General features: G+C 52.6%; 202 protein-coding genes, 4 pseudogenes and 1 other annotated feature (1 of these 207 cut by a window edge). Of the genes and pseudogenes, 36 read left to right on the top strand and 170 right to left on the bottom strand.

The genetic code is table 11. The features are described 5' to 3' along the window. Together ABIE48_RS13695 and ABIE48_RS13690 are read right to left on the bottom strand one after the other, a co-directional pair. On the bottom strand, positions 1 to 79 hold the start of the coding sequence (locus ABIE48_RS13695) for a glycine-rich domain-containing protein (RefSeq protein ID WP_192714233.1). The gene continues 980 nt to the left of window position 1, outside the view; 79 of the gene's 1,059 nt are visible here — the first part of the coding sequence; its start codon is at positions 77 to 79; its stop codon lies off the left edge, out of view. Between the two features lie 436 nt (positions 80 to 515). Further along, the gene (locus ABIE48_RS13690) at positions 516 to 983 is read right to left on the bottom strand and encodes a hypothetical protein (protein WP_192714234.1); all 468 of its coding nucleotides are present in this window, start codon (positions 981 to 983) and stop codon (positions 516 to 518) included. 629 nt (positions 984 to 1,612) lie between these two features. Between ABIE48_RS13690 and ABIE48_RS13685 the strand changes: the two genes are divergently transcribed. Next, positions 1,613 to 2,143: a hypothetical protein gene (locus tag ABIE48_RS13685; protein WP_192714235.1), complete on the top strand. Its 531-nt coding sequence runs from the start codon at positions 1,613 to 1,615 to the stop codon at positions 2,141 to 2,143. 366 nt (positions 2,144 to 2,509) lie between these two features. Here the strand turns inward: ABIE48_RS13685 and ABIE48_RS13680 are convergent, their stop codons facing one another. The 6 genes from ABIE48_RS13680 to ABIE48_RS13655 all read right to left on the bottom strand — a co-directional run bounded on the left by ABIE48_RS13680 (position 2,510) and on the right by ABIE48_RS13655 (position 7,313). Then, a complete protein-coding gene (locus ABIE48_RS13680) occupies positions 2,510 to 2,833 on the bottom strand; it encodes a GNAT family N-acetyltransferase (RefSeq protein WP_354519072.1) in 324 nt (107 codons plus the stop codon). Between the two features lie 74 nt (positions 2,834 to 2,907). Continuing rightward, on the bottom strand, positions 2,908 to 3,324 hold the full coding sequence (locus tag ABIE48_RS13675; RefSeq protein ID WP_192714236.1) for an NUDIX hydrolase: 417 nt from the start codon (positions 3,322 to 3,324) through the stop codon (positions 2,908 to 2,910). 71 nt (positions 3,325 to 3,395) lie between these two features. After that, the gene (gene helD, locus ABIE48_RS13670) at positions 3,396 to 5,744 is read right to left on the bottom strand and encodes an RNA polymerase recycling motor HelD (protein ID WP_192714237.1); all 2,349 of its coding nucleotides are present in this window, start codon (positions 5,742 to 5,744) and stop codon (positions 3,396 to 3,398) included. A gap of 249 nt (positions 5,745 to 5,993) precedes the next feature. Next, positions 5,994 to 6,206 (bottom strand): hypothetical protein, encoded by a 213-nt coding sequence (locus tag ABIE48_RS13665; protein ID WP_354519070.1) that lies wholly within the window; start codon positions 6,204 to 6,206, stop codon positions 5,994 to 5,996. A gap of 5 nt (positions 6,207 to 6,211) precedes the next feature. After that, a complete protein-coding gene (locus tag ABIE48_RS13660; RefSeq protein ID WP_192714239.1) occupies positions 6,212 to 7,000 on the bottom strand; it encodes an NAD-dependent epimerase/dehydratase family protein in 789 nt (262 codons plus the stop codon). A 28-nt stretch (positions 7,001 to 7,028) separates the two neighbouring features. Continuing rightward, on the bottom strand, positions 7,029 to 7,313 hold the full coding sequence (locus ABIE48_RS13655) for a GNAT family N-acetyltransferase (RefSeq protein ID WP_192714240.1): 285 nt from the start codon (positions 7,311 to 7,313) through the stop codon (positions 7,029 to 7,031). A 220-nt stretch (positions 7,314 to 7,533) separates the two neighbouring features. Here ABIE48_RS13655 and ABIE48_RS13650 point away from each other — a divergent pair, with 220 nt between their 5' ends. Beyond that, positions 7,534 to 8,943, top strand: coding sequence for an amino acid permease (locus ABIE48_RS13650; protein ID WP_192714241.1), 1,410 nt, complete (start codon positions 7,534 to 7,536; stop codon positions 8,941 to 8,943). An 83-nt stretch (positions 8,944 to 9,026) separates the two neighbouring features. Here the strand turns inward: ABIE48_RS13650 and ABIE48_RS13645 are convergent, their stop codons facing one another. Continuing rightward, on the bottom strand, positions 9,027 to 9,710 hold the full coding sequence (locus tag ABIE48_RS13645; RefSeq protein WP_354519067.1) for a hypothetical protein: 684 nt from the start codon (positions 9,708 to 9,710) through the stop codon (positions 9,027 to 9,029). A 181-nt stretch (positions 9,711 to 9,891) separates the two neighbouring features. Between ABIE48_RS13645 and ABIE48_RS13640 the strand changes: the two genes are divergently transcribed. Further along, positions 9,892 to 11,400, top strand: a complete 1,509-nt coding sequence (locus tag ABIE48_RS13640; RefSeq protein ID WP_192714242.1) for a stalk domain-containing protein — start codon at positions 9,892 to 9,894, stop codon at positions 11,398 to 11,400. 91 nt (positions 11,401 to 11,491) lie between these two features. On the opposite strand, the gene ABIE48_RS13635 is transcribed toward ABIE48_RS13640, so the two are convergent. After that, the gene (locus tag ABIE48_RS13635) at positions 11,492 to 12,034 is read right to left on the bottom strand and encodes a hypothetical protein (protein ID WP_192714243.1); all 543 of its coding nucleotides are present in this window, start codon (positions 12,032 to 12,034) and stop codon (positions 11,492 to 11,494) included. A 245-nt stretch (positions 12,035 to 12,279) separates the two neighbouring features. Between ABIE48_RS13635 and ABIE48_RS13630 the strand changes: the two genes are divergently transcribed. Next, positions 12,280 to 12,873 (top strand): NADPH-dependent FMN reductase, encoded by a 594-nt coding sequence (locus ABIE48_RS13630; protein WP_145019879.1) that lies wholly within the window; start codon positions 12,280 to 12,282, stop codon positions 12,871 to 12,873. A 100-nt stretch (positions 12,874 to 12,973) separates the two neighbouring features. On the opposite strand, the gene ABIE48_RS13625 is transcribed toward ABIE48_RS13630, so the two are convergent. The 7 genes from ABIE48_RS13625 to ABIE48_RS13595 all read right to left on the bottom strand — a co-directional run bounded on the left by ABIE48_RS13625 (position 12,974) and on the right by ABIE48_RS13595 (position 22,491). After that, a complete protein-coding gene (locus tag ABIE48_RS13625) occupies positions 12,974 to 13,816 on the bottom strand; it encodes a nucleotidyltransferase family protein (RefSeq protein WP_192714244.1) in 843 nt (280 codons plus the stop codon). Between the two features lie 112 nt (positions 13,817 to 13,928). After that, positions 13,929 to 14,747 (bottom strand): ammonia-dependent NAD(+) synthetase, encoded by an 819-nt coding sequence (nadE, locus tag ABIE48_RS13620; RefSeq protein ID WP_145019884.1) that lies wholly within the window; start codon positions 14,745 to 14,747, stop codon positions 13,929 to 13,931. Between the two features lie 15 nt (positions 14,748 to 14,762). Next, the gene (nadD, locus tag ABIE48_RS13615) at positions 14,763 to 15,377 is read right to left on the bottom strand and encodes a nicotinate (nicotinamide) nucleotide adenylyltransferase (protein ID WP_076165843.1); all 615 of its coding nucleotides are present in this window, start codon (positions 15,375 to 15,377) and stop codon (positions 14,763 to 14,765) included. A 10-nt stretch (positions 15,378 to 15,387) separates the two neighbouring features. Then, a complete protein-coding gene (locus tag ABIE48_RS13610; protein ID WP_192714245.1) occupies positions 15,388 to 16,875 on the bottom strand; it encodes a nicotinate phosphoribosyltransferase in 1,488 nt (495 codons plus the stop codon). Between the two features lie 89 nt (positions 16,876 to 16,964). Beyond that, positions 16,965 to 17,741 (bottom strand): NUDIX hydrolase, encoded by a 777-nt coding sequence (locus ABIE48_RS13605; protein ID WP_192714246.1) that lies wholly within the window; start codon positions 17,739 to 17,741, stop codon positions 16,965 to 16,967. A gap of 189 nt (positions 17,742 to 17,930) precedes the next feature. Beyond that, the gene (locus ABIE48_RS13600; RefSeq protein ID WP_192714247.1) at positions 17,931 to 19,532 is read right to left on the bottom strand and encodes a copper amine oxidase N-terminal domain-containing protein; all 1,602 of its coding nucleotides are present in this window, start codon (positions 19,530 to 19,532) and stop codon (positions 17,931 to 17,933) included. 136 nt (positions 19,533 to 19,668) lie between these two features. Next, a complete protein-coding gene (locus ABIE48_RS13595) occupies positions 19,669 to 22,491 on the bottom strand; it encodes a DEAD/DEAH box helicase family protein (protein ID WP_192714248.1) in 2,823 nt (940 codons plus the stop codon). A gap of 186 nt (positions 22,492 to 22,677) precedes the next feature. Here ABIE48_RS13595 and ABIE48_RS13590 point away from each other — a divergent pair, with 186 nt between their 5' ends. Next, positions 22,678 to 23,106 carry an EamA family transporter gene (locus ABIE48_RS13590; protein ID WP_145019899.1) on the top strand — a complete coding sequence of 143 codons (429 nt, stop codon included), beginning with the start codon at positions 22,678 to 22,680 and terminating at the stop codon, positions 23,104 to 23,106. A 9-nt stretch (positions 23,107 to 23,115) separates the two neighbouring features. On the opposite strand, the gene ABIE48_RS13585 is transcribed toward ABIE48_RS13590, so the two are convergent. The 14 genes from ABIE48_RS13585 to ABIE48_RS13520 all read right to left on the bottom strand — a co-directional run bounded on the left by ABIE48_RS13585 (position 23,116) and on the right by ABIE48_RS13520 (position 36,140). Continuing rightward, complete coding sequence (locus ABIE48_RS13585; RefSeq protein WP_192714249.1) at positions 23,116 to 24,435, bottom strand: VTT domain-containing protein; 1,320 nt, start codon at positions 24,433 to 24,435, stop codon at positions 23,116 to 23,118. Between the two features lie 247 nt (positions 24,436 to 24,682). After that, positions 24,683 to 25,330: a TVP38/TMEM64 family protein gene (locus tag ABIE48_RS13580; RefSeq protein WP_354519062.1), complete on the bottom strand. Its 648-nt coding sequence runs from the start codon at positions 25,328 to 25,330 to the stop codon at positions 24,683 to 24,685. 12 nt (positions 25,331 to 25,342) lie between these two features. Next, entirely contained in the window at positions 25,343 to 26,509 is a 1,167-nt protein-coding gene (locus ABIE48_RS13575; RefSeq protein WP_192714251.1) for an MGDG synthase family glycosyltransferase, read from the bottom strand. Between the two features lie 86 nt (positions 26,510 to 26,595). Then, on the bottom strand, positions 26,596 to 26,772 hold the full coding sequence (locus tag ABIE48_RS13570) for a hypothetical protein (RefSeq protein ID WP_192714252.1): 177 nt from the start codon (positions 26,770 to 26,772) through the stop codon (positions 26,596 to 26,598). A gap of 164 nt (positions 26,773 to 26,936) precedes the next feature. Beyond that, complete coding sequence (locus ABIE48_RS13565; protein ID WP_192714253.1) at positions 26,937 to 28,109, bottom strand: amidohydrolase; 1,173 nt, start codon at positions 28,107 to 28,109, stop codon at positions 26,937 to 26,939. Positions 28,110 to 28,150: 41 nt separating this feature from the next. After that, positions 28,151 to 28,606, bottom strand: coding sequence for a MarR family winged helix-turn-helix transcriptional regulator (locus ABIE48_RS13560; protein WP_192714254.1), 456 nt, complete (start codon positions 28,604 to 28,606; stop codon positions 28,151 to 28,153). A 139-nt stretch (positions 28,607 to 28,745) separates the two neighbouring features. Then, positions 28,746 to 29,438, bottom strand: coding sequence for an SDR family oxidoreductase (locus ABIE48_RS13555; RefSeq protein ID WP_192714255.1), 693 nt, complete (start codon positions 29,436 to 29,438; stop codon positions 28,746 to 28,748). A 44-nt stretch (positions 29,439 to 29,482) separates the two neighbouring features. Continuing rightward, positions 29,483 to 30,262, bottom strand: a complete 780-nt coding sequence (locus ABIE48_RS13550; RefSeq protein ID WP_192714256.1) for an ABC transporter ATP-binding protein — start codon at positions 30,260 to 30,262, stop codon at positions 29,483 to 29,485. 28 nt (positions 30,263 to 30,290) lie between these two features. Beyond that, entirely contained in the window at positions 30,291 to 31,430 is a 1,140-nt protein-coding gene (locus tag ABIE48_RS13545; RefSeq protein ID WP_192714257.1) for an ABC transporter substrate-binding protein, read from the bottom strand. 37 nt (positions 31,431 to 31,467) lie between these two features. Then, positions 31,468 to 32,265, bottom strand: a complete 798-nt coding sequence (locus ABIE48_RS13540; protein ID WP_145019925.1) for an ABC transporter permease — start codon at positions 32,263 to 32,265, stop codon at positions 31,468 to 31,470. Positions 32,266 to 32,301: 36 nt separating this feature from the next. Beyond that, a complete protein-coding gene (locus ABIE48_RS13535) occupies positions 32,302 to 33,129 on the bottom strand; it encodes a VOC family protein (protein ID WP_192714258.1) in 828 nt (275 codons plus the stop codon). Between the two features lie 22 nt (positions 33,130 to 33,151). Next, a complete protein-coding gene (locus ABIE48_RS13530; protein ID WP_192714259.1) occupies positions 33,152 to 34,132 on the bottom strand; it encodes a zinc-binding dehydrogenase in 981 nt (326 codons plus the stop codon). Continuing rightward, the gene (locus ABIE48_RS13525; RefSeq protein ID WP_192714260.1) at positions 34,129 to 35,691 is read right to left on the bottom strand and encodes a class I adenylate-forming enzyme family protein; all 1,563 of its coding nucleotides are present in this window, start codon (positions 35,689 to 35,691) and stop codon (positions 34,129 to 34,131) included. The genes ABIE48_RS13530 and ABIE48_RS13525 overlap by 4 nt, the downstream gene beginning before the upstream one ends. A gap of 38 nt (positions 35,692 to 35,729) precedes the next feature. Beyond that, a complete protein-coding gene (locus tag ABIE48_RS13520) occupies positions 35,730 to 36,140 on the bottom strand; it encodes a PaaI family thioesterase (RefSeq protein ID WP_192714261.1) in 411 nt (136 codons plus the stop codon). 180 nt (positions 36,141 to 36,320) lie between these two features. Here ABIE48_RS13520 and ABIE48_RS13515 point away from each other — a divergent pair, with 180 nt between their 5' ends. Continuing rightward, positions 36,321 to 37,304, top strand: coding sequence for an MBL fold metallo-hydrolase (locus ABIE48_RS13515; RefSeq protein ID WP_192714262.1), 984 nt, complete (start codon positions 36,321 to 36,323; stop codon positions 37,302 to 37,304). 118 nt (positions 37,305 to 37,422) lie between these two features. On the opposite strand, the gene pepF is transcribed toward ABIE48_RS13515, so the two are convergent. The 6 genes from pepF to ABIE48_RS13485 all read right to left on the bottom strand — a co-directional run bounded on the left by pepF (position 37,423) and on the right by ABIE48_RS13485 (position 44,551). Further along, on the bottom strand, positions 37,423 to 39,222 hold the full coding sequence (gene pepF, locus ABIE48_RS13510) for an oligoendopeptidase F (RefSeq protein ID WP_192714263.1): 1,800 nt from the start codon (positions 39,220 to 39,222) through the stop codon (positions 37,423 to 37,425). A 225-nt stretch (positions 39,223 to 39,447) separates the two neighbouring features. Next, positions 39,448 to 40,131 carry an ABC transporter ATP-binding protein gene (locus tag ABIE48_RS13505; RefSeq protein ID WP_192714264.1) on the bottom strand — a complete coding sequence of 228 codons (684 nt, stop codon included), beginning with the start codon at positions 40,129 to 40,131 and terminating at the stop codon, positions 39,448 to 39,450. Then, complete coding sequence (locus ABIE48_RS13500) at positions 40,128 to 41,252, bottom strand: ABC transporter permease (RefSeq protein ID WP_192714265.1); 1,125 nt, start codon at positions 41,250 to 41,252, stop codon at positions 40,128 to 40,130. The genes ABIE48_RS13505 and ABIE48_RS13500 overlap by 4 nt, the downstream gene beginning before the upstream one ends. 66 nt (positions 41,253 to 41,318) lie before the next feature. Beyond that, positions 41,319 to 42,695 carry a sensor histidine kinase gene (locus tag ABIE48_RS13495; protein WP_145019953.1) on the bottom strand — a complete coding sequence of 459 codons (1,377 nt, stop codon included), beginning with the start codon at positions 42,693 to 42,695 and terminating at the stop codon, positions 41,319 to 41,321. After that, positions 42,692 to 43,369, bottom strand: coding sequence for a response regulator transcription factor (locus ABIE48_RS13490; protein WP_192714266.1), 678 nt, complete (start codon positions 43,367 to 43,369; stop codon positions 42,692 to 42,694). Before ABIE48_RS13490 ends, ABIE48_RS13495 begins: the two co-directional genes overlap by 4 nt. Before the next feature lie 195 nt (positions 43,370 to 43,564). Beyond that, positions 43,565 to 44,551: a phosphotransferase enzyme family protein gene (locus ABIE48_RS13485; RefSeq protein WP_192714267.1), complete on the bottom strand. Its 987-nt coding sequence runs from the start codon at positions 44,549 to 44,551 to the stop codon at positions 43,565 to 43,567. A gap of 287 nt (positions 44,552 to 44,838) precedes the next feature. On the opposite strand from ABIE48_RS13485, the gene ABIE48_RS13480 reads away from it, so the two are divergent. Next, a complete protein-coding gene (locus tag ABIE48_RS13480) occupies positions 44,839 to 47,268 on the top strand; it encodes an S-layer homology domain-containing protein (RefSeq protein ID WP_192714268.1) in 2,430 nt (809 codons plus the stop codon). A gap of 163 nt (positions 47,269 to 47,431) precedes the next feature. Here ABIE48_RS13480 and ABIE48_RS13475 read toward each other — a convergent pair whose 3' ends face one another. The 3 genes from ABIE48_RS13475 to ABIE48_RS13465 form a co-directional block, all read right to left on the bottom strand. Further along, on the bottom strand, positions 47,432 to 48,154 hold the full coding sequence (locus ABIE48_RS13475) for a GNAT family N-acetyltransferase (protein ID WP_354519054.1): 723 nt from the start codon (positions 48,152 to 48,154) through the stop codon (positions 47,432 to 47,434). A 33-nt stretch (positions 48,155 to 48,187) separates the two neighbouring features. After that, positions 48,188 to 49,951: a dihydroxyacetone kinase subunit DhaK gene (dhaK, locus tag ABIE48_RS13470; protein ID WP_192714270.1), complete on the bottom strand. Its 1,764-nt coding sequence runs from the start codon at positions 49,949 to 49,951 to the stop codon at positions 48,188 to 48,190. Positions 49,952 to 50,314: 363 nt separating this feature from the next. Further along, entirely contained in the window at positions 50,315 to 50,737 is a 423-nt protein-coding gene (locus ABIE48_RS13465) for a nuclear transport factor 2 family protein (RefSeq protein ID WP_354519053.1), read from the bottom strand. A 259-nt stretch (positions 50,738 to 50,996) separates the two neighbouring features. On the opposite strand from ABIE48_RS13465, the pseudogene ABIE48_RS13460 reads away from it, so the two are divergent. Then, positions 50,997 to 51,864 (top strand): annotated as a pseudogene (locus ABIE48_RS13460) (SPL family radical SAM protein). A 113-nt stretch (positions 51,865 to 51,977) separates the two neighbouring features. Here ABIE48_RS13460 and ABIE48_RS13455 read toward each other — a convergent pair. The 5 genes and pseudogenes from ABIE48_RS13455 to ABIE48_RS13435 form a co-directional block, all read right to left on the bottom strand. Beyond that, a complete protein-coding gene (locus ABIE48_RS13455) occupies positions 51,978 to 52,841 on the bottom strand; it encodes an SDR family oxidoreductase (protein WP_192714271.1) in 864 nt (287 codons plus the stop codon). A 239-nt stretch (positions 52,842 to 53,080) separates the two neighbouring features. Then, positions 53,081 to 54,563: pseudogene (locus ABIE48_RS13450) on the bottom strand (S-layer homology domain-containing protein). A 132-nt stretch (positions 54,564 to 54,695) separates the two neighbouring features. Beyond that, complete coding sequence (locus tag ABIE48_RS13445; protein WP_192714273.1) at positions 54,696 to 55,391, bottom strand: response regulator transcription factor; 696 nt, start codon at positions 55,389 to 55,391, stop codon at positions 54,696 to 54,698. After that, positions 55,366 to 56,868, bottom strand: a complete 1,503-nt coding sequence (locus tag ABIE48_RS13440; protein ID WP_192714274.1) for a sensor histidine kinase — start codon at positions 56,866 to 56,868, stop codon at positions 55,366 to 55,368. The genes ABIE48_RS13445 and ABIE48_RS13440 overlap by 26 nt, the downstream gene beginning before the upstream one ends. A gap of 107 nt (positions 56,869 to 56,975) precedes the next feature. Further along, positions 56,976 to 57,566, bottom strand: coding sequence for an ankyrin repeat domain-containing protein (locus ABIE48_RS13435; RefSeq protein ID WP_354519050.1), 591 nt, complete (start codon positions 57,564 to 57,566; stop codon positions 56,976 to 56,978). A 320-nt stretch (positions 57,567 to 57,886) separates the two neighbouring features. Here ABIE48_RS13435 and ABIE48_RS13430 point away from each other — a divergent pair, with 320 nt between their 5' ends. Then, a complete protein-coding gene (locus ABIE48_RS13430; protein ID WP_105443075.1) occupies positions 57,887 to 58,081 on the top strand; it encodes a hypothetical protein in 195 nt (64 codons plus the stop codon). A 77-nt stretch (positions 58,082 to 58,158) separates the two neighbouring features. Here ABIE48_RS13430 and ABIE48_RS13425 read toward each other — a convergent pair whose 3' ends face one another. Further along, on the bottom strand, positions 58,159 to 59,022 hold the full coding sequence (locus ABIE48_RS13425) for a LysR family transcriptional regulator (protein WP_192714276.1): 864 nt from the start codon (positions 59,020 to 59,022) through the stop codon (positions 58,159 to 58,161). 142 nt (positions 59,023 to 59,164) lie between these two features. Here ABIE48_RS13425 and ABIE48_RS13420 point away from each other — a divergent pair, with 142 nt between their 5' ends. Continuing rightward, positions 59,165 to 60,379 (top strand): MFS transporter, encoded by a 1,215-nt coding sequence (locus ABIE48_RS13420; RefSeq protein WP_192714277.1) that lies wholly within the window; start codon positions 59,165 to 59,167, stop codon positions 60,377 to 60,379. A 13-nt stretch (positions 60,380 to 60,392) separates the two neighbouring features. Here ABIE48_RS13420 and ABIE48_RS13415 read toward each other — a convergent pair whose 3' ends face one another. The 14 genes and pseudogenes from ABIE48_RS13415 to uxaC form a co-directional block, all read right to left on the bottom strand. After that, positions 60,393 to 60,776, bottom strand: coding sequence for a YciI family protein (locus ABIE48_RS13415; protein WP_192714278.1), 384 nt, complete (start codon positions 60,774 to 60,776; stop codon positions 60,393 to 60,395). A 107-nt stretch (positions 60,777 to 60,883) separates the two neighbouring features. After that, entirely contained in the window at positions 60,884 to 61,744 is an 861-nt protein-coding gene (locus ABIE48_RS13410) for a GerAB/ArcD/ProY family transporter (protein WP_354519047.1), read from the bottom strand. 25 nt (positions 61,745 to 61,769) lie between these two features. Then, positions 61,770 to 61,922, bottom strand: a pseudogene (locus ABIE48_RS13405) (GerAB/ArcD/ProY family transporter); the annotation flags it as partial. Positions 61,923 to 61,988: 66 nt separating this feature from the next. Further along, entirely contained in the window at positions 61,989 to 62,222 is a 234-nt protein-coding gene (locus ABIE48_RS13400; protein ID WP_105443079.1) for a hypothetical protein, read from the bottom strand. A gap of 10 nt (positions 62,223 to 62,232) precedes the next feature. Next, positions 62,233 to 63,405: a Ger(x)C family spore germination protein gene (locus ABIE48_RS13395; RefSeq protein ID WP_192714280.1), complete on the bottom strand. Its 1,173-nt coding sequence runs from the start codon at positions 63,403 to 63,405 to the stop codon at positions 62,233 to 62,235. Further along, entirely contained in the window at positions 63,402 to 64,904 is a 1,503-nt protein-coding gene (locus ABIE48_RS13390; protein ID WP_192714281.1) for a spore germination protein, read from the bottom strand. Before ABIE48_RS13390 ends, ABIE48_RS13395 begins: the two co-directional genes overlap by 4 nt. 586 nt (positions 64,905 to 65,490) lie before the next feature. Beyond that, positions 65,491 to 66,870, bottom strand: a complete 1,380-nt coding sequence (locus ABIE48_RS13385; protein WP_192714282.1) for an amidase — start codon at positions 66,868 to 66,870, stop codon at positions 65,491 to 65,493. A 136-nt stretch (positions 66,871 to 67,006) separates the two neighbouring features. Next, the gene (gene larC2 / locus ABIE48_RS13380) at positions 67,007 to 67,492 is read right to left on the bottom strand and encodes a nickel pincer cofactor biosynthesis protein LarC2 (RefSeq protein WP_192714283.1); all 486 of its coding nucleotides are present in this window, start codon (positions 67,490 to 67,492) and stop codon (positions 67,007 to 67,009) included. A gap of 28 nt (positions 67,493 to 67,520) precedes the next feature. Next, a complete protein-coding gene (larC, locus tag ABIE48_RS13375) occupies positions 67,521 to 68,558 on the bottom strand; it encodes a nickel pincer cofactor biosynthesis protein LarC (protein WP_145157291.1) in 1,038 nt (345 codons plus the stop codon). Then, entirely contained in the window at positions 68,539 to 69,312 is a 774-nt protein-coding gene (gene larB, locus ABIE48_RS13370; RefSeq protein ID WP_192715289.1) for a nickel pincer cofactor biosynthesis protein LarB, read from the bottom strand. Before larB ends, larC begins: the two co-directional genes overlap by 20 nt. A 27-nt stretch (positions 69,313 to 69,339) precedes the next feature. Then, positions 69,340 to 70,140, bottom strand: a complete 801-nt coding sequence (gene larE / locus ABIE48_RS13365; protein ID WP_152404169.1) for an ATP-dependent sacrificial sulfur transferase LarE — start codon at positions 70,138 to 70,140, stop codon at positions 69,340 to 69,342. A 26-nt stretch (positions 70,141 to 70,166) separates the two neighbouring features. After that, positions 70,167 to 70,940 carry an SDR family oxidoreductase gene (locus ABIE48_RS13360; protein ID WP_145020018.1) on the bottom strand — a complete coding sequence of 258 codons (774 nt, stop codon included), beginning with the start codon at positions 70,938 to 70,940 and terminating at the stop codon, positions 70,167 to 70,169. Continuing rightward, on the bottom strand, positions 70,941 to 72,227 hold the full coding sequence (locus tag ABIE48_RS13355) for a nickel pincer cofactor-dependent isomerase, group 22 (protein ID WP_192714284.1): 1,287 nt from the start codon (positions 72,225 to 72,227) through the stop codon (positions 70,941 to 70,943). An 18-nt stretch (positions 72,228 to 72,245) separates the two neighbouring features. Further along, positions 72,246 to 73,649 carry a glucuronate isomerase gene (gene uxaC / locus ABIE48_RS13350; RefSeq protein WP_192714285.1) on the bottom strand — a complete coding sequence of 468 codons (1,404 nt, stop codon included), beginning with the start codon at positions 73,647 to 73,649 and terminating at the stop codon, positions 72,246 to 72,248. A gap of 204 nt (positions 73,650 to 73,853) precedes the next feature. Between uxaC and ABIE48_RS13345 the strand changes: the two genes are divergently transcribed. Further along, positions 73,854 to 75,029, top strand: a complete 1,176-nt coding sequence (locus ABIE48_RS13345) for an ROK family protein (RefSeq protein ID WP_192714286.1) — start codon at positions 73,854 to 73,856, stop codon at positions 75,027 to 75,029. 151 nt (positions 75,030 to 75,180) lie between these two features. On the opposite strand, the gene ABIE48_RS13340 is transcribed toward ABIE48_RS13345, so the two are convergent. Next, a complete protein-coding gene (locus tag ABIE48_RS13340; RefSeq protein WP_192714287.1) occupies positions 75,181 to 75,741 on the bottom strand; it encodes a pyridoxamine 5'-phosphate oxidase family protein in 561 nt (186 codons plus the stop codon). Positions 75,742 to 75,893: 152 nt separating this feature from the next. Beyond that, positions 75,894 to 76,226, bottom strand: coding sequence for an antibiotic biosynthesis monooxygenase family protein (locus ABIE48_RS13335; protein ID WP_192714288.1), 333 nt, complete (start codon positions 76,224 to 76,226; stop codon positions 75,894 to 75,896). Positions 76,227 to 76,342: 116 nt separating this feature from the next. Here ABIE48_RS13335 and ABIE48_RS13330 point away from each other — a divergent pair, with 116 nt between their 5' ends. Then, entirely contained in the window at positions 76,343 to 77,236 is an 894-nt protein-coding gene (locus ABIE48_RS13330) for a LysR family transcriptional regulator (RefSeq protein WP_192714289.1), read from the top strand. 177 nt (positions 77,237 to 77,413) lie between these two features. Continuing rightward, positions 77,414 to 77,839: a hypothetical protein gene (locus tag ABIE48_RS13325; protein ID WP_145020039.1), complete on the top strand. Its 426-nt coding sequence runs from the start codon at positions 77,414 to 77,416 to the stop codon at positions 77,837 to 77,839. 74 nt (positions 77,840 to 77,913) lie between these two features. Here ABIE48_RS13325 and gndA read toward each other — a convergent pair whose 3' ends face one another. The 3 genes from gndA to zwf form a co-directional block, all read right to left on the bottom strand. Continuing rightward, positions 77,914 to 79,332 (bottom strand): NADP-dependent phosphogluconate dehydrogenase, encoded by a 1,419-nt coding sequence (gene gndA, locus ABIE48_RS13320; RefSeq protein ID WP_145020042.1) that lies wholly within the window; start codon positions 79,330 to 79,332, stop codon positions 77,914 to 77,916. A gap of 30 nt (positions 79,333 to 79,362) precedes the next feature. After that, positions 79,363 to 80,028, bottom strand: a complete 666-nt coding sequence (fsa, locus tag ABIE48_RS13315; protein WP_116230640.1) for a fructose-6-phosphate aldolase — start codon at positions 80,026 to 80,028, stop codon at positions 79,363 to 79,365. Positions 80,029 to 80,092: 64 nt separating this feature from the next. Further along, on the bottom strand, positions 80,093 to 81,616 hold the full coding sequence (gene zwf, locus ABIE48_RS13310) for a glucose-6-phosphate dehydrogenase (RefSeq protein WP_192714290.1): 1,524 nt from the start codon (positions 81,614 to 81,616) through the stop codon (positions 80,093 to 80,095). Positions 81,617 to 81,764: 148 nt separating this feature from the next. Here zwf and ABIE48_RS13305 point away from each other — a divergent pair, with 148 nt between their 5' ends. Beyond that, positions 81,765 to 82,643, top strand: a complete 879-nt coding sequence (locus ABIE48_RS13305; protein ID WP_105443095.1) for a LysR family transcriptional regulator — start codon at positions 81,765 to 81,767, stop codon at positions 82,641 to 82,643. A gap of 83 nt (positions 82,644 to 82,726) precedes the next feature. Here the strand turns inward: ABIE48_RS13305 and ABIE48_RS13300 are convergent, their stop codons facing one another. Then, complete coding sequence (locus ABIE48_RS13300; protein ID WP_192714291.1) at positions 82,727 to 83,602, bottom strand: AraC family transcriptional regulator; 876 nt, start codon at positions 83,600 to 83,602, stop codon at positions 82,727 to 82,729. A gap of 117 nt (positions 83,603 to 83,719) precedes the next feature. On the opposite strand from ABIE48_RS13300, the gene ABIE48_RS13295 reads away from it, so the two are divergent. Continuing rightward, positions 83,720 to 85,255, top strand: coding sequence for a sulfatase family protein (locus ABIE48_RS13295; RefSeq protein ID WP_192714292.1), 1,536 nt, complete (start codon positions 83,720 to 83,722; stop codon positions 85,253 to 85,255). A 144-nt stretch (positions 85,256 to 85,399) separates the two neighbouring features. Here ABIE48_RS13295 and ABIE48_RS13290 read toward each other — a convergent pair whose 3' ends face one another. The 4 genes from ABIE48_RS13290 to ABIE48_RS13275 all read right to left on the bottom strand — a co-directional run bounded on the left by ABIE48_RS13290 (position 85,400) and on the right by ABIE48_RS13275 (position 90,124). Next, entirely contained in the window at positions 85,400 to 87,955 is a 2,556-nt protein-coding gene (locus ABIE48_RS13290) for a glycosyl hydrolase family 95 catalytic domain-containing protein (RefSeq protein ID WP_192714293.1), read from the bottom strand. A gap of 222 nt (positions 87,956 to 88,177) precedes the next feature. Next, positions 88,178 to 88,975 carry a polysaccharide deacetylase family protein gene (locus ABIE48_RS13285; protein ID WP_192714294.1) on the bottom strand — a complete coding sequence of 266 codons (798 nt, stop codon included), beginning with the start codon at positions 88,973 to 88,975 and terminating at the stop codon, positions 88,178 to 88,180. 38 nt (positions 88,976 to 89,013) lie between these two features. Continuing rightward, positions 89,014 to 89,181: a hypothetical protein gene (locus tag ABIE48_RS13280; protein ID WP_192714295.1), complete on the bottom strand. Its 168-nt coding sequence runs from the start codon at positions 89,179 to 89,181 to the stop codon at positions 89,014 to 89,016. Between the two features lie 31 nt (positions 89,182 to 89,212). Further along, a complete protein-coding gene (locus ABIE48_RS13275) occupies positions 89,213 to 90,124 on the bottom strand; it encodes a LysR family transcriptional regulator (RefSeq protein ID WP_145020064.1) in 912 nt (303 codons plus the stop codon). Positions 90,125 to 90,338: 214 nt separating this feature from the next. Here ABIE48_RS13275 and ABIE48_RS13270 point away from each other — a divergent pair, with 214 nt between their 5' ends. After that, a complete protein-coding gene (locus ABIE48_RS13270; protein ID WP_192714296.1) occupies positions 90,339 to 90,806 on the top strand; it encodes a DinB family protein in 468 nt (155 codons plus the stop codon). Positions 90,807 to 90,955: 149 nt separating this feature from the next. Here ABIE48_RS13270 and ABIE48_RS13265 read toward each other — a convergent pair whose 3' ends face one another. The 4 genes from ABIE48_RS13265 to ABIE48_RS13250 all read right to left on the bottom strand — a co-directional run bounded on the left by ABIE48_RS13265 (position 90,956) and on the right by ABIE48_RS13250 (position 93,622). Further along, positions 90,956 to 91,567, bottom strand: coding sequence for an NAD(P)H-dependent oxidoreductase (locus ABIE48_RS13265; protein WP_192714297.1), 612 nt, complete (start codon positions 91,565 to 91,567; stop codon positions 90,956 to 90,958). A 145-nt stretch (positions 91,568 to 91,712) separates the two neighbouring features. Beyond that, positions 91,713 to 92,024 carry an ArsR/SmtB family transcription factor gene (locus tag ABIE48_RS13260; protein ID WP_192714298.1) on the bottom strand — a complete coding sequence of 104 codons (312 nt, stop codon included), beginning with the start codon at positions 92,022 to 92,024 and terminating at the stop codon, positions 91,713 to 91,715. Between the two features lie 114 nt (positions 92,025 to 92,138). Continuing rightward, positions 92,139 to 92,675, bottom strand: a complete 537-nt coding sequence (locus ABIE48_RS13255) for a GNAT family N-acetyltransferase (protein WP_192714299.1) — start codon at positions 92,673 to 92,675, stop codon at positions 92,139 to 92,141. Positions 92,676 to 92,689: 14 nt separating this feature from the next. Further along, positions 92,690 to 93,622 (bottom strand): AraC family transcriptional regulator, encoded by a 933-nt coding sequence (locus tag ABIE48_RS13250; RefSeq protein WP_192714300.1) that lies wholly within the window; start codon positions 93,620 to 93,622, stop codon positions 92,690 to 92,692. Positions 93,623 to 93,839: 217 nt separating this feature from the next. On the opposite strand from ABIE48_RS13250, the gene ABIE48_RS13245 reads away from it, so the two are divergent. Continuing rightward, positions 93,840 to 94,094, top strand: a complete 255-nt coding sequence (locus ABIE48_RS13245; RefSeq protein WP_192714301.1) for an Atu4866 domain-containing protein — start codon at positions 93,840 to 93,842, stop codon at positions 94,092 to 94,094. A 71-nt stretch (positions 94,095 to 94,165) separates the two neighbouring features. Continuing rightward, positions 94,166 to 94,903, top strand: coding sequence for an SDR family oxidoreductase (locus tag ABIE48_RS13240; RefSeq protein ID WP_192714302.1), 738 nt, complete (start codon positions 94,166 to 94,168; stop codon positions 94,901 to 94,903). 132 nt (positions 94,904 to 95,035) lie between these two features. Here ABIE48_RS13240 and ABIE48_RS13235 read toward each other — a convergent pair whose 3' ends face one another. After that, positions 95,036 to 95,593: a GNAT family N-acetyltransferase gene (locus ABIE48_RS13235; protein WP_192714303.1), complete on the bottom strand. Its 558-nt coding sequence runs from the start codon at positions 95,591 to 95,593 to the stop codon at positions 95,036 to 95,038. 325 nt (positions 95,594 to 95,918) lie between these two features. On the opposite strand from ABIE48_RS13235, the gene ABIE48_RS13230 reads away from it, so the two are divergent. Together ABIE48_RS13230 and trxA (ABIE48_RS13225) are read left to right on the top strand one after the other, a co-directional pair. Continuing rightward, complete coding sequence (locus ABIE48_RS13230) at positions 95,919 to 96,809, top strand: methyltransferase domain-containing protein (protein WP_192714304.1); 891 nt, start codon at positions 95,919 to 95,921, stop codon at positions 96,807 to 96,809. Positions 96,810 to 96,842: 33 nt separating this feature from the next. Then, positions 96,843 to 97,151, top strand: a complete 309-nt coding sequence (trxA, locus tag ABIE48_RS13225) for a thioredoxin (protein ID WP_192714305.1) — start codon at positions 96,843 to 96,845, stop codon at positions 97,149 to 97,151. Between the two features lie 121 nt (positions 97,152 to 97,272). Here trxA (ABIE48_RS13225) and ABIE48_RS13220 read toward each other — a convergent pair whose 3' ends face one another. The 16 genes from ABIE48_RS13220 to ABIE48_RS13145 all read right to left on the bottom strand — a co-directional run bounded on the left by ABIE48_RS13220 (position 97,273) and on the right by ABIE48_RS13145 (position 111,067). Then, positions 97,273 to 97,629, bottom strand: a complete 357-nt coding sequence (locus ABIE48_RS13220; RefSeq protein ID WP_192714306.1) for a hypothetical protein — start codon at positions 97,627 to 97,629, stop codon at positions 97,273 to 97,275. Between the two features lie 69 nt (positions 97,630 to 97,698). After that, entirely contained in the window at positions 97,699 to 98,685 is a 987-nt protein-coding gene (locus ABIE48_RS13215) for a phosphotransferase enzyme family protein (RefSeq protein ID WP_192714307.1), read from the bottom strand. 60 nt (positions 98,686 to 98,745) lie between these two features. Next, positions 98,746 to 99,348: a class I SAM-dependent methyltransferase gene (locus ABIE48_RS13210; protein WP_192714308.1), complete on the bottom strand. Its 603-nt coding sequence runs from the start codon at positions 99,346 to 99,348 to the stop codon at positions 98,746 to 98,748. Between the two features lie 14 nt (positions 99,349 to 99,362). Continuing rightward, positions 99,363 to 99,575 carry a hypothetical protein gene (locus tag ABIE48_RS13205; RefSeq protein ID WP_192714309.1) on the bottom strand — a complete coding sequence of 71 codons (213 nt, stop codon included), beginning with the start codon at positions 99,573 to 99,575 and terminating at the stop codon, positions 99,363 to 99,365. A gap of 1 nt (position 99,576) precedes the next feature. Continuing rightward, on the bottom strand, positions 99,577 to 100,134 hold the full coding sequence (locus tag ABIE48_RS13200; RefSeq protein WP_192714310.1) for a hypothetical protein: 558 nt from the start codon (positions 100,132 to 100,134) through the stop codon (positions 99,577 to 99,579). Between the two features lie 5 nt (positions 100,135 to 100,139). Continuing rightward, entirely contained in the window at positions 100,140 to 101,291 is a 1,152-nt protein-coding gene (wecB, locus tag ABIE48_RS13195; protein WP_192714311.1) for a non-hydrolyzing UDP-N-acetylglucosamine 2-epimerase, read from the bottom strand. A 180-nt stretch (positions 101,292 to 101,471) separates the two neighbouring features. After that, a complete protein-coding gene (locus ABIE48_RS13190; RefSeq protein ID WP_192714312.1) occupies positions 101,472 to 102,098 on the bottom strand; it encodes a hypothetical protein in 627 nt (208 codons plus the stop codon). Between the two features lie 99 nt (positions 102,099 to 102,197). Then, positions 102,198 to 103,256 carry an ATP synthase beta subunit C-terminal domain-containing protein gene (locus tag ABIE48_RS13185; RefSeq protein WP_089547132.1) on the bottom strand — a complete coding sequence of 353 codons (1,059 nt, stop codon included), beginning with the start codon at positions 103,254 to 103,256 and terminating at the stop codon, positions 102,198 to 102,200. A 256-nt stretch (positions 103,257 to 103,512) separates the two neighbouring features. Beyond that, positions 103,513 to 103,863, bottom strand: a complete 351-nt coding sequence (locus tag ABIE48_RS13180) for a 4Fe-4S binding protein (RefSeq protein ID WP_192714313.1) — start codon at positions 103,861 to 103,863, stop codon at positions 103,513 to 103,515. Then, positions 103,860 to 105,470, bottom strand: a complete 1,611-nt coding sequence (locus ABIE48_RS13175) for an FAD-dependent oxidoreductase (RefSeq protein ID WP_145020118.1) — start codon at positions 105,468 to 105,470, stop codon at positions 103,860 to 103,862. The genes ABIE48_RS13180 and ABIE48_RS13175 overlap by 4 nt, the downstream gene beginning before the upstream one ends. 31 nt (positions 105,471 to 105,501) lie before the next feature. Then, a complete protein-coding gene (locus ABIE48_RS13170; RefSeq protein ID WP_192714314.1) occupies positions 105,502 to 106,524 on the bottom strand; it encodes an ABC transporter substrate-binding protein in 1,023 nt (340 codons plus the stop codon). A 27-nt stretch (positions 106,525 to 106,551) separates the two neighbouring features. After that, positions 106,552 to 106,884 (bottom strand): 4Fe-4S dicluster domain-containing protein, encoded by a 333-nt coding sequence (locus ABIE48_RS13165; protein ID WP_076166160.1) that lies wholly within the window; start codon positions 106,882 to 106,884, stop codon positions 106,552 to 106,554. Then, a complete protein-coding gene (locus ABIE48_RS13160) occupies positions 106,881 to 108,482 on the bottom strand; it encodes an FAD-dependent oxidoreductase (RefSeq protein WP_145020124.1) in 1,602 nt (533 codons plus the stop codon). The genes ABIE48_RS13165 and ABIE48_RS13160 overlap by 4 nt, the downstream gene beginning before the upstream one ends. 32 nt (positions 108,483 to 108,514) lie before the next feature. Beyond that, entirely contained in the window at positions 108,515 to 109,432 is a 918-nt protein-coding gene (locus ABIE48_RS13155; protein WP_145020127.1) for an ABC transporter permease, read from the bottom strand. Positions 109,433 to 109,444: 12 nt separating this feature from the next. Continuing rightward, the gene (locus tag ABIE48_RS13150) at positions 109,445 to 110,254 is read right to left on the bottom strand and encodes an ABC transporter permease (RefSeq protein WP_145020130.1); all 810 of its coding nucleotides are present in this window, start codon (positions 110,252 to 110,254) and stop codon (positions 109,445 to 109,447) included. 36 nt (positions 110,255 to 110,290) lie between these two features. Then, a complete protein-coding gene (locus ABIE48_RS13145; RefSeq protein WP_116230670.1) occupies positions 110,291 to 111,067 on the bottom strand; it encodes an ABC transporter ATP-binding protein in 777 nt (258 codons plus the stop codon). Positions 111,068 to 111,307: 240 nt separating this feature from the next. Here ABIE48_RS13145 and ABIE48_RS13140 point away from each other — a divergent pair, with 240 nt between their 5' ends. Then, positions 111,308 to 111,778, top strand: coding sequence for a GNAT family N-acetyltransferase (locus ABIE48_RS13140; protein WP_192714315.1), 471 nt, complete (start codon positions 111,308 to 111,310; stop codon positions 111,776 to 111,778). A 38-nt stretch (positions 111,779 to 111,816) separates the two neighbouring features. On the opposite strand, the gene ABIE48_RS13135 is transcribed toward ABIE48_RS13140, so the two are convergent. Then, positions 111,817 to 112,308, bottom strand: a complete 492-nt coding sequence (locus ABIE48_RS13135; protein ID WP_354520628.1) for a GNAT family N-acetyltransferase — start codon at positions 112,306 to 112,308, stop codon at positions 111,817 to 111,819. A 109-nt stretch (positions 112,309 to 112,417) separates the two neighbouring features. Further along, positions 112,418 to 112,861, bottom strand: coding sequence for a DUF5348 domain-containing protein (locus ABIE48_RS13130; RefSeq protein WP_145020138.1), 444 nt, complete (start codon positions 112,859 to 112,861; stop codon positions 112,418 to 112,420). 408 nt (positions 112,862 to 113,269) lie between these two features. Between ABIE48_RS13130 and ABIE48_RS13125 the strand changes: the two genes are divergently transcribed. After that, a complete protein-coding gene (locus ABIE48_RS13125; protein WP_186325858.1) occupies positions 113,270 to 114,058 on the top strand; it encodes an AraC family transcriptional regulator in 789 nt (262 codons plus the stop codon). Positions 114,059 to 114,195: 137 nt separating this feature from the next. Next, positions 114,196 to 115,944: a methyl-accepting chemotaxis protein gene (locus ABIE48_RS13120; protein WP_354519028.1), complete on the top strand. Its 1,749-nt coding sequence runs from the start codon at positions 114,196 to 114,198 to the stop codon at positions 115,942 to 115,944. A 181-nt stretch (positions 115,945 to 116,125) separates the two neighbouring features. Here the strand turns inward: ABIE48_RS13120 and ABIE48_RS13115 are convergent, their stop codons facing one another. After that, a complete protein-coding gene (locus tag ABIE48_RS13115; RefSeq protein WP_192714318.1) occupies positions 116,126 to 116,290 on the bottom strand; it encodes a hypothetical protein in 165 nt (54 codons plus the stop codon). A 239-nt stretch (positions 116,291 to 116,529) separates the two neighbouring features. On the opposite strand from ABIE48_RS13115, the gene ABIE48_RS13110 reads away from it, so the two are divergent. The 3 genes from ABIE48_RS13110 (at position 116,530) to ABIE48_RS13100 (ending at position 119,076) form a co-directional block, all read left to right on the top strand. Then, a complete protein-coding gene (locus ABIE48_RS13110) occupies positions 116,530 to 117,450 on the top strand; it encodes a nucleoside hydrolase (protein WP_192714319.1) in 921 nt (306 codons plus the stop codon). Between the two features lie 232 nt (positions 117,451 to 117,682). Further along, the gene (locus ABIE48_RS13105; RefSeq protein ID WP_192714320.1) at positions 117,683 to 118,525 is read left to right on the top strand and encodes a sialate O-acetylesterase; all 843 of its coding nucleotides are present in this window, start codon (positions 117,683 to 117,685) and stop codon (positions 118,523 to 118,525) included. Further along, on the top strand, positions 118,522 to 119,076 hold the full coding sequence (locus ABIE48_RS13100) for a PadR family transcriptional regulator (protein WP_145020150.1): 555 nt from the start codon (positions 118,522 to 118,524) through the stop codon (positions 119,074 to 119,076). Before ABIE48_RS13105 ends, ABIE48_RS13100 begins: the two co-directional genes overlap by 4 nt. A 578-nt stretch (positions 119,077 to 119,654) precedes the next feature. Here the strand turns inward: ABIE48_RS13100 and ABIE48_RS13095 are convergent. From ABIE48_RS13095 to ABIE48_RS13060, 8 genes are all read right to left on the bottom strand, one after another. Continuing rightward, on the bottom strand, positions 119,655 to 120,536 hold the full coding sequence (locus ABIE48_RS13095) for a glycoside hydrolase family 43 protein (RefSeq protein ID WP_192714321.1): 882 nt from the start codon (positions 120,534 to 120,536) through the stop codon (positions 119,655 to 119,657). Positions 120,537 to 120,548: 12 nt separating this feature from the next. After that, positions 120,549 to 122,198 carry an MGH1-like glycoside hydrolase domain-containing protein gene (locus ABIE48_RS13090; RefSeq protein WP_192714322.1) on the bottom strand — a complete coding sequence of 550 codons (1,650 nt, stop codon included), beginning with the start codon at positions 122,196 to 122,198 and terminating at the stop codon, positions 120,549 to 120,551. A 138-nt stretch (positions 122,199 to 122,336) separates the two neighbouring features. Beyond that, positions 122,337 to 123,656, bottom strand: a complete 1,320-nt coding sequence (locus ABIE48_RS13085) for an ABC transporter substrate-binding protein (RefSeq protein ID WP_192714323.1) — start codon at positions 123,654 to 123,656, stop codon at positions 122,337 to 122,339. A 108-nt stretch (positions 123,657 to 123,764) separates the two neighbouring features. Beyond that, positions 123,765 to 124,598 (bottom strand): carbohydrate ABC transporter permease, encoded by an 834-nt coding sequence (locus ABIE48_RS13080; RefSeq protein WP_483312686.1) that lies wholly within the window; start codon positions 124,596 to 124,598, stop codon positions 123,765 to 123,767. 12 nt (positions 124,599 to 124,610) lie between these two features. Then, a complete protein-coding gene (locus ABIE48_RS13075) occupies positions 124,611 to 125,525 on the bottom strand; it encodes a carbohydrate ABC transporter permease (RefSeq protein WP_192714325.1) in 915 nt (304 codons plus the stop codon). Positions 125,526 to 125,587: 62 nt separating this feature from the next. Then, on the bottom strand, positions 125,588 to 127,207 hold the full coding sequence (locus ABIE48_RS13070; RefSeq protein ID WP_192714326.1) for a response regulator transcription factor: 1,620 nt from the start codon (positions 127,205 to 127,207) through the stop codon (positions 125,588 to 125,590). Further along, complete coding sequence (locus tag ABIE48_RS13065) at positions 127,182 to 129,008, bottom strand: cache domain-containing sensor histidine kinase (RefSeq protein WP_192714327.1); 1,827 nt, start codon at positions 129,006 to 129,008, stop codon at positions 127,182 to 127,184. The genes ABIE48_RS13070 and ABIE48_RS13065 overlap by 26 nt, the downstream gene beginning before the upstream one ends. A gap of 258 nt (positions 129,009 to 129,266) precedes the next feature. Continuing rightward, positions 129,267 to 130,565 (bottom strand): Gfo/Idh/MocA family oxidoreductase, encoded by a 1,299-nt coding sequence (locus ABIE48_RS13060; protein ID WP_192714328.1) that lies wholly within the window; start codon positions 130,563 to 130,565, stop codon positions 129,267 to 129,269. Between the two features lie 124 nt (positions 130,566 to 130,689). Between ABIE48_RS13060 and ABIE48_RS13055 the strand changes: the two genes are divergently transcribed. Further along, the gene (locus ABIE48_RS13055) at positions 130,690 to 131,553 is read left to right on the top strand and encodes a helix-turn-helix domain-containing protein (RefSeq protein WP_192714329.1); all 864 of its coding nucleotides are present in this window, start codon (positions 130,690 to 130,692) and stop codon (positions 131,551 to 131,553) included. 103 nt (positions 131,554 to 131,656) lie between these two features. On the opposite strand, the gene ABIE48_RS13050 is transcribed toward ABIE48_RS13055, so the two are convergent. From ABIE48_RS13050 to ABIE48_RS13015, 8 genes are all read right to left on the bottom strand, one after another. Next, positions 131,657 to 134,065, bottom strand: a complete 2,409-nt coding sequence (locus tag ABIE48_RS13050) for a glycoside hydrolase family 95 protein (RefSeq protein WP_192714330.1) — start codon at positions 134,063 to 134,065, stop codon at positions 131,657 to 131,659. 27 nt (positions 134,066 to 134,092) lie between these two features. Then, positions 134,093 to 135,757, bottom strand: a complete 1,665-nt coding sequence (locus ABIE48_RS13045; RefSeq protein WP_192714331.1) for an ABC transporter substrate-binding protein — start codon at positions 135,755 to 135,757, stop codon at positions 134,093 to 134,095. 69 nt (positions 135,758 to 135,826) lie between these two features. Further along, on the bottom strand, positions 135,827 to 136,747 hold the full coding sequence (locus tag ABIE48_RS13040; RefSeq protein WP_145020180.1) for a carbohydrate ABC transporter permease: 921 nt from the start codon (positions 136,745 to 136,747) through the stop codon (positions 135,827 to 135,829). 25 nt (positions 136,748 to 136,772) lie between these two features. Further along, positions 136,773 to 137,627: an ABC transporter permease gene (locus ABIE48_RS13035; RefSeq protein ID WP_076169336.1), complete on the bottom strand. Its 855-nt coding sequence runs from the start codon at positions 137,625 to 137,627 to the stop codon at positions 136,773 to 136,775. A gap of 301 nt (positions 137,628 to 137,928) precedes the next feature. Continuing rightward, positions 137,929 to 140,241: a helix-turn-helix domain-containing protein gene (locus ABIE48_RS13030; protein WP_192714332.1), complete on the bottom strand. Its 2,313-nt coding sequence runs from the start codon at positions 140,239 to 140,241 to the stop codon at positions 137,929 to 137,931. A gap of 135 nt (positions 140,242 to 140,376) precedes the next feature. Continuing rightward, entirely contained in the window at positions 140,377 to 141,393 is a 1,017-nt protein-coding gene (locus ABIE48_RS13025) for a zinc-binding alcohol dehydrogenase family protein (protein WP_192714333.1), read from the bottom strand. A gap of 1 nt (position 141,394) precedes the next feature. Further along, positions 141,395 to 142,342 carry an aldo/keto reductase gene (locus ABIE48_RS13020; protein ID WP_192714334.1) on the bottom strand — a complete coding sequence of 316 codons (948 nt, stop codon included), beginning with the start codon at positions 142,340 to 142,342 and terminating at the stop codon, positions 141,395 to 141,397. Between the two features lie 47 nt (positions 142,343 to 142,389). Beyond that, positions 142,390 to 143,238 (bottom strand): amidohydrolase family protein, encoded by an 849-nt coding sequence (locus ABIE48_RS13015; RefSeq protein WP_192714335.1) that lies wholly within the window; start codon positions 143,236 to 143,238, stop codon positions 142,390 to 142,392. Between the two features lie 212 nt (positions 143,239 to 143,450). Between ABIE48_RS13015 and ABIE48_RS13010 the strand changes: the two genes are divergently transcribed. Continuing rightward, positions 143,451 to 144,320: an AraC family transcriptional regulator gene (locus ABIE48_RS13010; RefSeq protein WP_192714336.1), complete on the top strand. Its 870-nt coding sequence runs from the start codon at positions 143,451 to 143,453 to the stop codon at positions 144,318 to 144,320. Between the two features lie 129 nt (positions 144,321 to 144,449). On the opposite strand, the gene ABIE48_RS13005 is transcribed toward ABIE48_RS13010, so the two are convergent. The 12 genes from ABIE48_RS13005 to ABIE48_RS12950 form a co-directional block, all read right to left on the bottom strand. After that, positions 144,450 to 144,860 (bottom strand): VOC family protein, encoded by a 411-nt coding sequence (locus ABIE48_RS13005; RefSeq protein WP_192714337.1) that lies wholly within the window; start codon positions 144,858 to 144,860, stop codon positions 144,450 to 144,452. A 205-nt stretch (positions 144,861 to 145,065) separates the two neighbouring features. Beyond that, positions 145,066 to 146,352 carry an ammonium transporter gene (locus ABIE48_RS13000; RefSeq protein WP_192714338.1) on the bottom strand — a complete coding sequence of 429 codons (1,287 nt, stop codon included), beginning with the start codon at positions 146,350 to 146,352 and terminating at the stop codon, positions 145,066 to 145,068. Then, positions 146,349 to 146,765 carry a hypothetical protein gene (locus ABIE48_RS12995; protein ID WP_145020201.1) on the bottom strand — a complete coding sequence of 139 codons (417 nt, stop codon included), beginning with the start codon at positions 146,763 to 146,765 and terminating at the stop codon, positions 146,349 to 146,351. Before ABIE48_RS12995 ends, ABIE48_RS13000 begins: the two co-directional genes overlap by 4 nt. A gap of 281 nt (positions 146,766 to 147,046) precedes the next feature. Further along, complete coding sequence (locus ABIE48_RS12990; protein ID WP_192714339.1) at positions 147,047 to 147,634, bottom strand: TetR/AcrR family transcriptional regulator; 588 nt, start codon at positions 147,632 to 147,634, stop codon at positions 147,047 to 147,049. Continuing rightward, the gene (locus tag ABIE48_RS12985; protein ID WP_192714340.1) at positions 147,635 to 148,390 is read right to left on the bottom strand and encodes an alpha/beta fold hydrolase; all 756 of its coding nucleotides are present in this window, start codon (positions 148,388 to 148,390) and stop codon (positions 147,635 to 147,637) included. 174 nt (positions 148,391 to 148,564) lie between these two features. Beyond that, positions 148,565 to 148,960 (bottom strand): VOC family protein, encoded by a 396-nt coding sequence (locus ABIE48_RS12980; RefSeq protein WP_192714341.1) that lies wholly within the window; start codon positions 148,958 to 148,960, stop codon positions 148,565 to 148,567. Positions 148,961 to 149,137: 177 nt separating this feature from the next. Further along, positions 149,138 to 149,311 (bottom strand): hypothetical protein, encoded by a 174-nt coding sequence (locus ABIE48_RS12975; RefSeq protein WP_167372827.1) that lies wholly within the window; start codon positions 149,309 to 149,311, stop codon positions 149,138 to 149,140. Positions 149,312 to 149,327: 16 nt separating this feature from the next. Continuing rightward, positions 149,328 to 149,522: a small acid-soluble spore protein H gene (locus ABIE48_RS12970; protein WP_145020213.1), complete on the bottom strand. Its 195-nt coding sequence runs from the start codon at positions 149,520 to 149,522 to the stop codon at positions 149,328 to 149,330. A 139-nt stretch (positions 149,523 to 149,661) separates the two neighbouring features. After that, entirely contained in the window at positions 149,662 to 149,964 is a 303-nt protein-coding gene (locus ABIE48_RS12965) for a putative quinol monooxygenase (protein ID WP_192714342.1), read from the bottom strand. Positions 149,965 to 150,135: 171 nt separating this feature from the next. After that, positions 150,136 to 151,221 (bottom strand): aspartate-semialdehyde dehydrogenase, encoded by a 1,086-nt coding sequence (asd, locus tag ABIE48_RS12960; protein WP_192714343.1) that lies wholly within the window; start codon positions 151,219 to 151,221, stop codon positions 150,136 to 150,138. A 197-nt stretch (positions 151,222 to 151,418) separates the two neighbouring features. Beyond that, positions 151,419 to 151,686 (bottom strand) — a binding site (T-box leader). 119 nt (positions 151,687 to 151,805) lie between these two features. Continuing rightward, complete coding sequence (locus ABIE48_RS12955; RefSeq protein WP_192714344.1) at positions 151,806 to 152,723, bottom strand: NAD(P)/FAD-dependent oxidoreductase; 918 nt, start codon at positions 152,721 to 152,723, stop codon at positions 151,806 to 151,808. Between the two features lie 56 nt (positions 152,724 to 152,779). Then, positions 152,780 to 153,265, bottom strand: a complete 486-nt coding sequence (locus tag ABIE48_RS12950) for an RrF2 family transcriptional regulator (protein ID WP_145020225.1) — start codon at positions 153,263 to 153,265, stop codon at positions 152,780 to 152,782. A 274-nt stretch (positions 153,266 to 153,539) separates the two neighbouring features. Here ABIE48_RS12950 and ABIE48_RS12945 point away from each other — a divergent pair, with 274 nt between their 5' ends. From ABIE48_RS12945 to ABIE48_RS12930, 4 genes are all read left to right on the top strand, one after another. After that, on the top strand, positions 153,540 to 154,679 hold the full coding sequence (locus ABIE48_RS12945; protein WP_192714345.1) for an NADH-dependent flavin oxidoreductase: 1,140 nt from the start codon (positions 153,540 to 153,542) through the stop codon (positions 154,677 to 154,679). 174 nt (positions 154,680 to 154,853) lie between these two features. Beyond that, complete coding sequence (locus ABIE48_RS12940) at positions 154,854 to 156,464, top strand: spore germination protein (RefSeq protein WP_354519016.1); 1,611 nt, start codon at positions 154,854 to 154,856, stop codon at positions 156,462 to 156,464. A 58-nt stretch (positions 156,465 to 156,522) separates the two neighbouring features. Further along, on the top strand, positions 156,523 to 157,725 hold the full coding sequence (locus ABIE48_RS12935; RefSeq protein WP_260869168.1) for a Ger(x)C family spore germination protein: 1,203 nt from the start codon (positions 156,523 to 156,525) through the stop codon (positions 157,723 to 157,725). A gap of 18 nt (positions 157,726 to 157,743) precedes the next feature. Then, positions 157,744 to 158,850 carry a GerAB/ArcD/ProY family transporter gene (locus ABIE48_RS12930; RefSeq protein ID WP_145020231.1) on the top strand — a complete coding sequence of 369 codons (1,107 nt, stop codon included), beginning with the start codon at positions 157,744 to 157,746 and terminating at the stop codon, positions 158,848 to 158,850. A gap of 78 nt (positions 158,851 to 158,928) precedes the next feature. Here ABIE48_RS12930 and ABIE48_RS12925 read toward each other — a convergent pair whose 3' ends face one another. From ABIE48_RS12925 to rhaB, 27 genes are all read right to left on the bottom strand, one after another. Then, positions 158,929 to 160,761, bottom strand: coding sequence for an alpha-L-fucosidase (locus tag ABIE48_RS12925; RefSeq protein ID WP_192714346.1), 1,833 nt, complete (start codon positions 160,759 to 160,761; stop codon positions 158,929 to 158,931). A 49-nt stretch (positions 160,762 to 160,810) separates the two neighbouring features. Further along, entirely contained in the window at positions 160,811 to 161,986 is a 1,176-nt protein-coding gene (locus ABIE48_RS12920; RefSeq protein ID WP_192714347.1) for a glycoside hydrolase family 88 protein, read from the bottom strand. 37 nt (positions 161,987 to 162,023) lie between these two features. Next, positions 162,024 to 163,055, bottom strand: coding sequence for a glycoside hydrolase family protein (locus tag ABIE48_RS12915; protein WP_260869169.1), 1,032 nt, complete (start codon positions 163,053 to 163,055; stop codon positions 162,024 to 162,026). A 91-nt stretch (positions 163,056 to 163,146) separates the two neighbouring features. Continuing rightward, complete coding sequence (locus tag ABIE48_RS12910; RefSeq protein ID WP_192714348.1) at positions 163,147 to 164,346, bottom strand: glucuronate isomerase; 1,200 nt, start codon at positions 164,344 to 164,346, stop codon at positions 163,147 to 163,149. 22 nt (positions 164,347 to 164,368) lie between these two features. Then, positions 164,369 to 166,753 carry a glycosyl hydrolase family 95 catalytic domain-containing protein gene (locus ABIE48_RS12905; RefSeq protein ID WP_192714349.1) on the bottom strand — a complete coding sequence of 795 codons (2,385 nt, stop codon included), beginning with the start codon at positions 166,751 to 166,753 and terminating at the stop codon, positions 164,369 to 164,371. 57 nt (positions 166,754 to 166,810) lie between these two features. Beyond that, the gene (locus tag ABIE48_RS12900) at positions 166,811 to 168,373 is read right to left on the bottom strand and encodes an extracellular solute-binding protein (protein WP_192714350.1); all 1,563 of its coding nucleotides are present in this window, start codon (positions 168,371 to 168,373) and stop codon (positions 166,811 to 166,813) included. A gap of 189 nt (positions 168,374 to 168,562) precedes the next feature. After that, positions 168,563 to 170,404, bottom strand: a complete 1,842-nt coding sequence (locus ABIE48_RS12895) for a cache domain-containing sensor histidine kinase (protein WP_354519012.1) — start codon at positions 170,402 to 170,404, stop codon at positions 168,563 to 168,565. Between the two features lie 29 nt (positions 170,405 to 170,433). Next, a complete protein-coding gene (locus tag ABIE48_RS12890; RefSeq protein WP_192714352.1) occupies positions 170,434 to 171,459 on the bottom strand; it encodes a response regulator transcription factor in 1,026 nt (341 codons plus the stop codon). Between the two features lie 76 nt (positions 171,460 to 171,535). Further along, positions 171,536 to 173,116 carry an extracellular solute-binding protein gene (locus tag ABIE48_RS12885; RefSeq protein WP_192714353.1) on the bottom strand — a complete coding sequence of 527 codons (1,581 nt, stop codon included), beginning with the start codon at positions 173,114 to 173,116 and terminating at the stop codon, positions 171,536 to 171,538. 216 nt (positions 173,117 to 173,332) lie between these two features. Continuing rightward, a complete protein-coding gene (locus ABIE48_RS12880) occupies positions 173,333 to 174,196 on the bottom strand; it encodes a carbohydrate ABC transporter permease (RefSeq protein WP_192714354.1) in 864 nt (287 codons plus the stop codon). Between the two features lie 19 nt (positions 174,197 to 174,215). Next, positions 174,216 to 175,175 carry an ABC transporter permease gene (locus ABIE48_RS12875; protein WP_084203699.1) on the bottom strand — a complete coding sequence of 320 codons (960 nt, stop codon included), beginning with the start codon at positions 175,173 to 175,175 and terminating at the stop codon, positions 174,216 to 174,218. A 109-nt stretch (positions 175,176 to 175,284) separates the two neighbouring features. After that, on the bottom strand, positions 175,285 to 177,699 hold the full coding sequence (locus ABIE48_RS12870; protein WP_354519009.1) for a glycoside hydrolase family 95 protein: 2,415 nt from the start codon (positions 177,697 to 177,699) through the stop codon (positions 175,285 to 175,287). 44 nt (positions 177,700 to 177,743) lie between these two features. Beyond that, on the bottom strand, positions 177,744 to 179,036 hold the full coding sequence (locus ABIE48_RS12865) for a cupin domain-containing protein (protein ID WP_192714356.1): 1,293 nt from the start codon (positions 179,034 to 179,036) through the stop codon (positions 177,744 to 177,746). Positions 179,037 to 179,282: 246 nt separating this feature from the next. Beyond that, a complete protein-coding gene (locus tag ABIE48_RS12860; protein WP_192714357.1) occupies positions 179,283 to 181,964 on the bottom strand; it encodes a discoidin domain-containing protein in 2,682 nt (893 codons plus the stop codon). Between the two features lie 270 nt (positions 181,965 to 182,234). Further along, positions 182,235 to 182,552 carry a thioredoxin gene (gene trxA / locus ABIE48_RS12855; protein ID WP_192714358.1) on the bottom strand — a complete coding sequence of 106 codons (318 nt, stop codon included), beginning with the start codon at positions 182,550 to 182,552 and terminating at the stop codon, positions 182,235 to 182,237. Further along, on the bottom strand, positions 182,553 to 182,927 hold the full coding sequence (locus ABIE48_RS12850; RefSeq protein ID WP_145020275.1) for a MerR family transcriptional regulator: 375 nt from the start codon (positions 182,925 to 182,927) through the stop codon (positions 182,553 to 182,555). Between the two features lie 79 nt (positions 182,928 to 183,006). Further along, positions 183,007 to 183,687, bottom strand: a complete 681-nt coding sequence (locus tag ABIE48_RS12845; protein WP_145020279.1) for a serine/threonine protein kinase — start codon at positions 183,685 to 183,687, stop codon at positions 183,007 to 183,009. Between the two features lie 211 nt (positions 183,688 to 183,898). Further along, positions 183,899 to 185,974 (bottom strand): serine hydrolase domain-containing protein, encoded by a 2,076-nt coding sequence (locus ABIE48_RS12840; RefSeq protein ID WP_192714359.1) that lies wholly within the window; start codon positions 185,972 to 185,974, stop codon positions 183,899 to 183,901. 207 nt (positions 185,975 to 186,181) lie between these two features. After that, positions 186,182 to 188,428 (bottom strand): FAD-dependent oxidoreductase, encoded by a 2,247-nt coding sequence (locus ABIE48_RS12835; RefSeq protein WP_192714360.1) that lies wholly within the window; start codon positions 188,426 to 188,428, stop codon positions 186,182 to 186,184. A gap of 4 nt (positions 188,429 to 188,432) precedes the next feature. Beyond that, positions 188,433 to 189,278, bottom strand: a complete 846-nt coding sequence (locus tag ABIE48_RS12830) for a carbohydrate ABC transporter permease (RefSeq protein WP_076166330.1) — start codon at positions 189,276 to 189,278, stop codon at positions 188,433 to 188,435. Positions 189,279 to 189,301: 23 nt separating this feature from the next. Next, entirely contained in the window at positions 189,302 to 190,183 is an 882-nt protein-coding gene (locus ABIE48_RS12825) for a carbohydrate ABC transporter permease (protein ID WP_192714361.1), read from the bottom strand. Positions 190,184 to 190,453: 270 nt separating this feature from the next. Beyond that, positions 190,454 to 191,794 carry an ABC transporter substrate-binding protein gene (locus ABIE48_RS12820; RefSeq protein WP_192714362.1) on the bottom strand — a complete coding sequence of 447 codons (1,341 nt, stop codon included), beginning with the start codon at positions 191,792 to 191,794 and terminating at the stop codon, positions 190,454 to 190,456. A 150-nt stretch (positions 191,795 to 191,944) separates the two neighbouring features. Further along, complete coding sequence (locus tag ABIE48_RS12815; protein WP_192714363.1) at positions 191,945 to 192,694, bottom strand: response regulator; 750 nt, start codon at positions 192,692 to 192,694, stop codon at positions 191,945 to 191,947. A gap of 119 nt (positions 192,695 to 192,813) precedes the next feature. After that, positions 192,814 to 194,604: a sensor histidine kinase gene (locus ABIE48_RS12810; protein ID WP_192714364.1), complete on the bottom strand. Its 1,791-nt coding sequence runs from the start codon at positions 194,602 to 194,604 to the stop codon at positions 192,814 to 192,816. A gap of 242 nt (positions 194,605 to 194,846) precedes the next feature. After that, complete coding sequence (locus tag ABIE48_RS12805) at positions 194,847 to 196,121, bottom strand: BNR-4 repeat-containing protein (RefSeq protein WP_222125588.1); 1,275 nt, start codon at positions 196,119 to 196,121, stop codon at positions 194,847 to 194,849. A 408-nt stretch (positions 196,122 to 196,529) separates the two neighbouring features. Then, positions 196,530 to 197,807 (bottom strand): L-rhamnose isomerase, encoded by a 1,278-nt coding sequence (rhaA, locus tag ABIE48_RS12800; RefSeq protein ID WP_192714365.1) that lies wholly within the window; start codon positions 197,805 to 197,807, stop codon positions 196,530 to 196,532. Between the two features lie 36 nt (positions 197,808 to 197,843). Further along, the gene (rhaB, locus tag ABIE48_RS12795) at positions 197,844 to 199,292 is read right to left on the bottom strand and encodes a rhamnulokinase (RefSeq protein WP_192714366.1); all 1,449 of its coding nucleotides are present in this window, start codon (positions 199,290 to 199,292) and stop codon (positions 197,844 to 197,846) included. A gap of 254 nt (positions 199,293 to 199,546) precedes the next feature. On the opposite strand from rhaB, the gene ABIE48_RS12790 reads away from it, so the two are divergent. Further along, entirely contained in the window at positions 199,547 to 200,440 is an 894-nt protein-coding gene (locus ABIE48_RS12790; protein ID WP_192714367.1) for a helix-turn-helix domain-containing protein, read from the top strand. A gap of 87 nt (positions 200,441 to 200,527) precedes the next feature. On the opposite strand, the gene ABIE48_RS12785 is transcribed toward ABIE48_RS12790, so the two are convergent. The 3 genes from ABIE48_RS12785 to ABIE48_RS12775 form a co-directional block, all read right to left on the bottom strand. Further along, positions 200,528 to 202,246, bottom strand: coding sequence for a histidine kinase N-terminal 7TM domain-containing diguanylate cyclase (locus ABIE48_RS12785; protein WP_192714368.1), 1,719 nt, complete (start codon positions 202,244 to 202,246; stop codon positions 200,528 to 200,530). 200 nt (positions 202,247 to 202,446) lie between these two features. After that, positions 202,447 to 203,316, bottom strand: a complete 870-nt coding sequence (locus ABIE48_RS12780) for a sugar phosphate isomerase/epimerase family protein (RefSeq protein WP_192714369.1) — start codon at positions 203,314 to 203,316, stop codon at positions 202,447 to 202,449. Next, positions 203,316 to 204,308 (bottom strand): Gfo/Idh/MocA family protein, encoded by a 993-nt coding sequence (locus ABIE48_RS12775; protein WP_192714370.1) that lies wholly within the window; start codon positions 204,306 to 204,308, stop codon positions 203,316 to 203,318. The genes ABIE48_RS12780 and ABIE48_RS12775 overlap by 1 nt, the downstream gene beginning before the upstream one ends. A 304-nt stretch (positions 204,309 to 204,612) precedes the next feature. Between ABIE48_RS12775 and ABIE48_RS12770 the strand changes: the two genes are divergently transcribed. After that, positions 204,613 to 204,813, top strand: a complete 201-nt coding sequence (locus tag ABIE48_RS12770; RefSeq protein ID WP_260869172.1) for a hypothetical protein — start codon at positions 204,613 to 204,615, stop codon at positions 204,811 to 204,813. Between the two features lie 67 nt (positions 204,814 to 204,880). Here ABIE48_RS12770 and ABIE48_RS12765 read toward each other — a convergent pair whose 3' ends face one another. From ABIE48_RS12765 to ABIE48_RS12725, 9 genes and pseudogenes are all read right to left on the bottom strand, one after another. Next, positions 204,881 to 206,185, bottom strand: a complete 1,305-nt coding sequence (locus ABIE48_RS12765) for a discoidin domain-containing protein (protein WP_354519001.1) — start codon at positions 206,183 to 206,185, stop codon at positions 204,881 to 204,883. 177 nt (positions 206,186 to 206,362) lie between these two features. Then, positions 206,363 to 208,315: a GTP-binding protein gene (locus tag ABIE48_RS12760; RefSeq protein WP_192714371.1), complete on the bottom strand. Its 1,953-nt coding sequence runs from the start codon at positions 208,313 to 208,315 to the stop codon at positions 206,363 to 206,365. Positions 208,316 to 208,577: 262 nt separating this feature from the next. Further along, positions 208,578 to 209,135: a GNAT family N-acetyltransferase gene (locus tag ABIE48_RS12755; RefSeq protein ID WP_192714372.1), complete on the bottom strand. Its 558-nt coding sequence runs from the start codon at positions 209,133 to 209,135 to the stop codon at positions 208,578 to 208,580. Between the two features lie 127 nt (positions 209,136 to 209,262). After that, positions 209,263 to 209,498, bottom strand: a pseudogene (locus ABIE48_RS12750) (DUF4183 domain-containing protein). 17 nt (positions 209,499 to 209,515) lie between these two features. Then, positions 209,516 to 211,804, bottom strand: coding sequence for a 5-methyltetrahydropteroyltriglutamate--homocysteine S-methyltransferase (metE, locus tag ABIE48_RS12745; RefSeq protein ID WP_192714373.1), 2,289 nt, complete (start codon positions 211,802 to 211,804; stop codon positions 209,516 to 209,518). A 178-nt stretch (positions 211,805 to 211,982) separates the two neighbouring features. Beyond that, entirely contained in the window at positions 211,983 to 213,020 is a 1,038-nt protein-coding gene (locus tag ABIE48_RS12740; RefSeq protein WP_354518998.1) for an iron-hydroxamate ABC transporter substrate-binding protein, read from the bottom strand. A gap of 92 nt (positions 213,021 to 213,112) precedes the next feature. Next, entirely contained in the window at positions 213,113 to 214,045 is a 933-nt protein-coding gene (locus ABIE48_RS12735; protein WP_192714374.1) for a DMT family transporter, read from the bottom strand. Beyond that, positions 214,042 to 214,902, bottom strand: coding sequence for an AraC family ligand binding domain-containing protein (locus ABIE48_RS12730; protein ID WP_192714375.1), 861 nt, complete (start codon positions 214,900 to 214,902; stop codon positions 214,042 to 214,044). The genes ABIE48_RS12735 and ABIE48_RS12730 overlap by 4 nt, the downstream gene beginning before the upstream one ends. A 217-nt stretch (positions 214,903 to 215,119) precedes the next feature. Beyond that, positions 215,120 to 216,727 (bottom strand): gamma-glutamyltransferase family protein, encoded by a 1,608-nt coding sequence (locus tag ABIE48_RS12725; RefSeq protein ID WP_354518995.1) that lies wholly within the window; start codon positions 216,725 to 216,727, stop codon positions 215,120 to 215,122. Positions 216,728 to 217,001: 274 nt separating this feature from the next. Here ABIE48_RS12725 and ABIE48_RS12720 point away from each other — a divergent pair, with 274 nt between their 5' ends. Next, positions 217,002 to 217,145 carry a hypothetical protein gene (locus ABIE48_RS12720; protein ID WP_163873822.1) on the top strand — a complete coding sequence of 48 codons (144 nt, stop codon included), beginning with the start codon at positions 217,002 to 217,004 and terminating at the stop codon, positions 217,143 to 217,145. On the opposite strand, the gene ABIE48_RS12715 is transcribed toward ABIE48_RS12720, so the two are convergent. Then, on the bottom strand, positions 217,126 to 218,091 hold the full coding sequence (locus tag ABIE48_RS12715) for a DMT family transporter (protein WP_192714376.1): 966 nt from the start codon (positions 218,089 to 218,091) through the stop codon (positions 217,126 to 217,128). The two genes, ABIE48_RS12720 and ABIE48_RS12715, sit on opposite strands and share 20 nt — an antisense overlap. A 123-nt stretch (positions 218,092 to 218,214) precedes the next feature. Here ABIE48_RS12715 and pdxR point away from each other — a divergent pair, with 123 nt between their 5' ends. Further along, positions 218,215 to 219,630 carry a MocR-like pyridoxine biosynthesis transcription factor PdxR gene (gene pdxR, locus ABIE48_RS12710; protein WP_192714377.1) on the top strand — a complete coding sequence of 472 codons (1,416 nt, stop codon included), beginning with the start codon at positions 218,215 to 218,217 and terminating at the stop codon, positions 219,628 to 219,630. On the opposite strand, the gene ABIE48_RS12705 is transcribed toward pdxR, so the two are convergent. The 8 genes from ABIE48_RS12705 to ABIE48_RS12670 form a co-directional block, all read right to left on the bottom strand. Beyond that, positions 219,627 to 220,448 carry an isocitrate lyase/PEP mutase family protein gene (locus tag ABIE48_RS12705; protein ID WP_192714378.1) on the bottom strand — a complete coding sequence of 274 codons (822 nt, stop codon included), beginning with the start codon at positions 220,446 to 220,448 and terminating at the stop codon, positions 219,627 to 219,629. The two genes, pdxR and ABIE48_RS12705, sit on opposite strands and share 4 nt — an antisense overlap. Positions 220,449 to 220,705: 257 nt before the next feature. Beyond that, positions 220,706 to 223,075 carry a glycoside hydrolase family 2 TIM barrel-domain containing protein gene (locus tag ABIE48_RS12700; protein WP_354518992.1) on the bottom strand — a complete coding sequence of 790 codons (2,370 nt, stop codon included), beginning with the start codon at positions 223,073 to 223,075 and terminating at the stop codon, positions 220,706 to 220,708. A gap of 46 nt (positions 223,076 to 223,121) precedes the next feature. After that, entirely contained in the window at positions 223,122 to 225,197 is a 2,076-nt protein-coding gene (locus ABIE48_RS12695) for an alpha-glucuronidase family glycosyl hydrolase (protein ID WP_192714379.1), read from the bottom strand. Positions 225,198 to 225,223: 26 nt separating this feature from the next. After that, complete coding sequence (locus ABIE48_RS12690; RefSeq protein ID WP_192714380.1) at positions 225,224 to 225,898, bottom strand: GntR family transcriptional regulator; 675 nt, start codon at positions 225,896 to 225,898, stop codon at positions 225,224 to 225,226. A gap of 106 nt (positions 225,899 to 226,004) precedes the next feature. Next, complete coding sequence (locus ABIE48_RS12685) at positions 226,005 to 226,811, bottom strand: Nif3-like dinuclear metal center hexameric protein (protein ID WP_354518990.1); 807 nt, start codon at positions 226,809 to 226,811, stop codon at positions 226,005 to 226,007. Positions 226,812 to 226,963: 152 nt separating this feature from the next. After that, positions 226,964 to 228,595 (bottom strand): ABC transporter substrate-binding protein, encoded by a 1,632-nt coding sequence (locus ABIE48_RS12680; protein ID WP_192714381.1) that lies wholly within the window; start codon positions 228,593 to 228,595, stop codon positions 226,964 to 226,966. Between the two features lie 82 nt (positions 228,596 to 228,677). Then, complete coding sequence (locus tag ABIE48_RS12675; RefSeq protein ID WP_192714382.1) at positions 228,678 to 229,550, bottom strand: carbohydrate ABC transporter permease; 873 nt, start codon at positions 229,548 to 229,550, stop codon at positions 228,678 to 228,680. 13 nt (positions 229,551 to 229,563) lie between these two features. Next, the gene (locus tag ABIE48_RS12670; protein ID WP_192714383.1) at positions 229,564 to 230,526 is read right to left on the bottom strand and encodes an ABC transporter permease; all 963 of its coding nucleotides are present in this window, start codon (positions 230,524 to 230,526) and stop codon (positions 229,564 to 229,566) included. Between the last annotated feature and the right edge of the window lie 160 nt (positions 230,527 to 230,686).

Here is a 230,686-nt window from a genome sequence, read left to right as displayed (position 1 = left end):
CCTTATTCCCTTCTTTTGAGTTATCTCCGGAAGCCGAACCGGAACCCAGCAATCTTTTCAAAAATGACAGTAAACTCATGTTTCTCCTCCTTATGCCGTGGATTTCGGTCCCAAATGGAAATGAATCCCCTTAAATGAGATTACCATATCACGGGAAGGAAGCAATGACACTTTCGTTACTGGAAATCCGTTTCATATAAAAAGGCAAACCCCCGCTTCTCTCAGAAACAGGGGTTGAATTTGATTTGGGCTTATTTTCGTTTTGCGACTTGAGGCGTCAGTCACCATACACCAATCACTTCCAGGATTAAGAGCTTTGTTTGGCCGACTTCAGTCTGGCCAGTTCTTCCTGAACTTCCTGCTGACGCGACCATAAAATGGACGTGCCAATGCCCCGAGAGAACTGCAAACTCCAATGGCTTAACCATTCTGAGCAAACGAAAAAGTCCGCGGTTTCCGCGGACTTTTAATTTGCTCTATTCAATTGCTTTTTTGGTTTTGCAAAACACAGACTATTAGCTGTGCAAAGTGTGTAGCTTCCGGAACAATTTACGGATCCACCCGACGATCACGGGTACCAAAAACAGCATGACGAATCCGGCAGCGATGAGAACCCCACTTTGCGTTTCCTTTTCGCTGGAAAGCATTTCCTCTACACTGCTTCCAATCAAAATCATACGCTGATCTTCTCCCTCGCCGGGCAGATGAATGGGCTCCAGATGTCCGTTAACGGCCCGGCCGATCACCGTGATCCTTTGCCCTGGACTAAGCGCGTGATAACCGTAGGCCGTTTCCTTGGGGCTCTCCACAAGCAGCGGGCGGGATGTTTCCCCCTCATGGACAAAGGGGAGTTGGCTCGTTTCTACTGTTTCGAAATCCAGAGGCAGCCAGTCGGAGTAGAATTTGAAACGTTCACTTTCCACTTTAACGCCTTGAATGCTTAAATTCCCCCATACTTGCGGGACGGCGTCTTCATTCCACATATAGTTACATCCGCTTTTGCTGCAATGCCAATTAAACTTTTCCTTTTGAAGGAGCAGGTAACGCTGTCGCAACTTGCCTTGATCCGCTGCAGCTGTCTCCCCCTCAGCTTCTCCTTCTATTCGGACGATCCCGTTCGTGTCTGCCGTCAGCTGCTGAACCGGAGCCGCATGAGAGATTAATGAGGCCAACCTGGCCGAGTCCCAATACAACAGCAGTAAGCCGGCTAATATGAAAAAGCCTAGGAATTTTAATAAACCCAGCCAAAAATGGGAAGCTCGGCTTCCGGCCGGTTTCCCTTTCCGCTTGGATTTACCTTTGCGATCCCCTTGATGAGTCTTTGTGCTGCTGTGCTTTGTTTGACTTTTCGAATTCCTGGCCACGCGCCTGTTCCCCCTGTGAGCTCAAAAATGTTGTCTTTGTAACATTACGGAGCCGTACGAGATCGGGTTTCAGAAGCGTGCACCTGTGCGCCTGATGAGTTCACGTTCTTTTCCTGTTCCCTGATATTTGGCTTGCAATTCGCAAGATCTTCCATTACCTTTTGTATGATGCCGGCGTGTGAAGCGTCCGCTTGCGGGAGTCGGCTTCGATTAGTCCAGATATGTTCGAATGACGAAAGGTGATGCCCATGAAAGAGTCGGGAGCTCTAGTTTCTCCCCCAACAAGAACGTGGTACCAAAAGAAAAGAAACATCCTGCGGATCGTCCTGCTGATGCTGTGCCTAGGGGAACTGGTTGCTGTCGGGGTGAAGTATGATGATCATGTCCGCCAATTTTTGTGGATTGGAATCGCCGGATACTGCACAGCTTTACTATTTTTCAGCTATATTTTTACATACGTGGTGCTTCGGTACGGCAAACGGCAATCGGTTACGCGAAGAGCAGACTTGCTATTAGCCATTTTTATATTCTTCCTATCGTTATTCCCTTTAATTATGCTGGGGAGAGTAACAGCGGATATCGTTCAGGGGCCAGTTGTCAAAACCGTGCACGTCGTCGAAATATGGGATCCTAGACGTGGCGGAGACCGCGTACGAATAGAGGACGGTAAGGAATACGAGCTTGGGAACAGGCGAATTGTCATAGAGAGTGGCGGCAAGTACCGAATTCAGGCTCTGGAATATTCGGGAATGATTTTGGCAGCCGAGGAGCAGAACTAAAAAAGGAATTTAATAGACTGAAAGCATAACGAGCCTGCTGCAAAGCGGGCTTTTTTTAAGAGATCAGAAAGTATAAGTTTCGAAGCTTCAGCTTCCTGATCTCGCAAGAAAAACTTCCTCCAGACGCGGTCTGTCTTCTTTGAAAGTACGTCGATAGACGTTTTTCTTATATGCCTTGTCAAACCGCCGCTTCCGATAAATTGTTCGAACTCAGCCCAGATTTCTTTTCATTTGCACCGTGATGATTTAGCGGCCGTCATCTAACTCGGAAATTTTCAAATCAAAAGGTCTGAAGGAATGTTTATGATAAAATGCCAGTCCTCTTGAATTCGCGTGATGACAGGAGAAGAAGAGTTCCCTCACCCCTTAGTTCTCCTTTGCCTTATGCATCATTGCATGCAATAAAAATTCACCGGCTCCTCGCCCCCTGTGACTCGGTGAGACAATGACGTTGCCAAGCCAACAAGCATGACCGCTTCGGTTATATAAATTAGCGTAAGCGGCGATTTGGCCGGAATCTTCTTCTATAACAACGGTTGGTTCAAAGCGGTTCATGAGTGAATGCGATATTTGTTCTGGTGTTAACGGAAACCTAAAACCTGGGCCAACATAAAGCAGCTCCTGTTCCGTTTGCGGGAACCCGCAAATGTCTGTCAAATCCATCGTGGATAATGCTCTGTGAGTATACATATGTTTCGCTCCTAAAGCGGCGTAGAGTGAATAAAATGCAATAAAGATCGTCCGCCCTCGCGTTGATACAGGAATTAAATCAATTCGGGAAGCGCAAAGACGCCATGCTTCGTAAAGTCGATGATGATCGCCTCAGGCAAATATTGAACGAGCTCCGACTTCGTGGCCCATCTATACTCGTCGTGCTCGTGCGAGAGGGTTACTTGCGGTTCATCCGTTCTGCACAAATAAGATAAAAGCACAATTTGCCTCCCAGGATCCGTAAAAAACGTCGTTGCAAACAGCAATCGATCGATACTTGCGTGAATCCCCGCTTCTTCTTTAATTTCGCGAATCAAAGCGGTATCCAAATCCTCGCCAAACTCCAGATTCCCACCGGCCGTTTCCCAGCCTCCCGCGCCTACTTCGTCTGAACCGGAACGTTTGAGGATCAGAACACGGCCTTGATGGATGATTACAGCTTTTAATACGACAACGATCTTACCCGTCATGATATGGTCCTCCCCACATGCAGCGTCTCTCATTGTGATTGACGATACATGAAATGGGGATGGTTTTCAATTCATGAAATCGAATCTTCCGCAATCCATGAAGCTGCCTCTTGAACAAAACGGCTCGGATTCCCGATGCTGTACAATTGCAGTTCATGCATGGCCCGGGTACAGGCGGTATAGAACAGTCGCCGCAAGCTCTCTTCTCCGTATTCTTCGTCTGAAGCGTTATAGACGATTACAGCATCGAATTCGATTCCTTTGGCCAAATATACCGGAATGACGACGATCCCCTTTTTATATTCGATCGAACCGCTGGTAACGAGCTTGATATCCTCCAGATCGTGAAGGGATTCGAATACGGATGCGCTTTGGGCTGCGGATTTGCAAATAATCGCAACGGTCCGGTGCCCCTGTTCCCGGAATTGTTTGACTTTTTCCCTAATGGACTGATGTAATTGCTCCGCGTCGGCAGCCCTCGTGAGTATGGGGCGGCTTCCGTTCCGGTCAAAAGGAATGATCTCTTCTCCGTTGGGGATAAGCGCCCGTGTAAATTCGACGATCGGTCTGGTGGACCGGTAGCTTCGGTTCAAGATAATGGCTTCGGTTTGTTCCTCTCCGTACAATTCGGCCAGCATGCCGAAATCGTCCGTACCGTCGGCGTGCGCGAAGACTGCCTGGTTGAAGTCGCCAAGCACCGTCATTTTCGCCGCCGGGAACAGCCTTTTTATAAATTCGAATTGAAACGGCGAATAATCCTGCGCCTCATCTACGAGGACATGCCGGATCGAAACATTGGTCTGAAAGCCTTCGATCAGCTCTTTTAAAAGCAAATAAGGTGTCGCGTCCTCGTATAGAAGCTTCCCTTGGTCTATCAGTTGGGACGTCATTTCGCCGATTTCGTTCCATTCGGGAGGAAGTTCTGCTCCTTCAACCTCGCCGTCAGCCGGATGGGAAACCAGCATTTGCTTATAGATGGCCGGCGTATCGATAAAGCCCATATCTTTAATTTGTTGCCTGATACGTTTGAATTTCCTGCTGACGATCCGGCGCGCGAGCTCCTTACGGACAAGTTCCAGATCCACATCCTCTTCCGATTCTTCGGTTAACCCGTGTTTTTTCCGAAGATGCGAATAAGCTTGCTGGTATTCATCATTATCGACCAGCTCAACGGCGTCCTGCACCCAAGGCTTTCTCCGCTCGGCCTTCTCCGCTTCTTTGACCAGCTCCTTCAACCAATCCGACAACTTTTCCAGTCTGTTGGCAAAGCGAAGCGTCGTGTGCTCACTGTAGAATCTCTCTAGAATTTCCTCGGCGGAAACGAGCGTTTTGCCTTTAAAGGATATATCCTTGAATACCATTCCGGATTGTTCCAGCGCTTGGCGGCAGGATTGGATCCGATCAAAAAACGCCTTTGTCGCCTTAAAGCGGATACCCGCCATCCGCACCCGGTAGTCCGGGTCTTCCGAAGCCGTTAGGACGTATTCCAGCTGAGTGTAAGGATCTTCAACATCAAAGGAACTGCTCAGCCGGTGATTCAGGTACTCCTGAAACGTGACCTGCTGCATATTCTCTTCCCCGAGCTCTGGCAGCACGCTGGAGACATAACTCTTGAACATGGCGTTTGGTGAAAATAAAAGCATTTGGTCCGCCGTCAAACGGTTCCGGTATTTGTACAGCAAATAAGCGATCCGCTGCAAGGCCGCCGACGTCTTGCCGCTCCCGGCCGCGCCCTGAACAATGAGCAGACGTGCGCTGTCATGGCGGATAATCCGGTTCTGCTCCTGCTGAATCGTCGCCACGATGCTTCGCATGTGCGTGTCTGCGGATTGACCGAGCACCTGCTGGAGAATCTCGTCACCTATGGTGAGCCGGGTATCAAACATCGACTGAATAACTCCGCTGCGGATGATGTACTGCCATTTTTGCTCCAGCGTGCCCTGAATCGGCCCGCCGGGCGTGATGTATTCAGCCAGACCCGGTGTGCAGTCGTAATACATGCTTGAGACCGGGGCTCTCCAGTCATAAATCAGGAACTTTTCACCGGTAGCATCCGTGAGTGAGGAAACGCCGATGTACACGCGCTCTGTCTCGTTCATTCCCTCTTCGGCAAAATCAATCCGCCCGAAATACGGCACATCCTGCATGCGCTGAAGCTGGGACAGCCGCTTGGAGGACTGGCGGTGGCTGCCCTGGCTTAAGGAGAGGACCTCGGACTGCTGCCTTAAGCTGATAATCGTTTCTAGAAAATCGTCAAAGTTGTCCGTGTTCACCGTAACGTCTTCCCAGAAATGCTTACGGATGTCCACAACCTCTTGCCGGCGGCGGGCCGTTGCTTCCTCATATTCGTTGATCTGATCTTGGATGATGCCAATCACCTGATTCACCCGCTGCTGCTCCTGTTGAAGTTCTTGACTCATGAAGAAACACTCCTTTACACAAATGATTGTGAGTTCCTGAAAAATAGGGGTTGACGGAACCGACGCTATGGTGTAAGATATAATTAGATAATACTGATTAAATCCACAAAATTCACATGACGCATATTTAAATTTACCATGTTGCTTTCATTTTGGCAACTCTATTTTTGTTTACTTTCTAACTCCGCCTTTCACGGGATAACGTTCCGTCTGGCGGAGTTTTTTTGAAGATTATAGAATTTATAAATTTCAGCGAAGCTGAACCATTCCTATAATCGCAAGAAAAACTTCAGCTACATGCGGTCTGTCTTCTTTGAAGGTACGTCGATAGACGTTTTTCTTTTGTTCCGATGGATCAAAGTCAACAAGAAAAGGAGTTACGCCGCCTGCAGACGACATAACTCCTTCGCTTTTTTTTATAAAAGCAATTCCCGCTTTTCTCAGGGACATATTCAGAACCATATTTTCTATGCCTGTTCTTTCTTTATCCCTGGACCGCCTTGGTATATCCCCTCCTCCTGCTTGATGTCGTCTTCGTCCAGCCCCTGCCGTGCCAGCACATCCGCCGCGTTGTCCTTAGGCACATAGCCGATTTTTTCGCGCAAGTATCCGATATCATAATAATTGTCGTCATTTGCTGAGGTCCCGTACATTGTCAAAAACTTAAGGGATGGATCTGCCTCAATGCAGCATTCGGCCAATTGCACCATATCGCGCCGGGAGATCCAAATATGAGCGGTACGGTCCGAGTGCGGACGGTCGTCGCCCGGAAAATTGCCGATCCGGATGTTCACGGAGGAAACTCCGTACTTATCGGAATAGTAACGGCCCAGAAGCTCGATATAGCTTTTGCTGAGCCCATAAAAGCTGTCAGGCCGGTGATCCTCGGGCTTGATATGCTCTCCTACTTTATAAAAACCGGTGGCATGATTGGAACTGGCAAAGATAACCCTCGATACGCCGCCTTTACGGGCGCCTTCATAAATGTGATAAGCACCTGTCACGTTAATCGGGAGCACCTTCCCGAGGAAATCGTCTTCGTCTTTAGCCCAGCCAAAATGAAGCACCGTATCGATACCCTCCAGCGCTGTCGCCACAGCCTCTCCATCCGTGATGTCCAGCTTGCCGACTCCGTGCTCCGGATCGGGCCGAATATCCGTTGCGACCACTTCATACTTGCCTGTCGACCGGAGTCCATCCGTTACACAACTTCCGATCCGTCCGGCTGCACCGGTAACGAGTATTTTTCGTTTCATAGTTCCCACCTCATTTCTTATTGTTCGATCAGCGTTCTTCCTGCTGCCACACATCCTTATAGTCTTTATGCCGCTTGAATTGAACATGGGCAAACGAGCACGCGGGAATAATCTTCTTGCCTTCCTTCCGGGCCATATCCACCACTGCTTTGACCAGTTCATCCCCGATCCGCTGCCCTCGCAGCTCTTCGGACACATACGTATGATCTATGACGATGGTTCTGCCATCTACGGGCTGAAAAGTGATTTCCGCCACCCTCCGATCATCCTCCACCATCACGAACCCTTGACCCGCTTCACGGATTTCTCTCAATATTCCCACGCTCCTCGTGCAAAGTTGTTCCATCTTTGTTCTATCTTCTTTATTCTTCCCCGCCGAATGGACAAGCGAAACCTACAGAGCGCTTAACGTCATAAAATGGGCTCCCCTGAATTTTACTCTGGTGCTTTACCAGAAGAAAGTGTATGATTAATACTTGTCAGTGTTTTTTCAACAAGTCGATGCATTATTCATTCAAAAGGAGTTTGACATCATGACCAGACACAAATTGGGATTCTGGATTTTGACCGCTCTCGTCGTGGGGAATATGGTCGGTTCCGGAATTTTTATGCTGCCCCGCTCGCTGTCCGAAGCGGCCAGCCCTGCGGGCGTCATTCTGGCCTGGCTGGCGACTGGGCTCGGGGTTCTTATGCTGGCGCTGGTTTTCGGAAGCTTGGCTGTCCGTAAGCCGGAGCTGAGCGGCGGGCCGCAAATTTATGCGAAGGAGCTGTTCCGGGAAGGCTCACATGGCTCCCGCCTGGCCGGCTTCATGTCCACTTGGGGGTACTGGGTAGGCAATATAGCCGGGTTCGTGGCGGTGATTACGACCTTCGCCAGTTACCTGTCGACCTTTTTTCCGGTGTTGACCAGCGATAAGGTGTGGGTGGATACCGGAATATTGACGTTAAAGGCCGGCAATGTGCTGACATTTATCGTCTGCTCGCTTCTGCTGTGGGGAACGCACGCCATCTGCATGAAAGGCATGAACGGTGCGGGCCGATTGAATTTTATCGCGACGGCAACCAAAGTGGTTGGCTTCGCCTTGTTTATTATCATTGCATTATTCGCTTTTCAAAAAAGCAACATCGGCCCCTTCCTGGCTCCTCGGACCAATGACAGCGGCGAAACGCTCAGCCTGCTGTCCCAGGTCAATGCCGCAGCCGTTGGAACACTGTGGGCTTTTATCGGCGTCGAATCCGCCATGGTCTTTGCCGCCCGCGCCCGCCGCAAGCAGGACATCCGCCGCGCAACCATTGCCGGGCTGCTCATCTCCATCGTCTTGTATGTGGGCATCAGCATCCTGACGATGGGACTTCTGACGCAGGACCAGCTGATGGCTTCCCAGAATCCGCTGGTGGACGGCATCACCGCGGTAATCGGTCCGATCGGCGGCAAGCTCCTTGCAGCGCTGGGCTTGATCAGCCTGCTTGGATCAACGATCGGCTGGGTGCTGCTGAGCGCCGAGGTGCCGTTTCAGGCCGCCAAGCTGGGCGTGTTTCTCCCTTCCTTTTCCAAGGAAAACGGAAAGGGCATGCCGAAGACGTCGCTATGGATCTCGAACGCGGTCGGTCAGGTTTTGCTGCTGTCGACGATCTCCGGCTCGATCTCGGCGGCGTTCGATTTTATCATTTACATTGCCACGCTTGCCTATCTGGTCCCTTATTTGATTGCTTCACTCTATCATATTAAGCTGATTTGGACCGGAGAAACCTTTACGGCTCGCAAAGAACGGGTAACCGAGGGCATGATCGCAGGGCTCGCGGCATTGTATTCACTTTGGGTCATCATCGCGGGAACGGCGGATTTGAAAACCTTCCTGCTGGGCATTGTGTTGATCGTCAGCGGCATTCTGTTTTATCCGCTGCTGTTCAAGAAAGGCAAGGTACGAAGCACATCAAACTGATCATTACTGTATGAACACAAAAAGGCGGCCATCTTGGATGGACGCCTTTTTCATAAGATTCTGTGCGACAACAGCTTCAACTTCTAAGGCTTACCGATATACAGTTTACCGTTCGCAAAAATCGCCGAATATCCGAGCTTGTACAGCTCGAAATACGGAGCCAGCGTGTCTCCTTCAAGCCCGTATCGGTGCCATTGAAGGTAGTAAGAAATCCAGTAATCACAGGCAATGGAATAATAAGCCTCGCTCAACATTTGAACGGGTTCCTGATGATCCGTATGCTCACTCACCAGTTCAAACAACGATTCGTGTACGACGGGATCATACTCCTGCCGGAATTTTTCGAATTCGCTGCCGGATACGATGACGACTTCGGAGACCGTTCCGAGATACGCCGACGCCTCAACCGCTTCCTCCAACTCGGCATGATCGTCCATCAGCTGCTTCAAACCGAGGATATGCCTTTTGCCGAGATCCCTGAGCTCCTCTTCGGATACATGATCAGATTTACCGTTAAAATACCCGGGCACCCATTCCCCTTGAAAATCCTGCGGATCCAGCATTTCATAGATCGGGAGGATGCGTTGTAAAAAGATATCGCCGTCTTCCAGAGGTGCAAACGTAGCTTCCACCCCTTTTCCGCTGGGCATATAGATTTGAAAATAGCCGTAAAACATCTCTTCTTCAATAGGCCCGGCAGTTTCTTCAGCCTCTTCTTCATCCATCAATCCAAGCACGTATTTTCCATACTCCTGCTGATCGATCATATCCGCCTCCTGTCTGCTGGATTCTACTAACTAGAATTATAAAGCGTAGGCAGCGGCCGGAGCAACGGTTGGCCGAACACGGATCTTTTCCGATAAAGATTACGCTTGGGCCGCGCAACTTCCCGCATGATGCTTGCGTCTTGATTAGTAGATTCAAGTAAAAAGAACACGGAGGATGATCATGAAATATTCCCACTTCATGCAAGGCGTGCTGCTATCTGCAGTGGTTGTGACGGCGGTATCACCCCATTCGTTTGCGGCAGCATCCACTCAACCGGCAAACCGCATGGATGCTACAGCATTGTTATCTGCGTCCAGCTCTGCTGAGTCACCGGCCGCGTCAGCTTCCAGCACCGCCGCTTTGGGAACGGCTTTCGTTCAGGTCGCAGCCGGGAATTATTATTCGGTCGGACTCCGGGCAGACGGCTCGGTGTGGACCTGGGGAAGAAACTTATTGGGCGAACTCGGGATTCCCGATACTACGGCCGTTTCCAGCATGGTGGCACCTGTTCGTCTCAACACACTGCCACCATTGAACTCGATAGCTACCGACGGGTATGGTTACCAATTGGGCGTCGCACGCGACGGTACGGTATGGGAATGGGGATCACGACCGGGCTACGTCCGGGAAACCCAGGTTCCGCGAGCACTCCTGGGTTTATCCGGAATCTCGCAAGTAACGACATTGCAAAAATACAGCTTTGGTCTCGGAAGCGATGGGTCCGTTAAAGCGTGGATGAAAGATCAGAAGAGCGGCGATTCGGGCCAGCCGATTTCAGTTAGTGGCTTGAAAAATATCGTTCAACTGCAGTCGGCATCCGATTATATCTGTGCGCTGGATTCCGCCGGATCTGTCTGGAGGTTTACGGTGAACACCTCAGAGAATCAGCTTCACTTCTCCGTACCGGTCCGAATACAGGGTTTGCCGGCATTGAAGCAAATTTCCACGCAGCATGCCTATGACGCTTATGGAGTAGACGGCTCCGGCAAGGTATGGAAATGGTCTATCCCAGCTTCTTCTAGCACAGGAAAGCTGTATGTAAAGCCAGTGAGCATTCAGCCGTCCCTTCAGGTCCGAAATGTTTATGCTTCCCCCGGATATGCGTTGCTGGTGAGCCGGCAAGGTGAAGTGTGGATGCACGACGGCAAATCGGGCCGATCGGCCGTTAAAGTCAAAGGACTGCAGCGGATCGTATCGGCATCGGCCGGGGATACCCATCGTTTGGCCATTGATGCCAAAGGCCAGGTGTACGGCTGGGGGGCGAACAATTGGAACGAGGTTGGCGTCCCGCGAAATGCGGGTGACGGCATGGAATACGCACCGGTTCCCATTCAGCGGCCGATCACCATTCGTATCAACGGCACCTTGCTTCCCGCCTCCTTCCCGGCAGTCAACAAGAATAACTCGATCATTGTGCCTGTCAAAAGCATAGCGAAGAAGCTCGGAGGCTCATTCGAGGCCACTACAACTCAGGAAGGGACCACTTACAGGCTTCAATACGGCCAAACTACGGTGACTTTCCGTCCCGACTCGGCCGAAGCCGCCATTCAAGGGCAGTCCATTGCATTGTCCGGCCCGGTAAGTATGATAAACGGCGCCGTCATGGTACCTGCTTCCCTGTTCAAGCAGCTGGGATGCCAGGTCGATTGGAATCCCAATCTTGCCGAGCTGAGCATTCAAGGCAAGTAACAGGCTGTTCATGCGCTGTAAGCACACGCCGCTAAATGCGGTGTGTGCTTTTTTCATAGCGTAATTGCCTAACGATGATTACAGCTAAATTTCATTCAGCGGTGATATGCTTAAGCAAAGCCAACAGCTCTCTGATCCTGGGAGCAAGGTCCTTGTTTCCGCTCATGATCCGTGTGAACTCCGCTACTCCCTGTTTTAGCAGCACACCGCTGAAATAATAATATCCGTAAAAAGGATCCGGCTCGTAGCCGCGAGGTTCTTCTTCCTCCCACTCCTCCTCGTCTCCGTCTTCTTGCTCGGGCCAGAGGTACTTGTCATCCAGCAGCTCTTTCATGGAGTTTATCGAGCCCACTTCTTGAATATCCTGATCTGCTAATGCAGAAGCTACAGCAAGGTATAAATCGATCTCTTCGATGGAAACCTGTAGCGGTTCCTCTGTTCTTAGTTTCTCCATCAGTGCAAGAATGGTCCAAGGGGTCACCTGCCACAAGGTCCCTTGATGTTCGATCAATCCCGCTAGGGAAGCGTACTGTTTTTCTTTAATGAACCGGGGAATGTCCGTGCCTCTCCCATAGGCCGTCGTCAACCGATGCCATGGAACGTCCGGAATTTGAATATCGGTATTAGCCTTCATCGTATGACCTCACCTCTCGCTCTCTATCTTACTTGCTCTACTTTATATTTACTTCCACGCCGCAGTACATGCTTCCTTTTTCCAGTTATGAGAGGTTAGCACCTTAGTTACTTAAATAAAGTTTTTATGTTGACAATATTAAATTTAAAAAATATAATAACTTACGTAAAGTAACTTACTGATGAATTCAGACTGCAGTCGTTTCATAATCCAAATACATCATAGATAGTTCAGGTGGTGCAAACATGTCGTTTTTCAAAAAATTATTTGGCACAGCAGCCAAGGAGGAAGTTACAATGAGCAAATTGAACATCGGTATTATTTTGGGAAGCACGCGTCAAGGCCGGGTAAGCCCGCAAGTGGGACAATGGATCAAAGAGATTGCCGACCAACGCGGTGACGCTAACTACGAAATCGTGGATATCAGCGATTATAATCTGCCTTTCCTCGGAACGACAGACGGTACCGAACCTGGCATCGCTGCCTGGAACCAAAAGCTCGGAGAACTGGACGGCTTCGTGTTTATCGTTCAGGAATACAACCACAGCATTACCGGCGCACTGAAGAATGCGATTGACTTCGCCCGTGAAGCGTGGAACAACAAGGCAGCAGGGATCGTGAGCTACGGCTCCACCGGCGGCGCCCGTGCGGCTGAACATCTCCGCGGTATCCTGGGAGAACTTTTGGTTGCCGACGTTCGCGTTCATCCAACGCTGTCTCTGTTCACCGATTTTGAAAACGGATCGGTCTTTAAACCTCAAGCCCTTCATCTGGACAATGTCAATGCGATGCTGGATCAAGTCGTAGCTTGGAGCGGAGCCCTCAAGACTTTAAGATAATTGTATAGTCAGTCAATCCAGATAAATACAAAAAAAGCTGCCGATTAACTCGGCAGCTTTTTTTGATATTTCCCTCCATGCTTGCTTTCCCTCACTTGCTTCAATCCCTTGCGGTGACCAGCCGATTGGTTTCCTGCACCAGCTTGCGCAGAATATCAAGCGCCTCCTGTAACCGCCCGGCATCTGCCGATACCAAGGTAAACATTTGATGGACCCGCTCTGCATAGGCTGGCGGCACGATATCGAAAGCGTCGGCGATGGCTGTCGCTCCCTTTTCGTTCATGCAATACTGATGATTTATGGCGAACAGCACCTGGTTCAAGCAGGATACCGCCCTGAAGCAGCATCCGCTCACATAAGAGGTGTCTTTCTTGGCGACCCCTTTCATCCCGATGTCAAGCGAAAATTCGGCTTCCCACAAAAACTTGCCGATGACCGCTTGCCGGTATATGGCTGGGAAAGGCGACATTTTGGACTTCAGTGCGGTAATGACGTCCGCAGGATCCCATAGCACTTGGCACAACGCGACTTCCGCCATATAAATGGCGTTAATAAAGCCGTGAGGATGGCCTGGCTGATAATCAATCGTGACGTTTCCCTCAAGGCATTCTTCCATCACCATGGAGACTTTGTAGATATCGCGGTACAAAAAATCAACCGGTATTTGTTCGACTTGCAGCCAGCCCCCGCCATTGATCCAAGGTCCCCATCCCCCGATCTCCGTGATCAGGTCCGTTCGGCCGTCATCATCGAGGACAGCAGCGATCCGACGGAGTTCTTTGATGTCCAATCCTTCCCTTGAATCATAATAGATGCCGATATCGATATCGGATCCGGGATGATGCGTCCCTCTGGCTCTGGAACCACCAAGTACGATGGCCCTGACCCCATCAACCTGACAAAGATCCTGTGTTATTCGATGGATTATGGACTGAATATCCATGCCGGCTCACCTCATTCGACTCTTTTCATTTATTATAGCAGCCGCACAAACCGGATTTACGGTAGAAAACGATTTAACGTAAAAATGCACCGGCTAAAGCCGGCGCTTGGCCTTATTTCCACCATTCATCAAAAGGAGTCACAGGCAGCTCACGTTTATGCTGCGAACGGTCATAACGTTGCTCAATCTTGAGCTGCTCCTGCGGGTCAACCTGCTGCCCGGTCAAATACTGGTCGATCACTTCGTATTCCATGCCCAGCTCGGTTTCATCCGGCTGCTGCGGCTTGTTGTCCAGCAGATCGGCCGTAGGCGTCTTCAGATACAACCGCGCTTCGGCGTCCAAAGCTTTAAGCAGCTGGCGGCCCTGCTCTTTGGTCAGCCCGGTCAGCGGAAGAATATCCGCTCCCCCGTCACCGAATTTCGTGAAAAATCCGGTGAGGGCTTCGGCGGCATGGTCCGTCCCGATCACCAAACACTGACGATCACCGGCAATGGCGTACTGGGCGATCATCCGCATTCTCGCTTTGACGTTTCCTTTATGGTAATCGGGAAGCCCGTTTCCGGTAGATTCAGAATACGTAAGGGCAAATGCGTTGACGGCATTCATAATGTTGAAATCATAGCTCTCGTCCGGCTTGATAAAATCCAGCGCCTTCTGCGCATCGTCCTCATCCTTCTGAATGCCGAAAGGGAGCCGAACCGCGTAAAATTTGGCCTCATATCCTTCCGAACGCAGCTCCTGGACCGCAAGCTGGGCAAGGCGTCCTGCCAGGGTCGAGTCCTGCCCGCCGCTGATGCCGAGCACGAACCCCTTGGCCCCTGCCTTTTTGCAGTAATCCTTGAGGAAACCGATTCGTCTGCGAATTTCCTCCTCCGGCTTAATTTCAGGCTTTACATGAAGTTCTTGAATAATTTGTTGTTGGTTTTTCATATCAATGACTCCCTTCTATCGGTACAGTTTATGTTGGCACATATAAGCATAGCAGTTGTCGGGAACCAGGTAACGCGGCTCACCGCCTCGTTGGAATTCATCCCGGATATACGTCGAGCTGATTTCCATCGCGAGCCCTTTGTCGATCAGATGAAACGTCTGTCCGTCGTCGGCGTTCCGCAGAATCGGCGATTTGCTGATGGCCGCCAGCATGTTGATCCCGTCCCGAGCCATCACGATAAACTTGTTTTCCTGTATGAGCTCCTCGGATTTTTTCCATTTCCCTTCCCCGATATCAAGCAGCAGATCCGCACCCATGATAAAATAAATGTCGTCGTCCGGGAAAGCCTCCTTGTAATGCTTCAGCGTCAGATAGGTGGCAATTTCCCATCCTGCTTGCTTCATCTCATAATCGTCCGCGACAAATTTATCATTGCCATCTATCGCAAGTTGAATCATGTTCCACCGATGCTCGTCGCTGGCATGCAGCGATTTATCCGGCCTTTTGCTTGAACAGGGCAGGAAGATCACCCGGTCCAGCCGGCAGCGGTGGGCCACGGTGCTGGCCGTCCACAGATGCACGTTGGTAATAGGATCGAACGAGGATCCGTATATTCCGATTTTCGCCATGTTCCCCTCCTTAAGGCTGCAGCTGCCGCTGGATGTCCCGCTGAATTTCGTCGATCAGCCTCATTTTGTTATCCCAGCATGCCTGGCTCAGGTTCACCGGATACTCTGCCGGATTCAAGATCCGCTGGTATTCCTCCCAAAGCACCTGTAGGTTATCACGCGCAAACGCTCTGATGTCCTTCAAATCTGGCAGTTCATACACCAGCTCGCCGCTGTCAAAAACCAGATAATGGAGCTCCCTTGCCTCAAAACCGGTCACGAACTTGGCAATATACGTATGCACCGGATGGAACATTTTGAGACGCGTCTCTTTCTGTGGTTCTTCATGCTCCAGTGCAATATAATCACCTTCCGATTTGCCGTTGCTCCGGTTGATGATGCGATAAACCCGCTTTCTGCCCGGGGTTGTAATCTTTTCGGGATTCGAGCTGATTTTAATGGTGTCGACCATTTCACCAGTTTCATTCTCAATGGAAATCAGCTTGTAAACGGCTCCCAGTGCGGGCTGATCGTAAGCGGTAATGAGCTTGGTTCCGACACCCCACACATCGATCTGCGCCCCCTGGGCTTTCAGGCTCATGATCGTCTGTTCATCGAGATCGTTGGAGGCATAAATTCGGGCTTGCGGAAAACCGGCATCGTCGAGCATTTTTCTGGCCTCTTTAGATAAATAAGCCAGATCGCCGCTATCCAAACGTATGCCTTTGAACGTGATCCGATCGCCGTACGCTTTGGCCGCCTTAATCGCGTTCGGTACCCCGGACTTCAACGTATCATACGTATCGACAAGGAAAACGCAGTCCCTGTGGGACTCTGCATACTTACAGAAAGCGGTATATTCATCCCTGTAGGCCTGAACCATCGCATGGGCATGCGTTCCTGCAGTCGGAATGCCGAACAGTTTGCCTGCCCGCACGTTCGATGTCGCATCAAACCCTCCGATGTACGCCGCGCGCGTTCCCCAAATGGCGGCATCCATTTCCTGGGCCCGTCTGGATCCGAACTCCATCGTGACGTCGTTTCCGGTAACCTGCTTCATGCGAGAGGCCTTCGTCGCGATCAAAGTCTGATAGTTTACGATATTCAGCACAGCCGTCTCGATTAACTGAGCTTCCGCCAGTGGTGCCTCAATCCGCATCAGCGGTTCATTGGCGAACACCAGCTCCCCCTCTCTCATTGACTTTACCGTTCCCGTGAAGCGGATCCCGGAGAGATATTTTAAAAACTCGTCGCTGTATCTATCTTCCTTCAGGTAGGACAGATCGGATTCCGTAAAACGAAATTGCTGCAGATAGCGCACCACCCGTTCCAGTCCGGCGAAGACGGCATAACCGTGGTGAAACGGGATTTTACGAAAATAAACCTCGAATACTGCCCGTCGTTTATGAATTCCATCCTGCCAGTAGGCCTGCGTCATATTGATCTGATATTTATCCGTATGCAGCGCAAGGCTGTCATCTGCATGAAGATTGGTATCCGGATTCGGTTGCTGATTCATTCGTTGGTCCTCCTTTTGTAAAATAACAATTAACCAAATGTTAAATCAGATTTCGAAAAAAATAAGATCTTTATTTTCGCACAATGGATTTACTTCTTGCTGTGATATATGGAGCTGCTGATATCCGCATCCACAAAGCGGTACAGCTGCGTCGGTTTCTTCGACGTTCGGCTCGTCTTCTTGCCGGCCACCTCCTGGATAAACGGGAGGGACTTGATCTTTCTGGCAAAAGCCGCATCCAGGGCAATCGCCGAATCTTCCGTTACGGTGAGCAGTACGCTCTGCAGCTCCGAATAGGTGAACTCTTCAGGCAGAAAATCCTTGGCCGCCGTCGTCTCCAGCAGCTTCTGCCGGATGACGGCAATGGCGTCTTGGATGATGACTTCATGGTCAAACGCCAAGTCCAGCGACAGGACGTCGTCGACCGGAAACAGCTCAACCTCGCTCGCGTCATCATTGGCTGCTCTCTGGGACAGATGGCGTTCGGGCACGATCGCATAATGCGCGTTCGATATGATCCAGCCCCGCGGGTCCCGGCCCGGCGTATCGTATACGCCAAAATGCTCCAGATGAATATGCTCGACCCCAGTCTCTTCTTTCAGTTCCCGCTGCGCCGTTTGAAAAGCGGATTCCGTTGGTTCGACAAAGCCGCCCGGCAGCGCCCACTTCCCTGCTTCGATGTTGGGGCGGCCCTCACTGTCCGTCATACTCCGTTTGATGAGCATGATTTGCAGCTCCATAACCGGCGGTTTAAATGCTTCCGTCTTCTCCGAACGGATTGTAAAGACCGCGATGTCGGACGTATAGCCGTCAGGTGTGCGGTACTTTCGGACATCGTATTGCTGAAGTGCTTGTTCGTTGGACATATTTGCCTGCGCCTTTCCTGTTTCGATTTACAATTAACATTTTGTTAATTAATAATATACCTGGGTTGGTTTTTTGTGTCAAGGGTTATGTTGCCAAAATAATAAAAAAACAAGCCGACTTCTGCGTCGGCCTGTTCAAATGTTTCGGTCAGGAAGCAGTTAGACAAAATAGGCGGTTCCAAGACCGACCTAATTATTGGAACTTACTTTTAAGCGCTCGAAAGTCTTGACCATTTCGGCATCCTCCAGAAAAATAGTTTTCCCTCCCAATTCTGAACCCATAGCCAGCTTGGTTCCTTCAGCTCTGTAAATGCTGACGGAATCCCCGGCAGTGAACTCTACCGACATACCGTGGAAAAACGTTTCGGGAAATATCCTTGGCAGCGTCACTTCCGAGCCTTCGGCAGTAATTTTTTTAAGCATCCGGCAAACGGTACGAATCCCCTCGTGATCCTGCTTGTTCGCTGCGATCAGCGGTTTGTACGTGATGTCTCCATCCTGCATATGAACAAACTTCACAGTGTCGACGGCGCATGAAGCGGCCATCTCCTGAAAGCTTCGCTCTTTAGGGAGTGCCTTCCGTTCTTCAGCATAAGACGGCCGTTCGTAGGTCAGCCGCTCGGAGGGAGCGTTTTTTTGAAACGGACTGTCATAGGCGAAATCTAAAATTCCATAACCGGGATACCAATCATCCCCGGCGAAGCTCAGCGTATCTCCTGGATACGGCGTCTGGTTCTCACGGGCGTATGCCAAATCTTTTCCCGTTAAAAGCTTGTCGGCGAGTACCGTGGTTGTCTGGTCCCTCAGGTCGATTAACGTCAACAATCCGGTGCGGCTCGGCCGGACCACCAAATAATCCGTGCCAACGGCCTGAACGCCGAACACGTCTTCCTGCTTGGTCAGCTCCGACAAATCATGCGTGGCAACGATCTTCCCTTCGTCGTTATATACCCACACGATCTTTCCGTCCGTCAGCACCGTATATTCGATCCAGCCTTTAGGATCATATACCTGATAGTATGACGTATTCGGTTCGTACCGGCGGTCATAAGCCGCATGCTTCTGCTCGACGATTCGGTTATTGCGGATAAGTAGGGCGTAGACATCATAATGGGGCTGAGGGTTCGCGTACTTATCCACAAAGGTTAGCACCGTATTTTTCCCATTTCGAACCGCTCCATCGGTCGTAACGGTCCCTTTAAATTCAGCATCCAGTTTACCGATCGAGGTTACATCAGTTTGTTCATCTTTGGTTAGATACAGGTCATGGGTAACCTGATTCAACCAAATCGCATAGGGCGTTAATCTCATGTAATCGTCCGATTTCGTCATATGTACGGTTTGAGTGGACTTCTCCCACTTCACTTCCGTTCCCATAGCCTCGGAGAAAAAGCGCAGCGGAGCATACACCCGCCCGTCGACCATTCGAAGTGGCGAGGACAGGGCGACATGCTGTCCATTGACGCTAGCGCTTTTCGAGCCAAAAGGCAGTTTCACGGTGAGCTTTGGATACCTCATTGTTACCGTTTTGGCCTGAACGTTCCAAGAGACCAGGGTACCGAGCACTTCTCCCATATCCCGGACCGGCAGATAAACCGTACCTTTGTCCAGGAAAGGGGGTGTTTTCGGATTTGCAGCTTTACCGTTCATCGTCAAGTTAATGCCAGTATTGGCCGCCGCTTTGGTTGCCGCGGAATTGTCGGCGCTAACAGGCAGTGCAATTGCAAATGCAGCAGCGGCGGCCAGAAAAGCAGCCGGCAGAAATGAATTCCATCGTAGTTTGAAGCGCATCAGATAGGATCCTCCCGTTATAAAAAGAATGAGTGCCTAATCAATAAACGCCGGAAATCAGCTGTTGGTTGCTGCCCTGAGAAATTTCCTCGTAAATAATTCACCAGCTACAGCGCCGCATGTGATGGTTCACGCCTTACCGCCAAGCGCTGACTCGCTCGGATTTGTGGACAAACATCGACGTCAGGGACTTCGCTCTCGCATCAAGCAGTTTCCTGCGGCCCTCGGGAGTCCGGGTATAGACCAGCTCAGCCGGTCCGATATGCTTGCGCCACAGAACGGCAAAACGCTCGGCAATGTCCTTGCGGCGTCCGATCTCCTCCGGGACGGCATGATAATCATGCGACCGGCCAATCCACCGCCGCGATGTGCGATAGATTAGATAGCGGGGATTGTCGATCGGATCGAGCAGCTGCTGCAGAGCATTGAGGAACAGCGTCTTTTCATGCGTACTCCCATCCCTCAGCCAGCATACGACGGTCCCCCCTTCCTCCTGACTTCCGATCAGATGAATGCTCGGCGCGGGTTGGACAAGCTTCATTTCATACAGCACGGTGTATACGGCTAATCCGACTTCGCGAATACTTCGATCCAGCGACTGGTGCTTGATCGTCATCTTTGCAGCCTTGTAGATCCAAGGGCTGGCACAGACGGCCGCCAAGACGGCAGCGATGCTGAATTTGAACCACCCCGGTGCATCCGAATGCAGCATTTGAGGCGATGAGGCCGCGTCAAAAAAAGTCTCCAATCCGAGTACCATTGCGAAAATAAGAACTGCTTTGATCGTATAGGGATAAACCACCGGCCTTGGAACACGCTTGCCTTCCGCTTTCAGCTCCTCGGTCATCGAACCCTGCAGGGCAACGGCTGATGCCCAACGCTCCTTAAGTAAATGACGCTCCTTTGCCCTTTCCAATGTTTGTGCGTTGTACTGCTCAATATCCCTTACCGCTAACTGTCCCTGCCTCAATCCCATTCGCTCCATACCGGATTCGATCGTCTCATTCGTAATGGACAAGCCCACCAACGAGCGGAAACGTCTGGCAAGAGACGCCATATCTTCTCCTCCATCCGCAAGCTCCGTATCGACGCAGGCCAAATGCCATATCGCCCCAGTTTTGTCCGGATTTCCGCGCTGCGAACGGATCGCACGCCCACGCATCTGATTGGACAGCATAAATGAGCCTACGTAGGAGGCCATGATCATCGAATTAATCCCCGGCGCATCCCATCCTTCGCCCAGCAGCGCAGCCGTACCAACGAGTACGCGGACACCGCCTTGGTCAAAGAGCTCTGTGACCCATTCGACGATAACGGAACGATTCGAATCGCGCACATCGATCGTCACGTATTCGGAATCGTGGGCGAGCGGCCGCTCCGTGAGCGTAATACCACGCTGACCGGCCGTCTCCCGCACCCATGCCGCCGCAGCGACTGGCAGGATCACAAGGGAGCCGGTCAGAACGCCGATGGGGAGCTCTCGCCCGCTCAGTTCTTTTTCTCTAAGCCTTCTGCGGATGGTTTCGAAAATCGGGACCACCCCTAGGCGCTGAATCGGCTGTTCATCCCCCGCTTGCTTAGGCATGTCTTCCTTCCGGATATAATCGGTCAGGATGACCATGCGCAAGCCTTCGCCAAGGACCGATCTCTCAAAATCGAGGATATGCCCGATTTGCTTCAGCTTCGAAACGCTGTGAACCAGCATTTTGTCCAGTGCCGGGGTGGACCGCAAGTACAGCTTCCGCCGCTCAATCATGCCGATCTGGCTGAGCCGTCTGCGAAGTTCCTTCATCACAGGCCGATCTGAATCCACATGGGCATCTTTAAACAATACCCCGTTCAACAGCTCCTCCAGCCATTCGTCGCTTAGATTTGGCGTATCTGCTTCTTTGAGCCCCAGCAGCCTGACCGCATCGCGCCACACTGGCTGATTCGCCGCCCGTAAGAAAATGACCATGCTGGAGTAATAACCCGGGGAAGATAATATCTCTTCCATATGGGATTCCGCATTCGTGATCCAAGGGTGGCCGGCGATCAGTTCGGTCATGAACTTGTCCCGGATGAGCTCGCCCCGCAGCCTGGCCGCATGCATGCGAAACTCGCGGAGCTGTGCCGCTTCCTTTTCCTCAGGCGGGGTCAGCATGATGTAATCCTGATGCGGGCATAATTCGCCATGACCGACAAGCTCCGGCACGCTGATTTCCTCATCAATCGGCCCGCACAGCTCGATATACCGCTGCCACTCGTTCGGATTCACGTCATACGGCGGCGTTGCCGTCAGCGCAATTTTGGTCGGCCGCTCCAGCATGCCGCACAGCTGAACGGCGCTCCTCCACCAGGACACGCGCAAATGATGTGCTTCATCAAAAATGACGGTGTGCAGTCCCAGCTTCTTCAGCTTTTCAATGATCTCTATCGCTGCTGAAGGCTGGCCCACCTCGTCTACCTTTTCCGCCTCATCCGTGTCTTCTGGAATCTCCTGCTCCTCCGGAGCCGATTCACGTTCAGTCATAGCATCTTCCGTATCATCGACCGCAGATTTCATCCCATGTTCACTTAGAACAGTAGACTGCTTGTCTCCCTGCGCCTCATCCTTTTTCCCGGCGGCAGTAAGAATGGTATGTAAGGCCTGATATGTTGTAATTGTGACCATGGCCGGATGATGAATGGAAGTCGACAACCAATCCGGGCGTATGTCTGTATCCAAAAAAAGCTCCATGAAGCGGTTTGCCCACTGCTCCTTGATCGTCAAGGTCGGTGCCAAAATGATCGTCGGCCGGTTGATGCGCAGCATGACTTCCAGGCCCAGAACGGTTTTGCCGGATCCGGGAGGCGCAACAAGATGCAGGTGCCGATTGCGCAAATGCTCGTCCAACCGGTCCAGTATCCGCTTTTGATAGGAACGCCACGGATAGCGAAATTTGATATGGTCAGGAAAAACCTTGGTCTGATTCTCCATGGCGGTTCACCTCTTTTCATCTATTTCCTTTCGTCCATATCCCTCTTTACGCCGAAAAACGTGCCAGGGATTCGGGGAATGGATATTTTGTAAAATGATTCATGATTTGAGCCCGTGATGAACAATACTATAATAGGGAATCTTTACCGCTGTTGAAAAGTTATTTATGAAAAAAGGGGGATGCTTATGGCTGCATGGCTTATTTACGCGCTGCTTTCAGCCGCAGCGGCTGCGCTGGTGTCCATTTTCGGGAAAATAGGTCTGCAAAACATCGATGCCAACGCCGCCACGGCGATTCGGGCCGTCATTATGGCCTTATTTCTGCTCGGCGTCATTGCCGTACAGGGGAAGTTCGGCCAACTAGGAAGCATTTTTACACAGAAAAAAGCACTCAGCTTCATCGTGCTCAGCGGAGTGGCAGGTGCAACGTCGTGGCTGTTCTATTTTATGGCCCTCAAGTACGGGAAGGTGTCGCAGGTAGGCCCCATCGACAAGTTAAGTGTGGTGATCGCCGTCATTCTGGCCTTTCTGTTTCTCGGCGAAAAAATATCCTGGCTGAACTCAGCCGGCGTCGTGCTGATCGCAATCGGCGCACTGCTGGTCGCCGTGAAATAACCAAACGGATTAAGCATCTTTGCTGCCGCTGCCTTTTCCTGGGGCCGTGCCGAGTTCCGACTCCTTGAATTTGCGCATAATTTCCAGCAGCATCACATGCAGACTGACCCAGACACCGCCAAAAATGTATCCGGCAAACACATCGCTTGGGAACTGCACGTGAAAATAAACCCGGCTGACCCCGACGAACAAACAGATCAGGATCACCGCCACAACGATGGGAATCCGCACGTAACGGAAGTGATAATGCCGCAGCAGTAAAAAGGCCGAAAAACCGCATACTGTCAGCGTAACTAACGTTTCCTCGCTCGGAAATGTATTGAACAGTTGCACGCCAGCTGCCACCGGGCCAGGACGATGGAACAACAGGCGAAGCACCCTGTCCAAGAGCTCTCCGCCGGCCACAACCCATACCAGGAACGACAAATCCAGCCCGCGGTCCCGGCTGTGGAGCACGATCCACAAGCCTGTCAGGCATAGAACCGGCCCATACAAATCCAAAGTCCCGAATCTCGCAAATACGTGCATCCAGCCCGCCCACTTTGGACCGAACAGAACCGATACTAAATAAGAGGCAATTTGGTCGAATTGTCCGTACTCGTGCGACAAAAAATCCTGAATGACGCCGAGCATTAACGAAAAAAACAATACAAACGCAGCAAACGAGGCCAGCAGCAATAGACGGACCTTTCCGAACGACTGAAAGTGCCGCACGCCGCTTGCCAGCAAATCCAACAATCGCTCGATCGCTTGATGTTCATACTTGCGGTAGACATAAATAGCCGCTGTTACCAGTGCCGAACCGATCCCGAACAGGACCATGTACCGATTGACCGTAGAGTGATAGGCTTCCCATTTCGGGCCGAGCACTTTACCAAGCGAAATGAACAGGCCTACCCAGAAAAGCGCGCCGGTGTAGGCAAACAGCGCATAACGCCGGAAGGGCATACGCATTACGCCGCAAAAGTAACCGGTAATATGACGGACCCCCGGTATAAAATAAGCGGCAAACAGAAGCTTGTCCCCGTAGCGCTCAAACCAGCCCGTGATTTGGTCCATCCTCTCTTCGGTGAGATGAACTTTGCCGCCATGGCGCGAAATAAAAGGGCGTCCCAGCCGGTATCCGATCCAATAAGATAAAGTCACGCCGGTCAAGACGCCGGCTCCGGCCGAGGCCATGCTCAGCAGCCAGTTCAGTTTCCCTTCATACACAAACAAACCGGTATAGCTCATCATCATTTCACCAGGAAGAGGCAGAGCAAGCATTTCCAGGCACAAAAATAGATAGATCAATGCGTAACCATAGTGCTCCAGCAAATTCGTCAGCATACGTACTTCCAGCTCCCTCTACACATAACGCTGTAACTTATTTAGTCGTATAACTTTTACTTAATCGGCTTTATTGAAGCACTTTCTCTATATTTCCCCTCCAATACACGCTTTTAACATGCGCCAAGCTGAAATAACCAACCCCAACGAGAAATCCGCCGGGCTTGGTTGGAGTTGCCTGTCATCCTATGAAACGATAAGCTATTTTGCATTGATCCGAATAAACGGCAACCGTTCCTTGGCTGCTCTACTCCGCCGTCACCCTGCTTTTTCGGGACTTACCGGACGTCCGCTTCTTTACATACCATGACAAACCGGCAAGGAGCATGAAGACCATGCAGCCGATCACAGCCCAGAGCGGTGATCCTTTCCGTACACCGGCGTACAGCGCGCTCATGGCCACAGTATGCGGAAACACACCGATCGCCGTCGTCAGCATGTAACGAAATAAGTTAACCTTTAACAGCCCGGCGGCATAGTTGACGGCATGATAGGGGATGAAGGGAACGAACCGTGCGATCAGAAGGCCTTTAAATTCACTGGCTCTCAGCCAATCCTCCATTTTGGCAAGATACGGTTCAACCCGCGTACCTGCAAAATAGGAAGAGAACGACCAGGCAAGCCAATATCCCCCAAAAGCTCCGATGATCCCTGAAGTCCACAAGCAGAGACCTCCCCAATATGGCCCGTAGATTTCCAGAACCATCACGGCGGTGATTTCGCCTGGCAGCGGGAGCATATTTAGCAGAGTTTGAAACAGAAACACAGCGACGAATCCAATGATACGATAGCGGCGTATCCACGCGACAATAGATTCCGCATCCCCTGTTTGCAGCACATAAACGGTATATATCGCCAAAGCGGTCAGGAGCAGCATTCCAATCCATTTCATCATTTGCTTCATCGTTTAGGGACGAAGTATCAGCTCATAATCATGGTTTGCATCTTGATAGTTTTGCAGCGTCTTCAAAATATCGTTCACGATCAGCTCGCCTGCCGCTCCTTTATGAAATTCAGCCATTTTTCCGCTGATCCGATCGGCTATCGTCGGTGCCCCGAGAAAATCCCGGAGCTGCTCCGCGAGCTGGCGGACATTGGATGAAATCTGGGCCATGCCGTTGGTTTTAAAATAGCGGGCGTTTTCCCTCTCCTGACCGCCATACGGACTCAGAATAAAAATCGGCAGCTTCAGAATGACGGCTTCGGACAAAGTTATGCCTCCAGCCTTCGTTACGATGCAGGAGGACGCGGCCATCAGATCGTGGATGTTTTTGACATATCCAACAATATTCACCTGCAGCTGACCCGAAAACAGTGTCGTCAATTTTTCATAGGCTTGCTGTTTGCGTCCGCATACGACTGTAATTTCGCAATCTTCCCGGTCAACCAGCAAATGAATGAGCTCGACGAGCTGCTGGAACACCGTAAATGTGCCTGCCATAATCAAAATACGTTTCCCCTTGGCCGTTCCTTGTGCAGCACGTCGCAGCGGGGCTTCGGCAGCTGCTGTATAGAATTGCGGTCGTACAGGGATACCGGTAACGCTGATTTTCTCCGCTGCGGCGTCATAGTTTTGGACCATTTGGTTCTTAATCTCGTTAGTAGCCACGTAATACGCGAATGTATCCGGATGAATCCAGCGGGAATGCAGGGCATAATCGGTGATGACAGTAAACGTACGCGCGGCGTGAACGCATTCTCGCTCCGAAACGACACCGAAAGGGAATGTATTGATGATCGCATCGGGCCGGAAACGGCTGATGGTCTCCAGCATTTTGCCTTTCACGAGTCCGTTCAGGTACCGCATCACCGGCCCGGATGGATTTGAATCCCTGGTCATGTAATAGCTCCAGCCATAATAGTCGAAGCCCAATTGGGACGTAAATGTGCTCATTTGATACACTTTCGAGAACAAGGAATTTAGTACCGGATGAGCTTCCTTCATAAGGTCAATGATCTGCACCTGGTTGACCTGCTGCGCATGAAAATAGTGCAATAACGCCGAAGATACCTGAAGATGGCCGTCTCCAAAGCCGGCTGTCAAAATCAAAATACGCGGGCGACGGTTAGACATGCATGCTTGTTCCCTCCCTTTGGTCTCATCGGATTGCCAGGCGACACAAGTCGATGCCTGATCCGGTCAGGATGATCTGCCAAGAGTTAACCGTAGTTACGCTGATATGAAAAATCCTTGCCGGGGATGACCAATATATGGTCCAAAATAAACTGCTGCTCTTTCTCGGAAAGGCCGGACCGTTGAATCATATGGCGAATACGTATTTCCAAGTCATGCATGGACTGCAAAAACAAATCCATATCCTGAAGCTGCTCATACATGCCTCTCACTCCCCATCTATATTCAAATTCCATGGCTGACATATCCAATACTCAGACAAGCGAAGCGATCTGATTCAGCCCTGGTTCGATCATATCTCGGAATTGTAAACGAATGATAATCGTCGATCATAATTCTCAACAAAAAAAGCCGCGAAGCTCGCGGCTTATCGGGTATTCAATTCGTTTAGGCACCGTATAGCCAAATGGCTGTAATATTCCGCAGCCGGGAGCAGCGCGTCCTCTTCCGGATTAAACTTCGGATGATGCAGCGCATAGGGCGAGTTAGACCCTACATACACAAATGCGCCTGGGATGTGCTGGAGATAGTAGGAGAAATCCTCCCCTCCCATGCTTGGTCCAAGCACTTTGGTGACATAGCCGGATTCCTCCGCCGCATCGCTGGCGAAATTGGCCCAATATGCGTCGTTGATCGTGGCTAGCGGTCCGGGATACCATTTCAGCTCGGCCGACACCCCTGCCGATGCTCCAATTCCGTCAATAATTTGCCGGATCGTGTCCGGAATGCGTTTCTGTACCTCCACATCGAGCGTTCTTACCGTTCCTTCGAGCTCCACTGTCCCAGGAAGGACGTTCCATGTGTTCCCACCGGAGATTCGGGTGACGCTGACCACGACGGCATCGAGTGCGCTGACCCGGCGGCTGGAGATCGTCTGCAGAGCCAGGATGATTTGGGAGGCGGCGACGATCGCATCGGTCCCTTTCTCAGGCGTTGCCGCATGGGCACCGATTCCGTTAATGACGATTTCGAACCGGTCAACGCCGGCAGTGATGGCGCCTTCGCATGTGCCCAGTTCCCCTACCGCAAGCTCCGGCGAATTGTGAAGGCCGAAGATCGCCGATACGCCCTCCAACCCACCGGAGTCCACAACGTCTTTAGCTCCGTGTCCAGTTTCTTCGGCCGGCTGGAAAATGATCCGTACGGTTCCTTGAAGCTCTTGCTCCTTTTCCTTCAACAGATAGGCGGCTCCCAAGGCGACGGTTGTATGAAAATCGTGGCCGCAAGCATGCATTTTCCCTGCAAACTTGGATCGGAACGGAACGTCCGTCTCTTCATCGATCGGCAGCGCGTCGATATCCGCCCGCAAGGCCATGATCGGTTCCCTGCCGGTCCCGATTTGGGCGATGACCCCCGTCTTCAGGTTGGGTAAATCCAGAATTTCAATATTGGCTTCCTTCAGCCACGCTTTGATTTTGCGCGTCGTTTCGAACTCTTCATTGGATAATTCGGGTTCCAGATGCAGATTGCGGCGGATGTCCACCAAGCGTTCCTGCAGCTTCGCAGCGGAATCGATATTCGTTAAACCGGGATTGGCCATGCGAATTCCTCCTTCTAACTCCGATGATGTAGTATACATTGTCATTCTTCAAGGTACCGGCTTAATTCTTCGGTATAACGCTCAATAAAGTGCAATATCAGCTCCTGCTCGTCCGGGGAATAACTGTCGAAGTCCCGGTCGATATCCGAGCTTCGGGACTCGTGATACCGGTAATGGCCTTCGAACGCAAGCTGTCCAAGCTCCGTCAGCCGGAAATGGACCTCTTTCTTGTTATCGTCCCGCTGGAACTTGCAGATGAGCCCTTTTGAGCCCAATTTGGCGATCGTCTTGGAGGCGGTTCCCTTGGTGATGTTCAATATGCTGGCAAGCTCCGTCAGATTGGAGTCCTGATGCCTTCCAATGGCCTCAATCATATGGATTTCCGAATAATACAGCAGCATGCCGGACACATATTCTTTTGGTTTTTTATTCAGGAGATTATAAATTTCAAACATCCGTCCCAAGGCCAGGTCCACTTGAATATGAAACTGATCCAATACAAACGCTCCTCTAAATTGTTGTGTTCGTCAGAAACATTCACCTCATCTTATCCATTCTTCCAAAATCCGTCAACCAAACACATGGACCCATCGTGAAATTATGAAATGAACCTTTTCCAATGCCAGCTAGTATCGACTAAAAAGTGTCGCCCAGCATCGGTCGGACCGTTAGCTCTTCGACGACCGCCTGAGGACTTAAAGACAAGATGGCTGCAACCAGCAAACCGATGTCGCTGCCTTCCAGCAGTCGGTCCGGGGCTGTTCGCTCATTCGGAACGCGCCGCTCGGTAAAGGTACCGCCGGGATGGATCAGCGTCACACCGACTCCGGCAGGCTTCAGCTCCTCCCGCAGACCGAGCGCGTAATTTCGGAGCGCCGCTTTGGAAATGCCGTACAGCGAAGTATCCGCCCGCAATCCGGCCGTCGACCCGATGACCAGAATGCGTGGGTATTCACCTTGGCGGATCAGCGGAAGCAAAGTTCGCACCCAATTGTAATTGGATACGACATTGGCAAGAAGGATGCGCTCCAGCTCTTCACCCTTTGGCTCTGTAACAGAACGGGTGTCATCGAAGAAAGCGGCAGCGTTTAAGACGAGAACGTCCGGTTGGAATTGATGTTCCTTCATATATATAATGAGCCAATCCGGTGTTTCCTCGCTCGTCTGGTCTGCCGTGAAAACCAGCGCATTCCCACCAAGCGAGGTTCGCGCTTCGGCCAATGATTCCCTGTTCCGCCCCACCAGCAGCAGTTCATGACCGGCGATGGACAGCTGCCGGGCAATCGCAAGTCCGATCCCCCGGCTGCCCCCCGTAATGATGACTCTCATCGAAATCCCCCCATATCATCCAGCCTTTAGTCCCTTTGAATCGGTTAAATAAAATACTCGCTGTCACGGCTCTGGAGCGGGTTGTTGATTGCCATATAAATCTTTTCCACGATAGTCAAGAGCTCCATATCGTTCCGGTTACGAGGCCGATCGAACGGAACGTCGAAGATTTGCTGGATGCGGCCGGGACGCGGACTGAGAAGGACAATCCTTGTCGCCAAATAGACGGCTTCAGCCACGTCATGCGTAATAAAAAAGATCGTCTTCTTCTCTTTCTCCCAAATACGTATCATTTCGTCCTGCAAGGTCAACCGTGTTAAATGGTCCACCGCGCTGAAAGGCTCGTCCATAAGGATGACCCGCGGATCGGCTACCAGTGTCCGGGCAAGCCCGGCGCGCTGCCTCATGCCCCCGGAGAGCTGATGTGGATACTTGTCCTCGAAACCAGCCAAGCCTACAAGCTCGATCGTCTTTTGAACTTTGGCGCGCCGCTCCTCGCGGCTGACGCCGGCAATCTCCAAGCCGAATTCGATATTGCGGCGGATGCTCCGCCAAGGGAACAACGCGGAATCCTGAAACACGACGCCGATGTCGCGGCTGGTTCCGGCTTGCGGAACCTGATCCAGCAGCACCTCTCCGCTCGTCTGGGAAAGCAGACCCGCGGTAATTTCCAGGAGCGTGCTTTTTCCGCAACCGCTTGGACCAAGCACGCACACAAATTCCCCGTCCTGCACCGTCAGGTTAATGTCGTGCAGCGCATAGGTTTGCTCTTCATCGATATTTTCGTATTCCTTGGTAATATGCCGAAGCTCGATTGTCGGCATGAAATCAGCTCCTTTCCCGCTTCCCCTTTTAATTGTTAGCCTTGTATTTGCCCAGCTTCAGCCTTTTGGCGACGCGCTCCGCAAACGTATTGTCGAATGTTCCGTCGACCGAGATTTTGTCCCGCTGCATGCCGTATTGATTCAGCAGATCCTCGGTCACTTGCAGGCGGTTTTTATCGACGATCGGGTCGTTCTCCCAGAGGACGATTTCCGATTCGATTGCAGTACGTGCCGTCTTCTCATCAAGGTTCAAATACTTGGCTGCCCAAGGCAGGAATTCATCCAGATGCGTCTTGGCGTATTCGTTGGCATAAAAATACACTTCGAGCACGCGTTCGACTACTTCTGGCTGCTCCTTGATCAGCTTCTCGCTGGCTACCAGCACGCCGGTTTGGTATTTCGGCATAAACTCCCAAGTCTTAGCCAGCACATTCCCCTTGCCGGCTTGCTCCGCCATCGTTGCGAACGGCTGGTGAATAATCGTGGCGTCGACTTCGCCCGATTCAAACGTCGCGTAAGCGGATTGATACACGCCGTTCGGCACAAGCTGAACATCCTTTTTCGGATCGATGCCGTTCTGCGAGAGCACCTCCATCAAGGTGAGCGGCATACCTCCAATCGGCTGCGCAGAACCAATTTTCTTGCCTTTCAAGTCGGCGAACGACTTGATTTCGGGCTTGGCGATAATCCAGTAAGCCCCGCGGCTTCTCCACATATTGCTGACGACTTTAATTTTCACCCCGTTCACAATGGCAGGGATATAGGTTCCGGGATCCCCGTCGGCGATGTCGACCTCTCCGGCTCCGAAAGCCGCAACCGGGTTAATCGTATCGACAAAGTTTAAATGAATGCCGGCATCCTCATACCAGCCTTTGTCAATGGCAAACTGATTGGCAATTCCGGTCATCCCTTTGGAAAAACCGGCCGTAAGGGTGACTTCCTTGTTATCCCGCCCTTTCCATGGCGGAACCCCTGAAGCGATATCCACAGTTGTATTGTCCAGTGTACTTGAAGCTGCCTCCGTGCCGCTTCCAGCTTCGTCAGAACCAGTGGAGCTGGAGGAAGCGGGAGCATCCTTGGAAGACGAGCCGCAAGCGGCGAGCGTGAAAACCAGGGACAACGAGATAACTCCGCTAATTGTTTTGCTTAACCATTGATTTGAGTACATGTGACTCTTCCCCCCCTATTTAATGTAAAAATCTTAATCAGGCGACGCGGCTCGGCATCCACCGGCGGCATACCAATCTCTCGATCAGGTTGATCAGCCCGACGAACAGAACGGATAACACCGTCACCACAATGATGACTAAATATAATCTTGGCGTATTCAGCACAGCCTGCGACTCATTCAGCAGGAAACCAAGCCCATTCTTCGCTGCTGCCATCTCGGCAAATACGACGCCGGTGATCGCCGTCGCCGCCGTCACACGCAGCCCGTTGAAAATGGAAGGAAGCGCCGAAGGCAGCAAAACCTTGATTACCGTTTGCGCCCGGCTCGCCTTAAACACTTTGGCCAGCTTCAAATGCTCCGTTCGGGTCTGCTTGGAACCCGTAACGGTGTTATACAAAATGTTAAAAAAACAGAAAAGAATGACCAGGACGACCTTGCTCTTAAAGCCGATGCCGAACCATACAATGAGCAGCGGCATGATAGCCGTCTTTGGAATGGCCATGATCGCCGCCATCAGCGGGTCGATCAGCTTTTCCAATAACGGGAATGAGACGAACAGCACTCCAAGCCCGATGCCCGCCACCGCCGAAATGAGATACCCTACCGCAACCTCTTGCAGGGAAACGGACAAATGCGGCCAAAGTGTGTTTTCTTTGAGCATATATACGAACTCCTGTACTATCTGGGACGGGGAAGCCAAGAATACCCGGCTCACCCACTCCTTGGACACCGCCAGCTGCATGCCCGCTAGCAGTGCGGCAATAAATGCGATTTGAACGAATCGGATCCATAGGTTTTTCGCTTTAGTGTCTTTTTTGGTACGTAACGCCATGCGATGCCTCTCCTTTCCTTCAGGCGTCCCCTACGACTACTTCAAATGATAGAAAGAACCGTGAATGTTGACGTACTGCTCAGGTGAGCCTTCCTGACCGCTGCTCAGTCCGACTAGAAACGGACGTTCTCCCCTTGATTGCAAGTACTCCCTTGCGGGTCCCTCTTGATCGGGCTCCAGAAAAACCAGTTGGAACGAACCCAGATCAATGACTTGTTTCTTGCCCTTCCAATAGTCATCATAGACGGCTTCCTCGGCCTCTAAGTGGAGCCATTTCGTCCATCGGGTGACCGTCTTTCCCAAGTCGTGAACCGTAAACGCCACATAATCCAGAGTTATGGGACCCCGGGCATGATCCGTAATGGTGCCGTTAGCCGTCAGATCGGCCCTTCTGTCTTCATCGGAATCGTTCCATTGGATGAAAAATGGCAGCGGCAGTCCTTCGTCAGGCAATCCTGCGAACAACAGCTTCCATTCCAGCAGTTTCCCGTCCGGCCTTCTGCGGGAACAATCTACAGGACCGATCACCTGATTGCCCTCGGCGGCCAGCTGCTCCGCCAACTCATCAATTTGCTCCGTCCGCAGCGCGATCCGGCTGAGCCCTTCGACATAATCGTCACCTGCCAGCGTATCCACGAGCCCGTAACGTTGGGTATCCTGGTGGGGAGGCAGCAGCTTCGGGTCAAAAATGCCGATCCATTCGATATAGCGAAGATCAAAATACGTTAGCGCGTTGTACGTTCCTACCGATTCGTGCCTCCCGCCGTTCACCGTATGAATCCCCAGCCCTGCAAGTTCTTCCGGCGCTTGCTCAGGTTTATTCACAAAATGTACGGCATGATCAAACGTTAATTGGACTCCCATGGTTCGCTCCTCCTTGGCTTGTTTAAGGATGAATGATGATCTTGCCGAAAAATTCCCGTTCTTCGATCAAACGGTGCGCTTCCCTGATCTCTTCCAGCGGCAGTACGCGGTCGATGACCGGCTTCAGTTTTTTACGGCTTACCAAATCCAGCAGCGTATGCAGATCTCCCTCTCCCCAGCCGTTGGAGCCGATGATCGAAATCTCACGGACCCATACGTACCGGAGGTCCGTAACGGCCTCGAATCCCGTCGTCGCTCCGCAGGTCAGAATCCGTCCTCCTTTGCGCGTCGCTTTGATGCTCTGCGGCCAGGTGGCTTTGCCGGTATAGTCCACGACAATATCCGCGCCTTGCTTGTCCGTCAAAGCCCATACTTCCTTGGAAAAATCGGTTTTGCTGTAATTGATCACATGATCCGCTCCAAGCTCCTTCAACTTCTCCGCCTTGCTGTCCGATCCGGCTGCCGCAATAATGCGTGCCCCTGCCAGCTTAGCGATCAGCACCGCGGCATTCCCTACGCCGCCGCTAGCCCCCAAGATGACAATCGTTTCGTTGGCCTGAAGCCTGCCCTGCGTAATCAGCATCCGCCAGGCCGTTCCATAAGCGATCGGCAGTGCAGCCGCCTCGTCAAAGGAGATGCCTTCCGGTAGTGGAATCAAATTGATTGCCGGAACCTTTACGTATTCCGCCAGTCCACCCGTCGTATCCTCACCGAGTGCCCCTTTGCCCGGGATATGCGGATCGATCAGGACCCGGTCACTGGGATTAACGTTCGTGACCCCGGATCCGATCTCTTCGACGACGCCGGCGACGTCTCCACCCGAAATATGGGGCAGCTCCAGTTTTCTTCCAGGAATCCCTCTCCTAACGAAAATATCCAAATGGTTCAGGGATACCGCCTTAACTCTGACTAGAACTTCTCCATGACCGGCTTCCGGTTTCGGGTAATCCCCCACCACCACATTGTTTCGATCTCCATGTTCAAGAATCAGCGCTGCTTTCATATCGATTTGCCCACTCCTTTTTGTAATTGTTCGGCCAACATTTGTTTGAGCCGCGTCCGATCCACTTTCCCCGGGCCGGTCAGCGGAAAAGCGTCCAATTCGTAAATCTCGCGAGGATGCGCATAGGCCGGTCCCCGCTCGATGAAGAAGCGCTTGATTTCCTCACGATCGGTGGGATGATTCAATACGACAAATGCTGCGGGCACCTCACCCTTGAGTTCGTGAGGGACCGGAAGAACACAGGCATCCTCGACATGCGGATGCTGTAGCAGGATGTTTTCGACTTCCTTCGGATAGACGTTCTCGCCGCCTACGTTGATCATGTCGTCCTTGCGTCCAACAATGTAGACATAACCTTCATCGTCCTGCCACGCCATATCTCCTGTTTTGAGCCAGCCGTCTGAGGTGATCCGTTTGCGCGTCACGTCCGGCAGATTCCAATAGCCGTCCGCTACGCCGGGGTTACTCACCCATAGTTCGCCAATCGTTCCTTCCGGGACATCTGCTTCTGTCGCATTCACGATCCGAATCGAGCATCCCGGCAGCGGAAAGCCGGCCGATCCCGGCTTGTGCAGGCCTTTACGCGATTCCAGCACAACCGGTCCTCCTTCGGTAAGGCCGTAACCTTCATACACCTCGATGCCCATCCACTGCTTGATGTCCTCCAGGAGTTCAACCGGCGTATCGGACGACCCGCATATCGCATACTTCAGTGAGCTGAGATCATAAGAAGCGGATGACTCTTTCAGGTGAGTCACAAGCATGCGGTACAGGGCTGGAACGCCGGAAATATAAGTGGCCCGATGCGTCCCGATCGCATGAAAAATAGCCGCTGGCTCAGGCGCCGGAAGGATAACGGCAGATGACCCGGAATAAAACACCGCCTTCATGGACAGCATGGCATTTTTATGATAAAGAGGCAGGGATATCACGATCCGGTCCTCCTGCTGCAAGTCGCGGATTTCGGCAATCGCCGTTACATTCCACAGCTGACCGCTGTGAGTGAGGCGGCATCCTTTGGGATTTCCCGTAGATCCGGAAGTGTACGGAAGCAGGCACAGATCGCCTCCGCGGGTCGGATACAGGTCCAACTGGGTATCCTGTGACGATAGTATTTCATCATACACCAATGAATTCAGCCCGAGATCGTCCGGATGTGATTCCGTCGTGCAGATGACGCTTGCCGCGACATCTGCCTCCTGATGAATGATCTTTGCCTTGTCCCCCATAGATGAGTGGTAGACCAGCAAGCGGCTGCCGCTATCCCTGTAAATATAAGCAAGTGTATCTGCGCCCAGCTTCGAATTCATCGGCACCGGAACCGCTCCTATGGTCATCAGTCCGAAGCAGATTTCCAAAAACCTGAAGTCATTGATGAATAGCACGGCCACCCGGTCACCGGGCTCAACACCAAGTCCGGCAAACAAATTGCCCGCCTGGTTTGTACGGCTCCGAAGCTCACCGTAGCTTATCGTTCTCCCTTGGGCAATGATCGCAGGACTTAGAGGAGCACGGGCTGCCGAGGTACGAATGATTTCTGCAAAATTGTAAGAGTTCATCGCTGCTCCACCTTTGTATTCTGAATATTGTTGGCTTCTTACTCCTGTTTTGAGCTAAACAATCCTCTTCCGATAGCAATCGCTTTACCGGTTGTATCGGCAGCCACGATGTCGGCGATGCTGACGGTCCTCCCCAACTTGACTACGGAAGCGGTAAACAGCAGATCCCCCGCCCTCCCGGGACGCAAGTAGTCGATTTTGAGATCGACCGTCGGAACCGGCTGATTCAGCTGGCTGAACACGGCAAAATATCCGGCGATGTCGATGACAGTGGCAAGAATCCCCCCGTGGATATATCCGTCGGCAGAGGTATAAAAGAGCTCGTTATAGGGCAGCCGGATCGTAACGGACTGCTCGTTCACTTCTTCGAGCCGGATGCCCAAAAATTGATGAAACTTCGTACCGGTCAGAACCGGCTCAATTTCTTCTCGAGTTAAAACGGCGGCCATTTGAGGTTCACCTCCTTTTTGTTTGCCTGTGAAACATTTTTAATCATACTAAACCGGTAGGAATTAAAAGTCTAATTGAACTTTTCTATATAAAATCAAATAAAATCTATATGTCATTGACGCAGGGCTCGACATTGATCTATAGTTCTCACTAAACTTCGACAAAGAGGAGATCAATTCATGGAGACGCCGCTGAAGCAAATCTATCAGATTCGCATCCCGCTTCCCTTTCGACTCAATCACGTGAACAGCTATCTCGTTCAGGACGGGTCCTTTTGGAGCGTCATCGATCCCGGGCTGAACACCTTAGTTACCGAGAAATCATGGGTGCAGACGCTGCATCAGCTTAATGTAAAGCCCTCTGATATCCGCAACATTTACATCACGCATTTCCATCCTGACCATTATGGGTTTGCCGGGAAGATGCAGCGCTGGACGGGAGCCGAAGTGTATGCAAGTGGTGAGACTTATGCCTTGGCGGAGCGCTATTATAGCCAAGAGCAGGCGGAGCGAAATCTCCATTTTTATTTGAAAAGCGGCATGCCGGAGACGCTTGCTCAGGATGTAGCTGAGCTGGACTCGCGGCTGCTCCATCAAATTTCCCCAATTACGGGAACAAGGGTAAACCTGCTGGAAGGCGACTCGATCGTGCTCGCCGGGGAGCCGTTTGAAATCGTACTTGGCGGCGGTCATGCCGAGGGCAGCGTGGGATTTTGGAATGCGGAGAGGCAGGCGCTGATTGGCGGGGATTTGCTGCTGCAGAAAATCACGCCCAACATCACATATCAGTTCGAAGAGGATGAGGGGAATCCGCTTGAGTCATATTTCGAGACATTGAACGCGCTGCAAAGACGGATGGTTCGCACCGTTCTGCCCGGACACGGAGCGGTGTTTCAGCCGCAGACGGACTATTTTGAATCTGTGATCGCCCACCATAAGGAGCGGCTCGATCATGTCCTGGGCATTGTACATGAGGCTGGAAGCGCTGGGCTTACGATATATGACATTAGCATGAGGCTGTTCTCCAAAGTTTTTGATAACGACAGCGCACGGTTTGCGCTTGGGGAAACCGCAGCACACGTACGTTACCTGGAACGACAAAAACTCTTGCGGGTGCAAGAGTCCGGAGGAAAGTATTCCGTTTTTGAAAATGTACAATATTAGCTTCACATGGCCGTTATTCCACACATCCAGCAAAAATAGTACGATCGTCAAACAATCATCGATCTAAAAAAAGAAAGGTCCGGTAAATCCGGACCTTTCGTCTCTTTCATGAAAAAAATCAATACAAACTTTCAAGCTCATCGATCAGGGAACCGACATAAGCGGCCGCACTGCGGATCGGATCGGGCTGAGACATATCCACGCCGGCCAGCTTCATCAGTTCCAGTGGGCTCATAGAGCCACCGGCTTTTAACACTTCAAGCCAGCGGTCTACTGCAGGCTGTCCTTCCTCCCGGATCAGCTTGGCGACGGCAGTGGATGCAGAGAGGCCGGCTGCATAGGTGTAAGGATACAAGCTCATATAATAATGCGGCTGGCGCATCCAGGTTAACTTGGCTTCTTCGTCGATGACCACGTCCGCTCCCCAGAACGATGACAGGATATCGCCTTTCAGTTCGCACAAGGTTACCGCAGTGATCGGCACATTCTTCATGGCCAGATCGTAAACTCTACGCTGGAGCTCGCCTTCCAGTAAATGCGTCACAAAGTTATGGAAGTACGTACCGAGCAGCTGCGAAATCACCCAGCGGCGCATTCTAGGTTCATTGGACCGCGTAAGCAAATGATCCGCCAGCAAGAGCTCGTTCATCGTCGAAGGTGCCTCGATAAAATACAGGGACGGGCGGGCATTCGTCAGCCGCTGGTATTTCCCTGCGAGCATCAAATGGCCGGCATGCCCTACTTCGTGAGCGAGCGTAAACGCCCCGCGCATGCTGTCGGACCAGCTGATCAGAATGTACGAGTGAACTCCCGGAATCGACGAACAGAAAGCCCCCGTGCGTTTGCCGGCATTGTCCGCGTAATCCACCCAGCGGTTGCGGAAGGCATCCGATACGATTTCCCCGTACTCCGGTCCGAGGATAGCCAGAGCTTCCTTGATCAGATTACCGGCTTCCTGAAAGGATATTTCCGGGTTGTAATCGGGATCGAGCGGCGCTTTCAGGTCAGCAAACGTCATCTCATCCAATTGGAGCACCTTTTTCTTCAGGGCGGCATATCTGCGCATATGCGGGGCCAGCTCCTCCTGCAAAATATCCAGGACGTTATTGTACATCTCCTTGGTGACCTGCTGTGGCTGCAAAAGCATATCAGTCACGGACTCGTAACCGCGCAGACGGGATTCAATGACCTGTCGCTTGACTTCGGTGCCGTATGCCTCGGCAAACGTATTCCGGTATTTGTGCAGCGTGTCGCTGAACGCTTTAAACGAGTTGCGGCGCAGTTTCGTATCAGGCGATTCGCAGTACTTATTCTCGTACAGGGCAAACGAGACCGGTACTTCTTCCCCTTGGCCGTTCACCGCCTGCTTGAAGGTCATATCGGCCAGCTTGCTCCGTTCATAAATCCGGTAAGGGGCATCCAATACTTCGCCCAGCGAGGCCAGCACCTTCTCCGTTTCCGCCGTCAAGCCGTGGGGTTTCGTTTGCAGGAGCAGGCGAAGGCTGCGCTCGAATTCCTGCAGTTCGGGCCGATCTGCTATGTACTGATCAATCGTACCGTCCGGAAGCGCAATGATTTCGGATTTGATAAAAGACAACGCCGAGCTGACCTGCGAAGCAAGGTCGCGCGCTTTCGAAGCGTTCGTCTGATTCTCCGGATTGATGCTGTCGCCGGACTGATGCAGGTAGGCGTACGCTCCTGCCCGGCTCATTCTGCCGGAAAGCTCTTCCTGGGCCTGCAGGCAGGCCAGCAAAGTGTCAGCGCCCTGACTTAGTTCGCCTTCATATTTCGTAACCGTGCCGATATCCCGCTGAATATCATTTAATTCTTGTTCCCATGCTTCTTTGGACGGAAAGATATCATCCAGGTTCCAGGTGGTTTCCACCGGCACTTCAGCCCGTGTTAAAATTTTCGACATATGCAAAGCCCCTCTCCCAAGTACTTGAATTGACCATTGTATAAATACCAATATGCTCCATTGTATCATAGATGGATACTGTAACGGTAAGCGTTTTACATAGAACAAATAACGGCAATCCCTCACAAACCGTGTTGGGGATTGCCGTTAGTTCACTTTAGACCTTCGCCGCTATGCAGGGAGATCCCAGATGCATACCGTATATTTTACCTTGTTTAACGAATGTCACACCGGATGCTCCGTCAGCTTTCCTTTATCCAGATAAAATACCCGGTCGCAATATGGGATCACCCTGTCGTCATGCGTAACCATCACCGCGCATTTCAGCTGCTCCTTAACCTGATTCGCAATCATGGCGACAACTTCCATCCCGCGCGAAGCGTCCAGGCTTGCTGTCGGCTCATCGGCGAACAATACGGCGGGGTCATTCATCAGCGCCCTGGCGATCGCCACCCGCTGCCGTTCACCCCCGGAAAGCTTATGCGGATAAGCATTTTTCCGATGCGTCAGCCCCATCTTCTGAAGCAGTTCGTCCGCCCTCGCCGCGCAAACCTCCTTGCTGCTCCCCGCCAGCTTAGCCACGAGCATCAGCTGCTCCTCCACCTTGAGATACGGTATCAGATTGGCATTCTGAAAAATAAAACCCATCTTCCGCAGGCGCAGCTCTGAAAGGGCTTGTTTGTCCTGGCCGATAATGGACTTGCCATCTATCAAAACATCTCCGCCGGTCGGCTCCAGCAGCGCCCCAGCGATCGACAAAAATGTGCTCTTACCGGAGCCCGACGGTCCCATGACGGCAACCAGTTCCCCTTCCGCCACCTTCAGGTTGAGACGGTCCAGGATCGTCCGTTGAAATCCACCGTCTGCAAAAGTGCGTGTGATGTCGTGCATTTCCAAGCGATTGTTCATACTGCTGCCCTCCCTATTGCATCCAATGCTTCGATGCGGGCTACCTTCCACACCGAAAACAGCGAGCCGGCCAAGGACATCGCGATAAACGCAGCGCAGGTAAGCGCCAGCATGTCTGCCCCTAACTGAAACGGCATCGTCCCGGGAAGCGCCATCTCCAACACTTTCACCAAAAAAATGCTGACTGCTAAGCTGAAAACGGATAAGAGCAGTACTTGAAGCGTCACGCTTCCGACCAGATACGCGGTGCGCGTGCCAATCGCTTTAAGGATACCGAATTGGCTCGTTTTTTGAATCGTGATGACGTAAAAGAAGACAGCCAGCACGAACGCCGAGATAACAAACAGGAAAGCAATCATCATCAAAAGCGAACCCTGTTCCTCTTTGTATCCGGGAATCGCCGACACAGCATCCGCCTTCTTAATAATCTCTGTGTTCGGAACCGCACTTTGAAGCTTAGAGACCTGAACCTCCGTTGCTTTAACCGCAACCGCGTTATATGCGGCCTGCCCTTCGGCACTGCCGGACCCTGATTGCGCAGACGATGGCGAATGAAGCCCCATCCACTCCTCCTTGCTCAAGAACACGGCCGGAGCATGACTGAATGACTCGTTTTTGACAAAACCGGTTACGGTCCACCTGGTTCCCGAAGCTTGATCGACCAGGATGGATCCTAATCTGACGCCGTGCTCCGCCAGCTTCTCATCCACGACGACACCACCTGTTTCCTGTTTCTCCGCAGCCCCCATCGTTAGATCCGGTGCCAGCCATCCTTTGGGATTAACGGCTAACAGCGCAACGTCGATTTTTTGAATGTCACCGGAAAGAACGACGCTCGTCATTTGCACCCCCAGCGGCTCCGCATTCGATTCGCCCACGACGGACCGGGTCTGTTCGAGCTTCTCCCCACTGATCTGTGATCGGGTAAAGCGATGATCGGATCCTTGCTCCAGCACGAAATGGGTGATGGGCATATTTTGGATCGAGGCTGCATTATCATAGGCCAGGCCCTTGGCCAGACCCGTGACGAACAGTACGAGAAACGAGATTAGCAGCATAATGGCTGAAATCAACGAATAACGGGCCTTGGCGAATCTGATTTCCCGTAAAGCTAAGTACATCCTGCTTCCCTCCTTTGGAATGAGTCCAGTATAGGAAGCGAATGTGAACGGCGCATGAATGGCAAATTACAACGCAGGCAGCGTAACGGTAAAGCTGGTTCCTTCGGGTGAACTGGCAACCTCGATGTGGCCTTCGTGAAGCTGCACGATCCTTTTGACAATGGCCAGACCAAGCCCTGTGCTTCCAGAGCCCCGTTCATGCGCCCGGTCTGCGCGATAGAAACGGTCGAATAAGAAGGGCAAATGCTCTGCGGCTATGCCGTCGCCCGTATCCCGGATCTCCACCTTGATTTCGGCATGCGTTTGTTCGGCATGAACGGTAATGGTCCTCCCGGCAGGAATATGCTGGGCAGCGTTTCCGATCAGGTTCATCCACACCTGTATGAGGAGCACTTCGTCCCCGGTTAACGTAATTGATTCGGGTATAGATATTTTCAGCAGAAGCTCTTTCTCCTCGATGCGCCACTGGAGCATCTGAACCGCCTGACGAACCTGATCCCGCAGGGAAAATGTTTTCCGGTTAACGGCAACCTGTCCCTGTTCCAGGGATGAAAGCAGGAGCAGCTGCTTGCTGAGCATCGAAAGATGGCGGCTTTCCTGTTCGATAATAGATGCATAGTGCGCAGATTCCTCTGAAGATAGACGGGACCCGCCAAGCAGTTTGGCAAAACCCTGAATCGACGTTAGCGGCGACTGGATTTCGTGCGAGACGTTGGACACAAACTGCTGTCTGGCCGCGTCCGTGCGCTCCAGCTCCCGGCTCATGACCATAAAATGCTCGGCGAGCCTGCCGATTTCGTCCCGTCGTTTGGTCGGCAGCACGATATTGTAATTCCCCTGCGCGATACGCTTCGTTGCCTCTGACAACCGGGTCACCGGCTTAACGAGATAGCGTGTGCTGATTAAAAACAAGACGACGCTGATAGCGACCGTCAAGATCCCGACCAAAGCGAAAAAAATCCGCAGCTCCCCAAATTGCAAAATGACGTCAGGATGCATAAACAAAGCGAATTGACGGCCGCCTGCCGCGACGGGTACCCCGACCGTATTGCTTAACCGGTTATCGAAGAACCCGGAGATAAAAGGCTTGTTCGGGAATTGGGCTACCCCGTGATAGATGTCTCCCTGCAGAACCTTTGATATGGTGCTTTCGCCCAAATCCATTTTGCGAAAACTGCGGCCGTAATAGCGGTCATCCTTGTCCCCGTCCGTCCAATAAATCTGATATCCAAGCGCTGCCGCATTCTGCAGGTAGGCATCGACATCCGAAGGCTCATTCTCCAAGAACCGCTTCATTTGGCTGGCGATTCCGACGAGCTTCTCGTCGTTGAACGGTTTGAGCTTGACATGGTAATACATATTGGAAGCCAAAAAGCCAAGCGTGCTGCTGACAACAATCACAATGAGGGTGATAAGAAACACACGCGAGTACAGCGATTTCATCGTTTGGGCACCTCTAATTTGTACCCGATGCCCCTTACCGTTTGAATGGAGAAATCGTCTGCATAGTCCGCAAACCGCTGACGAAGCCGCTTGATATGGACATCGACCGTTCGGTCATCCCCCTCGTAATCGGCTCCCCATACCAGCCGGATCAGCTCATCCCGCGAAAACAGCCTTCCCGGATATTGGGCAAGCTGCGAGAGCAGCTCAAACTCTTTCATCGGCAGCAAAAAGACGCTCTGGCCATCGGTAACCTCCACATTGTTCCGGTCGATCACAATTCGATTCAAATAAAGCGTATCGCTTGAGGTGCGCTGATAGCGGCGGAACAGCGCCTTGATGCGAAATACCAGTTCTTCCGGTTCAAACGGCTTGGTCAGGTAATCATCTGTTCCCCGGGAGTAAGCCTCTTCCTTGTCGGTTAGCTGGTCTTTTGCCGTCAGCATGATGATGGGAATATCGTAATTTTCCCGAATATATTCGCACAGCTCATACCCGTCCATATATGGCATCATGATATCCACGACAGCGAGGTCAATGTCATGCCTGTCCATCATTTTGGCTGCTTCCATACCGTTCTCGGCTTCATAGACTTGATAGCCCTCTCTCGTCATGACAAACCTCAGCAATTCACGGATGTGGCTGTCATCGTCCACAATCAGCAGTTGTCTCATCGAAACTCCCCCACTTTATACAACATTCGTAACGATCAATATACCAGAAGGAGATGAACGGCATATGAACAAAACAATACAACACCGTTTTCCTCCGATTATTCCCCATTGTTCCCAGCCATATCTGCATTTAAAAAACAAGCTAAAACAACAAAAAGAGAAGCCCGATCGGGCTTCCGGCTTCTGCTTAATGACTTATACTTTGGAAAAAATCCACTCACCCTGCAGAAACGGCTTGCAGTATTCTGCGCACAAGCGCGGCATCCTCTCCCGCATCCAATCATGGACCGTTTCATTCGGCATTTGAAAAGCATAATAACCGATAATCGCCACGAGCGCAAACCCGTCCAGCAGGACCCTATCCCCTGGGCTTATACTGCGCCCGATCGCTTCGTAATACCCATCCAACAGCACGTCCCTGTGTTCGGGCGGCACCATCATGGCCCCCATCGACACGTCAAGCAGCTCGTAGCCTTGTCCGAAAAAACCAAAATCGATAAAGCTCATGATCCCTTCGGGTGAAATAATTACATTGCCTAATCCCAGATCTCCATGAACGAGTCTTAACCTGCCGGAAGGAGTCTCAGCTGACGCAGCTAAAAGCTTGTTAATTTCCCGCAAGGTTTCATCAATGATGTCGACATCGGATGTTGTAAACAGGCCGAGGCTGAGTCCTTTCCGGACTGTTTCCGCCAACCAACGATTGTAATCCATCCCTTGGCTGGGCCGATTCTCCAACGTTTGATGACGGTAACCGCGGAAAAAAGTGTGCAGCTCGCCGATTTGGCTGCCGAGCCTGTGTACCAGTTCGGGTTGGCTGACATCCGTTTTATTGAGGTCCCTCCCCTCTAACCATGAGAGCAGGGAGCAATTCAGCTGACGTCCATTATGCTCTATCACGGTGATCAAGCTCCCTTCCGTATCACGGATCGGGGTTTGGACGCTAAGGCTGCTGTTATGGGACAGCTCCTCCAGCATATGAAGTTCACCCAGCAGTCCTTCATAGGTGTGCTGCTTACCGGTCATTTCCTCTTGGAGGGGCTGATGGATTCGCAATACAAATTTGCGGCCGTCGCCCGCGATTACCTTGTATGTTTCATTTTCGTTATGCCGGAGAAAATCGAAGGATGCCCCCTTGATGCCAAACCTTTGTGCCAACCGCTCCAGATCTTCGTTTGTCATGGATTGTACCTCGTTGAATGGGGATGAATGCTCTCTAATACCAAAAGATTACCATATGTCCATCTGAATTAATATATTGTTATCCGTAGTTGCTGCGAGTGTGCGCGCCCTATTTTTTACGAACTATACTCTCCGGCTTCGCGAATTCCGATATATTCTATAGCTAAATAGAATGAACTATCGAAATGAAGTTTACAGGCGGCTAACAGAAGGCTCGATGCTCATCTTTAGTTCAATCTATATAGAAACAGCACGACTTATTTCATGACGCAACTAGGAGGAATTTTATGAACAACCGCTCGAAGTACGCGGCAATCATGACCCTGATCTGGGCATTTCAAATGGTAACCTCTTCGGTTCTCCCCGAATCCGCATCCGCTGCGGACGACCCTCAACCTGCTGCCATCGTCAGCGAAGGAGGTGTCGCTGATGATTCATCCCCAAATACCAACCAGATGACGAATGCCAGCTCACAGCCGCAGATTGCCACCAGTGACGGAACAACGAACTTTAGAGCAGGGAATAATACAATAGCCACTCCCGTCACCGTGGATTCGAATATTTCCATCATCGATCCTGACAGTTCCACTTTGTCCTATGCTACCGTCCAAATTACATCCGGGCTGCAATCCGGCGAGGACCTGCTTGGGTTTGTGAATAACAGTGCGACCCAATATGGCAATATCCTCGGAAGCTACGATTCAATTAACGGAACATTGACTCTGACCTCTTCCGGAGCATCAGCTACGATTACCCAGTGGCAGCAAGCCCTGCGAGCAGCGACATATTCGAATACGGCCATCACCCCCAATACGGCGAATCGCATCATCACGTTTACGGTGAATGATGGTACCGTTTCAAGCAATCCCGCAGACAAAACGGTGACGGTGACAGCGGTCAACCAGACGCCGATTTTGACAACCACGAGCGGCACCTCTTCCTTCAAAGGGATCCCCGTTGCCATCGATTCCGGCCTCACCCTTTCAGACTTGGATAACAAGACGATGTCAGCGGCCACGGTCACGGTTTCGGGAAACTTTTTTTCAAATCAGGATATCCTTGCCTTTATAAACGACGGCTCGACTATGGGTAACATTACAGGGAGCTATAATACAGAGACAGGGACATTAACTCTGACGTCATCCGGAGCATCGGCTACGATTGCCCAGTGGCAGCAAGCGCTGCGAGCGGTGACTTACTCCAATACATCCACAGATCCGTATACAAGCATAAGAACCATTTCGTTCACGGTGAGCGACGGAATCGCAATCAGCAATTCCGCCACCAAGACGGTAAAGGTGTTCAACCAGCCACCCGTTGTGACAACTAGTACGGGTTCGTCTTCGTATACCGCCGGGACCATACCCGTCGATCCCCTACTATCTGTCACCGATCCCGATGATCAGACTTTGGCTTCCGGCCGCGTGTCTATTGTCAGCCCGTATTATGCCGGTAAGGAAGAGCTCAAGTTCACCAACGATGGAGCGACGATGGGCAACATCAGCGGCAGCTTCGATCCCGTTTCTGGTATGTTGACCCTGACATCAGAAAATGGTACAGCCACTGTTTCTGAGTGGGAGTCGGCCTTAAGAAGCGTAGCATACGTTAACTCCGAAAATGAAACGGAGCCATCAGACCGAACCATCCGCTTTGTGGTAAACGACGGCAACGACGAAAGCAATCAAGCAGATAAAGGCTTAACGGTTCAGGGCTTGACACGCTTAAGCGTCAGTTCAAGCAGCTTACATGTGGAGGTTGGTCAGAGTTCATCGGTCTTGTTGAAAGCTCTGTATTCGAATCAGACTGAAATCGACGTTACGAAGTCAGCAGTATGGAGCGCCGCTGATCCAGCGGTTGCCGAGGTTGCAAGCGGCGCGGTAACCGGTAAGAGTGCGGGCACGACTGTGATCACGGCCGTCTACGGGGGCAAGAGCGAATCACTGAACCTAACGGTCACAGCCAAGCCGGTCGTTTCTAACCCTTCCCAACCGGCAGATACACCATCTGCACCAAGTCCGGCCCCTGTACCGACACCTACACCGACTACACCTCCTACGCCAATATCGGTAATGCCGGAATCTTCATTCCGGAAGTTTATCCGGGCAGAGGATATTGCTGCTTCGTTCCGCCACGCCTTGGCGATGAACCATCCGGAGAGATTTGCCGATACATACACGCATTGGGCGGCAAAAGACATCGCGGTGGCTTCCCGGCTTGGATGGGTCAACGGATATGGTGACGGAAGCTTCAAGCCGGACCTTCCGATTAGCCGGGCAGAAATCAGTGAACTGCTTGTCAGAGCTTTCGCGCTTCGGCAAGGGAATGAGGTGGTTACCTTCAAAGATATGCATAATCATTGGGCGGCTGAGTCCATCGGCATTCTGGCTTCCAATGGAATTGTCAAGGGCAATGCAGGCGGGCTTTTCCAAGCCGAGCGCAGCCTGACCCGGGCCGAAATGGCTCAAATGATGGTGAATCTGACGGATTTATCTGGACTGGCAGCCGGTGAAGCGCGCCATTTTACGGATATTGCCGATTCATTTTGGGCTAAGGATATCATTGGGCAAGCCGCAGCAGCCGGACTTCTCGAAGGCAGAGATGAGTCCCGTTTTGCCCCAAATGAACCCGTGACCCGGGCTGAAGCCGTCACGATGATTCTTCGGCTGTTAGGAACCGATCCAGACCTCCGTTCGCTGCTGGAGCAAAGCTCCAAGTAACGAATACACACGGCTTTGGGCTTGATAGCCCGCTAGCCGGAAATTCCCTTGAGAGTAAAAGAGCGTGTTTGGAACAAGTCCAAACACGCTCTCTTCAGTTACTCAATATACTGGAAATTCCACAATTGTGTCCGCGAATCAACTAACGCCCTAATTACTTTTATTAATAAATCGAAAAATTCACGCCATAGAAAGAAAGCCCCATTTTCCCCGCTACGCGCTGGGAAGATAGATTATCCGATGAGGTGCTGTATAGCGGAATACAGCCGAGCTCCCGGACCGCTTCAGCCCATCCCGCCGTCGCTGCAGCCGCGTATCCCCTGCCTCGGAATGCTTCTAACGTTTCCAGCCCGGCTTCATGCGCCTTCGTACCGATGCGGACGCTGCGGCACACGGAGACGGCTCTGCCCTCCTGTACCAACGCAACGCAGGGCTGCGCAAAGTTGATCTCGTCAGCGAGCCATTCGAATCCTTCCCGCGCAAGCTGCCTTACATTTTCCGGCGTGATTCGCTGTACATCCACGGATGGCTCTCTCGTTTCATTTTCAATATAATAGCAAGGCCCCATCGTCATCCTTTCACCTTGCAGCAGGTTCCAATAGTCCTTCTCATGCTTCGGCCGGGCCTGAAAGTCAACGACCGCAGCTTCTTCGGCACACCAACTCTCCAGCTGCTTCACCAGTTGGTCAGGAACGTCGTGACGGAAACGCCAAACGTTCCCTCCCTCCGTGGTTCTTCCCAGGAACAATCGGGGAGCCGGGCCTGAACCAGGCCAAGGTTCATTGACCAGATGCAGGCGTCCGCTGCGGTCATGGGTAAACATAGCCTCCGCATGATATTCCATTAGATCCCGGGCGGAGGGTTTGTTACTAATGCCATCATTCAAAATTTCATGCCCCCTCTGAGCGTTCATAGAATCTCACTGATCCGATGGTTTCAGGGAATGCGCGAGTTCGGTAAATATCACGCCCAATGCGTAGGCTCCTGCATCCGGGTAACCGATGCTCCGGTCGCCAACCGTTCCGGCTCGCCCCATCCGGGCCGCAATGTGCTCGGTTTGCTTGGCCCCCTCAACAGCCGCCTCTGCCGCGGACAGGCCAGCGCCGATCAGATCGGTGCCCTGCTTGGCCGCCTTCGCCCAGGCTTCGGCATAGGGGACAAGCGCATCGATCAGCGTTTTGTCACCCACAACGGCACCCCGTCCAAAGGAACGCTCACCTGTATCTTGGATTCCCTTCACGGCAGCACTCATCATGCCGGCGATGTCCGTAACGGACAGCTCGCTCCGGTTCCCCGCAAATTTGCCTGCCGCCCGGAAGGCCGAACCCCAGATCGGACCGGAGGCACCGCCGCAATGCTCCATAATGATTAGAGAACAGGCATCAAGAAATCCTCCGATATCTTGCGCCTGGGAGGTGAGTTCCTCCCACTCGGATTTGAGCTGCTTAAACCCTTTGGCCACGCTCATCCCAAAGTCACCGTCACCGGCATGAGCATCTAGCTCGCAGAACGGAATTTCGTTTTCGATAATGACGCCGCTCATGCGATCAACCAGATAAACCAGGTTTTCCAGTGTAAGCTTATTGTTGTGTATGACTCCATGCGCTTCATCGGTAGCGGCGCCGAAGGATGCCGAGTGTCGGACGGTCCCTTCATCAGGTACGTACTGTACCGGCTCGAATGTTCCGCGGACGGTCAGAGCCGGCGTCTCGCAATCCTCGCTGAGCAGCTGCTTCAGCTGGGGATTCAGCTTCATGATCGACAGCGACGCGCCGGCCATATCAATGCTTGTCATGTAGTTGCCGACGAAAACTTTATACACAGTGACGTTCCGTGCGGCAAGCTCACGTATGACCGCATGGTTCAGCAGGTATAGCTCCTGCAGCGGCGTGCCGCCGAATCCGTTTACTAGGACGGCCACCTCCGCGGGATCACTGTCGCTGATACGCAAGCTTTCCAGCAGCCCCGCAACCATTCGGGAAGCCAGTTCGTCAGCCGTGATCAGCTTCTCCCGCCGGATGCCGGGCTCGCCATGGATACCGACCCCGTATTCCATTTCCTGATCACCGATCTCAAACGTCGGACTGCCTTTGGCCGGCACTGTACAGGACGTGAGCGCAAACCCGATGCTTTTCACGTTATCGACCGCATTCTGGGCGGCCTGCTTGACTTCTTCCAGCGGTAAGCCTGCTTCCGCTGCGGCTCCTGCGATTTTATGTACGAGCACCGTTCCTGCAACGCCTCTTTTGCCGACGGTATACAAGCTGTCTTCAACGGCGATATCGTCATCCACCTTCACGTAGTCGACCTGGATGCCGTCTTCGGCAGCGAGATGGGCAGCATTTTTAAAGTTCATGATGTCGCCGCTATAGTTTTTAATGATCAGCAGCGTCCCCCTCTTGCTCGCAGAAGAGCGGATCGCCTGGTACACCTGAATCTGGGACGGAGAAGCAAACACGTCGCCGCAGACGGCCACATCCAGCATGCCTTTGCCGATGAAACCCGCATGTGCCGGTTCGTGGCCGCTGCCGCCGCCGCTGATCAGCGTCACCTTATCCTGCTGGATCACTTTTTTCTTGATGATGTTGTATTTACGGATAAACTCAAGCTCAGGGTGGGCTAATACGAGACCGCTGCACATTTCCGCAACGAGCGTCTCCGGTCTGTTCATGATTTTCTTCATGAGATCGCATCCTTTCTTAAAACATTCCAACACTCTATAACCATTATACCGTTGCTGACACCGATTTTAATGGATACGTCGTACGATTTCATCGGCCACCCCCGAATATCCTGCTTCTTCAACATGAATTGCTGCAACCGAATACCTGTAATAAATGCAAAAAAAGCCCGGCGCATGCCGGACTTTTCAAAACATATTAAAGCTTATTCGTTTTCACGCCTTCAGGCGCTATCTGGATCGCCCGGTTCATCAAGATCGGTAAAGCCGATCCGTGATTCTCGTAGGGAATCCTCTTAACGGGTCTTTAGGCCATGCGAGGTGTACTGAGATAATCGCCGTGCATTCCGATCAGGGATTCAGCTCTCAGTAGTTTTTCAGCGGCATCCCGACAAATTCATGGAAGGACCTGATCCGTTCGTCTTCAAATTCAAACACGACGGTAAGTACGTTGTGATAAGGTTGGTTACTGAGCAGACCCTCTGCTCGAAAAACGACCACTCCGTACTGAGAATCAAAGAGCTGAAACAGTGGGATTAACGAAACTTGCAGCACTTCCCTTTCAAATTGGACCAACTCAATGAACCGCTGCCTTCCGAACTGCGGCTCTTTCCAATCGTCATACGGCAAGGGTACGGAAAAACGGAAATCGTCAGTCACAAGCGCGAGAAAATCCGCCGTTTCACCGTATTCAAATGCGGTTCGAAACGCTTCAAATGCCCTTCCGCAGGTCGTGTTGGCATCCCAAGCAGCTGTAAGGGGCTTCCCGAAATCAATATCCATTCTCATCATTATTTCTCCTTATTGGCAGTATTATCGTCTCGTCGAATCAAATGAGAAGACACGCTCAGGATACGAAATAAACAAGACAGATGATGGCTTATTTACCGGAAAAGATGGGACAGGTGTAAAACATTTTGCAAATGCAGCTCTGCCAATTTTAAATGAACATGCGAAAGGTTACATAGTATTTATTATGTTAACTATAACGAGTTCTTTCCCTAAACCTCCGCCACATCGGTTACAATATGGGAAAGGAGCTGTGGATATGAACATCGAAACGAAGGAAATCACGGCCAAAACCATCCTCACCGAAGTAAAAGGATACTTGGATGTGGGGTTCACCCACTCGTTAAATTCATACAGCGGCTGTGCCTTTGCCTGCAAATACTGTTATGTAAGGGAAATGCCCATCCAGAAATTTAAAGACGTGCCCTGGGGAACCTGGCTGGAGGTCAAAACAAACGCGGCGGAAAAATTACCGCAAGGAGATATTAAAGCTGCGGAAGAAAAACAAACCCGTTCATATCTTTATGTCATCCGCCACGGATCCTTATCAGCCTATTGAACGCAAAGCGGGCATAACCCGGGGAATTCTCGAGGAAATGATCAGCAATCCACCGGATTCGCTGCAAATTCAAACGCGCGGACCGCTCATCACAAGGGACATTGACTTGTTGACTCAGCTTAAGGACAAATGCGAACTGCTGGTATCCATGACAGTGGAGACTGACCGGGAGGATATGAAGCGGATTTTTGCCCCGCAGGCACCCGGTATTCGCCTCCGTCTTAGTGCTTTGCAGGAAATTCGCGAAGCAGGAATCCGAACGCAGGCTTCCATCTCGCCGGTTCTGCCGTTCACACCTGATTTCCCCAAGACTTTAAGCGGAATTGCAGATTACGTATGGATCGATACATTACTGATTGGAGACGGCATGCTTGGCAAACGTTCAGCCAGATTGGGTATGCCAGCTCTTTTCGAGGAGCATGGATTAACGCCTTGGTATGACAAAGATATCCATCATCGGGTATTAAAATACTTCAGAAAATACTTTCCGCCAGACCGGATTCGCGTTTCCAAAGAGGAAGCTTTCCCGATGAAACAGACGGAAGCTAAGAGAGATGAACACGAGTGAGGCCACTAGATTTCACACCAGTAAAAAAGCTGCAGACCGGGTCATAAAAGACCTGTTGGTTCTGCAGCTTTCTTCATGCCATATCAAGATCTAGGCCAACGATCGAAGCTCACTTATTTAAGCCCGCTTACAATCTGATCCAGTGCTTTTGCTATAGGCGTTAAAGGACGTCCAAGCAGCTTCTCAAAATCCTGGCTTTCGATCTCAAGCTGCCCCTCACGGATCCCCTGCTGAATGCCTACAACGATCGGGAGGGCAAACTCCGGAACTCCTGCTTGTTTCATGATGTCAGCATATTGTTCGTCATCGACCTGCTGGAGCGGTACCTCTTTACCCAACACATCGCCCAGGGCTGTCACCAGTTCCGCTTGTGTCAGCGGTTTGCCAGACAGCTCGTACACGGTGTTCTCATGACCTTCCCCCGCTAAAACAGCTGCAGCCGCTTCGGCATACTCCTGCTGCAGCGCCCAGCCAACCTTACCGGATTCTGCGGACGTCACCCATGGTGCTCCAGCTAGAACCCCCTGAATGCTCGGAATCTCATTCTCCAGGTACCAGTTGTTCCGCAGGAACGAATACGGAATGCCCGTCTTCACGATCGCTTGCTCTGCTGCTTGATGAGGTGGCGCAAGAAACAGCTTGCTCTCAGCTGCATTTCCCAAGCTCGTGTAGGCGATGAAACAAACTTTGGCTCGTGCGGCAGCTTCCACCGCATTCGTATGCTGCCGAATCCTGGTTTCGTTGTCTCCATCCGCGGAAATGATCAGCAGCCGATCAATCCCGGCAAAGGCCTTATCCAACGTTTCAGGCATGTCAAAATCACCATGGCGGACGTCAACGCCCCGGGCCCGAAGATCTTCAGCCTTGTCCAGGTTGCGCACGCTGACCGCCAATTGACTGGCAGGGACAGTCTGCAAAAGGTTCTCCACTACTTTTCTGCCCAGCTTCCCTGTGGCTCCGGTAACTAATAATTTCATCCTGATTCCTCCATTGTAACGTTATGATCTTATTGTCACCTTATGATCTTAATTGTAACCATATTAGTAACAAATCAATTATGTAACTATTATAGTTACAGGATTGCCATGTGTCAACTGACTAACCATTGCACATTATAATCCTCAGATAACGATGATCCTATTAAACTTAAGCGTTAGAGAAAAGTAAAAAGCTGCCGGACATCCGGCAGCCGAAACGAGCAAAAGGCGTATAAGATTTAATCCGCTGTCAATGGAGTCCGGGAAGAACCGGCCCATTCCCCCACCGGCGTGACGGTGTAGGTCGTGCCTTTCACAAGTTTGCTGTCTGGTGCAAGATCGAAGATACCCACGGCCCCTTTGCGCGCTGGAGTATTTATAGGTTGCGGTCAGCTTATGCCCTTCCGCATCCGTCAGTTCGACACTGCGGCCCGAGAACAGCTCGTCTCCCGGGTCTTCCGACAGCGTAACCGTAATGGAAGTCTCGCTCACGGCTTCGGCACCGACGATGTCAAGCGGCGCGATGCTCTGCGCCACGAAAGACGGGCGTTCAATCTTCGCCCAATCCGAAGTCACGGTATAGGTGACGCCCGGAGTCAGGGTTTTGCCCTCAGGCAGGCGGAATTTCGGTTCCTGTCTGCCATCGGTCGACTGCGTGAATGGTACATATTTAGCTACCATCGGTTGTCCGCCCTCCGGCGTGATCGTTACCTCCCTGGCTTGTCCGGAGGAAATGATCTGATAGGTTTTGCCATTGGCGCGGTTGTTTTCGTCCAGGACGAAGGCATCCGCTCCCCGGCCCGTGCTATACGCGGAAATGACATATCCGTAGTCTACCACACCGTTCGCCTGCAGGGATTCCAGCTCAAACGTATCATTCGTTACCTGTCTGGCCTCGGTCATGTTCAGCTTGTCTGCATTCCCGGTAAAAGTCCCCGCGTTTGCTCCTCTGTAGGTCAGGGAGTATTGGACACCCGGCTGCTGAACGGAGGTTGGTACAATATAAGTAGCGATGGAACCCGTTTTCAGCCGCGGAAGATTGGTTAACGTAAGACCGCCGGTGAAAGCAAAGTCTTCTTTCGCTTTCGTAAATGCCTCGTTGTCCGCTGTTAAAGGCGCATCAAACGTCACGATCAGCGTAATCGCATTCAAGGAACGGATGCTGGTGATTTTGGCTTTGTCCGACGGGATCGCCCGCTGCGCCATATTCAGTAAATACGCAGTTTCTCCGCGAGTGACCGGACCGCTGCCTGGGTCAAGGCTTTCAGCCCAGAATTCCACGGATTTCGCATCCCGCTTCAGTGCTTTGGTTACAATCTGTACAAGTTCCGTTTTCGTTACGGTTCCGCGGGGCTCAAAACGGCCATCATTTGCCAGCATGATCCCTTGTGCTGCCGCTTCAGCGGCATATTTCGAATACCACGCCTGCGGATTGACATCCGTGAATCCCTGCTGTGCCTGATCCGCACCTTGCAGACTAAACGTCAGGGCAAGCAATTTGGCCAGCTCCGCACGTGTGACTGGCTGTTCTACGGCGAGTGAACCGTCCTCGTACCCCTGCATAATATGAAGCTGCGATAACTGACGGACTGCTTGGCTGATATCTCTTTCTCCCAGCGCCCTTGAATCGTCTGCGGCATGCACTGCACCGATAGGCAAGGCGGCTGTTCCCAAAGCTGCGGCCAGCATCAAGCCGGCCAGTTTGTGAGCATGTTTATTCATCGATGTTTCCTCCTTCAATCCCATAGATGGATTGGTGTTTGTCATGTCCCTATCGTAAACGAGACGGATAAACGGCCAAGAAACCCGGCATAAACAAAATCGAAACTTTATATTAACAATTTATTAAATCGGTTAGACGGTGAACCGGTATCCCGCTCCCCATACCGTTTCGATATACTGCGGGTTGGACGGATCGACCTCCATCTTCTCCCGCAGTCTCCGAACGTGTACGGTGACGGTCGCGATATCCCCGTTCGAGTCCATGCCCCAAATCCGTTCAAACAGCTCGCTTTTGCTGAATACCCGGTTCGGATGACTGGCCAAAAATTCGAGCAGGCTGAATTCACGGGAAGTAAATATAACCTCCTTATTGCGGACGTACACCCGGCGTGCCGCCTGGTCAATGACCAGGCCGCGGATATGGATTTCGGTTTTGTGGACCGCTTCATGCCTGCTCATGAGCCGTTCATACCGGGTCAAATGCGCCTTTGCCCTGGCTACCAGTTCGCTCGGGCTGAACGGCTTCGTAATATAATCGTCGGCCCCCAGGTTAAATGCGCGTATCTTATCGATTTCTTCATTTTTGGCGGAGACGATCAGGATCGGAACTTCCTTCGCCTGCCTGATCCTGCTGCATAATTCAAAACCGTTCAATCCCGGCAGCTGCAGGTCGACAATGATAAGATGGTAATCTGTTTCAAGAGCAAGCTGCAGCCCTTCGTCTCCATGATGGCACAAATCCACATGAAATCCGTTCAATTCAAAATAATCCCGTTCCAACTGCGCGATAGTCGTCTCGTCTTCAATAATCAGAATGCTGCCGGCCATGTCTGCCTTCCCCTCCTTCGTATGTGGTACGCCGCAGCGTGAAGAACACGCGTGTACCAACACCTACCTCGCTTTCCACCCAGATCCTGCCCCCGTGCCCCTCAATGATTTGGCTGGCTATGGCCAGTCCCAGACCACTGCCTCCGGTTGAAGAATTCCGCGAAGCTTCGGCGCGGTAGAATCGTTCGAAAATATGCGGCAGTGCTTCTTGCGTAATCCCCGTCCCGTTATCGCTGATTTCGACGGTTACCCATTCCCGTACGGGATGAACGGAAATATGAATGTTCTTATGTTCTTTATCCATGTAGTTCTGAGCGTTCCCGATTATATTAAGAACGGTACGCTTTATTTTTTCGAGGTCGGCAAATACGTTGACCGGCGGAATTGGCCGATGAGCCCATCCGATGACCACTCCCTTCTCTTCCAGAACGTATCGCTGCTCCTCGATGCAGTCGTCCAGAAAGTCGACGATATCAACCGCCACAAGCGTGAACGGCACCTGTTTCAGATCCAGCTTGGAGTACAGGAACAGCTCATCCACAAGCTTGTCCAGGTCAACGGCTTTGGAATAAATGATGTTGACATACTTGTTCATTTTCTCGGGTGTATCCGCCACTCCATCACGAATGCCTTCAATATAGCCTTTAATATTGGTGATCGGTGTCCGCAGGTCATGGGAAATGTTCGAGATGAGCTCCTTCCGGTTCGCCTCATCCTCTAGCCGCAGCTGAACCGACTCCTGAAGCCTTTTCCGCATATTCTCAAAGGCTGCATTCAGCTGTCCGATTTCGTCCTTTGTGCTCGGTTCAAGCGAAAACTGCAGATTGCCCCTCTGAATGTGCTCTGCCGAGTGACGTAGCCGGTCCAACGGCTTAACAACGCTGCGCGTAATCCAGCGGAAAAGCAGCGCATTGAATATCACGATGATGCCTGCCAAGCTAATGACGAATGCCGGGAGTAGCTTTCTCGTGACTTCGCCAAACGGACTCCGCTCGCGGATGACGAACACACTGCCTTTCTGGCCGTCCGAGTACTGGAAGTCGTATTTGGCGTACGCATAAAAACGCTCACCGATATTAAACGTACTGCGAATTTGGTTGTTGTTCAGGTCATAAGGCGGCAGATGCCGTTCCAGCTCAGGCTGGTTGAACGTATACGACTGGTAGATGCGTCCGCTCTCACGGCGTACATACAGCCCGGCTCTGACCGTTTTGAGCTTGAAATCGAAATCCTTCAGCAGCTGCTGATCCTGCAATCGATCCGGCTCATTTTTGGCAAGATACTTCAATTCCAAAAAAATGGATTCTTCTTGTTCCGTCAGCGGATTGAGCTGATAGTGGACTTTGTAAAAATCGCGCAGGCTGTGTACGTCGCCCGTCGCCGCGATCGTAAACAGGCTCGCCGTCATGACAAAGACCAACAGGCTGATGAGCAGCATGCCGGTATAGGATAATAAAAGCTTGATGCGGATGGACACTTGCTCACCTCCGTCTTTGATAGGTACAGAAAAAGCGAACGGTCCTGACCGTTCGCTCTTTAGCGCATGAATTATCACATGCTTTATTTTTGCGGATATGCTGATCGTTACGAACCTGCTCGTTCCAGTATTGCGGCGATTTCGCGATAACCTTTGCTTTGGGCATGCTGCAGCGGAGTGATGCCTTCCGCATCCGCGATCTCCCTATCCGCGCCATGGTCGATCAGCAGCCGGACGATTTGCTGATGCTTCTCCCCGCCGTTCCCCAAAATGACCGCTTCCAGCAAAGCAGTCCAGTGCAGGCGGTTGATATGATTGACATCGATATCGGTGTGGGTCAACAGCTCCCGGACCACTTCGACATGGCCCCGTTCGGATGCGGGGATCAGCGCCGTCCCGCCATAGCGGTTGGTCAGTTTGGTGTCTGCATCAGCTTCGATCGCCAGTTGGACGATATCCAGCATTCCCTCAGCTCCGGCATACAGAAATACATTGTTGAGCAGATGATCCCTGATGTTGATGTCCGCCCCTTTGCTGATCAACAGCCGGACCATCTCTGTCTGGTGTTGATAGGTCGCAGCCATGACGGCCGTTCTGCCGCGCTCATCCTGTGCGTCAATATCGATTCCGTCCTGAAGCAGGTTCTGTACCGCCTCAAGATCACCTGCTTCCGCCGCTTGTATGAATTGCTGAGTCACCGTTTCCACCCCCGTTGATGACAATTGTTCCTTCGCTTGTTCTCTTGAAGAGCCCGGCATGATGTCGCATGAGCTGAGCCAAAGTATGCAAACGATACACAAAAAGAGACGAATCATAGATCAAATCCCCTTTTTCCTACTCAACGACATGCTAACACGCCCTACTCCATATGCAAAATATTTAAAACCTTTGTTTCGCTTATTTTTTTCATATAACAATTCCTGCGCCACACCGTTATACATACATGACGCGTAAGTTTGGCAAACATCGAGGCGGGTAATAATAAGAAAGTGAATTTGAATTCAAGGAGGCTCTCCCCATGACAACCCAAGATCCGAAAAAGATACTGAAACAAAAGCATGAGCAAGATGAGCAAAAGGCGGAATTCACTGAATTTGCCCGCAGCCAGTCGGGACACACTGAAATGGAAGCCGGCCAGGAATTCGGCCATGACCGCGCGCCCGACGAACAAAACCGCATGAAGTCTGTTGAGAATCGTCAGAGCAGCCGCTAAGGAGTTATCGTCCAGTTTAGTATGCATTGAATATAGATCAACAAACAAGCCGCCCCGGAGATGCCGGAAGCGGCTTTTTAAGGTTCTTTCATCATTCGAACAAACTCCATGGATGCTGGTGGAATCTCCGCAAATGAGAGCGCGATGATCCCGATCTCTCTGGTGATGACCGGCGTAATGGGCTTTACGATAAGTTCATGGGACACGGAAGACAGCGTAAAATCGAAAACAAGACCGATCCCGAGTTGTCTGCGGACCATCTGGATCAAGGTTTCGGCGGTTTGGACGGTCAAGCTGCTTTCGAGATTAAAATGGTGCTGTTGTATTGCACTGTTCAACGCCGCCTCATGCCCGCCTTTACAATAAATCATGTCTTGCTTATATTTTCCGAGATCCACAATCTCTGTATTGTACAGCTCATGATCGTCCGGAATGACGGCCACCATGTGATCCTGAACCAGGCTATGATGCTCAAATCCCGCAAACGGAGAAGCGACGAGCCCGATTTCCACGGTACGGTCGGTAACCCATTCCTTGATCTGGTCGGATACCCCCTCACTCAGCTCGATTTGAACTTGTGGGTACTTGGCCCGGAACCTGGAGATGGCCTCCGGGAGCAACAGGGTCGACGCCGCTGGAAACGAGCCGATTTTGACTTTTCCGGTTAACAGTTGGTTTTCCCGGTTGGCTGCCTGGAAAATACGATTTTCAATGGACTGCATCTGCCTGGCCAATATCAGAATCTCCCTGCCGACATCGGTCAGAATGATCCCCTTCTGCTTATCCCTGACAAACAGCCTCACTTGCAGCGCATCTTCCAGCTGTTTAATCGTTTTGCTCACAGCCGGTTGGGATATAAACAACGCTTTCGCCGCTTCGGTAATGTTCATTTTCTCGGCGGCTGCCACAAAGACATTCAGATGGTTCAAATTTAGATTCATCGCTCAATAGCATAACCTTATGGTTATCTCCTCTATTACAAATTTGTATTTCAGTTATGAACTATTATAACGTATTCTAAATGCATGACAACACGGATCACTACACACATTCAAAGAGTTGGTTAAATAGGAGGAGATTACCTTGATCGATCATGCAAAAAACGCGGAAATTCCTCATGCATCGGAGGATTCCCGCGTATCAACACGCCGCATCTGGACTACCGCCTGGATCGTAACAGCCGTATTTATGCTGTCCAATTCAGCAACACCGTTGTATGTGCAGTGGCAGACGGCGATGGGATTTTCGAATGGAACGTTGACGGTTATTTTTGCCGCTTATATTCTGGGCCTGCTCGGCACGCTGCTCGCAGCCGGCCAATTATCGGACCGCTTCGGACGCAAGGCCGTACTGTATCCGGGTCTATTAGCAGCGGTGGCGGCTTGTGTGCTGTTTGCTTCGGCCGATTCGGTCGGCATGCTGCTGGCGGCGCGGTTGCTGACAGGCATAGCCGTCGGCGTCATCGTCTCCGCAGGCATGGCTGCTGTAGTGGACGCTGGCGGACACAGTAAAAAACAGCTGGCATCCCTTGCCGCCTCCGTGGCCATGGTCCTTGGAGCCGGGCTAGGACCTTTGCTGGCCGGAATGATGGCCCAATTTCTTGAGCATCATGTTGTCACGGTGTTTACCACTCAATTGATCATTTTGGCAGCAGCCTTCATGGTGGCAGCCCGCCTCCCCTCCCGGCAGCATCCTGCACGCGATGAATGGAAACTGCGCTTCCCAACAGTTCCTGAGCAAAATCGCCTGCATTTAGCTTTAGGAATATCCGCGTTTGCTCCAGGCATTACCTCGACTTCCTTTGTGCTGTCGCTGGGTCCGTCGCTGCTGTCCAAACTGCTTCATGTGACCAGTCCCTTGGTGGCTGGTGGAACGGCCTGTATCATGTTCTTGGCGGCGACGGGAATACAATTCGCTGTCAAAAGGCTGCCGGTTCGCAGCCTGTTTCTCCTTGGAAGTGCGGCAACCCTTTTGTCCATGATATGCCTGGTTGCTGCTGTCATTGATTCGGCATCCGTGTTGCTGGTTATAGCCGCTGTATTTGCCGGTGCAGGACAGGGATTAGGGCAGCTCGGAGGCCTGACGCTGATCAGCCTGCATGTTCCGGCACACCGCCGCGCCGAAGCCAACGCGGTACTGAATATCGGAGGTTATGTACCTGCCGCACTGCTGCCGATCGGAACAGGATTTGTGATCGATATGACCAGCATCTCCCTGGGTGCCTCGCTGTTTGCAGCGGTTTTGGCGGCGGTTTCGGTCGCGGGCGCCGTTTTTGTAAGAGTGAAGTTAAACAAATAAATGAAATCGAAAGTTATCCCTCTGGACTGAACAATTCAAAATGATGAACCGGGCGAATTTCGATGCGCCAGCCAAACGATTCGCCCGCGCTCACCTGAACGGCCGGATGAAGAGATGCCACACGGACCGCATCTTCAAGATCCTCAGCTTCGATCAGAAACGCGCTGCCAATCAGCTCCTTTGACTCGGTAAATGGACCATCCATCATTCTCAGCTTTCCATTCTTGCGCTGCAGGGTCGTCGCGGCATTGTCCAGGCCGGCGTCGAGAAGCACCTTCCCGCTTTGATACAACTGTTCAAGATGGGGCTTGCACTCCTGCATCACTCCGTCGATTTCCTCCTGGGGTCTGGCATCCATCAGATCCGGCTCCAGGTAACCCAAACACAAATATTTCATAACTTCATCTCCTCATCGTCATATACAGCATTATAACGCTGCCTATATAAGACGACGAGAGAGATATTCCCGTATCGACATCTTTTTACGAAGAGCTGTAAAAAAATTTACTTTCGAGCTCCGCTTCGGCGAATAAGGCTGACCAAGAGTAAAAGGATCGGCAGCAGCAGCAAAGCGATGATGGAACTGCCCGTTCCCCCAGTGGGAAAATAATGAAGCATTTGCTGAAAATTTTTGGCCACCCAGATACTGAACACACCGATCAGCAGCCCAACCGGAAATACCAGTGGACGGAAATCCGTTATCTTTAACCATTGGGCAGTTCCCAGAGCAAGCGTGTAGTACCACATCGAAATTTGCGCAAAGCCCCCGAGGATCCACAGCGCCATCACGATCGCTTCCACATGCGAAAAGAAATCAGCGATATTCACAAAGCGCGAAGCAGACAGGAACGGGAAGGTGAGATTGGCCGTCGATTCCCCAAACAAAAACAAACAAGTAAAATTCGTGATGACCATCGTGATCATCATTAGAAATACGGCGAACAGCCCACCCTTGAGGCCGTTGTCTCCTTTTCGGACGGACGGGTAGACCGTTGAAATAAAGATGAATTCCATAAACCAAACCGAAGGCTCTAAAGAACCTTTGAGCGAAGGCTTGATACCGGTCCCCAGAATGGGGAGCATGTTGGAAAAGCGATATTCCGGTAGAAGAAACAGAAAAATCGCCAGGACAAAGCACAAAAAAATCGGACCGAAAATTTGCGCGAATCGTCCAATCACTTCCACGCCGGACCGGACGGCAAATGAACATGTCAATACAATACACCCGATAATCATGACCAGCGGAGTTTTGGGCAGAAACGCCTGTACGATGAATTCGGCATATTCCCGGGTAATCAAGCCGATCGCGTCGATTTGGAATAAGAGGACAAACGATGCCCAGAATGCTTCCGGCCCACTTCCCAAAAAGGCGCTGCGTCTGCTCGATCATCGTAAGCCCCGGATTTCTCCGATACAGCAGCCAAGCGACAGTCACGCTGAAGAAACCGAAGACAGAGCCAATGACCGGCGAAATCCACATATCCTGCTTGGCATACATCGCGGTAAAAGAAGGCACGACGAGTATGGAGGTCCCGCCGATCATCAGGTACATCATCAAACACAGTTGAAGATTCGAAACTTTCTCCTTATCCATTCCGCCGTCCCCCTCCTAGCCTTCGGGATAAAAGATAACCCAGATCGGTTTGGTCACTTGATTGATCCATTCGGTCGGACCGGGCAAGCCGGGAGCAAATAACAGCATGACCGCTACTACCCACCCGGCGAAGGTAATGACGGCAATGGCTGCCCGTTCCTTTTTCTTCTTGGGGTCCACACTCGAAAAATCATATATAAACACGGCCACAAAGAGCAGCGTAATGCCGAGCAGTTTGAGAACAATCATCGCTTATCCCTCATTTAAAGGTTTTACCGGAAAAACCAGGAGAAATAATATGTACACCGGAATGGGCGTAAACGCTGATTTCCGGGAATATTTCATCCCATCGGGCCTGTTCCTTGGTCCAACGTGTAGGATACTTATGCCAAAACGCATCGGCCGTTCCGAAAACATCGGCGCCAGTCTCATCCTGGATCTGCCGAAACGTCTCTTTCACCTTGGACTCGATTTCCTTGTTCAGCTGCTGTTCCAATCGGGGCATTTCTTGGGGCAGCATCACATTGACATGGGTTTCATTCTGAAGCACACTTGCTTCACCTTCAATCCGGATCATAACACTCCATTGATTTCTGCGAATCAACGGAATCAGCTTCGTATGGCATTTGATCAGCCGGACGGACATGACGCCCCCATCATCGCCCTTACTCTCCTGTACAGGAAATGTTACCGTCGTTGATTCCAGCTCGTTGCGGATGATCTGAACGTATCGTTTGACTTCTCCTTGATATTGACCCGCCATTTTCCCCTTCATTAAAACCGCCGCCCCGTTAATGTACGGGTAAGCATTGCTTTGTCCGGATTCCTCCTTTTTCCCGATGAGAGGAACGATAATTGCCTTCGACCGACCTGCCAGCATACCTCCCAAATCTTTAAGCGTAACTCCCATGCCTCCGGCTAGAATTGTCAATTCGCGAAGGGTTTCCGCGCTGTCCCGCTCCATTCGCGTGTTTATGCTCAAAATGCTCTTAGCCCTTCCTTTGCTGACAAAAAAATAAGCATGCTCCCTCGGCTGGGGATGGCGAAAGAGAAAATCGACCTGATCCATGATCCCCCTCTTGGCGAGCTCCTCCCCCACGATAAATACTTCGCTGTGGCCCCAAAAGACTTTGCGGGGCATTTCCTCCTGCAGCCGCTGGGCCGCATCCGCCAAATCCGTCCCGACTGCGCTTTTCACGATAACCATGTCTCCTTGGTTTCCACTGCTCGTCATCTCGCCGTCGCTGCTCGTGCTGGACTGGTTGGGCGTGTAGACTTGAACGGACAGCTCTACTTTCCCGTTTGGCGCAGCATCCATCCCAGCTCCCATAATTAAAGCCAGATCGTTCACCTCGGTGCGGTCCCAGCACCCTGTAACGAGCGGGATGATCGTAAACAGGAAAAACGCAGCGACAAGTCTTGCGCTTTTCATTTTCTTCGGCCTCCCCTTCCGGGTCCCGGACGCTGGTTAGCACCTTGGCGATATCTGTTCCAAACGCCGATTCTTGGTCGTGTATTCATTTTCCAAGTTGGGACGCGGACCAGGATGTCCTTCAACTGGCTGAGATTGGTGGCTGTTGACAACGTAACATAAGGAACGCCAAAAGAACGAAGCGCGAACAGATGGGTCAAAATTAAGGTGATCCCCATCATCAGTCCGAAAAAGCCCAGAAAGCCTGCCAGCAGCATCATCGGAAAACGAAGCAGCCGGACCGTTATGCCAAAGGCAAAATGGGGGATCAGAAACGAGGCGATCCCAGTGATCGCTACGACCATGACCATCGGCGAAGAGACGAGGCCGGCCGCTATGGCCGCCTGACCGATGACCAGCGCTCCGACGATACTGACTGCAGCACCAATCTGTTTGGGAAGTCGAACACCGGCTTCCCTTAAAGCTTCGAACGTAATTTCCATCAGCAGCGCTTCAACCAGAGCCGGGAAAGGTATTTGCTCCCTCGATTTGGTCATATTAAGCAGCAGCGTCGTTGGAATCATTTCCTGATGATAGGTAACGATAGCGACATAGAATGAAGGCCCGATGAGAGCAATAAACGCGAAAAAATAACGCAGCCAGCGGATGGCTGTGCCGATGTAATAACGCTGGTAATGATCTTCCGGCGATTGCAGAAAGGTAAAAATCGTTGCTGGAGCAATCAAGGCAATGGGAGTTCCTTCTACGAGTATGGCCGCTCTGCCCTCAAGCAGATTGGCTGCCACTACGTCCGGCCGTTCTGTCGACTGTAATTGCGGAAAAGGCGAATATGGATTATCCTCGATGAGCTCTTCAATCATCCCGCTTTCCAAGATCCCGTCGATGTTGATGCGGGAAAGACGGCTTTCGATTTCAGTGACCAGCGAGGATTCTATGATACCACTGACGAAAGCGACGACAACTTCGGTCTGGGAAAAACGTCCGATCCGGATCGACTTCATCTTCAAATCGGGCGACTTCAGCTTGCGGCGGATCATGGACACATTGACCATCAGCGTCTCGATAAACCCTTCACGCGGGCCTCTGACGACGGATTCCGCCTCGGGTTCCGTGATCGAGCGCTGCTCCCATTTTGCCAGGTACAGAGAGATAGCCCTTTCTTCCCCATCCATTAGCAGGACGACATTGCCGTCACCAATCTCCATCACCGCCTGATCCATCGTTTGGATCATGGTATAGGAGGACACCGGCAAGCACTTGCAAAAATCCCCTAAGGTGATGCCCCCATCTTCTGACAACTGTTTCAGAGTGGGTTCGAGAATGTAACGGTTAATCATGTCGCTGTCGGTCAAACCCATAAAGTAGACGATGACCGCAGGAGTTTGGCCGCAGCTGAAATCGTGGAACACGACATCAAAGCAATCCGCATACCGCTCTTTCAGAAGAGAGATATTTTCTTGTAAGCGAGCTGAGAAGATCACATCTTCATTGGTTTGCATGTCCACACCCCCAACCGGCAAAAGTCCATACTGGTGGCAAAATATACTTTTTTTAGTATCGCAATAAAAATTCCTCTAAACGCGGTCTGGCTTCTTTGAAATTTCATCGATACAGTTTTAGTTAGATATAAGAATGTGTAGGCTTCTGAGACTCGACTCCCTTATATCGCACTAAAAACCTCCTCTAAACGCGGTCTGGCTTCTTAGGAGTTACTTCGATCATGTTTTTAGTTAGATATAAGAACAGTCTTGGCTTCGTTGAATCGACTCCCTTATATCGCAATAAAAATTTCCGCTAAACGTGGTCTGGCTTCTTAGAAGGTACATCAATATATATTTTTATTATGGTCAGAACAGCTTGAAAAATTCGGTAAACGAGAGATTTCTAATATTTCCGGAATTACGGATGAACAGAAAAAAAGAAAAACGTCTATCGACGTACCTTCTAAGAAGAAAGACCGCGTTTAGCTGAAGTTTTTCTTGCGAGATCCGGAAGCGGAGGCTCCGAATCTTATACTTTCTGATCTCTTAAGAAAGGAACACCGCTGCACGGCAGTGCAGACAGTGTTCCTTTCAAAGCACTTGATTAGTATCCTGCGCAGATTTGATCCCGGAGACGGTAGAATTCCTTCAGCTGGTCCTGCTCATAAGCGTATCCGGCGCGAATCAGCAAATCTTCCCGCTCCTTTCGGGCCACAAGCTGCAGTCCGACGGGAAGCCCTTCGCTTGTCAGCCCGCAAGGAATGGACAGAGCCGGAACCTCCACCATGTTGAACAGGCCCGTATAACGGGTCATTGCGTCAAACACGCTTTCCGTATAAGTGCCAAAATGGACTTCGTCCACGCCGATTTTCCGCGCAGGGATCGGGATCGTCGGTGTGGCCAGCACATCAATGCGTTCGCGGAACAATTTATCGAACATGTTCATATACATTTCTTTTGTCTTAAGCGCTTCGATATATTGCAGCGAGGTGATATCCCGGGACGATTCCAAAAAGGCTCTGGCATCCGCTCCGTATTGCGATAAGCAGCATTCCATCCGGCTTTTGTGGACATAACCGGCCTCCGAAGCGGCGATGGTCAACGAAACCTCGCTGTTCCCTTCCACAAAGGAGACGTCCGTATCAATGAGAATGGCACCGAGCGACTCAAGCGCCTCCAGTGATTGAAGATACAATGCATAGGTTTCCGGGTCGATGTGTTCGTTAAAGTAGCTGGTCGGCACGCCGACACGAAGCCCCCGGATGTCTTGAGTCAGATATGGCAGGTAGGACTGCTTCGTCATGGCACCGAACAGGACTGCCAAGTCGGTCATATTGGCCGTGATCGGCCCGACATGATCCAGAGTCCAAGAAACGTAAAATACGCCCTCAGTGGGTACTTTGTTATACGTAGGTTTTAACCCGACAACGCCACAGGATGCCGCTGGGATCCGAACGGAGCCGCCCGTATCGGTCCCGATGGAAGCTGCAGTCAAATCAGCGGCTACCGCCGCAGCCGATCCGCCACTGGAGCCTCCCGGCGTGTACTCATGATTCCATGGATTGTGCACAGGTCCATAATGCGGGTTATTTGAGGTGACACCCAGGGCATATTCATGCAGATTGTTTTTTCCCAGCAGGATCGAATCCTGCAGCAGCAGCCGCTGGACGATGTCAGCATTCTTGTCTGGTATGTGATTGGCGTCAATCGAGGAGCCGTAAGTGGTGCGGATGCCTTTCGTATCGATATTATCCTTATAGGAAAGTGGAATTCCGTACAGGAGACCGGTCTGCTCTCCCGATGAGGATTTGGCTTCGAGCCGCTTAGCTTCTCCCGTGGCCCGATCCTTGGCAACCGTAATATATGAATTGAGTGCAGGATCTTTCTTTTTAATCCGTTTCAAATAATACTTCGTAATGTCCAGCGTCGTCCAAGAGCCTGTTTTGTACCCGGATTGTATTTCCTGAATCGTTTTTCTCCCCATCATTCATTCTCCTTTCTTAGTCAGACAAACGAAAACTTCCCTTTCGGGAAGCTTTCATGTCCAGTTCTCTACTAAGCTATGCGGAAATACTAGAGAACGTATGGGGATTTTTCCATTAAAAGGTAATTCTGAAACATCACGAATTGGTAGGCAGGAACCCGACGGATTTCCATACTTGCTCGTAAACAGACTTGATCGGGATCCTGTTCTCTTTGGCTATTCGTTTGCAATCCTCAAACTCCGGAGCGCATTGAACGGTCTCCCCGTTATGAATACCCAATTTTACGGTAACGGCTCCCCATTCTGTTGGGACCTGAGTAAATGTTCGTTCCAGACGGTGCACCGTGAGCGGATAATACCGGATGCCAAGCGTGGTTGTCTCGCGAAAAATGATTTCTTTCATCCGGTCGATCTTTTCTTTGGCGCATAGCAGCTGGAGCATCGTTCCCGGCCGGTTTTTCTTCATATAAATGGGCGTATAGAACACGTCGTTTGCGCCGTTTTCGAGCAGAAGGTCCATCACGTAGCCCAGCCATTCACCCGAAATGTCGTCGTAGTTGACTTCCATCTTCACCATGTCATGATCTACATGTTCATGATTTGGGGGCAGCTCGGATTTCATAAGACAGACTCCTTTCTGATCAAGAGCGTTATTCACCCACGATGACACGCAGCACGTTCGGCCGGTCGGCAAACGTTTTGGTCCCTGCTCCGTAACCGACGGCGGTCACCTTGATAGACGGAATGGGCCCGTACTGCTGCGCCAGCACCGATACGATCGCCGCACCCGTCGGTGTCGTCAGCTCAAAGCGGACATCCGAAGCTTCCAGCGGTACGCCCTTCAGAATCTCCAGCGTCGCAGGCGCCGGCACCGGGTAAATGCCGTGGTCGATCCGGATTTTGCCCATACCGACTGGCACTGGCGAGGAATGGATCGCTTCGATACCCATTTGATGAATCAAAATCGAGGCGCCGACAATATCGACGATGGAGTCTACTGCGCCTACTTCGTGAAAATGAACGTCGTCTAACGGAACGCCGTGTATCTTTCCCTCAGCCTCCCCAATGATCTTGAAAATACGGAGCGCCGTGTCGCGTACCGACTCTTCAAAGCCGGCCGCTTCAATCATTTGGACGATATCCTTGTATGCCCGTTGATGATGATGGTGATGATGGCTGTGACTATGCGAATGATCATGGCTATGATGGTGATGTGCATGGTCGTGAGGATGGTGGGCATGATGATGGTGATCATGGGCATGATGTTCGTGCGCGTGCTCGTGATGGTTATCGTGTACATGATCGTGGCTGTGGTCATGTCCATGATGATGTTCATGACTGTGGTCGTGATCATGCTTGTGGCTATGGCTGTGGAGATGCGCTCCATCATGATCTTGGTGAGCTTCGCCTGACCCTTCCAGAGCCTCAAGATCCGTTTGGGAATGTTCATGCACATGATGATGATCATCGTGATCTTTCTCATGCGCTTCTTGCAGATGCACGTCAAACTTGGTCGCGGTGATCCCGTTCTTATTCACCTTGCTCCACTGCAGCGTATATTCTTCTTCGATGTTCAACTTCTGCAGCTCCGTCTGCATCTGCTGCGCATCGCCGCCGGCATCCAGCAGCGCACCGATGAACATATCTCCGCTGATGCCGGAAAAGCAGTCAAGGTATAGCGTTTTCAATCCGTTGCCCCCCTCTATGTACAAGCTGATGAATCAGCGCGGCGTTATAACCTCCGCCGAATCCGTTGTCGATATTCACCACACTGATGCCTGAGGCGCACGAATTCAGCATCGTAAGCAGCGCCGACAAGCCTTGAAAATGAGCCCCATACCCGACGCTGGTCGGTACTGCGATGACCGGGTGGGAGACCAGGCCGCCCACGACGCTGGGGAGCGCCCCTTCCATCCCGGCCACCACGACAGAAACCGTCGCCTGCTGGATTTCCTCCAAATGGCTGAGCAAGCGGTGGATCCCCGCAACACCTACATCATAGATCCGGTGGACCCTGCTCCCGAGCACTTCGGCCGTCACGGCCGCCTCCTCCGCCACGCGCAAATCCGAGGTTCCCGCCGCAATCACGGCGACATAGCCTTGCGAATCGTCAGCGGGCAACTGTTCCTTTTTCCAGTACAAAACCCTTGCCGTCTCGTGATACATGTAATCCGGACACGCCCGCAGCACCGTCTCGGCTTTTTCCTTGTCCACACGCGTAACCAGGACGCTGCTCCCACGGGCTTGCAGAGCGCAGGCAATCGAAATGATATGATCCGCCGTTTTGCCTTCCCCATAGACGATCTCAGGGAAACCCTGCCGTTTACTGCGCTGGTGGTCAACCTTGGCAAAGCCGAGATCCTCAAATGCCGCGAGCCGCGCTTTGGCTTCCGCCACGCTCAGGGCTCCGCTGCGTACTTGCTCCAGAACGTCGTCCAACAAAGTTCTCATCTCCTTCCAGAGCTTTCGTTATGCCAACACCTTGTTCATGCTGCCGCTCTGATAGCCCACCAGGTCAAGCGTTACGTACTTGTAGCCATACTCCTGCAGCCTCCCGGAAATTTGAGAGTGCTGCTCCAGAACGGTCTGCATGTCCTTCGGTTCCACTTCGATCCGCGCCGTGTCCTGGTGCGTGCGTACCCGTACCTGGCGGATGCCGAGCGATTTCAAATAGGCCTCCGCTTTTTCGACCTTGCTCAGCTTCTCCTTCGTAATCCGTTCCCCATAAGCGATTCTCGAGGATAAGCAGGCAAAAGAAGGCTTATCCCAAGTGGGCAGGCCATAGCCTCTGGACAGCTCGCGGATTTCTTCCTTATACAGTCCGGCTTCCAGCAGCGGTCCGCGAATGCCCCTTTCCTTTGCCGCCTGCATGCCGGGCCGAAACTCATTCATGTCGTCGGCAATGACGCCGTAAACGATATTTTTATAGGATTGCTCCGTCAGTACGGGAACCAAATGGTCAAAAAGACTGCTTTTGCAAAAATAGCAGCGGTTTTTCGTGTTTTCGGCATATCCGGGAATCGCCAGCTCGGAGGTTTCAATGACCTGATGCCGCGCTCCGATCCATTCGGCCAGCTCCCTCGCTTCTGCAAGCTCGGTCGACGGATACGTTTCCGAATCTGCGGTCACCGCAAGTACTTGATCCGGGCCGAGCGTATCGACAGCCGCTTTAAGCAGAAAGGTGCTGTCCACCCCTCCTGAAAATGCCACGACAACTGAATTTAGTTCCCGCAGGATGGACTGCAGTTTCTCATATTTTTCGGTTAGCATTGTCCTGCCTCCTTCCCGTATGGCCATTAAATCGTCATGCTGCCGAACCCGCCATCCACCCGGATCATCGAGCCGGTGATAAAGCTCGACGCCTGATCTGAAGCAAGCAGGATCGCTGCCCCTTTTAATTCATCCGGCGTACCGAAGCGATTCATCGGCGTATGCCGCATGATCGATTCGACCCGTTCCGGGCTTAATATTTTCTGGTTCTGCACAGCTGGGAAAAACCCCGGAATGATCGCGTTCACGCGGATCCCCTCCGGCGCAAGCTCCCGTGCCAGGAATTGGGTGACGCTGTTCAATCCGGCTTTGGACACCGAATACGTAAACACTTTGGAGAGCGGCGTCGTTGAGGACACCGACGAGATGTTGATGATGCTCCCCTTCCGATTCTGCTCGACCATGCGCTTGGCGAAAATTTGGCAGGTAAGCACGATGCCCTTCAGGTTCACGTCCATAATGCGGTCCCATTCTTCCATCTCCAGCTCGAAAAAGGGAGTGGTGCTATTTGTACCCGGAGCGTTGAGCAGAATGTCCCATCCGCCAGACCATGCTTCAATGTCCGCGGCCGCTTGGACCAGGGACTCGCGCGAGCCCACATCCGCCTGAAATGCTTTCGCTTCCCCGCCTTGGCTCTGGATGACGCTTACGACTTCCTCCGCTTTGTCCAGGTTCCGCCCGACGATTGCCACCTTGGCGCCGTGTTCGGCAAAGCCTTCGGCAATCGCCGAGCCGAGCACGCTGTTGCCGCCGACGGCTACCGCCGTTTTCCCCGTTAAATCAAACAAACTCGTCGTCATCTAGTGACTCTCCTCCGTTTTCGGTAAATTTCCGTGCTCGTCAAAAGACAGATCATACGGCTCCGAGGCCAGCTCCATTTGCGGATGCTGCTTCACATATTCGAACAGCGCTTCGGACACCTCGATTTGGCTCAGAACGAGCGTATTTTTGATCCGGACGATTTTCGCCTGGTTAAAATCCAGCACATTGCTCGTTTTCACCGCCGCCTGAATCGCTTCCTTGTCATTCGGCAGCGTCGTGGCGATCTTCGTCGGCGCGACGACGGTGGACGTCAGCCCGTTGGCGTAAGTAACCTCCAAATCCATCTTGTCGACAAGCCGCTGCGTCGTAAAGTCCGCGGTGCCCACCCCGTTTGCATTCCCTTCGGTTTGCGGCGTCAAATCCAGGACGACCATTTTGTTGACATCCGGTCCTCCGTGCGCATACGGCGTCGGATATCGGCCCGTGATGTTCGGATCCATGCCGTCGCCGCTAATGTTTTTGCCGATCTCGTCAATGATCAGCACTTCCAGCTGGTCAAAAAACAGCTTCGGCAGCAGTTCCTTCGCCCGAAGCTGCAGCTGCGGTTCCTTGTCGGTAATCTCCTCCGGCGTAAGCATCTCAACGACCGCAACCTTGTCGAACGCATTTTCAATCGTCGCTACCCCGAACAGGACCGGTTTCTTCTCCATGATCATTTTGGCCATGGCCGGAACATTCTCGGCCATATATTTAAACCCTAGCTGGTGGCAGGCCTCTGCCCCTTTCTGCTTGCCAAGGCCGATGCTGATCATTTTCATGATGCCGCTCTCCACCGGTCCCCGAAAAGCCGTATGCGGCTTAATGCGGTTAATAACGACGATGCCGTCCGCCGCTGCGGCGTATTTATCCAAATACACCGGAAGGCCGTTCGGCAGCGCGCCAAGCTGAACGACTTCCATCGAGGAGCGGATTTCGCAGCCGGCGCTCTCTTCCGTGACGCCCAAATGCGCCAGTACCTCCCGCTGCCCTTCGGCCGTGGCACCTCCGTGACTTCCCATGCTCGGCACAATAAACGGCTTAGCCCCCGCTTCCTTTAATGCTTTGACGGTCACGGCAGTTAGCTCTACAATGCGGTCAAGACCCCTGCTGCCGACAGCGATCGCGATTTCCATGCCGGGCTTGACCTTCTCCATAATGTGCGGCTGACGCAGCTTGGCCCCAAGGTCGCCGCCCAGGTCCACGATCTGTTCATCGTTGAACCGCACGTTGACCTTGGCCATTTTCGGAATCGGAATATCTTTCAAAAGCTCCTGCAAAATACCCATGCGCTTTCCCCTCCCCCGTTATCGTTTCATGAAATAGGCTTCGGCATTGCCGTAACCGATGTTTCGAACCATCCGTTCCAGAGCCTCCGTATCATCCGGTACGAGCCCCTTCTCCACCCATGCTCCGAGAAGATTGCAAAGAATGCGCCGGAAGTATTCGTGCCGGGCATAGGACAGGAAACTGCGTGAATCGGTCAGCATGCCGATAAAATGACTGAGCAGACCAACATTCGCCAGGTCCTTCATCTGTTTTTCCATACCATCTATATGATCGTTGAACCACCAGCCAGACCCGAACTGGACTTTGCCCGGCACCCCTTCCTCATAAAAGTTGCCTGTCATCGCGGCCAGGACGGCATTGTCTTTCGGATTTAAATTGAACAGCACCGTTCTCGGCAGGGCGTCTTCCTGATCCAATGCATCAAGGAAGCGAGCGAGACCCTGCGCAAGGTTCGTTTCTCCCACAGAGTCAAAACCGGTATCCGTGCCAATGCGGTTTTTCATCTTTGTATTGGTGTTGCGGAGCGCGCCCATATGCAGCTGCATGACCCACTGCTTGCCGGCGTACATTTTGCCGAGCTCCTTCAGCAGGAAAGAGCGGTATGCGTTAATCTCAACGCCTGACAATTCTTCACCGTTCAATCTTTTATTAAAAATAGGAACGATTTCTTCCTTTAAGATGTCTGCGAAATCAAGGTAAGGGATATCATGGTCGGACGCACGTCCGCCATGCTCATCGAAGTAATCCACGCGCCGTTGAAGCGCATTCAGGAAGGCATCCAGGGAACCGATGGTTTGGCCTGTAATCTCCCCGAGCTTATGTACCCATTCGGTATAAGTGGGGCGCTCGATATATAATGCTCCATCCGGTCTGAACGTAGGGGCGATGATGGTTTGAAAGCTGTCATCGGCAGCCAGCCGCTCATGATATTCCAGCGGGGACAGCGGGTCGTCGGTCGTGCCGATAAACTTTACCCGGGCTCTGGCAATCAGCGCCCTCGGCAGAAAATCGGGCTGCTGCAGCTTGGCGTTGCATGCCTCCCATATATCGCGGGCCGTGGCTGGGCTCAGGATTTGTTCGATGCCGAACACGTTCTTGAGCTCCAAATGCGTCCAATGGTACAGCGGGTTGCCGATCAGGTGCGGAACCGTCTCCGCCCAGGCCATAAATTTATCCCAATCCTCCGCATCGCCTGTAATCAGCTGCTCACCGATGCCGTGCATCCGCATCGTACGCCACTTATAATGGTCGCCTCCCAGCCACAGTTGCGTAATATTGGCCCATGGCTTGTTCTCCCATACTTCCTTCGGGTCCAAATGGCAGTGAAAATCAAAGATCGGCAAATCGGCAGCAGCCTTTTCATATAACCGAACCGCCGCAGGGGTATCCAGCAAAAATTCCGAATCGAGAAATTGGCTCATCCTGTTCTCCTCTCCAAGGATCGTTAATTGGCATGAAACCCTTTACAATTTTTAATTTGTTTATTAAACTTACAAAATATATTCGTACTGTACCAACTCCCCACGCCTTTGTCAATCGGGTAATTTCTGAGCGGGCGAGGCGGGTTCGTGCTACAATATGGTTTATGCTGAATTTTCATGACGTTCTAAAATTGGAGGAAACAAATGGTAACCGGAGACGCCTCTTATATTAAAAAGATCAACCGGGCGTTGATTATACGGGAAATAATGAAGGAAGGAAAAATTTCCAGAGCGGATCTATCCAAGATTACGGCCTTGACCCGGGCAACGATCTCCGCGCAGGTAGCAGATTTGCTGGAAGAAGAACTGGTCGTCGAAACCGAGCTGGAGCACAACCCCGTCGGACGTAAACCAATTATGCTCTCCCTGAACGCCCAGGCAGGATATGCGCTCGGCATTGACCTGGACGCAGGACACGCGACATTCATGTTATCCGATTTAACCGGCCATCCGGTCACAACCGAAATCATTCCAATTCAATCGGAAGCCTATGAGGATATCGTACAGCTGCTGGCCACCGCGATCCGCGGCTATCAAAGCCGATGCGCGGGCAGCCGCTACGGGATGGTCGGCATCGTATTGGCGATTCACGGACTCGTCTCCAATGAACAGACAATCAAATTCGTGCCCCGGTTCCAATGGCAGGACGTTGACTTGAAGCGGGATCTGGAACGTGCAGTCGGTGCGGCTATCCATTTGGAAAATAACGCGAACCTCAGCGCTTTTGCCGAGCGGGCATACGCTCACCATACGACCGACAACCTGCTCTGCGTAACGCTGTATTCCGGCATTGGGCTCGGTATGATCATGGACGGCAAGTTTTTTCGCGGCCATGAAGGCTTTGCCGGCGAAATCGGCCATATGATCGTCTTTCCCGGCGGAGAGCCCTGCGCTTGCGGCAACCACGGCTGCTGGGAGAAGTATGCTTCGGAGACAAGCGTGCTCCGGAACATCCGTGCGGCCGAACCTGGTGACGCCTCGGATATGGAGTGGATCAGCCGGCGCATTGCCGAAGGCGACGAACAAGTGCTTGACGCGCTGAATCAATTCGTCTATTACCTGGCGATCGGGCTGAATAATGTCATCAATATGTACAATCCGGACGTTGTCGTCATCGACAGTGAGCTGCTGCGTATGGTTCCCGATGCACTGCAGAGGATCCATCATCAACTCCATTCCCAAATCAGCCATTACCGGGAAATCACACTTTCGGGCATGGGCCGGAAATCCTGCGTCATGGGTGCCTGTGCACTGGCGATTTCCCGTTTTCTGAACGTGCCTGTGCTTAGCTTGCCCTCCGGCGACGACCTAATTGATTGATAACGGGGATAAAAATTGAACGATGATACCCGCTCCCATTCCCTTTTCACAAGCCCGATTCAACAAAACGGCCTATACAAAAAAACAAGCCCGGATCCATCGCGGCTTGTTTTGCGTTATCGGTAATTTGATTTCGCGTTTTTTTACTAGGCTATAACCCCAGCCGTCTGCCTAAAGGAGTCGGCAGACCGTCGATTGTGCTCCTGTTTTTCTCCTGCCAATAGTCGTGAAGCCCTTGTTCGCCTTTATGCTTTGCCCACCGATTCAGCGTGTCCCTTTCCTTTTCATAAGTCATGAAGGGAACCGCATAACCGCAGGACGTCTGCACTTTATGCACATCGATCGTGATGATCTGTCTGGCTCCGGGCATCGGATCAAACAAAGGGTATAATGTCTCCCACTCCCTGCTCTCCGGTAAAATCACCGTCCCGGTTCCGTACAGGCGCATGATGTTCGCCGGCCCTTCAAACGCGCAGAACATGATCGTGATGCGGCCGTTTTCTTCCAGGTGGGCACTCGTTTCATTGCCGCTTCCGGTCAAATCCAGGTACGCGACCCGGTTCTCGGACAAGATCCGGAACGTGTCATAACCTTTTGGCGACAAGTTGACGTGTCCTTCCTGTGATAACGGCGCCGTACCAACGAAAAACATGTGCTGCTTCCGGATAAAGTCCATATGCTCAGGCAGCATAGCTGGAAATTGTTTCCCCATTTGAATCCCCCCACTCGTACTCTGTCGCTTAACTAAATTCATTGTATGTTAATCCGCTGTATATTAAAAATATATTTTTACCGCGTAATCATACATTATAGTTATGAGTGTTTGTGCAATGGACGCTTCCATTCAGACCGGTTAATTACAGCTTAGATATTCATAAAATCGTCCCTCTCGACCTTACTCACCCGCAAACCGAACTTTGCGTACCACTCGCTCTTCCCTTTGTCCTGAGCTACCCTATGCAGGGAATTCTCCTTCCAGGCTTTGATCGCCTCAAATGACTCCCAATACGAGACGGTAATTCCAACCCCATCCGTTCCCCGAACGCTTTCGACTCCGAGAAAACCCGGCTGCTTCGAAGCAAGCTCGACCATCTTATCTCCCATTTTCCCGTACCCTCTGTTCTCTCCTTCAGACATTTCCGAAGTAAAAATGACCGCATAATACGGCGGTTGCGGCGTTTTTGCAATAGCTCCCATCCTCGTTCTCCCCCTTATCCGTCATTCTATTTGCATTATACCGAGCCACTTACAATAAATAAAATGAATGTTTAAAATGAATGTAATGATTATTTTTCATAATAGGAGTGTATGAAATGACCTTGGCGAAATATGAAATACTAGGAAAAGTCGTCGAAACCGAAAATCTGACGAAAGCGGCGGAACAGCTGAGTTTAACACAATCGGCGGTGAGCCGTGCCATCATTAGCCTGGAGCAGGAATTAGGCATTCAGCTCCTTACCCGGGGCCGGTCAAGCGTCCGGCTGTCCCATGACGGAGAACGGTTGTGGAAATATATGAAGGAAATGCTTCAATTGCAGGAAAACATGCTGCAGGAGGTAGATCAGATCAAGGGGCTGGTGCGGGGAACAGTCACCATCGGTACGTTTACCAGCATATCGATCCATTGGCTGCCGGATATACTTCAACGTTTCCAGCAAAAGTACCCGCAGATCGAAATCCGGCTGCTCGACGGGCACTATCACGATATCGAGCGCTGGATTGCGGACGGGACTGCAGATTTTGGATTTGTGAACATGCCTTCTTCGCATGGCCTTGACACCACAATGCTCATACAGGATCGGATGGTGTGCGTTATGCCGGCTGATCATAAACACAGCGTAAAATCCACGATATCACTGGAGGATATTGCGGATGAACCGTTTATTATGCCTGCGAAAGGCTGCGATACGGATGTAAGGGCGTGGTTTGACGGTCAAGCAGCGGTTCCCCGTGTGCGATTTGAACTCGAGGACGATCATGCCATCATGGCGATGGTGCGATGCGGACTTGGCGTCAGCATCCTGCCGGAAACGATTCTTGCCTCAGCTCCTTCAGGGATCGTGGCCCGGCCGCTAGCCCCGGAAGCTTCGAGGTCTATTGGTCTGGCTGCGGTTTCCTTTAAGAAATGCTCCCCTGCGGCAGCGAGGGCAATTTCATCTATCGTGGAGTTGATCGGCGTAAAGGAATCAGATTCCCAACCAAAATAATCTATTTACCGCTCCAACTAAACTGCGAAATACTGCGTTTTACTATTGAAGTGAAAAATGTTTGTTCACTGTGATCTAGGGTTAAGGACGTGACAAATGAAAATCAGATGTATCCTATTGTTATGTTTCGTACTGATTGCGGGCTGTTCAAATTCCCCATCAACGATAGAAGAAGCGATGCACAAATCCAACATCCCTTATGACGACATTTTAAAAACCTTTGATACAGACAATAAGCATACGGTGATTCTGTATAGAAATGACAATCAATTTAACGTCGGCCTTTTGAAGCACAACCGTCAAAATTGGACTTGGATTGTCGGCACGTACACGGATATCCATCCTGAGCAGGATATCGACTGGAGTTACTGCAATCTGAATGAGCTTAGCCCCATGTTTGTCGGGACTGTCAATAACAAGGACATTCGGAGCGTCGTCGTGGAGACACGCAAAGTAAAAACCAAAGCCCAGTTAATCCATTCATCCGACGGCACCGTATACTGGTATGTGCTCTTGGATGAACCGCAAAACCCGCCAATGCGATTCACTGGATACGACGCTCAAGGGCAAGTTGTATATGATACAGGCTCACTCGATGAATAGGGTTCCGTTCCTTTGAACAAAAAAAGCGTTCCGATGCACTCGCATCAGAACGCTTTCTTATTGACCACAACCGATTATTCTTCGGACTCGATCCATTGGAAATGGAATGTGCCTTCTTTGTCGACACGCTGGAACGTATGCGCGCCAAAGTAGTCGCGCTGCGCTTGCAGCAGGTTGGCCGGCAGACGGTCCGTACGGTAGCTGTCGTAGTAAGCCAGTGCAGAAGCGAAGGCCGGAACCGGAATGCCGCGCTGCATGGCAACGGACACAACGTTTCTCCAAGCATCCTGGTAGTTGGTAACGACCCAGCCGAAGTAATCGTCCAGGAGCAGGTTCTTCAGCTCCGGATTTTTATCGTAGGCCTGCTTGATGTTTTCCAGGAAGCGGGCGCGGATAATACAGCCGCCTCGGAAAATCATCGCGATGCTGCCGAAGTTCAGATTCCAGTTAAACTCTTCGGAGGCAGCACGGAGCTGGGCGAAGCCTTGGGCGTACGAACAGATTTTGCTGGCGTACAGCGCCTTGCGTACGGCTTCCACGAACTCCCGCTCATCTCCGTCATATGGAGCGGTGTGCGGCCCTTTCAGGATTTTGCTTGCCTCTACGCGCTCTTCCTTCATTGCGGACAAGAAGCGGGCAAATACCGATTCGGTCACGATGGACAGCGGTACGCCGAGATCCAGCGAGCTTTGGCTCGTCCATTTCCCTGTTCCCTTCTGTCCCGCCGCATCCAGAATGACGTCAACCATCGGTTTGCCGGTGTCCGGATCTTTCTTGGAGAAAATATCAGCGGTAATTTCGATCAGGTAGCTGTCCAGCTCCCCACGATTCCACTCGGTGAAAATGTCATGCAGCTCTTCCGTCCCGAGGCCCAGCACATCCTTCAGCAGGTGATAGGCTTCGCCGATCAGCTGCATGTCGCCGTACTCGATGCCGTTATGGACCATTTTCACGTAATGGCCGGATCCGCCTTCGCCGATGTACGTCGAGCAAGGATCTCCATTGACTTTGGCCGAAATGGCCGTAAGAATCGGTTCAACGAGCTCGTAGGCGTCCTTCTGGCCGCCAGGCATAATCGCCGGTCCTTTCAGGGCTCCTTCTTCGCCGCCGGATACACCGGCTCCGATAAAGCGGATGCCCTTCGCCTGAAGCTCCCGGTATCTGCGCTCGGTGTCCGGGAAGAAGGCGTTCCCGCCGTCAATCAGGATGTCTCCTTCTTCCAAATGCGGAACGAGCTGCTCGATCAGCGCGTCCGTCGGTCCGCCGGCTTTAACCATCATCATGATTTTGCGCGGGGTTTCCAGCGACTGCACAAACTCCTCGATGCTGAATGTACCGACAAAGTTTTTTCCTTCGGCTTCGGCGAGCAGTTCTTTCGTTTTTTCCGGCGAACGGTTATATAAAGCGACCGCGAAGCCTTTGCTTTCCATATTCAAAGCCAGGTTTTTGCCCATGACGGCAAGACCGGCCACACCGATTTGCTGTTTGCTCATCGTTTCTCTCTCCTCCAGATCTCTCTCTTTTTACTTGACACTGCTTTTCCAGTCGGCCGCAAATTTAACCAAACCTTGGTCCGTCAACGGGTGCTTGGTGATTTGTGCAATCACGCCGAACGGAACGGTCGCAATGTGCGCGCCGGCCATAGCGACGCGGGTGACATGGTCCGGGTGGCGTACCGAAGCCGCGATAATTTGCGTGTCCAGGTTATGCGTGCGGAACAGCTGCGCAATTTTGTCCACCAGAAGGACGCCGTCTTCAGAAATATCGTCCAGACGACCCAGGAACGGCGATACGTATGTTGCCCCGGCACGGGCTGCCAGCAGCGCCTGATTCACGGTAAAGATCAGGGTCACGTTTGTTTTGACCCCTTTTTGGGACAAATAACGGCAGGCTTCAAGACCCGCGAGGGTCATCGGCAGCTTGATCGTGATTTTCTCATCGTTGTTGTTGATCTTGATCAGCTCGTTCGCCTGGGCAATCATTTCCTCAGCGGTTTCCGCATCCGGCGTCACTTCCGCCGACACGGACTCCACTTCCGGCACAGCCTGGCAAATCTCGGCGATCCGGTCTTCGAATTTCACGCCTTCCTTGGCAACCAGGGACGGGTTCGTGGTGACTCCGGACAGAACCCCGATTTTGTAGGCGGATTGAATATCCTGCAGATTGGCGGTATCAATAAAAAATTTCATCTTACAACCTCCTGTGAATGTTCAATATATGATTGGCTCGGTAAACCGAGCATAGAACCCAAAATCAGCTGGCGGTAACTTGCTCGACAAGCGGCTCGGAAGCAGCCTTTCCGGCTTTGTCTTCCTCATCGAACCACCAATGGAATCCGTCTGCGGCAAGCAGCTCATGGGCCGCTTCCGGACCGTGCGAACCGGCGGAATAAGGATGCAGCGGCACCTCATTAGCGGCGAAGGCTTCCAGGATCGGCTGCACCCACTGCCAGGACAGGTCGACCTCATCCCAATGGACGAAGAAAGTCGAATCTCCGTTCAGTGCATCGTGAATCAGTGTTTCGTACGCTTCCTGGGCTTCCTTGCGGTCCGGATACATATCGATGTATACCGGTTTAAAGCCGTTCGGATGATCCGGGTCCTTCGCATTCAGCTGAAGCGTGATGCCTTCTTTCGGCCCGATCTCGATGACCAGCAGGTTCGGTACGGTTGCCTGCTCTGCTTGTGTCGCCGTGGTGAGCGGTTCCTTGAATTCGATCACGATACGCGTGCTCTTCGAGGCCAGACGTTTACCTGTCCGAATGTAGAACGGAACGCCGCGCCAGTAGTAATTATCGATATGCAGCTTGGCCGCGATAAACGTATCGTTCATCGAACCTTCGGAAATGCCGGGCTCAGCTGTGTATGCTGGAACCGGTTTGCCTTGAATGGATCCGGCTGTGTATTGTCCGCGCACGATGTTGGTAAGCACATCCTGCTTTTGCAGCGGATCCAGTGCTTCAAGCACCTGCTTCTTCTTGAGCTGGACGTTCTCTGCCGAAGCCATGTTGTGCGGTGCGTGAATAGTCAGCATCATGAGCAGCTGCATCATGTGGTTCTGGAACATATCCCGCAGGGCGCCGGCTTTGTCGTAGTATCCTGCGCGCTCCTCAACGCCAACGGTCTCGTCAGCCGTAATTTGGACGTTAGCGATAAAGCGGTTCGTCCACAGCGCCTGAATAACAGGATTCGCCTGCTTCAATGCTTCAAGCCGCTGCACCATAGATTTGCCGAGGTAATGGTCGATCCGGTAAATTTCTTCTTCCGCAAAAGCTTGGCTCAGCTGGTCGTTCAGCTCGCGGGCCGAAGCGACGTCATGGCCGAACGGCTTCTCGATCACGAGGCGCTTCCAGCCCGTTACGCTGCCAAGGCCGCTGTTTTCGATTTGGGAGGCGATGGTGCCGAAGAAGTTCGGCGCAACGGACAAGTAGAACAAGCGGTTCGATGTTCCGCCGATTCCTTGCTCCCAAGACTCTACCCGGTCTTTTAACCGGACGAAGTGATCCGTGTCATCGATGTGCAGGATGTTGAAGCCAAAGAGTCCCAGGAAGGACTGCAGAGAATCGTCCTCTTTCACGTTCAGCCGGTAAAAATCGTACAGCGACTGCTTGACGTGAGCCTTGAACGTCTCATCCGTCATTTCTTTACGGCCGAGGCCGATCACGGAGAAAGCTTCCGGAAGCTTTCCATGAATATATAAATGATACAGAGCAGGGTATATTTTGCGCTTGGCCAAATCGCCAGTCGCTCCAAACAATACAAAAGTTGTAGGATTCATCTCAATTGCTCCTTCCTTTCAAAGCTCCGCGACTTCCACTTCTCATTCTGTCGAAAAAGCTCTGGTTTCTGTGTCTTGGATTCACTATAATACAAATATGTGCCATACATGTAATCAATATATTTCTGAGGAGATATAGACCATATCTATGACTAACAATTACGAGTTGTATAAAGTGTTTTATTGGGCCGCAAAGACGGGAAGTTTAACTCAGGCTGCCAAGGCGCTATACCTGACTCAGCCCAGCGTCAGCCATGCCATCAAACAGCTGGAGGAGCGGATCGGCGTTACGCTGTTTTACCGCAACTCCAAAGGCGTGAGCCTGACGCAGGAAGGCAAGATTTTATTTTCCTATATAGAGCAGTCGCAAATTCTTATTACGCTCGCTGAAGAAAAAATGGTGGCGCTCAAAAATTTGGACAGCGGCGAGCTGCGGATCGGCGGAAGCGATTCGTTGTTCAAGCACTACCTACTTCCTTTTCTCGAGGACTTCCATGTCAAGTATCCGGGAATCAAGCTGCACCTGAATCACGGCACGACGCCGGAAGTGATCTCCTATCTAAAGGAGGGGCGGATCGACCTTGGCGTTGTAAGGATGCCGATCTTCGACTCGCAGCTGGAGGTAACGGAAAGCATTGAGCTGCAGGACTGCTTTGTTGCGGGCGAACGGTATGCGGAGCTGAAGGGGCAGGCGCTGTCCATGGAACAGCTGATGGAATACCCCGTTATTCTGTTCTCACGGAACAGCCGGGTGCGTATGGCCATCACAGAGCTGTTTGAAAAATACGGATATGAGCTGAAGCCCGACATCGAGGTGGGAAGCGTCGATTTGCTAATCGAATTCGCCAAGCGTGGGCTGGGCATTTCGTATGTCACACGCGAATTCGTAGCCAAGGAGCTGAAGGAAGGCTCTCTTTTTGAAATTGAGCTGGATGTGGAGATCCCTCCTTCCAAGGTGGGCCTTATGGTGATGCGTAACATGCCGATATCAGCGGCGGCCACGAGATTTATCGAGGTGGTTCATTAGCCGGGTGCAAGACAAGAGTAAGAGCAAGGTGAAGAGGACGCCATAGCAAATGGCGTCCTTTAACGCATCATCCGTTCTTAAATTCAGTGCTGCTTCCGGTACGCTGACGGGGACATCGAACAGTAGTTTTTAAAAGCACGGGTAAATGCAAACAGGGTCGGATACCCAAGGGAATAAGCAATCTCCGTAACGGCAGCCGACGTCCCGGACAGCATTTGCTTGGCCTTGTCCATCTTGACCTTGGCAATATACTCGGCCGGCGTCATGCCTACAAACCTCGTAAACTGTGTCGAAAAATAGGTGCGGTTCAGGCCGGCATACTCGGCTACTTGCTGTACGGTGATCCCCTCGGCGGCATGCCATTCGATGTACTCGGTCCATTGGGATGCTTTACTATTTTTTATCGTTGTTGCAGCAGGACGATGAGGCTCGTCCACGGCTTTGGCGCTTGCGATCAGCTGGGATAACACCTGGTACAGCAGTCCTTTCAGGTTCAGGGCGGCGGCGACCTGGTCCGTCTTACCATCCTTCCACTCCGCAAACAGACGCCGGATCAAGTTCGCTACCTCTGGACTCCACAGCCCTCTGGAGCAGGGTACATCCGGATGAAAGCCTGCCAGATTCAGCATCGGTTCCATGCCGGGTCCATCCATGGCCAGCCATGTTAACTGCAGAGAATGATCGTCTTCCGGCTTGTAATACATATAGGTGCGGTTCGGATACATGCAAAAGGCATCCCCTGTCTGCAGCCTGTACGTGTGCCCCTCATATTCAACCATCAGGCTGCCTGCCCTGACAAAATGAATACTGTAGCATTCAATTCTCCGCGGACCAATCCGGTAACCCGGCTTTGCCGTACTTTGACCCGCCCTGACCAGCCAGAACGGTGTACCTTTGTCGATCCTGGTCGGCGTGTAATATAAAAACTCAGCAAATTCGTGATCATACTCCTGCAGCATGCGTTCTCATCCTCCCCATCATCCTTACATGAACTGACAAAATGATAAATCTATCATACAATACGCCATTCTCTTTGGGCACCCCTTTACATATAATCAGTTCGAGGAGGTTGACGGATGAAGAAACCTAATATTTTGTTAATTACCAGCGATCAGCAGCACTGGAATACGATTGGCGCCTTTAATCCTGAAATACATACCCCGAATCTGGACCGGCTTGTCCGGGAAGGGACGACGTTCGACCGGGCGTATTGCCCCAATCCGACCTGCACGCCGAGCCGTGCCTCGATCATTACCGGCATGTACCCGAGCCAGCATGGCGCGTGGTCGCTCGGCACCAAATTGCTGGAGGACCGCCATACGGTAGGCGAAGATTTCAAGCAAGCCGGTTACCGGACCGGGCTGATCGGTAAAGCACATTTTCAGCCGCTCACTTCGACCGAGGAATTTCCGTCGCTTGAAGCCTATCCCATTCTTCAGGATTTGGAGTTTTGGAAAAATTACAAAGACGGATTCTACGGTTTTGACCATGTAGAGCTGGCGCGGAATCACACCAATGAAGCCCATGTCGGGCAGCATTATGCGCTATGGATGGAAGAAAAAGGATGCCATAACTGGAGAGACTATTTCCTGCCGCCTACAGGTACCATGGACCGGGACCAAACATATAAATGGCCGATTCCCGAAGAGTACCATTACAATACCTGGATCGCCGAACGGACCAATGCTTTACTGGAACAATATCATGAAAACGACGAAAGCTTTTTCCTGTGGTCCAGCTTCTTCGACCCGCACCCGGAATACCTCGTTCCCGAGCCATGGGATACGATGTACGATCCCGAGCAGCTCACCATTCCCAAGATGGTTCCGGGCGAGCATGACCGTAACCCGCCTCATTTTGCCAAAACCCAGGAAGAGCAACCCGACTTCACAGACCTGCAGGAAACGGGTCATGGCATCCACGGTTACCGTTCACATCATTATTACGAGTACGGCAGCAGGAAGCGCTTGACGGAGTATGACAAGAAAAAGCTGGTCGCGGTCTATTACGGCATGATCAGCATGATGGATAAGTACATCGGGCATATTCTCGATAAGCTGGAGGAACTGGGAATGGCCGATAACACGATCGTCGTCTTTACGACGGATCACGGGCATTTCTTCGGACAGCACGGTCTGCAAGCCAAGGGCGGGTTTCATTACGAGGACTTGATCAAGCTGCCGTTTATCGTCCGGTATCCCGGTGAAGTGCCGGCCGGCAAGCGGAGCAGCGCCATTCAATCTTTGGTGGACCTGGCTCCGACGTTCTTGTCCCTATGCGATCTGCCGGTTCCTTATGCCATGACGGGCATCGACCAGAAAAAGGTATGGCTCGGCGAAGCCGCACAGGCGCGGGATCATGCTATCTGTGAGTTCAGGCATGAACCGACCACCATCCACCAAAAAACGTACGTCGACGAGCGTTATAAAATCACAGTCTACTACAACCAGACCTACGGTGAAATCTTCGATCTGCAGGAAGACCCCGGAGAGCTGAACAATTTATGGGACGATCCGGAGCATGCGCTGCTCAAAACCGAACTACTGCTTAAATATGCCTGGGCGGAGCTCGGCAAAGAATCCATGCCGATGCCGAGAATTACCGGAGCATAGCGCTTGTCAGGCCCGATCCAAACGACGGTAATGTTTTGCCCGGCGTAATGAAATTCATGAACCTATGAACGTTCGAGAGTAAGAGTAACAGCAGCAAATCCAAAAGGCCGATTCACATCGCTGTGAATCGGCCTTTTTGGATTATCAATTCGGATACAGTTTGAATTCATCACCTAACTCCGTCTCAAACTGGAGCAGCGAACCTTCCAGCATTTGAACCTCGCCTCCTACCTTCCGCAGGCGTACTTCGCCTTCTCCCCATGGATTCCGGATACGGCATATCCCTCCCAGGGAGGACGTGATCCTTACATATTGTATATCTCCACCCTGAACAGCCGATTTGACGTTAAATCCACCAGGACACCATAGCGAAAATTCGGCGTCCCAATCCACTGGACATGCAGGGAACAGACGGATAACCGAATCCTGGCCTGGGCCTGCAGGCTGGCTTTGACACAGCGCCGATTGCAACGCAGCTGCGGCGTTACCAAGACGCTGAATGCTGATGCAGTTCACCCCTTCCCTGACGGTCAAGCGGTTTTCAAACGATTTGATTCGGCCTGTATCGTTGAAATAGCAGTAGTCCCGCTCCGCGTTGACACATTCCAACTGGGCCAGCACGACCTGCTTAAAAGGCTCGGCAAGCCCCATATTAGCCAATACGCGTGCCATCCCCGACATTTCAGAGGCAGCACGGCTCCAGTCGTGATCGAGAAGCTCCTCCTGGTACCGAACCGTCGCCATAGTCGTCTTAAACATGTCTAGGTTACTCCCGGCGGTCTCGAGGGAACATAAGCCGCCGAAATAGGCAGGCTTCACGTCGATATGGCTCTTCTGATCCAATACGGGACCGAGAGCGCCGACCCATACGGCCGCTTCCCCTTCTCCCGTTTTCAGGACGGCGTCTGCTTGGTCGCTTCGCGGAAGCGGGGCCAGATGCTCGTAAAGCTCCTGCCACGCCGGCCGTATATCGCGATCCAATCCGAGTAGGTCCGAAGCCCGCAGGACGATCGGGAAGATCGTATGCATGCCCGCCATCGAATCCATCGTGTCTTTGCCGCCGTAATATTTTTCGTCGCTGGTCGTGTGATACATGTGATACAGTCCGTCCTCATCCTTCCGCAGGTTGGGGTAGTGGCGGAAAAACTCGGCGACGCCCCGAATGATCGGATATGCGCGCTCACGCAGCCATTCTTCATCCTTGGTGAACTCATAGTACAACCAGTAGTGGTACGCAATTCCGACCTGGGTGGCGAACATGTGGGTCGTGAATCCAAAGGGGCCGTAACCTCGTTCCTTGTACGTAAACCTGCCGTCCACATATTTTTCGTGATACTTCCAGTTCCAACGGCTCTCATGCGGCCGCTTGGAGTAAGCATACTCGCGAAACCGGGATGACATCTGCTCCCACGGCTTGCGCAGCAAATAGAGGTTCCTCATTTCCTCGGCAATGTCTTCCGGCAGTTCCTCCACGCCATCAAAGGACACGACTTCCGGGATATAAATGCCTTGGCTTCCCCACTGCTGCCTTGCGGCGGCTGCACACGAGTCGTACATGGCTGAATACATGTTGAAATACGGATGAAACAGTTCATCATGCCCGGTTGGCAGTACGGCGTTATAATACAAATTCATATTGTTCCACCAATGCATGGCCCCCCAGTGCCGAAGATCGCCGCGCGGGCTGAGCAGCATGCCGCCGAAATTCGGAGGAAATTGTGAACCCCGCGAATTGGATGCCATCAGGTATACATAATACGTGTAATGCTGCTCGACAAATTCGGCATGCCCGTCCTCGCTATGAAGGCGGATATACGATTTGTCCCAAAAGGAATGCCACCACTTGCGATGCTCCGCCAGCAGCACGTCATATCCCGACTGCATGGCATGCCGCACCGTTCGGATCGCTTCCCCGATGACATCTTCCTGCTCATCAAAGCTGGCTGCGCTGCTCATAAAGATATCAAAACTGCCGTTTCCTGGTTGAACACACAGGCGCATTTCTGTCTCATTCGGCTGCCCGATGATCAGATTTTCCCGATAAGCGCCGACTGGCTTCCGGCCGCCGTACTCGTCGTTCATCCTCACCTGCGCGTCCCTTCCCGTTATCGCAATAACAACCGCTGAAGCGCAGAAATAGTCTCCTTCGCGGAATTGCTGATGAAGCACCATCATGCCGTCCCTTATTATGAGGCGTGATACGGCGGAGTGGTTTTTGGTCACGACCTCTGCCGGACGCAGCATTTTGAGCTTAATGTTGACCCCTTGCGGCGCCGGCCGCCGATCATGTATCCGGACGCCGAACACATCATGCCCGGACGCAGCAAACGCCTCCGCCGCCACCCCAATCCCCGCAATCGATGCCGTCGCGTCATACAGGCTTAGATGCTGACGAATTCCTTTGTCATTAAATACATCTTCGCCATAATCCACCAGGTCGATATCGACAAAGCCGCAGCCGTAAGCATAATCCGAGTGCCGCTGGTTGAAGCTGTTGGTACGGCTGCCGTTCGCATACACATCGGCCCGGTTGATTTGAAACTTGAGCGCCGAGGGGGAAGTCCAAATGAGACTGCCCATCCGGCCGTTTCCGAGCGGAAGGCCGCCCTCACTTCGCTCCACGGTATGACGGTAATGCAAATCCGCCCGTGAGACATGCTCGCGCATATTCATGCTTGGAGATCCAACTGCTTTTTTCACTGGCCTGCACTCCCTGCGTGTGTGATGAGCTTTAGACTATCACGCTTAATGGTGAATCCATGTCTATCTTAATCGTGCGCGGGATGCTGCCAGTATGAATAAGTTACGATGGACATGGAATTTGTTACGAAACGACGATCCGGGCCGATCTGGAGTGGCGACAAAAAAAAGAAAGCCGACCTAGCGGCTTCCTCGTAAACGGGTCTGACTCATATAGTCTGTTTATAAACGTATGATTTCTCCGGAGCGGACTTCGATCGGGTCCCCATCTACGCTAACCCATACCGATAGGGCCGACGGATTATGAATGAGGCGTGAATCGGCAGAATACCGGAGTCCTTCCACGGCCTTGCAGTAGGCGTAAATTTCCGCATTCGTCGCGTACCAAGTGTCGTCCTTGCCGCCGATCATCTCACCGAACCGCTCTACCAAGTCCCAGTTATTGTCGTTATCGAATTCATAGCTGTGTCCCCAGACGTAAAAAAGCGACATTCTCGAATATCTTTGCTGCATATGAATCCATTGATCGGCGTATTCGACCATTTGCTTATGATGACAGGTCGGATGCCAGCGGAGCCAGTCGTCCGGCTTATGGAAGCCGCCATGGCTGCTCACCGTACGGGCGTAGTCCATACCGATGGACCGCAATATGGCCACAACTTGATCACTGTAGGTACCAAACGGATAGCTCATCCCTTTGATCGGATAGCTGACGAGCTCCTCCAATGCCTTGCGGTCTGCCACCACCTGCTCCAGGACTTGATCCGGAGGCGTTTGTTCCAGAAAGGGATGGTCCACCGTGTGAGCCGAAACTTCATGACCCTGAAACAGGGCTGCAACTTCCGATCTGTCAATATATCCTGCTCTGCCGAGATTCCCGCTGTTCAGATGAAACGTCCCCTTGAGGCCATAGTCGTTCAGCAGACCGACTAATTTGCGGTCATGGTCCCGCCCGTCGTCAAAGCTGAGCGTCACCGCCTTATTCACACCGTTAGGAAAACGGTCCAATTGGATGCGCATATGTCGTCTCTCCTCTTTTGTAATCTAGTGACAATCGTTTACCGGTATATATGAATTCGCTTCTGTTGATCCATCTTTATTTTCATAGCCGCCAGCGTGTTGCGTGTCCAAGGAATTTTGTTCATGGTCATCACATTCAGAACGTAAATCAACTCAAGCTTGATCCCTGTAAAATCCGATTGTGGTTGATCCTGAAAGGCTTCCATTGACTTCCCTCCACTTCATTTCATGATCCGTTTAACCAAGCGAACGGTTTGCGCTTTCAATTACACGCTCTATGTAAGCTTGTAATGCCTCAATGAATATGCGGCCTGCCTTCCCCAGATATTTATCCGTTCGGTAAATAATGCAGATCTCCTGGCTCGGTGTTGGATGCAGAAGCGTGACTGCGGTGATTTGTTCCCGGCCAAGGTTGTCGAGCAGCAACCGGGGAAGAATGCATGCTCCAATTCCCTGCTCTACCATGGAGAGAAGCGTCGAAAGCGTCGAGGTCACCATCGGATGATGCAGCTCCATCCCTTTTTCCTGGCAGCAGGCCCGAATCAGCTTCGTGATCTGGTGGTCGGGGCCGAAGGTGACCATATCCAGCTCCTTCAGCTGTTCAAAGGGGATGGCTTTTAATCGGGCAGCGGGATGATCCGATCGGACGGCAAGCGCAAACTCCTCATGAAACAGCGGGATGATGGCCATACGATCGTCGGGCCGCTCAGGCATCGTCGTGACGCCCAAGTCTCTGTTCCCGGCCAAAACCTCTTCATATACGTTCGTCGTTTCGCTGACCGAAATGGACAGTTTGGGGTAAGCCCGGTGAAAATCAAGCAGCAGCGCGTCAAACAGCAGGTCCCCATCCCCTGGCAGTATGCCGATGTCCAGCTTGCCGCCCTCCATTTTTTTAAGATCCGAGATGGCTCCCTGGATGTAATCCACCCTCTCAAAGATCAGCTGGCTCTGTTCGAGCAGGATCCGGCCGGCATCGGTTAAAGCAATCTTTTTGCCGATCCGGTCAAACAGAGGCATCCCCAGCTCCTTTTCCAGAAACTTGATTTGCTGGCTCAAATTCGACTGTGTCGTGCAGAGATTCTCGGCGGCCCGGGAGAAATGCATTTCTTTACATATCGCTGCAAAGTATTCAAGCTGTCGAAGTTCCATGGACGTCTCCTTCCCATTGGTTCGTATGCTGCCATGTTAAGTTCTATATCCAGTATAACGGAGGACGGAAGGATTTCCCATACGATGAAAGATCCATTAGTGAAAACGATTCATACCATCGGAATTACGTGATTGTTGCTTATGGTCTGGACCGGTAAACTTGGTAACAAGAACGAAATAAACCATCCCACAAACCACTAAGGAGGAATTACAAATGAGTACACAATCTATCGTGAATACAGGCAAGGTGCTGCATCAATTGGTGATCGGTCAGGTTCAGGGCATACCGGAATCGCTCTTCGACATAACGCCAGCAGGCTTCCGAAATACAATCCGCTGGAACGTCGGGCATATCGTATTTTGGCTCGATCGATATCAGCAGCTGTGCTTCGGTTCAGCGTCGACTATTCCGGCATCCTACGAAACGCTGTTCAACAGCGGTACAAAGCCGGCCGACTGGACGATTGCTCCGCCATCCCAAGAAGAATTGGTGCAGCAGCTTGCCAATCAGCTGTCCCAGATTTCGGAGATTACGCCGGATATGCTTCAGCAGGATCTGAAGTCCCCGTTCGTGATGGGACCCTTTGAATTCACGACCGCTGCCGAGTTGTTCAACTTTGCCTTGATGCACGAGGCTATCCACCTTGGGACGATTACGAGCCAGCAAAAAGCGGTACAATAGCCGGCTTGGTGGCAAAACGGATTGCATCTGCGCGAAAATGTGCCTTATAGCGGAAGTTCTACCAGCTAAACGAAAGAAGCCCCTTCACAGCAGCGCTTGGCGCCTGGAGGGGCTTTAACTTTATGCGTGGGAACTAATCTTTTACCGTGTTAAGCACTTGTTGTGCCTGATACAGCTTTCGCGCCTTCTACATAGTCCGCGTATTCTGCGGCATACTTCTCCAGCTGCTCATCGCTGATTTCGCGGATTCTGCCAATAACAAAAGGCGACCGATAGATCATCCCGGTCAGGTTTGCCGTCTGTTGGAACGGACGGAGCAGCTCGCTATAAGAGTAATTGTGAAAGCCGCCGGCTTGGTACATGCTCGGAGAGCCTCCGGATGAGATGGCAATGATCAGCTCTTTTCCATTCAGCTTGACCCCGCCTGGTCCATGGGCCCATCCAAACTCGAACACTTCATCCATCCATTTCTTCAGTAAGGAAGGCGAGCTGTACCAGAAAAAAGGAAATTGAAGCACGACACGATCGTGCGCCAGAAGCAGCGCCTGCTCGCTTGCGATATCGATCTTTTCGTCCGGATAGGCTTCATACAGCCGATGTACGGTCACATTGCCCCGCCGCTCCAGCTCTTCGGCCAGTCGCCTGTTGATCCGGGAATGCTCCAAATCGGGATGAGCAACGATCACAAGTGTGGCGGTCCTTGAGGATCGGTTCGTTTGGCTGGAATGCGTATCGTTGGTCAAGATCGAAGGGTTGGTCATTGAAAACATCTCCTCATTATTTAATCACAATTCGGGATATGTCGATGTATTGGATAAAAAATAAAATCGATATTACATATCTCGAATTATCGATTTGTTTTGTATATAAAAACTGAATTCATTGAATTGAATCCAGTCTCTATCATTACAGGTCTTTCTGGATGTGCGAGGCGATGGCCTGAATCGCTTCTTCATCCCTTTTGTAATAAGTCCACTTACCAATCCGGGTTGCATGAATCAGACCTGCCCGCTGCAGCACGGACAAATACTGGGATGTGGTCGATTGAGTCATGTTCAGCTTGGCTGTAATTTGGCTTACGCAAACCCCAACTTCGATCAGGTCCACCCCTTCCTGGGGGCCAAAATAGGCTTGAGGATCTTTCAACCACTCTAAAATCTGCAAACGCGCTTCATTGGACAATGCTTTAAACACTTCAATAGGTTCAAGTGATTTCATGAGTTTTATTATATCGATAATTCCCGATATGTCAACATGAAGGTAAAAGTATTGTTAAACCCTTACTATCTGCAAGCCAACAACTTGTTAGTTTGATTGCACTTATAAATCATGTCACTGTATTTCATCGGACTCGTCTGTATCAGAATTAAAGACAAAGACCGGACCATGCCACTGCTCGTTTTGAAGAAAGTCTTCGCAATAACGATCGTGTTGTGTATACTCTGAAATCACATGTTTCCAAAAAGCATACGCCGGCTTGTTGCCAACCGTTTGCCTGATCTCCCATGTCCCTTTGAACTCCCCGAATAAGGTAAAGGCAGCTTTTTTACCTACCCCTCTCCTCCTGTATTTTCTCATGATAAAAAAATCACTGATTAAATTTGTTTTCTCAGCCTTGCTCAATTTCATATACTCCTGTGGTACATCCAGACTGACCAGAACAAATCCAGCGATTTCCCCGTCCACAGAGACCATAAAGGGCCTCCGATATTCATCTGTCCATTGGTGATCAATGTATTTGTATAAGTATTGACCGTGCCTGTTCAGCACATGCCCATCAAACTCACTGCTGTCGTAGCGGTATAGTTGTATGAGATTGTATAGCAGTGTCTTATCTTCATAAGGAATAAGGCTCAGCTTAAAATCCATAAATTCATCTCATTTCATTTGATTTCCGCCGAAATCGTCATTTCGTCAACAATACTGCTCCGTAATCGGCGAACGTCCCGGACCGGCGGCATCCCAAACATCCGGGCATATTCCCTGCTAAAATGCGACGGACTCTCGTATCCGACCTGAAACGCAGCTTCCGCCGCATCGATCGATTCGGAGAAGAGCAGCCGGCGCGCCTCTTGCAAACGGATCTGCTTTTGGAACTGGATCGGACTCATCCCTGTGACTTCTTTGAAATAATCGTACAAAGACGAAGTGCTCATACGGGCCTCCGCAGCCAATTCTTCTACGCGAAGAGGCAGGGCAAAATCGCGGTTAATCTTCTCAACCACCCCCGCGATTCGCTGTGCGTGGCTTCCGATCACGGCAAATTGCATCAGAGATGCGCTGTGCTCGTTCTGAAGCACCCGGTAAATGATTTCCCGCATGGCATAGGGCGCAAGCACCGGAATATCCCGCGGTGTTTCAACCAGTTTCACAAGCCGCAGCACGGCATCCAGAAGCGTATCATTGAGCTGACTTACCTTCAACCCCCGGCTGGTCTCATTCCCAGCTCGGATGGCATCATCGGATGCTTGAATCACATCAAGAATTTGGTTCATATCAAAAAGGATCTGCAGGCTTAAATACGGCGTTTCATTCGATGCCTCCATCACTTGCCCTGTAATCGGTAATTGGACTGAAGCGGTTAGGTAACTGCTTGGGTCATACTGATACACCTCTTGTCCCAGCATGACCACCTTGGAACCCTGCGCTACGACGCAAAGGGACGGCTCATAGACAGAATATACCGGTTCGGATAACCGGGAAGAGCGAATGAAGCGCAAACCGGGAACTTCCGTTTCATGCGTACCGTCCTCCGGTGTGAACTTCTCGATGATCCGGAGCAGTTCTTTTCTTTGTTTCTCGAACCATTCATCCATCCTCTTCTTCCCCCTTTGATCTATATGATTAGCTTAACTTTATCCGCTTCTGGAGGATTAGGCAATCATCTTGTATGATCCGGCTACCGTCTCTCTTTCCGAAGGAACGATAATGAACATGTAAGTAATGCGAAACATGGTCCGGATCACATAACTGTAGAAAACGATGACAAGGCAGGATGCAATCCGGCTTTCGCAAAGGAAAGGAGCATATTCAATGACTACACAAAACGAACAATCCCATCCGTATATCGGCATGTGGGTGACAAAAGACGGTTACATCCGGCATGAGCTGCTGCCGAACGGGCAGTATGACGAGGCGCGCGGTAATCGGAAGAGCGCTTATCAAGGCAGGTACACCATTGTAGGCGACCATATCGAATATGTGGATGATACAGGGTTTACAGCGGACGGTGATTTCCGCGATTCGGTGCTCTACCACGCCGGCATGATTCTCTATCGTGAAAATTAGCGGGGAGATGCCCCTTTTTCATCACAGGAGTTCGAATCGAGCAACTTAGCATACCAAAGGAGAAATGTTCAATGTCCGAAATCAATGGAAAAGTAGTTGTAATTACAGGTGCAAGCAGCGGGATCGGCGAAGCTACAGCAAAGCTTCTCGCGAGCCGGGGCGCCCATGTCGTCATGGGGGCCAGACGCGTAGAAAGACTGGAAGCACTGGCTTCCCTCATTGAGGCAGAAGGAGGGTCCGCCCTATATCAACAGCTGGATGTGACGAATATTGAGCAAATGCAGTCCATTATCCGCTTGGCGCAAACCCGGTTCGGACGGGTCGATGTCATCGTGAACAATGCCGGCGTGATGCCGCTATCACCGTTGGAAGCTTTGAAAATCGACGAATGGAACCGGATGATCGACGTCAATATCCGCGGAGTTCTGCACGGTATTGCCGCAGGTCTACCCGTGATGAAGGAGCAGCAATCCGGCCATATGATTAACGTGGCTTCCATCGGGGCTTATTCGGTCACGCCGACGGCGGCGGTATACTGTGCAACCAAATACGCTGTTCGCGCCATCACGGAAGGTTTGCGGCAGGAAATTGATGCAAACATCCGGGTAACGCTCGTTTCTCCCGGCGTAACGGAATCCGAGCTCGCTGAGAGCATTACGGATGACGGGGCAAGGGATTTTATGAAAACGTACCGGCGCAATGCTCTTCCTGCTTCCGCTATTGCCCGAGCCATCGCCTATGCGATCGAGCAGCCAGTGGACGTCGATGTGAACGAGCTGGTGGTTCGCCCCACAGCCCGGCTTGGATGACACGATGAATAAATAAATTAAGCATCCTAATGACGAATCAGGCAGCCGGTCGACAAAACGTCCCGCTGCCTGATTTTTTAAGCGGTTATAAGTCCCGCTCGTTTTGGAGGTTACCGATGATCGGATAGCCAATTAGGACATGGTTTGCTGGTCTAACCACTCCTGTTGCGTAAGACCGTAAACGACTCTGTCTAAATATTGGTCATGTAAACGTTCGTAATTCCGTATAATCCCTTCCTGCGTGAAGCCCAATCGTTCCGGAATCGCTCGGCTCCTGATATTGCCTACAGCTGCGCCGATCTCGACTTTACGAAGCCGCAGATCATGGAACGCATGAGCGACAAACGTTCTGCATGCAGAAGTCATTAAACCCTTCCCCTCAAATGGTGAGCCTAGCCAGTAGCCTATTTCTGTTCGACCCGCTTCCCAATCGATCCCTAGAAAACCTATGGACCCTGCAATCTGTCCCTTATACCATATCCCTGCCCAGTACCCATCGTTATTGGCGAATCTTTTTAATGACCTGCTTATAAAGGCTCTTGTGTCCTCGACTTTATGCGTAAGATCTGGAAACTGAAGCCACTGCCGTATAGATTCACGACTGCTGTCAATTAAATGATAAAGCTCGTTAGCATGCCTGTCTTCCAGAATCGAAATGTATGTATCATCATTGACTATAGCCTTGTACATCAAATTACTCCTCCTTTGTCAAACATTAACGTTCTTTAATTAAGATCTTAGTCTCTCGTATCAAAATTATGAAGGGATATGAACAGCTATACAATGAATTTTTCTGAAGAAAGCGTTGCAAATCCATGGAGTATATTTTATTATGGATATTGTAGATCTATAATGTTTCTGAACAGAAAGGAGGATCTCACTTGAACCATCCCTCTTCTCTATAAGTACTTTGGTGTGAGGTTTACGATGGTTTCGGTCAAGCAAGAGCCTTAATGTTTTAAACTTTTCTTGTTCCAATTATGGATATAACAGATCTATGGAGGTTTAAAAAATCATGAGCGATTTTTTTAATGAAGCCAGCTGGGAAAAAGCGTGGAAAGAAGATCCCGACACCTATATAAACAGGTCCAAACAGGCCGGCATCGACCCTTCTCGAGACTTTGATCATAAAGCCAAGGCTTTCCATGAGCAGTCATTTAGCCCGGAGGGAAGAAAACGAACCAATCGGATCCTGAACTGGATTGAGGGACAAGGGGTATCATTTAAGAATGCCTCTGTGCTGGACATCGGCGCCGCTTCGGGCGTATTTTCGGTGCCGTTTGCAGAGCGGGGAGCCCGTGTAACGGCCGTCGAGTCCTCTCCTCCACAAGTTGAATTGTTGAAGGAAAACATAGACAGGTTTGACGAAGGCCAAATAAAGATTATCCCCGTACCGTTTGAGGAAATTGACGTTCAAGCCAATGGCTTGAGCCAGGCTTTCGATCTCGTCTTCGTTTCGATGTGCCCGGTCATTCGCGACTGGGCGAGCGTAGAGAAAGTGCTCCAATGTGCCCGAAAATTCTGTTATATCAGTCTGCCCGTTTCTTCCGCAGAACATAGTCTGGTCAACGAAATTTGGCCGCTCGTCACCGGCGAACCTTACAAGTCCAAACCAGCGGAAATGGGATATTTACTCCATTTGCTGTATCTCAAAGGCTATTCCTATGAGTCCCTGGTGACCCGGGAAACGAAAACGGTGGAGATGTCGAAGGAAGAAGCGCTGCAGGAGATGATGAGCTGGCTTCGCAGACATGGTCTTCCTGCCGATGAGCGCAACCAAACAATCGTTGCAGACTATCTGGACCAAGCATATCCGTCTGGACAAGTAACCTTCCAACAGGGCGGGCGTTTTGGCAAGGTACTGATTCGACTGCAGGATCAGAACATGTACACCAGAGAGATTTGAGTAGGAAAATTTATTATTGAAAGGAAGATAACGATGGCGATCCAGCATGCAACAGACGCAACGTTTAAAAATATGATGCAGACAGAAGGCGTAACGATTGTGAATTTTTGGGCATCATGGTGCGGTCCTTGTAAAATATTTGCTCCCATTCTGGAGGATTTTGAAAGGGAAACAAGCGGTTCGGTTAACGTGATTAAAGTGAATGTAGATGATAACCCGGTGACCTCTTCCCAATTTCAGATTATGAGCATACCGACCACCCTTATATTCAAAGATGGCAAGCTCGTTTACCAGGAATCAGGGATTCTGCCGAAACAAATCTTGAAGGAGCTCACAGCCTAAGCATAAATCAAAGTAGCAAAACAAAGCCGGAATTCCTTCAACGGGAATCTCCGGCTTTTGCTTTTCGTTCAATCTTGTACCTCAAGGTGGCCGATCTATTGCTGATTCTGAATCAACAGGTTTATTGCAAATGAATCCCCATGACCTTCCAATCACCTTTGCGGATATAAACATCAACATTCTTATCGACTAACGTTGTCACATAATAATATTGCGAATCTCGGTTCATCCCCTGGATGTCGGATGTTCTCTTGCATTGAATCGTCGGGCTCAGGCGTTCCATAAACTGATAAGTCTGTTCATTTTGCGAAAGGGACTTGATTTGATCAACAGCGTGGTTAGCAATGATCGTGTTCAATTGCTTTTCAAGAGATACTCGTCCTCTGGTTTGGGGATTGTTGTACATAATCACAATAAAGAACAACAACAGAGCGATCCCGGTACACGCAACAGCAAGGATGCTATTCTTCCGATTCATGCGTATTCCCCTTTCCATACAGTGAAGGCCATTCAGGAGCCCGGTCCTGACGCTTTGAAATTGGTAAAGCTACATTTCAATCTCACAGCCGTCAAAGGAGCGGCCATCTGCGATGATTTTCACCGCCTCTGTTATTGCATTCTTCTGAAAATCATTCAGTTTACTTTCATCACCATCCCAATCCTGCAGCCACCAGAAGAAGGAACATATATTTCGGTAATCCATAAACAAGGGAATCCGCTGAATCCAATGAGAGTCCAACGGATGATGCTTGAAGTACCCTGCAAGAAAATCATCCAAAAATCTCCGGGCAAATTCATTTTTTGACTTCCGGTCTTCTCCAGGGGACCCCCACCAAACCGCATGTGCTGCCGCAATGGCAATGTCCAGTGCATACCAGCCATAAATGCAGTCGTCAAAATCAAATACGGTAATCGTATCTCCGTCGATCATGAAATTGTAGGGATGAAAATCATTGTGGATCAGCCCATAAGCATTGTCCTCCCGAGGGAGCGAATCGATTTGATCTTCAAGGCTTTGTAATTTTTCGAGAAGCACCCGGTACTTCCCATGATGCAAATTCGGATTGCTGAACTCGCTCTTGCTCCAATGATCTCTTTGCCTGCCCTTCATCACAGGTATATAGGACTTCGAATGCTTGTGCATCTTCCCCATGATTTCTCCCCATGCATGATAGATGTCTGTCCCCCATAAGTGGGGGTTACCTTTATCGAAGAATTTTCCCGGTGCCATGCGAAAAACAGCAGCAATAGAACATTGCCCGTCTTCTTCATACACGGCGGTTAACTGTTGATCCTTGGTTAAGATTGGCAGAGGGGCGTTTACGCCATGGTGTACCAAATCGTGTACCCATTCCAATTCGGCGTGTATCTTTTCTGCGTATGCGAGAGGCTTAACCGATATCCGCAGGAAATAAAATTCATTGTTTTTCGAAAACCGGTAAACCTCATTCGTTGAGTGGCTAACAAACTCCAGCGTATTCACATCAAAGTCAAACGATGCGGCCGCTTTGGACAAAATATCCGCTGTGACCATTTGAAACCTCCGTATCTTCATGTTTGCGAACCGAGGTACTGCCCGCCATGGATATCATTATTATTTCTGTAACAGGAGTCCCTGAAAATAGGGCTCACCCTCTTTTAAAGGAACGGTTTGAAAGCTGATTTCCTTGAAATATTGCCCCGTTAGCTCTCTGATGGAACGATCTGAATAAGAGGCGAAAAATCGTTTTGGCTCACACCAGTCGTTTTCCCAAACCCCCTCGGAATCTGTACCTCCATATAATCCCATATAAAATAATCCATCAGGCTTCATCACTCGTTTGATTTCCGACAGCACGCCGCCTATTTCATTTTTGGGCACATGCAGCAGACAGTTTAAGGCGTAGACGGCATCAAACGAATCGTCCTCAAATGCTAGATGATAGAAATCCATTACATACGCCTGCAGTCCTCTTTCTCTGCAGTAACGCACCATTTCACTGGATAAATCAATGCTGGTTACCTTTAGACCATGATCTTTAAAGTATAGGCTGTCTATCCCTGTCCCGGCACCGATTTCTAGAAGTTTCATTTTACCTGAATCCTGCAGGCTGGTAAGAAACTTGTCTCTCTCGATCACCTTCCAATCCGCCGGATGCGCGTTTGCTCTTCGGTGTGAATCGATATCATACGACTTCGCCAGATTTGTTTTATCCATTTCTTTATCCCGCCTTATTCACGATTTAAACCCTGCAGCTCATCCAATGCAAATCGGCCGTTCTCCCGGACCAAGACGTCATCAAACCAAAGCCGGCCGCCGCCCCACTTCCCGCACTGATTCAGCACGATATCCCAGTGGATGGAGGACAAATTGGCATGTTCGCATTGGTTTGGGACACTTCCGATGGCCAGATGGATACTTCCCCATATCTTTTCGTCAAACACTTTACTTTCTTACGCGTATCAGTTGGCGCTCTTTCCACTCAAAATTGTCCCCCAATTGGAAAGTGGACAAATCAATCATAAGATCATCCTGGTTAGGCAAGTCACTAAACCTTTCAAACCCATATGCGGTGCATGAGTACAGCTCCAGCTCTTCACCAGTCTTTAAATGACGATCGATATACCGGAACAGCTCCGTTATGCATTTTTTGCTGCATTGGAAAGATTCATGGGCAGACCGTTTCTTTGCATCACTCATCTCGAATGAGCCTCCATCAGGGTCTACCTGATAAATGTATGAGTGCTGGAACGGGCACGATGCATCTACTGATTTCATAGGACCCGCTATATACAAGCCGGCTGCGTCCAATTCTGTTTCGTAGATATCCATCAGCTGATCCCCCTCCGGGTCCTTTTCCAGTAGCGCTTGCATAACAATCTGATCTTTCGCTGATGGGTTCACTTTTTCAATGTAATCCCGAATGGTCATTACCGTTTTGTTCTTACCGAATGAGCCGGTAGGAAGCTCACGGCTTGAAGCGATGTAGTAGTATTGAGTCATTAGGCTTACTCCTCGAATTCATTTGGCAGGTCGTCAGTTAATCCGAAATGATGGGCAATAATATGTACGATTCTTTTGGAGGCGAGCCCGTCACCAAATGGGTTTCTCGCATTTGCCATCTGATGATAGAGATCCGGGTCCGTTAATAGTTTATTGGCTATGTTAAAAATAGAATCCTCTTGGGTTCCGGACAGGTAAACGGCATTCGCCGCAACAGCCTCTGGCCGTTCTGTAGTATCTCGCATCAGGATCAACGGTTTATTAAAAACGGGTGTTTCTTCTTGAAGTCCGCCTGAATCACTTAATACAAGATGAGAATGGGATAACAGATTGATCATATCAGGGTATTCAATGGGATCAAGCAAGTGGATCCGATCATGACCGGACAACATCGTAAATGCGGTATCTTGGACATATGGACTCAAATGAACCGGATAAACGATATGAACATCTGGATGTTCATCAGCCACACGTCGGATCGCCTTGAACATTTGCTGCATAGGTTCTCCATAATTTTCACGGCGGTGAGCCGTTACAGTAATCAATCTTCCTTGAAGTTGGACAAGATCGTTTAATTGTTCATTATGAAATTTATAATCAGCTTTATTGGTTAGAATTGCTGCATCGACGGCAGTTTGACCGGTAATAAAAATATGTTCGGAATCATAACCCTCTCTATTCAAATTGTTCTTGCTAACAGATGTCGGCGCAAATAGTAAATCTGTAATAACATCGACAATTCTGCGATTTATTTCTTCGGGCCAAGGCGAATATTTTTGATGAGAACGTAAGCCTGCTTCGACATGCCCAACCGGGATTTTATGAAAAAATGCTGTCAAGCTTCCGCACATCGCAGTCTGGGTATCGCCGTGAACCAGTATCATGTCAGGCTTATCCTCATTAATGATGTTGTCGAGGCCAACAATCGCAGCCGAAGTTAAGTAGGCCAGTGATTGATTTTCTTTCATCAAAGCCAAGTCGACATCGGGTTGAATATTAAAATGTGAAAGAGCTTGGGATAATTGTTCTCGGTGCTGGCCGGTAACAACCACCTTCGTCTCAAACCATTCATGATGATGGCGCAATTCTTGAATCACCGGGCACATTTTCGTCGCTTCGGGCCGCGTGCCGAATATAACCATTATTTTTTTCTTCATTGTCGATTCTCTCCTTTGGTAAATCCATTCTCTGCCACGATTTTATACCGTTTCCATAATATTACTTCGTTGCGAAGCAGCACATCTCCTTTTGTTCAGGAATGACTCCCTTTATAACCCAAACAGGCCGCCGTTGTTCGGCAGCCTGTAGCTTGTTTCACCTGGTATGTATTATTGTGCTTATTCGTCCAACACCCTCAAAATTTGATTCGCATAATCATCCCACGCTGCTTCGTCGGTGTTGATTTCCATTGCAGGAATGAGCGATTGTTTCATACATGTGCGCAGCCTTTCCTGATCCTCAACAAACTTGCGGCAAGCTTCGTCTGCAGACGGATGATTCGCCATGACATAGGACCGCCAGGCTTCACCTCGGCTTTCAACAAATCGGGTCGGAACAGCTTCCGGAGACAAGGTCAAAAGAACGCATTTTGCATTGAGACGCAGCAATCGCTGTTCCAAAGCTTCGATTTTTGAATGATCTGCGAATGCCGAACGATGATTAAGATGAAATCTCTCCAGGATGAAAAAAATTCCGTTAGACGGTTTTGCATGTCCCAGAGATTCAATCCAACCGTGCAGCTGCTCAAGATAAGCGATATGCTGATTTAACAGCTGGATATGTTCATTTTGATCCAAGGACCTCAGCACGCCGTGATCGGAATGCAGGATTTGCGAATAATGTTCACTTAGTGCGATCATCGTTCGCTCGGCATGCGGACTTAAACTTTGTACTCTTTTTAAAGCAGATAATACGGATGTCTTCCCAGTTGTGGATAAGCCTTCGAGTATGACGCCGCGAATCAAGCCGTTCACCTCTTTCGATAACCATTCGATACGGTTCGTAAGAGCCGGTCAGCTGGACCGGCCCCATGCAACCGTTTACCAGATCTCAATCATCGCGCTTCAGCTGGTGACTTCCAGCCGCCCTTTAAAAAATAATTCGGATGGCTCGGTAGCATCCATTTCACCGTCCAAGATCCGCTTCACATCAGCCAGTGTATCATAAAGCGTCAACCATTCACCCGGTTTCTTGGTATAGGGCTCGGATACGTAGAAAGGCTGTGCAAGATAAGCTTCGAGCCTTTCGCCACGTTGGTACAGCTGCAAATCACTATCAGAAATTTTCTCCGCCCCCAGTACGGTCACCAGCGATCTCAGTTCTCTGTAACGGCGGAGCAGTTTCCGTGCCGCTTGCTGGGTGGTCAGATGAACGGCATCCAGATGCGCTCCCTCCAGAACGGTCGAGGTCGACCCGATCGGATCGATAGCCGGATAAATGCCTCGGCTGATCAGATCGGTGTCAAATCTCCACAGGGTGTCCAAAGGTCCATACGCATTATCGTCGTCAGCCGCTTCACACTTAATATCTACAAGGGCGATCGTGATGGGCCGGGCTCCCACCTCTTTAAGACGATCTCGCAAGGATAATAACTCGCCGGATAAAACTTTGCTCCGATCAACGCCCAGGAGGATATCTTTTTCCCCGCGCAGCTGCACAATTTGCTGATAAACGTCCTCTTTGGCCGAATGGGAAAACTCGGATTGCTCCTGAACCAGCTCGACGCCCGAAATGTCCGATTGCGGGTCCCAGAACACGGTTGCGAATCCCCGTTTCTTCATGCGGAGCATCAGCTCTGCGAGCATAACGAGCTGCCCCATGTTCGGCCGTGCCACAAATCCAACCGTTCCCCCGCGAACTACCGGGGCGAGCAAATCCAACGCTTTTACACCTGTCTCGATCATACGAACACCACTCCCTCTAATAATGAGTTCATCAAGACTGCATCCCGCCAAAGAAGCAAGAGCCACCAACGTCCTTACTTCAGCGCGGCCGACGGGGATTTTCCCTGTACATAGATTGGAAACCGTTGCCGCTCTTAGACCAGCCTCTCGTGCCGCCGTCGTTAGATTGGGTACGCGTCGGCGCAGCAGCGGAACGTTAAGCTGTAACTCCTCATCCATTTTTAGCACCCCCTTACTTTGTATAGTAATTTATTTTACTCTATAGAGCAATAGATGGTTAGGAAAAATTTGTGATTGTGTGTTACCTTGTACCCAAGACATATTTAAAACCTCAACATTTGAGTGAAAACCGAGGACTCTAATACAAATTGGTTACTCACTCACCCATTCGCGGCAGCCGATCAGCACGCCAAAAAAGCCACCCTTGTTTGAAATCAGGGTGGCTTTTCACAACCATATGCTTCAGTACGTTACATTAGCTTTCCTTTGGCCGGTGGGTTTTCGTAAATTGTTCAAAAAACGGCGTAGTATCCCGTGCGGCCATCGTCGTTTCACTGCCCGTGGTCCATCCGATTTCTGCCCTCCAGCTGCCGAGTATTCCTTGGTGCAACAACGCCACTTCGCTGACCTCCACGGATCGGTCCGCATAAGGCGCAACATACAAAGCATCAACTGGACAATACGCTTCGCACATAAAGCATGTCTGGCAGTCTTCCTGCCTGGCGATCGCAAGCTGTCCATCCTGCATATCAAACACGTTGGTTGGACAGACCTTTACGCAAATGGAACAACCGATGCACCGCTCCCGGCTGACCAGCTCGATCATAAGACCATCCCCTCCTCCGGCGTGAGTTCGGACGCATGAGGGACTTTTTCCGCCCGGATGTGGATTCTGTCGACCCCCGACACCAGAAGGCGGTGGGTCTGGCGAGGATCCAGCTGGGGGTATTCCGCAAAGGCATGCAGCCCGCGGCTCTCTTTGCGCGCAAGGGCGGCCGAGTACATCCATCTTGCCGTAGCCACCATGCCTGCCGCTTCCCGGGCACGGACACGATGACGGTGATCGTCAGATACGCTGTCATGCAAAAAAGGAACAAGCCCGTGCAAACGGTCGAGAGACGCCCTGATGACCGGTTCGCTGCGAAAAAAGTTAATCGACAAGGGGAACACCTCGCGCTGAACGGCCGAGATGATTTGCGGGACGTCCATCAGCCGGTCGGCGTCGGAGTGCTGCACCAAGCCGTATCGTCCTGCCGGCGTCAGATCCCGCTTACCGACATCCCCAACCTGGGATAATGCATACTCCGCAGCACCTTCGCCCGCCCAGTTTCCGCTGCATATCGCCCAGGAAGCGTTATAGGCTCCTCCGCCTGAAATGGCGCCCGTTACTTTCTCTCGCGAGGCGGCATCGCCCGCTGCGTATAAACCCGGAACGCTCGTGCGGCAATCGTTCCCGGTGAGCCGCAGCCCGCCCGTCCCGCGCATCGTCCCTTCGTACCGGAGCGTGAGCGGAAACTTATCCCGGAACGGATCGATGCCTGCGCGCTCGAGCGGCATAAAGAAGATAGGATGCGCGTGACGAAGAAACCGCCGCTTCTCCTCCGTGTCGGCCAAATTGATCGAGGCGTACACCGGTCCTTTCAGGAGATGCTGCTGCAGACTGCCGAAGGCGCGGTCACCCCGGCCGATCACGCGTCCTTCTTGATCATAGAGCGTAGACCAAGCCAGCATTCTCCCCCGGGTCACACTGCCAAAGGCGGCGCTCGGCGCATATTGGCGGCTGAATTCCATCCCGGAAAGCTCGGCTCCCGTTTCGGCGGCCATAAGAAGTCCCTCGCCGGTCAGTACGTTGCAGCCCAATCCATTGCTCAGGAACGCGCAGCCGCCGGTAGCCAGAACGACCGCATTGGAGCGCACTTCCCATTCTCTGCCCGTCAGCCGGTTCACGCCCCTTGCTCCCCCGACGCCATTCGCATCGTGCAGCAGCTCCAGCGCAGGGGATTGATCCAATATGCGCACACCGGCCTGCCGGACCGCACGGCGCATCAGCTTCATATATTCGGGGCCGTGCAAATGCGTGCGGAGCGGATTCCCGTTATGATCTTTCGGAAAGGGATATCCCCATTCTCCGACTTTTTCCAAATAGGTCTCCACCTCATCCAGGACCCGGTGAATCCAGGCATTCTCCGACAGATAGCCGCCTGCCTTGAGCCTGCTCTGCACGGCATCTTCCCGCATCTCGGCAATCGGAGGAATCACCAGCAGGGTTGTTCCTCCAGGTGCCGTCGCACCGCTGCTGCCCAAGAAGCCTTTATCCGCAAGCACAACCCTTGCTCCCTTGGACGCGGCTCTCCATGCCGCCCAAGCGCCAGCTGGCCCGCCACCAAGAACCAGTACATCCGTGGTTAATTGAATATCCAATTTGGGTGCCATCCGCTGCAATCCCCCCCTGTCGTCCTGTACGTTATTTCAGCACCCAGTCGTTCATATCAAAATCTTTTTTCGCAAGCTTTTCTTCAACCAGAAAGTCTTTCGTTCCTTCAATCAGCTTTAAGCCGTCATCGGTAAACGGCGTATCCTTGATCTCGCTGATCGGGCTGATTTTCTTGATAATATCGGGAGTCGTTCCCTGCGCATCCGCGACAAACTGGTAGTATTCATCTTCGTGCTGCTTTAAGTCATCCAGCGCCTTTTTGCGCGCTTCATTCCATATTTTCGGAAAGTCGGGGAATTTGGCCAGAAAAGCGTCCGACACGACAGTAGCACTCGTACCGATCAGATCGGGATGTTTGGTGGCATCGTCAAGCAGCGGATAACCTTCGTCAATCTGCTTCATCGCCTGCACTCCATTGTTGGTCAACGCGTCGACATCCCCCCTTGCCAAAGCAGCCTGCGCATCGGGAATCAGCATGTGAACCAGCTTATAATCCTTCACGCCCTCCTGTTTGAGCAGGCCAACGACATAGCGGTGCATAAAAGATCCCTTTTGAATGGCAATCGTTTTGCCTTCCAAATCTTTGATGGACTTAGCTCCGCCTTTTTTGGCAAACAAGTACCCAATGGAATAGGTCGCTGGCTGGGAAATCAAACGTGTTTTCGCACCGGAGGCGTAAGCGATGATCGCTGGTGTATCGCCAAGGCTGCCCGCGTCCAGCCGGCCGCTGACTAATGATTCTGTTTGGTCGGGTCCGTTGGGAAAGCCGGTCAGGTTCACCTGCGTAATCCCATGCTTCTTCAGTTCCTCCTGAATAATCCCTTTATGGAATCCCCAGCCTTCAGCTCCGCTTGACGGCACATTTAATTTATTGATCCCGATGTAGCCATAATTGAGTACCGTCGGCTTATCCGCGGCAGCTTCGGCAGCATCCCCGGTGCGCTTGGACGGCGAGCAGCCCTGAACCACGATGACAGCTAGCAGACCTGCAAGAATGACAGCTGACTTCCAAAAGCGGCCGTGTTTGGTGTTTTTATGATGTGTTGTCTTCATGATTGGCTCCCCCACTTCAGTCGATAATTAAAATCCGCTCCGCTTCGACAGCTGATACATATATTCGTGACTGGCGACAGGCTTGCGGCCTTTCCCCCAGCCAACCTTCTCCCGGTATCCTCCCATTAGGCCTTGTTCTGACAGCTCGCTTTCCGTGACACCGATGACCGACTCGGATTCCGGGGCGACATACAAGGCGTCGACAGGGCAGTACAGCTCGCACATAAAACAGGTCTGGCAATCGCTTTGCCGGGCGATCACGGGAATCCCGTCAGCAACGCGATCGAATACGTTGGTAGGACATACAGACACGCATTGATTGCAGGCAATGCATTTGCTTTCACTGATAACTTCGATCAATGGACGACGACCTCCTTACGGACTTGTTCCGGACGAACCCATAATTGGTCCAATCCGCCTGTGATCAGGCGGTAGTGCTGATTGTCGTCCATCCCGGCAAAATCACTGCGCTTATGCATGCCCCTGGATTCCGTCCGGGCCAAGGCGGATGTGTACATCCAACGGGCCGTTGCCGTCATGGCGGCCGCTTCCCTTGCTTTGACGCCATCCACCGTGTGCTCAATAGCCTGCTCCCGCTGCTCGTTCCATAAGCCGTTCAGCCTGTTCAAAGACTGGGTCATCACCTCACCGGTCCGGAACAGGTTGCGGTCATAAGGTTTGACCTCATCCTGAACGGCCTGCACCCATTCCGCTGCCCGGCTTGGTTTAACGCTGCCTTTGCCTTCCTCCACGATCGGCTGGGTGGACTTTCGCTGTAAATTGCGGCTTCCATCACCGGCACCCAGCTTCTTGACGTAGGCCGCCGCACCTTCTCCGGCGAAGGAGCCGGAGGACATGGCCCAAGCTGCATTGTGGCTCCCTCCTCCGGTAAACCCGCCGCAAATCAGCTCTCGGGTGGCAGCGTCTCCTGCCGCATAGAGTCCGGGCACATCGGTTGCGCAGAGCTCATCCGCAAGCCGGATGCCGCCGGTACCACGGACCGTCCCTTCCAGGCGAAGCGTAACCGGGAACGGGTCCGTAAACGGATCGATGCCGCGGCGGTCGAACGGCAAGAAGAAGTTGGTCTGGCCCACCCGGAGCAGCGGCTTCAAGTGCTCTGGCGCCTGATCGAGGACGGCATAGACCTGCCGCCCTTCCATAAGATTACGCGCAATCACGGAGCGCCCCCGCTTGGAACCGGCTCCTTCGACAATCGTGCCGTCTTCGTAATAGAAGCTGGCATAGCTGTAATAAGCCGTCTTCGTCACGGACGAGAATGTCGGGCAAATCGCGTAAGCGTTGGAAAATTCCATGCCGGACAGATTCGCCCCGGCCTCAGCGGCCATTAGATACCCGTCGCCCGTGAGGACATTGCAGCCGAGCGCTTTGCTGAGAAAGGCGCAGCCGCCTGTTGCGATCACAACCGCTCCGGCCTCCACCGTCCAGGGGATACCCGTCTGCGTATTGGCCCCCGCAGCGCCTCCCACGCCATGCTCGTCGGCCAGAAGCTCCAGCGCCGGGCTGTGGTCCAGAATCGTCACGCCCGCCTTCCTGACGACCTTGCGCATGAGGCGCATATATTCCGGCCCCTGCAGGCTGCGCCGGTGCTGATTGCCCTCGTCATCCAGCGGGAACGGATACCCCCAGCCTGCCAGCTGATTCATATTGGCATAGGTGCGGTCGAGCACCCTGTTCATCCAGCGGTGTTCCGCCAGCCTTCCGCCCATGTCATAGCGGCTGGCTTTGGCTTCTTCCCTCAGCCGTTCATCCGGCTTTACATACCACACTCCCGTGCCTGAAGGCGCCGTTGCCCCACTGGAGCCGCAATATCCTTTATCGGCCAGCACCACTCTGGCTCCCTTGGCGGCTGCCGTAACGGCGGCCCAAGTACCCGCCGGTCCCCCGCCGATCACCAATACGTCCGTTTTCAAATGCTGCGCCTGTTCCTGAATTGCCATTTGCCACGCCTCCTATTTTTTCGGAATTGGATTTAACCACGATAGGAATCACGCCAATGAAGCCACCTGCGCTCCAGCAGGCGAACCAGCGAATCGATCAGCTTGCCTACAACCGCGAAGATCAGAATGCCGACAAAAATAACCGGGGTATCCGAGTTTTGCTTGGCTTCATTGATCATAAAACCGATCCCGGCCGTAGAACCTACGAGTTCCGCAACGACAAGGCTGATCCACGATACAGCCAGCGACAATCTGACGCCAAGCAGGATACTCGGCAGTGCCCCGGGAACAATCAGCCGCGTGAAGCGTTGATACGGCTTGAATTCGAGCACCCTGCCCACTTCGAACCATTTACCGTCCACTTGGCGAATCCCAGCGTATGTATTGATATACATGGGAAAAAAAGAACCGGAAATGATGATGGCAATCTTGGAGGTTTCGCCAAAGCCAAACCACAATATGATCAAGGGTGCGATGGCCAAATGTGGAACCAGCCGCAGCACCTGGATGCTGGGATCGAGCAAATACTCCGCCTTGCGGAACATACCGGTAAAACATCCAAACACCAGTCCAAGCAGGCCTCCGATCGCAAATCCGAGGAGCGTACGCTGTATACTCACTCCAATCTGGTAGGCAAGATCACCCGAGGCAATGAGATGATTCAACGATTTCAGAATGACCCACGGCGTCGGCATGAATTCGGGCGATATCCAGCCTGCGCCGCCTGCCCATTGCCATAACACCACCACCACAACCGGTATAATAGATGCCCATAACAGATCGGCCCACCATCTCTTGGAGCTCCTCGGCTGCCTGTTCGTTTGTACGATATCCGCTGTAACCTTAACTGCATCCTCCCCAGCCGCGGGATCTGAATGTGGAGGTGAATGGATACCTAGATCTTGTTTAACGGTTGTTTGCGGAATCGGTATTTCGCTTTGCAGGCTCATTTGATTACCTCCTTACCTGTTATAGCTTTCCTTCCACCTTAACAACCTGCGTTCCGCCAGCCGAACGATATAATCCGTAATGAGTCCCGCGGCCGCAAACACGATAATGCCTACGAATACGACCGGCGTATCGGCAAACTGACGGGCATCGGACATCATATAACCGACCCCGGAAGTCGAAGCTATCAATTCAGCTACCACCAGACCCAGCCACGATAACCCGATCGATAACCGGGTTCCTAGGAGGATGTTAGGAAGCGCCGCCGGGATCACCAGCCTTTTGATCTGCTGGATGCGGCTGTACCCGAGTACACGGGTCACTTCGAACCATTTGTTATCGACATTACGAATACCGAGATAAGTATTGATATAGAGTGGGAAGAAGGCCCCTTTGGCGATCAACAGAATTTTGGATTCCTCGCCAATTCCGAACCAAAGAATAAACAGCGGCACGACAGCAAGGCTCGGAATCATGCGGATCATTTGAAGCGTAGGATCAAGCATCTTTTCGACTTTCGCAAACAGACCGACCAGTATTCCGAACAAGAGTCCCAAGCTCCCCCCGAGCGCAAATCCTGCAAGTGCCCGCACGGCGCTGATCCGGAAATGATCCCATAAATCACCGGATTGAGCGAGACCGACAAAGGCCTTCAGAATGACGAGAGGCGTCGGGAACAACAAATCGGATATATACCCCAGCTGTCCGAAGATCTGCCACAAAACAAGGACGGCTCCCGGCAGAATCAGTCCCAGCCCGAGAAGCTTCCACCTTCCGAGGCCCGCTCTCAGGGATGGTCCTGCTGCTGAAATTTCGTGACTCATACAATCACCTGCCTTCCTGACATGAGTAAAAGATTTTTATATACCTGCCCCATCCGTAAGCTCTAACTCATCCAGGGAATCCAGCAGCTTAAGCACGCGGAGCCGAAGCTCTTGAAAGGATGACGTCGTTTTCTTCCGGGGATAGGGAAGATCGATCGGCACGATGCTCTTGATTTGACCCGGCCGCGGCTTGAGAATGACGACCCGGTTGGCCAGAAATACGGCTTCATCAATGTCATGGGTGACAAAAATCATCGTCGTCTGATTTCTGCGCCAAATGTCCAGCAGCACATCCTGCATATGCGCCCTAGTGAACGCGTCCAATGCGCCAAACGGTTCATCCAGCAGCAGCACCCGGGGATTGCGCAGCAGCGCCCTTGCGATCGCCACCCGTTGGGCCATCCCTCCGGACAGCTCCTTGGGATAGGCTTTTTCAAAGCCCCCAAGTTTGACCAGTTCGATGAGTTCATCGACCTTGCGCCTAACCTCGGGATCACGCAGTGACAGATCCGCGGCAATATTTTTCTCCACCGTCAGCCAAGGAAATAGACGATGCTCCTGAAAAATAAATCCTTTGTCGATTCCCGGTCCCGTAATGTTCTGGCCGGCTAGTGTAATGGTGCCGGAATACTGTCCGTCCAGTCCGGCGATGATGCGCAGCAGCGTGCTTTTCCCGCAGCCGCTCGGACCGATGACCGTAATGAACTCTCCTTCCCGGATGTTCAAATCCACTTTGTGCAGTGCTTCAACACGTCCTTTGGCTGTATCAAAGCTTTTACTCAGCGCCGTGATGTTTAGCAAAGTCTCCGCCATATGCTCTGCCTCCCTTTAGAAATCAAATGATGCCGACAAGCCAAAATTATATTTTCCTACCCGTTTACTTGGATATATGACAGCACTTTATCATTCTAAATCCGATTCAACAAGTAGGGATTAATAAATTCGATTGCTAATTCAAAATTCTGATCCATTTCTTTAGCGGGGTATACAGAATCTCCAATTAGGTCGTATGATAGTACGGTAGATTGGTTTTCAGTAATGGAGGTTGTCATCATGATCATCCGAGAAATCGAGGAAAAAGACAATAAGCCGGTCGAGCAGCTAATCCGGACATGCTTGATTGAGTTTGGTGCGAACAAGCCCGGAACCGCCTGGGCCGATCCCGATTTAGGTAACTTTTATTACGTATATCGCCCTAAAGGATCAAAATATTGGGTGGCCGAAGATGAGGGCCGGATTGCCGCCGGATGCGGCATTGGACCTGTGCCAGGTTTCCCGCACATTTGCGAGCTGCAGAAAATGTACTCCTGCCAGGAAGCCAGGGGAACGGGGATCGCGGCGGAGCTGCTGCGGGTTGCGCTCGATTTTGCCAAAGAGCATTACGAGCAGTGCTACCTGGAAACATTCCATAACATGACGGCGGCCAACAAATTTTATCTCAAGCACGGGTTTGTTCCGATGGACAAGCCGCTAAGTGCGACCGAGCATTTTGCCTGTGACGCCTGGTATATCAAGATGCTGTGAACAGCAAAAAAGCACCCCGCAGGGTGCTTTCATTCGTTTTACACGATCGGCTTTTCCATCACATAATCGTCCATGACAAAACCGTTTCCGATATCGGCCACTTGCGTGCGCACGGTTTTAAACCCTTTTTTCTCATAAACCGCAATCGTCGAGTCGTTATGCCGGTTCACGGTAAGCCAAATGGCGCTTAAGCTCCGATCTTTGCACAGAGTTGTCAGAAACTCCATAGCCCGGCTTGCGTACCCATGCCCTCTGTACTCCCTGGCAATGTACAATTTGCTCAGGAACAGCTTGCCTTCTTCCTGCTTGACACCGATATATCCAACATGAGCCCCGTCAACATTGATAAAGTAATACTCGTATCCTTGATGTTGAATTTGGTCGGTTATAGCGGGAACCGATTGAAATTTGTCGACCATGTAGTTGATTTGATCCCGTGTGATGATGCTGATAAAGTATTCGTGCCAAATCCCATAGGCCAGATCAGCCAAGGCTGCAATCTCCTCTTCGGTGTTTACTTGAGTTAACATAACTTCCACTCACGCTGCCCCCTCATTCCCAGTGCTCAAAGCTGCTGCCATTCTAGCACATCCGATCTTCTCGTGACAAACGTGATCGTGTTATACACCGCACCGCTCTCTATTCGGAGGGGTACTGCTTGACCCTTACCGTTAGACCCTCTAAGTCAAGTCTGGGAAAACCCGTTAATGCATACTCCTCACCGCACAATTCGACACCGCTTTCAATCCATTCGGCATCCTGCTCCGAACTGCGGAACAAGACCTCGACGGCAGAACCCGCAGTTAACATGATACCTGTGTTTCCGATGGCATATTGTCCATCAGCGTTCTTTATCAACGCACCTTGGGCAATCACTCTTGCCCCAATGCCTTGAATCAGGCGGCGGACGGCGGACAGCTCGTCTTCCACTTTGGAGAATGTCGAACACAGATACATATCGTCCGGATCAGCCGGGTCAAAATGGTCACTCCACGTGTCGTCAATCTGCCGAAGGCTATGGGTGATTTCTTTCAAATGGGCTTCCAAGTTTAATAGTTCCTGTAGCATCGTATCCTTTGTCATGCGAACCCCTTATCCATAAAAAATTTATTGACGCTGTCTCACCAAAAACGTTTTCTGACCATGACAATCCCGGCAAGCAACCGCAGCAAGCCAGAGAGCTAAATAATTCGGTAATCGCTTACAAAAACGGTTTGAATCGAACGCACCATTCATGATATGGTACTCAAGTATGCTCCACTGAACTATAATCAAATTTGTAACAAGTAAACAGGAATTTTCACATTCATAAGCCTGTAATCCGGCTTGCAATAACTAATGATGACTGAATTTCTTCATTACAACTATGCTTATTATAAAAGTAAACCATTTTTAGAATCCATAGAGCAACTAAATATTATTTGTAATTATTAAATATAGATTTTATCATGCCGTCCGAATATGGATAAAATGGAACAAGGGGGATTCCGCATGGATTTGAAAAGGCTGCAAAATCTCGTTCCAGACGTTGTTTTCTTCGTGGACAGGCGCTGTTTCCCACAATGGGAAATTATTCGCCAAACGATCAATTTTCAGGATTTGACATTTGTTGTCGAAGGGAAATCCAATTATTTTATTAATGGCGTTAAATATACGGTGGAGGCCGGGGATGTGATTTACATACCCGTGGGCAGCGTTCGCGAAGCTTACACATTTACGGACTGTCCCATGCACTCTTACGCATTCAACTTCAAATGGCTTGCTCCTGGCAAATCGGAAGCGCTTCCACTTCAGACCGTTACGAAAAACCTCATCACGAGCGAAATCCTGGGTTACATCAAGCAGTTCACCCAGGTGTGGATGCGCAAACATCCGGGCTATATCATGCATGCAAGAGCGCTGTTTATGCTTATCGTCCATCATGTCCTCATCACCAATACCTACCGCAGCGCCGGACATCACCCTGTTGATCCACGCGTCAACAAGGTGCTCGAATATATTATCGACCATTATCCGGAGGATCTGCATTTAACCGGTATGGCGGATATCGTCAACCTGAACCCCGTCTATTTCGGCAAATTGTTCAAACAAGTCACGGGATATTCCTTCAAGGAATATGTGAACCAGATCAGGATCAATCAAGCGGAAATGCTGCTGTCCACCGGAGGCTTCACGGTGACTCAGGTTGCGGACCGTTGCGGATTCCATGATATATCGTATTTCAGCAACGTATTTAAGTCGATCAAAGGATATCCTCCTTCAGCCGTTCCGAAGTCATGACGGAGGTCAGAAATCCGGAATGTTGAACCGTCTCCTGGGTGGAATATATTACCTCTGTTTCCCCCGGTTTCTCCGCTAAATAAACGAGTGCATGGTACCGATATATTGGTTATTCCAATCCGAGAGGGTGCACAAACGTGAAGTCAAAGAAGATATTTAGATTCCGAAGTTTAATGGCGCTGAGCACGCTGCTGCTGGCCGTTCTGTTCGTCGTCGTGATCAGCGCTCAAACGTGGATCTCCTATAATGAGCAGAAAAGTCTGTTCCAGGAACGGTTTAAGGGGCTCGGAAGCGTTCTTGAGTCCCAGCTGGATACCAATATAAGCCAAGTGAAGCAGATTGCCAAGGCGGTAGCCAATCATGAGCCGACGGTTACGGAGCCTTTTCAGGTCATTCGCAGTCAGCTGAAGGCGATGGTTAGCAAAGACCAAGGCATTGGCAACGCCTATATTCTGACTACAGAAAAAATAGAACGCAGCGGTAATAGAGCCGTTATGAATTTGCAGGGCCCGGATGATCAAATGCTGCAGCCGGGAACTGAATACGTGATGCCTGCTTATTTTGAACATGCTTTTGATCAGACGATAAAAGAAGGCTCGGCCGTAACCGTCCCTTACGACGATGAGTTGGGGACCTGGGTGACCTATCTTTCAGCCGTGACAGATGAACAAGGGAACATCGTCTCGGTCTTCGGCATCGATTTCGACTATGACGGAATTCAGACGCGCCTCTCCGAAATCCTTTGGACAAGCCTGGCAGGTGGAGCCGTGTTCCTCGTCGCAGCCATCATTATCGTATCGGTAGCTGTCCGATATGCCCTTAAACCCCTTCGCCGACTGGCGGAAGTGTCCCAAATGGCTGCCGAAGGCGATTTGACCGTCAGTATCCCGGTCAAAAGCAGAAACGAGATCGGCCAAGCGGCAGATGCGTTTAATAGTATGGTTTCGAGCTTGCGTGAGCTGGCTGGCAATGTTCAGCATACTTCCATCGAAGTTACCGATGAAGCCAAGCTGATGCAGGAAAGTGCCCAGCAAACGGCGCAGGCCACTAACGAAATTACCGAAGCGATCAGCCAGGTTGCAGCCGATTCGGAGACGCAGCTTCATAGCTCGACGGAATGCCAGCGGGCCATGTCTGAAATGGCTGCGGGCATCCAGCGGATCGCGGAGTCCTCCAGCGTTGTCTCGGATCTTGCTGTGAATACGACCGAGCGCGCAGTCGAAGGCGAATCCGTCATGAAGAAATCACTGGAGCAGATGCAGACGATTGAGAACAATTTGTCCGATTCCGTTGGAACCATGCGGGAGCTGGAAGAGCTGAGCCGGCAAATCGGGGGAATTCTGGCCCTCATTGCGGATGTGGCCAACCAGACGAACCTGCTGGCACTTAACGCTTCCATCGAAGCGGCCCGGGCTGGCGAGCACGGCCGCGGATTTGCCGTGGTCGCCCAGCAAATCCGAAAGCTGGCAGAGCAGTCGAAAAATTCCTCCGAACAGGTGAAAGAAATCCTCGAAGGCATCGGAGACCGGACGAATGAGGCGGTAGCTTCCCTCCAGCGTTCTTCCGACGAGGCCCGCATGGGTACGCAGATCGCGCTGCAGGCAGGCGACAGTTTCCGCGCCATCGTGCAGGCCATCCGCGAAGTGTCCGCCCAGGTCCAGGAAGTATCTGCTGCCTCGGAGCAGATGTCCGCGGGCAGCGAGGAAATTGCGGCTTCGCTGGAAGAGCTGGAGCGCATCACCACCTCCTCCGCCATGCAAACACAGCGCGTTGCGGCTTCTTCCGAGGAGCAGCTCGCATCGATGGAAGAAATCGCGAGCTCTTCCGAGCAGCTTCTGACGATGGCGCGCAACCTGTCGCAAATCATCAGCAAATTCCGGGTATAGCTCAATCATCTGCAAAAAGGGTAAGCCATTAGGCTTACCCTTTTTTAACGGAGATGTCCTACCCTGCTGACCCCGGTTTCTATTTCCCCAATCCCTATTCCACCTTAAAATGATTTGCACAAAAAAGCTGCGACGGATCGCAGCTATAGATTATTGATTCTAATGATTCAACCTCTAGGACTCAAAAGGATAAAATACCTTCCATGATTCGTACCAGCATACCCAGAGCATTCTCTGCGAAGTAGATCGAGTGATCGATCAGCCGCCCGAAGCAGGAAATCAGAATGATAAACAGCATGACGTAAAGTGCGATATTCAATAGATGGTTTTCACGTTTGTCTTCCATTACGGTTCACCTTCACTTTCCCTTTCCTTATTTATTCAAAGTATACATGTGAACCGGCTTGCCACCTATTGATTTCACTTACACCTATCTTACAGACTTGTAAGTTCCGGGGGTGATCCGTCACCTACAGAGTTGAAAATTTAGCTGCATTTAACCAGCTTGCCCCCCTGTTTCTGTGATATATTGAGGTTAAAGCTGGAAGTCCAAATCATGCAGTGGAGAATAGGAGGACGTAAAGCGTGACCATATTTCCTCAGATCACAGACGATGAACGAATCAGACGGCTGCAGCACCCTGGAAGACCGGTAAGAATCGTTTTGGATACGGATACCTTTAACGAAATCGATGATCAGTTCGCTGTCATCTATGCCATGAAATCAAGCACCAGCGTTACAGTCGAAGCCTTGTATGCCGCACCTTTTTACAACGAACTGTCGGAAAGCCCGTTGGACGGCATGGAAAAAAGCTACCAGGAGATCTTGAAAATCCGGCAGCTTGCCCAGCGGGAGGATATCCCCGTGCACCGGGGATCAGGGAGCTATCTTCCCGGCGCTGATGTGCCTGTGGACAGCGATGCGGCACGGGATTTGGTCCAACGGGCTCTGGCCTCTTCACCGGACGATCCGCTGTATGTCGTTGCGATCGGAGCCATCACGAATGTGGCCTCGGCCATTCTGCTGGAACCGGAGATTATCAACCGGATCGTTGTCGTATGGCTGGGCGGCCATTCGCTGAATTGGCCGGATACGCGCGAGTTCAACCTCGCGCAGGATCTGCATGGCTCAAGGCTGCTGCTCGGCTGCGGTGTCCCTCTTGTTCTCGTCCCGTGCATGGGAACGGCATCTCATCTCCTGACGACCCTCTCGGAACTGGAAACCCATATTAAGCATAAGGGAGAAATGGGACAATATCTCTATGACACGTACCGGAATTGTTCGCCTGATCATTACGCGTATTCCCGCGTCATCTGGGACATCTCTGTCATCGCCTGGCTGGCTGTTCCGGAAGCCTGCCCCAGCATTTTGATTCCCAGCCCGCGAATCTCAGAAGATTTCCGTTGGGTGAATGACCCTACGCGGCATCAGATCCGTTATATTTACCATGTGAACCGGGATGCCGTATTCCGCGATCTGTTCAACAAGATTGCCGAAGTGAAGTAATTTCTTATGAGCTGCTGCTCCCTTTTATAGGAAGTAGTCGGCTCTTTTTTAAGGCTAAGTTAAATTCTAATGTTGATTTGTGACCATATGAATACCGCCTTTGTGAAAAGGCGGTTAATTGAGTTATCGTTCCCGTTAGTGTAAAGATAATTCAATTGACTATAGTCTAATCAGACTATATAATGTTTTTAGTCTAATTAGACTATAGTGATTGTAAAGGAGTAATTACGAAATGATAAAGTCATTCTTAATGTTGGGGCAGTCGAATATGGCGGGTCGTGGATTTTTGCATGAAGTCGATCCTATCTATAATGAAAAAATAAAAATGTTGCGCAACGGACAGTGGCAGATGATGACAGAGCCGATTAATTACGACCGTCCGGTTTCCGGTGTAAGCCTGGCGGCATCTTTTGCCGATGCCTGGTCGAAAGCCAACCCCGATGAAGAAATTGGTTTGATTCCTTGTGCGGAAGGCGGCAGTTCCTTGGATGACTGGCATCCGGAAGGCATCCTTTTTCAGCATGCTTTGTCCGAAGCCCGCTTCGCTCTGCGTTCCAGCCAAATCTGCGGAATCCTATGGCATCAGGGTGAGAGCGACAGTTATCGTTCGCTACATGAAACTTATTATGAGAAATTAACCCTTATTATCGAGACCCTAAGAAACGATTTGAATCTTGATGAGGTGCCGTTGATCATTGGCGGACTTGGCGATTTCCTTGGGAAGACCGGTTTTGGACAGCATGCGACAGAGTATCGACAGGTCAATGAACAATTGCAGCACTTCGCTAACAAGCAGGAAAATTGTTATTTTGTAACAGCGGCAGATTTGACGGCGAATTCTGATGGCATTCATTTAGATGCGGTTTCGCAACGCAAATTCGGCTACCGCTATTTCGAGGCTTTTTCGAAAAAGTGTCATGTCATGGAACCCATCCCTGAGGAAGAGCAGTCGCTGAAAGTGAAGCGAAACTATTCGAAAACAGAACAGATTTACCTTCACAGCATAGATTTGGCTTCGGGTAAAATCACGTACGCAGAATTCGAGGCGCTTATGGCGAAGGTGATGCAGCCTTGATTCCCTTACTCATCCTTGGCTTGCTCATCCAAAACCCTGGCGCTCACGGCTATGATCTGCTGGCCTTAATGGAAAAACGCCATTACAATTACATTGTAAATTTCACAAAAGGCTCGTTTTATTACAATTTGCAGCAACTTGAAGAAAAAGGTTGGATTGAACAGATTCAGCAGAATCCTTCAACCAGTGGGCGCGAAACTCGGAACTTTAAAATCACCGAATCGGGAATGGCTGAATTTGAAAAATTAATGGTCAAATACGGCACCAAATCGGAATATGTGAACCTGCAATTTTATGGGGCGCTTCTCTTTGCCGATGAATACGACAAAAACAAATTGCTAGAACTGATCCAATCGCAAATCGACCAGACTAAAACCCGAATCGCGCTCCTTGATGAATACCTATCCAACACACAAGAACTTCCCGGCACAATTGATTACTACCGCCGCATGAACGAAAATTCCCGTTCCCATCACTTGATTAACTTAAAGTGGTTTGAACAATTGAAAGCAGAAATAGAGGGACTGTTGCATAATAGAAAAAGAAGCTAAATAAACCGGCCCCCATAGAATAGACACTTTGAAAAAAGTGGTTAGGCTGTGGGAGCCTTTTTGTATACTGGTAATGGCTTCTAAAGATTCACATACTTAGTCATTGCTTATGCCACGATATTTGGCTTTTCCGTCTCGTTTACATGGCTTCTTTGGTGATGTTCCGCTTGCCCAAACAAACCCATCTTTGTGCTTCTGCTCTTGGATTTCGTCAATTGAATGTCCGTCTTTTAAAGTTTTTCTAATCATTCGACAAAAATCTTGATTAATTTCCGGAATTCTGTTTAATTATAGTTGATTAACGAATGTGTATGGGGGTGACCATTCCAATTTGAATAAGGAAATGATTCTTTCTGCAGCTGAAACGAATACAGAAATTACGATTCATCTGGTGAGCGGAGAGTTCTATACCGGAATTTGCCATAGAACCGACGACCCCCGGACATTCGTTATCGTTTCAAATGACCGTAAACCTGTCATCGTCCCCTTTTGGACCGTCAAACGCGTTCAATTGGTTCATTCATAAAGACTCTGCCAGTATGACTGGCGGAGTCTTTCTTTATAGAATTCTTAAATTTTCAGCGAAGCTGAATGAACCCTTCTGCTTCCTCAATCCGCAGAAATAATGGGCGCTCGTCAGGTGTACGGTTGGGAGCATGAAGGGTCAATACAAGCTTACCGTCAAACGTCCGGAATACCATGCCATGTCCTCCGTCATTCCGATACAGCGCTTCCGGCTGATGAATCCATGGTCCGGAGACGCCCCCTGTCGCCGAGCGAGCAACACCCAGCGCATACCGGTTATCGATAAAGCTGGCCCACAGCATGTATACATGGCCGGATTCACCACGGAACAAAAAGGGGCCGTCCGTGACATAATTGACCGTTTCCTTGTAACGCGGAGACTCGTAAGGCGTCGTCCACGGCGCATCAGATGCCCGAAACAGTGTGATTGGTATTCCGGTCGGCTCGGATAAATCGGTGCTCAATCGCATCGCGCACACTTCGCCGTCCCCGACCTGCTGCCATTCGTGACAGAAGATCATCCATGGCTGCCCTTCTGCGTCCATAAATAAGCTCCCATCCAGTGAACTCCAGGCTTCCGGAGTGACAGGGCCGCTGCTGTGAGGCACGAAAGGCCCCAACGGACCGGGTGACGACAGAACCGAAGTGCCAAGACGCCCATTGTCGCGCCGGCGAAACGTGGCGAACATATAGAACTTATCGTGCAATGCATAAACCTCAGGTGCCCAAAAATTCGTATCGGAATTAAAATCGGCTCCCGGCCTGAATACAGGGTGCGGCCCGTCCCAATCCTCCAGATCGTTGCTGATATAAGCGTCGAATCCGGTTCCAGGCCCCCAAATGTTAGCATCCGTGCTCCCGTATAAATAGTATCTGCCTTCCTCGCGGAGGGGTAATACAAACGGGTCCCGAATCTGAATCTCCTTCCTGTTCATAGCAACACCTCCTTAAGAATATGTCGGATAAATGATGCCAGCATCTCTGGCTTGTTTCAGTTCTCCATCGCTGTACTTGAGATACTCATTTCCTTTGACCGAAAAAGGGATGCTCCGGCCTTTCCATTCCAATCGGCCATCAACTGTCCGCACACTCATTCCAAGAATACCTCGCAGGCTTCCCTCCCGGTCTGTAATGACCCGGACGCCGGAAGGGAATTTCATATAGGCTTGACCCTCCCGGTAAATGACAGACCTGTCACGCATATTGACCAGCTCATAGAGCACCCTGTCTACGGATCGTGCATAAGCCGTTTCGCCGGTGACCTCCTCTCCATGATCCATCGCAGAAGGGAGAAGCCCCGTAAACCAGACTTCCCCATCGGGTCTAGGCAGGATTCCGCAAACCCGCTCCACGTAGTCGAGCAGGCACAAGATAGCAGGCGAATAGGCTTCGGTAAAGCCCTCTTCCCCTGTCCAGGGACTGACGGTCTGCGCGAAACGCTCGGCCCTGGCCAATGAACACAAGATCGGCTGCATGGCCCATGTCAGCTCGACATGCCGGTGATGATGCTCAAAGGCATGCGGAGCCCGGATCAGGCTGAGGAAGTTGGACGGCCCCGCCCAGCTGTTGTAGCTGGAGAACGGGTCGAACCGCGGATCATCCATCGCAATGGAGGTAAAGGGATATTTGGCAAAAAACTTGCGCGTGTTCAGCAAGTACCGCGACAGCATCGCATCAAAAAATTCTCGGTCACCGACTTCACAGGCGAGTACGCGCAGCAGAACATCGGACTGAACGCGGACAAACCGGTTCTGACGGTCACGGTCGTAGAAAAGGGCGTCTTCCTCGTCAAAACAGTACCGGAAGAGGCTGTCAGCACTCTGCTTAGCTTTGGAAATCCACCCCTCGCCAGGCAAGCCCAGCTCCTCGGCGATTTTGGCCAAATACAAACGCTGACAATATACGTTCGCCGTAAGGTCCGGCGCCAGGAACGGTAAAACCGGCGAACCGGAATCGAACCGGCTCGGATCGCCATGGTGTGGCGTGTCCGGCACATGCCAGAAGCGCGGCGACAGATCATGCCCCGTATCGAAAGCCGAAAATGCCTCGACACAGCCGGTCCCCCGGGTATTACGATGTGCTGCCAACCAGACATCATAGCGTTCCATCGCCTGGTACATCATCCGCAGAAACGCATGGTCCCGCCCCTGCAGCAAATAATGATTCCAGACGCTGCGGGCAAGCGGGGTAACAAGCTGGATTTGGCGGTAAGCCGGCCCGTCGCCCGTAATTTTGTAAGGGAGCAGACCATCGGCCCGCTGGTACAGCGCAAAGGAGCGAAATGTCGATTGCGCCACGCTCGGCAGGAAACGTGACAGCAGCTCCGCGTTGATCGTGCCGGTGCTCTCGAGCCAGCAGCCAAGATAAATCCCTCCTTCCTGCAGCATCGGTACGCCGCCAACGACAGCGATGCAGTCAAGCAGCCTGCGAATCGCCTTGTAATAGACACCTTCAAGCTTGCCTTCGGAAGCGGCAAACCGGACACCGCTCCGTCTCCACTCGGCAGCAATATCTGAGTCCTGCGCTTTCCCGGGCTCTCCAATCCACTGTTCCACATTCACCGCCCTTAATTTATCTAACAGCGCCTTCTCATCCACGATCGTTCTCCTCGCTTTCCGTGTCTCTTCTATCAGAAAAAAGCCCCGCCAAGTCTCTGCCGCAGCGGATGACCTTTCGGGGCCATTGATTATGGGATCGGCGTCATCCCGCCGGATCTGCCGGATACTGCCGGATACTTACTGATTGCTTTGGAAAATTTTTACCGTTCCCGCAAAGAAGTCGGACACCGCTTTTTCCACGTTTTCTTTCCCGAAGCCGATCAGCTGGACCGTATTATCCGCAAGCTTGATAAACTCGGCGTTCCCCGGCGGGTTGTAGCTGATGGCAAAAGGCTCCTTCTTGTTCGCTTCGGACACGCGGCTCGTGAAGTCATAGACGATCTTGTCGGCTGCGCTGGCCTCGGCCTCCAGCGTCTTGCGGCCTTCCGCCGTCACCGGAACGCCCCGGTTGCTGCCCAGTATTTTCACAGCCTCCGGATCGTTAATCCAGAAGTCCATCAGATCGGCCACTTCCTTCGGATGCTGGGTCTTCGCGTAGCCGGACATACCCTGACTAGATTCGAACACCACACCGGTGCCTTTCGGACCGCGCGGTACCTGCACCATCGTCAATTCATCCTGTGTCAGGTTTTGGTACGAGGCCAGCATATTGGAAGGTAGCAGGGTCATTGCTACTTTTCCTTTGATAATCAGAGACTTGCTCGCATCATTCGGCGGATTGGAGACCTGAAGCTCCGGCGTGACTACGCCTCCTGCCTTCGACGTTTGGTCCCAGTACTGGAACCATGGCAGAATATCGGCTTCCTCAAAACCAAGCTTGTTGTTTGCCATGTCATACAGCTGTTTGCCGTTCTGCTTCAAATAAATGTCCATGCCGTCGGTTGTGAAATTGTAAGTCCCATAGTAGCCTTTGCCCAGCTTGTCGGAAATTTCCTTGCTGATCCGGGCGTAATCTTCCCAGTTCCAGCCATCCTGCGGCACTTCGATGCCGGCTTTCTCAAAGAGTGTCTTGTTGACAACGATCCCGCGGGCGTTGGCGCCTGCTGAAATATGAACCAGCTTGCCGTTAATCGTTCCGTACTGCACCATCGTCGTGTCCATATCGTCAAGCTTCAGCCCACTGCCTTTATAAGGCTGGAGATCCAGCAGAACGCCTTTGTTGGCGTAGTCCACCACATTGCCTCCCAGAAAAAATACGTCTGGAGCCGTTCCCGAAGCCAGCTGCGTGTTCAGCTTGTCAAAATAACCGTCCTGCGGCGAGAACTCGCCCACGACTTTAATATCCGGATGCTTCTGCTCGAACAGCTCTAGCGCCTTATTCGTCAAATCCGCCCGCGCCTGGTCCCCCCACCACATCATCCTGAGCTCGACCTGGTCGCCTCCTGAATTCGCTTCTCCGCCGGATCCGCTGGAAGCGGCCGGGCCACCCGAACTGCCGCATGCCGACAGCATCACGGTCATGGCCGCCAGCACAGAGATGAACCATCTTTTTTTCATGTTTCATTTCTCCTTCGTCGCTATAAATTATAAAGCGTTTGCACATCTCTCGGTCTTGCCCCTGACTGCTTCTCTCCTCATTTCGGTCTTAACGGTCTCGTCAAAGCGTTATTTCAGCCCTGTCGTCGCGATGCCTTCCAGGAAGTACCGCTGGAACATTAGGAAAATCAGCGTGATCGGCAGCAGCGACAGCACCGAAATGACGAGCAGCGCCCCCCAATCGGATGAGCCCGACGGATCGTACAGCGCCCGGATGCCGAGCTGTACCGTAAAAAGCTTGATATCGCTGATATATATCATCTGGCTGAAGAAATCGTCCCACGTCCAGATAAATGTAAAGATCGCGGTTGAGATCAGCGCCGGGGTCAGCAGGGGCAGAATGATCCGCAGGTACAGCTTGCCCTGGCCGCATCCGTCGATCGTCGCGCTCTCGTCCAGCTCCCGCGGGATGCCGCGAATGAACTGAACCATCAGAAGAATAAAGAAGGAGTCGTGAGCCAGCCATTTGGGCAGGATCAGCGGCGCAAACGTGTTAATCCAGCCCAGCTTGCTGAAAATGATATACTGCGGCACAAGCGTCACATGGTACGGCAGCATGATCGTCACCAGCATCAGCGCAAACCAAATCTTTTTCAGCTTGAAATCCAGCCGGGCAAAGGCGTAAGCCGCAAGCGAGCAGGTCACGATGTTACCCAGCACGCAAAGGATGGAGATGAGCGCCGAGTTGCCGAAGAAGCGGCTGAAGGATACACCTTGGAAGCCCTTCCATCCATTTTTGTAATTATCGAACGTAAAGCTGTGCGACCATAGACCGGTATCGGTAAAAATCGCTTGATTTGGCTTAAAGGAGCTGCTGAGCAGCCACAATACGGGATACAGCATTGCCAGTCCGACCAGGAGGATCAGCACATGCCTGATCGCCTTCGAGTAAGTTCCTTTCATCGTCAGCATGGCTTATCTCCCCTCTTTCCCGTCGCCGTAGAACACCCAGAAGCGCGACGTGGCAAAGATCATGCCCGTAAAGACGGCAATAATGAGCAGCATGATCCAAGCCAGTGCCGACGCATACCCCATATCAAAATAGGAGAAGCCCTTCAAGTACAGGTACAACGTGTAGAACATCGAGGCATCCAGCGGTCCTCCATGACCGTCGCCGATAACGTAAGCCGGCGTAAACGCCTGAAACGAGTTGATCATGCTCATGATCAGATTAAAAAAGAGAACGGGCGTCAGCATCGGCAACGATATACTGAAAAACTGGCGTATTTTCCCTGCGCCATCCACTTGGGACGCTTCATACAGATCGGCTGGAACCTGCTTCAGACCCGCTAGAAAGATGACCATCGCCGAGCCGAACTGCCAAACCGACAGCGTGACGATCGGATAAATCAGGTAATCCGGGTTGGCGATCCATGCAGGCCCTTCCAGGCCGAACCATCCAAGGAACGCATTCATGACGCCTTCGCTGTCAAAGATTTGCCGCCAGACGATGGAGATGGCAACACTTCCTCCAAGAAGGGACGGAATGTAATAGACGGTCCGGTAGATGCCCAGTCCGCGAATCCCCTTGTTCAATGCCAGCGCTACGAGCAGCGCAAAAATGATGCGGAGCGGAACGGACAACAGTACGTACACGAACGTCAGCTGCAGCGAATGCGTAAACGTCGCGTCATTCATAAAGATCTGCTTGAAATTGGCGAAACCGATCCATTCGGGCGGACGCAGCAAGTTGTATTTGGTCAGGGACAAATACAGCGAACCGAGCATCGGTCCGAGCGTGAGGCAGAAAAAGCCGATGAGCCATGGCAGCAAAAATGCGTACGCCGTGCGGTTGTGCGTATGGATCGGCAGCCTGCGTGATGTTCGCATCGCGAATCCTCCTTCTGATGTTGGTAAGAACATCATAAGCAAGATGCGGCACGCGCTGAATTCTATTTCTTCGGCACTTCGCTATCAATTTTTTCAGGTAACCTCTCTCTCGGTAATCTCTCGCGATAATCGGAAGGAGAAACGCCGTAAATCTTTTTGAATTTCGAGCTGAAGTAGCTGGCATTGCTGAAGCCCGTAAGTTCGGCTATATCCCACAGGCTGAGCTGGGTCTCCTCCAGCAGCCGGATCGCCTGTGTCATCCGCACATCGGTCAAGTACTGAATGAAGGTGCGCCCGATCCGTTTCTTGAACAATTCCGAAAAATAAGAAGGATGATAGTTAAAACGGGCAGCCATATCGCTCAAGTTCAAATCTGATGCATAGTGGTCATCAATATAGCGGCGGACGGATTCGATCAGGTTGACATCGGCAGCGTCGGCGCCCTCTTCGCGCTGTCTGGCGATTTTCCGGGCGATCCCTGCAAGGTACGAGTACGCTTTATCCACCGAATCCAATGAATAGGCCAGCTCCGGCCGGATCCACAGCTGTTCTCCACTCTCGATCCTGACGAGCAAGTCGCTTGCTGCCGACTCCAGAGCCAGGTACAACTGAAAAATGACTTTCACCCTACTGGCCGCAGGCCCTGTAAAAGCCTGCTGCAGAATGGGACGGACGGCCAGATCAAACGCAGCATATTCACCCTTGACCAAGTACCGTTCGATGACTTTGATTTCATCCGCGCTTATGGACGTTTTGTCGGTGGATTGGAGAAGGGATTCTGCCGGCAAACGGCTGTCAGCATAGTTCCAGTCCACAAGCGATGAGAGGTAGCCGTCCTTCCAAGCCTTGAAGCCTGTTACGGATTGGCCGATGCCGAAGCCCAGCTCAAATCCAAGCATTCGCTTCACTTCTGACCGGAGGTGATCTGCAAAAGAGTACAGCCATTCCACGGACTCTGTGGTGACCACATGAATCAGCCCCGGATAATGCCCGTCCCGGAACATTTCGCAATTTCCGGCTGCGTCGTCTGCCTTTTCACGGCAGATCATTTCCAGCGGGAGGAGGAATTGATCGGGTGCCCGATCCGTCGCATGTCTGATATCCCTCACTTTCAGGCCGAGGGTCATAAAGCGCACTTGATGCTCATCCCACCCGCCAAGCCCGAATCTGCGGGCGTGGTCCGTAACGGCGCTCTCCGGCCCGGATTCCCAGCGGACGAGCCGGAGGATAAATTGCTCCTTCATCTCCCTGTAATATTGCGACAGCTCCCACTGCGTTTTGGCCTCTAGCTGCGATTTTTCCCGTTCCCGTTTCAGCTCAGCGGTGACGTTCTTCAGGACGGAATTCAGCTCATCGCGGGCAACAGGCTTCAGCAGGTATTCGCTCGCCTGAGAGCGGAGTGCGGCCCGAGCGTACTGAAAGTCCTCATAGCCGGTAATGACGATGACTCTGACGTTCGGCCAGCGTTCCCGGCACACTTCCATAAACCGCACGCCACCCATGAGCGGCATGTTCATGTCGGTAAGGACGATATCAATATCACCGTTCTCCAGAAGGGACAGCGCCTCCGCCCCGTTCGACGCTTCGCCGGCCAGCGCTATGCCAAGACCGTCCACATCCATCTTGAGCCGCAGACCCTGGCGGATCTCCGATTCGTCATCCACGATCAATAAACGATACATCGTTATGCACCTCCCGGATCGGTAACAGCAGTTCAATTCGCGTTCCCCCGCCAGGCTCTGCATCCAGATGTGCCTCGAACAACGAGCCATAATACAGCCGGCACCGCGCAAGTACGTTACCGAGTCCGATCTGCCGTTCCCGGCTGGCCAGAATTTGGTCCGGCCGGGCGGCGGCTGCTTCTTCAAGCACCTCGCGGATCTGTTCCTCCGTCATCCCGGGCCCGTTGTCCGTGACGGACATGACCACATGGCTGTCCCTTCGGTACACCCTGACGGATACACGAGCTTCAGTCCGATGCGCAAAACTGTATTTTACGGCGTTCTCGAGTAAAGGCTGAAGGACAAACTTGACACATGCGGCATGCTCCGGCAGCCCGTCCTCTTCCATGGACAGCCAGAGCCGATCCCCGAAGCGGATGCGCAGGATGGAAGCATAATCATGAACGTATTTCAGCTCCTCTTTCAAGGCGACCAAATCGTCGCTGATCCGCAAGCCGAAGCGCAGCATTTTTCCGAGCGACTCGATGACCTTCACGGTATCGTCCGTACGCCTCTGCATCGCAAGGCTGCTGAGCAGCTCCAGCGTATTGAACAAAAAATGAGGATTAATCTGCATCAGCAGCGCCTTATATTCGGCCTGCTGCCGGAGCAGCTTCAGTTCGAATTCGGTTTTGATATGCTGCCGCAGCCTGCCGATCATGTTGCGGAACGTCGCTGTGGCAAAGCCGACCTCATTTCGGACGGTGCCTTCCAGAGGCAGCCGGCTCTCCGCGCTGTCAAAATCCCCCCGCTGCACATGCCGCATGGCGGAGACAAGCCTCGACAGCGGCCGCGTAATCCCGTTCGACAGCCAGAAGGCGACGAAGAGCGAGATCAGCAGCAGCGCCGCCGCCAGCACCATAATACTGTTGCGCAGCTTAAGCAGCGGCGCATACAGATCGCTCTCCGGGACGATGCCGACAAGCATCCAACCGTTTTGAGCCAGCTTTTTATAAACGAGGATTTGCGCATCACCCTGGCTGTTCCGGAAATAGACGACGCCCTGCTTGCTTCGCCCTGCCTGCGCCCTGGCGACCTCGTTCTTGGCAAGATTGGCGCTCGTTTCATAATCCGCTTGGGTCAGGAGCGGGCTGCCGTGCTGATCGATTAAATACATCGTCCCGTTCTCGCCCAAATGGATCCTGCTCAGCGGCTCCAGAAAATAATCGGCGCTTACGTTGACCTTCAGAACCGTTTTCGCCTGCTTCGGTTCAAATGCCCCGATCGGCATCAGCATGCTGACGACTGGATGGTCGCTGCGGCGGATTTTCAATTCCACATCATCGGTATGGGCCGCTATCCAGCGGACCGTCTTGTCCCGAAACTGTTTGTACCAGGACTGATCCAGAAAGGACCTTTCCTTGATGACCTGGTTGTCCATGCTGACCCACACGCCTTCCCTGCGATACATCGCGACCGATGAGATGCTGGTATAACTGTTGGTCGTCTGCGTCAGAAACTTGCTCATCTGGATATGGGCAAGCATCTTCTCCCCTTCCGTTGCCGACGTGTCCGATGCGATGTTATCCCATGTATCGGTCTGGTCGCTGTTAAAGACCAGGGAAGCCAAGTCGTAAATTTGCGTCTGCACCATGTCGATGTAGGAACCGTATTCATTCATTTTCTCCAGCGCGGACGATTCAATATAGGAACGGATAATTGTTCGTGATTCGTTAAAAATGAGAAGAGACAATACACCGAACGACAAGACGAACAACAAGACGAAAAATAATATCAGCCTGCTTCTAAGCGAGTAGAACATGACGAACCTTCCTCCCCTTAATTTGACAGCGCTTTCGCGATACTGCTGAACACATCATACCAAATCAGGTTTAACCCTGTGTGCCATGCCTTTCCAGCACTCCATTTTCCGGCAGCAGTAAGTCCCAGGACCATCGGCGAAAATGACAAAGACACTGATCTATACCGGTCAGTGTCTTTGTAACTCTTACCGCATCGGGCAGCCAAAGGCCACCATGGCTGCCTCTCAGGTGGCTTCGACCCTTATTCGAGGACCATGTTACTTTGCCCCGTAAAACCTTACCAGATCGTCGACTTTCACCGGAAGTCCGGTGGAGATCGATTGATTGGCGGCAATGCCCGTCAGGATTGAGCGCGCGCCGTCAATATGGTTCGCCGCCCGATGGAATTTATCTTCTACAGGCACGCCGAAAATATCGTTCAGCAGCACAGGATCGCCGCCGCCGTGCCCGCCGGCCCCTTCCTCGAAGTCCGCCTTGTAAGGCTCGCCGAACATGGGGAATACCAGGATATTGACGCCCTTAACCGCTCCTTCCAGCGCTTTGTCTCCGCCGGAATTGACATAGGACTGCTCGATTACCGTCATTTCGACCCGGCCCTTGGTGCCGTTGAAGGCGATCCGGTATCCTTCCCACGGCATGTAAGCATTAAGAGAATAGGTCAGCTGTGCTTTATTTTTGTACCGGACCATAACGCTCATCGTATCCTCGATCGAAATCCCGTCGCCGAATACGCTTTGATCCCGGCGGTAGCCGTCCTCCCACTCCGCGTCGAGGTACATCGCTTTCAGATGCGCGTTGCTGTCCAACGAGAGTGCAAACGGATCGTCCTTCGCGTTCGGATGGCCTGTTGCCCGGTCATAAAACTTGGTGATTCCGCGCTTCTCGGCATTTTCCCGTCCGTAAAACAGCAGGTTTCCCATCGCATAGACGGTTTCGGGCTCAGATCCGATCCAGAAATTAACCAGGTCGAAATGGTGGGTCGACTTATGTACGAGCAGACCGCCGCTGTTGCGCTTATCCCGGTGCCATCTGCGGAAGTAATCGGCGCCATGCTGCGTATTAAGCAGCCACTCGAAGTGAACCGACGTCACATCCCCGATGGTTCCGTCTGCAATCAGCTCCCGGGCTTTCGTATGATGAGGCGCATAACGGTAGTTGAAGGTGACCCGAACGTTACGTCCTGTTCTCTCCACCGCGTCGAGAATGTCCTGGCATTTGGCCGCGTCGACCGTCATCGGCTTTTCCGTGATCACGTCGCAGCCGAGCTCCATCGCCCGGATAATATAGCGGTGATGCGTACGGTCCACGCTGGTTACGATGACGAAGTCCGGCTTCTCGGTCCGGATCATCTCGTCAAAAGCTTCGGTTTTATACGTTCGTACCGCGTGATAATCGTACTTCTCCGTCAGCAGCTTGTTGGCATAATCCATGCGAGTCTGATTCACGTCGCAAAAAGCGAGCAGCTCCGCCGACTCCCGGAAACGTTGGGCAATCGCACCGTAAAAGAATTCCGCTCTTCCGCCTGCTCCGACCTGCACATATGTTTTTTGGGCCATATCATTCCCTCTCCTTCTATGAATCTGTTTATTTGCAGATTACTGCAAAATTCGCTTATTGTCCCCGCATTTTATGCTAGAATGATGAAAACCCCGCATTTATTGCGCTTGTGGAGGATCGATTATGGCTTTATACCAGGAGTTGCGGTACGGAAACGCGTCCGATCCCTTTTCTGTTGAATATAACCGCCGCAAAGGACACTTCTCCATGTCGGAGGATCATATGCACAAACATTACGAGCTGTATTATTTGTTTGGCGGCGAACGCTTTTACTTCATTAAAGACCGGGTGTATCGGGTGCGATCCGGAGATTTGGTGTTCATCCCAGGTAACGAAGTGCATAAAACCTCGGACACCGGTGTGCCGAACCATGAACGCATCGTCATTTATGTCAACGAATCGTATTTCGAGCCGCTCCAGCAGGATGAGACCGAGCTGCTGCTTGCTCCGTTTCACGGTCCCCACCGCGTGGTGCATCTACCGGATCAGGACAAGCTTCGGATCGAGCAGCTGCTCTATGAAATGCTGCGGGAGATTCAGGACGAGGCTCCCGGATACCGGATGGCCGTCCGGCATGCTGCGGGACAGGCATTGCTGTTTGCGGCCAGGCAGTCCGCAGCGTACAAGCAATGGGTCCCCGAAGACTCGGTCTCTCCCGCCGCAGCCCGCATGAACGATATCGCCAGCTACATCTCGGAGCATTACCGGGAGCCCCTGACTCTGAGCGGCCTGAGTGAACAGTTCTACTTGAGCCCCAGTCATCTGAGCCGGTCGTTCAAGAAGTATACCGGTTTTGGCCTCATCGAATATATCGGCATTACCCGGATCAAGGAGGCCCAGCGTCTGCTGCGCGAAACAGACGAACGCATCATTCGGGTGTCGGAGGATGTGGGGTTCGAGAACTTTTCGCATTTTGAAAAAGTATTTAAGTCGGTCACGCGGATGTCTGCCCGCAGCTACCGCGCCGGTTTTCGGCGCAGGGAATGAAGCAGACTGAATCTTTGGCCATTCAAACGAAGGTGTCCCTCGCGTGACCAGCTCCATTTCCAAATGAAAAAGCCCTGCCGAAGATTCGGCAGGGCTTCAACAATCAGAGCCTTCCTTGTTGAACGGATGGCTCAAGCAATAAGCGGTACGTCATACCCGCAGTCGTAGAGAATGAGTACAAGTTCTCTCCAGTCTGTTGAACAGGAATGCTGTTTTCATCCGCCAAGATCGTCAGCGGATTCAGCGAATAGATTGACAGGGTTGATCCGGCATGGGAGACAATCTCAGCTTCCGCAAACCTTCCATCTTTCCAATCCAGGCTGACCTCAAACCCTCCGCGCGCGCGAAGGCCCTTCACAAATCCGTTCGGCCAGGAAGCAGGCAGAGCCGGAAGGAATTCCAAATATCCCTGATGCGACTGAAGCAGCATTTCGGCAATGCCGGCCGTCGCCGCAAAATTGCCGTCAATTTGGAACGGTGGATGGGCGTCGAACAAATTCGCGTATACCCCGCCATGGTGATAATTATCCGGTTCATCTTCGCGGACGAGGCGCAGCAGGTTGGAGAGCAAAGCAATCGAACGGTCGCCTTCACCGAACCGGGCCCATAGGGCGACCTTCCAGCCGAGACTCCAGCCTGTTCCGTCATCGCCCCGCCGTTCCAGGGAACGGCGGGCGGCCTCGAATAAATCCGGAGACTGCCGCTTGGTGAGCTGCCGGCCCGGATACACGCCGAACATATGGGATGCGTGACGGTGGTTGACATCCTCGTCTTCGAAATCCTTGGACCATTCCTGGAGCTGTCCGTACTTCCCGACCTGCAGCGGCAGGAGACGCTCCCTGGCCTCCAGCCACTCCTGTCGCTGCGCTTCGTCTTCTTCCAACGTCTCGGACGCTTCAATTAAGTTGGTGAGCAGGTCCCAGATCAGCATCAGATCCATCGTCGATGCTTCGCTGACCGCAGCCAGACCGCCCGCCGGCGTTCTGAATTTATGCTCCGGCGACGTTGACGGCGAAGTGATAAGCCGGCCGCTGCCATCTTCATGCAGCCAATCCAGGCAAAACAGAGCCGCTTCCTTCATCACCGGGTAGGCATGTTCCCGCAAATACTTCTCGTCGCGGCTGAATGCAAAATGCTCCCACAAGTGCTGGCACAGCCAGACACCGCCCATCGGCCACATGCACCATACCGGATCGCCATGCCCGTAATCGCCTACGGGGTTGGACATCGCCCAAATGTCCGAATTGTGGTGGGCGGTCCAGCCGCGGGCGCCATAGTGAGTCTGGGCCGTTGTCCGGCCGTTCCGGGACAAGTCGCCGATAAAGCAAAGCAGCGGCTCATGCAGCTCGGCCAGATTCGCCGTTTCGGCCGGCCAGTAATTCATTTCTGCATTGATATTCAGCGTCCAGTTGCTGCTCCAAGGCGGACGCATCTCCTGGTTCCAAATTCCCTGCAGATTCGCCGGCTGGGTGCCGGGCCGAGAACTAGCGATCATCAGGTATCGGCCATAATGGAACAGCAGCTCCACCAGTCCCGGATCGCCGGCTCCATAGCGGACAATCCGGTCCTCTGTCGATAGTTCTTCTCCTGCCTTGCTTACCCCAAGCGACAACTGGACCCGGTCGAACAGCGAGCGGTGATCGGCAATATGCGTTTGGCGCTGACCCTCATAATTGCCTTGAATGGCTCTGTCCAAATCGTCCTTGGCGGCCCGTTTTTCATCTTTGCCTTGGCTTCCGGGCAGTTTGTCGAAGCCGCTAAAGCTCGTCGCGGCGCTGAAATAAAGGGTTACCGCCGTCGCTCCTTGAACGCGGATGTCAGTTTTGCTGACCGCTGAGCTGCCGCCCACCGTTACAGCCGCCAGGCATCCTTGAAAACGCACCGCTTCCGTCGTATCCGGATCGCCGTAAATAATGGGATCATCGCTGCGGTAATAATTGGGCCAAACCTGTTCCGGCGCGGTACCCCGAAGGACTAAGGTGCCGTTCTCCGCCTCCGTCACACTGCGCAGCGGACTGCTGAGCGCTGCCCGAAAATTCAGCTTCCCTGCCTCGCTGGAAGTCAGACGGACGACCAGCACCTGGTCCGGATGGGATACAAACATCTCCCTCGCATACACCACCCCACGAACCGTGTATTCAACACGGGTAATGCCCTCAGCGAGATCCAGCTCTCTTTTGTAGCCCGTAAAAGGAACTTCTCCATCCTGCTCAAACTCGATATGCAGATCTCCGAGCGGGAGATAGGACTGGCTGTAAGCTCCCATCATTCCTTTCGACGCGCGGTCGGCTTCCTCATATTGCCCACTGCGGATCAGTTCTCGCACCCGGGGCAATACCTCCAATGCCTCCGGATTATTCGTGTCCCGCGGATATCCCGACCACAGCGTGTCTTCGTTAAGCTGGATCCGCTCTTCGGCCACGCCTCCGAACACCATGGCGCCAATCCGGCCGTTGCCAATCGGAAGCGCTTCCGTCCATACTGTAGCAGGTTTGTCATATTGAAGTTTCATGCTTCCCCTCCGGTTCAAAAGTTCGTATTATTCTGCTTTTTTGGTCGTGTCATAAGCCTGCTGCATGATTTCCAAATACCGCTTCAGATTTAATGCGTCCAGCCCTTTGACGTAGGCATCCCAGTCTTTGTCCAGATTCTTGGCGCCGGTAACAAACTGCAGGGCATTTTGATCGACGTAGTCCTTTATATTTTGCTGAAGCATGCTTTGCTCGTCGGCAGCCGCAGGATCGATCCAGACCGACCAATTGGGATAGACCTCCTTAGGTTGTTTATTCTCGTACAGGTAGGTCGCTTCCTGCAATCTGCGCTCATAACCCGAATTTTTATAAATATCGGTTTCCTGAATCCAGCCATCGCGGAACTCCCGGGTATGGTTGTATTGGGCGGTGGCTCCCCACGCACTGTTTCGCGGCTCGGAGCCCGCCGGCTGCTCCAGCGTTTTGAAAATCGGTCTCGCCTTTTCATTCAACGGCACGTCTCCGTCTTTCGGCTTTACCCAGTCCTTGCCCTCCTCGCCATAGTTGCCCAGCAGCTGTCCCTCTTCGGTATAAATGTAGTCCAGCATTTTGATGGCGGCGATTTGTACCTCTTTGCTTGCTTTGTTGGTCAAGACGAAGGTAGCTCCCGGCTCGACCGGGTAATTGAACGTGGCATATGCGGCATGGGGCCCCTGCAGCGGAGGAATGGCGTCGTAATGGGAGCTGTACTTGTTGCCATCCCCGGTATCTGTGAAAATCGCCGGATGCATCGATGCTCCTGCACCCAGAAGCTCGGTTGCGGTATTGTTGCCGATCAGCTTGAACGCGTCGGCGTTCTGTGTGAATGCCCCCGGGTCAATCAAGCCTTCGGCATACAGCGACCTGGCATAGGCAAGTCCTTCCTTCCATTCCGGCTTGTTGGCCGCGATGTCTACTTTATCGCCATTCACCGTCAGATAGTATTTATCGTCATCATAGATAAAGCCGTTCATTAGAAAAGGTAGAATGTGCACGCCAAAATTTTCGATGGAACCGCTCAGAGGAACCTCGTCGGCTTTGCCATTGCCGTTCGGATCCTTAGTCTTGAAGGCTTCCAGCATCTTCTTGAAATCTTCCGTCGTTTTAGGGACCTCCAAATTGAGCTTCTTCAGCCAGCTGGTGTTTACCCACATTTTGTTGGGGTAAGAGCAGTGAAAACACTCGTTCAGCATGGTCAGCCCGTAGATGTTGCCATCCGGCGCGATGGACATCGCTTTGTAATCCGGGTGATCGTCCAGCGCCTTCTTGATATTGGGGGCGTATTGGTCGATCAGGTCGTTCAGGGGAAGGATCACGCCCTGCTGCCCGAACTTCACCAGATCCGATTGGGAGAACTTGTCGACCCACGGGATCAGCATATATAAATCAGGGTAGTCGCCGCTGGCGAGGGAAATTTGGCGTTTTTCCGCCGCGCCGTCATAGGGAACCTCAGTAAACTGAAGCTTAACATTTGCTTTTTTCTCCAGCACCTTGGTGAAGAGGTTCGTTTTATAGTCGATGTTGCCGTCGGTATTGACGAACACGCTGATCGGAACGGTTCCGCTTTCCCCGCTTGTACCCGCAGATCCGCCTTCCGCTCCCGAATCATTCGGTGTTCCACCCCCGGAACAGCCTGCAAGGACAAGCATCAGTGCGATCAAGCTGAACCAGCCCCGGTAAACACGTTTCTTCATGAATACTACACTCCCCTTTTCATGAATAATTGAAAAGCTCTCCTACGAAATCGTCCATTCAAACGCGTGTTAGCCCTTAATCGAACCGATCAGCATCCCTTGAACGAAATACCGCTGAATAAAGGGATACAGGATCAGTACAGGCAGGCTTGCGACCACGATGAGAGAATATTTCATCAAATAGGCAAGCTCCTGCCGCTTGACCTGCTCGCTTGCGTCCATATTGCCGCCTGAGAAATTTTGAATCAGAATGCTGCGCAGCGTTAACTGAAGCGGATACAAGTGCTGCGACTTCAGATAGATCAACGCGTCGAAAAAGGCGTTCCACTGCGCGACCGCATACACCAGCGTCAGCACGGCCAAGATCGGCTTGGACAGCGGAATGACGACACTGAGCAAGAACCGGATATCGCTGCAGCCGTCGATTTCGGCGGCATCGTTCAGCTCTTCCGGAATGGATGCTTTAAAAAAGGTGCGGGCAATAATGACCTGAAATACGAAGATCGCATTCGGCAGGAGCAGCGCCCACCTTGTATCGATCAGATGCAGGCCTTTGACGACGAGATACGTTGGAATCAGGCCCCCGGAAAACAGAAAGGTGAACGTGATGAACATCATGAGCACATTGCGTCCAAAGAACGTCTTTTTCGATAACGGATAGGCGATCGCCACCGTCAGGATGACGCTGATCAAGGTCCCGCAGCAGGTATAGAACAGCGAGTTTCCGTAGCCGACCAGAATCTGGTCGTTGCTGAAGACCGTTTTATATCCAGCAAAAGAGATATCGACCGGCCACAGCCAAACTTTGCCGGATGCAACTGCCTGCGGGCTGCTGATTGATGAGCTGACGATATAAATGAGCGGGTAAAGTACGGCAACAAGTATCAAACTGAGCAGGATGTAGGTGATACCGAGGAAAATGCGGTCCCCCGCGGATTCGCGAATTTTCCTCCTTGTCGATATGGAAGCGGTCGTCTGTACAGCAGCCATAGCCTCCCCTCCTTGTTCATTGGAATTACCACAGGCTGTTCTCGGATATCCGGCGCGAGACGGCATTGACCGCCACGAGCAGAATCAGGTTGATCACCGAATTGAACAAGCCCACGGCTGTGGCAAAGCTGTAATTGGCGTTCAGCAAACCGATTTTGTAGACATACGTGGAAATGATCTCTGAAGATTGCAGGTTTAACGGGTTCTGCATGAGATATACTTTCTCAAAGCCCAGCGACATGATATTGCCGACGCTTAAAATCAGGATGATGACGGCGGCCGGCAGAATACCCGGAATGTCCACATGGATGATTTTTTGCAGCCTGGAAGCCCCGTCCACTTTGGCCGCTTCATAGAGCGACGGGTCCACGCCAGCCAATGCCGCCAAATAAATGACACAGGAGTATCCGGTGGTTTGCCACACTTCCGACCATACGTAAACGGATCTGAACTTGGTCGGGTCGCCGAGAAAATTCGTGGATTCCATGCCCATTGCATTTAGAATCACGTTCAGCAGTCCGAGCCGCGGAGCCAGAAAGATCATAATAATGGAGACCATGACGACGGTCGAAATAAAAAACGGCGCATACGTAATCAGCTGTACCGCTTTTTTGAAACGGAGGCTTCGCACCTCATTGAGCAGCAGTGCCAGAATGATCGGGATCGGAAAAGTGGCTGCCAGCTGATACAGAGACAAAAACAACGTGTTCTTGATCAGCGTCCAGAATTGCGGATTGTTAAACAGCATGTCGAAGTACTTCGTCCCCACCCAGGGGCTTCCCCATATCCCCTTGGTCACCTGGTAATTCTTGAATGCAAGCACCGCGTTCGCCATCGGGAGGTATTTGAAAAGAATAAAGAACAGGACCGGCGGTATCACCAGTAAATACAGCTGCCAGTGCTTCCTCAGACTTTTCTTGGCTTCCTTCCAATAATTTTTGGAAGTGCTCCTCTCCCGGGTCTCCGTCTGCGGCTGAACCGATACAGCCTTCACAAGCATATTCCCCCTTCACGTTACGACTCCGGAGCCGTTTGTAATGGTAGCGCTTACAGAATTCATGGTAAAATCTCCGCGCCACGACCGTAAAGGTACAATTGCGGCGAATGCATCCACAACCCGACCGTACAATCCGCGATCAAGCGTACATTTTTCGATGAAAGCGCATTCTACCGGTACTTAATCAACGAGCGTCCCCTAATTCGGCCGCCTCCCGGAACATGCTCGGGGAGATCCCCCGGACCCGCTTGAATGCCCGCCGGAATGAATGTGCGCTGTTATAGCCGACCCTTTCGGCAATATCGTCGATTTTCAAAGCCCGGTTCAGCAGCAGCTCGGACGCTTTATCGATGCGCAGCCGTTCTAAGTAATCGAACCAATGCTCCCCCTCGCTTTCCTTGAAGACTGTTGAGACATACTTTTCCGGCCTTCCAACCTGCTTGGCGATGTGATACAGCGTCAGGGCAGCATCCCCATATGCAGACTCAAGATAATCCTTCACCTGCCGTACCGTCTGATGATGCAGGGCGTTCTTTTTCTCTTCGACCATTGAACAATAGAGACCGATGATTTCGCCCATTTGCCCGAGAAGCCTGTCAATCCCTTCAAACGGCTGGATTTGAGCGATCCGGCACTGGAGATTCTCTGTGAACTCGTGATCATCTCCCGCCTTTTGATCCAGCAGCTTGAGCAGCGTTCCCTTGAGTTCGCCGATCAGCTGCTCTGTCATTTCACGGGACAGCTCCCTCTCCTGAAAATTCCGGAAGGCGATGTGTTCGAGGATCCGCATCGCTTCCCTGCCGTCTCCTGATTTGATCGTGTTCAGCAGCCGCGTTTCCGTTTCGATCGGATAATAGAATAGCGACGCGTCCCTGCTTGAATCCTCATACCGAATGACGCCTCCCTCATCGGTGAATGCCGCATAGTCCAGAGCCTCCGCCGCTTCGCCGAACGAACGTCCGACATCCGCAAGCGCCTCGAAGGGCCTCCCCATTCCGAACTGAACGGGCATGTGATAATGGCTGAACAGCGTACCCGCCAGATCCTGCAGCCTTTGTATCACCAAGGCCTCATCCTGGGCCAGCTTGCTTGTGCGAAGCAGCAAAAAGGCCAGCTTGTCCTGCCCCCAATCCGTTACCAGTATATCGGGATCGGCCTCGACTAGGGACTGACGCACGATGTAACGGGCCACACTGGATTCCGCGAGCGATTCGCGGCTGTCTGACCCGCCGTAGGTGTTGATTTTAGCCAGGCCGGCGTAACCTGATTCACCCTTAATGTTCACACCCGCTTGTGCGGAAGCGGCGGCCAGTTCTTCTCCGTTATAAAATTCCCCGACCAACAGCCGTTTGATGAACGCGTCGCGGATTAACGGCACCTGGCTGTGGAGATCTTGTTCCAGCTGTCTGTTGCTCGCAATCAGGCTTGAAATGTTTCCCGCGATAAAATCGTAATCTTGGATGCTTGCACTGAGTTCCAATCCAAGCTGTTTCTTGAGTGAATTTATCAGATTGTTGATCGGAGCGCTGCTCCGGTATGCCAGCACAAGTCCGATGACAAGTCCTGAAATCAATGAAATCGCGGTAAGTATTCCGGTGATGTTCTTGATTCGGTTCGCGTTGACCATGAGGGCGGATTTCGGGACGCCGGCCGTGTAGACCCAGCCGCTTAATTCATCCCGGATGGATATGAGCAGCATGTCATCCGCCGCACGGCTGATATCGCCGGGTTTACCTGAAGGAATATTTCGGATTTTGGCTATGTCGCTGCCAGTGATCCCCTCAGACAGGACTGTTTCTCCATCATGGTTCCTGACGAATGCCCATCCTCCATATTGATTGGTTATCCCTGATAGAGATGCGGACATTTTCTTCGTATCGATCAGGACCACGACGGAGGCGAGAGGTGTATCGAAGCTGTTCAGGGGCAAGGCTTGCACGAAGGTAACCACCGTTTGCTGGTGTGTCTTCGTCACGTAATCGTGCTGGGGAACGACCATGCTGAGGTTGCTCTTCTCGAGAAAGTTCTTTTTCCAAGTCTCAAAGGTCATGCCTTCATAATGGTTCGATTCGTAAAACAGCTCCGGCCGGTAATAGACCGTGCTTGGCGTAAGCACCAGATGGCTGTTGCGGAGGTAGATGTAAAAATTCGAAAGGAAGTCGTTGGTCTGGCTGTAGCTTGCGATATCCCGCATCATTTTCCACAGACCGTATACGTCGTAATTCTGCTCGTCCGAATGCGAAGTCATGAGCCTGGCTAAATCCTGATTAATGGCGAGCTGTTTGGTAAAGCCCTGTACTTCAGCGAGCCTGCGCTCCATCAGATCCTTGCTCTGCTGCAGCGTCATGATGCTGGTCTTCAGGGAACTTTGCTCCGCTACATCGATCGATGTCCGGTAAGACACATATCCCGCAATCAGCGGGATCATCAGCACGATCAGATAAGACATAAGGAATCTGCGAAATACCGGCGAAATGTTCAGCCACACCTGTTTCATGGAACCACCTGACCTTTCATGGATATCGAATGAGTCAGCCGCCTGCGGCTTGTTCCTTACAAGCACCGCTAAGTTGAGAAAAACGACCGTCTTTGAAGACGGCCGTTCTCTTTAGTGCATCATCCAGCTATGAGCCTACATATCTACCATCGCTTTGATGACCTTGGCAGCCGGGTCCAGCCAATGGTTAAATTGTTCAATCGTATCGTCAAATGCGGCCCGGTGTGTGACGTATGGAGCGACGTCGATCCCGCCGGACCGGATCGTATGCAGCACGTGCATGAAGTCTTCGCGCGTTGCGTTGCGGCTGGCCAGCAGCGTCAGCTCCCGTTTATGGAATTCCGGATCGTGGAACCGGATATCCGCTTTGACCAATCCGACATAGACCAATCTTCCGCCATGGGCGGTATAACGGAACGCGTCAGTCATCGACTGTGCGTTCCCCGTAGCGTCAAACACCACCGAAGGCAGCTCCCCGCCGCAGGCCGCCGCAATTTGTTCATCGGGATTCTGCAATGCGTTCACCAGCGCATCCGCCTCAATCCATTGCTTGCAGAAAGCCAGGCGTTCGTCATTCACATCCATCGCGAGCACATGGGCACCGCTGGCCTTTGCAAAGGCCATGACCCCGAGCCCAATCGGCCCGCCCCCGATGACGAGCGCCGTCTCGCCGGCCGCCAGCCCCGATCTACGCACGGCATGGGCACCTATGGCAAGGGGTTCAATGACCGCGGTCTGGTCCAGCGTCAGCCCGTTCGTTCGAATCAAGTGGGTCACCGGAACGGCAATCCGCTCACGCATGCCGCCGTCCGTATGAACGCCAAGGACCTGCATATCCGTACAGCAGTTGGTCTTCCCGCTTCGGCAGGCAATGCATGTCCCGCAGTGCAAATACGGGATGATACTAACCTGATCGCCGGCTTCAAGCCCATCACGGTTAGTGCCGATTTCCTTAATGATACCTGCCAGCTCATGGCCAAGGATTCTCGGATAAGTAAAAAACGGCTGGTTGCCGCGGAATGCGTGCAGATCGGTTCCGCAAATCCCGACCCGCTTGATCTCGACCACCGCATGCCCCGGCTCCATCACGGGCTCAGGCAGATCCAGCGCCATGTCAAATCGGCCGACGGCTGAACATATGATGCCTTTCATCTCACGCCTCCCCTATTTTCGCGTTATATTCGGGCCTTCCGCTGATCCAGGTCCGGTTATGCACGGGTTCCAAAATGGCGAGCACTTCGCTTAGCAGACGTTCATCCACCGGCTCCTCCACCCAGGAAGCATTCCTGCGGATATTTTCCGGATTGGCTGTGCTGACCAACGTGGTGGGAATGCGCTCGTTTGAAGTGGAAAACTGCACCGCGAGCTTCGCGATATCCTCCCCTTGGTCCGCGCAGAACTGTGCCGCCTTCAAACAAGCCTCCTTGATTTCCGGATTGGCCGGATGCCAGGCAGGCGTTCCCCGGGTGCTCAGCAGTCCCATGGAGATAGGTGAGGCGTTAACGAGTCCCGTATCCCTTTCCTCAAGAAGCGGCAGCAAGTCCAGCAGACTGGTGTCATTCAGGGAATAATGGCAGTAGGAAATGATCGCGTCGACATCGATTTGCGGCAGCAGCGTTTCAAACAGCGCTAGCGGCAGTCCGCATATGCCGGCAAACCGGATTTTGCCCGCCTGTTTGAGCTTTTCAAGCGCAGGTATGGCTTCCTCCAGGATAATTTGCGCCGGGACGAACTCGATATCATGGAGGAACAGGATATCCACTTCATCCACGTTCAGCCGCTTCAGGCTTTCATCCAAACTCGTAAGAATCCGGTTATGGGAAAAATCGAATTCGTGCTCCCCGTAGCGTCCCGCCTTGGTTGACAGCAGGTACCGGTCGCGCGGAATGTCCTTAAGCGCCTTGCCGAGTACCGTTTCGGCTTTAGTCAATCCGTAATAAGGCGAGACGTCAATGTAATTGATCCCGCTGTCAATCGCCTCGTGGACGGTTCGTACGCTCTCCTGCTCATCCGTGTCGCGGAATACGGAGCCTAATGAGGAGGCGCCAAAACTGAGCGCCGATACTTCCAGACCTGTTTTTCCTAGTTTCCGGTATTTCAATTCGGTTTCACCCAACCCTTCTATTCACTCATTTCCCCCGCAGCGTGTCATCTTGTATTCTCATTCTTCAGCCGGTAAAATGCTGCGGCGTTGCCCCCGAACAATTTCAAACTCTCATCTGCCCCCCAAGCAGGTGGAAGCGTCTTCATAAGAGCATCCACGACACCGTCGTAGCTCGAAGCCATCAGGCATACCGGCCAGTCGCTGCCGAACATCACCCGGTCTGCGCCAAAACAGTCCAGAACATGACGGACATAAGGCGTAAGCTGATCCGGCTTCCAGCCGTCATGGTCCGCCTCGGTCACCATGCCGGACAGCTTGCAGTACAGGTTCGGGTAAGACGCCAGCCTGTTCATGTAACCGGCCCATGGTTCCATTTCCCCAGCAGCGATTCGCGGTTTCGCCAGATGGTCGATCACCGCATGCAGATCCGGAATTTGCTCGATCAGCCGGATCAGCGTATCCAATTGATCGGAACGGACGAGCAGATCGACCGGAACGCCAAGGCTCGCATAGTGTTTGAGCGAAGCTGCGTATGAAGGTTCCAGGATCGCATCTGCATCCTCCATATCCTGGATCATGAGGCGGAAGCCGACGAATTTGGGATGCTGCGCAAAGCGCTCAAAATGGTCCTTGTGATCATCATCCGCGAGATCCATATATCCGACCACACCCAGAACCCGATCATCCTGTGCCGCGAGTTCAAGAATATAATCGGTTTCTTCATACGTTGGTGCGGCTTGCACGAGGATCGTCCCGTTGAGATGATGTTCTGCCAGATGCGGAAGCAGATCCGACGGCTGATAATCCCGGTACAGGACAGGAATGGACGGCGTAATCCAGCCGTAGTCGTCCCGGGCGATACTCCAGTAATGCTGGTGAGCGTCTATTCGCATTGCAATTCCCTCCATTCTTGTACACCGATGTTCTTTTCTCAATATAACAACTATGGATCGGTTCTAAAAGAGCGAAATCTTGCACAATCATATCCGATTTTGATATCTTCAAGACAACGAACCCATTTGCTGGCCCTCCTCTTCTGTTATGAATCGTTTACGGAAGGTGAAGGCTCGGCTGATGGTTCCCAATACGCTCAAGGGGCAATGCTATGAATCCCATTCGCAAACAATTTGACGCGCAGCCGGAATTTCCTTTCTCATTCAATTACCGCGACCGCAAAACGGCGCAGCTGGAACTGCCGCATCACCTTCACGACTGGCATGAGCTGGTGTATGTCCACTCAGGCATGGGGTCCTTTTTTATCGACCGGACGATTTACGAAATGCGCCGCGGGGATCTGTTTATCATCCCTGGCAGCACAATCCACCAGGCGTTCCCGGATAAAGACGATCCGGTCACGTCCACTGCCGTGTTTTTTAGTCCCGAACTCGTCCGGCAGTCTTCTTTGGGAGAATCCTTTTCTTACTTACAGTGCTTTGACAGCTGCAGTTCGAACCATGCTTATAAGCTGGAATGCCCCGCTGCGCTGGAGTCGCAGCTCGAAGACAAGCTGGCCGCCATTCAGTCCGAGCTGAGTGGTCAACCCCCGGGCTACCGCCACTCGATAGTACTGTACGTTCAGTACCTATTGCTGCTGATCCACCGGGAACAAAGTGACGGGAGCAGCGGCTCCCGCAGCTCGTTCGTTGGTCCGAACTGGATGCGGCAAAGCTTGCTGTATATCGATGGGCATTACTGCGAGCAGATCAGCCTAAGCTCTTTAAGCCGGCTCGCTTCCGTTAGTTCGGCCCATTTCAGCCGCGTGTTCAAACAGTTGACCGGGATGAGCGTAACGGATTACATCAACGTCAAACGGGTGATCCGGGCCAAAGAGCTGCTGCTTCACACCGACGACAGCATCAGCAGCATCGCCCCGGCCTGCGGGTTTGACAGTATGCCTCATTTTCACAGGAAATTCAAACAGATTGTCGGCCTGACTCCTTCGCATTTCAGGCATACCTCTAGAACAGCCCGATAGAGAGCCCTGCTCACTGGAATAACAAAAGCACCCACCAGCAGGAATTTGCCAAAAAAAACAAATAACCCCTGCTTAAACCTTAAGGTTCAAGCAGGGTTTCAGGACACGGCCTATTGAATTGTGGAACGCTTAGGATTGGGTAGGTACGGACGGTGCAGTAATCATCCAACGAACACCAAACCGGTCCGTAAGTTCGCCCAGATACAACCCGAACGGCTGCTGTTCAAACGGATAAATGACATGACCTCCATCGGCAAGCTTCGAGAATGCCTCGCGGGCTTCCTCTGCGGAGGGGTAGTCGATATTCAGCGACATATTGTTGCCTTGTAGATTCGATTCCATGGAGTCCGACATAAAAATATAGTTGCCTCCGGCTAACGATAAGCACATATGAATCACTTTATCCTGCAAGTCATTCTGTACTCCCATCGACTCCCCATGAGTGATAACGGATTCCAGATTGCCGCCAAGCGAACGGATATAGAAATCCGCCTGACTTCTTGCATCTTCCGAGTAAATAAAAGGTTTCAATACGCCCATCTTGAATACTTCCTTTCCCTGTGGATTGTTAACTCTTCCAGATCAGCGTATCACAGCGGATCACTTTCCGTTTCTTACTGATTGCTAACTTGGAATATGGCGGTGCGGTGCTTAGACCCCATCCCGGAATCTAAATAAATGCTGCAAAATAAAAAGGAACACTTCGAGGGTGATTCGAAGTGTTCCTTGTGAACATTACAAACAGCTATACATTCCGATGTTCTTCGCTCAATGAATAGCGGACTTCATGATCGATAAACTCGTGGGACCGGTCCGCTGCCATAATGCCGTGATAACTGATGTCAAGGCCGATTTCCTCTTCCTCCTCGCTGGAACGAACAGGGACGAGGAGACCAATCAGCTTAAGGCCGACCCAAGTAAGGACAAATCCCCATGCCGCAAGCGCAACCAGTCCTAGCGCCTGAACGCCAAGCAAATGCCAGCTGCCGCTGTAAAAGAGGCCGCCGTCTGTCGCGAACAGCCCCACGGCAAGGGTTCCCCACGCACCGGATACGGCGTGAACGGGGAAGGCGCCGACGGGATCGTCAATCCGGCGTCCCTCCAGCCAGCTCGTTGCCGCCATCATAAGCAGTCCCGAGATCGCACCGATCAGGATGGCGGCGCTGTCGCTGACAAAAGCGCATCCGGCCGTAATTCCGACCAGACCTGCCAAAGAGCCGTTAATCACGGATGGCGCGTCGGAGCGCTGGTAGCGGAACAGCGTATACACCAGTGTGACCGCGCCGCCGGATGCCGCAGACAGCATCGTTGTCAGCGCGATATGTCCGATGCGGACATCGGTTGCACTGAGCGTGCTGCCCGCATTGAAGCCAAACCAGCCAAACCAGAGTAGGAAAGCCCCTACCGAAGCGAGAGGCAGGTTGCTGGGCAGGGCGATCGTGCTGGCACCCGCTTTATTGAATTTGCCTTTCCGGGGACCCACGATCAGCGCAGCCGCCAGGGCCGAGAAGCCGCCGAGCGCGTGAATGACGGCAGAGCCGGCAAAATCCTGCATGCCGAGCTTCGTCAGCCATCCGCCGCCCCAGGCCCAGTGGCCGCCGATCGGATAGATCAGGCCGGTCATCAGGACGATATACAGCAAATAAGCTCTAAAATTGATCCGCTCGGCCACAGCCCCCGAAACGATCGAGATGACGGCGATGGTGAAGGCCGCCTGGAACAGCCAATACGTATCCAGCGACACTGTCAGCTGGAGGTGGGATAAATCGCCACCAAGGACAAATCCGCTCGTCCCGATGATCCCTCCGGCGTCCTTTCCATACATGAGCGCAAATCCGAATACATAAAAAACCAACGTACCGATCGTGATATCAGCGAATACCTTCATAATAATGTTGACGCTGTTCTTGTAACGAACAAACCCTGCCTCAAGCAGGGCGAACCCGCCCTCCATCAGCAGAATCATGGCGGCGCTGAGAACGACCCATACGGTATCCATTCCCGTACCTAAAGATTCAAGCGTTAAATTCATTCCTGTGAAGCCTCCATTTCCTGAAGCAGTCTGATTTCCCGGATCAGTTCAGGAGACAGAAATACCTCGTTTGAATCCCTTATCGGTAAACGCAGCCTATCAAGCACCTGATCCAGTTCCCGAATACTGCGCTTGATCGCGTCGATCTTCTTGAACCGTTCTTTGACATGGACCATATACTCAACTGCCTGATGATGGCTGGCTGGCCGCCCTGTAAACAAGCGCCGGATCGGGGACATGGATTGATACAGTGCCTCTTCCGCCCGGCGTTTCTGCTCGTATTTATCGATTTTGTTTTTTAACTCTTCTACGTCTTCTTCTTTCGTCGCTTTAACGCGTTCAAGTAAAATAAATAATTCCTGTTCCGGCATATCAAAACTGATATTGCGGTACACTTCATCGATAATTACCATGTGAGGTCTCCTTACACGTCGGGTCACTTTAGTTGATTATATGGTCATTAAACGTAGAAGTCAATAGATTGATAGAGAAAAACACCTCTGCTGGCAAAAAAGCTTTCATGAAGTATTTCTATTCGTTTTGTCCCGATAGTTACCAGCTGTATTTATAAATTTTATCGTTTAAACGCCCCCCTAAGACACGAACTCAATCAGCAAAAAACAGCTGCATCAGCAGCTGTTCCCTGTTCATTTGGATTTATAAAAGGCGACTGATTGCCCTCTTACGTTTGGCGCTAAACTTGGCAGAAATCCTCAATGATTTGCCGCTTCATAGCCTCGACCGGAAATTGATCCGGATAAGTCGAGATCATGAGCATGATTCCCTGCAGTGCGGAGGAAAAGTACAATGACCTCGCTACCGGGTCGGATGCTCCCAGTTTTTCGAACATGCGGCACTGGATTTGAAACTGGCGGGCACTTTCCTCAATCAGGAGCTTGCCGTATTTGGCGACGGTTTCATCGGCTTCCGGCTGGGTCTGCAGGTGCAGATAGAACCGGAACACCTCGGGAGAACGCCGCACATTATCGACGGCCCCTTCAACGATATGTTTCAGCTGCTCTGCCGGCGTCTCCAATGCCTCTGCCTTCTCCATGACCTGTATCAATTCCCCGATTCTGGCTTCGACCATGGCACTGAGCAATTCTTCTTTCCCTTTGTAGTAGTTGTATAGAAGCCCTTTGGACACGCCGGCGTGTTTGGAGACGTCATCGATCGAGGTGGCATGGTAACCTTTTCTCATAAAAAGCTCTATGGCTGCTTCCCGGATCTTCGCCTTGGCCTGCTGACGTATTCGTTCATTCTCTTCCTGGGTGCGCGGCATTTAACGACTCTCCTCCAAAAACTCGGCAATATAGCTGTACATCATCTCCGGATGGGTTAAGGGCATCATATGGTCCGCCCCCGGAATTTGGACATAACGAACAATCGGCAAGCTCCGGAACAGCTCTGCGACGCGTTCATTATCCGGGATCTCGTTATCGCCGATCATAAGCAGGGTTTTTATGTGAAGGTCTTCCAATCGGCCGATGGCCGGAGGCTGCGGCCAAAGGGATTCGAAGCTCCCCCACTCGGCCGTTTTGGCCAGGTGATGCCTGAACATGTCAATCATCAAGCGGCGCTGCGGACTGGACATCACGATCCGGTACAGCGGAGCGCTAAACGCGAGCTCCATAATTTTATCGGCATCCGGGGCGGCCGCGTTCACCTCACTCATCCAGCGCTCAAACTCCGGTGATGGCTTATAGCCCGTCAACGATGGGCCGATGAGCACCAAGCCCGAAACACGATTCGGGTATTGAAGGCTGAAGTCGGTGGCGATTTGGCCGCCTCCTGAATGGCCGATGAGGACGGCGGTATCCAGGTGAAGGTCATCCATCAGCTCATGCAAGTCTTCGACGTAGTTCGCCGGTTCCTTGGGAGAAGGAGATTTGCCTGCACCACGGCCGTCATAAGTAATGACCTGGTTATCTTTGGCGACTAATGGTGCCAAGAATGACCATAGCCTGCTGTCCGTGCCTCCGCTGTGTATAAAAATGACGGGCTTTCCACTGCCATGAATCTCATAATACAAATCCATCCTGGATCCCTCCATCCATCATTTACCTGATTATGTCATCATATTACTATTGGTTGAACGGTTAGTCAATGAAAAAAACGCCGAACCCATCGGGTTCAGCGTATGGAGTTCAGCTTATCATCATCTTTAAGCTTTATCCGTCTTCCCCAACTCCCTGCAATCTTTCAAAAGGAATCAACGCAGCTCCTGCGCGATTTCCCAGATATGCCCGCCCGGATCCTGGAAACTTGCCGTACGGATTCCCCATGGGCGGTCCATCGGACCGTTCAGCAGCGCAACGCCGGCTGAATTCAGCTCTGTACACAACGCATCCACGTCATCAACACGGATCGTGAACACAAACCTCGCTCCTGCCCCTCGGTCTGCCACCGGAGCCGGATGCGTAAGCTCGTCCGCTTCGGTTATTTTCAGCAGATTGACGCTCATGTTCCCGAAGTTATATACTGCCGAGTTGTCGTCCTCGTAGACGGAGGAAAGGCCGAATACCCGCTCATAGAATGATTTGGCCTCCAGCAGATCTTCCACAAACAACGTGATGACATCGATGTTTTTGGCTCCCCATTGATTCATCGTCCATCTCTCCCTTTTGAAATGTGATCAAAAACACTCGTTCTCATGCTGATTCTATCAAATCATCATGAGCCGGATTTATTCCCGATTGCTATTCTTGCGTAAAAAGTGAATACATTCGATCGGGAACAACAATAAAGCGCACAGGTTCGCCTGTACGCTTTAACAGCTTTGTCGTTATTTTTCCTCCAGCTCATCGGGCACATCGTACTTATTAATATGCGAAGTCATGGCCGCGACGGCATCACTGGCATCGGTCGTAGCGGGCACTTCGCGTACCACATCATCGGTGACGTCATAGTCGTTCAACCGATCTGCCTCTTTTTCATTTTGTTTAGGCACTTCTTTCATCGCAATTCTCTCCTTTTTATCCCAGAAAATGATCCTGCTCCTGTAACGAATACAGCGGTACTTCCCGCTCAGCTTCCGGATTGTCGAGCGGATAGACGCGTGCGGTTTCGCTCAGCTCGTCCACATGCTGTATATAGATGGGGGTTCCATCCAGCAGTACGTTTGCCATGACTGGCGAGGATGCGATTTCCTGTGCTCTTTGAACGTTCATTTTGTGTAATGCCTCCATATGTTGAGTAGAGTTCGCTTATACTATGTACGGGGGCATGCGGTGTTATGCATCGCGCTCCCCGGAAACAAAAAAACCGCGGCATCCGCGGTTTGCTGTCATACATGGTTTGTATCAGAAATCAGAATCCTTTGCCTCCGATCGGCCGGACCTTGATGCCGCCGGCTTCAGCAATGAGATGCCTGCAGCGTCCGATGAGCTCCAGCACCTTCTCATTCTTCAACGAGGCCGCGTGAGCCTCCTTGCTTTCCCATAGTTCCGTAATCCAAAGATCGTCCGGATTGTCCTCCGCTTCATGCAGGATATAATAGATGCAGCCTTTCATATCCTCAAGCGTCCCGCTGGACTCCAGCATCATTCTCGCGAGCTCATCGCGCTGCCCCGGCTTTGCCGTCAGTTTGCCGAACATTGCATATTTTTCCATTCTCGTCCTCCCCTTCATCACAACTCGTACATGTGATTCATTCCCTCGCAACTATCATCAGTATAGACGATAATTACTGACAGATACGGTCAGGGATTTTGAGAACTTGTCCTAAAGTTCGTGAAAACAAATAAAAAGGGCCGGATACACCGATCCGATCCCTTGTACTTGTTACTTGGCTTGAATATATCCTTCTTCCTTCAGCAGTTCGGCAATCAGCACAGCCCCGCCTGCGGCGCCGCGCAGCGTATTATGCGAAAGACCCACGAATTTAAAATCATAAATGGAATCCTCACGCAGTCTGCCTGCCGAAACGCCCATGCCGCGTTCAATATCACGATCGAGCTTCGTCTGCGGCCGGTTTTCTTCCTCAAAATACGTAATGAACTGCTTCGGTGCGCTTGGAAGGCCCAATTCCTGCGGTCTTCCTTGATACGCACGCCAGCGCTCAATAATTTCTTCCTTCGACGTCTTTTTCTCAAAAGAGACGAACACGGTCGCCAAATGCCCGTCTGTCACAGGCACGCGGATGCACTGGGTCGTGATGATCGGAGAGGACGCCTTAACGATTTGCCCGTTGTCGATGCTGCCCCAAATGCGCAGCGGCTCCTGCTCGCTCTTCTCTTCCTCACCGCCGATGTAAGGAATGACGTTATCCAGCATTTCCGGCCAGTCCGTAAAGTTTTTGCCTGCGCCGGAGATGGCCTGGTAAGTCGACGCAACAACCTGAGTCGGTTTAAGATCAAGCAGCGCGTTCAGCTGCGGCACATAACTCTGGATCGAGCAGTTCGGTTTGACCGCGATAAACCCGGTCTTGGTACCGAGCCGCTGTCTTTGCGCTTCAATTACGCCGATATGACCTGGATTGATTTCCGGAATCACCATAGGCACGTCAGGCGTCCACCGGTGAGCGGAGTTGTTCGAAATAACAGGCGTACCGGTTTTTGCATACGCTTCTTCAAGCGCTTTGATTTCATCCTTCTTCATATCCACGGCGCAGAAAACAAAGTCAACTCCCGAAGCAACCTCTTCGACCTTCGAAGCGTCCTGAACGACAATTTGCTTGACGTCCTCGGGAATCGGCGTTGCCAGTTTCCATCTTCCCTGCACCGATTCTTCATAGGTTTTACCGGCGGAACTGCTGCTTGCCGCAATCGCGGTCACCTGGAACCAGGGATGCTGATCCAAGAGCTGTACGAAACGCTGGCCAACCATGCCGGTTCCACCGACAATACCGACTTTAAGTTTTTGTGACATGAGTGATTCCAATCCTTTCGAAGTAGAGTATGAGATGTTGTCTGCTAAACAAATACTATGGTGACAGGCGTGGCTCGTTAAACCGTCTATTAGACACTATTCAAACCGTTTGAATTGGTGTGCCCATCCGCCTGTGAGCAGCGATATTTACAGGATCATGACGAAAAAATAAAAAATCCCACCCCCAAGACTGCCGTCTTAGGGACGAGATATCATACTCGTGGTACCACCCCAGATTCGCTAAAATGTCGCCATTTTAGCCTCTTCGAGTACGGCATCAGTCAATCGATGCATATACCCTAGCTCTGTAACAGGAGCTCCTGGCACACCATCCTCTCATTGAACATCGGGTTCCGGCGTGCTGCTCAGAGGCTTTATTCAATAAAGGACTCAATGCTCCTTTTCAGCGGACGGAGCTCTCTGGGAAATGCTTCCTTTACCTACTCTTCTCTTCATCGCATTTCAAATTAACGGTTCTTACATTACGCTTATAATATCGGAAGTTACGCCTTACGTAAACCTTTTTTCGCAAAAAAATTCCGATTTCACAAACCTGGCAAAAGAATGGATCTATCGGATGCGATTCAGCGAACCGATTTCCATGCCTCATCCAACAGTTCGGAATTGATACCCATGCCTGCCAACGCGCCCATGGAAGCCGCAGCAATGGCTTGATACATGTCAGAAGCGGCATCTCCGGCACTGAATACACCGGGGATATTGGTCTTGCCGATCCGATCGGCCACAATGCTTCCGGATTCCGACACTTCGCAGCCCAGCGACTGCGGCAGGTCAGTGGCAGCGGCCAGCTTCGGCGCAAAGAAAATCCCGGTGCAGGCAACGGATTCGCCGTTCTCCAGGAGAACCTGCTTTACGTTGCCTTCTTCAGACTCAATCTTGTGAATCGCCGTGTCCTTAACGTTAATGCCGTGGCGCTCCAACTCTTCGCGCTGCTCCGCATTCAATTCATCCGGACCGTTCGTACATAACGTTAAATTCGCAGACCATCCCATCAGCACTTTGGATAAATGCATCGCTCCTTCGCCCTTGGCAATCATTACGAGCTGCTGGTCCTGCAGTTCCCAGCCGTCGCAATAAGGGCAGACAAAAGCGGTTTTGCCGTATACCTCGTCCAACCCGGTAATATCCAGAGGCAGGTCTCGTTTGCCGGTTGCAAACAACAGCTTCTTGCTGTGGAACACCTTTCCGTCAACCGTGCGGATCCGGAAGTCGCCGTCGCTTCCTTCCACGGATTCCGTCTTCCCTTGAACAAACTTGATCGCAGGGTACTGACTGATTTGTTCTCTGGCGATCCGCCGGAACTCCGCGGGAGCGATACCGTCCCGAGACAGGAAGTTATGCATCTCATGGGTTACCCGATTGCGCGGGCGGCCTTCGTCAATTACCACCGCGGAACGTCTTGATCTGCCCAGCGCAAGCGCTGCGCTCATGCCGGCTGGCCCTCCTCCGATAATAACCGCATCCAACAATACTTCTGACATTCTAATCCCTCCCTTTATAGATCCTTTTTATCCATAATAAATGCGCAAGAAGCCTATTACTTCTTGCCTGCTGCATGGGCATCACATGAGCCCGCCTGGTTCAGCGCCGATTGGATCGTATGCTGCTGGAGATAACGGTTCATCTGCTGTTCCGCGGCATCCATCACCTGTTTGACCGGGCATCCTTCGCCGAAAGCAAATTCCGGCGTTTCCGGTTCGTCCCCCGCAGCTTCCAGGGCCGGCAGCGGATGGTCGCTCCCGTGGAAGCATTCGTACAAGTGCTGACGTCCTTCGAGAACCTGAACCACGTCCAGAAAAGTAATTTCACTGGCGGCCCGGGCAAGCTCATAGCCGCCGTTCACACCGGTAACTGCGCGAACAAGCCCATCCTGCCGCAGCTTGGACATAATTTTGGATAAATAGCTCTCGGAAGCGCCCAGGGATGAGGACAGTTCTTTAATTCCCACGTTGCGGCCCCGTTCCGATTTCGCCAGCAGCATCAAGGCGTGTAAACCGTATGCAGTACTTTTAGAAAATTGCATGCTGGATTCCTCCTTTTCAAGCAGCAAACCATAACAGCGCATTTATTATGGACCTGTAATGTCCATTATATGCAGAACATGATGATAAATCAAGCTTCCTACCTATGAGTGCATCATTTTTTTAAGCATCACTGCCACACTAGCTTACTTTATGTTAGTTGGTCCAGGTACTTGGATTATCTCCAAAGATTTTGCGTTCTTACGGGATGCTGCTTCTCCTCTTATAATCATAACAAGTTCAATAAAAGAATCGTTGCGAAGGAGTTGTCACCCAATGAAGAAATCGTATTCCCCCCTTTTTGATCCATTTCATTTTCCGTCAGCCAACATTTCTTTAAAAAACCGGATCGTTATGTCTCCGATGACCCATATGAGTTCCAATGCGGACGGCTCCATCTCCGAACAGGAAATTCAATACTACAAACGGCGTTCTCATGGCGCTGCCATGGTCATCACGGCGGCAACGTATGTAATGCAGCAAGGAGGAATGCCTGGTGCGCCCGGCGCCGACAACGACGCCCTCATTCCCGGACTCCGCCGGCTTGCCTCGACGATCCAGGAGAACGGAGCCAAGGCCGTTCTGCAAATTTTCCACGCAGGCAGACAAGGCTCCAAGACAGGCGATTATGTCAGCGCCGGAAACATCCCGGAAGACCGGGAAGGAGCCCCCGTCCCGCGCAGTCTCGCCGAGCAGGAAATGGAAGGCATCATTCATGCTTATGCAGAAGCAGCCCGAAGAGCGGTTGACGCCGGATTTGACGGGGTGGAAATTCACGGCGGCAACGGGAATTTGCTGCATCAATTTTTATCCCCGATGACGAACCGCCGCACGGACCGTTATGGAGGGAACCTGGAGAATAGAATGACACTGGCCTTAGCCATTATTCGTGTGGTCCTTCGGACCGTTCGTAAAGAGTCTGAACAACCTTTCTTGGTCGGCTTCCGGTTTTCGCCTGAAGAGGCGGGAACGCCGGGCATTACGATGGCCGATACCCTCTCGTTCGTCGATGCATTGTCGGGTACCGGGATTGATTACCTTCATGTATCGTTGACCAGCTTCCGTTCCGTGCCGCGAAGGGGGATTCAGGACCGCCGGTCACGATTGGCGATTCTTCAGGAGCGCGTCGGCTCGCGTATCCCGATTATTGGCGTCGGCAGCATTTACACGCCCGATGATGCGCTGGAGGCGCTGACCTCCGGCATCCCGCTCATCGCCCTGGGACGGGAGCTCATCATGGAACCGGATTGGGTACAGTTGGTATTGGAAGGCCGTGAACAGCAGATCCGAACGTCCATCTCCCCTCTCGACCTGCAGGAATTATCGATTCCCGAACCGCTGTGGAACCTCATGATGAGTATTCCCGGCTGGTTCCCGCTGCGCAGTGACCCGCAAGTTGTGGACGCCGAAAGGTAATGATTTTCCCTCAGTCTATTGCTTGTTTATAAATCGCGACAGACGGCCGCCAGCCGTCTGTTTTGCTTTTTCCGGCATCGTTTTCTGAAGTGCAATCCTCTTTCGATGCCCCTAGTTTAAGTTCCTCCGAAAAAGGCAACGATGAAGCAGAATATAAATTTCAAGGTGAGGATTATGATGCGGCCTTTTTTCAAATCCAAACAAGATTCCAGCGGTGATCCCAACCAAAATCATGACAAAAACGAGCAGCCTTCGGAATTTAATATGCCTGAAACGCCTCTTTCCAAATACTTGGATGTTAACGTCCAAATGATCAAGGAAATGACGGGCGACAGTTCCGATATTATTATCCGCCGATTGGACCAGGCCTTGGGAAAACCTATCCACGTCGCCGTCATCTACACCGACGGTTTAGCCGATGAGCAGATTATCAACAATTCCATTTTGAAATCTTTGACGCAAATCCAGGCCGATGCGGATTGTTCGCTGGACCCGCCAAAACAGGTTCTGGGTTGGATCAAAAACCGGTTTTTAGCCATTGGCCAAATCACGGATATCGATACTATGAAGAAGCTGTTTGACGCCATTCTTGCCGGCAATACAGTCATTCTGGTAGACGGGACAGCCAAAGGAATATCAGCATCCTCTGCCGGGGGAGAACAGCGCGGTGTAGACGAACCCCAGTCCCAAACCGTCATCCGCGGACCCAGGGAAGGCTTTACGGAAAACCTCCGGGTCAATACGTCATTAATCCGCCGCAAAATCAAAAATCCGAATCTATGGATCGTTGACCGAACGATCGGCCGCGTAACCCAAACGGACGTAGCCGTCATGTACATCCATGGTATCGCCAATGATAACGTGGTGCAGGAAATTTTAAAGCGGCTTGACCAAATTGACATCGACAGCGTTCTGGAAAGCGGATATATCGAGGAATTTATTCAGGACGCCACCTTTACACCTTTTCCGACCCTTACGAATTCAGAACGTCCTGACGCCATAGCCGGGGCTATTTTAGAAGGAAAAGTAGCCATTCTCGTAGACGGGAGCCCCTTTGTGCTCATTGCCCCCATTACGATTTTTAAGCTGTTTCAGTCCAGCGAGGATTATTACCAAAAATTCGATATTGCGACGTTTTTACGCTTGATGCGTATCATTGCGTTTGTGTTTTCCATGCTCCTGCCCTCGATGTACATCGCGATCACAACATTTCATCAGCAGATGCTGCCGACAACCCTGCTCATCAGCCTCGCGGCCCAGCGGGAAGGCGTTCCGTTTCCGGCATTCGTCGAAGCGCTAGCCATGGAAATCACCTTTGAAGTTTTGCGGGAAGCCGGAGTACGGATGCCAAGGGCGATCGGCTCCGCGATTTCGATCGTCGGCGCGCTCGTGCTTGGGCAAGCGGCGGTTCAAGCAGGTTTGGTATCCGCCGCAATGGTTATTATAGTGGCTTTTACCGCCATTGCCGGCTTTGTCGCTCCATCAGTCAGCTTATCCAATTCGGCTCGGCTGCTTCGTTTCGGATTCATGCTGCTTGCGGCGACGCTGGGACTGTTCGGGATCATTGCAGGATTAATGGCGATGCTCATCCATTTATCAGGGCTACGGTCTTTCGGAATCCCATATTTGATTCCAATGGCGCCCTTTTCTCCTTCCGATCAAAAGGACGTGTTGGTACGCGTGCCTTGGTGGGCCATGCTCAAACGTCCTACCTTAATCAGCCAAAAAAACACCAAACGCCAAAAATCGATCCGCAAACCATCGCCATCCAAAGATGAACAATAGCAGGTGAACATCCAGGTCAAACAAAGAGGTGGGAAAGATGCTCCGGAGACTGGGCCTTATGATTCTCTTACTGTCGGTCGCACTGCTGACTAGCGGATGCTGGGACAGCCAGGAATTGAATACACTGAGCATCATTTCTGCGACATCCATCGACCGGAACAACGGGAAATGGGAGATTTCGTTCCAGGTCGTCATTCCGCAATCGATTGCCACCCAGACAGGCGGCGGCAGTGCAGGAAGCCAGTCTCCGACGACCATTTTCTCAACCAAGGGACGCTCAATCGCCGAGGCGATGCAGAATGCCAGCCTGGAAACATCAAGGAAGCTTTTTTTCGCCCACAACTCCGTCCTTATTCTTAGCGAAGATGTTGCCCGGGAAGAAGGAGTCGGAGAAATTCTTGATTTTTTCCTTCGTCCGTTCGAGAGCAGGGAGACCATGTCCGTCCTCTTAACCAAGGGCAAAGCCTCCAATTTGTTGGAAGTGCTCATCCCTTTGGAAAAAATATCCGGTAACGCCATCCAGCGGATCATCGATCAAAGCCAGAAAAATCTGTCCCAGGCTCAAAACATGCGGCTCATCGATTTCGCCAGAATGATAGCCAGCCTTGATGAAAGCGCGATGGCGCCCGAACTTGAGGTCTCCGGAGATCTGACCAAGCAATCCTCCCTCGATGCCCTGAAATCGACGCGAAATGATGCGGTCATTAAGCTCGGAGAGCTGGGCGTATTCCGTAAGGACAAGCTGGTGGGATGGATCGATCAAAAAGATAGCCGTTCTGTAGCATGGCTCTCCGACCGTGTCAGCAGCATGATGGTTGTGGTTCCGTGCAGCGCAAAAGGCCAAGAAAATCAGCTGCTCAGCTATCGAGTGCTGAAATCGTCCACCAAACTGGAACCGAAGGTCATCCATGGAAAATCGATCATTCTCGCCAAGATTCAAGCAACGGGAGCGATCGACGAATCCGGCTGCAATCTGGACTTAAAGAATCCGGGGGTCATTCGGGACATAGAACGTACGATAAGTAAACAAATCGGCGGCGAAATCATGGAGACCTGGAGCCATCTGCAGGAAATGAACGTGGATCTAGCCGGATTCATGAACGCGATACACCGTAAAGATCCCTCTACTTGGAGAAAACTGATGAAAACGAAGCGTCCCATCGAGGAAATCAGCCTGCGTGTGCAGGTCAAGATTAACATTGAGCATACGAACATGATTAACAAGCCGTACTCCAGCTTGCTCAAAGACCAAAAATTCTAGCGGAAGGAGTGCCCCTACTTGCAAAAAATAGACAAATACGAGCTGATCGCGATGATGATCCTGTTTTTGATCGGAACTTCCCCATTATACGAATTGGGCGTGGGAGCCAAGCAGGACGCCTGGCTGGTCGTCATTGTCGCGATGCTGGCCGGACTGCTGCTGCTCCTGGTTTACCTTTTCATCCAAAAGGGGAACGAGGACCGCAATCTCTTCGAAATCCTGAACCAACAGCTGGGTCGTATTCTGGGAACGATCGTCACCATCGCTTATATTTTCTATTTTTCCTATGAATCCATGAGAAACACCAGGGAGTTTGGGGACATTATCAACATTTCCTTTCTTCCCAAAACGCCGCTGTCCCTCCTGATGCTGATCATGATTCTGCTGTCCGCCTATGCGATTTCCAAGGGAACGGAAGTTTTTTTCCGCGTCGTCGAATTTCTGCTCCCCTTTACCATCTTCGGCTATTTCCTGATTTTCTTGATGTTCATCGTCTCAAAAAATATTCATCTGGAGCGGCTTCAGCCCGTGCTCGAGCATGGAATCATGCCTGTGATCAGGGAAGCCATTCCTAAAGTCATCAGCTTCCCGTTTGGCGAGGTCGTCGTGTTTCTTGCGTTTTGGAAGCATTTGAACAACAAAAAAAACCTGTCCAAGCTGTCGATCTTTTCCTACCTGTTCGTGGGAATCCTGCTGCTGATCTTCAACTTGTTGAATTTAACGATATTGAGCCCCCAAATCTTAAGCATTACTACCCTCCCCATGCTCAGATCGGTCCGCTTGATCGAAATCGCTGATTTTCTCGAACGGCTTGATCCGGTCATTATTTTGCTGATTTATATCGGCATTTTTGTGAAAATGACGGCTTTTTACTTGGGGGCGGTCATTGGCCTGTCCTACTTGGTCAAAATAAGCCATAAAAAATTAACGATCATCGTCGGGGCGTTCATTTATACCATTTCTTTCGCCGCGCCCAATTTTATATACCATACCTGGATCGGCTTCACGCGAAACCTGGTGTACGACTTTCCGGTTTTTCAGATCTGGATCCCGCTTGGCTTGGCAGCCGTCGTCCTGATGAAAAGGCTCTTTTCCCGAAAAAGGAAACAGACGAGAAGATCTTGAAAGAAAAAAGGAACCGCCGCCTGATACTTGTCAGAGGCAATGGTTCCTTTTCCGTAATTCAACACAATCCGGTTCGGGTTAACGCTGCAGCTTCAAGCATCTGGGGTGCATTAAATATTGGCCCGTAATTTTTTCCGCCTGAAGACGGATCAAATACTCCCCCGCTTCGGGAAAACGGAACCTTCCCACGTAAAACTCCTGGAAGTCATACGGTCCGCCGGTGGACTGCACCTGAGCACGCAGTGTCTGGTCTCCGGTGGTCACCAGGAAGGTACCGCCGCCGCCTCCCTCGCCGTCACTGCTGCCATATTCGATGCGCACGTCGAACTCTGCGGCACCCAAGGTCCGGACAGACCAGACCGCCTCGGCACTTTCGTCTATCCAATCCAGGAGGTTGTCACGGCCCTTTTTCCCAGTATCGAACTTTAGACCAGCTCCGGATATTTCGGCATCAAAGACGCCTAATTCAAGGATGCTGCCTTCCCGTGAGTCCAATAGTCCCACCGGGTTGCCTTCCACCGGACCGGAACAGAGGATGGCGATGACCTGTGGTTTGGAAAATCCGTTCGTGTCGGAAAGCATCGATTCAGGCAGTTCGATTTCCAAGTCCTGTTTCGATAATCGGGTTAAATTCAGTTCCCTGCCGTCTTTCAGCTTGTAAGCCCTCAGAACGTCCGTCTTTAAGCCAGGAACAACCAGCTTCCGATCTGCCGGCCGGTCGAAGACATGCAGATACAGCATGTTTCCTTTCACGGTGCACCTGCCCCATGATGGCCTTGCCGTCGGGGATGCCCCCGCCCCGTAAATACTGTCTCCGTATGTATCTAACCAACCGCCGATTTCCAGCAAAATCGATTCGGATACCGGATCCCACTCTCCCGTCTCTGTCGGTCCGATATTGATGACCAAATTGCCGTTTTTGCTGACGACATCGATCATCTGCCGGATAATGGATGCGGGAGATTTCCAGTTGTGATCCGATTTTTTGTACCCCCATGAATCGTTTAGCGTGATGATGTTCTCCCAGTCCTGGCGCAAAGTCCGCGTGGTCAGCTGATTATCGGACGTGTTGGAGTAATCCCCGAGGGGAGCCTTCCACACCCGGCTGTTCACCAGGCAGTCCGGCTGAAGCGAGTATACGGCGTCCAGAAACTGCTCCCCCTGCTCGCGGGTCAGCTTGCCGCCGCAGTCGAACCACATGAGGCCGACCTTCCCGTAATCCGTCAGCAGCTCGCGAACCTGAGGTATCGATTTATTATTCAGATAGCGCTCGAAGCGGCTTCGTTTATCCGGATCGTGCACCCAGCTCTCCACGTCGTCATAAGCACCGATATTGCCGGGGTAGTCCCAGGTGTTCCCCTGGGAATCGGGATCATGCCAGTCCATGGCGTGCGAGTAGTAAATACCCAGCACCATTTCTTCCTGCTCGCATGCTTCCGCCAGCTCCCGGAGCGGATCTCTTCCAAAGGCCGCATGCTGCACGATGGAGTAATTGGACACATGCGAATCATACATGGCGAATCCGTCATGATGCTTGGCCGTGAAAATGATATATTTCAAGCCAGCCCTTTTGGCGGTACGCACCCACTTCAGCGCGTCTAAAGAAGAAGGATTCCAGCCTGCCGCCATCTCTTCATATTCGGCGGCCGGAATCTTTGCGCGCAGCATGATGTGCTCACTGTAGGAAGCTTGGATCTCCTTCCCTTTCCACTCGCCTGCCGGCCGTGCGTAGGGTCCCCAATGGATGAACAGGCCAAGCCGGGCTTCCCTCCACCATTCCATCCGGTGATTTTGCTCCTCAGACTGAGGGCCATCAGAGACTGTCTCTATAGGAAAAGGATCATCGAGCAGGTTCTCCGGCGCGGACCCTGCTGCTGTCTGCTGGGCCTGTTGTTCGGCCTGTCGTTTCATTCGTCATGTCTCCTTTCGCGCTGAATTACTGCCTCAGCGCTGATACACATTACCACAATCTCAGCGCCGAGCCGCGCAGTTTGGATACCGCCTCAACAAAGAAATAATCGCCGTAAATCAGCGGCGTATCGATATGCACACCACCCGGCAGATTGGATGTGCCGGACAGGATCAGGCCTTCTTCCCCCGGCATATCCCATGTGCCGTAATGTTCATGCAGAGAGCGCACGATGCGTTCCGCAGAACGGAAATACAGCCGCGCTTCCGCCTCGGGTACCAGACGGGACATCTCGATCAGCCCGCATGCCGCGCAGGCCCCGGCCGAAGTATCCCGCGGCTTGCCCCCTTCTTCAGGCGCCCGGAAATCCCAGTGCGGCACATGGTCCTCCGGCAGATTCGCCAGGAAAAAATGGGCGGCTCGCTTGGCGCCAGTCAAAAAGCGTTCTTCTCCCGTGTAAATATAAGACAGGGTGAGTCCGTAGATGGTCCAGGCACTGCCTCGGGACCAGGCGGATTCTTCCGCATACCCCTGACCGGACATGGCACCGATTCGTTCACCCGACTCGGGATCAAATTCGAGGATATGATAACTGGATCCGTCCGGACGCAGAAAATGCGCCAGCACCGTATCTGCATGCGCCGCGGCGATATGGCGGAACCGGGGATCCTCCGTTACTTCAGAGGCCCAATACAGCAGCGGCAGATTCATCACCGTGTCGATGATGGACCAGCCTGCCCGGTTCACCTGCTCCAGGTCATGCCAGGCGCGGATGAAGCTGCCTTTTACATTAAAGCGGCTTGCCAGCTGGGCGGCGGCCATCAGCCCGCGGTGTTTGGAACGCTCGCTGCCGGTAATCCGGTAGTCGGCCACGGCCGAAAGCGTCCATATAAATCCGGCATCATGATGCACAGCGAGCGAATACAGCGGTTCGTCCAGCTTCTCCTCAATCAGCTCGGCAATCCCCAGCAGCCCTGGATGGTGCCCGTTTTCGGCAATATGCCACAAGATCCCCGGCCAGAAGCCGGCAGTCCACCAGGACGGGCGCATGTTGTCATAGACACCGTTGACGGATGCATGCGGAAAACTGACGCCAATCCGCTGACTGGTGCGCTCCACTTTGTTTACGATTTGCTGCCAAGCCCCTTCCGCCCACTGCTGAACGGATTCCGATATAAGCGCCGAGCTCCCTTCGCTACCCTTTTGTTTCGAAACGGTCTCTCCCATATGATCTCCTCCTGTAATTGATTGTTCCATTCTAAATTCAAGGCGAAGTCCGCAGCGGAATCACCATGTTCCAGGTATGTTCCGCTTGCCGGAAGCCCCCCGGTCCGTCCGCAACAGCGGCGAACAGATGCGTCGGCTGTCCATCCTGAATCAGCAGGAAGGGCCGTTCGAAGCTGCCCATCCAACGCTCCGATCCGTCCTCCCATCGGACGCGCCGGGAATAGGATTTGGGCTGGTCCGCGAGCCTCCAGTCCCTGCCATCCGGAGAAAGTGCCAGAATGCCGCCGTGCTTCTCTCCGCACAGCTTCCCATCCATGTCTTTCGCGATCATGGCATACCCTTCCGCCGTACGCCAAATGAACGGGTCTTCGATATGAAACTTTTCCGGCGGAAACAGCGGCGCATCCTGGATTACGCGATAAGGCCCTTCATATCCTGCTGCCTCTGCTGCGCCCAGCGTCATTTGCCCATGGGCTGTGCCTTCATACCGCCGGGCTTTATAAACCAGCAGCACGGAGCCATCCTCCTGGATACATGGCGCCGGATTCGAGGTCAGGAAGCTGTCGAACTTGCCGGGCCTCGTCGGCAGGATCGGCGTATCGAGGCGCTTCCACGGCCCATAGACGCTGTCGGCGACGGCTAGGCCGACACGCTTGTTTGCCCTTGCCGCAATGACGCGGCAATCGTCCGCCTCCACCGTCTCTCCTGGCCGCGGCTCAGGGAAGGGATGCGTCGACCCCATGTAATACAGCAAATATTTGTCTCCATACCGGATGATGTGCGGGTTATGGGTGCTCCTTCCGTCCCAGTACTCCGCTCCCCGCGCTGGGAACACGGTTTCTTCGTAGGTATAGGGTCCTTCCGGGGTATCGGACGAGGCTCGGACGATTTCCGAACGGAGCAGCCAGCCCGGGTGCATCGGCAGCCACTTCGGCCACCGGGACGCAAACATATGAAAGCGTCCGTCCTCTCCGCGAACGACCGACCCGCACCATACCCACCAGCCTTCCATCCGGAAGCCTCCTTCCAGTGGAGCGGGCAGCATTCGGTCAAGCAGTGAAAATGTCACGTTCTCCCTCCGTTCATCATTAAGTTTCTCGACCATCTGTTTTTGCCAAATGGCACGCGTCTTTCACAATTCAGCGGTCTCAGTTTCACGATCAGACCGTCGACTCCGCCAACCCATACCGTTTTGCCGCGCTGCCATGCAGCCATTCCGCGGCCAGTGCCAGCGCATCCTCACGGCTCAGCCATTCATCCTTGATCTGTTCATCCAGAAAACGGGCCAGCAGCTGCTTCACGATCAGCAGCTTGCCGTACGTCCATTCGATGCAGCGCGCATCCGAGACGATCAGCGAGCTTTTGAGCGGGGATAACGCCTCGAGCCGGTACTGCATGCTCTGCGTGTATGTGCTGGCACGGAAGTTATACCACCACATGCCGCCTACGTGAACATTGGCAAAATTCCAGGCCGCCTGCACGACGTCCAAATTGTTCAGTTCCGATGCAACCACCAGCTCAAACGGGATATTGTAACGCTCAAACAAGCCATACAGCTTTACGATCCGGAGCGGATCGTTCACAGGGGCAGCCGAACTGCTCCCCCATCTTCGTTCCACGCCGAGGAACAGCTGAAGGAACATGCCCCGCTCCTGCAGGCCGGAGCAGATTTCATGGAGCAGCATTATCATGATCTCATCGGTCCGCTCCGCGGTTTCAAGCTTATAATCCTCATGCGCCGCTGCCTCATAATGGGGGAGCGTCGTCATGATCCCCGGACAGCCCATCTCATGATAGGACTTCAATTTCTCGGAAATGAACGCTTTCGCCTGCGCGAAACGGTCCTGGCGTTCATTGGCTGCGGAGGAGACGATGCCGGCGGCAAGCTCCGGCAGCCATCCGTCGATCCGGGGCAGCAGCAGAGCATCCTCCCGCATACCGTCAAATACGGCATGTTCAGGGCGGTTCACAACAAACCGCTTCACATGCAGCCGGTCGGCCACGCTTTGAGCCCAGCCTGAAGTACTTCTCTGTGCGCGTACAGCTTCGTCCGCCTGAAGCACAGACGCCGTGTCATGGATGGTGATTCCGTATAAATCCCCCATGATCGCCGTAAAAGCACGGTTCATCATCGTATTACGGGCAGCCTTGTAAGCTCTAACGAAGGCTTCCGCCCGCTCCGGAACCGGCAGCTGTGCCGCATCCTTCGGATATCCCGCCGTCTGCAGTTCTTGGTTCAACCAGAAATAATCGGCGATCTCCCAAAAGTCGGCCGCGCACAGCTTATCGCCTATCAAATGCGTATGCGTATCGATCACAGGCAGACGCATAATTTCTTCTAATAGTGAAGATATATTCATGATCCTTGCCTCTCCCCTCTCATTAGCTGAACGTCAACTGCAAGGTTAGGGATTCTCCCTGTTCAAGCAAGATGTGGATTTGCCGATTCTCAGGCAGTCTGCCCCCGTCCCGGAAGCCGCTGCAAACTTCGGGGAGCACGAGGGTAACGGAGCCTCCAGCCCTCAAAGATTGGAGCCGAACATCAAGCGTGCCATTCTTCCTGTCCCAGGCGATGTCTACCTCGTAGCCTCCACATGCCAGCATTCCAGCGGCGCTTCCGGAGAGGAATCGCTTCGGCAGGGCTGGGAGGATTCGGATCATGTTGGGATCGGAGTACAGCAGCATTTCCTGAAGCGCAGCCGTCATACCCATATTCGCATCAATCTGAAACGGAGCCCACTCCATATCCAGGCCGATGCCCATGCCGCGCCAATCGTTGTGAAGCGTGAAGAAGTTATTGATCACGGCTGATCTGGCCAGCAGATCCAAGCACTTCAGCGCCTTATCCGCTTCGCCCATGCGGGCGTACAAATTGGACATATGAGCAAGTGACCATCCCGTCTGCTCCTTTAATCCAACGACCAGCCTCTTTCTTAACGCGGTCTCGAAGGCTGCAAACAAACCGGGATCGGTCTCCCGCGTTACCTCTTTGCCCGGAAACACCGGATAGAGGTGCGACTGATGCCGGTGATGGTATTGATCCTCATAGGCAGGATGCATCCATTCACGGACTGCGCCGTCTGCATTAACCTGATACGCCGGGATTTTGGCGACCATGTCTTTCCAGCCCGCGACTTCCTCAGCATACAAACCTTCCTGAGCGGCACCCTCAACCAGCCGGGTCAGCACTTCCTTGGCGATGGCAAAATCCATCGTCGCGTTCATTGCCGTTCCCTTAAGCCCACCCGCGCCGTTACCCGGCCGGTTCTCGGGCGAATTGGACGGGCAGCTGATGTACAGACCATCGTCCCCGGTAATCAGGAAGTCTTCATAGAACAAAGCCGCCTCCCGCAGGAACGGCAGGGCCCGGTTTCTTAAAAACTCCCTGTCGCCCGTGTACAGGTAATAATCATAATAGTGCTGCGCGATCCAGCCTGCCGCCCCGGTCCAGTGGATAATGTGGGGCGCGATCGTCTTCAGCAGGCCGGAGTCCGGCGCGGTCGGCGCGGGGATCCAGATCCCCCTGCAGCCATAGATACAGCGCGCGTTGCGGCGATAATCGTCCATCTGCCGCTCCACGTAATCGAATACGGGCAGCAGCAGCTCGGGCATATGTCCCGTGAGCGTCTGCCAATACATCATCTGCAGGTTCTCGTTGGCCATATGGAACGCCCAGAAGCCGCGATATTCCCCGCACCATAAGCCGTATAAATGGCAGGGATCCCCGCCTTTGCGCGAGCTTGCAATCAGAAGATAACGCCCGTAGGCCCACATCTTCTCCAGCATGGCCAGAGGGGCTTCACCGCGGTAGGCTTGTAGCAGCAGCTCTTCGTTCGATGCCTCTCGTCCGGGAGCATCCAGATTCAGCGTCATCCGCTGAAACAAGCGTTCATGCTCCTCAATGTGCGGCTGCAGCAGCTCGGTGTAAGACCGATGTTCTGCGGCCAGCTCGTGTTTCAACCGTTTCCATGCCGCTTGACGCGGCTCATGAACGAACAGTTTAACCAGGATCAATGCCTGAGTCGCGCCTTCAAGAACGCACTCGCTGCCTATGCTGCTTATCCTGCTATCGATCGTGACCACCCGGGCGACGGCGCCGAAATCGCTGCCCTCGTCATGGCATGCGGCATACCATATGAACTCACCGTCGGACCCTGATTCGCTTCCTGTCGGCAATGGAGCATCAGGTCTGCCAGGGGGACGCCTGACATCCCCGCGATGATGCAGGTCAAGGGCGATCTTCGCCCATATCGAGCCTGACCCTGACGACCGCAGCTCATAGACGATCAAATCGTCCGCCCGGGATACGAACAATGTCCGCTCATAGAGCGTATGCCCATCCTGCCAGCGCACCGTTACTTCACCAGTTTCCATGTCCAGCTCCCGGCTGTAGTCTTTAAAGCCTTCACTTACGTCCATGCTCAAGTTCAGGTCGCCAAGCGGCAGCGGAACGGCCATGACCGGATCGTAACCTTTCTCCTTCAAACCGCCCACCAATACATTTTCGGCAAGCGCCTCCTGCCCTTCCATCATCAACCGGCGCATCTCTCCAAGCCGGCCGCTCACGTCGGGCAAATCCGGCGTGCGGCTCTGCCACCACAAGCCGCCGTGCGTCAGCATGACCGTTTCCAAATGGACGCCGCCATACACGGCTGCTCCGGTTATTCCGTTGCCTGCCGGCAGAGCCTCCCTCCACTTGGCTCCCCACCAGGATGACGGGGTCAGAAGCTTCAGCTTATTCCGTCCGTCTCCGGTTTTCCAGACCATATATTCCCCTCCTAACAGGAGGAAGCCCTTCGCGTGAAAGGCTTCCCTGAAATCAACCTATTTGCGGCTTTGCTGATCGATAATTCCGTCTTTGTTGTTGTAACGCTCCGTGGCTTCTTTGACGATCTCATCGCCGCCCTTTTGCTTATACTCCTCGATGACTTTAGGTAAATCGCTGATCGGCTCTTTGCCGTAGATCATTTTGACCATGTGGTCAATGATGAGCTTCGGCGCCTGATCCGGACGCTTGGAAGCCAAGTCAGGGAACTGGCTGAAGGATTCCAGGTCCGGCACAAATCCGATACCGCCCACGCCTTCTTTGGCCAGCGTATCATCAAGTGCCTTCAGCACGTCTTGTCCGCCTGGGAGCAATTCGGTCCGTTCACGGTTGATCGTTCCGTCACCGACCCAGCGCAGCAGCGAGCGGAATCCGGCTTCGTCCTGAGCGGCTTTGCCTTCCGGCAGCTTGTAATCGATTTTTCCGTCTTTAACCGTGTAATCCTCGCCTTCGATGCCAAAGCTGTAGAAGTTTTTCGCTTCCGGCGTCTGCATCCACTCGAACATTCGGATGATCCGGGCCGCTTTCTCTTTGCTGACCTTGCTGTTGATATAGAGCGAGGTGTTAACCGAGCTGTACAATCCATAACCCTTCTGTCCGTTGTCCCCTATCGGTGACGGGATGATATCGACCTTGGCGCCCGGAACCGCCGCACCGATCTTCGTGCGGAAATCGAGAAGGCTGGCGGCGTTGGCCGTCCACATGCCGGCATTGCCGGCTTCGATATTTTCGCTGTACTGAGGCGCCTGGATCGTCGCGAAATCTTTCTGGATCAGGCCTTCGTCATACATCGTTTTGTAGACGGTCAGCGCCTTTTCCATATTTTCAGCGTTAAAAAACTTCGGTACGACCTGGCCGTTCATTTCGGTAAACTGATAGCCCAGGGCGTCATACGCACCAAATACGATGTCCGCGTATTTAAAATTCTCTCTCATCTGATACGGCGCGCTGAGGCCGAGTTTTTTAAACGCACGCAGGACGTTCAGGAAATCGTCCATCGTTTGGGGCGCCGGAAGGCCCGTTTTTTCCAGCAGGTCGGTCCGGATGTAAGTGGCGCGGCGGGAAGGGTTGCTGAGCCAGGTCGGCACGCCGTAGATTTTCCCCTTGTAGCTCACCTCGTCCCATGCTTCCTTCGGAACGGCTTTCATCAGGTTCGGAGCATACTCTTTCAGCAAGTCGTCCAGCGGCATAAACACGCCGGCCTGAACCGAACCGGCCATAGACTTATCCGTAGCCCCGCCGACGTTTTGCACGACGTCCGGAATATCGCCGCCGGCGAACATGACGGCCATCTTCGCATCGAAATCTTTCAAGGGAATCAGCCTAATGTCCAAATCCACGTTGGCTCTCTTCTCGACCTCCTTGACCCATTTCTCGTTGTTGATGTCCTTGGAGCCTTCCGCGTAAGCGTTTCCACTTGTGGTTAAAGAAATGCTGAATTTCACCGGTTTTGATGCGTCGGCCGCATCGTCACTGCCGCTCGAGGCGCTTTTGTTTCCACAGCCTGCGGTCAGACCCGTGACAAGCGCTGCCGCGAGGATCAGACTGACCCATTTTTTCATCTTATAATCCCCTCTCTTCACGCAAAGTGCAAAAGATATTCTCTTTGCTGCTGTCCCCATCATAAGGCTTAACCAGGGAAGCTCCCATGGGGCGGATTATTGTCGTGATGTGTTTTTTTGCGGTTGTCTGACCATAAAAAAATCCCGTATTCCATGCTCCGGAATACAGGATTTGCTTAATGTTTGCGCCTAGCCGCTGCCCGCCATGGGCAGGGTCTGCATAGGCGCGGCTGCCTCTTGCCCCGCTGGGCTGCTCAGTTCTTTTACGCCGGAAATCGGCATCCGCATGATCATCCGGGTTCCCCACTCGGGACGGCTTTCCACAGTTACGCCGTAGTCCTCGCCGAACACCAGCTGAATCCGCCTGTGCACATTGGGTACGCCGATCCCGCCCGCACTGCCCCGGTCCTCCTCGTCGGCAAGCCGGTTCTCGCTCAGCTTGGCGCGAAGCTCCTCAAGCCGCTCTGGGGCCATGCCGCAGCCGTTGTCCTGAACGCTGACCCAGAAGGAATCTCCCTCTTCGCCGGCATCAATGATGATCGTATGATGATCCTCCACCCCTTGCCTGAAGGCGTGCTGGAACACATTTTCCACCAGCGGCTGAAGTGTGAGCCGGACCATCTTCCGCAGAAGCAGCTCCGGCCTTACCCGCACATCAATCTCGAACGTCCGGCCGATCCGGTGATTAATAATGACCATGAAGTACATGACGTGCTTGAGCTCATTCGCTACCGTGATCTCTTCCAGATTGGTCCGTACCGAATAGTGCAGCATATAAGACAGGGCCCCGACGATCTCCGTAATTTCGTCCGAGTCTTGAATAACCGCGTAACATACGACCGTTTCCAGTGTATTGTACAGGAAGTGCGGGTTAATCTGCAGCTGGAGCGATTGGAACTCGGCCATCTGCCGTTCGGCCTGCATTTCCTTGTTCCTCAGCTCCGCACGGTACACCGTATCAACCATCTCCGATAAGCGGTTCACCATCAGGTTGTAGCGGATCATCAGCTCGGTAATTTCGTCCCGGTGCTTCGGAAGCGGAATGAACTTCCAGTTTCCCTTTTCCGTCTGGCTCATCCCCTTCATCAGCGTCCGGATCGGGGTTGTAATCGACTTGCCGAACCGGCTCGCCAGGAACAACGCCGTCAGGAACGTAATGACCGCAACGACGATAATGGAGCTGCGTATCGTGTTAAGCGGTTTTTGCAGCTGGCTGTACGGAATGGACACCACCAGATTCCACCCCGAGTATTCGGCTTTGCGGCTGATATATACCCGGTCCATTCCCTCCGCCGAACTGCGGAACATCTCGGTGCCGGCCTCGCTGATTTGCTTGCCCAGGCTGGACGGAACGATCGATCCTACCTTGGTCTGATCGTTGTGGTATTGAATCCTGCCTTCGCCGTCCACAATGAAAAAATAGCTGTCCTTCCCCAGATCGATCCCCTTCCACAGGGTGGACAGCTCCTCCGCCTTGACCTCGATCCCCACAAAACCTTTCATGTCCGTGGAACGAAGTCCGCGGATGCGGCGGATCAGCGTCATCATCGGCGTCTTTTCGCCCAGAATGCTGTAATTCATAATAGTCAGCCGGCCGCTTTCATCCGTGTTCTCCTTAAAATATCGGATCTGTTTGGCGGTATCTTCCGGCTTAAAGGATGGCTCCGACCCGCCGTTATAATAATAGAGCGCATTCCCGGAGTAACCGATGATATACAGTGCTTCGATCTCGGGATTCCGGATCCACACCGGATCCACGATCGCATCCCGGATATCGGTCATGTAGCGGTAATTTTCGTACTCCTCCCGGTCAGCCGGCAGATCGATGTACCGTTTGACCCTGAGGTCGGTCAGCAGCGCCACCATCGACCGCTGATAAGACGACAAATACAGGTTGGTATGATGTACGGCATTGTCCACGATCTGGACCATTTGGCTCTTTGCGCTTTTTTGCAGCTGCTTGGCTGAAATGCTGTAGAAGGCGATGCCAACCGCAGACAGGGAAAGAAGAATCACGATGGTAAAATACAAAAGCAGCTTCAGCCTCAGGGATACTCTCATCATTCAATGCCAAAGGAAGACCGGTACTCCGACGGGGATACGCCGACGAAATTTTTAAAGGTCTTCGTAAAATGGGGATAATCCTCGTACCCCACCTTGACCGCGATATCGGTGATCGTCAGGGTCGGTACGGCAAGCAGCCTGCGCGCTTCTTCCATCCGTTTTTTGATCCGGTAATGCACAAAGGTCTCCCCTGTCATTTTCTTGAAAAGGGCGCTGAAATAGGTCCTGGCGAGACCCACCCGCTTGGCCACTTCCTCCAGTGTGATGTCCTCCGACAGATGCTGGTCGATAAAGGCTTTGGCCTCTTCGATCGGATCCTTGAAATTGCCTTTCCGTGTCAGCTGAAGCTCTTCGAGAATCCGGTCCATACTGGCGGTAAAAGCGATCATGACTTCCTTCTTCGTATTCGACGCGCCTTGTGTTCCCCGGCATCCGGAACGCGGCTTCCAGCCGCGGCTCTCCAGCCGTTCTGTGATCATGCCAAGGCAGTCGCTCAGCACCGCTTCCATGTTGATCACGTTCAGCCCATCGAACAAGCCCGACTGTTCTCCCTCTTCGATGATGCGAATCGTTTCGTCCCGCTGCAGCAGCCAGATGCTCTGCTCGAGCTGATGCGCCCACTCCACATATTTTTGCACAGGAATAATGCTGCCGGTCATCCCTGATATCAGCTCCTTCAGCGTATCGTGTACGTCCTGCTGGGTCACCGGTTTCAACAAATAGCGCTTGACCCCGTACGCCATGGCCCGCTGTGCATACTGAAAGTCATTATAACCAGATATGACGACAACCTGGACATGGCTGAATTCCCGGTGTATCCGTTCGCACAGCTCCAGTCCGTCCATCCGCTTCATCCGCAAATCCGTCAGCACCAGGTGCGGTTCCAGATTCCGGATCGTCTCGAAAGCGGCTTCCCCGTCATCGGCGGTATAAATCGCGGAGAAGGAAGCCGGATAACGCTGAACCATCTTAACCAAACCTTTTTGAATGACAGGCTCATCTTCCACAATCAAAACTCGCACTTGTATCAAACCCCTTCCTAAAGCGGATAGAAAAAGCGCAGCTGCATTATCGAAAAGAGAAAGAAATGCCGCATCCCTATCGGTTGTGCTGAATCAGCACCCCCTGCTTGGCCCGGTACCTCGCCGTCGCTTCCTGAATAATCGCATTTCCGCCGCGTTCCCGGTATTCCCGGACGACCTTCGGCCAATCCGAGATCGGTTCCTTGCCGTAAATCATTTTGACCATATGGTCAACGATCACGGGCGGCGCCTGGTTCGGCCGCTCCGAAGCGAGATCGGGATAGGCGCTGAAGGACTCCAGCTCGGGAACGAAGACGATGCTTCCCAGCCCTTCCTTTGGCAGCGTCACATCCAAAGCATGGAGCAGATCCTTCCCGCCCGGCACCAGCTCCGTTCTGGCCCGGTTGATCGTCAGATCGTGCGTCAGCCACAGCAGTTCGCGGAAGGTTTCCACGTCCTGCTCCTCCCTTGTTTTCGGAAAATGATACGCAATCGTCCCATCGTCTTCCGTATAGGTGTCGCCCTCGATGCCGAACGAAAAAAACCGCTGAGCTTCGTCTGAGACCATCCAATCAAAAAATTGGAGAATACCGATCAGTTTTTCCTTGGGCACATGCTTATTAATGTAGAAAGAATTGATGACGGTGCTGTACAAACCGTAGCCTTTCGTCCCTTCCGGCCCTTCCGGAGAGGGGATGATATCGATTTGGGCCCCGGGAACCGAAGCCCTGAGCTTGGTGCGGAAGTCCAGCAATCCGGCGGCGTTCGCCGTCCAGCTTCCCACTCGGCCTGCTTCGATGTCATGGGTATATTCGGTTGACGAGACTGTCGCAAAATCCTCCGGGATGAGTCCCTCCATCAGCATCGTCCGGTATACCTGCAGCGCCTTCATCATATGCTCTTCATCCAAAAATTTCGGAACCACCTCTCCGTTTCGGACTTCGAACTGGTAACCCAGCACGTCGTACGCGCCGAAAATGACGTCCGCATACTTGAAATTCTCCCGCATCTCATAGGGAATTTCGACCCCTAGCTTCTTGAAGGCACGGAGCACATCCAGAAATTCGTCGACGGTTCTCGGTACGGGCAGACCCGTTTGCGCCAGCAGGTCCGATCGGATATACGTTGCCCGGCGCGACGGGTTGCCGAGCCAGGCCGGAATTCCATAAATATGCCCCTCAAAGCTGGTTTCCTTCCAGGCTTCAGGCGGCACCGCTTTCCACAAATTCGGAGCATAGGTCTGGATCCAGTCGTCTAGCGGAAGGAACAGTCCCGCCTGGACCGATCCGGCCATGGCGGCCGAGCTTGCCCCGCCAATCATCTGCACGACATCCGGATAGGTATCTCCTGCAAGAATAACCGGCATGCGCCGGTCGAAATCTTTAAGCGAGATCAAAGAGATAGACAGCTTCGTATTTGTCAGCGCTTCCAATTGTTTGACCCAGCGGTCCTCGGCGGGGTCCGCCAGATTAACCGCATAAGGGCTGGCACCGTTGGATATCGCCAAGCTGAAGGCCGTCGGCTGAGGAGAGGATTCTTTCACACTTTCCTGAGCCGGCTGCGGCGAAGGAGAGGCTAATCGGTCCGCGCTTCCAGCCAGATAACAGAACAGGAGAATAACGGCCGCTGCCACAATGAAATAAGCTGCTCTTTTCATGCCGTCTCTCCTCCCTGCATCCATTTGACTCCTGTTTGACTTGCTTCGCTCTCTTGTTTTGCGCTGCGCGCAAAGCCAAATTCACTCACCAATCCAAACCCTTGTCTGCTAGCCTATACTTGAGCGCCGCGCTAATAGCATGACACTGATGTTTAATATCTTATCACATTTCACATCTATGAAAACGTATACTTTTTTTGCTGTAAAAAGATAGAGTCAGGCCTTGATCGACCCGATCAGCATCCCTTTGATAAAGTACTTCTGCAGGAACGGGTACACGATAATGATCGGTACGACGGAAACGACGATGACCGCCATTTGCACGCCAGCCGGAGAGATCTGGTTTACATTTTCAAGCAGGTTGCCTGCCTGACCGAGGTCATTGCTCAGAACGATTTCCCGGAGGCGAAGCTGCAGCGGGTAAAGCGCCCGGTTGTTGATGAAATACAGCGCCGACGAATACGAATTCCAGTGGGATACCGCATAGAACAGCCCCATGGTTGCCATGGCCGGTTTGGACAGTGGAAGAATAACGCTCCACATCGTGCGCAGCTCTCCTGCCCCGTCGATCCGGGCGCTGTCGATCAGCTCCGACGGAAGGGCGACGAAGAAGGAGCGCATGATGAACAGGTTGTACGCGCTGATGGCCGACGGAATGATCAAGGCCCATAACGAGTCGATCAGATGCAGGTTTTTGATCACCATGTAGTTAGGGATCAGCGGCGCCTGAAAGATCATCGTAATCAGTATAAAAATCAGCACGACTTTGCGCATCGAATACTCGGGTCTGGACAACGGATACGCCAGTGATGCAGTCAAGATCAAGTTGATCAGCGTCCCGACGACCGTGATGGATACGCTTACCATAAACGCTCGCCAGATAGAGCTGTCACCCAAAATTACATGGTAGTTTGTCAGCGTCCAATTGACCGGGATCAGCTTGACCTTGCCCGCATTGATCGCCTGGCTGCTGCTGAACGACTTGGCGAGCACATGGAGAAGAGGGAACACCATCAAGCATCCGACCAGCGTCAAGAAAATATAATTAAATCCGTCAAATAAGCTGCCTTTGTTTTTCATTGTGCCATCCTTCTCCTTTCTAGTATAGTCCTTCGCCCGAAGCCCGCTTGCTCAGCGTATTCCCGATCATGACGAGCACCAGTCCGACCACCGATTTGAAAAGGCCGATCGCCGTCGTGTAGCTGTACTGCTGATCAATGAGGCCGACCCGGTAAATGTAGGTGTCGAGGATGTCGCCCTTGCTTTCATTCAGCGAATTGACGAAGACGAATACGCGTTCGAAACCGAAATCAAGGAAGTTGCCGATATGGAGCAGGAACATAATGGTGATAGTCGGCAGGATAGCCGGGATCGTGATCGACAGGGTTTGTCTCCAGCGGCTGGCACCGTCAATGCGGGCGGCTTCATACAGCTCAGGATTGACGCTGGCCAGTGCGGCCAAATACACGATTGTGCCCCAGCCGCTGTCTTTCCAGATCCCCGTTCCGACCAGGATGCTCCGGATATACGAATCCTCGCCCAGAAAGTAAATCGATTTGAGTCCGAACGCATTCAATACCTGGTTCACGATTCCTGTCGTCGGCGATAATATGCCGATCATGATCCCCCCGATAATGACCCAGGAGAGGAAGTGCGGCAGATAGACGACCGTTTGGAGAATCCGCTTGTACACGACTTTCCTCAGTTCGTTCAGGAGCAGCGCAAAGATAATCGGAACCGGAAAGGCAAAAATCAGGTCATAAAATCCGATCAGAACCGTATTTTCAAGAATCCGCAGAAACTCCGGGTAAGTGAACATCCGGCGGAACTGATCGAGTCCGACCCATGGGCTGCCTGTAAAGCCCTTGAAAATGTTGTAGTTTTGAAACGCCATGACGGACCCCAGCAGGGGCAGGTATTTAAACACGATAAAATAAATGATTCCAGGCAGTGAGATCAGGTACAGCGCCTTGTATTTGCGCAGATTGCTCATCCGCCTTTTTGGTGCGGGCAAGGCCGGACTGGAGGCTGAGATGGCGGCTGGCGCTTGTTCTGGCATAAATATCGCTCCTTTTTGTATAGATCGCTTCATCGCTAATGTTAATCTTTTTGTCCGGACCCTCGGAATGGGGATTTGTCGCTTCACTTGTGTTTTATTACGGTCGCGTTCATCCTTTGCGCGCCCGAATGACGCAGCTTTCCCCAGCTGCCAAGGTTATCACATATTCAAAACCGGAACGGTCGTCGTCGGACTTATCGCCCGAGGCATCGGTTTCCAGGTGACCGGAAACCGCGAGCTCCAAGGGGACGGGCGACCACAGGCGGCACAAGCCCGCCTTGGAGGAGCGGATCGTCACCTCGTCAAACGTCCCTTTACTCCAAGACAGACCTACGGTATACCCCCCTCTTGCCCGAAGGCCTTCAACACGGCCGGAGCGCCACGCCTTTGGCAGGGCCGGCAGCAGCCGGATTTCCCCCGCATGGGATTGCAGCAGCATTTCCGCCGCTCCCGCTGTTCCGCCAAAATTACCGTCGATTTGAAAAGGCGGATGGCAGTCCAGCAAATTCGGATACGTGGAATTCGCAAACAGCTTCATCAGATGCCCGTAAGCCTCCTCCCCCATGCCAAGCCGGGCATAGAAATTGACGATCCAAGCCCGGCTCCAGCCCGTATGGCCGCCGCCTGCGGCGAGACGCCGTGCGAGCGTCCTCTCGGCAGCAGCCGCCAGCCCCGGCGTGCGCCGAACATCAATCAGCCCACCCGGATGCAGGGCGAACAGCTGCGAAATATGCCGGTGTCCGGGATCGGCCTCCTCATCATCGCGCAGCCATTCCATAATTTGCCCGTGTTTACCAACAGCCGGGCGCGGAATGCGTTCGATCGTCTCCCGCAACTCGCCGAGAAACGCCTGATCCTCCTCGCCGATGATCGCCGCCGCTTCCAAGCAGGCGGACAGCAGCGTCAGCGCGATTTGCGAATCCATCGACGGACCGATGCACAGGCTGCCGCTGCCGCCGTCCGGGAGAAGAAACCGGTTCTCCGGAGACACCGACGGTCCCGTAACCCGATAACCGTCCTCCTCGATCATGTAATCGTGAAGAAATAGCGCCGCTTCCTTCATCGCCGGGTATGCCCGTTCAGCAAGAAAAGCCAGATCACCCCCGAAACGGTAGTGCTCCCATAAATGGAGGCACAGCCACGCGGCGCCCATCGGCCACACCGTGCAGGTCATCAAAATCCCTTCCGGCCGGGTTTCAGCCCACAGATTCGTGTTGTGATGGGCAGTAAAGCCCCGGCAGCCGTACATCTCGCGAGCGGTAGCCCGTCCGTTAGGCCGCATCCGGTCGATCAGATCGAACAGCGGTTCATGGCAGTCGGATAAATGGAGCACTTCAGCCGGCCAGTAATTCATCTGGACGTTGATGTTGATCGTATATTTGGATTCCCACGGCGGGGTATAACTGTCGTTCCAAATCCCCTGCAGATTGGCCGCTAAGGTGCCCGGCCGGGAGCAGGAAATCAGCAAATAACGCCCATATTGGACATAGAGAGCTGCCAGACCGGGATCTTCAATCTCCGCTTCATCAGGCAGCAAATCGTTTGTGTTTCCTTCGCCGCTTTTATGTCCCAACGCATTCTGCAACCGGAGCAGCCGCTGGTCTGTAGGAAGTGCAGCATGCGGATCACCGTCCGGCGTCAGATCGATCGCAAAGCGGCCGAACCGGGACGCGTACTCCTCTGTATGCCGTTTCAGCAGCGTTTCAAACGGTTTGGCCGCCGCCTGCTCCAGCTGTTTCAGGCAAACTTCTGCCGGCTGCTTCACCCGAAACGTGCTGTGCGCCGCCAACAGCAGGGTCACGGCATCCGCTCCTTCGATCGAAAGGTAATCACCGATAACCCGCTGCCGTCCTCCCTGAATTACGGCACGAAGGGCTGCACTAAACCGGACGCCGTCCGTTCCGCATTCCCCGTCCATGACGATGGCTCCCGAAGGGTCAGCCCGGCAGCCATAATCGAGCGGACGGCGCATGAGATTGACGGCCAGCGTAAGCTGGCCCGGCTGGTCCGCGGTCAATCGGATGACCAGAACCCCATCCGGTTCGCTGGCGAAATAGCTCCGCCGATACCGGACGCCCTTGAGCCGGTAGCAAACGTCCACAACGGCTTGCTCCAAATCCAGCTGCCGCTCGTAGTTTTCCACAGGCCCTTCCTGATCAAGCAATTTAATCACCAGATCCCCTAGAGGCTGGTATGGCTGCTCATATTTTGGGGAAGCCGTCATCGCCATTCTCGCCAAGTGCTCCGCTTCTGCCTGCTTTCCTTCCTTAAGCAGCGTCCGGATCTCAGCCAAATAGGGCTGGGACCGGGGATTGGCCGCCCGTCCCGGACCGCCGTACCAAATCGAATCCTCATTGAGCTGGACTTTTTCCAGCCCCGGCGTGCCGAACACCATTGCACCCAGCCGCCCGTTCCCTATGGGCAGCGCTTCGTTCCACCCGGCTGCCGGCCGGGTGTACCATAATCGAAGGTCCCTCGTAGTTGCAGACATATGCTCTTGCAAGCTGACATCCTGTTTGACCACATGCTTCACCTCTCCTCATCCTCCGGCCTTTGCTGCAGACACATCTATTTTGGTATACCCACCTCAAAAATGATCGCTTTAATCGGCACATCCCCGTCATTCCGAAGGCCGTGCCTCCACCATGGCTTGTTTAGGATGATGTCCCCGGCTTCCACCCGGTACGTTCTTCCGTTCACCGTCATCAAGCCGCTTCCTTCGAGCAGAACGTACAGTTCTTCATCCTCACGGTGACCATGCAGGCCGATGGATGACCCCGGCGGGATGACCGTGTAATGCAGAAATTTCAGCGGCGTATCGAAATCGCCGCTCCCGAACAGCTTGCTGCCATGCACCAAGCCTTCCCCCCCATGACTCACGGAGCCTGTAAGTTCGGCCCGAAGAAAATTGCGGATGACGGTCGGCCCATATCCCCAGCTGTCCGAAGGATCCACAGGGACACCTGTCCGGAGAGACCGCCTCGTGTAATCCGCCAGAGCCTGATTCTTTAAATAATCCCTGGCATTCGTCTCACCCGGGCGGTGCTCCTCCAATGACCGCAAAAACTCGGTGAACGGGCCTGGGGCGTCTACATCACTAAAATCCTCAATCCGCCGGACACCATCCACTGTCACGAGCTCGAGCACGCCGCCCACAAAGGTCAAGCTGCCCAGCGATCCCTCGATCCGCCAATCGCCGGCCCACTGCGTTTCCCGCCCCTGGCTGGTCAAGGAACAGCGAAACGAGGCCTGTATTCCGGCCTGCAGGTCCATAACAATATGAAACACATGCCTGCGTGAAGCATACAGCCTGCTCACTTCGCGGCCGGACAAATACCGCAGCAGGTCAAAATGGTGAATGATGACTTCTTCCAGCACCTCGTCCCTTTCCAGCGTTATTTTTTGGCGCTGCCTGAAAAAATCGCATTCCATGGACCGCAGCTCACCGATCGCCCCTTCGTCCAGAAGCTGCTTCAGCTTCCGAACCGCTGGAAACGTACGGTAGTTTTCTGCGATCATAAACGGAATTTGCTCCTGTTCAGCACGCTGCACCATCGCGGCGGCATCCTCATAATTGTCAGCAATCGGCTTTTCGCAAAATACCGGCAGTTTATGATCGAACGCCAGCTCGTTAATGCGCTTGTGAACCTCCCTTGGGGTAACGTTGATCAACAGATCTGGCTGTTCCCGCTCGATGGCTTCCCGCACATTTTCGTAAAAATGGATTCCATCAGCCTCTACAGCAGACCTTTTTCCAGAATCTGTATCTGCAACGGCGAGTTCTATATCCGCATACTGGGACCGGAGCTTCCGGTACCAGCCGCCGCCAAAACCTCCCAAACCAACGAGAAGCGCTTTCATAAATAGGCCTCCTTTTATTGAACAGCATCTTTCAGATTTATTCCGTTCATTGCGTGATTCCAGCCTCCATGCTACTCCTGATCCGCCCGTCTCTCCATGGCATAGATTTCTGGCGGTTGTGTTTTTTTATGCTTAGATAAAAAAGAACCATGATTCCGCCCGCCGTACTCAAAAGAGAATAGGATGGGAATCATGGCTTCATCGTCTGGCTTCATTCAACAAATTGTGGATGCTGCTAGCTGTTGGTTACTTTTGTATGTTGTTCAGCGCTTTTTTGCCCAGCCGCTCCTCCAGCTGCTGCTTATACAGGCTCTCAACGGTCACATGCTGGCCGTAATTGTCCCAGTATCCGTCGCTGCGCGGGCGGGGATCATAGACGCTCGGAACCAGTCCGGGCACCTTTTCGCCGACATGTCCGATGGCATAGTTCTGTGCAGTCGGCGGCTGCTGGGAGGTGAGCTCTCCTTCCGTGTTCCAGCTCACATAGTTGGCCCCGGCCCAGCCATGGCCGCTGCCGAGCCAGGCTCTGTCCCGGATGGAAATCGGAGCCTTGATGTTGTCGAACAGTCCGCCTACGGACCAGCGGTGATGCGGTTCGCTGGTGTTATAATTTTTGACCGCCTCACCGTCCAGAAACACGTTTGGCCCCTGCACCCTGCTGTCAACGACAAACGCATGCCGCGCGGTCTCTGTGTAGATCCGCTGCACAAAATTCAGCTGGCCCATCTGATGGATCACGTACCGGCGGCCCCCGGTGATGATGCTGACCATGTCGTACATCTTGCTGTCCTGAACGGTGATCCATTTGGAGTTGCGGCTCATCTGAACAAGAGAGTACGACAGATGATACCCTGTCACATCCCGGACCCAGCCGTTTTTAACACTGTTAAACACGACAAAGCGCTCGGCATGCTTCTCGTCCGCATAATACGGGTCGGTCGTATCGTTATCCATGACGGTATCGATGACGCTCGGATCGAAGTCCGAATCCACCCGCATATTTTCGACGCCTACCTGCTGAATGCGGGCCTTATCCGTGTATTTGTAGATTTCACCGCCGCCCCACTGGCGCTCGATCGCGCTTGCCAGCGGCGCATCGACCGTAATCGAATTGCCGTCGACGGCCGTGATAACCCGGTCAAAATCCAGGTTGAACGGAGACCACTGGGTTACCGTGCCGCCCGGACGGTTGTAAATGTAATCCATGCCAATCGCATGAATCCAGTTTTTATCCCCGATCCGGCGGACGACGATTTGGTCGCCTACATGATAGGCACTGGCGTCTTCGACATGAAAGGTTCGCGCACCCGATGGCACGTACAAATCGGAGATCGTCTGCTTAGAGCCACTGTCCAAAGCAAGGCCGACATTCTCCCCGATTTCGATCAAATTGCGCGGATTGGCCCCGGTGCCGTATATAAGCGTTCCTTTTTCGTCTTGCCCCATGCCCCGCAGCACGATCCCGCTGGCTTTGACGGTCAGTGTGCCACCGACGTCATATCTGCCTTTTTTCAGCAGGACCGTGCCACGGAACTCGTCCTTTCCGAGCGGAAGCCGGGCCACCTCATCGATCGCTGCCTGGATGCGTGCCGTGTCATCTCCGTCTCCCGGAGATACGGTGGCTTTTACAGGCACGTTCGGTATCTTTACACCGCCGCCCATATAGCCGACATTCGAGAAGTCGAGAATTTGGTTGCCGCGGTAATCGCCGATGTATACCATCTTCCCGTCTTTACCCAGGAAAGCGATCTGGCTCTGTCCCGCAGGAACGCTTTTGGGATCAAGCACTGTAAAATAATATGATTCGTACACCGGTTCCTTGCCGCTCTGTTCAATAGTCAACCGCAGCTGATAGGACCCTTGTCTGTCCGCTTTCCCTACAGGAGTCCATTCCACCGCCTCTCCTTTAGTCAGCGCCGTCTTTGGCAAGGCATCAACTGTCTTGTTTCCGTTATAAACCAATTCGCCTGTGACATTTCCGTTTACGGTAGGCGTCAGGGACACAGTTGGATAAACGTCCTGCGGTTCGATGACGGCCGGCTGTCCGATCTCCGTCTTCATTCGCGGATGCGTCAGTTTGGAGTTGACGACATAGGCTTCGCCTTGAAAAGCTGCGGGATCATCAACGACCACCCATAGGTCGCTTGTCTTCAAGTCTTCCGTTGTATGTACGACCGCCTGCATCAACGAAGCCCCGACCTGGTTCGCCGTCACGGTTCCCGAAGGGGAAACGGACACGTCCATGGTGGAAGATTTATAGGTTTTCGCCACTTCACTTAATTCCACGACGCTGCCGGATTTCAGTTCACCTTTCAAAAACAGCGTCGCTTCTTCTCCTTTGTTCAGCCGGATCTCGCTGTTGTTCGGGTATTCCTTTCCGGCCGCATCGGAAAAATAGATCCGCTGAAGGTCCGCCGGTGCAGGTGCCTCCGTACTGTTATACACGGACAGCTCGGACAGCTGCACGTTGAGGTCTTTGCTGAGATTCAGGCTCAGCTTCAAATACCGTGCGCTGACCGCCTCAAAGCTGGCGGTTTCCGATGCGCTTAAATCCTTGTTTTTGCTGAATGCTTCATTCCAATTCGTCTGGTCGTTCGAATAGAGCAGCTGGTAATCCTTCAGATTGTCTGCCCGGTTCAGGTTGAACATCACCTTGTTGAAGGTTTCCTCCTTACCCAAGTCGATGGAAAGCCACACGTTCATATCATCCTTTCTGTCGGCGGCTAATGGCTGCCATACGGTTTCGCCTTTGCCGTCCACCGCGTTCGCTGCGCTGCCCGAGCTTGCCGTCGCCGTACTGCCAACCGCCAAGTTCACGTCCCCGGCCGCAGCAGCGTCAACTTCCTGCTTCCCTCCGGCCATTGCCGCTTGGGAGCAGATCATCAATACGATCAGACTTGCGCTGACCTTTTTCCTCCAACCCGTCAAATCATATCCCACCTTTCTTGTTTTGAAATCGCTTACATATTAACAAGGCTTTCCACTGTTTAACATGTCGTTTTTATCGATCGGTTTGTGTTTTCTTATTCCTTCCTCCAAACAGACAAAGACGGCGCCCGGCCAACATGTGAACCATGCTTCCGGAACCGCCGTCTATTGATGACTTCATACTATTTATCAAATCTCACCACGGAGGCGACGATCCATCCTTCTTACCGGGAAAATCGTCCAGCTTCGCTTACCACTTCCTGCTTTTGATCAGCTATGCTTGGATACAACCTGCTCGTAAACGCTCTTCGGCCGCAGGCCGACCAGCTTCTCGACAGCCTCACCGTCGCGGAACACGATGACCGTCGGAACGGACATCACCTGATATTGGCTGGCGGTAGCAGGAGACTCATCGCAGTCCACCTTCAAAAAATGCACTTGATCCCCCATCTCTTCAGACAATTCATCCAGCATGGGGAGCAGCTTCTTGCAGGGAGGGCACCATACCGCTCCAAATTCCACCAATGTGGTTCCCTGGGCTCTTATTTGCGACGCAAACGTCGTATCGTTAACCGCTTGAATACTCATTTAACCTTCCTCCTGACCGGATAGGGATCGTTCGAGCAGGATGGAATCGATGCGCTCGGTCAAATTGGCCCGGATGCTGGTCAGCACCTGAATCTGTTTATCGATCTCCTGAAGCTTTTGCTGGTAGATCGGGAGCACATCTTTACAAAAGGCTTCTTTATTCTGCAAGACACACTGCAATATTCCGGATATTTCGTCTGTGGACAATCCGAGGTTCAAATACAGCTGAATGGCCTGCACCTGCTCGACCGCAAACGGGGTATATTCCCTGTACCCGTTCTCCTTTCGCAGCGGCGTCAGCAGCCCTTTTTGTTCGTAATAACGAAGGGAGCGAATGCTGGCGCCGGTCCGCTCCGCCAATTCTCCAATGTTCAAGGCCCCATCTCCTCCTTCCTGCCCGGTAGGTCTTTATTGTAAACCCTGACACTAATGTGAGGGTCAAGAGGCAGGCCAATTAATTTTTTATAAAAAGCTTTCGTATGCGTTCGGAAAATTCCTGTAAATTAATGTTCAACGGATCGAGATGGTTATAAGCCGTCTTCACGGCTTCAATCAGCCATAAGGGGATCCTTTTGCCTTCCAGCAGCGGATATACGTTATCATACGCCCATTCCAGATGCTCCCACCGCTTATCGTTTCCGCTCTGGACATATTCAGACACGTCAATGACTTTCCCGCGCCCGTCCTGAAGCAGCACATTTTTCAAATGAATGTCCCTGGGGTTAAGCCCTTTGCTCCTTACAAATGCACGAGCGGCATCCACGTCGTCGATGACCTGCCTTGGCACCGGGATCCCATACAGGAGGCAATCATACAGAGTTATACCTTCTTCCCGGCTGATGACGACATAGCGTTCTCCTGACCCGTAAAACACAGGAAAAAACGGACTGCCTTCCAGCCGGCTGTAGACATGAATTTCCGCCTGCTTCTTTGGAAGCGCAGCTTCCGTGTATAGTTTATATGCATACGCTGGAAGCGGTTCGTATACAAACACAGCCGCGTCGGTTCCGATGCCGATACAGACTAAATCCTCCGATTCACCGGTTATCGCCACCGGCTCGTTGCTGCCTTGTTTCAGCACTTCCATTCGGGATAGAGCATGTTCGGCCTGCTTCCACTCTTTACTGTTGTTCATTGTTCGACCGCCCCCTGCGAGCTTAGGTTTTACTTATTCTACTGTATTTGAGCCGGGTAATCCAGGTGAATGGCAGCTCGTTAGTTACAGCCAGGATTTCGCTCCCGCTGTAATATAAAACCACCGCCCCTTTAGTAGATGAAGGATGCGGTGGTTCTGCATTCAATAGCTATGAAATGATGAATGATGATAGCAGGTTACGTTTTATACCTTACTTTTTATCGAGTTTGACGTCGAATGAAGATCCGGCGTCTCCTGCGAAAACAACGGTTCCGTCCTTAGGCAGGACAACTTGGTTAGATCCGCTGACTTCACTCATATTTACGAGCTTGCCTTCGGCGTCATAAACGACGAATCCTCCTTCAACCGGAAGCTTCACCGTCATCGTTTTTCCGGCGGCCTGCTTCGGAACCGTGAACCATCTTGCATAACCATCGGCCTTGATGCTGACGGTCGATTGTTTGCCATGGTACAGCGGCTTCACCAGATCCTCGCTGACGAACACGCTGCCCGCGGCTTCCAGGTATTCGGCCCCGTCTTTTTTATAGAAGCTGTATTCCGACGTGTCCCGGCCGCCCATGCCCGGAACCTGAAGAACACTGGCTGCCGTATTCGGTCCGGTAATTTTTTTGTCGTTCAAATAACCTTGAAAATCTTGGGCCCGCTTGATCTCCAGCGTAGGCTTCATCAAATACATGACCGACGTGTATTTTTCGTTCACCGGATAATAGGTTTTACCTTCACGCTGATCCCAAGCTTTGGCCGCGTCTTTCGTCAGCGGGTTGCTGTCCAGCTTTTGAGCCAGATAATGGGACAACGCTATTTGCCCAAGCTCAGGAACGCTGCTGTATTCCTGGACCCATAGGTAAGTCAAGCCATTCTTTTCCTTCACAATGCTGACTTTCGCGGTACCCGCTTCGTTCACGAACGTTCCGTCCGAAGAGTACACATATTTCTCCGCCGGATACTCAGGTACATTCGGAACCGTGACGGACATCATTCCATCCTTCAAATCAACCTTGACGAGTTGATTGGTCGAGCCGTAATATCCGGCTTCCTTCTTCAGATCTTCCGGCATGCTGGCAGGAACCGGTTTACCGAACGATTTGTCCGGCTTGATCTCTTTGATTGTCCCTTTTTCTTTCAGCGCTTCCAGCAGGATTTGTGTCGCAAGGAGCTGGTTCGTCGAGCTGCTTCCGCCTGATGATACGACAGCCGCAGCCATATTCTGCTCCGGAAGGGCGATCAGCGAAGCGTGGTACAGAATCGTGTCCCCGCCTTTAACGACTGCTTTGATGCCATAATCGTTAAACGGATACAGCCTTACGCTGTCCCAGCCCAGGCCGTAATCAACGGAATTGTCCGCATCTTTTGGCCACATTCCTTTTTTGTATTCAGGCTGACCCATAGCTTCCACCGACTTGGCGGACAGGATGCCCTGCTGTTGTCCGGTAAAGATTTGCGAGAACCGCGCCAAATCCTCCGCTGTGGAATAAATGCCTCCCGTGCCGATTACGTTCACCGTTTCGTTCGGCAGCTGCTGCTGAATGCCGGGATAATAGAGACCTGCCGTTTGGGAAGGATCCACCATATCCTGCGAAGTTTTGGTATTCTTCATGTCCAGCGGTCCAGTGAAATATTGATGAACGAAGGCGGTAAATTTCATCCCGCTTACACGTTCCACCAAGATCTCCGCCAGCGTAAAGCCGTCGTTGCAATACACCGAGAAAGCGCCCGGATCTGCCTTCAAGCTTTGCTTGGACAGCTGCTCAAGCAGGGTGTCGTGCGCGTAAGGATCCGAGTCTTCAAACAAAAACGCATTATTCAGGCTGGAACCTTGAATCCCGGAGGAATGGTTCAGCAGCATGCGCGGGGTAATTTGCTTGTAGCGCTCATCCTTCATTTTGAATTCCGGTATGTACTGTACAAGCGGGGTATCCAGGTTGATCTTCCCCTCGTCAACCAGTTTCATGACGCCGGCGGTCGTAAACATTTTGCTCGTTGAGCCGATGCCGTACATCGTGCCGCTCGTTAGCGGAACCTTGCCCCCTTGATCATTCGTTCCGGTTTGGCCGGAGACTTGAATCTTCCCTTGGTCGATGAGCGCGTACTGCACGCTGATCGTCCCGTACTGCTTCGTGAGCAGTTCCGCTTTCTCTGCGGCGATTTGTTTAAGCCCTTTGGCGGCTGGAACCGTCGCTTCCGTGCCGGACGCCATTGCATCGGTTGGAACCAGCGGGGTCAATGTCAGTGCGGCGGCCAGAAGCCATGCCATCCTTTTTTTCATGAATGAACCTCCTTTTGTTGGACTATTCGGTACTACGTTCATCACCCCGAATTTGGTTCAGTTTTCCAACAAAAAGGGAACATCGTCTCATACTGCGGTTCGACATAGGACCAACTATCTAGCTTGCCTTAACTAAAAGGCAGCCATCTTGGTGGATGGCTGCCTCAAACCGTACTTTTGCGATGATTGGTTCCGTTGACCTTCCAATCAATATACCCGAATCTCCACGAGTTCGGCGGCAGGGGCACCGTTTGTTTCTTCGATCACGAGGCGCAGCGCGTCGGTGGAAATGCGCTCATTCAAAGCGATCCGATTACTTCTTCGCCGATTATCCTGAACACTGGCGATCGTGTCCCATTCCCCACGGATGCATGCCTCGATCCGGTATGACTTGACCAGTTCAGGGATGATTTCGAACGGCGTTCGGTGATGATGCAGATTGATCAGGTCTTCGTTGACGTCGTCGTTCCATGTCAGCCGCACCTCCTGCAGCGCGACTTCACTCTCCCATGTCAACAGCAGCCATGCCTCGTCCTCCGGCCCAATCGGATTCGACGCCCACAGATTGGGTCCGCCGAATGGCCGCTTGTATCCGCCGACCGCCTTCGCCGGCGAATAGGCAGCGGTCGTACCCAGAACCTTGAAGCAGAACGGCTGCCGGACCAGCGCCTTCATGCTCCAGGCCACGACGGGCTGATTCTCGTCATGGTCCTCCAAATCAGCTGAAGCGTTAGGCACCGCCCCCTTCTCAAATGTGAGGACGCCGGTAAGGGGTTCAGCCGCACTGTACAGGCTGATGTCCGGATTCCCGCGGATGATGACAAAAGCATTCTGCGGCGTGTCCGGTGCCCAAGCCAGCGGAAGGGATATCCACTGCGCTTCACCCTTGGAAACAGCTGCTTCGGCTTCAGCCACCTTTGTGCAGGGCACGTAGTTTTCCGGACGGCCGGTGTCCCATAACTCCACGGCAAGCCGGGTATCCCCGCTCGCATCTACGAGCAGCTCCAGTCCTTGCATCCCCGGCTCCAGCGGAAACAATATCGCGGCATCCCGCTTCAGCCGGAAGGCTGAATGCGGTTTGGTGACGGCAATGCTGGCTCTAACCGACGAGGCCGATACCTTTGCCTGGCGGGCGAGGTCCCGGTCGTCTTCATGCCGCAGGCCGATGACGGACGCGTCCTGGCGCAGCAGCGTCTGCTGCAGCTCGTGAAGATGCGAGCGGTAAATGGCCCGCGGCGGCACGCCCTTCGCCGCGCAGAGCGCAGCGGCGGTTCCTGCCGCTTCCCCCATCACCGCGCATGTCGCCATGACACGCGTTGTGCCAAAAGCCACGTGGGAAGCGCTGATGTTGCGGCCGGCGAACAGCAGGTTGGAGACGTTCGCCGAATACAGGCTGCGGTACGGAATATGGTAGATGCCGTCCGCGTGCATATGCTTGGAGCCGCTGGCTTCGGCATACATCCCCTGCGGCGGGTGCAGATCGATGGACCAGCCGCCGAAGGCGATGCGGTCAGGGAACGGCTCCTGCGCGATGATGTCGTTTTGGTTCAGCACATAGTCGCCGACAAAGCGGCGATATTCCCTTTTTCCCGGAATGGAACCGACCCATTCCAGCGTCATGGCGTCGGCATCAAACTGCCCTGAATTTTTAATATAATCCCAGATCCCATAGATAACCGACCATAGTTCATCCCGTATGACTTCGTTGTCATGGACCGTGTCCAGTTCGCCTCCCCACTCAATCCACCAGTAATGGCAGCCCGAGTCGCCGCTACGGATGACCCGCTTGATCGGAATCGGCGTCTGCGTAATGTCCTTGGCGAAGGAAGGCGGCACGAACCGGACGGGATGACCCGCGTCCTTCGTGTAAAACAACAGCGTACTGCCCAAGGTGATGCCGTCCGCTTCCTCCGGCGCCCACGCTTCCCCGTATTCACGGGAGGCTTCCCGGCCGATCCGGTAGCGGGCGCCCGCCATAAAGCCGACGAGACCGTCGCCGGTACAATCGAGAAAGACTGGGCTTTCCATGCGGATGCGCCGCTCGGAGCCCATCATCCAGCCAGTCACCGACCGGATCGTCCGGTTCTCCTCCGGACCGTCCGCCTCGACTTCATGCACATCGGTGTTCAGCAGCAGCGTAATGTTCGGCTCCGCCCGCACCGCTTCCAGGATCACCAAATCCCACAGGTACGGATTGCCTTCCGGATTACGGTACTGGTTCTCGACGAACAGTTCGCCCATGATGCCGGTCTCCCTAGCGTACCGGTTGATGCCGTGCGCGGTCGCCCCGCACACCCACACCCGAACCTCACTGCTTGAATTGCCGCCGAGTACCGGGCGGTTGTTCACAAGCACGACCTGGCTGCCGAGCCTTGCCGCCGCAATAGCGGCACATACGCCGGCCAGCCCGCCGCCAATGACGGTTACGTCGCTTCGTATCGTCTCGGTTTTCATCCTCTCACCCTTTCACCGCAGAATTCGTCAACCCTTGAATAATGTAGCGCTGGCCGATCGCAAACACGACGATCATCGGGATAATGCCCGCAGACGCCGCGGCCATCATGCCGTTGTAGTCCACCGTATTTTCCAGGATAAAGTTCTGAAGTCCAAGCGGAATGGTGTACAGCCGCTCATCGATCAAAAAGACCAGCGCGTTCTCGTAATCGTTCCACTGCCAGGAGAAATCGATAATGGCCAATGTGGCCAGCGCCGGTTTGGCGAGAGGCAGAATGAGCCGGAAGAAGATCCGGAAATGCCCCGCCCCGTCGATAAAAGCCGACTCGGAAATCTCATGGGGAATGGAAAGGAAGAACTGGCGCAGCATGAATACACCGAAGATCGTAAACAGGCCGGGCAGAATCAGTGCGAGATGCGTATTATAAATGCCGGCCCATTCAAACATGATGAACTTGGGCACGAACAGTACCTGCGGGGGAATCATCATCATGGATAAATATAGCATGAACAACGCGTTCCTTCCCTTGAATTCGATCCGGGCAAAACCGTAAGCCGCAAACGCGGACAGGAACGTGGCGCCCGCCATGCCGATCAGGGCAATTTTTAGCGAATTCAGGTAGTAAGTACCGAAGCTTTTCGGTCCGGTCCACACCTTGAGGTGGTGTTCCCATGTCGGATGCGCGGGAATCCATTCGATCGGGTATTTGAATACTTCGGTCGGTGTTTTCAAAGACGTGCTGATCATCCATAGAAAAGGCATAACCATCACGATGGCCAGCGCCAGCATGATCAGCGTCACCAGCAGCCTGCCCGGCGTGCCGGCCAGCAGTCGTTTTTGGAGTTCCATGATGCTTCAGGCCTCTCTTTCTCTTAGTAATGAACCCATCGTTTTTGGCCGATCCATTGGATCACCGTAATGATCAGGATGATAATGAACAGCGCCCAAGATATCGTGGCGGCGTAGCCCATGTCGTAGTACCGGAAGGCGTTCTGGTAGACGTACAGAGACAAGATGGTCGTGCTGTTCCCGGGGCCGCCCTGCGTTGTCGCCTGAATAATGCCGAACGTCTTGATCGTCATGATCATTCCGGTCACCAGCAGCAAAAACGTGGTGGGGCTGACGAGCGGCCAGATGATTTTGCGGAGCAGTTGTCCCGCCCGGGCGCCGTCGATCTTCGCGGCTTCCAGCAGCTCCGGCGATACCTCCTGCAGCGCGGCTAAATAAATGATCATGTTATACCCCATCAGAAACCAGATCCAGATGATGTCGATCGCAAACATGGAGGAGGTGGTCGTCGACAGCCATCCGGGAGGATGATCGATTCCGATGCCGCGGAGAAATCCGTTGATCGGCCCCTGTTTCGGCTGGAACAGCAGCATCCACACAAACGCGACGGCCACCCCGCTCGTAATGTACGGCATAAAGTACAGGGCGCGCAGAAGCTTTTTCAAGTAGATCCGCTGGTTCAGGATGACCGCGACGACAAAGCCGAGCGCGATGGACACCGGCACCGCCACGAGGAACAGCACGGTGTTCTTCAAGGACAGGTAAAACAGCTTGTCGTGCATCATCCGGGTTACATTATCGAGACCGACGAACCCGACCTTGGGATTCATGAATTTGTAATCCGTGAAGACCAATCCCAGAGAGTATGCGGCCGGTATGAGAAAGAACAGCAGCACGCCGATCATGCTGGGCCCGATGAAGACGTAACCCAGCCTGCGCTGCCTTCTCATCCAATGGTTGTTCATGCGTTTCGCCTACTTTCATATTTTTGATGTCCTCAGTCTAGCAAGCCGGGACGTTTCGCAGAAGGAACAAAACCATCGTCTTCATATCACAAAATGATGCAAAAAAAGCGCTTCGAGGACGACTCGCTGCGCTTGTTCATCAAATCGTTCTATCTATAATCGGGTCAAACACAACAATAGAGGTACATGTATCCAGAATGCGACAAGGGACGGCCGTTAAACTTGGCCATCCCTTGTGTTCAATTAGCGTGTCACCTTCGTGGCAATAGGTCACTGCTGCGGATTGGATTTTAAATATTCGTCATGGCGTTTCACCATGGCCGCCACCGTCGCGTCCAGGTCCTGGGACCCCAGGAAGTACTTCTCATATTCCTGCGAGCGCAGATCCATAACCTCCTGCGGCACGGTACGGACAAAGGTCGGCGTCTTGTTGTCAAACATGACGTACATCAAGGATTCCTGATCGTACGTGTCTCCCTTGTCGCCCAGCATGCTCTTCAGCGCCGCATCCTGATCCGCATCCTTGGATGCAGGCAGACGCCCGCCCGCTGCCATCGGTGCCATGCCGCCGTCCGCGTACCATTTCAGGAACTCCCACGCTTCCTTCTGATACTTGGACTTGGCGTTAATCGATATATAATCGCCCAGCCCGCCGCGGGTCACGTAGTTTGCGGCGTCTTCTTCCAGCCGCGGTACCGGTGCAAACGCAATTTTGAAATCGCGCGGATAATCGGTAAAGTTGTTGGAGCTGCGGAGCAGCCAGGCCCCGATGTTCAGCATCGGTACTTCACCGCTGAGGAACATTTGCTCGACCGGCATTTTGGACGTCAGCTGCTCGCCGAGCGGAGGCGTCGTCTTGTCATCCTTCATCATGCCATACAAGCTTTCCAGCCATTTGCGCACAAGCGGATGATCCAGGTTGGAGCTGCCGTCCGCCTTGGTATAGCTTTCTTTGGCAAGCACGGAGTCGATCGGGTCGACAAACGGCTCGGTATTCTGGATAAAGCCGTAGCCTTCGCCTTTCTTCAGCTTCTTGGCGTATTCCCTCATCTCGTCCCAGGTCCAGTCCTTCGGAACCGGGAGGTTGGCTGCATCCAGGGCATCCTTATTCAGCGCGACGAAAAAGGAGCTTTTTGTCGTCGGTACGCCATAATATTTGCCGTCGATCTTCCAGCCGGCCGCTTCGGGCCCCATTTTCTCATCGATATTATAGTCCGTGAAGGCGCTCAGATCAGCCGCAGCCCCCGAAGCAACCCGTTTTGACGCCTGGGAAGCGGAATAGTTGACGAAGAGATCGACATCCTGTCCGGTCATAATCGCCGTATCCAGCTTCAAGTTGCCTTCATCGTCATTGACAAAGCGCACATACTCCACTTGAATATCCAGGTGATCCTTATTCCAGGCATCCACCACCTCCTGCGGCCCGGCCTCCGGCGGAACCCCGCCCCACATTTTCAGTTTGACGGCGCCACCTGAAGCGGACGAAGCGGCTTTTGCACTGCCCGCCGCCCCCTCGGCATCCCCCTTACTTCCGCCGCCGGAGCAGCCCGATACCACGCCCGCGATCAGCGCCAGCGATACGAATCCCGCAAGCCAACCTTTTTTTCTCAATTGAAGCCCCCCGTATCAAAATGAATTGTTTGTTGCAGCTCAAGGATAGCAAAGCGGCGGGCCCCGCCGTAAGTAACAGAATCATGATTCCCATGGAACAGAAATACGCAGTTCGACGGCTCGTGACAGATACTGAATATGCATTTTGTTCTATTGCTTCATCCGGTATTGGCTCGGGGTCATCCCCGTCATCCGTTTAAAAATTTTAATAAAATAGTTGTCGTTCATGAAACCAACGTTCTGGCAGATCCGATTGACCGGAAGGTCCGTCGTCGACAAGTATTCGATGGCCTTCTCGACCCTCGTCCGGTGCAGATAGTGGATCAAGGTCTCCCCGGTTTTCTTTTTAAACAAGGCGCTGACGTAGTTTTCCCCCATCATGACATAACGGGCGAGCGATTTGAGCGTAATGTCCTGATCGTAGTTTTGTTCGATATACTCCATAATTTTGTTCACTTCCGGGTGCGTAATCTTCTCCCGGGCCGCCGGCTGCCGAACCGGACGTTCGACTTGCGGCTGCCGGGCAGACAGCTCCCTGCTCACTTTGGACAGCGTCTCCCGAAGATCCTTCACACTCATGGACAGCTTCAAAATATAGTTGGAGGCCCCGTATTCCATCGCTCGGCGCATGGATTCAAAGTCCCCGATGCAGGTCAGCATGACGAACTTGGATCCGATGCCGGCTTTCCGCGTTTCCTGCAGAAGTTCAAGGCCGTCCATCTGCGGCATGACGATATCGCACAGCACCAGATCCGGCGGGTCGTTCTTGATCATCGGTAACGCTTCCAACCCATTGCTCGCCTCGCCCGCAAGCGTAAAGCCCATCTCCTCCCACCGGATGATCTCCTTGACCGACTCCCTCACGAAGGTTTCGTCTTCAACCAGCAGCACTTTCCACATGCGCGTTCACTCCTTAACAGCTAGATAGAAGGAACCAAAGAAAGTCACAGCTCAGACTTAGAACAGTTCCACATTCCAAGAAATCAGCCGGATCAACATTTTAGTTCCATTTAGATCGTTCATGATATCGATTGACGCGTATTCTCGTAGGGCTCGGACAGCAGCACGGGCAGGTGCATCCGGCACAGCGTTCCCTGCTCAAGCGGGATGACCTCAAGCTCCCCTTTGTCCTTGAACAAAAGGCGCAGCCGCTCCCTCACATTTTGCAATCCGATGCTCGGACGCTTGCGGGCTTCACCCTGATTTTTGCTGGACTGCTCGATGCCGACGCCATTGTCTTCGACTTCCAGAGTGAGCCGGTCCTGCAGCAGCGGGCTGCGCCCCGTCCGGATCAGAATCCGTCCGCCTTCGGCCATATTGCCGATGCCGTGCTTGATTGCATTGTCCACAAGGGGCTGCAGGCTCAGCTTCGGCACCAGCGCGTAAATCAGCTCCTCATCATAGCTGAACTCCACTTGAAAGCGGTTCCCATATCTCACCTGCTGAATATAGAGAAAGGCGCGCGTAAGCTCGATTTCATCCCCGAGATGAATCAGGTCCACGTCGGAGTTGAGGCTCGTCTCCAGCAGCTTTCCGAGCGACAGGCAAATCTCGACGATTTCTTCGTTACCGCTCCGCAGGCCGATCCACTTGATCGTATTCAGCGTATTCAGCAGGAAATGGGGGTTCATCTGCGCCAGCAGCATTTGAAAATGCACCGCATCCTTCTGCCGTTCTTCGGCCCGCAGCCGCTGGACCAAACCGTTCATATCGACCATCATCGTGTTAAACGTCCGGGTCAGTTCCAAAATTTCTCCCTTGTACCGCTTCTCAGGCAGCCGGATCCGCAGATCCTTGCGGACCGCCTCCTTCATCTTGATCTGCATATGCGACAACGGCCTTGTAAACGCATGGGCAATCATGAACGCAACCGCAATAAACGCGGCGGTAATGGTATAAAAGGTTACAAAGTATTGCTTCTTCAGCGTTTCGATTTCCCGGAACAGCAGATGAAGCGGTATTCGATCCACGAGGTACCAATCCAGGGAAGACAAATAGCTGTAATTCACCAGCGTATCGGACCGCTGGTCCGTCCAATGGCCGCTCTGCGGCATGTCTGCGATTTCTTTGACGGCTGCGGCAGACAATGACGAATCGGGAATCGACCTTGCGATCACCTCACCAGTACGGGTCATGATGAAGTAGGCTTGATCGCTTTCGGATTTTTGCAGCATAGATTGAAACCAGAAGGAAAAATCGATGCTGATGCGTGCCAAGCCGTAGGCTTTGTTGCTCCGGTCACGCAGTTCGGCGTACAAAGACAGCAGGCTCGGGCTTTTACTGATGTCCCGTGACACGTAATTGGCGTCGTCGGACACCCAGAGATAAGAGGACTTGGATTCCTTAAGCGCCTTGAAAGATGCGTTAGAAGCAATCTGGCTGTAATTCAGGGAAGTATTCGGCGGATAGGATGTATACACATGGCCGCTGTTGTCGAGAAGCGTGAAGTAGACGGACGGATTGTACAGGAAAAAGCTGTTGTTGAGCCCTTTGAACTTGTCCTCCATGATCTCTTTATTGTCCAGGACCGACCGTTCTTCCGGCTTCTGCAGAATGCGTCTCACCTCGGAATCCTGTTCCAGGAAAATCAGCGTCTTGAACGCGATGCTGAGCTGATCCTCGAGTGACCGGTGCAGATTGTCCAGCTGCTCGTGGCTCTGCTCGCTGATTTTATTTTGGACAAGCGATTCGATTTTCTGGTAATTGTACAAATTCAGCACGCTGAACGGAACCAAAATGACGAGCGCAAACAGGGCAAACAACCGGTATTTCAGCTTGTGGGGAATGAGGTGACCGAGCCATTTCCGCATAACGAGAACTCCTTTTTTACACTTGGTGCTCCCATTATATCTCACACGATGTCCCTAGATAACAAGGTTTGTTCAAGAGCGTAAATTTGTAGTGTGCAACCCTGAAAAAAGCATCAAATCGTTCTATTGACAAGCTGCTGTTAGTCCAACCAGTTAACGACAAAAGAACCGCATCCCATATGCGGTCCTTCATGAGAATCATACGTATACACTTTGAGCATGTATTCAGCAAGATCGCAGGCTCAGTTTCTACCGTAATACAGCTTGCGGTTCGTGACGTCCACAAGGTACAAAATATCGACGCCGTTTTCATTGCGCTCCACGCTAAGCCGCTCGATCGGCTTGCCTGGCGCAATGGACGTTTGACTCCAGCCGCCGCCTGACTGGACGGCCATGAAGGCGCGGTCCGTACCGCTGCTCTTGGCGTAGTACACCCGCGGCACTGAGCCTGCCCATGTAATATCAATGGCTGCCTTGGTCTCGGACGCGTTATAGACGGTTTGCAAATTCCAGCCGTCGACTCCATAGGATGCATACTTCACGGAAAAGGTCGTGCTGCCTTCCTCCCGGTAGCGATAGGCAACGACGGGATTGCCGGACGAATCGACGGCCAGTTTGGCGCTCTGCACACCGGGACCACCGGGGTCACTTCCCGTCTGAACATACGCTTCTGTCGGGGAGAGCGGCTGGATGATATCGGCGGTTCCCGGCGTCAGCGGCAGGGAAACGGCGCTGCCGTCGGCCTTGTAGAAGCTGCCTGTCGATGGGCTGTATTTGACGTAAGACAATTCATGCCGCAGCGGACTTGCTGCAAATGCAGACCACTCGAACAAAATGTGAAGGTCGCCGTTCGCATCAAATATGAGATCGTCAGGGTAGAACGATTTGTTCAAGGACGAGCCGATCACGGCCACCTTGGACCATGTGGAAGCCGCGTTATCCCACCGGAACAGCTGCCCTGACCGGTAGCCGGCGGCGTCTTCGCCCGACCGGATCAACAGGTATACGTCTCCGTTCGGTGCCGTGGTCAATACGGGATAGGTGCCTTTAAACGTGGAAGGCGTCGGCATATCGGCGGAATGGTTTTGCGGCGCTCCCCCTACCGTGTCGGACCGGAAATAATGCCATGCTTCGTGGTGCATCGAAGCGAACACGTGAAACCTGCCGCTTCCGTCCCGCGCGATCGATGGCTGATTATGTCCCAAATCATCACTGTATTCCGCAACCGAGCTGCCGTTCATGACAGGAATATTGGACCATACTCCGTTCCCGTCCCGCCTGGCGATATATACTTTATGCGTTGACTCGGCGCTTCCCGGCGCGTTATACGCCATGTAGGCGTACTCCAATCCCGTTCCATACGTTTCGAGGGGCGTCCACCAACCCGCTTGGTTGCTTGAATCCATGGCATACGAGACCTCGGTCAACGCAGCGGCGGCGCTGCCCATCCCGGATGGGAGAAGCGAAGCCAGCATCAACGCCGCCGCTCCGATTTTCCACGGTCTTCCTTTTTTCATATCATCGTCCTCCTTTAGGTAAAGTAACCCCTTCCTATGCCTGAAGCATGAGACTCTATCCAGTCAGTAATCTGAAGCGCTTTCAATATAGTTGGAAGCTCATGCGCACGGTTATCGTAGCACGAGGCTCGACCCCCGTGTCATACACAAATTGATGCATCCCATAGAACAAAATCACGTCTTTTCATTCAGCTGGAAACAGATATAGAACGAATTAGCCAGTACGCGGACTCTCATTAAAACGATCCAGCCGCTTGCATGTACAAGACTTAACGAGATGCATGATGTGAAAATAAATCTGCCCTGCCAGCCGACCGTATGGTTATTGCCAACGTAAAAAAACGACGCCGAATGCGGCGTCGCTTCTGTTAATCCATGCACGTCATTATCAGCTCTGTCTGCCAGAAATTAAGAGTTCTGAACCAGGCTGTATCTAGCGGATAACACTTGCTCCTCATAACGTTTCACTTCATGCAGCCACTGCTCACGCACAGGCATTCCCTGCGAAGCGCAGTAGTAATCCCACACGGCCCCGAAAGGGTAGGATTTGAACTCCTCGGTCAAAGCCAGCCGTGAGGTGAAATCGCCGGCAAGCTCCACCTTCTTCAGCTCATCCACCGGTTCCAGCATGGCCCGGAGGAGCGCTTTGATCGTATTGCGGGTGCCGATGACCCAAGCCGCAATATGATTGATGCTGCCGTCAAAGAAATCCAGACCGATGCTCGTTCTCGGCAGCAAATCACCCCGGACCAGTTCGCGGGCGATTTCGAGCAGCTCGTCATCCATCGTCACGACATGGTCGCTGTCCCAGCGCACGGGACGGCTGACATGCAGCAGCAAATGTTCACTGAACATCAGGATAGACGTCAGCTTGTTGCTGATCACTTCAGTCGGATGGAAATGCCCGGCATCGAGGCAGACCGATTTTCCCCGCGACAGCGCGTAACCCATATAAAACTCGTGCGAACCCACAACGTAGCTTTCGGAGCCCAAACCGAACAATTTGCTCTCCACCGCGTCGATGTTATACGACGGATCGATCTCTTCGCTGAAAATCTCGTCAAGCGAATCGCGCAGCCGCTGGCGCGGCGACAGGCGGTCGACCGGCGTATCCTTGTACCCGTCTGGTACCCAGCTGTTGGTCACGCAGGGCTGACCCAGCTCGCGGCCGAAATGCTCGGCAATCCTGCGGGATGCCTTGCCGTGGCGGATCCAGAACTGGCGGATTTCCTCATCTGCATGGCTGAGCGTAAAACCGTCGGACGCTTTCGGATGGGAGAAATACGTAGGATTGAAATCCAGACCGATTCCTTGATCTTTGGCCCAATCGACCCAACGCTGAAAATGGCGGGGCTCGAGTTCGTCAAGGTCAACCTTCTCTTCGGTGTCCGCATATATCGCATGGAGATTTACTTTATGCTTGCCGGGGATCAAGGACAAGGCTTTCTCCAGATCGTCTCTCAGCTGATCCGGCGTGGCCGCGCGTCCCGGATAACTGCCGGTTACCGCAATTCCTCCGCTAAGCTCCGCGTCTCTGAACAGAAAACCTCGCACATCGTCCCCCTGCCAGCAGTGGAGCGAAATTTTAATCTGCGACAGCTTTTCCAGCGCCTGGTCGACGTCGATCCCATGCTGGGAATACAGCGTTTTGGCATCCTCATAGCTCTTCTGAATTTGTTGATCCATATTACTTGCCTCCCGAAAATTGGATTTGGTAAATGATCATTTCTTCATGATCCTATTCCAGCGTTCCTTCACGCCGGCCGCGAGTGGACCCGGTTTATAGCGGGTCACTTCAAAAGATTCGGCGACGGTTCTCCTGGCTTCGTGAATATCCCTGAACACTCCAGTTTGGATCATTTGGACCATCAGGTTGCCGAGCGCCGTGGATTCGACGGGGCCTGCGCAGACCTCCCGGCCGGTGGCGTATGCCGTCAACTGGCAGAGCAGCTCGTTTTTCGCTCCGCCGCCCACAATGTGCAGGACTTCGACGGGTTCTCCGGTCAGCGCTTCCAGCTCATCCAAGTACGTGCCGTAGCTTAAAGCCAAGCTGTCGAAGATGCAGCGTGCCACCTGGGCCACCGACTCCGGAACCTTCTGCCCGGTGTCCCTGCAAAAGCGGCGGATCTCCTCCGCCATATCCGGCGGATTTAGAAACCGGTCGTCATTGCAGTCGATCAGACTGCGGTAAGGCTCGCTCTGCTCCGCCATTTGAACCAGCTCAGCAAAGCTGTACCGGTCCCCGCTCTGCCGGCGGACCTCCTGTATTAACCAGAGGCCCGTAATATTTTTCAAAAAACGGTATGTTCCGTAAGCGCCCCATTCGTTGGTGTAGTTCGCTGCCATCGTTTCCTTCGTGTTCAGGGGCTGATCCCGCTCCACGCCCAGAAGGGACCATGTACCGCTGCTCAAGTAGGCCCAGGAACTCCCCTCACGGGCGGGCACTCCAAGCACCGCGGAAGCGGTATCATGGGTTGCCGCAACGACAAGGCTGCACAACGGCAAATCGTACCGCTGCTGAAGTGCCGGGTCCAGCCCTCCAAGGGGGGTTCCCGGCTCGGTCAGCGCGGCAAACTGTTCCCGCCGCATCCCGAGAATAGACAACAGCTCTGCATCATAATCACGGCTCTGCAAGTTCAGCAGCTGGGTGGTGGACGCGTTGGTCACTTCGCTGATCCGCCTGCCTGACAGACGGTAATACAAATAATCCGGTACGAGCAGAATCTGGTCGGCCCGTGCCCGTTCTTCCCGGTCATGTGCAAACAGCTGGTAGATCGTGTTGAACGTCAGCTGCTGGATGCCTGTCTTCTCATACAGGGCTTCGCGGGATATCAGCTTTTCCAGCTCCGCCGGGGCCGAATCCGTCCGCCGGTCACGGTACGCATAGACTTCCCTAAGCCTCCTGCCTTCCCGGTCGACCAGTGCATAGTCCACCGCCCAGGTATCGATCCCCAAAGTACAGGAATCGACGCCGGCCTTTTTGGCTGCCTGCAGCCCTGCAACGATTTGCTCCAGCAAATGCTCGATATCCCAATACAGGGAGCCGTCCAGCTCACGGAAGCCGTTGTTGAATCGGTGGATTTCCTCCAGCACCAGCTTGGAATCCTTCAGCCTTCCGAGAACAAGGCGCCCGCTTGATGCCCCGATGTCAACGGCGATATGAGCATCCATACCTCCATCCCCTTTCTGAACCAAGTTCGTCCTTCCACATGGAAACGCTTTCGAATCACCTTACCATATCAGGATTAGATTCTGCCGCCAGCCTTTCGGCTGCTTCCATATACCTTGTCGTGCGTCATTTCCCAACGTTCCATGACCAGATCTTGTTCTATCCTCCTATTTATCATAAAATGATTAACACCCCGGGTAATTTAGGTGAAAGCGACATTTTACCCGGTAATTCCGACATAGCGAGGATAATAATCATGCCTAAGCGTACGGTAAGGCTGCTGAGCGGAAGGGAGTATTTCAACAATTGGGATGACTTCTCGATTTTCGTAAACCGCAATGCCGAGTCCTATGAGTTAACCGAACATCACCATGATTTTCTGGAAATGAGTTATGTCAGTGAAGGAACCGGGTATCACCATACAGGTGATGAGGTCATGCCCGTATCTGCGGGGGACCTGTTTGTCATTCCGATCGGCGCTTCGCATGTGTTCCGCCCAGGGTCAACGGCCAAGGACCGTCAGCTGATCGTGTATAACTGCCTGACTTCCATGGAGAACGCCACCAAAATTTTGGAAATGGTGCCTGGAGGCGATGAGCTTGGAAGGCTTCTGGCTTTTAACGAAATCATGCACTACCGCGACCGTGACGGCGAAGCCAAAGGCTGGTTTGAACGGCTCTATCGCGAGTATTCCGTGGAGCGTACCGGAAGGGAAACCGCCTTGTATGCAGGCATGCTGCAGCTGATGATCTGCATCATCCGGATTCACGAAGCCACAGTGGAAGGGGCACCGCCGCCCGCCGTAGGTATGGACCATGTGCTGTCCATGCTTCATGGCCATTATAGCCGTCCGTTTACCGTAGAGGAGCTAGCCGGTGAGCTCGGGATTGGGGAGCGGCAGTTTCAGAGGCTGTTCGTCAAACATACCGGACTCACACCCATCAAGTATCTGCAACGGATCCGGATTCAGGAGGCTTGCCGCCTGCTCCGCTCCAGTCACCGCCGGATTCACGATATCTCTGGCGCCGTAGGATATTCGGACATCGCGTTTTTCAACGGGCTCTTCAAGAAGATTACCGGTATGACGCCAAGGGAATACCGGCAGTCACACGCGTCCATAACGAGGACGGCCGCCGGAACGGAAGATTAGTAAGACATTGTAAATATTCATATACACTATGCATATACACAAATAAAGCCAGTCCCCAAGGGGCTGGCTTCCTTCATTCAATATTGTTCAGGACGTTTCCGCGGCAATCCGCACCGTGTCTCTTCCGGCCCGCTTGGCCTCATACAGCGCCCGGTCGGCCAGCTTCAGCAGCCGCCGCAGCTCGGCATCCAGCCATTCGCCTCCTCCTATAGGGAGCACTCCCGCGGCTGTGGCTTCCATTCCTGGCACGGGGCATCCACCATAGACCTTGACTAGCGACGGGCCGGTATCGCCTACCTCCCCGCTCGCCGCTGCTTCCGTCCTCGCAAGGCCCGCCGCAGGAAAGCCGGCGGCGCCAAAGCTTGCCGTCATCGACAGTGGGCCGCCCGCTGTCTCAAGCGGCTGCAAGGCAAGGCTGGCGCGTATGCGCTCCGCTGCTCCGGCAGCCTCTACCGGGCTGAGCCCCGGAAGGGCGACCACAAATTCCTCGCCCCCGTACCTGCCAAACACGTCCTCGGGGCGCAGCTGTTCACGGCATACCGCGACGATGTGCATCAGGGCGTCATCGCCCGTATCATGCCCGAACTCATCGTTGATCCGTTTGAAATGATCGATGTCGAACAGCAGCAGCGACATCGGCTCCTCCCGTTTCAGGCAGTCGTACAGCATGCCGCTGGCCAGCTTCATAAAATGGGCACGGTTGTAAATCCGCGTCAACCCGTCATAGTAAGCAAGCTGCCGAAGCTCTTCCTGAAGACGCGCTTTCTCGGTGACATCGATCAGCACGATCAGCCGACCGGCCGGCTGCCCTCCCTGATTGCGGATGACAGACGTCCGGATTTGATAGTTGAAGTCCCTCTCTCCAATATGCCAGCTCAATTCCTGGATATCCGCTCCTGAACCGATATCCGTATCCGGATCGTAATGAAGCAGCGGTCCACCGGCGTGTTTTTCCCACAGCCCTTCCAGCGGCTCCCCGATGGACGAGTTACCGAGCTCTGGAATCATGGCGCCGGCGGCAGGGTTGTAATCGACCAGCCGGTTGTCCCTGTCGAGTACCAGCACCCCGTCGCGCATACTGGCAAACAGCTTGTCCCGGGCAATCGGAGCGACGTGAAACAATCCTTTGGACACAAGCGCCCATAAGTAAAGCGCTGAAGTCACCGTCATGATCACCGGTATAGGATCCATCCCTTCAGGGGTTATGCCGCCCAGGTAAAGAAAGTCTCCGGCAAGCGGCAGCACCAGGCCGATCAGCATCGTGCCGAGCTGAAAGCGGTAAGAAGGCATTCTCCGCCAATGCCTCAGCAGAAGCACGACACCGCCGATCATGCAGCCGAACGTGTAGGCGCCTTGAATAATATACCAGGGACCTCCCACCACGTCCGCCTTAAGGCTTGACCCGCCTGCCCGCAGGACAATGTCGCGGTAATAGAGGTGATGCCAATCGTTCGTCATGACCAGCAGCAGTGTGACCGTGGGAATGATGAACATGGCTATCTTGAGACGCCTTCCCAAATAACGCTCCATACCGAGATAGGACATGATGATGAGCAGATTCAGCGGCGGCAGGAACGGCATGCCCAAGTATTCGAACTTGATCCAGAACTTGATTTCTTCAAGCGAGCCGCTGGCAAGTTCAAGCGCGGACCCGAACGTATAAATGGCTGCCAAAAGGCTGAACGCGAAAAAGGTTCTTACCATGGTGAGCTTGGACCTTCCCGACAAGGCATATAATCCCATCAGAAGATTTAACACACCGGCGGAAACGATCAAAGTCAGGACAGCGGAGTAAGGTGTTCCCATAAGGTTGCAGGCTCCAAATCATGTGTGGTTAGCCGGAGCCGTCGCGGTCCGGTCATTCTTATCCCGATGTTACCACAGGAAATAAGGGCAAGGATACAGAAAAATAATCATCCCGCCATCCAAGATGGCGGGATGATGACGGGATTGAATCCCCTGGATGCCTTTCATTCAAGACAGCCCGATATAAATGCCGGTCCAAATCATTTAAAATACAAAGCCAAATGTTCAGCAGCCTTCACGATCCCCTGCCGCTCCGCCTCGATCGATCCCCAGAACCGATGATCTTCGAGCTCGATACTCACTGCTCCCTGATACCCAAGCCGGTCAAGCCTTACGGCAACCTTGCTCCATTCCACTTCGCCGTGTCCAGGGATCGTATAGCGCCATGAGCCTTCAGAGAACCCATATTTCTCCCCAAAGGTTGCGGGGATAACGCCGCACTCGTACAGCTCATCGTGCAAAATTTCCGTATCCTTGCCGTGGCAGTGAACGACACGGTCCCCGAATTCGCTTAAAGCGCGGAGATAATCAATGCCCAGCCGGACCAGGTGGGAAGGATCATAGTTGAGCCCGAAATGCCGCGAAGGGATCGCTTCGAACATCGCTCTCCACATTTCCGGCGTACATCCCAGCGTCGGATAATACGGCGCCGGGCCGGGCCAGCCCTCGATCGCCATATAAACACCCTTCTCCTCGGCATGGCGGACCAGTTCCGGAAACGTATCCTTCCAGATAGCGAAGCCCTCCCTGCGTGGCAGTGTATGGTCTTCCGGGACGAGACACATAAACATGACGCTGCCGCCGAGTTCCGATATTCCGTCCATTTGCTGCTTTACTGAGGTCACAGCCGCCTCTCTTACAGAGTCGTCGCGGCTGAGAAGCTTTGCCGTCTGCTGGGCATCGACCGATCCGATCCCGACGCCGGCTTCCTCGCAAGCCTGCTTTACTTCCGGAGTCAGCTGCGGGACATCCAGAATGTCCAGTCCGGCTTCCGCCGCCCACAGAGCTGTTTGCCGGATACCTTCCGCACCGATTTTGGGGGGTATCCGCATTCCGATAAGATTGCTCATTAGACGTTTTCCTCCTCTGTTATCGATGTGGCCTGCGGAGCATAGCCTGCCGCCTGGTAGATCATCTCGGACAGCTTGACAACCTTCAGGGCAAATTCTCCAGGCACCAATACTTCATGCCGCCCCAAAATCGCGTCGATGAAGCTTTTGTCCTGATTCGTCGTCTGCTCCGGCAGATCAGGGACGATCGGTTCCTGCTTCAGCCGCCGCAGCGTGATTTTTCCGTTGTCATAGAAGATACCGCCATCCTCGCCGCAGAACACAAAAGTTTCATGCCAGCAAGGTGCATAGCCGACCAGATTCAATCCAGCCACAGCGCCTTCCGCAAACCGGATCGAGGTAAAGGTATCGATCTCGACCGGCGCACCATGCATATGCAGCTGCGGTTTGACGTCTACCGGCGTCAGCCCGGTGGTCCAGAGCAGCACGTCGATAATGTGGCTGCCGGAATCCATCAGGAAGCCGCCCCCGGAGAGCGCCGGGTCTTGCCTCCAGGAACCGGGCGTCCCCTGTCTCCATTCCTGATACAGCGAAGCGGTAACCGAGGTAACCTTGCCGATGACGCCGCTCGCAATGGCATCCCTTATGTACAGGAACTCGGGTTGAAAGTGGCGCTGATACGATACCTGCAAAATTTTCCCCGCCTGCTCGGCGGTATGAATCAGCAGCTCGGCCTCGGCCGAAGAGCAGGTCATCGGCTTCTCGATCAGAACATGCAGACCGCTGCTGAGCACATCATGCGCCTGCTGAAAATGCTGGGTGTGCGGTGAACAGATCACCACCGCGTCCAGCTCTGCCTGTGCCAGCATGTCCTCGTAATTCGAATACTGGCGGGCTTCACGAAGCTCGAATTTTTCCACAAAAGCATTCCGATTCTTGTCACTGGTGTCCGTCAAAGCTGTAATTTGAACCTCCGGTAGTTCCAGCAGTTGTCTGGCATGCCAAGCGGCGATGCCTCCCGTGCCGATGATGCCTACGCGAACTTTGCTCATGTACACAGCCTCCTCAATAAAATACGGTACAGTAAGGATACTTCCATACGGCTTGCCGGCTTCATCTCAGCAGTATTTTATGTCATCCCCATTATAGAAATGAAAGCGCATCCGAACAATGCAATATAACGACAACTTGACGGCCGTCCTGTCACGATTTCACAGAAAGGCGGCACTTTTGAAACTGAAGCTATTACTTCTGTCAGCTGCTTATTTTCTAAACGATCGATGATAAGCGGATATAATAGCTCCGATATGGAAAAAGCTGATATATACTCATTACAAGGACAAAGGAAGCTGGCCCATGGATATGCATGAGATTAACAGCTGGCTCAGGCAGCTCGCCCACAATTACTTTTTGATCGTCATCGCCGCGGTCGTCTTTTTTCTGTTCAAAGCGGTGCTCGGTTATTTCACCTACCGCCATTACGATAAGAAGCTCGAAGCATTAAATCGTAAGCTGGACAGGTTAACGGATGAGCTCGGCAAAATCAAACGCGATTGACGGCAAAGCACCGCCAGCCTCAAAACGAGAGCTGACGGTGTTAAACGGCTCACGCGAGGTTAGCGGTTTATGGATACAGGCCAATTTCGGCGATCTGCAGCTCCGCGCCTCCATTGTTCGCCGTCACGTTGAGCCGGTAATACGAATAAGCGGTCGTGTTGCTAAAGGTATACGTTTTCGTCAGGAAGCGACTTGCAAAGGTTTGGCCTGTACGGGTATCCAGCGTCGTCCAGCTCGTGCCGTTATTCGATCCCTGAAGTGACCAATTCTTCGGATCCCTTGCAGGAAAATCATTAGCTGACGTTACCGAGTAGGAAGTGGCGATATGGGATGCCCCGCCGCCGAATTGATACTGAATCCAGCCCGCATTCGTGAAAATCAGCCATTTGGTTGAGCTGCTCCCATCAAAAGCCTTCTCCTTCTCTTCGCCGGATGGGCTTCCCGGCGCACTGACGGATACCGTGCCGCCCGTCGTCAGCGATCCGGTAGCGGGTGCGCCCAGCGCACTGTTGATCGCCGCCGCGTAGTCCGCCGCCGAACCCCCGCCTGGATTGTTCAAAATGGCGTCATAATACCAGATAAAACCTCCCTGGATGCCCGCCGACGACTTCCACGCGCTCATCCGGCTGTTGACTTGAGCCGGGGTGTTGCCGCCGCTGGACGTTTTGCTGTCCAATCCCGGCATCACCGTCATCCCGAGCTGGCTGCTCCAGGCTGCCGGATCATTCCCCGCTCCTCCGTCGTATACCTGCAAATACACACGGTCCACGCTGGATCCCAGTTGGGATTTGACGCTCTGCCAATAGCTGACGTTGGTATAAGGACACAGCGTGATTTTTAAGCCCATCCCGGACAACATCTTGCCAAAGGCGACCGCCGAATTAACGTCGTATAAGTCCTCGTTGTCAAAGCTCACCGCATCGACCCCAAGCGCCGACTTGAGCGCAGCAAAGTTTTTGTACAAAATGCTTCCGGATCCCGTCCCTTGAGAGGTCACGAGATTTTTGATGTTCTGGAAATCGCTCACGCCCCATGAACCGACGCTGATCTCAAGGCGCTTCACCGAGGTGGGCGCCTGCTTGAGCGAAGCCAGCTCGGCAGGCCATGATGCTTTGCCAACATAGGTGCCGTTAGATACCACCAGCTGATCGTTATACACCAGATCCCCGTTGCTGTTGACATGGATGGTCCACAGCATGACCGTCGTGAAACCGGAAGCTTTCAGCGTGTTCATCGTGTCGGTTCCCCCTGCATAGAACGGACCGCCGCCGTAAATCACGGATTCGGGTACCGTCTCTGCCGATGCGCTCCAAGGCAGCAGTCCAAGGAGCAGAAGGCAGCTCATGAGCGCTTTGAATGCTTTTCCTTTCAAACCAGTTCACCTCTCTACACAAAATGGATGGTTTCTGCTAATATACAGCAGATGAAACGTGGTGCCATCTAACGATATGTGTCATATTCGGCGTTCAGAATCAGATCTTGCATGACGGCTTGCGGGCATGCCAACAATCCGACGTTCGCCTGGAACCTCGGATTGTGGATGTACCGTTTATTTTATTTTGTTGATATGCAGCATGTATTCACCGCGCTGGAGCGGATTCAGCTGCCTCCGTTGATTGACGGGGATCGGCGAGGCAGCGGCGATGTATCCGCCCGGCTTTACCGACATCACGCCTTCTCCCCCTGTGAGCCCATGCAGCTCGGTTTTTAAGATGTCGGCATTTCGCACCGGAATCGTTCCCGTGACATATACGCTGCCGTGATCAAACTTCGGTTCCTCAAACGTCCCGTCCAGCGCCGTGATCCGAAACAGCACTTTGCTGATGCTCGATTCGGGAAGGCTGATCTGCAGCTCGCTGACCGGTTCGTACACCTGGGTCCCCGCTCTTTCCAGCGCTTTCATCAGAACAAGCGGTGTCAGCAGGCGGAAATCCTTTGCCGTGGATACGGGACTGCTGTAACCGCTGTGGGTCAGGGTAACCGTGATATCGGTAACGCCCCACCCGTACAGCCCTTCCTGGAGGACCTCCGTTACGGTTTCCCGGATCGCCTTTTGAAACGACAGCGGAAGCGATCCCAGTTCAACCTCCAGGCGGTATACCAGACCGGAATCTACAGGCCCCGGCTCAACGCGAAAGCCGACCGTCGCCCAGAACGGGTTGTCCGGCTCGCCGATGTTTTCCGCAGCCTCCCCGGAAGATACCGGCTTTTCGATGCAGATCACTTGCGGTGCCGAGAAAGCAGCCTCAATCGCATACCTCTCCCGCAGCGTTTCGAGCAGCACTTCCTGCTGCACCTTACCGAACACATGGATGATATTTTCGTGGGTATGAGAGTCGTATACATACTGCAAAAACGGGTCTTCCACGGTTAGTTCGCTCAGCGCCTGATGAAGCGGGTGACCGTCTTCCGGCCGGACCGCGGATACCTTCACTTGAATCGGAGGCTTCTGAAAACGGAATACCTTCATGCTCTCTGACACGCAGCCGATCACGTCCCCTACCTTCACCTGCTCGCTGCCAAAAATCGCGATATCCCCGGCATCGACGTGCTGAACAGGTTTCCTTGCGCCATCCTTAAGCCCGTACAGCTGCTTGATTTTAATCCGTTCCGGCAGGCCATCCTGCGCGATGACCGTCACGTCGGTCCGGGTCTGCAGCTGTCCGCCAAACAATCGGACAAAAACGAGCCGTTCCCCGCCCTCCTGGACAACCACTTTGAAGACCAATCCTGACAGCGGCAGAGCGGACAGCGCCTGCGATGCTTGAACAGGAAAATAACAGGCCAGCCCGGAGAGCAGCTCCCGAACCCCCAAACCTCTCGCCGCCGATCCGGCAAACAGCGGAAACGCAAGTCCCTGCCGGCATTGTCTGCCCAGCTCCTGCCTCAGCCGTTCTCCAGTTATAACCTCATTATTTGCAAAATCCTCCATCAGCGCTTCGCTGCCCAAAGCCAGCACTTCGATCCAGCCGGATTCTCCGGGATCCGCCGGAACCACTTGAACAGACTCGGTTGCCTCTTTCTGGGCAACTGACACCTCACATATGCGTTCATCCAGCAGCTTGCGGATTAAATCCCGCACCCGAATGAAATCCGCTCCCAGCCGATCGATTTTATTAATAAAGAAAATAACCGGGATTCCGTGCTCCTTAAGTGTCTGCATCAGCACCCGCGTCTGTGCCTGAACTCCCTCAACCGCGGATACGACCAGAATCACGCCGTCCAGAACGCCAAGGGAATGTTCGACTTCGGAGATGAAGTCCGCATGCCCCGGTGTATCGATTACATTCACCTTCAGATCGCCCAGCATAAACGACACGGCTGCCGCTTTGATGGTGATCCCCCTTCTCCGTTCCATGTCCAAAGAGTCGGTGATCGTACTGCCTTGGTCGACCGATCCCGCCTCCTCGATTACCCCTGCCTGATACAGAATTTGCTCCGTCAAAGTCGTTTTGCCGGCGTCAACATGGGCCAAAACTCCAATATTTATCATATCGTTCATATCGCTCTAACCTCACAGGTTTCATTAGATTGGATCCTTTCGGTTTCGTGTCGATATAGCGTTGCCGCATGCGTACCGCCTCCTGTATAATTTGTAAACTTATTGTATCCCTGTTCCGGACATCCGGAACGGGTATAAAATGCTTATAGCTAAAAAATATCCGGCCACGCATTTTAAATAGCGCCAAAAAAAGACCGCTCCCATCAGGCCGGTAACCGGCTTGATGGAGCGATCCCAACAAACTTGCAGCAATTCAGCGATATTATATTTTGAACGAGATGGATATATCCTCGACTTTTCGGGACCAGATCATATGATGCTGCCCCTCTCCCCAATGGTTGTCCAGTACATAGTCCGCCTCGCCAAATTTCCGGGTCCAGATCCGCTGGGCGTTCCGATACCCGCTGTCCAGGCAGAATTGCGAGATACCTTTTGCCTGCAGCGTGAGCAGTATGGTGCTCCATAGCGTGCTGCCGATACCCTGGCCATGGAGCTCGGGGTGAACCAGCACGGTCCCGACTTCGATCACATCTCTCAGCGCATGACCGGTGGATTCATCGATCAGGGTGCTGGAAGGTCCATACTCAATCGTTCCGGCGATCCTGCCTTCCATCCATGCGATGAGAAAATAACGCTGGCGGCCTTGCGATTCCAAATCCCGTCTGAGGTAATCATACTTTGAGGCGATTTCATGCTCGATATCATCGTGCAGATCGGCTAAGCCTTCCTTCTCAAACGTATCCGTGATCACCAGCCTAAAAAACGTATGTATCGCCCCGACATCCGCTGCCTTTGGTCTTCTGACCTCCAATTTTCCCATATTCCAACCCCCGACTCAGCTTCAATATTCTATTAATATATCATGAAACGGGATACCGGATGGATGCAAAAAACCGCCCGGAAGGAACCGGACGATTCATTGCACTGCGCTTGTGCCGCGATAACCGTTAGGAGACGACGAACTGAACGACGAGAGGAGTTCCTCCGTCCAGTGCATCGCCTCCTGGAATGGTGATGGCGGTCGTCGTGACCGAGGACGTGTCCGCCGTCTGGAGCATTCCGTTGATAAAAAGATTGTAATATTTATACGCTCCAGGAAAAGCTGTGGCCGCCGTGCCTGCATCGTTCGTAATGCCGTGGCGGCCACGATGAACGCAGCCCCTGTTCCGGTCCCCGAACCGATCGTGGAGTTCTATCAATTTACACCTGCAAAGCGTACTTCTCGCGGGCAAGGCGCGTAGCTTCAACCATGTTCCGGAGCGAGGCTACGGTCTCTCCGATTCCCCGGGTTTTGAGTCCGCAGTCCGGGTTGATCCAGAAGAGCTTCGGATCCAGCACCCGCAAAGCACGGTCGATCATCCGGGTCATCTCCTCTACGTTAGGAACGCGGGGACTATGAATGTCGTAGACGCCGAGGCCGATACCCAGCGGGTAAGTATTCTCTTCGAAGCTCTGAATAAGCTCCCCGTGGCTCCGCGAGGTTTCAATGGAGATGACGTCCGCGTCCATGGCAATGATCGAATCGATCATGTCATGGAATTCGCAATAGCACATATGGGTATGGATTTGCGTCGAATTCTGCACCGTGCACGTGGTCAGTCGGAACGCCTTCACCGCCCATTCGAGATAGCCTTTCTGGTCCTGTTCCTTCAGCGGGAGCCCTTCACGAACGGCCGGCTCATCCACCTGGATCATGCCAATCCCCGCACTCTCCAGCGCCTCTACCTCTTGACGCAATGCATAAGCCAATTGGTAGGCGATTTGCTCGCGGCTGATGTCATCGCGGACGAATGACCAGTTCATTATGGTGATCGGCCCGGTGAGCATGCCCTTGACCGGCAGTTTCGTCTTGGATTGGGCATACGCGGTCTCCTTGACCGTCATCGGATTCTCCCAAGCGACGTCGCCGAAAATAATCGGCGGTTTGACGCAGCGGGAACCGTAGGATTGAACCCAGCCGTTCTGCGTAAAGGCAAATCCTGCCAGCTTTTCCCCGAAAAATTCGACCATGTCCGTCCGTTCAAATTCGCCGTGAACAAGCACATCAAGTCCGATTTCCTCCTGCAGCTGAATCCAGAGGTCGATTTGTTCCCGGATAAAATTCGTGTACTGCTCGGCGTTCCATTCGCCTTTGCGCCACAGCTGGCGTGCCTTGCGCACCTCCGCTGACTGCGGGAAGCTGCCGATAGTCGTCGTTGGCAGAACAGGCAGCTGCCACCGTTCCTGCTGGACGTCGAGGCGCTTCGCAAAGGCAGCCTCACGCAGCGCAGGCTCCGTGCTGACAGCGGCCACCGCCTGCTGGATATCGGTGCGGTTACGTTCGCCGGAACGCTTGAGCGCGGTTACCGCCGCTTCACTCTTTTCCAGCTCAGCAGAGATCACCGATGCTCCGGATTGAACGGCCTTGCTCAGCAGCACGATTTCTTCCAGCTTCTCATCGGCAAAAGCCAGCGCACCCAGAAGTTCGGGCTGAAGCTTCGTTTCTGCCTGAACCGTGACCGGTACGTGCAGCAGGCTGCAGGAGGACTGGATCACCAGCCGTTCAGATGGCACGGTCTCCGCGATCTCGTTCAGCAGATCGAGCTTTTCACGCAGGGATGCTTTCCAAATGCCGCGTCCATCGATGACACCCGCTCCAAGCACTTTATCCTGCGGGAAACCGAAGTCACGGATGGATTGCCTGTTCCCTTCCCCTCCGTGGACCAGATCCAGCCCGATTCCGTCGACCGGCAGCTGTGTAACCTCTTGATAGCGTTCCACTGCTTCAAAATAGGTCTGCAGCATGATTTTGACGCCTGGCGCTGCAGCTTTGAGCGTTTGGTAAATCTTCTGCAGCCGGTTGACGTCTGCATCGCTAAGCTTCGTTACGAGGATCGGCTCATCCACCTGCACCCAGTTGACGCCTTCCTGCTCCAGCTCCTTCAGGACCTGCGCATACAGCGGCAGCAGCCGATCAAGCCAGGCGTCCGTTTCCGATGCGGCATACCCTTTGGACAGCTTCAGGAAAGTGAGCGGTCCGACGATGACCGGTTTTCCTTCGATGCCAAGCTTGTCCTTGGCTTCACGGTAAGCCGCAAGCGGTTTGTTCTCGGTAAGGACCGGCGTGATGCCGCCCAGTTCCGGCACGATGTAATGGTAGTTCGTATTGAACCATTTGGTCATTTCGCAGGCGGTGGCGTCTTTGTTTCCTCTCGCCATCGCGAAGTAGACGGATGCGGGAACGGGCCCGCCTTTGTATTCAAAACGATCCGGAATAATCCCGAACATGGCCGCCGTGTCCAACACATGATCATAATAGCTGAAATCGTTGACCGGGATTAGATCGATTCCTTTGTCCCGCTGTTTGCTCAGATGATTCAAACGAATGTCCTGCAGCTGCGCGTGCAGCTCCGTTTCTTCGATTTTACCGGACCAAAACGCCTCCAGCGCCTTCTTCCATTCCCGGTTTGCGCCGATGCGCGGATATCCCAAACTGCTGCTGTATGCCATCTTCGTTACCCCTTTGCAAATTGTTACCAAAAAGATAACACGTGACGTCTTCTGCCGTATAACTGGAAATAACTATATCTAGTTATAGCCGTAAGCTATAACGACCGGTCTTGCTCTAACAAAAATAAGCTCCACAGGCGGCTTGTTTACCCGCAGCTGCAGAGCTCTTTTCAATCCTTTATTTAACGGACAGCAGACTGTCCGATATGAACTTCAGCTGAGCTTCTAATGATACCGGGTCGTTGTACGTGTCCGCCTTCGGGTTCAGCTGAAATACATGACCCTCTTTAACCGCGGGCAGGCTTTTCCATACCGGGTTGTCATAGACGATATTCGGGTCGCTTGTGTCTCCTGACCATGGACAAGTGAAAATGATATCTCCGGCAAATTCCGGGAGCTTCTCCATAGAGATGGTAGCCCAGCCGGTCCCGCTGTCAATTGCTTCCTTCTGTGCTTCCGGCGGCGCCTTCAAGCCGAATTCGTCATATATGATTTCTCCGCCGCGGCCGAAGTTATGTCCAAACACGTACAGCCCTTTGGCATAAGGGTTCAGGATGGATACCGTTTTGCTGCCTACCGCTTCCTGAATCTTGGGCTTCAGTTCATTGATCTTGTTTTCCCACTGCTCGACCCAAGCCTTCGCTTCTGCTTCTTTACCGGTCAGTTTTCCGAAGTCGATCATCTGATCCTTGTAATTCTTTTTACCGTATTCAATGGCGACGACCGGGGCAATCTGCTCCAACTGATCAATTCCGTCCGTCCCGGTATAGGTGATGATCAGATCCGGTTTCAGTGACAGAATTTTCTCGGGCGATGGCTCGCTGCCGACGCTTTCGACGCCGTCCAGCATGCCCTCGAAATACGGATTCTCCATGGCGCCTTCCAACACGCCGACCGGCTTGACGCCTAGCGCCAGGAAGTACCCTGTATAGAAATTCGTCAAATCGACGATCCGCTGCGGATGCTCGGGTACCTGGACATCGCCGTTGCCCGCATGGAACGTAACCGTTTTACCCGTTCCGGAGGACTCATTCCCTCCAGCTTGGGATGAAGACGTGTCGGACGATGATCCTGCCGATGCCGAGCCAGCTGCCTCTCCTCCGCTTCCCGATGTCCCTGACCCTGTATTGGATCCGTTCCCGCCGCAGGCAGCCAGCAGCAGGGTTATTCCCAACACACAGACCATCAGTGTGTATGGTCTTATAAATTTAAACAAATGAATCCACCCCTATGTATTTGATATTGAGAATCATTATCAATATAGCATGACACTTCGGAGGTGGCAATTCATTTTTTAAGTAATCTGTTTTACTGTGACAAGTTCGATGCTTCTTTGTCCAATTTGCCTTTCGTTTGTATCCCCCTTCGTTCGGAAAGAACCAGTCCGGCGACGGTTAACAGCGCGCCCCAGACCGCAGCTGCTGTGATCTCCTCGTGGAGGATTAAGGCCGCCGCTGCCACGGTGATGACCGGCACGAGATAAATATATACACTGGTCTGCACGGGCCCAAGTACACCAACGCTCCAGTTCCAGGTGACAAAGCATACCGCCGATGCACCCAACCCAAGAAACAGCAGATTGGCTATATTGGCGCCATCGGACAAACGCTCGAGGTTACCGGGCAGACCCTCAGTAAGCAAGACCGGAAGCATAAACAGAAGCCCATAGAAGAAGATCCGCCGCGTACAAGCAATGGTATGATACCCCAGCCGGCTTATTTTACGCGTGAGGATCGAATAGATTCCCCAAAACACGCATGCCAGTGCTGCCAGGGAGTCACCGATCGGATTCAGCTTCAGCACAGTGCTTCCTTGCAGCGTGAGCAGGACCACTCCGCTCATGGCCACCGCGAAGCCCACGAAAAACAGCCCATCCAGTCTCCCTTCTTTTAAGATAAGCCTGGACGTTACCGCGGTGACAAAAGGGGCAACCGAAACGATGATGCCGACGTTGGAGGCTAGCGTATAAGTTAACGCCACATTTTCCAGCAAAAAATACAAGGTTACCCCGCATAGGCCCGCCCCCGCAAACAGCAGCTCTTCCCGGATCCGCCGGAATGGAATCATTCGGGGATGAACGGCAAGCAGTGCCACATATCCGATTGCGAAACGGAGCAGCAAAATGCCGAAGGGCTTAAAATCAGTCAGGAGGATTTTGGTCGATATAAACGTCGTCCCCCAAATCAGAATCGTCAATAAAGCGGTCATATGGCCAGCGTTCCGGCTTTCAGACAGCTTCATACGCCTTTGGCCCCCTTAGTTGGCAGGACAGGCTCCATCTGCCGTTCATTCCCGAAAATTCGCATATACTGGCGCGGCGTTAGCCCGATAAATCGCTTGAAAAAGTTGCTGAAATGGCTTTGATCGCTGAACCCGGTCAGCAGTGCCGTATCAGCCGGAGGCATTCCCTGTTCCAGCAGTTTCTTGGCGTGACCAATCCGCACCGTCTCCAGGTAGCTGTATGGCGATATGCCCCGTTCCCGGGTAAACGAGCGTAAAAAGTGGTACTTGCTGAGCCCTGCCAAAGCGCTTAAGTCATCCAGTGAAATGGCTCCTGCGAAGTTCGTCTCCATGTAATCACACACGTCCTGAAAGCCCGCTCCCCCCTCATAAGCCTCGCAGGCCGAGACATCCGTATATTCATGAATCAGCTGTCCCATCAGCAAAAAGAACTGTTCTTCCTTGATAAAATCAGACTCTCCCTCACAGATCATGGCATGAAGTTCCCTCAGCGAAGGGGCAAGCTCGCTCTGGTACAGAACGGTTTGCGCAAACGCCGGCAAATAGCTTCGGCCCGTAATTTCCTGCGCGATTTCCATCATCCGCTTAGATTGGATATTTATGCAGCGGTAATCCAAGGCACGGCCGTCCACTTGCTCGCAGGCATGAACATCACGCGGATTGAAAATGATGATATCGCCAGGATTGATAATATATTCCCGCTGCCGGCATTCCAAATAGCGCTGCCCGCCTTCTATAAATCCGATCACGTAATAGTCGTGAAAATGAGGGGGAAATTTCTGTTTGACACCCACAAATCGGTATGCCTCGACCTGCAGGCTGGCGTCATAATAAACGGTTCGAATTTCGTCCGGCATGCCGTCACCTCCTTCTTGGTTTCTCTATAAAGGTAACCGATTGTTCACAAGCAAGGATTGCATAATATTGCTCTAGGTACGAATCAATGCATGAACGCCATGGCGAAGTAATATGTAATACGACCAAAACGAAAAAGCCCGCCAACATCCAGATTGGCGAGCTTCGTATCCCTTTCTATATGGTCCGAGATCGGCCGAACTAAATGCTGAAATGCTATTACCAGACGGCAACGCCCCCGTCGGTCCGGGGGTCGGTTCCTCCGCACAGCACTCCGGTATCCGGATCTCTCCAGATGACCTGCCCCCGCCCAAAAGAGCCGAAGTCGTGTGCAACCTGAACGTCATGTCCCATACGCTGGAGACGTCTGACCATATGCATCGGAAAGTGAGGCTCGACCGTCACCGTCTTGCCCTTTACCCACTGCCATCTAGGGGCATCGAGAGCTGCCTGTGGATGAAGGCCGTAATCAATCAGGTTCATCGCCACCTGAACATGTCCCTGCGGCTGCATATACCCGCCCATCACGCCAAAAGGCCCCACCGGCTGTTCTCCTTTGGTGATAAAACCCGGGATGATCGTGTGGTACGTCCGTTTTCCCGACACCAGGCGGTTGGCATGATCCTCCTCCAGCGAAAATTCCAGCCCGCGGTTTTGCAGGGCGATCCCCGTACCGGGAACGACGATCCCTGATCCGAAGCCGGTATAGTTGCTCTGAATAAAAGAAACCATGTTGCCTTCTCCATCCGCCGCCGCCAAGTACACCGTTCCGCTTGCGCGCGGCTCGCCTGCCGCCGGAACCATCGCTTCACCGCCGATCAGCCCTCTTCGCAGCTCCCCGTATTCTTCCGTCAATAATTCATGCGGATCGACGGACATATGCGCAGCATCCGTTATGTAACGGGCACCGTCTGCAAACGCCAGCTTCATCGCCTCGATCTGACGGTGATATGATTCGGCCGATTCCTGGGATGCCGCCGGAAATCCCTTTAAAATATTGAGCGCAATCAAGGCGATCAAGCCTTGCCCGTTCGGAGGGATCTCCCAAATGTCATAGCCGCGGTACGGTACCGACATCGGCTTCACCCACTCCGGCTTGAAGGCAGCCAGATCTTCTTCGCTCAAAAAGCCGCCGGATTGCGATATAAATCCGGCGATCCGCTCGGCCAGCTCCCCGCGGTAGAACGCTTCCGCTTCCGTCGAGCCGATCAGGCGGAGCGTCCGCGCATGGTCGGGCGAGCGCCACATCTCGCCGGCCGCCGGCGGCCTGCCCCCCGGTGCAAACACGCTCAGCCATGGCGCAAATTCCTCGCCTTCGAGCGTGCTGTAGCGCCGGAAGGCGGCGTGCCAGTTGGCTGCGGCCGTTGGCGATACCGGGTAGCCATCCTCCGCGTAGCGGATGGCCGGCTCCAGCGACTCGGCCAGCGGCAGCCGGCCGAAGGTGTGCGATAGCTCCGCCCAGGCCGCCGGCGTGCCCGGCACGGTCACCGGAATCGCGCCGTAGCGCGGCATCTCGTGATGCCCCAGCGCTTTCACCGCCTCGATCGAGATCGAGGCCGGCGCCGGACCGCTGCTGTTCAGCCCGTGCAGCTGGCCTTTCATCCAAACGAGGGCAAAGGCGTCACCGCCGATTCCATTCGAGCACGGCTCCACTACCGTCAACGCCGCAGCCGTAGCGATCGCCGCATCGACGGCGTTGCCCCCGCGCTTCAGAATGTCCAAGCCTGCCGCTGAGGCGAGCGCCTGCGAAGTGGCCACCATGCCTTTATTCGCGTAAACCGGCAGCCGGTAAGAAGGATACGGATGATACAGAGGATCAAAGGACATGAATGCTTCAGCCTCCTGATTTTCTTCGGTTTTGCCGGTAAACATATCATCCGGGTTTTAAACTGTCAATAATCTTTTCATATGCCACGTGCAGGATTCCGGCGGCGGAGCTGCTGTTCTTTCTCCCTATTTTCAGTCATATACTGAACCAGAAGAATGAACCAGAACCTTGCGGATCTACGGGCCGCAGCGGCTCCGACTCTTATCAGAAGCGATTCTGATCAGGGTCTTTTTTCATCCCTGCACATTCAAAAATTTGAAGGAGTGATCGAAAATGAATATGCTGACCAGATTTCTCCTCTATTTCGGCAAAGGCCTGCTGATCGCGGTCATCGCCGTTCCATTCCTGCTGTTCGTCATTATCGGCAGTTATGAAGACACGACGGCCATTGATGAATTTATGTCCCGCTTTTTTTAGGTAAACCTGCAGTCATCTGGGTCTGCCTTACAAGCTTGGATTCCCAATCCATGCCAATCAGAACCATGCCGGCAATGACAAGCAAGCCCCCTGCCCACTGCGGCCACCCGGCCTGTTCGTGCAGCAGCCACACGGATATTGTCAGGGAAGTGAACGGCATCATGCCCGAAAAGGCGGCCGCGGTCGAAGCTCTGCAGCGCCGGATGCCGGCATACCAGCAAATAAACGCCAGGGCGGTCACCACAGGACCATACCAGACAAGAGCCAGCCACCCTTGCCATCCCATTCCGGAGAGAGCCGCTAAAGGCTGCTCCGCCAAACAGGGGACCAGGCTGATCAGCCATGCCATCGCGGAGACGAGCGTCGTCTGCACGACAGGATGTATAGCTTCGTGTTTCCCGCTGCTTTGGACTGCTGCTGCGCGGGACAGAACGTTGAACAGCGACTCGCAGCCGGCGGCACCCAGAACCAGAATGTTTCCAACCATATGTTCATTGCTGAAACGGCTTTCCGGCATAAACACACCCTGGATCAGCAATATGCCGCAAACCGTGCCGGCGACGCCTAAAAAATGGGCGGCTTTCATCTTTTCGCGCAGGATCAGTACGGCCAACAACACAGTAATCGCGGGGGTGGCGCCGGTTAATATACCGGCCTCCACCGAGCTTGTACGGGTGAGACCGTAAAGCAAAAACATGCGGAACAGCAGGACACCGAACATCGCCTGGCAGAACAGCAGCAGCCACTGCCTGGCAGACAGGGCCCGGATCGTTCTCAGCAGCTGCCCCATACAGAACGGCAGCAAGCAAACCAGCGAGAACAAAAGGCCCATGGAAGTAATCGTAAACGTCCCAAGCTTACCGTTTACAAACGAAGCCGCCACGACAGAGGTGCCGGCAAGCCCAAATGCGCATAGCAGATACACATATCCTTTGATTCGTTCCATTTTCAGCATCATCCCCGGTTCAGTAGTTTCGTTACCAAAAGGCTGTTACAATCATAGTGGAACAAACTGGTACGGAAAAGGACCAGTTCATCCCGAAATGATACCAACCAGTTGGAGGATGCCATGTGGGGAATCGAGTTGGACCGGAGCTTGGACATTTCATTAAAACGTCAGATTTATCAGAGGTTGAGGGATCAAATGATAAACGGGATTCTGAAGGAAGGCTCGCCCCTCCCTTCGACCCGTGAATTGGCCCAGACGCTGGCCGTGTCACGGAATACCGTGAATGAAGCGTATGACATGCTGATCGCCGAAGGGTACGCGGAAAGCCGGCAGGGGGCGCCTACCCGGGTTGTTGGAGGGTTAATTCTGGATCAAGCGAAGCAGAGCGCAGTCCAGCAGCATCAAGAAACGATCCCTGTTCCTTCCTTTCGGGCGGACTTCAAAACAGGCCAGCCGGATCTGCGCCAGTTTCCGCGTTACGCTTGGCAGCGGGTATTTCAGAAGGCCTTGGGCGAAATGCCGGTGGAGCTTCTGGGATATGGCGGCCCTCAAGGCCTGGTACAGCTTCGCGAAGAGATTGCCGCCTGGCTATTGCGCAGCAAAGGACTGACCGTTGACGCCGGTGATATTTATATTACCGCAGGCGCCACGCAGGCGCTTCACTTGGTTGCCGACCTGCTCCATACGGACCATCCGGAAATGTTGGCCGAGGATCCCTGTAATACTGAGATGATCCAGACTTTTATTCAAAAAGGATATACGGTGACGCCGGTTCCCGTAGATGCCCATGGGATTCAGACCGATGCCTTATCCCTGGATCACCGCGGGCCGATATACGTTACACCGTCCCATCAATTTCCTCTTGGGGGTATTTTGCCTGCAGCCAGGCGAGCCGAGCTGATTCGCTTTGCGCGCCGCTACGGAAGCTACGTCATTGAGGACGACTATGACAGCGAATACAGATATTACGGGGAACCGGCTGCGCCTCTGTATGCGATGGCCCCGGACCGGGTCATTTATATCGGTACGTTCAGCAAAGTTCTGTTTCCTGCGCTCCGGATCGGGTATGTTCTTGTTCCCCGCGAGCTGCAAAGCCGCTGGAGAAGGCTGCGCACCTATACAGATGTGCAGAATCCGCCATTTGAGCAAGCGGCGCTGGCCGAGTTTTTGCGTACCCGCAAATTCGACAGGCATATCGCAAGGATGAAGAAGCTGTACAGAGAACGGCGCCAGGCTCTCCTCGATGCGCTGGGGGACTGTTTTGGAGAGCAATGGCGTCCATGGGGCGATGCGGCAGGGCTGCATTTGGCCGTTGAGTTTTCCGGCATGGCCTTCGATGATTCGTTTCGGGAGCATGCACGCCGGAGCGGGATACGCACGGTCCCCGTGGAGCATCACTGCATCCGGAAAGGAAGGCACACCGACAAGCTGCTGCTTGGCTACGGTCATCTAGAACCCGGTGAAATCCGCTATAGCGTTCAATATCTTCAGCAGTTTGCAGCGGAGTATTTTAAGGAACATGCCCGTCATCGTTAGATCTGCAATAAATCATCATACGTGAGGACATTCGATGTCATTCGCTCAAACGAGCGGTGCTCCAGCATTTCGCCGCCGATCCGGTGGAGCATCGATATCACGGCGCGGAAAGGGCCGGAGCCGGTGCTGATCCGTTCAATCCCCAGCGACTGCAGCTCTTGAAGGGACGGCATGCCGGCGCCGGCCAGCAGGTTGACCGGACCACCGATTTCTTTCCGAAGGATGCGGATCGCAGCAATATCTGTAACACCGGGCACAAAGACGCCGTCGGCCCCCGCTTCCCTATATGCCTTAGTTCGTTTAAGCGTTTCCTCCAGCATGTCCGCCGGCGTTCCCTTTCGAATCCAGTAAGGATCCGTCCGGGCGTTCATAAACACCGGGATGCCCAAGCGGTTTATGGACTGTCGGATGGCGGCTATTTTCTTCTGTTGCTCAGAGATATCATACAGCCCGTCTCGGGGATTCATCTTGCTGTCTTCCAGGTTGATCCCTACTGCGCCTGATTCGATCACTTGTCTAACCGAATTCGCGACTTCTTCCGGCGTCGATCCATACCCGTCTTCCATATCTACGGTAACCGGGATGCTCACGGCCTGAACGATCTCCCGGACCGCGGCTAACATCGTGTCAAACGGCATGCTCCGATCCGTGTAACCATGGGCGGCGGCAATGCCTGCGCTGGTCGTGCCTACGGCTTTGAATCCGCACTGCTCGAAGACCTTGGCGCTTGCCGCATCCCAAGCGTTGGGCAAAAGAAAGGTATGCGTATGAAGCTCTTTGAAATCTGCAGTTTTAATTTTTTGTTCCGTCCAGTCCATTTTTCGCTCCTCCTGTCGATGTTGTCTTGTAGTCTCGTTGTTTGCATTATAACTTCCTTTTTATTCGGTGTTCATCGAAGTATGGAATGCAGCACCTAATCTTTATCTAGAATGGTGGCGGCGATCGAATTGACCCTTCGAAGACACAGGGAACATTCCGTGAACAGAAAAAAAGCCTGCGGTGCAGGCTTTAACAACGAGTACATTGAAAGATTCGATATATTGCAAACAAGTTCATCATAAGACCTGCATTCATTTCATTCTTCCACCTTAATCCGCAGTTCACCCGCTGCCAAACCGTTCCCAGCTGCGCGGATCACCACTTCGCCGGCCTCCAGTCCCGACTGAACGACCAGGAGGCAACGGCCTCCGCGGGTTTTCCTGCGGCTGCTCTTATAAGGCTCGTGGTCGCGCAAATCGCCATTATCAGCGCCAATGATCTCGCCTTTACCTTGAATGTCGAAGCTTAACTCGAAGTCCGAATTCGGGACGACGATCCCCTGATCATCCACGACGCTGACTTCGATATGCGCGATATCACGGGCGTCCGCCCTCAGCAGGGAGCGGTCGGAGTCCAGTACGATCCGATGCGGCGCTCCTGCCGTTTTCATCTCATACTCGGATACTATCGCATCGCCGTTACGGCCGACCGCACGAATGGTGCCGGCATGGTATGGCACATGCCATTCCATGAGGCGGTTCGGGTAATCCGTCAGTTTCCGCACGCCATACGATTCGTTGTTGATGAACAGCTCCACGCTCTCGCAATTGGTGAACGTAACAAGCCTTATCAATCTGCCCGCCTGCTCGGGAAAGGTCCAGTGGCTCGCGAGCCCCGGCGATTTCCAATGCAGCGTCCATTGCGCGCCCGCATCCTCTTGTGCCGGATCGAACACGGTGGTATAAACCATCGGCTCTTCCGACCAGAAGCTTTGCTGCAAATAAGAAATCGGTTTGCGGAAGCCGCAGGTATCGATCAGTCCAGATGCCCAGCCTTTGTACGGGTATGAAGCCTCTCCCAGATAATCAATCCCTGCCCAGACGAATTGCCCGATAACATAGTCATACTTCTCGACATCAAACCAAGGATTGACCGGAAGGTAGCCCTTCACGCGGTTGCCTTCCCCGCGGTAGTAGGGGAACGTCTCGGTGCCGACGATCAGCGTATCCGGCATCGCTTCCCGGTAATGCTCATACCATTGCTCCTGATAATTAAGCCCTAGAATATCGACCAGATCCGCCATCTTTTTCGTATGCAGGACCTTGTCTTCAATCGGGCCTTCGCGCAGGCTGATCGGCACGTTATGCGGTTCGAGCGCGCAGGTGACAGGGCGTGTTGGATCCAGCTTGCGGCAGTAGTCGGTAAGCTGCTTCAGCATCACCAGCATGGATGGCTGTCCCTGGTTTTCGACCTCATTGCCGACGCTCCACAGGAAAATGCTCGGATGGTTCCGGTCCCGGATCAGCATCGCTTCCAGATCCTTCTCCCACCAATCATCATACAGGTGCTCATAATACAGCGATTTCCACTTGTCGAACGCTTCATCAATGACTAGAAAGCCCATGCGGTCGCATAGATCAAGCAGCTCCGGGGCCATCGGGTTATGGGCGAAGCGGATTGCGTTGCAGCCCATTTCCTTCAGCCTCTCCAGCCTGCGCTTCATGGCCTGGTCATGGTAGGCCGCGCCCAGGCAGCCCAGATCATGGTGGATACACACGCCTTTCAGCTTCAGCGGCACTCCGTTAAGAAGGAGTCCCCTGTTCGTGTCCAGCACGACTTCCCGGATGCCGAACGGCGTAATATATTCATCGGTTTCAGCTCCGTCCCGAACAATCGTCGTTCGGGCATAATACATGTCCGGCTGTTCCGGCGACCACAAATGCGGAGAGGGGATCACGGTTTCCTGATCGACCGTAACTTCTTCTGGAGCAGATACAGTCACAGGAGACTCACATTTCCCCAAGACCACACCCCGGCTGTCCACGAATTCGGTAATCACCGTACATTCCGCAGGCCCTTCGCCATGATGGTTTACCCGGATTTGCGCCTGGACTGTGGCTTGATCCGGGTGGATCTCGGGTGTTGTTATGAAAGTTCCCCACGCTGCAACATGCAGCTCATCCGTCCGAATCATCCATACGTTACGGTAAATACCCGAGCCCGAATACCACCGGTCGGAAGGCATCGGCGTATTGTCCACCTTGACCGCGATCACATTGTCTTGATCCCACTTGATGTAAGGCGTCAGATCGTACTGGAAGCTGACATACCCGTATGGCCGTTTTCCGGCGAAATGACCGTTGATCCATACTTCGCTGTTATGATGAACCCCATCAAACTGAATATAGACGCGCTCCTTGTTGGATGACGGCTTGATATGGAAGTGCTTTCTGTACCATCCCACGTTCCATCGCGGCAGGTAAGCCTGCATGCCGCCGAATGCCATGGCGGGATCCACCTGCTGTTCGATGCTCCAGTCATGCGGAACCTGCAGCTTCCGCCACTCCTGGTCTTTAAAATCCGGCTGTTGGGCGCCTGCGTAATTTCCCAGGGCGAACAACCAGCCCGTATTGAACGAGCTCATCTTCCTGCTGCGCGTTCCCGCTTCCATTGTCAGTTCTGCCATGAGCCTACCTCCTGCTCTCCTCGTAAGAGATATGATAGTTGAATGACTAATAGATGGTTCGGCCGGCTGCATCCGGGATACCGGATTTCCGGTAAAAGTACGTATTGATGACATCCCGCCATTCTTTGGCATGGTCCAATTGAATATGCAGCCGCTCCCAGACATTCCGGTAGCGCCGTTCATCGATATGACCTTCCAGCTTGCTCCAACGCCCAATCAGCTGCTCCACACCCTCCACACCGTCGAAATGGGAGTCATAAATATGCTGGATCACCGTCTTGCCGGAATGAAGCACATGGCTGTACGGAACATGATGGAAGAACAGCAGCAGCTCATCCGGGCACGATTCCAGCGATTCATACCTTTGTGCATTTTCGGGGAAATATTGGGAGACATAGCCGGTTCCGTCCTTGACCGTCCGGTTTACGCCAATGCCGTGACAATCGGCAAAATGATACGTTCCCCACACCGAATACTCGTACCCGTCGACATTGGGTCCATAGTGATGCCCCGGGTTGACCATCCAGCCGACGCCAAGCGGTGAAGTGTAGCTCTCGTAAACATGCCAGGAGTCTGCAAGCATGCGCTTCACTTCCTCGAACACCAAGGAATCATCGCCAAAAGTCAAAGATATCCATTCGCCCGTGATATCCTCTTCGTTCAGATCCGGATTCCAGGCGAGACGTCCGTAGCCGTAAAGATTAGCCTGTGCCAGTGTATGCCCAGTCCAATTGTGGTCGTCTCCCACGTTGATGACAGCGGTGATCCCGCAGTCTCGATAAGGATAGATCCCCCCGGAGACCACTTTCTTGACTTCGGTGCCCGGACCTTGGGCGAACGTATCAAAGTCCAAAATTTCTTTCCACTGGGGAACGAGATAGCACAGATGCTTCTGCTGTCCCGTATACTCCTGCGTGATTTGAAACTCCAACATCTGATTCGTGCCGGGCATGGCTCCAAGGAGCGGGGATACCGCTTCACGGACCTGAAAATCCATTGGACCGTTTTTGATTTGGAGAGTGACGTTAGGTTTGAACTGCCCATCGAGCGGCTTAAAATGGTCGTAGGCCGCGCGGGCCCGGTCCGTTGACCGGTCTCTCCAATCCTGAAGGCAGTTGTACACAAAGCATCTCCAAATGACGAGCCCGCCGAACGGCTCCAGCGCTTCCGCCAGCATGTTCGAACCGTCCGCATGCGTACGGTCATATGTAAACGGGCCCGGACGATGCTCCGAGTCCGCCTTTACGACAAATCCGCCGAAATCAGGAATATATTCGTATATTTCCTTTGCTTTTTCCTTCCACCAATCGCCCACCCGGGAATCCAGCGGATCGGCCGTGTCCAGTCCGCCAAGTTCCATTGGGCTTGCATAATTGACGCTGAGAAACAATCGGATGCCGTAACGGCGGAAGATCCCTGCCACATGCGCCACGTCCGGCAGAAAATGCCGTGTAATCAGCTGCGTTTCCGTCCGATGGACATTGACGTTGTTTATCGCGATGCCGTTGATGCCGATGGATGCCATCAGCCTGGCATGGTCCCGAATACGGGCGTCATCCTCTACAAACCGGTTATCTTGAAAATAGATCGACCGGCCGGCATACCCCCGCTCAATGGAACCGTCCATATTGTCCCAATGGTTCATCATGCGCAGCGGATTCCGCGGTCTGTCCGTCACATCCAGTCCGTCCAATTCCTGTCCGGTCCGCAGAATCCGCAGCAGATGAAATGTGCCGTACAAGAGGCCCCTGTCCGTATTCGCCATCACATACAGCGAGCCGCCGCCGTTCTCGGGATGACGCCGGATGGCATACCCTTCTTCCCCCAGATCCTTGATCCGTGCTGCATTCATCCATTCTTCCTGTACGCCGATCTCCTCGAGCAAAGCAAGCCGGATTAAGTTCGACGCCTGCCGATCCGGGTCTGACACGATGGCAGGTAGGGTGCCTGTCATTTCATGAATGCCGTGCGTGAGTTCGGCGAGCGCGGAATCGATCACATCCGAATTGCCATGTACCGCGATTTGGGTCAATTCCCTCATCCCGCCGAGTGATTCATTTTTCGTATAGCTGAGCCAGCCCTGATCCGCTGACGAGTATGGAAGCCTTGCCTCTAGCGCCATGAGCTTCTCGTCCCTCCCGATGTTTTTTATATAAAATAATGCGGATATTTCTCTTTTAAAAAATCCTGCTCCACGACGACTAGGCGCAGATGCTGCTCCATCACCTTCATCGCATGTTCTTTATCCTGCTGTATGATCAGCTGGTAAATTTCTTTATGCTGACGAATGATATTTTCCCAGTTGGAGTCTTTGGAGAGCCGGAGCAGCCGCAGCCTGTTAAAATGAATGTTCAGCTGCTGCAGCATTTTCCACGTCCGCTGTTTGCCGGTGGCGTCGAACAGGATCTGATGGTACTCCTCATCCAGCTCAAACAGCCTGTAGAAATTGTTCTGCCCGGCACAAACATCCTGCATAGCAATGTTCGCTTCAATCCTGAACCGGGCGTCTTTATCCAGTTGGTCGCAGGCCAGCGCCACGATTTCTTTTTCCAACTTCTCGCGGATAAACCGGCCTTCCTCTACATGCTTCAGGTTAATGCGGGACACAATGGTGCCGCTCTGCGGGATGATGTCCAGCAGTTCTTCTTCCGCCAGCTTCATGAACGCTTCCCTGACGGGCGTTCTGCTGACATTCAGCTCGTCCGCGATTTCCTTCTCCGAAATTTTGGTGCCGGGTTCGAGCTCCAAATGAAGAATTCTTTCCCTCAGCAGGTTATAGGAATAAGCCCTGGTGGAACCCTTGATTTTCTGCTCTGTCGACATTACGGTTACCTCTTTCTCCTTGCTTTCATTTCACAACACGCGAAGGTTGAAATGACTGCCAAACATTCTTTTTTTAAATAATTTAGTCGGACAATACTGCGGATACTTACAGGATTTTAATCATCGAACCGGTTGGAATAAAGTGAACCGGAAGTCCGGGAAATCTGCCAGCAAGCCGTTCGCTGATCAGCTTCATCCCCGGTTCCTCACTGGCTGCATGACCCAGCATCAGCAGCGCTTTGGCTCTTCCCTGCGCGGCTGCATCCCGGACATATTCGGGCGTTTCCCATTCCGGCCCTTCGCCGATGATCATCAAATCCAGATGGTCTTGCTCGAATAACGGGATCGCGTGCTGTCCTCCTCCCCGGTATCCGACAGCAATACCGATGTGCCCGCAGACCGCCTCGGGATCGCCGACGGCACGCAGGTAGGGCAGATTCAGCTTCTGTTTTACATGCTCGGCGATGTCGGATAACCTACGGCTCTGCGGCAGCCGCACAACGGAAGCCGTTCCGAGATCCCGGTGCTCGTAATCGCCCCATCCCAAAGCTCCGATCAGTCCCGCCGTGATGATATCCGGCCGATAGCTGTGCGGATGATCGTGAAACCGGTAAATGATCAGATCATCCGATTCGATCAGCTTCCGTTTGGCCGCATGAACAGGATCCTCCGGAGCGAAGCCCTGCTCTTCCTGATGACTGTAAAAAGCCCCTTCGTGCGTAACCAGCAGGTTCACCCCAAGCCGGGCGGCCTCAAGGACAGCATCATGGGAAGCGATGAAGGCGACCCCGATTCCGTGGACCTTCGCTTCGGGAGATCCGGCGATGATCCGGTCGATCCGGGATTCCAAAGCCCCGGCGGGTTCCGTTAAATACGTTACAACCTCCTGAGCGGTAACACGCAAACCATTCACTCCTTCGGACCTTGGCAGGCATTGGATGTTAGCCGTGGATGTCATGCAAAAAAGGCATAACGTCCGGCGAGCTGAAAACAGGCTGCCATTTCGCTGGCGAAACGGCAACCCGATTCGTGTAAAACTTCAGATAAGTTCGCGTTTGTGATGACTTACTTCTTTTCTTTATATGCTTTATACGTCTTGTTGGCAAGCTTAACATAATTATCCAGACCCTGTCCCTTGAGCTCGGTCACGAATGCGTCGAACTGGGACAACGGTCGCTCGCCGAGGATAAATTTGAGCGTGTTTTGATCCGAGTAGTCTTTCAGCGGTGTGCTCAGCAGCGTCGCCTGCTCGCGGTCTTCTACGGAATACGGGATCGGCGGCTCGGCCGGTACGACGGTTTTCGTCTTTTTCATATCTTCCTGGAACTTTTTCTCTTCGTCGCTGAACATCGATTGCAGCAGCTCCGTTGTACCGCCGTAGGCGAACACCCCTCCGGAGAAGCCGTAATCGATACGCAGGTCCTTCGTTCCTTTCGGGTTCAGGCCGTTATAGTTGATATCGTCGACCAGGTTCCGGACGCCGTTCTCTTTGGTATACGTTACCCCTTCAACACCCCACTTGGCAAACTCTTCGCCTTCGTCACTGTAGTAGAGCCAGTCAATGAACTGAAGGATCGCCTTAAAGTTCGGGTTTTCCTTGGCTTTGGCCAGAATCATCACGCCGTTCTCCAGACGGGAGCCGGACATCAGCTGACCTGCAGGTCCTCCTGGCACCGTAATTTTGGCGATGGAGAATTTGCCCTCTCCGAGCGATTTGTTCATGTCCGTGCGATGCAGCACGACGGTCTGGGAGTTGCCGTTGATCACAAACGATTTACCGGATACGAACTTCTGAGTCGCCTGATCGTCCGTTTGCGTAAAGCTTTCTTTGTCCAGCAGGCCTTCGGATACAAGCTTGTTAAAATACGTCAGCATATTTTTGTATTCCGGCGTCGTGGACGTGTACACGAACTCGTCCTTGTCCGCTTTGTAAGTGAGTCCGTTGCCAAAGCCCCAGCCTGCCTTCGTTCCGAATCCGGTCGCCGCAATGTTCAGCGTACTGTTGAACTGGAACCGGTCGGAGAACGGAATCGAGTCCGGATAAATTTCCTTCAGCTTCTTGAGAGCGGTATACAGCTCATCCCAGGTCGCAGGAATCGGAATGTTGTTCTTCTCAAAAATGTCGGTCCGCACGAGCAGCGTATAATCCGGCCATACCTCTTCATGCAGGCCAGGGAGCACATAGTATTTACCGTCCTCCTGCCGGAGTCCGTCCAGCTCCTTTTCCATGCCCCATTTTTCAACTTTATCCTTAAAATTCGGCATCATATCAATGTAATCGCTTACCGGCAAAATCGCACCGGATGACACAAAGGAAGCTTCTTCCCCGGGATACGTTTTCGGAATGACCAGCGGAGCATCTCCCGAGCTGATCAGCAGCGAGCGCTTCTGGCTGTAATCGCTCATCGGAACGATCGTTGGCTGAAGCGTGACGCCCGTTCTTTTCGTGATTTCCTGGAACAGCATCCAATCCTTTTTGTAAGGGTAGGCCGGCTGGTCGCTGAAAAGAATCGGCAGGTTAAACGGCTCGGTTGCCTTGAAAGAAACGTTAACACCGTAATTTTCCATCGCGCCTTTGGACTGGTCCTTGGCTTCTCCGCCGCTGCCGCCAAGATTGTTGCTGCAGGCAGCCACGGACAGGCTCATCACTGCGGCCATCAGCGTCATTCCCCATTTTTTACGAGAACGCTTGAACATTGGTTTACTCCCCCCATGAATGAATATCGGAACTGCAAAGAACTGTAAAGCTATGAAATGAATGCGGCGATCCGGACCGGATTTATCCTTTCACGGAACCCAGCATAACACCCGATACAAAGTACTTCTGGACAAAAGGGTAAATCAGCAGAATCGGCAGAATGGTCAACACCATCGTAACCGATTTAATGTTCGCGGAGATTTGGGTCAGGTTATCCGCAGACGTCGCGCCCGCGGAGGCGCCGCCCGTTGCCCCGGCAATGAGGTTTCGCAAGTAAACGGTGACCGGGAACAGTTCCTTCTGGTCCATGTACAGGAAAGCGGAAAACCAGGAGTTCCAATGTCCCACCGCATAGAACAGCATCATGGTGGCCATGATCGCCTTACTGAGCGGAAGAATAATGCGGAACAGAATCCCGTACGTATTCAAACCGTCGATCGAAGCCGCTTCTTCCAGCTCCTCCGGCATATTCTCGAAGAAAGATTTCATGATCAGCATGTTGTAGATGCTGATGGCTCCCGGAACGACGATCGCCCAGATCGAATTGGCAAAGCCAAGGCTGTTAATGAGCACATAGTTCGGGATCAGCCCGCCGTTAAAGAACATGGTGAACACCGCGAACATCGTCAAAAATTTGCGCCCCATCAGCCTTTTCTTGGACAAGGCGTAGGCAAAGATCGTTGTCATGAACATCGATATGGCCGTCCCGACCACCGTATACACGACGGTGTTTTTGTAGTTCGTCCAGAACATCGCGTCCTTGGCCACCGTCCGGTACGTGTCGATATTGAAGCCTCTCGGAATCAGGTTGACCTTCCCCGCATTGATATAAGCCTCGCTGCTGAAGGACTGGGCAAGCACGTTAATGAAAGGAAATACCGTAATGAAGACGATCAGCAGCAAAATGATCGTGTTGATAATTTTGAATACTTTATAAGAAACGGAATCTTTCACTTGAGGCACCTCCCTACCATAGGCTTCTTTCCGTTACTTTTCTGGAAATCGCATTGACTGAAAACACCAGAATGAGTCCGATGATGGATTCGAACAATCCGATGGCTGTAGCGTAGCTGAAGCTGCTGGATTGCAGACCGACCCGGAACAAATATGTAGAAATGACGTCGGATGTTTCATAGATGACGGGATTGTAGAGCAGCAGTATCTTTTCAAAACCGATTGCCAGGAAGCTGCCCATGTTCAGGATCAGCAGGGTGACGATGGTCGGCAGGATGCCGGGGATCGTCACGTGCAACGTCTGTTTCCAGCGGTTGGCGCCGTCGATTCTCGCTGCTTCGTACAGGGAATCGTCAATCGTCGTCAGTGCGGCCAGATACAGAATCGCTCCCCAGCCCATGCCCTGCCACACCTCGGAGGTCACGTAGATCGCCCGGAACCACTCGGCCCGCTGCATGAAATTAATACCGTCACCGCCGAAGAAACGGATGAGCGCGTTGATGGAGCCGCTCGCCGAAGTCATCTGCAGGATCATGCCGGCCACGATGACGATCGACAGAAAGTGCGGCATGTAAGAGGCGGTTTGAACGAATTTCTTGAATTTCTTGTTCTTTACTTCGTTAAGCAGTAACGCAAAGATGATCGGAATCGGGAACGTGAACAGCAGGGTCAACGCGCCGAGAATCAGCGTGTTTGTAAATACTTTCCAGAATGTTGGATCCTGGATAAACATCCGGAAGTAGTGAAGCCCCACCCATTTCTCACCATAAATGCTCCCCCCGGGAACAAAACGGCGAAAGGCGATGACGTTGCCGATCATCGGCCCGTATTTGAAAACGAGCAGATAAATGATCGGTAATACCAAGAGCGAATACAACTGCCAGTCTTTGCGTAAAAGCCTCCCCACAGAACGCTGCTTCTGCTTCTTGACGGCTCTTTCCTGGGGCAAGGCGGGGCTAACGGCCTTCGTTTCCATTCTTCAGATCACTCCAATCCGCGCAGAACGTGTCGCTGTTATTTTTACATTTCTCGTACCAATCCATCTGATGTCTCGAGCAACCATTTCACATATGAACTTTCATCCCGGTCCGGGCAAGCTGATAAACCGCTTACAATTTGCCTGCTGTGTGCGGCCG

It is taken from the genome of Paenibacillus sp. OAE614 (assembly GCF_040546645.1).
GTDB lineage: Bacteria > Bacillota > Bacilli > Paenibacillales > Paenibacillaceae > Paenibacillus_AQ > Paenibacillus_AQ favisporus.
This window is presented reverse-complemented; position numbering and strand designations above follow the sequence as displayed.

What these genes read in the sequence shown, in the direction of transcription:
- ABIE48_RS13690 (WP_192714234.1), bottom strand. Translation starts at nt 983, where the DNA reads ATGTGGAATGAAGACGCCGTCCCGCAAGTATGGGGGAATTTAAGCATT.
- ABIE48_RS13685 (WP_192714235.1), top strand. Translation starts at nt 1,613, where the DNA reads ATGAAAGAGTCGGGAGCTCTAGTTTCTCCCCCAACAAGAACGTGGTAC.
- ABIE48_RS13680 (WP_354519072.1), bottom strand. Translation starts at nt 2,833, where the DNA reads ATGTATACTCACAGAGCATTATCCACGATGGATTTGACAGACATTTGC.
- ABIE48_RS13675 (WP_192714236.1), bottom strand. Translation starts at nt 3,324, where the DNA reads ATGACGGGTAAGATCGTTGTCGTATTAAAAGCTGTAATCATCCATCAA.
- helD (WP_192714237.1), bottom strand. Translation starts at nt 5,744, where the DNA reads ATGAGTCAAGAACTTCAACAGGAGCAGCAGCGGGTGAATCAGGTGATT.
- ABIE48_RS13665 (WP_354519070.1), bottom strand. Translation starts at nt 6,206, where the DNA reads ATGGTTCTGAATATGTCCCTGAGAAAAGCGGGAATTGCTTTTATAAAA.
- ABIE48_RS13660 (WP_192714239.1), bottom strand. Translation starts at nt 7,000, where the DNA reads ATGAAACGAAAAATACTCGTTACCGGTGCAGCCGGACGGATCGGAAGT.
- ABIE48_RS13650 (WP_192714241.1), top strand. Translation starts at nt 7,534, where the DNA reads ATGACCAGACACAAATTGGGATTCTGGATTTTGACCGCTCTCGTCGTG.
- ABIE48_RS13645 (WP_354519067.1), bottom strand. Translation starts at nt 9,710, where the DNA reads ATGATCGATCAGCAGGAGTATGGAAAATACGTGCTTGGATTGATGGAT.
- ABIE48_RS13640 (WP_192714242.1), top strand. Translation starts at nt 9,892, where the DNA reads ATGAAATATTCCCACTTCATGCAAGGCGTGCTGCTATCTGCAGTGGTT.
- ABIE48_RS13635 (WP_192714243.1), bottom strand. Translation starts at nt 12,034, where the DNA reads ATGAAGGCTAATACCGATATTCAAATTCCGGACGTTCCATGGCATCGG.
- ABIE48_RS13630 (WP_145019879.1), top strand. Translation starts at nt 12,280, where the DNA reads ATGTCGTTTTTCAAAAAATTATTTGGCACAGCAGCCAAGGAGGAAGTT.
- ABIE48_RS13625 (WP_192714244.1), bottom strand. Translation starts at nt 13,816, where the DNA reads ATGGATATTCAGTCCATAATCCATCGAATAACACAGGATCTTTGTCAG.
- nadE (WP_145019884.1), bottom strand. Translation starts at nt 14,747, where the DNA reads ATGAAAAACCAACAACAAATTATTCAAGAACTTCATGTAAAGCCTGAA.
- nadD (WP_076165843.1), bottom strand. Translation starts at nt 15,377, where the DNA reads ATGGCGAAAATCGGAATATACGGATCCTCGTTCGATCCTATTACCAAC.
- ABIE48_RS13610 (WP_192714245.1), bottom strand. Translation starts at nt 16,875, where the DNA reads ATGAATCAGCAACCGAATCCGGATACCAATCTTCATGCAGATGACAGC.
- ABIE48_RS13605 (WP_192714246.1), bottom strand. Translation starts at nt 17,741, where the DNA reads ATGTCCAACGAACAAGCACTTCAGCAATACGATGTCCGAAAGTACCGC.
- ABIE48_RS13600 (WP_192714247.1), bottom strand. Translation starts at nt 19,532, where the DNA reads ATGCGCTTCAAACTACGATGGAATTCATTTCTGCCGGCTGCTTTTCTG.
- ABIE48_RS13595 (WP_192714248.1), bottom strand. Translation starts at nt 22,491, where the DNA reads ATGGAGAATCAGACCAAGGTTTTTCCTGACCATATCAAATTTCGCTAT.
- ABIE48_RS13590 (WP_145019899.1), top strand. Translation starts at nt 22,678, where the DNA reads ATGGCTGCATGGCTTATTTACGCGCTGCTTTCAGCCGCAGCGGCTGCG.
- ABIE48_RS13585 (WP_192714249.1), bottom strand. Translation starts at nt 24,435, where the DNA reads ATGCTGACGAATTTGCTGGAGCACTATGGTTACGCATTGATCTATCTA.
- ABIE48_RS13580 (WP_354519062.1), bottom strand. Translation starts at nt 25,330, where the DNA reads ATGATGAAATGGATTGGAATGCTGCTCCTGACCGCTTTGGCGATATAT.
- ABIE48_RS13575 (WP_192714251.1), bottom strand. Translation starts at nt 26,509, where the DNA reads ATGTCTAACCGTCGCCCGCGTATTTTGATTTTGACAGCCGGCTTTGGA.
- ABIE48_RS13570 (WP_192714252.1), bottom strand. Translation starts at nt 26,772, where the DNA reads ATGTATGAGCAGCTTCAGGATATGGATTTGTTTTTGCAGTCCATGCAT.
- ABIE48_RS13565 (WP_192714253.1), bottom strand. Translation starts at nt 28,109, where the DNA reads ATGGCCAATCCCGGTTTAACGAATATCGATTCCGCTGCGAAGCTGCAG.
- ABIE48_RS13555 (WP_192714255.1), bottom strand. Translation starts at nt 29,438, where the DNA reads ATGAGAGTCATCATTACGGGGGGCAGCCGGGGGATCGGACTTGCGATT.
- ABIE48_RS13550 (WP_192714256.1), bottom strand. Translation starts at nt 30,262, where the DNA reads ATGCCGACAATCGAGCTTCGGCATATTACCAAGGAATACGAAAATATC.
- ABIE48_RS13545 (WP_192714257.1), bottom strand. Translation starts at nt 31,430, where the DNA reads ATGTACTCAAATCAATGGTTAAGCAAAACAATTAGCGGAGTTATCTCG.
- ABIE48_RS13540 (WP_145019925.1), bottom strand. Translation starts at nt 32,265, where the DNA reads ATGGCGTTACGTACCAAAAAAGACACTAAAGCGAAAAACCTATGGATC.
- ABIE48_RS13535 (WP_192714258.1), bottom strand. Translation starts at nt 33,129, where the DNA reads ATGGGAGTCCAATTAACGTTTGATCATGCCGTACATTTTGTGAATAAA.
- ABIE48_RS13530 (WP_192714259.1), bottom strand. Translation starts at nt 34,132, where the DNA reads ATGAAAGCAGCGCTGATTCTTGAACATGGAGATCGAAACAATGTGGTG.
- ABIE48_RS13525 (WP_192714260.1), bottom strand. Translation starts at nt 35,691, where the DNA reads ATGAACTCTTACAATTTTGCAGAAATCATTCGTACCTCGGCAGCCCGT.
- ABIE48_RS13520 (WP_192714261.1), bottom strand. Translation starts at nt 36,140, where the DNA reads ATGGCCGCCGTTTTAACTCGAGAAGAAATTGAGCCGGTTCTGACCGGT.
- ABIE48_RS13515 (WP_192714262.1), top strand. Translation starts at nt 36,321, where the DNA reads ATGGAGACGCCGCTGAAGCAAATCTATCAGATTCGCATCCCGCTTCCC.
- pepF (WP_192714263.1), bottom strand. Translation starts at nt 39,222, where the DNA reads ATGTCGAAAATTTTAACACGGGCTGAAGTGCCGGTGGAAACCACCTGG.
- ABIE48_RS13505 (WP_192714264.1), bottom strand. Translation starts at nt 40,131, where the DNA reads ATGAACAATCGCTTGGAAATGCACGACATCACACGCACTTTTGCAGAC.
- ABIE48_RS13500 (WP_192714265.1), bottom strand. Translation starts at nt 41,252, where the DNA reads ATGTACTTAGCTTTACGGGAAATCAGATTCGCCAAGGCCCGTTATTCG.
- ABIE48_RS13495 (WP_145019953.1), bottom strand. Translation starts at nt 42,695, where the DNA reads ATGAAATCGCTGTACTCGCGTGTGTTTCTTATCACCCTCATTGTGATT.
- ABIE48_RS13490 (WP_192714266.1), bottom strand. Translation starts at nt 43,369, where the DNA reads ATGAGACAACTGCTGATTGTGGACGATGACAGCCACATCCGTGAATTG.
- ABIE48_RS13485 (WP_192714267.1), bottom strand. Translation starts at nt 44,551, where the DNA reads ATGACAAACGAAGATCTGGAGCGGTTGGCACAAAGGTTTGGCATCAAG.
- ABIE48_RS13480 (WP_192714268.1), top strand. Translation starts at nt 44,839, where the DNA reads ATGAACAACCGCTCGAAGTACGCGGCAATCATGACCCTGATCTGGGCA.
- dhaK (WP_192714270.1), bottom strand. Translation starts at nt 49,951, where the DNA reads ATGAAGAAAATCATGAACAGACCGGAGACGCTCGTTGCGGAAATGTGC.
- ABIE48_RS13465 (WP_354519053.1), bottom strand. Translation starts at nt 50,737, where the DNA reads ATGAGAATGGATATTGATTTCGGGAAGCCCCTTACAGCTGCTTGGGAT.
- ABIE48_RS13455 (WP_192714271.1), bottom strand. Translation starts at nt 52,841, where the DNA reads ATGAAATTATTAGTTACCGGAGCCACAGGGAAGCTGGGCAGAAAAGTA.
- ABIE48_RS13445 (WP_192714273.1), bottom strand. Translation starts at nt 55,391, where the DNA reads ATGGCCGGCAGCATTCTGATTATTGAAGACGAGACGACTATCGCGCAG.
- ABIE48_RS13430 (WP_105443075.1), top strand. Translation starts at nt 57,887, where the DNA reads ATGACAACCCAAGATCCGAAAAAGATACTGAAACAAAAGCATGAGCAA.
- ABIE48_RS13425 (WP_192714276.1), bottom strand. Translation starts at nt 59,022, where the DNA reads ATGAATCTAAATTTGAACCATCTGAATGTCTTTGTGGCAGCCGCCGAG.
- ABIE48_RS13415 (WP_192714278.1), bottom strand. Translation starts at nt 60,776, where the DNA reads ATGAAATATTTGTGTTTGGGTTACCTGGAGCCGGATCTGATGGATGCC.
- ABIE48_RS13400 (WP_105443079.1), bottom strand. Translation starts at nt 62,222, where the DNA reads ATGATTGTTCTCAAACTGCTCGGCATTACGCTGCTCTTTGTGGCCGTG.
- ABIE48_RS13395 (WP_192714280.1), bottom strand. Translation starts at nt 63,405, where the DNA reads ATGAAAAGCGCAAGACTTGTCGCTGCGTTTTTCCTGTTTACGATCATC.
- ABIE48_RS13390 (WP_192714281.1), bottom strand. Translation starts at nt 64,904, where the DNA reads ATGCAAACCAATGAAGATGTGATCTTCTCAGCTCGCTTACAAGAAAAT.
- ABIE48_RS13385 (WP_192714282.1), bottom strand. Translation starts at nt 66,870, where the DNA reads ATGGGGAGAAAAACGATTCAGGAAATACAATCCGGGTACAAAACAGGC.
- larC2 (WP_192714283.1), bottom strand. Translation starts at nt 67,492, where the DNA reads ATGAAATCCGAGCTGCCCCCAAATCATGAACATGTAGATCATGACATG.
- larE (WP_152404169.1), bottom strand. Translation starts at nt 70,140, where the DNA reads ATGCTAACCGAAAAATATGAGAAACTGCAGTCCATCCTGCGGGAACTA.
- ABIE48_RS13360 (WP_145020018.1), bottom strand. Translation starts at nt 70,940, where the DNA reads ATGACGACGAGTTTGTTTGATTTAACGGGGAAAACGGCGGTAGCCGTC.
- ABIE48_RS13355 (WP_192714284.1), bottom strand. Translation starts at nt 72,227, where the DNA reads ATGGGTATTTTGCAGGAGCTTTTGAAAGATATTCCGATTCCGAAAATG.
- uxaC (WP_192714285.1), bottom strand. Translation starts at nt 73,649, where the DNA reads ATGAGCCAATTTCTCGATTCGGAATTTTTGCTGGATACCCCTGCGGCG.
- ABIE48_RS13345 (WP_192714286.1), top strand. Translation starts at nt 73,854, where the DNA reads ATGGTAACCGGAGACGCCTCTTATATTAAAAAGATCAACCGGGCGTTG.
- ABIE48_RS13340 (WP_192714287.1), bottom strand. Translation starts at nt 75,741, where the DNA reads ATGGGGAAACAATTTCCAGCTATGCTGCCTGAGCATATGGACTTTATC.
- ABIE48_RS13335 (WP_192714288.1), bottom strand. Translation starts at nt 76,226, where the DNA reads ATGGGAGCTATTGCAAAAACGCCGCAACCGCCGTATTATGCGGTCATT.
- ABIE48_RS13330 (WP_192714289.1), top strand. Translation starts at nt 76,343, where the DNA reads ATGACCTTGGCGAAATATGAAATACTAGGAAAAGTCGTCGAAACCGAA.
- ABIE48_RS13325 (WP_145020039.1), top strand. Translation starts at nt 77,414, where the DNA reads ATGCACAAATCCAACATCCCTTATGACGACATTTTAAAAACCTTTGAT.
- gndA (WP_145020042.1), bottom strand. Translation starts at nt 79,332, where the DNA reads ATGAGCAAACAGCAAATCGGTGTGGCCGGTCTTGCCGTCATGGGCAAA.
- fsa (WP_116230640.1), bottom strand. Translation starts at nt 80,028, where the DNA reads ATGAAATTTTTTATTGATACCGCCAATCTGCAGGATATTCAATCCGCC.
- zwf (WP_192714290.1), bottom strand. Translation starts at nt 81,616, where the DNA reads ATGAATCCTACAACTTTTGTATTGTTTGGAGCGACTGGCGATTTGGCC.
- ABIE48_RS13305 (WP_105443095.1), top strand. Translation starts at nt 81,765, where the DNA reads ATGACTAACAATTACGAGTTGTATAAAGTGTTTTATTGGGCCGCAAAG.
- ABIE48_RS13300 (WP_192714291.1), bottom strand. Translation starts at nt 83,602, where the DNA reads ATGCTGCAGGAGTATGATCACGAATTTGCTGAGTTTTTATATTACACG.
- ABIE48_RS13295 (WP_192714292.1), top strand. Translation starts at nt 83,720, where the DNA reads ATGAAGAAACCTAATATTTTGTTAATTACCAGCGATCAGCAGCACTGG.
- ABIE48_RS13285 (WP_192714294.1), bottom strand. Translation starts at nt 88,975, where the DNA reads ATGCGCATCCAATTGGACCGTTTTCCTAACGGTGTGAATAAGGCGGTG.
- ABIE48_RS13280 (WP_192714295.1), bottom strand. Translation starts at nt 89,181, where the DNA reads ATGGAAGCCTTTCAGGATCAACCACAATCGGATTTTACAGGGATCAAG.
- ABIE48_RS13275 (WP_145020064.1), bottom strand. Translation starts at nt 90,124, where the DNA reads ATGGAACTTCGACAGCTTGAATACTTTGCAGCGATATGTAAAGAAATG.
- ABIE48_RS13270 (WP_192714296.1), top strand. Translation starts at nt 90,339, where the DNA reads ATGAGTACACAATCTATCGTGAATACAGGCAAGGTGCTGCATCAATTG.
- ABIE48_RS13265 (WP_192714297.1), bottom strand. Translation starts at nt 91,567, where the DNA reads ATGACCAACCCTTCGATCTTGACCAACGATACGCATTCCAGCCAAACG.
- ABIE48_RS13260 (WP_192714298.1), bottom strand. Translation starts at nt 92,024, where the DNA reads ATGAAATCACTTGAACCTATTGAAGTGTTTAAAGCATTGTCCAATGAA.
- ABIE48_RS13255 (WP_192714299.1), bottom strand. Translation starts at nt 92,675, where the DNA reads ATGGATTTTAAGCTGAGCCTTATTCCTTATGAAGATAAGACACTGCTA.
- ABIE48_RS13250 (WP_192714300.1), bottom strand. Translation starts at nt 93,622, where the DNA reads ATGGATGAATGGTTCGAGAAACAAAGAAAAGAACTGCTCCGGATCATC.
- ABIE48_RS13245 (WP_192714301.1), top strand. Translation starts at nt 93,840, where the DNA reads ATGACTACACAAAACGAACAATCCCATCCGTATATCGGCATGTGGGTG.
- ABIE48_RS13240 (WP_192714302.1), top strand. Translation starts at nt 94,166, where the DNA reads ATGTCCGAAATCAATGGAAAAGTAGTTGTAATTACAGGTGCAAGCAGC.
- ABIE48_RS13235 (WP_192714303.1), bottom strand. Translation starts at nt 95,593, where the DNA reads ATGTACAAGGCTATAGTCAATGATGATACATACATTTCGATTCTGGAA.
- ABIE48_RS13230 (WP_192714304.1), top strand. Translation starts at nt 95,919, where the DNA reads ATGAGCGATTTTTTTAATGAAGCCAGCTGGGAAAAAGCGTGGAAAGAA.
- trxA (WP_192714305.1), top strand. Translation starts at nt 96,843, where the DNA reads ATGGCGATCCAGCATGCAACAGACGCAACGTTTAAAAATATGATGCAG.
- ABIE48_RS13220 (WP_192714306.1), bottom strand. Translation starts at nt 97,629, where the DNA reads ATGAATCGGAAGAATAGCATCCTTGCTGTTGCGTGTACCGGGATCGCT.
- ABIE48_RS13215 (WP_192714307.1), bottom strand. Translation starts at nt 98,685, where the DNA reads ATGGTCACAGCGGATATTTTGTCCAAAGCGGCCGCATCGTTTGACTTT.
- ABIE48_RS13210 (WP_192714308.1), bottom strand. Translation starts at nt 99,348, where the DNA reads ATGGATAAAACAAATCTGGCGAAGTCGTATGATATCGATTCACACCGA.
- ABIE48_RS13200 (WP_192714310.1), bottom strand. Translation starts at nt 100,134, where the DNA reads ATGACTCAATACTACTACATCGCTTCAAGCCGTGAGCTTCCTACCGGC.
- wecB (WP_192714311.1), bottom strand. Translation starts at nt 101,291, where the DNA reads ATGAAGAAAAAAATAATGGTTATATTCGGCACGCGGCCCGAAGCGACG.
- ABIE48_RS13185 (WP_089547132.1), bottom strand. Translation starts at nt 103,256, where the DNA reads ATGGATGAGGAGTTACAGCTTAACGTTCCGCTGCTGCGCCGACGCGTA.
- ABIE48_RS13180 (WP_192714313.1), bottom strand. Translation starts at nt 103,863, where the DNA reads ATGATCGAGCTGGTCAGCCGGGAGCGGTGCATCGGTTGTTCCATTTGC.
- ABIE48_RS13175 (WP_145020118.1), bottom strand. Translation starts at nt 105,470, where the DNA reads ATGGCACCCAAATTGGATATTCAATTAACCACGGATGTACTGGTTCTT.
- ABIE48_RS13170 (WP_192714314.1), bottom strand. Translation starts at nt 106,524, where the DNA reads ATGAAGACAACACATCATAAAAACACCAAACACGGCCGCTTTTGGAAG.
- ABIE48_RS13160 (WP_145020124.1), bottom strand. Translation starts at nt 108,482, where the DNA reads ATGGCAATTCAGGAACAGGCGCAGCATTTGAAAACGGACGTATTGGTG.
- ABIE48_RS13155 (WP_145020127.1), bottom strand. Translation starts at nt 109,432, where the DNA reads ATGAGCCTGCAAAGCGAAATACCGATTCCGCAAACAACCGTTAAACAA.
- ABIE48_RS13150 (WP_145020130.1), bottom strand. Translation starts at nt 110,254, where the DNA reads ATGAGTCACGAAATTTCAGCAGCAGGACCATCCCTGAGAGCGGGCCTC.
- ABIE48_RS13145 (WP_116230670.1), bottom strand. Translation starts at nt 111,067, where the DNA reads ATGGCGGAGACTTTGCTAAACATCACGGCGCTGAGTAAAAGCTTTGAT.
- ABIE48_RS13140 (WP_192714315.1), top strand. Translation starts at nt 111,308, where the DNA reads ATGATCATCCGAGAAATCGAGGAAAAAGACAATAAGCCGGTCGAGCAG.
- ABIE48_RS13135 (WP_354520628.1), bottom strand. Translation starts at nt 112,308, where the DNA reads ATGTTAACTCAAGTAAACACCGAAGAGGAGATTGCAGCCTTGGCTGAT.
- ABIE48_RS13130 (WP_145020138.1), bottom strand. Translation starts at nt 112,861, where the DNA reads ATGACAAAGGATACGATGCTACAGGAACTATTAAACTTGGAAGCCCAT.
- ABIE48_RS13125 (WP_186325858.1), top strand. Translation starts at nt 113,270, where the DNA reads ATGGATTTGAAAAGGCTGCAAAATCTCGTTCCAGACGTTGTTTTCTTC.
- ABIE48_RS13115 (WP_192714318.1), bottom strand. Translation starts at nt 116,290, where the DNA reads ATGGAAGACAAACGTGAAAACCATCTATTGAATATCGCACTTTACGTC.
- ABIE48_RS13105 (WP_192714320.1), top strand. Translation starts at nt 117,683, where the DNA reads ATGATAAAGTCATTCTTAATGTTGGGGCAGTCGAATATGGCGGGTCGT.
- ABIE48_RS13095 (WP_192714321.1), bottom strand. Translation starts at nt 120,536, where the DNA reads ATGAACAGGAAGGAGATTCAGATTCGGGACCCGTTTGTATTACCCCTC.
- ABIE48_RS13085 (WP_192714323.1), bottom strand. Translation starts at nt 123,656, where the DNA reads ATGAAAAAAAGATGGTTCATCTCTGTGCTGGCGGCCATGACCGTGATG.
- ABIE48_RS13080 (WP_483312686.1), bottom strand. Translation starts at nt 124,598, where the DNA reads ATGAAAGGAACTTACTCGAAGGCGATCAGGCATGTGCTGATCCTCCTG.
- ABIE48_RS13075 (WP_192714325.1), bottom strand. Translation starts at nt 125,525, where the DNA reads ATGCGAACATCACGCAGGCTGCCGATCCATACGCACAACCGCACGGCG.
- ABIE48_RS13070 (WP_192714326.1), bottom strand. Translation starts at nt 127,207, where the DNA reads ATGTATCGTTTATTGATCGTGGATGACGAATCGGAGATCCGCCAGGGT.
- ABIE48_RS13065 (WP_192714327.1), bottom strand. Translation starts at nt 129,008, where the DNA reads ATGTTCTACTCGCTTAGAAGCAGGCTGATATTATTTTTCGTCTTGTTG.
- ABIE48_RS13060 (WP_192714328.1), bottom strand. Translation starts at nt 130,565, where the DNA reads ATGGCCCAAAAAACATATGTGCAGGTCGGAGCAGGCGGAAGAGCGGAA.
- ABIE48_RS13055 (WP_192714329.1), top strand. Translation starts at nt 130,690, where the DNA reads ATGGCTTTATACCAGGAGTTGCGGTACGGAAACGCGTCCGATCCCTTT.
- ABIE48_RS13050 (WP_192714330.1), bottom strand. Translation starts at nt 134,065, where the DNA reads ATGAAACTTCAATATGACAAACCTGCTACAGTATGGACGGAAGCGCTT.
- ABIE48_RS13045 (WP_192714331.1), bottom strand. Translation starts at nt 135,757, where the DNA reads ATGAAGAAACGTGTTTACCGGGGCTGGTTCAGCTTGATCGCACTGATG.
- ABIE48_RS13040 (WP_145020180.1), bottom strand. Translation starts at nt 136,747, where the DNA reads ATGGCTGCTGTACAGACGACCGCTTCCATATCGACAAGGAGGAAAATT.
- ABIE48_RS13030 (WP_192714332.1), bottom strand. Translation starts at nt 140,241, where the DNA reads ATGAAACAGGTGTGGCTGAACATTTCGCCGGTATTTCGCAGATTCCTT.
- ABIE48_RS13025 (WP_192714333.1), bottom strand. Translation starts at nt 141,393, where the DNA reads ATGAAAGGCATCATATGTTCAGCCGTCGGCCGATTTGACATGGCGCTG.
- ABIE48_RS13015 (WP_192714335.1), bottom strand. Translation starts at nt 143,238, where the DNA reads ATGCGAATAGACGCTCACCAGCATTACTGGAGTATCGCCCGGGACGAC.
- ABIE48_RS13010 (WP_192714336.1), top strand. Translation starts at nt 143,451, where the DNA reads ATGAATCCCATTCGCAAACAATTTGACGCGCAGCCGGAATTTCCTTTC.
- ABIE48_RS13005 (WP_192714337.1), bottom strand. Translation starts at nt 144,860, where the DNA reads ATGGGCGTATTGAAACCTTTTATTTACTCGGAAGATGCAAGAAGTCAG.
- ABIE48_RS13000 (WP_192714338.1), bottom strand. Translation starts at nt 146,352, where the DNA reads ATGAATTTAACGCTTGAATCTTTAGGTACGGGAATGGATACCGTATGG.
- ABIE48_RS12995 (WP_145020201.1), bottom strand. Translation starts at nt 146,765, where the DNA reads ATGGTAATTATCGATGAAGTGTACCGCAATATCAGTTTTGATATGCCG.
- ABIE48_RS12990 (WP_192714339.1), bottom strand. Translation starts at nt 147,634, where the DNA reads ATGCCGCGCACCCAGGAAGAGAATGAACGAATACGTCAGCAGGCCAAG.
- ABIE48_RS12985 (WP_192714340.1), bottom strand. Translation starts at nt 148,390, where the DNA reads ATGGATTTGTATTATGAGATTCATGGCAGTGGAAAGCCCGTCATTTTT.
- ABIE48_RS12980 (WP_192714341.1), bottom strand. Translation starts at nt 148,960, where the DNA reads ATGAATCAATGGGGAGCCAAAAACATCGATGTCATCACGTTGTTTGTG.
- ABIE48_RS12975 (WP_167372827.1), bottom strand. Translation starts at nt 149,311, where the DNA reads ATGAAAGAAGTGCCTAAACAAAATGAAAAAGAGGCAGATCGGTTGAAC.
- ABIE48_RS12970 (WP_145020213.1), bottom strand. Translation starts at nt 149,522, where the DNA reads ATGAACGTTCAAAGAGCACAGGAAATCGCATCCTCGCCAGTCATGGCA.
- ABIE48_RS12965 (WP_192714342.1), bottom strand. Translation starts at nt 149,964, where the DNA reads ATGGAAAAATATGCAATGTTCGGCAAACTGACGGCAAAGCCGGGGCAG.
- asd (WP_192714343.1), bottom strand. Translation starts at nt 151,221, where the DNA reads ATGTCACAAAAACTTAAAGTCGGTATTGTCGGTGGAACCGGCATGGTT.
- ABIE48_RS12955 (WP_192714344.1), bottom strand. Translation starts at nt 152,723, where the DNA reads ATGTCAGAAGTATTGTTGGATGCGGTTATTATCGGAGGAGGGCCAGCC.
- ABIE48_RS12950 (WP_145020225.1), bottom strand. Translation starts at nt 153,265, where the DNA reads ATGCAATTTTCTAAAAGTACTGCATACGGTTTACACGCCTTGATGCTG.
- ABIE48_RS12945 (WP_192714345.1), top strand. Translation starts at nt 153,540, where the DNA reads ATGAAGAAATCGTATTCCCCCCTTTTTGATCCATTTCATTTTCCGTCA.
- ABIE48_RS12940 (WP_354519016.1), top strand. Translation starts at nt 154,854, where the DNA reads ATGATGCGGCCTTTTTTCAAATCCAAACAAGATTCCAGCGGTGATCCC.
- ABIE48_RS12935 (WP_260869168.1), top strand. Translation starts at nt 156,523, where the DNA reads ATGATTCTCTTACTGTCGGTCGCACTGCTGACTAGCGGATGCTGGGAC.
- ABIE48_RS12925 (WP_192714346.1), bottom strand. Translation starts at nt 160,761, where the DNA reads ATGAAACGACAGGCCGAACAACAGGCCCAGCAGACAGCAGCAGGGTCC.
- ABIE48_RS12920 (WP_192714347.1), bottom strand. Translation starts at nt 161,986, where the DNA reads ATGGGAGAGACCGTTTCGAAACAAAAGGGTAGCGAAGGGAGCTCGGCG.
- ABIE48_RS12910 (WP_192714348.1), bottom strand. Translation starts at nt 164,346, where the DNA reads ATGAATATATCTTCACTATTAGAAGAAATTATGCGTCTGCCTGTGATC.
- ABIE48_RS12905 (WP_192714349.1), bottom strand. Translation starts at nt 166,753, where the DNA reads ATGGTCTGGAAAACCGGAGACGGACGGAATAAGCTGAAGCTTCTGACC.
- ABIE48_RS12900 (WP_192714350.1), bottom strand. Translation starts at nt 168,373, where the DNA reads ATGAAAAAATGGGTCAGTCTGATCCTCGCGGCAGCGCTTGTCACGGGT.
- ABIE48_RS12885 (WP_192714353.1), bottom strand. Translation starts at nt 173,116, where the DNA reads ATGAAAAGAGCAGCTTATTTCATTGTGGCAGCGGCCGTTATTCTCCTG.
- ABIE48_RS12880 (WP_192714354.1), bottom strand. Translation starts at nt 174,196, where the DNA reads ATGAAAAACAAAGGCAGCTTATTTGACGGATTTAATTATATTTTCTTG.
- ABIE48_RS12875 (WP_084203699.1), bottom strand. Translation starts at nt 175,175, where the DNA reads ATGCCAGAACAAGCGCCAGCCGCCATCTCAGCCTCCAGTCCGGCCTTG.
- ABIE48_RS12865 (WP_192714356.1), bottom strand. Translation starts at nt 179,036, where the DNA reads ATGAAAGCGCTTCTCGTTGGTTTGGGAGGTTTTGGCGGCGGCTGGTAC.
- trxA (WP_192714358.1), bottom strand. Translation starts at nt 182,552, where the DNA reads ATGAGTATTCAAGCGGTTAACGATACGACGTTTGCGTCGCAAATAAGA.
- ABIE48_RS12845 (WP_145020279.1), bottom strand. Translation starts at nt 183,687, where the DNA reads ATGAACAACAGTAAAGAGTGGAAGCAGGCCGAACATGCTCTATCCCGA.
- ABIE48_RS12840 (WP_192714359.1), bottom strand. Translation starts at nt 185,974, where the DNA reads ATGAAAAAAAGGATGGCATGGCTTCTGGCCGCCGCACTGACATTGACC.
- ABIE48_RS12835 (WP_192714360.1), bottom strand. Translation starts at nt 188,428, where the DNA reads ATGAAAACCGAGACGATACGAAGCGACGTAACCGTCATTGGCGGCGGG.
- ABIE48_RS12830 (WP_076166330.1), bottom strand. Translation starts at nt 189,278, where the DNA reads ATGGAACTCCAAAAACGACTGCTGGCCGGCACGCCGGGCAGGCTGCTG.
- ABIE48_RS12825 (WP_192714361.1), bottom strand. Translation starts at nt 190,183, where the DNA reads ATGAACAACCATTGGATGAGAAGGCAGCGCAGGCTGGGTTACGTCTTC.
- ABIE48_RS12815 (WP_192714363.1), bottom strand. Translation starts at nt 192,694, where the DNA reads ATGTGGAAAGTGCTGCTGGTTGAAGACGAAACCTTCGTGAGGGAGTCG.
- ABIE48_RS12810 (WP_192714364.1), bottom strand. Translation starts at nt 194,604, where the DNA reads ATGCGGAAATGGCTCGGTCACCTCATTCCCCACAAGCTGAAATACCGG.
- ABIE48_RS12805 (WP_222125588.1), bottom strand. Translation starts at nt 196,121, where the DNA reads ATGAAAAAAGGAAGACCGTGGAAAATCGGAGCGGCGGCGTTGATGCTG.
- rhaA (WP_192714365.1), bottom strand. Translation starts at nt 197,807, where the DNA reads ATGGATCAACAAATTCAGAAGAGCTATGAGGATGCCAAAACGCTGTAT.
- rhaB (WP_192714366.1), bottom strand. Translation starts at nt 199,292, where the DNA reads ATGGATGCTCATATCGCCGTTGACATCGGGGCATCAAGCGGGCGCCTT.
- ABIE48_RS12790 (WP_192714367.1), top strand. Translation starts at nt 199,547, where the DNA reads ATGCCTAAGCGTACGGTAAGGCTGCTGAGCGGAAGGGAGTATTTCAAC.
- ABIE48_RS12785 (WP_192714368.1), bottom strand. Translation starts at nt 202,246, where the DNA reads ATGGGAACACCTTACTCCGCTGTCCTGACTTTGATCGTTTCCGCCGGT.
- ABIE48_RS12780 (WP_192714369.1), bottom strand. Translation starts at nt 203,316, where the DNA reads ATGAGCAATCTTATCGGAATGCGGATACCCCCCAAAATCGGTGCGGAA.
- ABIE48_RS12775 (WP_192714370.1), bottom strand. Translation starts at nt 204,308, where the DNA reads ATGAGCAAAGTTCGCGTAGGCATCATCGGCACGGGAGGCATCGCCGCT.
- ABIE48_RS12770 (WP_260869172.1), top strand. Translation starts at nt 204,613, where the DNA reads ATGGATATGCATGAGATTAACAGCTGGCTCAGGCAGCTCGCCCACAAT.
- ABIE48_RS12760 (WP_192714371.1), bottom strand. Translation starts at nt 208,315, where the DNA reads ATGAACGATATGATAAATATTGGAGTTTTGGCCCATGTTGACGCCGGC.
- ABIE48_RS12755 (WP_192714372.1), bottom strand. Translation starts at nt 209,135, where the DNA reads ATGGGAAAATTGGAGGTCAGAAGACCAAAGGCAGCGGATGTCGGGGCG.
- metE (WP_192714373.1), bottom strand. Translation starts at nt 211,804, where the DNA reads ATGGCATACAGCAGCAGTTTGGGATATCCGCGCATCGGCGCAAACCGG.
- ABIE48_RS12735 (WP_192714374.1), bottom strand. Translation starts at nt 214,045, where the DNA reads ATGAAGCTGTCTGAAAGCCGGAACGCTGGCCATATGACCGCTTTATTG.
- ABIE48_RS12730 (WP_192714375.1), bottom strand. Translation starts at nt 214,902, where the DNA reads ATGCCGGACGAAATTCGAACCGTTTATTATGACGCCAGCCTGCAGGTC.
- ABIE48_RS12725 (WP_354518995.1), bottom strand. Translation starts at nt 216,727, where the DNA reads ATGTCCTTTGATCCTCTGTATCATCCGTATCCTTCTTACCGGCTGCCG.
- ABIE48_RS12720 (WP_163873822.1), top strand. Translation starts at nt 217,002, where the DNA reads ATGAATATGCTGACCAGATTTCTCCTCTATTTCGGCAAAGGCCTGCTG.
- ABIE48_RS12715 (WP_192714376.1), bottom strand. Translation starts at nt 218,091, where the DNA reads ATGGAACGAATCAAAGGATATGTGTATCTGCTATGCGCATTTGGGCTT.
- pdxR (WP_192714377.1), top strand. Translation starts at nt 218,215, where the DNA reads ATGTGGGGAATCGAGTTGGACCGGAGCTTGGACATTTCATTAAAACGT.
- ABIE48_RS12705 (WP_192714378.1), bottom strand. Translation starts at nt 220,448, where the DNA reads ATGGACTGGACGGAACAAAAAATTAAAACTGCAGATTTCAAAGAGCTT.
- ABIE48_RS12700 (WP_354518992.1), bottom strand. Translation starts at nt 223,075, where the DNA reads ATGGCAGAACTGACAATGGAAGCGGGAACGCGCAGCAGGAAGATGAGC.
- ABIE48_RS12695 (WP_192714379.1), bottom strand. Translation starts at nt 225,197, where the DNA reads ATGGCGCTAGAGGCAAGGCTTCCATACTCGTCAGCGGATCAGGGCTGG.
- ABIE48_RS12690 (WP_192714380.1), bottom strand. Translation starts at nt 225,898, where the DNA reads ATGTCGACAGAGCAGAAAATCAAGGGTTCCACCAGGGCTTATTCCTAT.
- ABIE48_RS12680 (WP_192714381.1), bottom strand. Translation starts at nt 228,595, where the DNA reads ATGTTCAAGCGTTCTCGTAAAAAATGGGGAATGACGCTGATGGCCGCA.
- ABIE48_RS12670 (WP_192714383.1), bottom strand. Translation starts at nt 230,526, where the DNA reads ATGGAAACGAAGGCCGTTAGCCCCGCCTTGCCCCAGGAAAGAGCCGTC.